Annotated in this window: 179 protein-coding genes and 15 pseudogenes (2 of these 194 only partly in view); 99 read left to right on the top strand and 95 right to left on the bottom strand. The window is 71.2% G+C overall.

What is annotated here, in order from left to right; genetic code table 11:
- Positions 1–1,269, bottom strand: partial view of an asparagine synthase (glutamine-hydrolyzing) gene (gene asnB, locus OG871_RS05995; RefSeq protein ID WP_371494729.1) — the 5' portion only. The gene continues 585 nt to the left of window position 1, outside the view; the window shows 1,269 of its 1,854 coding nt (coding positions 1–1,269); its start codon is at positions 1,267–1,269; its stop codon lies off the left edge, out of view.
- 160 nt (positions 1,270–1,429) lie between these two features.
- On the opposite strand from asnB, the gene OG871_RS05990 reads away from it, so the two are divergent.
- The 4 genes from OG871_RS05990 to OG871_RS05975 all read left to right on the top strand — a co-directional run bounded on the left by OG871_RS05990 (position 1,430) and on the right by OG871_RS05975 (position 5,555).
- A complete protein-coding gene (locus OG871_RS05990; protein WP_371494727.1) occupies positions 1,430–1,705 on the top strand; it encodes a hypothetical protein in 276 nt (91 codons plus the stop codon).
- Positions 1,706–1,787: 82 nt separating this feature from the next.
- On the top strand, positions 1,788–3,614 hold the full coding sequence (glmS, locus tag OG871_RS05985; RefSeq protein WP_371494725.1) for a glutamine--fructose-6-phosphate transaminase (isomerizing): 1,827 nt from the start codon (positions 1,788–1,790) through the stop codon (positions 3,612–3,614).
- Positions 3,615–4,097: 483 nt separating this feature from the next.
- The gene (locus OG871_RS05980) at positions 4,098–4,754 is read left to right on the top strand and encodes an NADPH-dependent F420 reductase (protein WP_371494723.1); all 657 of its coding nucleotides are present in this window, start codon (positions 4,098–4,100) and stop codon (positions 4,752–4,754) included.
- Positions 4,755–4,811: 57 nt separating this feature from the next.
- The gene (locus OG871_RS05975; protein ID WP_371494722.1) at positions 4,812–5,555 is read left to right on the top strand and encodes a PIG-L deacetylase family protein; all 744 of its coding nucleotides are present in this window, start codon (positions 4,812–4,814) and stop codon (positions 5,553–5,555) included.
- Here the strand turns inward: OG871_RS05975 and OG871_RS05970 are convergent.
- Together OG871_RS05970 and OG871_RS05965 are read right to left on the bottom strand one after the other, a co-directional pair.
- A complete protein-coding gene (locus OG871_RS05970; RefSeq protein ID WP_371494720.1) occupies positions 5,516–6,283 on the bottom strand; it encodes a DedA family protein in 768 nt (255 codons plus the stop codon). The two genes, OG871_RS05975 and OG871_RS05970, sit on opposite strands and share 40 nt — an antisense overlap.
- Positions 6,284–6,320: 37 nt before the next feature.
- Complete coding sequence (locus OG871_RS05965; RefSeq protein ID WP_371494718.1) at positions 6,321–6,515, bottom strand: DUF1918 domain-containing protein; 195 nt, start codon at positions 6,513–6,515, stop codon at positions 6,321–6,323.
- A 357-nt stretch (positions 6,516–6,872) separates the two neighbouring features.
- Here OG871_RS05965 and OG871_RS05960 point away from each other — a divergent pair.
- The 3 genes and pseudogenes from OG871_RS05960 to OG871_RS05950 form a co-directional block, all read left to right on the top strand.
- A pseudogene (locus OG871_RS05960) lies at positions 6,873–9,254 on the top strand (discoidin domain-containing protein); the annotation flags it as partial.
- Entirely contained in the window at positions 9,249–9,758 is a 510-nt protein-coding gene (locus OG871_RS05955; protein WP_371503223.1) for a discoidin domain-containing protein, read from the top strand. The pseudogene OG871_RS05960 and the gene OG871_RS05955, both read left to right, overlap by 6 nt.
- A 212-nt stretch (positions 9,759–9,970) precedes the next feature.
- Positions 9,971–10,243, top strand: coding sequence for a hypothetical protein (locus OG871_RS05950; protein WP_371494716.1), 273 nt, complete (start codon positions 9,971–9,973; stop codon positions 10,241–10,243).
- A 33-nt stretch (positions 10,244–10,276) separates the two neighbouring features.
- Here OG871_RS05950 and OG871_RS05945 read toward each other — a convergent pair whose 3' ends face one another.
- The gene (locus OG871_RS05945; protein ID WP_371494714.1) at positions 10,277–10,957 is read right to left on the bottom strand and encodes a TetR/AcrR family transcriptional regulator; all 681 of its coding nucleotides are present in this window, start codon (positions 10,955–10,957) and stop codon (positions 10,277–10,279) included.
- A 344-nt stretch (positions 10,958–11,301) separates the two neighbouring features.
- On the opposite strand from OG871_RS05945, the pseudogene OG871_RS05940 reads away from it, so the two are divergent.
- Positions 11,302–12,005: pseudogene (locus tag OG871_RS05940) on the top strand (type 1 glutamine amidotransferase domain-containing protein).
- Positions 12,006–12,724: 719 nt separating this feature from the next.
- On the opposite strand, the gene OG871_RS05935 reads toward OG871_RS05940, so the two are convergent.
- The 3 genes from OG871_RS05935 to OG871_RS05925 form a co-directional block, all read right to left on the bottom strand.
- On the bottom strand, positions 12,725–13,369 hold the full coding sequence (locus OG871_RS05935; protein ID WP_371494712.1) for a DsbA family oxidoreductase: 645 nt from the start codon (positions 13,367–13,369) through the stop codon (positions 12,725–12,727).
- A 717-nt stretch (positions 13,370–14,086) separates the two neighbouring features.
- A complete protein-coding gene (locus OG871_RS05930; RefSeq protein WP_371494711.1) occupies positions 14,087–15,358 on the bottom strand; it encodes an IS630 family transposase in 1,272 nt (423 codons plus the stop codon).
- A gap of 291 nt (positions 15,359–15,649) precedes the next feature.
- Complete coding sequence (locus tag OG871_RS05925; protein WP_371494709.1) at positions 15,650–16,834, bottom strand: alpha/beta hydrolase; 1,185 nt, start codon at positions 16,832–16,834, stop codon at positions 15,650–15,652.
- Between the two features lie 92 nt (positions 16,835–16,926).
- Here OG871_RS05925 and OG871_RS05920 point away from each other — a divergent pair, with 92 nt between their 5' ends.
- Complete coding sequence (locus OG871_RS05920) at positions 16,927–17,535, top strand: TetR/AcrR family transcriptional regulator (RefSeq protein WP_371494708.1); 609 nt, start codon at positions 16,927–16,929, stop codon at positions 17,533–17,535.
- Between the two features lie 567 nt (positions 17,536–18,102).
- On the opposite strand, the gene OG871_RS05915 is transcribed toward OG871_RS05920, so the two are convergent.
- Entirely contained in the window at positions 18,103–18,981 is an 879-nt protein-coding gene (locus OG871_RS05915; RefSeq protein ID WP_371494706.1) for a universal stress protein, read from the bottom strand.
- A gap of 306 nt (positions 18,982–19,287) precedes the next feature.
- Between OG871_RS05915 and OG871_RS05910 the strand changes: the two genes are divergently transcribed.
- Positions 19,288–19,527 (top strand): hypothetical protein, encoded by a 240-nt coding sequence (locus OG871_RS05910; protein WP_371494704.1) that lies wholly within the window; start codon positions 19,288–19,290, stop codon positions 19,525–19,527.
- Positions 19,528–19,637: 110 nt separating this feature from the next.
- Here the strand turns inward: OG871_RS05910 and OG871_RS05905 are convergent, their stop codons facing one another.
- Both OG871_RS05905 and OG871_RS05900 read right to left on the bottom strand, forming a co-directional pair.
- Positions 19,638–22,052 carry a glycoside hydrolase family 65 protein gene (locus OG871_RS05905; RefSeq protein ID WP_371494702.1) on the bottom strand — a complete coding sequence of 805 codons (2,415 nt, stop codon included), beginning with the start codon at positions 22,050–22,052 and terminating at the stop codon, positions 19,638–19,640.
- Complete coding sequence (locus tag OG871_RS05900) at positions 22,049–22,753, bottom strand: helix-turn-helix domain-containing protein (RefSeq protein WP_371494699.1); 705 nt, start codon at positions 22,751–22,753, stop codon at positions 22,049–22,051. The genes OG871_RS05905 and OG871_RS05900 overlap by 4 nt, the downstream gene beginning before the upstream one ends.
- A gap of 276 nt (positions 22,754–23,029) precedes the next feature.
- Between OG871_RS05900 and OG871_RS05895 the strand changes: the two genes are divergently transcribed.
- Positions 23,030–25,774 (top strand): GNAT family N-acetyltransferase, encoded by a 2,745-nt coding sequence (locus tag OG871_RS05895; protein ID WP_371494697.1) that lies wholly within the window; start codon positions 23,030–23,032, stop codon positions 25,772–25,774.
- A gap of 102 nt (positions 25,775–25,876) precedes the next feature.
- Here OG871_RS05895 and OG871_RS05890 read toward each other — a convergent pair whose 3' ends face one another.
- A complete protein-coding gene (locus OG871_RS05890) occupies positions 25,877–26,428 on the bottom strand; it encodes a hypothetical protein (RefSeq protein ID WP_371494695.1) in 552 nt (183 codons plus the stop codon).
- A gap of 205 nt (positions 26,429–26,633) precedes the next feature.
- Here OG871_RS05890 and OG871_RS05885 point away from each other — a divergent pair, with 205 nt between their 5' ends.
- From OG871_RS05885 to OG871_RS05850, 8 genes are all read left to right on the top strand, one after another.
- Positions 26,634–26,993 carry a CBS domain-containing protein gene (locus OG871_RS05885; RefSeq protein WP_371494693.1) on the top strand — a complete coding sequence of 120 codons (360 nt, stop codon included), beginning with the start codon at positions 26,634–26,636 and terminating at the stop codon, positions 26,991–26,993.
- A gap of 325 nt (positions 26,994–27,318) precedes the next feature.
- Positions 27,319–28,011, top strand: a complete 693-nt coding sequence (locus tag OG871_RS05880) for a response regulator (RefSeq protein WP_371494691.1) — start codon at positions 27,319–27,321, stop codon at positions 28,009–28,011.
- Positions 28,012–28,120: 109 nt separating this feature from the next.
- Positions 28,121–28,396 (top strand): SHOCT domain-containing protein, encoded by a 276-nt coding sequence (locus tag OG871_RS05875; RefSeq protein ID WP_371494690.1) that lies wholly within the window; start codon positions 28,121–28,123, stop codon positions 28,394–28,396.
- A gap of 23 nt (positions 28,397–28,419) precedes the next feature.
- Positions 28,420–29,421 (top strand): hypothetical protein, encoded by a 1,002-nt coding sequence (locus OG871_RS05870; RefSeq protein WP_371494688.1) that lies wholly within the window; start codon positions 28,420–28,422, stop codon positions 29,419–29,421.
- Positions 29,422–29,604: 183 nt separating this feature from the next.
- A complete protein-coding gene (locus OG871_RS05865) occupies positions 29,605–31,344 on the top strand; it encodes a GAF domain-containing protein (protein ID WP_371494686.1) in 1,740 nt (579 codons plus the stop codon).
- A gap of 236 nt (positions 31,345–31,580) precedes the next feature.
- Positions 31,581–32,435, top strand: a complete 855-nt coding sequence (locus OG871_RS05860; RefSeq protein WP_371494684.1) for a universal stress protein — start codon at positions 31,581–31,583, stop codon at positions 32,433–32,435.
- A gap of 170 nt (positions 32,436–32,605) precedes the next feature.
- Positions 32,606–33,649: a zinc-dependent alcohol dehydrogenase family protein gene (locus OG871_RS05855; RefSeq protein WP_371494682.1), complete on the top strand. Its 1,044-nt coding sequence runs from the start codon at positions 32,606–32,608 to the stop codon at positions 33,647–33,649.
- Between the two features lie 389 nt (positions 33,650–34,038).
- Entirely contained in the window at positions 34,039–34,485 is a 447-nt protein-coding gene (locus OG871_RS05850; RefSeq protein WP_371494680.1) for a pyridoxamine 5'-phosphate oxidase family protein, read from the top strand.
- Between the two features lie 120 nt (positions 34,486–34,605).
- On the opposite strand, the gene OG871_RS05845 is transcribed toward OG871_RS05850, so the two are convergent.
- From OG871_RS05845 to OG871_RS05805, 9 genes are all read right to left on the bottom strand, one after another.
- Positions 34,606–35,889 (bottom strand): cation:proton antiporter, encoded by a 1,284-nt coding sequence (locus OG871_RS05845; RefSeq protein ID WP_371494679.1) that lies wholly within the window; start codon positions 35,887–35,889, stop codon positions 34,606–34,608.
- Between the two features lie 236 nt (positions 35,890–36,125).
- On the bottom strand, positions 36,126–37,430 hold the full coding sequence (locus tag OG871_RS05840) for a PP2C family protein-serine/threonine phosphatase (protein ID WP_371494677.1): 1,305 nt from the start codon (positions 37,428–37,430) through the stop codon (positions 36,126–36,128).
- A gap of 390 nt (positions 37,431–37,820) precedes the next feature.
- Positions 37,821–38,345 (bottom strand): flavodoxin family protein, encoded by a 525-nt coding sequence (locus OG871_RS05835; RefSeq protein ID WP_371494676.1) that lies wholly within the window; start codon positions 38,343–38,345, stop codon positions 37,821–37,823.
- Between the two features lie 163 nt (positions 38,346–38,508).
- Positions 38,509–38,652, bottom strand: coding sequence for a hypothetical protein (locus OG871_RS05830; RefSeq protein ID WP_371494674.1), 144 nt, complete (start codon positions 38,650–38,652; stop codon positions 38,509–38,511).
- Between the two features lie 128 nt (positions 38,653–38,780).
- Positions 38,781–38,936: a hypothetical protein gene (locus OG871_RS05825; RefSeq protein WP_371494672.1), complete on the bottom strand. Its 156-nt coding sequence runs from the start codon at positions 38,934–38,936 to the stop codon at positions 38,781–38,783.
- Between the two features lie 124 nt (positions 38,937–39,060).
- Entirely contained in the window at positions 39,061–39,297 is a 237-nt protein-coding gene (locus OG871_RS05820) for a hypothetical protein (protein ID WP_371494671.1), read from the bottom strand.
- Between the two features lie 37 nt (positions 39,298–39,334).
- Positions 39,335–40,138 (bottom strand): sigma 54 modulation/S30EA ribosomal C-terminal domain-containing protein, encoded by an 804-nt coding sequence (locus tag OG871_RS05815; RefSeq protein ID WP_371494669.1) that lies wholly within the window; start codon positions 40,136–40,138, stop codon positions 39,335–39,337.
- A 41-nt stretch (positions 40,139–40,179) separates the two neighbouring features.
- Entirely contained in the window at positions 40,180–41,295 is a 1,116-nt protein-coding gene (locus OG871_RS05810) for a Vms1/Ankzf1 family peptidyl-tRNA hydrolase (RefSeq protein WP_371494668.1), read from the bottom strand.
- A 392-nt stretch (positions 41,296–41,687) separates the two neighbouring features.
- Positions 41,688–42,104, bottom strand: coding sequence for a CBS domain-containing protein (locus OG871_RS05805; RefSeq protein ID WP_371494666.1), 417 nt, complete (start codon positions 42,102–42,104; stop codon positions 41,688–41,690).
- A gap of 375 nt (positions 42,105–42,479) precedes the next feature.
- On the opposite strand from OG871_RS05805, the gene OG871_RS05800 reads away from it, so the two are divergent.
- From OG871_RS05800 to OG871_RS05775, 6 genes and pseudogenes are all read left to right on the top strand, one after another.
- On the top strand, positions 42,480–42,926 hold the full coding sequence (locus OG871_RS05800; protein WP_371494664.1) for an archease: 447 nt from the start codon (positions 42,480–42,482) through the stop codon (positions 42,924–42,926).
- A gap of 27 nt (positions 42,927–42,953) precedes the next feature.
- Positions 42,954–43,937 carry a CapA family protein gene (locus tag OG871_RS05795; protein WP_371494662.1) on the top strand — a complete coding sequence of 328 codons (984 nt, stop codon included), beginning with the start codon at positions 42,954–42,956 and terminating at the stop codon, positions 43,935–43,937.
- Positions 43,938–43,942: 5 nt separating this feature from the next.
- Positions 43,943–44,566: an RtcB family protein gene (locus OG871_RS05790; protein WP_371494660.1), complete on the top strand. Its 624-nt coding sequence runs from the start codon at positions 43,943–43,945 to the stop codon at positions 44,564–44,566.
- A gap of 52 nt (positions 44,567–44,618) precedes the next feature.
- Positions 44,619–45,371, top strand: coding sequence for an RtcB family protein (locus OG871_RS05785; protein ID WP_371503222.1), 753 nt, complete (start codon positions 44,619–44,621; stop codon positions 45,369–45,371).
- Between the two features lie 155 nt (positions 45,372–45,526).
- On the top strand, positions 45,527–47,614 hold the full coding sequence (locus OG871_RS05780) for a SpoIIE family protein phosphatase (protein ID WP_371494658.1): 2,088 nt from the start codon (positions 45,527–45,529) through the stop codon (positions 47,612–47,614).
- A 276-nt stretch (positions 47,615–47,890) separates the two neighbouring features.
- Positions 47,891–48,160 (top strand): annotated as a pseudogene (locus OG871_RS05775) (hypothetical protein); the annotation flags it as partial.
- Positions 48,161–48,310: 150 nt separating this feature from the next.
- Here the strand turns inward: OG871_RS05775 and OG871_RS05770 are convergent.
- The 3 genes from OG871_RS05770 to sigJ all read right to left on the bottom strand — a co-directional run bounded on the left by OG871_RS05770 (position 48,311) and on the right by sigJ (position 50,626).
- Positions 48,311–48,673 (bottom strand): GNAT family N-acetyltransferase, encoded by a 363-nt coding sequence (locus tag OG871_RS05770; RefSeq protein ID WP_371494656.1) that lies wholly within the window; start codon positions 48,671–48,673, stop codon positions 48,311–48,313.
- A gap of 165 nt (positions 48,674–48,838) precedes the next feature.
- Positions 48,839–49,615: an SDR family oxidoreductase gene (locus tag OG871_RS05765; RefSeq protein WP_371494654.1), complete on the bottom strand. Its 777-nt coding sequence runs from the start codon at positions 49,613–49,615 to the stop codon at positions 48,839–48,841.
- 48 nt (positions 49,616–49,663) lie between these two features.
- Positions 49,664–50,626 (bottom strand): RNA polymerase sigma factor SigJ, encoded by a 963-nt coding sequence (gene sigJ / locus OG871_RS05760; protein ID WP_371494652.1) that lies wholly within the window; start codon positions 50,624–50,626, stop codon positions 49,664–49,666.
- Positions 50,627–50,777: 151 nt separating this feature from the next.
- Between sigJ and OG871_RS05755 the strand changes: the two genes are divergently transcribed.
- The 3 genes from OG871_RS05755 to OG871_RS05745 all read left to right on the top strand — a co-directional run bounded on the left by OG871_RS05755 (position 50,778) and on the right by OG871_RS05745 (position 53,607).
- A complete protein-coding gene (locus OG871_RS05755) occupies positions 50,778–51,263 on the top strand; it encodes a DUF2975 domain-containing protein (RefSeq protein WP_371494650.1) in 486 nt (161 codons plus the stop codon).
- A complete protein-coding gene (locus OG871_RS05750) occupies positions 51,263–51,484 on the top strand; it encodes a helix-turn-helix transcriptional regulator (RefSeq protein ID WP_010981499.1) in 222 nt (73 codons plus the stop codon). Before OG871_RS05755 ends, OG871_RS05750 begins: the two co-directional genes overlap by 1 nt.
- Positions 51,485–51,963: 479 nt before the next feature.
- Positions 51,964–53,607 (top strand): multicopper oxidase family protein, encoded by a 1,644-nt coding sequence (locus OG871_RS05745; RefSeq protein ID WP_371494648.1) that lies wholly within the window; start codon positions 51,964–51,966, stop codon positions 53,605–53,607.
- A gap of 34 nt (positions 53,608–53,641) precedes the next feature.
- On the opposite strand, the gene OG871_RS05740 is transcribed toward OG871_RS05745, so the two are convergent.
- A complete protein-coding gene (locus tag OG871_RS05740; protein ID WP_371494646.1) occupies positions 53,642–53,923 on the bottom strand; it encodes a universal stress protein in 282 nt (93 codons plus the stop codon).
- Positions 53,924–53,952: 29 nt separating this feature from the next.
- On the opposite strand from OG871_RS05740, the pseudogene OG871_RS05735 reads away from it, so the two are divergent.
- The 3 genes and pseudogenes from OG871_RS05735 to OG871_RS05725 form a co-directional block, all read left to right on the top strand.
- Positions 53,953–55,412 (top strand): annotated as a pseudogene (locus OG871_RS05735) (hypothetical protein); the annotation flags it as partial.
- A gap of 167 nt (positions 55,413–55,579) precedes the next feature.
- A complete protein-coding gene (locus OG871_RS05730) occupies positions 55,580–56,206 on the top strand; it encodes a universal stress protein (protein WP_371494644.1) in 627 nt (208 codons plus the stop codon).
- Positions 56,203–56,481, top strand: coding sequence for a BON domain-containing protein (locus OG871_RS05725; protein WP_371494642.1), 279 nt, complete (start codon positions 56,203–56,205; stop codon positions 56,479–56,481). Before OG871_RS05730 ends, OG871_RS05725 begins: the two co-directional genes overlap by 4 nt.
- 153 nt (positions 56,482–56,634) lie before the next feature.
- On the opposite strand, the gene OG871_RS05720 is transcribed toward OG871_RS05725, so the two are convergent.
- Positions 56,635–57,087, bottom strand: coding sequence for a GNAT family N-acetyltransferase (locus OG871_RS05720; protein ID WP_371494640.1), 453 nt, complete (start codon positions 57,085–57,087; stop codon positions 56,635–56,637).
- A gap of 148 nt (positions 57,088–57,235) precedes the next feature.
- On the opposite strand from OG871_RS05720, the gene OG871_RS05715 reads away from it, so the two are divergent.
- Positions 57,236–58,591, top strand: a complete 1,356-nt coding sequence (locus OG871_RS05715; protein ID WP_371494638.1) for a GH1 family beta-glucosidase — start codon at positions 57,236–57,238, stop codon at positions 58,589–58,591.
- A gap of 377 nt (positions 58,592–58,968) precedes the next feature.
- Here OG871_RS05715 and OG871_RS05710 read toward each other — a convergent pair whose 3' ends face one another.
- The 9 genes from OG871_RS05710 to rph form a co-directional block, all read right to left on the bottom strand.
- The gene (locus OG871_RS05710) at positions 58,969–61,245 is read right to left on the bottom strand and encodes a DPP IV N-terminal domain-containing protein (protein WP_371494636.1); all 2,277 of its coding nucleotides are present in this window, start codon (positions 61,243–61,245) and stop codon (positions 58,969–58,971) included.
- Positions 61,242–61,379: a hypothetical protein gene (locus tag OG871_RS05705; RefSeq protein WP_371494635.1), complete on the bottom strand. Its 138-nt coding sequence runs from the start codon at positions 61,377–61,379 to the stop codon at positions 61,242–61,244. The genes OG871_RS05710 and OG871_RS05705 overlap by 4 nt, the downstream gene beginning before the upstream one ends.
- Positions 61,380–61,402: 23 nt before the next feature.
- Positions 61,403–62,284 (bottom strand): GNAT family N-acetyltransferase, encoded by an 882-nt coding sequence (locus tag OG871_RS05700; protein WP_371494633.1) that lies wholly within the window; start codon positions 62,282–62,284, stop codon positions 61,403–61,405.
- A gap of 108 nt (positions 62,285–62,392) precedes the next feature.
- Entirely contained in the window at positions 62,393–63,934 is a 1,542-nt protein-coding gene (locus tag OG871_RS05695) for an FAD-dependent oxidoreductase (RefSeq protein WP_371494631.1), read from the bottom strand.
- 225 nt (positions 63,935–64,159) lie between these two features.
- The gene (locus tag OG871_RS05690) at positions 64,160–64,540 is read right to left on the bottom strand and encodes a VOC family protein (protein WP_371494629.1); all 381 of its coding nucleotides are present in this window, start codon (positions 64,538–64,540) and stop codon (positions 64,160–64,162) included.
- A gap of 250 nt (positions 64,541–64,790) precedes the next feature.
- A complete protein-coding gene (locus OG871_RS05685; protein WP_371494627.1) occupies positions 64,791–65,678 on the bottom strand; it encodes a LysR family transcriptional regulator in 888 nt (295 codons plus the stop codon).
- Positions 65,679–65,787: 109 nt separating this feature from the next.
- Complete coding sequence (locus tag OG871_RS05680) at positions 65,788–66,186, bottom strand: hypothetical protein (RefSeq protein ID WP_371494538.1); 399 nt, start codon at positions 66,184–66,186, stop codon at positions 65,788–65,790.
- On the bottom strand, positions 66,183–67,037 hold the full coding sequence (locus OG871_RS05675; RefSeq protein WP_371493834.1) for an IS5 family transposase: 855 nt from the start codon (positions 67,035–67,037) through the stop codon (positions 66,183–66,185). Before OG871_RS05675 ends, OG871_RS05680 begins: the two co-directional genes overlap by 4 nt.
- Positions 67,038–67,479: 442 nt before the next feature.
- Entirely contained in the window at positions 67,480–70,086 is a 2,607-nt protein-coding gene (gene rph / locus OG871_RS05670) for a rifamycin-inactivating phosphotransferase (protein ID WP_371494625.1), read from the bottom strand.
- Positions 70,087–70,846: 760 nt separating this feature from the next.
- Here rph and OG871_RS05665 point away from each other — a divergent pair.
- Positions 70,847–70,975 (top strand): annotated as a pseudogene (locus OG871_RS05665) (family 1 glycosylhydrolase); the annotation flags it as partial.
- 275 nt (positions 70,976–71,250) lie between these two features.
- On the opposite strand, the gene OG871_RS05660 reads toward OG871_RS05665, so the two are convergent.
- The 5 genes and pseudogenes from OG871_RS05660 to OG871_RS05640 form a co-directional block, all read right to left on the bottom strand.
- Positions 71,251–71,718: a hypothetical protein gene (locus OG871_RS05660; RefSeq protein ID WP_371494623.1), complete on the bottom strand. Its 468-nt coding sequence runs from the start codon at positions 71,716–71,718 to the stop codon at positions 71,251–71,253.
- Positions 71,719–71,802: 84 nt separating this feature from the next.
- Positions 71,803–72,801 (bottom strand): annotated as a pseudogene (locus OG871_RS05655) (IS5 family transposase).
- A 96-nt stretch (positions 72,802–72,897) separates the two neighbouring features.
- Positions 72,898–73,896: pseudogene (locus OG871_RS05650) on the bottom strand (IS5 family transposase).
- Between the two features lie 53 nt (positions 73,897–73,949).
- Complete coding sequence (locus tag OG871_RS05645; protein WP_371494621.1) at positions 73,950–74,402, bottom strand: hypothetical protein; 453 nt, start codon at positions 74,400–74,402, stop codon at positions 73,950–73,952.
- Positions 74,403–74,554: 152 nt separating this feature from the next.
- Positions 74,555–75,454 (bottom strand): helix-turn-helix domain-containing protein, encoded by a 900-nt coding sequence (locus tag OG871_RS05640; RefSeq protein ID WP_371494619.1) that lies wholly within the window; start codon positions 75,452–75,454, stop codon positions 74,555–74,557.
- A gap of 138 nt (positions 75,455–75,592) precedes the next feature.
- Between OG871_RS05640 and OG871_RS05635 the strand changes: the two genes are divergently transcribed.
- The 3 genes and pseudogenes from OG871_RS05635 (at position 75,593) to OG871_RS05625 (ending at position 80,545) form a co-directional block, all read left to right on the top strand.
- Entirely contained in the window at positions 75,593–76,120 is a 528-nt protein-coding gene (locus tag OG871_RS05635; protein WP_371494618.1) for an SRPBCC family protein, read from the top strand.
- A gap of 217 nt (positions 76,121–76,337) precedes the next feature.
- Positions 76,338–76,466: pseudogene (locus tag OG871_RS05630) on the top strand (family 1 glycosylhydrolase); the annotation flags it as partial.
- Between the two features lie 620 nt (positions 76,467–77,086).
- The gene (locus OG871_RS05625; protein ID WP_371494616.1) at positions 77,087–80,545 is read left to right on the top strand and encodes an AAA family ATPase; all 3,459 of its coding nucleotides are present in this window, start codon (positions 77,087–77,089) and stop codon (positions 80,543–80,545) included.
- Between the two features lie 614 nt (positions 80,546–81,159).
- On the opposite strand, the gene OG871_RS05620 is transcribed toward OG871_RS05625, so the two are convergent.
- The 4 genes from OG871_RS05620 to OG871_RS05605 all read right to left on the bottom strand — a co-directional run bounded on the left by OG871_RS05620 (position 81,160) and on the right by OG871_RS05605 (position 88,424).
- Positions 81,160–84,435, bottom strand: a complete 3,276-nt coding sequence (locus OG871_RS05620) for an SAV_2336 N-terminal domain-related protein (protein ID WP_371494614.1) — start codon at positions 84,433–84,435, stop codon at positions 81,160–81,162.
- Complete coding sequence (locus OG871_RS05615; protein ID WP_371494613.1) at positions 84,428–85,372, bottom strand: AAA family ATPase; 945 nt, start codon at positions 85,370–85,372, stop codon at positions 84,428–84,430. The genes OG871_RS05620 and OG871_RS05615 overlap by 8 nt, the downstream gene beginning before the upstream one ends.
- Complete coding sequence (locus tag OG871_RS05610; RefSeq protein ID WP_371494611.1) at positions 85,372–87,297, bottom strand: hypothetical protein; 1,926 nt, start codon at positions 87,295–87,297, stop codon at positions 85,372–85,374. The genes OG871_RS05615 and OG871_RS05610 overlap by 1 nt, the downstream gene beginning before the upstream one ends.
- A gap of 155 nt (positions 87,298–87,452) precedes the next feature.
- A complete protein-coding gene (locus tag OG871_RS05605) occupies positions 87,453–88,424 on the bottom strand; it encodes an alpha/beta fold hydrolase (RefSeq protein WP_371494609.1) in 972 nt (323 codons plus the stop codon).
- 408 nt (positions 88,425–88,832) lie between these two features.
- On the opposite strand from OG871_RS05605, the pseudogene OG871_RS05600 reads away from it, so the two are divergent.
- A pseudogene (locus tag OG871_RS05600) lies at positions 88,833–88,961 on the top strand (family 1 glycosylhydrolase); the annotation flags it as partial.
- A 776-nt stretch (positions 88,962–89,737) separates the two neighbouring features.
- Here the strand turns inward: OG871_RS05600 and OG871_RS05595 are convergent.
- Positions 89,738–90,106, bottom strand: coding sequence for a hypothetical protein (locus OG871_RS05595; RefSeq protein ID WP_371494607.1), 369 nt, complete (start codon positions 90,104–90,106; stop codon positions 89,738–89,740).
- Positions 90,107–90,374: 268 nt separating this feature from the next.
- Positions 90,375–90,815, bottom strand: a complete 441-nt coding sequence (locus tag OG871_RS05590) for a hypothetical protein (protein WP_371494606.1) — start codon at positions 90,813–90,815, stop codon at positions 90,375–90,377.
- Positions 90,816–91,250: 435 nt separating this feature from the next.
- Here OG871_RS05590 and OG871_RS05585 point away from each other — a divergent pair, with 435 nt between their 5' ends.
- Complete coding sequence (locus OG871_RS05585) at positions 91,251–93,410, top strand: NB-ARC domain-containing protein (RefSeq protein WP_371494604.1); 2,160 nt, start codon at positions 91,251–91,253, stop codon at positions 93,408–93,410.
- A gap of 616 nt (positions 93,411–94,026) precedes the next feature.
- Positions 94,027–94,521 carry a universal stress protein gene (locus OG871_RS05580; protein ID WP_371494603.1) on the top strand — a complete coding sequence of 165 codons (495 nt, stop codon included), beginning with the start codon at positions 94,027–94,029 and terminating at the stop codon, positions 94,519–94,521.
- A 362-nt stretch (positions 94,522–94,883) separates the two neighbouring features.
- On the opposite strand, the gene OG871_RS05575 is transcribed toward OG871_RS05580, so the two are convergent.
- From OG871_RS05575 to OG871_RS05555, 5 genes are read right to left on the bottom strand one after another with little or no spacing between them, the layout of a single operon-like run.
- Entirely contained in the window at positions 94,884–95,594 is a 711-nt protein-coding gene (locus tag OG871_RS05575; RefSeq protein WP_371494602.1) for an ABC transporter ATP-binding protein, read from the bottom strand.
- Entirely contained in the window at positions 95,587–96,405 is an 819-nt protein-coding gene (locus OG871_RS05570) for an ABC transporter ATP-binding protein (protein WP_371494601.1), read from the bottom strand. Before OG871_RS05570 ends, OG871_RS05575 begins: the two co-directional genes overlap by 8 nt.
- On the bottom strand, positions 96,402–97,439 hold the full coding sequence (locus tag OG871_RS05565; protein WP_371494598.1) for a branched-chain amino acid ABC transporter permease: 1,038 nt from the start codon (positions 97,437–97,439) through the stop codon (positions 96,402–96,404). The genes OG871_RS05570 and OG871_RS05565 overlap by 4 nt, the downstream gene beginning before the upstream one ends.
- A complete protein-coding gene (locus OG871_RS05560; RefSeq protein ID WP_371494596.1) occupies positions 97,439–98,332 on the bottom strand; it encodes a branched-chain amino acid ABC transporter permease in 894 nt (297 codons plus the stop codon). Before OG871_RS05560 ends, OG871_RS05565 begins: the two co-directional genes overlap by 1 nt.
- 15 nt (positions 98,333–98,347) lie before the next feature.
- A complete protein-coding gene (locus OG871_RS05555) occupies positions 98,348–99,550 on the bottom strand; it encodes a branched-chain amino acid ABC transporter substrate-binding protein (protein ID WP_371494594.1) in 1,203 nt (400 codons plus the stop codon).
- Positions 99,551–100,241: 691 nt separating this feature from the next.
- Between OG871_RS05555 and OG871_RS05550 the strand changes: the two genes are divergently transcribed.
- From OG871_RS05550 to OG871_RS05540, 3 genes and pseudogenes are all read left to right on the top strand, one after another.
- On the top strand, positions 100,242–100,496 hold the full coding sequence (locus OG871_RS05550; RefSeq protein ID WP_371494592.1) for a hypothetical protein: 255 nt from the start codon (positions 100,242–100,244) through the stop codon (positions 100,494–100,496).
- 13 nt (positions 100,497–100,509) lie between these two features.
- Entirely contained in the window at positions 100,510–101,634 is a 1,125-nt protein-coding gene (locus OG871_RS05545; protein ID WP_371494590.1) for an SPFH domain-containing protein, read from the top strand.
- Positions 101,635–101,748: 114 nt separating this feature from the next.
- A pseudogene (locus OG871_RS05540) lies at positions 101,749–101,877 on the top strand (family 1 glycosylhydrolase); the annotation flags it as partial.
- Between the two features lie 223 nt (positions 101,878–102,100).
- Here OG871_RS05540 and OG871_RS05535 read toward each other — a convergent pair.
- Positions 102,101–102,643, bottom strand: coding sequence for a thioredoxin family protein (locus OG871_RS05535; protein WP_371494588.1), 543 nt, complete (start codon positions 102,641–102,643; stop codon positions 102,101–102,103).
- Between the two features lie 533 nt (positions 102,644–103,176).
- Between OG871_RS05535 and OG871_RS05530 the strand changes: the two genes are divergently transcribed.
- The 6 genes from OG871_RS05530 (at position 103,177) to xdhC (ending at position 112,209) form a co-directional block, all read left to right on the top strand.
- A complete protein-coding gene (locus OG871_RS05530) occupies positions 103,177–104,493 on the top strand; it encodes a discoidin domain-containing protein (protein ID WP_371494586.1) in 1,317 nt (438 codons plus the stop codon).
- 2 nt (positions 104,494–104,495) lie between these two features.
- Entirely contained in the window at positions 104,496–105,755 is a 1,260-nt protein-coding gene (locus OG871_RS05525) for an MFS transporter (RefSeq protein WP_371503221.1), read from the top strand.
- Complete coding sequence (locus OG871_RS05520) at positions 105,752–107,056, top strand: hypothetical protein (protein WP_371494585.1); 1,305 nt, start codon at positions 105,752–105,754, stop codon at positions 107,054–107,056. The genes OG871_RS05525 and OG871_RS05520 overlap by 4 nt, the downstream gene beginning before the upstream one ends.
- A 440-nt stretch (positions 107,057–107,496) precedes the next feature.
- The gene (locus OG871_RS05515) at positions 107,497–108,960 is read left to right on the top strand and encodes a xanthine dehydrogenase small subunit (RefSeq protein ID WP_371494583.1); all 1,464 of its coding nucleotides are present in this window, start codon (positions 107,497–107,499) and stop codon (positions 108,958–108,960) included.
- A complete protein-coding gene (gene xdhB / locus OG871_RS05510) occupies positions 108,957–111,398 on the top strand; it encodes a xanthine dehydrogenase molybdopterin binding subunit (RefSeq protein ID WP_371494581.1) in 2,442 nt (813 codons plus the stop codon). The genes OG871_RS05515 and xdhB overlap by 4 nt, the downstream gene beginning before the upstream one ends.
- A gap of 1 nt (position 111,399) precedes the next feature.
- Positions 111,400–112,209, top strand: coding sequence for a xanthine dehydrogenase accessory protein XdhC (gene xdhC, locus OG871_RS05505; RefSeq protein ID WP_371503220.1), 810 nt, complete (start codon positions 111,400–111,402; stop codon positions 112,207–112,209).
- Positions 112,210–112,377: 168 nt separating this feature from the next.
- Here xdhC and OG871_RS05500 read toward each other — a convergent pair whose 3' ends face one another.
- Together OG871_RS05500 and OG871_RS05495 are read right to left on the bottom strand one after the other, a co-directional pair.
- On the bottom strand, positions 112,378–113,445 hold the full coding sequence (locus OG871_RS05500; protein WP_371503219.1) for a polyprenyl synthetase family protein: 1,068 nt from the start codon (positions 113,443–113,445) through the stop codon (positions 112,378–112,380).
- Positions 113,446–113,797: 352 nt separating this feature from the next.
- Positions 113,798–114,475 (bottom strand): cytochrome P450, encoded by a 678-nt coding sequence (locus OG871_RS05495; protein ID WP_371494579.1) that lies wholly within the window; start codon positions 114,473–114,475, stop codon positions 113,798–113,800.
- Positions 114,476–114,589: 114 nt separating this feature from the next.
- Between OG871_RS05495 and OG871_RS05490 the strand changes: the two genes are divergently transcribed.
- The 4 genes from OG871_RS05490 (at position 114,590) to OG871_RS05475 (ending at position 117,161) form a co-directional block, all read left to right on the top strand.
- Entirely contained in the window at positions 114,590–114,823 is a 234-nt protein-coding gene (locus OG871_RS05490; protein ID WP_371494577.1) for a hypothetical protein, read from the top strand.
- 127 nt (positions 114,824–114,950) lie between these two features.
- Positions 114,951–116,108 (top strand): FAD-dependent monooxygenase, encoded by a 1,158-nt coding sequence (locus OG871_RS05485; protein ID WP_371494575.1) that lies wholly within the window; start codon positions 114,951–114,953, stop codon positions 116,106–116,108.
- Positions 116,109–116,439: 331 nt separating this feature from the next.
- The gene (locus OG871_RS05480) at positions 116,440–116,685 is read left to right on the top strand and encodes a hypothetical protein (protein WP_371494574.1); all 246 of its coding nucleotides are present in this window, start codon (positions 116,440–116,442) and stop codon (positions 116,683–116,685) included.
- Positions 116,682–117,161, top strand: a complete 480-nt coding sequence (locus OG871_RS05475) for a hypothetical protein (RefSeq protein WP_371494572.1) — start codon at positions 116,682–116,684, stop codon at positions 117,159–117,161. Before OG871_RS05480 ends, OG871_RS05475 begins: the two co-directional genes overlap by 4 nt.
- Here OG871_RS05475 and OG871_RS05470 read toward each other — a convergent pair.
- From OG871_RS05470 to OG871_RS05455, 4 genes and pseudogenes are all read right to left on the bottom strand, one after another.
- Positions 117,156–118,400 (bottom strand): annotated as a pseudogene (locus OG871_RS05470) (NAD(P)/FAD-dependent oxidoreductase); the annotation flags it as partial. The gene OG871_RS05475 and the pseudogene OG871_RS05470 overlap by 6 nt on opposite strands.
- A gap of 35 nt (positions 118,401–118,435) precedes the next feature.
- Positions 118,436–118,834, bottom strand: coding sequence for a hypothetical protein (locus OG871_RS05465; protein ID WP_371494538.1), 399 nt, complete (start codon positions 118,832–118,834; stop codon positions 118,436–118,438).
- The gene (locus OG871_RS05460; RefSeq protein ID WP_371493834.1) at positions 118,831–119,685 is read right to left on the bottom strand and encodes an IS5 family transposase; all 855 of its coding nucleotides are present in this window, start codon (positions 119,683–119,685) and stop codon (positions 118,831–118,833) included. Before OG871_RS05460 ends, OG871_RS05465 begins: the two co-directional genes overlap by 4 nt.
- A gap of 890 nt (positions 119,686–120,575) precedes the next feature.
- Positions 120,576–121,005: pseudogene (locus OG871_RS05455) on the bottom strand (transposase); the annotation flags it as partial.
- Positions 121,006–122,120: 1,115 nt separating this feature from the next.
- Between OG871_RS05455 and uppS the strand changes: the two are divergent.
- The gene (gene uppS, locus OG871_RS05450; protein ID WP_371494570.1) at positions 122,121–122,966 is read left to right on the top strand and encodes a polyprenyl diphosphate synthase; all 846 of its coding nucleotides are present in this window, start codon (positions 122,121–122,123) and stop codon (positions 122,964–122,966) included.
- 423 nt (positions 122,967–123,389) lie between these two features.
- On the opposite strand, the gene OG871_RS05445 is transcribed toward uppS, so the two are convergent.
- A complete protein-coding gene (locus OG871_RS05445) occupies positions 123,390–123,554 on the bottom strand; it encodes a hypothetical protein (protein ID WP_371494568.1) in 165 nt (54 codons plus the stop codon).
- 714 nt (positions 123,555–124,268) lie between these two features.
- Between OG871_RS05445 and OG871_RS05440 the strand changes: the two genes are divergently transcribed.
- Complete coding sequence (locus tag OG871_RS05440; RefSeq protein WP_371494566.1) at positions 124,269–124,799, top strand: cytochrome P450; 531 nt, start codon at positions 124,269–124,271, stop codon at positions 124,797–124,799.
- Positions 124,796–125,872, top strand: coding sequence for a polyprenyl synthetase family protein (locus OG871_RS05435; RefSeq protein WP_371494564.1), 1,077 nt, complete (start codon positions 124,796–124,798; stop codon positions 125,870–125,872). The genes OG871_RS05440 and OG871_RS05435 overlap by 4 nt, the downstream gene beginning before the upstream one ends.
- A gap of 1,284 nt (positions 125,873–127,156) precedes the next feature.
- On the opposite strand, the pseudogene OG871_RS05430 reads toward OG871_RS05435, so the two are convergent.
- From OG871_RS05430 to OG871_RS05410, 5 genes and pseudogenes are all read right to left on the bottom strand, one after another.
- Positions 127,157–127,399 (bottom strand): annotated as a pseudogene (locus tag OG871_RS05430) (transposase family protein); the annotation flags it as partial.
- 412 nt (positions 127,400–127,811) lie between these two features.
- Complete coding sequence (locus tag OG871_RS05425) at positions 127,812–128,867, bottom strand: DUF3048 domain-containing protein (protein WP_371494562.1); 1,056 nt, start codon at positions 128,865–128,867, stop codon at positions 127,812–127,814.
- Positions 128,868–129,003: 136 nt separating this feature from the next.
- Entirely contained in the window at positions 129,004–129,402 is a 399-nt protein-coding gene (locus tag OG871_RS05420; RefSeq protein ID WP_371494560.1) for a hypothetical protein, read from the bottom strand.
- A gap of 42 nt (positions 129,403–129,444) precedes the next feature.
- Positions 129,445–129,975 carry a nucleoside-triphosphatase gene (locus tag OG871_RS05415; protein ID WP_371503218.1) on the bottom strand — a complete coding sequence of 177 codons (531 nt, stop codon included), beginning with the start codon at positions 129,973–129,975 and terminating at the stop codon, positions 129,445–129,447.
- A gap of 180 nt (positions 129,976–130,155) precedes the next feature.
- Positions 130,156–130,305 (bottom strand): annotated as a pseudogene (locus OG871_RS05410) (PAS domain-containing protein); the annotation flags it as partial.
- A gap of 312 nt (positions 130,306–130,617) precedes the next feature.
- Here OG871_RS05410 and OG871_RS05405 point away from each other — a divergent pair.
- Positions 130,618–130,745: pseudogene (locus OG871_RS05405) on the top strand (WYL domain-containing protein); the annotation flags it as partial.
- Between the two features lie 395 nt (positions 130,746–131,140).
- Here the strand turns inward: OG871_RS05405 and OG871_RS05400 are convergent.
- A complete protein-coding gene (locus OG871_RS05400) occupies positions 131,141–131,875 on the bottom strand; it encodes a DUF899 domain-containing protein (RefSeq protein WP_371494558.1) in 735 nt (244 codons plus the stop codon).
- Between the two features lie 937 nt (positions 131,876–132,812).
- Here OG871_RS05400 and OG871_RS05395 point away from each other — a divergent pair.
- From OG871_RS05395 to OG871_RS05365, 7 genes are all read left to right on the top strand, one after another.
- Positions 132,813–134,015 carry a hypothetical protein gene (locus OG871_RS05395; protein WP_371494557.1) on the top strand — a complete coding sequence of 401 codons (1,203 nt, stop codon included), beginning with the start codon at positions 132,813–132,815 and terminating at the stop codon, positions 134,013–134,015.
- A gap of 152 nt (positions 134,016–134,167) precedes the next feature.
- Positions 134,168–135,304 (top strand): tyrosine-type recombinase/integrase, encoded by a 1,137-nt coding sequence (locus OG871_RS05390; protein WP_371494555.1) that lies wholly within the window; start codon positions 134,168–134,170, stop codon positions 135,302–135,304.
- Positions 135,294–137,453, top strand: a complete 2,160-nt coding sequence (locus OG871_RS05385) for a tyrosine-type recombinase/integrase (RefSeq protein ID WP_371494553.1) — start codon at positions 135,294–135,296, stop codon at positions 137,451–137,453. The genes OG871_RS05390 and OG871_RS05385 overlap by 11 nt, the downstream gene beginning before the upstream one ends.
- A complete protein-coding gene (locus tag OG871_RS05380) occupies positions 137,450–137,896 on the top strand; it encodes a DUF6262 family protein (RefSeq protein WP_371494551.1) in 447 nt (148 codons plus the stop codon). The genes OG871_RS05385 and OG871_RS05380 overlap by 4 nt, the downstream gene beginning before the upstream one ends.
- Positions 137,897–138,006: 110 nt before the next feature.
- Complete coding sequence (locus OG871_RS05375) at positions 138,007–141,411, top strand: AAA domain-containing protein (RefSeq protein WP_371494548.1); 3,405 nt, start codon at positions 138,007–138,009, stop codon at positions 141,409–141,411.
- Positions 141,408–142,253 carry a hypothetical protein gene (locus OG871_RS05370; RefSeq protein WP_371494546.1) on the top strand — a complete coding sequence of 282 codons (846 nt, stop codon included), beginning with the start codon at positions 141,408–141,410 and terminating at the stop codon, positions 142,251–142,253. The genes OG871_RS05375 and OG871_RS05370 overlap by 4 nt, the downstream gene beginning before the upstream one ends.
- A 62-nt stretch (positions 142,254–142,315) precedes the next feature.
- Positions 142,316–143,665: a hypothetical protein gene (locus OG871_RS05365; RefSeq protein WP_371494544.1), complete on the top strand. Its 1,350-nt coding sequence runs from the start codon at positions 142,316–142,318 to the stop codon at positions 143,663–143,665.
- 378 nt (positions 143,666–144,043) lie between these two features.
- On the opposite strand, the gene OG871_RS05360 is transcribed toward OG871_RS05365, so the two are convergent.
- The gene (locus OG871_RS05360) at positions 144,044–144,307 is read right to left on the bottom strand and encodes a hypothetical protein (RefSeq protein WP_371494542.1); all 264 of its coding nucleotides are present in this window, start codon (positions 144,305–144,307) and stop codon (positions 144,044–144,046) included.
- The gene (locus OG871_RS05355; RefSeq protein ID WP_371494540.1) at positions 144,304–144,681 is read right to left on the bottom strand and encodes a hypothetical protein; all 378 of its coding nucleotides are present in this window, start codon (positions 144,679–144,681) and stop codon (positions 144,304–144,306) included. Before OG871_RS05355 ends, OG871_RS05360 begins: the two co-directional genes overlap by 4 nt.
- 130 nt (positions 144,682–144,811) lie before the next feature.
- Here OG871_RS05355 and OG871_RS05350 point away from each other — a divergent pair, with 130 nt between their 5' ends.
- From OG871_RS05350 to OG871_RS05335, 4 genes are all read left to right on the top strand, one after another.
- Positions 144,812–145,666: an IS5 family transposase gene (locus OG871_RS05350; RefSeq protein WP_371493834.1), complete on the top strand. Its 855-nt coding sequence runs from the start codon at positions 144,812–144,814 to the stop codon at positions 145,664–145,666.
- Entirely contained in the window at positions 145,663–146,061 is a 399-nt protein-coding gene (locus tag OG871_RS05345; RefSeq protein ID WP_371494538.1) for a hypothetical protein, read from the top strand. Before OG871_RS05350 ends, OG871_RS05345 begins: the two co-directional genes overlap by 4 nt.
- 1,038 nt (positions 146,062–147,099) lie before the next feature.
- Complete coding sequence (locus OG871_RS05340) at positions 147,100–147,879, top strand: SDR family oxidoreductase (RefSeq protein ID WP_371494536.1); 780 nt, start codon at positions 147,100–147,102, stop codon at positions 147,877–147,879.
- A gap of 25 nt (positions 147,880–147,904) precedes the next feature.
- On the top strand, positions 147,905–150,793 hold the full coding sequence (locus OG871_RS05335; RefSeq protein WP_371494534.1) for a BTAD domain-containing putative transcriptional regulator: 2,889 nt from the start codon (positions 147,905–147,907) through the stop codon (positions 150,791–150,793).
- A 362-nt stretch (positions 150,794–151,155) separates the two neighbouring features.
- Here the strand turns inward: OG871_RS05335 and OG871_RS05330 are convergent, their stop codons facing one another.
- From OG871_RS05330 to OG871_RS05320, 3 genes are read right to left on the bottom strand one after another with little or no spacing between them, the layout of a single operon-like run.
- Positions 151,156–152,124: an antibiotic biosynthesis monooxygenase gene (locus OG871_RS05330; protein WP_371494532.1), complete on the bottom strand. Its 969-nt coding sequence runs from the start codon at positions 152,122–152,124 to the stop codon at positions 151,156–151,158.
- Complete coding sequence (locus tag OG871_RS05325) at positions 152,121–154,847, bottom strand: molybdopterin-dependent oxidoreductase (protein WP_371494530.1); 2,727 nt, start codon at positions 154,845–154,847, stop codon at positions 152,121–152,123. Before OG871_RS05325 ends, OG871_RS05330 begins: the two co-directional genes overlap by 4 nt.
- Positions 154,844–155,671 carry an FAD binding domain-containing protein gene (locus tag OG871_RS05320; RefSeq protein ID WP_371494529.1) on the bottom strand — a complete coding sequence of 276 codons (828 nt, stop codon included), beginning with the start codon at positions 155,669–155,671 and terminating at the stop codon, positions 154,844–154,846. Before OG871_RS05320 ends, OG871_RS05325 begins: the two co-directional genes overlap by 4 nt.
- Positions 155,672–156,399: 728 nt before the next feature.
- Between OG871_RS05320 and OG871_RS05315 the strand changes: the two genes are divergently transcribed.
- Entirely contained in the window at positions 156,400–157,395 is a 996-nt protein-coding gene (locus OG871_RS05315) for a phospholipase (protein WP_371494528.1), read from the top strand.
- Positions 157,396–157,436: 41 nt separating this feature from the next.
- Here OG871_RS05315 and fabG read toward each other — a convergent pair whose 3' ends face one another.
- From fabG to OG871_RS05300, 3 genes are read right to left on the bottom strand one after another with little or no spacing between them, the layout of a single operon-like run.
- Positions 157,437–158,198 carry a 3-oxoacyl-ACP reductase FabG gene (gene fabG, locus OG871_RS05310; protein WP_371494526.1) on the bottom strand — a complete coding sequence of 254 codons (762 nt, stop codon included), beginning with the start codon at positions 158,196–158,198 and terminating at the stop codon, positions 157,437–157,439.
- A gap of 39 nt (positions 158,199–158,237) precedes the next feature.
- On the bottom strand, positions 158,238–158,690 hold the full coding sequence (locus tag OG871_RS05305) for a MaoC family dehydratase (protein WP_371494524.1): 453 nt from the start codon (positions 158,688–158,690) through the stop codon (positions 158,238–158,240).
- Between the two features lie 46 nt (positions 158,691–158,736).
- Complete coding sequence (locus OG871_RS05300) at positions 158,737–159,894, bottom strand: acyl-CoA dehydrogenase family protein (protein ID WP_371494523.1); 1,158 nt, start codon at positions 159,892–159,894, stop codon at positions 158,737–158,739.
- A 229-nt stretch (positions 159,895–160,123) separates the two neighbouring features.
- On the opposite strand from OG871_RS05300, the gene OG871_RS05295 reads away from it, so the two are divergent.
- The 14 genes from OG871_RS05295 (at position 160,124) to OG871_RS05230 (ending at position 175,055) form a co-directional block, all read left to right on the top strand.
- On the top strand, positions 160,124–161,356 hold the full coding sequence (locus tag OG871_RS05295) for a PucR family transcriptional regulator (RefSeq protein ID WP_371494521.1): 1,233 nt from the start codon (positions 160,124–160,126) through the stop codon (positions 161,354–161,356).
- Positions 161,335–161,493: a family 1 glycosylhydrolase gene (locus OG871_RS05290; RefSeq protein WP_371503217.1), complete on the top strand. Its 159-nt coding sequence runs from the start codon at positions 161,335–161,337 to the stop codon at positions 161,491–161,493. The genes OG871_RS05295 and OG871_RS05290 overlap by 22 nt, the downstream gene beginning before the upstream one ends.
- 257 nt (positions 161,494–161,750) lie before the next feature.
- Positions 161,751–162,482 (top strand): hypothetical protein, encoded by a 732-nt coding sequence (locus OG871_RS05285; protein ID WP_371494520.1) that lies wholly within the window; start codon positions 161,751–161,753, stop codon positions 162,480–162,482.
- Positions 162,483–163,476: 994 nt separating this feature from the next.
- The gene (locus tag OG871_RS05280) at positions 163,477–164,382 is read left to right on the top strand and encodes an LLM class flavin-dependent oxidoreductase (protein ID WP_371494518.1); all 906 of its coding nucleotides are present in this window, start codon (positions 163,477–163,479) and stop codon (positions 164,380–164,382) included.
- A complete protein-coding gene (mpaB, locus tag OG871_RS05275; RefSeq protein WP_371494517.1) occupies positions 164,379–165,377 on the top strand; it encodes a daptide biosynthesis RiPP recognition protein in 999 nt (332 codons plus the stop codon). Before OG871_RS05280 ends, mpaB begins: the two co-directional genes overlap by 4 nt.
- Positions 165,374–166,189 (top strand): daptide-type RiPP biosynthesis methyltransferase, encoded by an 816-nt coding sequence (mpaM, locus tag OG871_RS05270; RefSeq protein ID WP_371494515.1) that lies wholly within the window; start codon positions 165,374–165,376, stop codon positions 166,187–166,189. The genes mpaB and mpaM overlap by 4 nt, the downstream gene beginning before the upstream one ends.
- Positions 166,186–167,457: a daptide-type RiPP biosynthesis aminotransferase gene (gene mpaD, locus OG871_RS05265; protein WP_371494513.1), complete on the top strand. Its 1,272-nt coding sequence runs from the start codon at positions 166,186–166,188 to the stop codon at positions 167,455–167,457. Before mpaM ends, mpaD begins: the two co-directional genes overlap by 4 nt.
- Positions 167,454–168,635, top strand: a complete 1,182-nt coding sequence (gene mpaC, locus OG871_RS05260) for a daptide-type RiPP biosynthesis dehydogenase (RefSeq protein WP_371494511.1) — start codon at positions 167,454–167,456, stop codon at positions 168,633–168,635. The genes mpaD and mpaC overlap by 4 nt, the downstream gene beginning before the upstream one ends.
- A 96-nt stretch (positions 168,636–168,731) precedes the next feature.
- Positions 168,732–168,902, top strand: a complete 171-nt coding sequence (locus OG871_RS05255) for a daptide-type RiPP (protein WP_371494509.1) — start codon at positions 168,732–168,734, stop codon at positions 168,900–168,902.
- A gap of 94 nt (positions 168,903–168,996) precedes the next feature.
- On the top strand, positions 168,997–169,167 hold the full coding sequence (locus tag OG871_RS05250; protein ID WP_371494507.1) for a daptide-type RiPP: 171 nt from the start codon (positions 168,997–168,999) through the stop codon (positions 169,165–169,167).
- A gap of 94 nt (positions 169,168–169,261) precedes the next feature.
- Positions 169,262–169,432, top strand: coding sequence for a daptide-type RiPP (locus tag OG871_RS05245; protein WP_371494507.1), 171 nt, complete (start codon positions 169,262–169,264; stop codon positions 169,430–169,432).
- 110 nt (positions 169,433–169,542) lie between these two features.
- Positions 169,543–171,204: a daptide biosynthesis intramembrane metalloprotease gene (mpaP, locus tag OG871_RS05240; protein ID WP_371494505.1), complete on the top strand. Its 1,662-nt coding sequence runs from the start codon at positions 169,543–169,545 to the stop codon at positions 171,202–171,204.
- Positions 171,205–171,244: 40 nt separating this feature from the next.
- Positions 171,245–173,800, top strand: a complete 2,556-nt coding sequence (gene lanKC, locus OG871_RS05235) for a class III lanthionine synthetase LanKC (protein ID WP_371494503.1) — start codon at positions 171,245–171,247, stop codon at positions 173,798–173,800.
- 268 nt (positions 173,801–174,068) lie between these two features.
- A complete protein-coding gene (locus OG871_RS05230) occupies positions 174,069–175,055 on the top strand; it encodes an NAD-dependent epimerase/dehydratase family protein (protein WP_371494501.1) in 987 nt (328 codons plus the stop codon).
- Positions 175,056–175,415: 360 nt separating this feature from the next.
- Here OG871_RS05230 and OG871_RS05225 read toward each other — a convergent pair whose 3' ends face one another.
- From OG871_RS05225 to OG871_RS05215, 3 genes are all read right to left on the bottom strand, one after another.
- Positions 175,416–176,729, bottom strand: a complete 1,314-nt coding sequence (locus OG871_RS05225) for an MFS transporter (protein ID WP_371503216.1) — start codon at positions 176,727–176,729, stop codon at positions 175,416–175,418.
- Positions 176,730–176,803: 74 nt separating this feature from the next.
- Positions 176,804–177,607 (bottom strand): glycerophosphodiester phosphodiesterase, encoded by an 804-nt coding sequence (locus OG871_RS05220; RefSeq protein WP_371494499.1) that lies wholly within the window; start codon positions 177,605–177,607, stop codon positions 176,804–176,806.
- A 255-nt stretch (positions 177,608–177,862) separates the two neighbouring features.
- Positions 177,863–179,137: a PucR family transcriptional regulator gene (locus OG871_RS05215; protein ID WP_371494497.1), complete on the bottom strand. Its 1,275-nt coding sequence runs from the start codon at positions 179,135–179,137 to the stop codon at positions 177,863–177,865.
- A 675-nt stretch (positions 179,138–179,812) separates the two neighbouring features.
- On the opposite strand from OG871_RS05215, the gene OG871_RS05210 reads away from it, so the two are divergent.
- On the top strand, positions 179,813–181,165 hold the full coding sequence (locus tag OG871_RS05210; RefSeq protein ID WP_371494495.1) for a lipase family protein: 1,353 nt from the start codon (positions 179,813–179,815) through the stop codon (positions 181,163–181,165).
- A 230-nt stretch (positions 181,166–181,395) separates the two neighbouring features.
- Here the strand turns inward: OG871_RS05210 and OG871_RS05205 are convergent, their stop codons facing one another.
- Both OG871_RS05205 and OG871_RS05200 read right to left on the bottom strand, forming a co-directional pair.
- Positions 181,396–182,571 carry a cytochrome P450 gene (locus tag OG871_RS05205; protein WP_371494493.1) on the bottom strand — a complete coding sequence of 392 codons (1,176 nt, stop codon included), beginning with the start codon at positions 182,569–182,571 and terminating at the stop codon, positions 181,396–181,398.
- Between the two features lie 239 nt (positions 182,572–182,810).
- Entirely contained in the window at positions 182,811–183,791 is a 981-nt protein-coding gene (locus OG871_RS05200) for a hypothetical protein (protein ID WP_371494491.1), read from the bottom strand.
- 183 nt (positions 183,792–183,974) lie between these two features.
- Here OG871_RS05200 and OG871_RS05195 point away from each other — a divergent pair, with 183 nt between their 5' ends.
- The 6 genes from OG871_RS05195 to OG871_RS05170 all read left to right on the top strand — a co-directional run bounded on the left by OG871_RS05195 (position 183,975) and on the right by OG871_RS05170 (position 189,281).
- Positions 183,975–184,787: an alpha/beta fold hydrolase gene (locus OG871_RS05195; protein ID WP_371494489.1), complete on the top strand. Its 813-nt coding sequence runs from the start codon at positions 183,975–183,977 to the stop codon at positions 184,785–184,787.
- 289 nt (positions 184,788–185,076) lie between these two features.
- Complete coding sequence (locus OG871_RS05190) at positions 185,077–185,637, top strand: RNA polymerase sigma factor (protein WP_371494488.1); 561 nt, start codon at positions 185,077–185,079, stop codon at positions 185,635–185,637.
- On the top strand, positions 185,634–186,473 hold the full coding sequence (locus tag OG871_RS05185; protein WP_371494486.1) for a zf-HC2 domain-containing protein: 840 nt from the start codon (positions 185,634–185,636) through the stop codon (positions 186,471–186,473). Before OG871_RS05190 ends, OG871_RS05185 begins: the two co-directional genes overlap by 4 nt.
- Before the next feature lie 32 nt (positions 186,474–186,505).
- Positions 186,506–187,315, top strand: a complete 810-nt coding sequence (locus OG871_RS05180) for an ABC transporter ATP-binding protein (protein WP_371494484.1) — start codon at positions 186,506–186,508, stop codon at positions 187,313–187,315.
- Positions 187,312–188,712 (top strand): hypothetical protein, encoded by a 1,401-nt coding sequence (locus OG871_RS05175; RefSeq protein WP_371494483.1) that lies wholly within the window; start codon positions 187,312–187,314, stop codon positions 188,710–188,712. The genes OG871_RS05180 and OG871_RS05175 overlap by 4 nt, the downstream gene beginning before the upstream one ends.
- Positions 188,709–189,281, top strand: a complete 573-nt coding sequence (locus OG871_RS05170) for a hypothetical protein (RefSeq protein WP_371494481.1) — start codon at positions 188,709–188,711, stop codon at positions 189,279–189,281. Before OG871_RS05175 ends, OG871_RS05170 begins: the two co-directional genes overlap by 4 nt.
- A gap of 74 nt (positions 189,282–189,355) precedes the next feature.
- Here the strand turns inward: OG871_RS05170 and pntB are convergent, their stop codons facing one another.
- The gene (gene pntB, locus OG871_RS05165; RefSeq protein WP_371494480.1) at positions 189,356–190,819 is read right to left on the bottom strand and encodes a Re/Si-specific NAD(P)(+) transhydrogenase subunit beta; all 1,464 of its coding nucleotides are present in this window, start codon (positions 190,817–190,819) and stop codon (positions 189,356–189,358) included.
- A gap of 6 nt (positions 190,820–190,825) precedes the next feature.
- On the bottom strand, positions 190,826–192,394 hold the full coding sequence (locus tag OG871_RS05160) for a Re/Si-specific NAD(P)(+) transhydrogenase subunit alpha (protein WP_371494478.1): 1,569 nt from the start codon (positions 192,392–192,394) through the stop codon (positions 190,826–190,828).
- Between the two features lie 523 nt (positions 192,395–192,917).
- Here OG871_RS05160 and OG871_RS05155 point away from each other — a divergent pair.
- From OG871_RS05155 to OG871_RS05145, 3 genes are all read left to right on the top strand, one after another.
- The gene (locus OG871_RS05155; protein ID WP_371503215.1) at positions 192,918–193,391 is read left to right on the top strand and encodes a hypothetical protein; all 474 of its coding nucleotides are present in this window, start codon (positions 192,918–192,920) and stop codon (positions 193,389–193,391) included.
- Positions 193,392–193,468: 77 nt separating this feature from the next.
- Positions 193,469–195,529 carry a SpoIIE family protein phosphatase gene (locus OG871_RS05150; protein ID WP_371494476.1) on the top strand — a complete coding sequence of 687 codons (2,061 nt, stop codon included), beginning with the start codon at positions 193,469–193,471 and terminating at the stop codon, positions 195,527–195,529.
- Positions 195,526–197,379, top strand: coding sequence for a SpoIIE family protein phosphatase (locus OG871_RS05145; protein ID WP_371494475.1), 1,854 nt, complete (start codon positions 195,526–195,528; stop codon positions 197,377–197,379). The genes OG871_RS05150 and OG871_RS05145 overlap by 4 nt, the downstream gene beginning before the upstream one ends.
- Before the next feature lie 88 nt (positions 197,380–197,467).
- On the opposite strand, the gene OG871_RS05140 is transcribed toward OG871_RS05145, so the two are convergent.
- On the bottom strand, positions 197,468–200,098 hold the full coding sequence (locus tag OG871_RS05140; RefSeq protein ID WP_371494473.1) for a SpoIIE family protein phosphatase: 2,631 nt from the start codon (positions 200,096–200,098) through the stop codon (positions 197,468–197,470).
- 561 nt (positions 200,099–200,659) lie between these two features.
- Between OG871_RS05140 and OG871_RS05135 the strand changes: the two genes are divergently transcribed.
- Entirely contained in the window at positions 200,660–202,063 is a 1,404-nt protein-coding gene (locus tag OG871_RS05135; RefSeq protein WP_371494471.1) for a nucleobase:cation symporter-2 family protein, read from the top strand.
- 126 nt (positions 202,064–202,189) lie between these two features.
- On the opposite strand, the gene OG871_RS05130 is transcribed toward OG871_RS05135, so the two are convergent.
- From OG871_RS05130 to OG871_RS05115, 4 genes are read right to left on the bottom strand one after another with little or no spacing between them, the layout of a single operon-like run.
- Positions 202,190–202,858 (bottom strand): sarcosine oxidase subunit gamma, encoded by a 669-nt coding sequence (locus tag OG871_RS05130; RefSeq protein ID WP_371494469.1) that lies wholly within the window; start codon positions 202,856–202,858, stop codon positions 202,190–202,192.
- Positions 202,848–205,745: a sarcosine oxidase subunit alpha family protein gene (locus OG871_RS05125; protein WP_371494467.1), complete on the bottom strand. Its 2,898-nt coding sequence runs from the start codon at positions 205,743–205,745 to the stop codon at positions 202,848–202,850. The genes OG871_RS05130 and OG871_RS05125 overlap by 11 nt, the downstream gene beginning before the upstream one ends.
- Positions 205,742–206,035, bottom strand: coding sequence for a sarcosine oxidase subunit delta (locus OG871_RS05120; RefSeq protein WP_371494465.1), 294 nt, complete (start codon positions 206,033–206,035; stop codon positions 205,742–205,744). Before OG871_RS05120 ends, OG871_RS05125 begins: the two co-directional genes overlap by 4 nt.
- A 14-nt stretch (positions 206,036–206,049) precedes the next feature.
- Positions 206,050–207,267 carry a sarcosine oxidase subunit beta family protein gene (locus OG871_RS05115; RefSeq protein ID WP_371494464.1) on the bottom strand — a complete coding sequence of 406 codons (1,218 nt, stop codon included), beginning with the start codon at positions 207,265–207,267 and terminating at the stop codon, positions 206,050–206,052.
- Between the two features lie 461 nt (positions 207,268–207,728).
- Here OG871_RS05115 and betA point away from each other — a divergent pair, with 461 nt between their 5' ends.
- Positions 207,729–209,408: a choline dehydrogenase gene (gene betA, locus OG871_RS05110; RefSeq protein WP_371494463.1), complete on the top strand. Its 1,680-nt coding sequence runs from the start codon at positions 207,729–207,731 to the stop codon at positions 209,406–209,408.
- A gap of 93 nt (positions 209,409–209,501) precedes the next feature.
- Here betA and glyA read toward each other — a convergent pair whose 3' ends face one another.
- From glyA to OG871_RS05095, 3 genes are read right to left on the bottom strand one after another with little or no spacing between them, the layout of a single operon-like run.
- The gene (gene glyA / locus OG871_RS05105; RefSeq protein WP_371494462.1) at positions 209,502–210,767 is read right to left on the bottom strand and encodes a serine hydroxymethyltransferase; all 1,266 of its coding nucleotides are present in this window, start codon (positions 210,765–210,767) and stop codon (positions 209,502–209,504) included.
- Positions 210,764–211,993 (bottom strand): NAD(P)/FAD-dependent oxidoreductase, encoded by a 1,230-nt coding sequence (locus tag OG871_RS05100; protein WP_371494461.1) that lies wholly within the window; start codon positions 211,991–211,993, stop codon positions 210,764–210,766. Before OG871_RS05100 ends, glyA begins: the two co-directional genes overlap by 4 nt.
- On the bottom strand, positions 211,990–212,310 hold the full coding sequence (locus tag OG871_RS05095; protein ID WP_371494460.1) for a bifunctional 3-phenylpropionate/cinnamic acid dioxygenase ferredoxin subunit: 321 nt from the start codon (positions 212,308–212,310) through the stop codon (positions 211,990–211,992). Before OG871_RS05095 ends, OG871_RS05100 begins: the two co-directional genes overlap by 4 nt.
- A gap of 212 nt (positions 212,311–212,522) precedes the next feature.
- Here OG871_RS05095 and OG871_RS05090 point away from each other — a divergent pair, with 212 nt between their 5' ends.
- Positions 212,523–213,272 (top strand): IclR family transcriptional regulator, encoded by a 750-nt coding sequence (locus OG871_RS05090; RefSeq protein WP_371503214.1) that lies wholly within the window; start codon positions 212,523–212,525, stop codon positions 213,270–213,272.
- 82 nt (positions 213,273–213,354) lie between these two features.
- On the opposite strand, the gene OG871_RS05085 is transcribed toward OG871_RS05090, so the two are convergent.
- Positions 213,355–214,929 (bottom strand): APC family permease, encoded by a 1,575-nt coding sequence (locus OG871_RS05085; RefSeq protein WP_371494459.1) that lies wholly within the window; start codon positions 214,927–214,929, stop codon positions 213,355–213,357.
- A gap of 108 nt (positions 214,930–215,037) precedes the next feature.
- A complete protein-coding gene (locus OG871_RS05080; RefSeq protein ID WP_371494458.1) occupies positions 215,038–216,534 on the bottom strand; it encodes an aldehyde dehydrogenase family protein in 1,497 nt (498 codons plus the stop codon).
- A 276-nt stretch (positions 216,535–216,810) separates the two neighbouring features.
- On the opposite strand from OG871_RS05080, the gene OG871_RS05075 reads away from it, so the two are divergent.
- Genes OG871_RS05075 through OG871_RS05065 form a run of 3 tightly spaced genes read left to right on the top strand, consistent with a single transcriptional unit; the run spans position 216,811 to position 221,559 of the window.
- Positions 216,811–219,246 (top strand): FAD-dependent oxidoreductase, encoded by a 2,436-nt coding sequence (locus OG871_RS05075; protein WP_371494457.1) that lies wholly within the window; start codon positions 216,811–216,813, stop codon positions 219,244–219,246.
- 54 nt (positions 219,247–219,300) lie between these two features.
- Positions 219,301–220,419, top strand: coding sequence for an aromatic ring-hydroxylating dioxygenase subunit alpha (locus tag OG871_RS05070; protein WP_371494456.1), 1,119 nt, complete (start codon positions 219,301–219,303; stop codon positions 220,417–220,419).
- Between the two features lie 54 nt (positions 220,420–220,473).
- Entirely contained in the window at positions 220,474–221,559 is a 1,086-nt protein-coding gene (locus OG871_RS05065; protein WP_371494455.1) for an S-(hydroxymethyl)mycothiol dehydrogenase, read from the top strand.
- Between the two features lies 1 nt (position 221,560).
- Here OG871_RS05065 and OG871_RS05060 read toward each other — a convergent pair whose 3' ends face one another.
- Genes OG871_RS05060 through OG871_RS05050 form a run of 3 tightly spaced genes read right to left on the bottom strand, consistent with a single transcriptional unit; the run spans position 221,561 to position 225,773 of the window.
- Positions 221,561–222,553, bottom strand: coding sequence for an ROK family protein (locus OG871_RS05060; protein WP_371494454.1), 993 nt, complete (start codon positions 222,551–222,553; stop codon positions 221,561–221,563).
- Positions 222,550–224,730 (bottom strand): beta-galactosidase, encoded by a 2,181-nt coding sequence (locus tag OG871_RS05055; RefSeq protein ID WP_371494453.1) that lies wholly within the window; start codon positions 224,728–224,730, stop codon positions 222,550–222,552. The genes OG871_RS05060 and OG871_RS05055 overlap by 4 nt, the downstream gene beginning before the upstream one ends.
- On the bottom strand, positions 224,727–225,773 hold the full coding sequence (locus tag OG871_RS05050; protein ID WP_371494452.1) for a zinc-binding dehydrogenase: 1,047 nt from the start codon (positions 225,771–225,773) through the stop codon (positions 224,727–224,729). Before OG871_RS05050 ends, OG871_RS05055 begins: the two co-directional genes overlap by 4 nt.
- Before the next feature lie 47 nt (positions 225,774–225,820).
- On the opposite strand from OG871_RS05050, the gene OG871_RS05045 reads away from it, so the two are divergent.
- Positions 225,821–226,699, top strand: coding sequence for an NAD(P)-dependent oxidoreductase (locus tag OG871_RS05045; protein ID WP_371494451.1), 879 nt, complete (start codon positions 225,821–225,823; stop codon positions 226,697–226,699).
- A 35-nt stretch (positions 226,700–226,734) separates the two neighbouring features.
- Here the strand turns inward: OG871_RS05045 and OG871_RS05040 are convergent, their stop codons facing one another.
- The 3 genes in view from OG871_RS05040 to OG871_RS05030 are tightly spaced (at most 35 nt apart) and all read right to left on the bottom strand, a layout consistent with a single transcriptional unit that may run on beyond the window.
- Entirely contained in the window at positions 226,735–227,985 is a 1,251-nt protein-coding gene (locus OG871_RS05040) for a hypothetical protein (protein ID WP_371494450.1), read from the bottom strand.
- Positions 227,986–228,020: 35 nt separating this feature from the next.
- Positions 228,021–228,929 carry an inositol monophosphatase gene (locus OG871_RS05035; RefSeq protein ID WP_371494449.1) on the bottom strand — a complete coding sequence of 303 codons (909 nt, stop codon included), beginning with the start codon at positions 228,927–228,929 and terminating at the stop codon, positions 228,021–228,023.
- A protein-coding gene (locus OG871_RS05030) for an aminotransferase class III-fold pyridoxal phosphate-dependent enzyme (RefSeq protein WP_371494448.1) crosses the window boundary here: on the bottom strand, positions 228,926–230,686 show its 3' portion. Its footprint extends 201 nt past the window's final position; only the last 1,761 of its 1,962 coding nucleotides appear in the window; the start codon falls outside the window, past its right edge; its stop codon occupies positions 228,926–228,928. Before OG871_RS05030 ends, OG871_RS05035 begins: the two co-directional genes overlap by 4 nt.

Here is a 230,686-nt window from a genome sequence, read left to right as displayed (position 1 = left end):
CGTCGGGCCGAGACTGCCGGGCCCGGCCAGCTGGGTCATCGCGGCCAGCCAGGGAAAGTCGTCCGCGGCCACCACCTCGGGCTGGTGGAACCACCGGTAGCCGCCGAACAGCTCGTCCGCGGACTCGCCCGACAGCGCGACCGTGGACTGCTCCCGGACGGCGCGGAAGAGCAGCAGCATCGAGGTGTCCAGCGCGCCGAAGCCCATCGGGTAGTCCCAGGCGCGCAGCACGCCGGCCCGGGTCGGGCCCGCCGCCAGCGCGGCACTGTCCAGCTCGACCACCCGGTGGTCCGCGCCGACGTGCTCGGCGACCAGCCGGGCGTACGGGCCGTCGGGGGTGTCGCGCAGCGCGTCGGCCCGGAAGTGTTCGCTCTGGCCGGTGTAGTCGACCGCGAAGGAGCGGACGGGACCCTGCCCGGACTCCCGCAGGGCGAGGGCGGCCAGCGCGGTCACGGCACTGGAGTCCAGGCCGCCGGACAGCAGCGAGCACAGCGGGACGTCGGATATCAGCTGGCGTCGGACGGTGTCGGTGAGCAGTTCCCGGACGGTGGCCACGGTCTGCGGCAGGTCGTCGGTGTGCTCCCGGGCCTCCAGCGCCCAGTACCGGCGGGCCGTCAGACCCTCGCGGCGGACGTGCACCACCTGCCCGGGCACCACCTCGTGGATGCCCCGGTAGACCGCGTGCCCGGGGGTCTTGGCGAAGGAGAGCAGCTCGCGCAGCCCGTCCAGGTCGACCTCGGGCCGCACCAGGGGGTGGGCGAAGAGCGCCTTCGGCTCGGAGCCGAACAGCACGCCGTCGGGGGTGCGGTGGTAGAAGAGCGGTTTGACGCCCATCCGGTCCCGGACCAGCAGCAACTCCTCGGCGCGCGGGTCCCACAGGGCGAAGGCGAACATGCCGTTGAGCCGCTCGGCGAGGTGCTCGCCCCACTGCAGGTAGGCCCGCAGCACCACCTCGGTGTCGCTGCGGGTGCGGAAGCGGTGGCCCGCCAGCTCCAGCTCGGCGCGCAGTTCACGGTGGTTGTAGACCTCGCCGCTGTAGCTGAGGACGGCGAGGGTGCGGCCGTCCTGCTCGGCGGCCATCGGCTGCGCCCCGCCCTCGATGTCGATCACTGCCAGCCTGCGGTGGCCGAGCGCGGCGTGCCGCTCCCGGTGGACGCCGCCCGCGTCGGGGCCGCGGCAGGCCATGGTCGCGGTCATCGCGTCGAGCACCGCGTGCCCGGTGGTCGTCAGGTCACGGTCGAAGCTCACCCAGCCGGTGATCCCGCACATCGGCACTTACCCCCACGGTAGTGTGACGAATACGGAAAGTGACGCTACGCCCTGCTGTCGGGGAGATCAATGGGTGCGCGACAGCCGAATGTCTGAAGATCTGCCCGATTTCGGGCAGGATTCTTGGTGAACGGAAGAGTGGCGCCTAGGCTCCTTGCTCGTGCCCGCCTCGCCCCACCCCCACGACGACCTCCTCGCCCACCTGACCCGGATCACCCCGCTGGGGCCCGGCGAGGCGGCGCGCGTGGTCGCCGAGGTGCTGGCGTACTTCTCCGAGTCCACCGAGGAGTACGTCCGCCGCCGCCACGGGGAGCTGCAGGCGCGAGGCCTGACCAACGAGAAGATCTTCACCCGGCTCGGCGCCGAACTCGCCGCCCGCCGGGTCGCGGCGCCCGAGCTGTCCACCCGGCAGCTGCGCCGCATCGTCTACGGCTGATACGGCCGAGCCCGCCGGCCGCCACCACCCGAACCCTCGCCTGAACCTCGCTTGAACCCGAGCCGACCCCTTGGAGTCCCAAATGTGCGGAATTGTGGCCTACATCGGCCCGAAGGACGCCACCGCCTTCCTGCTGGAGGGCCTGCAGCGCCTGGAGTACCGCGGCTACGACTCGGCCGGCGTGGCCGTCGCGGCCAAGGGCGGACTGAAGGTCTGCAAGGTGAAGGGCCGCGTCGCCGACCTCGCCGCCGCCGTGCCCGCCCGCTTCAAGGGCACCACCGGCATCGGCCACACCCGCTGGGCCACCCACGGCGTGCCCAGTGACGCCAACGCCCACCCGCACACCGACGTCAGCGAGCGGATCGCGGTGGTGCACAACGGCATCATCGAGAACGCCGACCAGCTGCGCGCCCTGCTCACCGCCGAGGGCGTCGTCTTCACCTCGGAGACCGACACCGAGGTCCTCGCCCACCTGATCGCCGCACACAGCGGAGAGGGCGTCGAGCTGGAGGACGCCGTACGCACCGCGCTCGGCCAGGTCGTCGGCACCTACGGCATCGCCGTCCTCGACGCCCAGCAGCCCGACCGGATCGTGGTCGCCCGCAACGGCAGCCCGATCGTGCTCGGCCTCGGCGAGAAGGAGATGTTCGTCGCCTCCGACGTCGCCGCCCTGGTCCGCTACACCCGCCAGGTCGTGCACCTCGAGGACGGCGAGCTCGCCACCGTCCGCGCCGACGGCTTCCGCACCTTCACCGAGGAGGACGCCCGCACGGTCACCCGCCAGCCGTCCACCGTCGACTGGGAGGTCGCCTCCTACGACACCGCGGGCTACCAGCACTACCTGCTCAAGGAGATCCACGAGCAGCCCGGAGCCGTCGAGCGCACCCTGAGCGGCCGCCTCGACGAGCGCTTCGCCACCGCCCACCTTGGCGGCCTGAACCTGGACGCCCGGGAACTGCGCGAGATCCGCCGGGTCAAGATCCTCGGCTGCGGCTCCGCCTACTACGCCGGCGAGATGGGCGCCCAGCTGATCGAGGAGCTGGCCCGCATCCCCGCCCACAGCGAGCCCGCCTCCGAGTTCCGCTACCGCAACCCGGTGATCGAGGCCGACACCCTGTACGTCGCGGTCAGCCAGTCCGGCGAGACCTACGACACCCTCGCCGCCGTCCAGGAGATCAAGCGCAAGGGCGGCCGCGTCCTCGGCGTCGTCAACACCGTCGGCAGCGCCATCGCCCGCGAGTGCGACGGCGGCATCTACCTGCACGCCGGCCCCGAGATCTCGGTCGCCTCGACCAAGGCCTTCACCTCCACCGTGATCGCCTTCGCCCTGCTCGCCCTGCACTTCGGCCGCATCCACGACCTCTCCCCGGCCGACGGCCGACGGATCGTCGCCGGCCTCAAGGCCCTGCCGGACCACATCCGCGAGATCCTCAAGCAGGAGGAGCAGATCGCCGAGCTCGCCGCCGCGTACGCCGACAACGCCGGGATGATGTTCATCGGCCGCACCCGCGGCTACCCGGTCGCCCGCGAGGGTGCGCAGAAGCTCAAGGAGATCTCCTACGTCCACGCCGAGGCCTACCCCGCCAGCGAGCTGAAGCACGGCCCGCTCGCGCTGATCAGCCCCGAGCTGCCCACCGTCGCCCTCGTCCCCGACGACGAGCTGCTCGACAAGAACCTCACCACCCTCGGCGAGATCAAGGCCCGCTCGGGCCGGATCCTCGCCATCGCGCACCGCACCCCCGACGCCAAGCTGATCGACCACTGCGTCGTGGTGCCCAAGAGCGAGCCGGAGCTCGACCCGCTGCTCCTCAACATCCCGCTGCAACTGCTCGCCTACTACGCGGCGGTGGCCCTGGGCCGGGACGTCGACAAGCCGCGCAACCTGGCCAAGAGCGTCACCGTCGAGTAGCCGTCAGGCGGCCGGCGTATCGGCCTGTCGCCGTCCCGGCGCCCCGGTGCATGGTTGCGCCGGGGCGCCCGGGCGCTTCACGGGCTGACGGCGAGGACCAGGCAGTGCGGTGACGGGCTCCGGTGGCGCTGGTGCGGGCGTGCTCCTGCGCCCGGCCGACCCGCACGGCAGGTCGGTCGCGACGGCCGCGGTGACGTCGAGCCCGACCCAGTCGGCGGCGGTGGAGATCCGGCCGGTGCCGAGCGCGGCGCCGAGTGCGGGAGCGGTTCCAGGTGGCGGCGGTCTCCGTCCACTCGCCGGTGGCGGCGAAGGAGGTCGGCCTGATGGCAGGCGCTTCCCCTCGCCGGCCGGACAACGCTTTTCGATCGACATCGCGCCCTCGGACACGGATGTGACCACAGCTCAGCACCGGCCGGGGCTATGGTTCGAACAGGGCCCGGCAGGTGCCCACGAGCGTCGGACGATCGCGGTAGGAGAACAGCGATGCGATTCGGAATCATCGGGACCGGCACCGTCGGCCGGACTCTCGCAGGCAAGCTGACCTCGCTCGGCCACGAGGTCACCGTCGGCTCCCGGACGAAGGACAACGCGGCCGCCAACGAGTGGGCCGACCGCTCCGGCCCCTACGGGCACGCCGGCACCTTCGCGGAGGCCGCCGACTTCGGCGAGGTGGTCGTCAACGCGACCGCCGGGACGGTCTCGCTGCAGGCCCTGCGGCTGGCCGGCGCCGAGCACCTGGCGGGGAAGGTGCTGATCGACGTCTCCAACCCGCTGGTCTTCTCACCGACCGGCGAGGTCAGCCTGGATCCGGTCAACACCGACAGCGTCGCCGAGCGGATCCAGCGGGAGTTCCCCGCGGCCCGGGTGGTCAAGGCGCTGAACACCGTCAACGCCAACGTGATGGTGGACCCGGCCCGGCTGCCCGGCACCCACAACCTCTTCCTGGCCGGTGAGGACCCGGAGGCCAAGGCCGTCGTCCGGGGCGTGCTGGTGGAGTTCGGCTGGCCCTCCGCGGCCGTCCTGGACCTCGGCGGGATCTCGGCCGCCCGCGGCCTGGAGATGCTGATGCCGTTCTGGCTCGACCTGATGCGGCACTTCGGGCACGTCGACTTCAACTACACGATCACCACCGCCGACTGACCCGTACGACCGACGACCGACGACCTCCGACCGACTCGCATCAGCACGGGGAGCACTATGAACGACGTCGCGCCACCGCCCTTGGAATCGCTCGACGAGGACTGGCAGACGGCCCTCGCCGTCGTCGCCCACCCCGACGACATGGAGTACGGCGCGGCCGCCGCCGTCGCCCGCTGGACCTCCCAGGGCAAGCGGGTGGTCTACGCGATGGTGACCAGCGGCGAGGCCGGGATCGACGCGATGGACCCGGACGAGTGCCGGACCGTCCGGGAGGCCGAGCAGATCACCTCCGCCGCCCTGGTCGGGGTCGACACCGTCGAGTTCCTCGGCCACCCCGACGGGGTGCTGGAGTACGGGCTGCCGCTGCGCCGGGACATCGCCCGCGCGGTCCGCCGGCACCGGCCGGAGATCGTGATCACCACCAACTTCCGGGACACCTACTTCGGCACCTTCCCCAACCAGGCCGACCACATCGCGACCGGCCGGGCCGCCCTGGACGCCGTCCGGGACGCGGGCAACCGCTGGGTCTTCCGCGAGCTGACGGCCGAGGGCCACCAGCCCTGGGACGGCGTGCGCCAGCTCTGGGCGGCGGGCTCCCCGCTGGCCCGGCACGCCGTGGACACCACCGAGCACTTCGACCTCGGGGTGGCCTCGCTCAAGGCGCACCAGGCCTACCTGGCCGGGCTGGGCGGCGACATGGCCGACGCCCGCGGCTTCCTGGAGCGGATCGGCCGGTCCACCGGCGAGCGCCTCGGGGTGCGCTACGCCTCGTCCTTCGAGGTCGTCCCGCTGCGCGGCTGACCGCCGCAGGGCCGCTCGCCAGCCGACTCCCCGCCCGGTTGCCCGGCGCCCGGCTGCCCGTCGGTCGGTTTCGCGCCGCCCGGTGGCGCGTCGGCCGACGCGCCGTTCTGCGGTCCGCGTCGGCGCCGCAGCAGCCGGCGGACGAGCAGGGCGAGCAGCAGCAGGCCGAGCGCCGCCAGCAGGTAGAGCTGGTAGCGCACGGCCTGCTCGTACAGGGTCCCGATGTTGTTCCCGGCCAGGTAGGCGGCGCTCGCCCAGAAACCGACCCAGAGCAGCGCGCCGGCCACGTTGGCGGCCATGAACCGGGGCAGGGGCATCCGGGTGGCGCCGGCGACGATGCCATTGGTCTGGCGCAGCCCGTCCACGAAGCGCGCGACGGTGACGACCTTGCCGCCGTGGCGCGCGAAGAAGCCCTCGGCGCGGCCCATCCGGGCCGGTGTGAGCCGCAGGTAGCGGCCCCAGCGCTGGACGAACAGCGGACCGCCCCGGTGGCCGATGAGGTAGCCGGCGCTGTCGCCGGCGATGGCGGCCACCACGGCTATCGCCGCCACGCCCGCGATGCTGAGCTGCCCGGTGCCGGCGTAGACGGCGGCCAGCACCAGGATGGTCTGGCCCGGGACGGGCACGCCGCAGTTGTCCAGGAACACCAAGAGGCCCACCGCCGGATAGCCGTAGTCGTCCAGCAGTGGGGCCAGATGGGACAGCGGACCGGGCAGCGATGAGGTCACGGTCGACAGCTCCCGGCCGGTGCCGACCGTGCGGGGGTTACCGGGCTTCCTGGTGCGGCTCGATGCTGGTGTCGGGCCCCGGGTAGATCAGGCCCTCGTGGCCGTCCTCGAACTGGACCAGGTACGGGGGTGCGCCGTCCGCGCCCCGGACTTCGATGATTTCGCCTTGTCGGTCCTCCATGCCCACGGACCTGCTGTGGATGTGGAGCCGGTCGCCAACCATGGCCTGCATGCTCTGCTCCTGCTCTGCTCCTGGGAGACGGAAGGACTGGTGTCTTCCACTGTGCGGCGCGCGGCGGACCGGCGCAATGGCGTGCCCTGCCGGGCGTGTCGGTCGCGGCGCGTGCGGTGCCGGGTCGCGGTGATGACCGTGTGCGGCTTGCCGCTACGGATGTCGGGCCGTGTCGGCCCCGGTGCGGTCGGTCCGCCGATCACTGACGCATCAGATCTTGCATCTAGTCGTCGATAATTTGCGCATGCATATGGACTTCATGCAACCGCGGCTCGTAGTCTCGGCACGCCCGGGACGGCAGGCCCCGCCGGGCACCCCCGAGCTCTCCCCCCGAGCCGCAAGGATGTGCAGCAGCAGATGCAGCCACCACCCCGAACCCGCGGATCCCGTACCGTCGCGGCACTCACCGCGACCGCGCTGGGCGCAGCCGGTCTGCTGACCGCCGTACTGGCCAACGCCGGTGCGGCCCATGCCGCCGGTGTCCCCGCGCTGTCGCCGCTCGCCGTGCCCGGACGCGGCGCCACCGTGCCGTTCCTGGAGCAGGAGGCGGAGTACGCGGCCACCAACGGCACCGTCATCGGCCCCGACCGGCTCTACGGGCACCTGCCCTCGGAGGCCTCCGGCCGGCAGGCCGTCACGCTCAACGCCGTCGGCCAGTACGTGGAGTTCACGCTCTCCGCGCCGGCCAACTCGATCGACTTCCGCTACAGCCTGCCCGACTCGGCGGACGGCAGGGGGCGCGACGCCTCGCTCGACCTGCTGGTCAACGGCAGCAGGCTGAAGAGCGTCGACGTCACCTCGAAGTACAGCTGGTACTACGGCGGTTACCCGTTCAACAACAACCCGGGCGACACCAACCCGCACCACTTCTACGACGAGACGCGCACCCTGCTCGGCTCGACCCTGCCGGCCGGCACGAAGATCCGTCTCCAGGTCAGCTCGACCGCCCAGTCCCCGAGCTTCACCATCGACCTGGCCGACTTCGAGAACGTGGCCGCGCCGATCGCCAGGCCCGCCGGGGCCCTGGACGTGGTGACGGACTTCGGTGCCGACCCGACCGGCGCGACCGACTCCACCGCCAGGTTCCAGGCAGCGGTCAACGCGGGCCAGGCGCAGGGCCGGACGGTCTACATCCCGCAGGGCACCTTCACCCTCCACGACCACGTCGTCGTGGACGGGGTCACCCTGGTCGGCGCCGGGCCCTGGTACAGCGTGCTCGGCGGCCGCGACCCGGGCAACCGCGCCAGGGCGGCCGGCATCTACGGCAAGTGGGTGGCGAACGGCGGGAGCCGGAACGTCACGCTCAAGGACTTCGCGATCATCGGCGACATCCGCGAGCGGGTCGACGAGGACCAGGTCAACGCCGTCGGCGGCGCGCTGTCCGACTCGGTGATCGACAACCTCTGGCTCCAGCACACCAAGGTCGGCGCCTGGATGGACGGCCCGATGGACCGGCTCACGATCAGGAACAGCCGGATCCTGGACCAGACCGCGGACGGCGTGAACTTCCACACCGGGGTGACCAACTCGACCGTCACCAACACCTTCGTCCGCAACACCGGCGACGACGGCCTGGCCTCCTGGCCGCAGGACAAGCCGAACGTCAACGACAGCTTCACGCACAACACCGTCGTCCTGCCGATCCTGGCGAACAACATCGTCACGTACGGCGGCAGGGACTTCACCATCTCCGACAACGTCATGGCGGACACCATCAGCAACGGCGGCGGCCTGCACATCGCCAACCGCTACCCCGGGGTCAACTCCGGCAGCGGGACGGCCGTGGCGGGCACCGTCACGGCCGCCCGCAACACCCTGATCCGGACCGGCAACAGCGACTTCAACTGGAACTTCGGCGTCGGCGCGGTGTGGTTCAGCGGCCTCAACGAGCCGATCTCCGGGGCCACGATCAACATCACCGACACCGACATCCTGGACAGCTCCTACGAGGCGATCCAGACCATCGAGGGCGCCGCCAACGGCATCAACCTCACCGACGTCACCATCGACGGCGCCGGCACCTACGCCATCCAGGCGCAGGCCAACGCCACCATGAAGTTCACCAACGTGACGGCGAAGAACATCGCCCAGGCCGCCACCCCGATCCACAACTGCGTCGGCACCGGCTTCGCCATCGCCGACGGCGGCGGCAACTCCGGCTGGAACACCGGCTCCACCTGCACCGGCACCTGGCCGGCACCGGTCTGGACCTACAACGGGGTGCCGGCCGGCGGCGGCACCTCCTCGCCCAGCCCCTCGCCGTCCTCGTCCCCCTCGCCGAGCCCGTCACCGTCCTCCTCGCCCTCCACCCCGCCGGCCTGCCCGACCAGCGGCAACCTCGCCCAGGGCCGGCCGGCCACCGCGTCCGGCAGCACCCAGACCTACGGCGCGGGCAACGTCGTGGACGGCGACGCCGACTCGTACTGGGAGAGCCCGAACAACGCCTTCCCGCAGTGGGTGCAGGTCGACCTCGGCTGCCGGCAGAACCTCGCGAGGCTGACGCTGAAGCTCCCGCCGCCGACCGCCTGGAACGCCCGCACCCAGACCATCGCCGTCCAGGGTTCGGACGACGGGGCGACCTTCTCGACCGTGGTCGGCGCCACCTCGTACGCCTTCGACCCGGCCGGCGGCAACACGGTGACGGTGAACCTGCCGGCGACCGCCATCCGCCACCTGCGGCTGACCTTCTCGGCCAACTCCGCCTGGCCGGCCGGGCAGCTCTCCGAGCTCCAGGTGTTCGGCGGCACCGGTACCGGGACCGCCTCGCCGAGCCCGTCGCCGTCCTCCTCGCCGCCGACCACCCCGCCCGCCTGCAACCCGGGCAGCGGGAACCTGGCGCAGGGCAAACCCGCCACCGCGTCCGGCGTCAGCCAGGTCTACGGCCCGGCCAACCTGGTGGACGGTGACGCCAACTCGTACTGGGAGAGCGCCAACAACGCCTTCCCGCAGTGGGCGCAGATCGACCTCGGCTGCCCGACCGCGATCAAGCGGCTGGTGCTCAGGCTGCCCCCGTCGAGTGCGTGGGCTGCCCGCAGCGAGACCGTCGCCGTGCAGAGGTCGGACGACGGGGCGACCTTCTCGACCGTGGTCGGCGCCACCTCGTACGCCTTCGACCCGGCGAGCGGCAACACGGTGACGGTGAACCTGCCGGCCACCACCGCCCGCCACCTGCGGCTGACCTTCACGGCCAACAGCGGCTGGCCGGCCGGGCAGCTCTCCGAGCTGCAGGTCTTCGCCTCCTAGCGAGGGTCCGCCGGCCGGGGCAGTGGCCTGTGGCGCACAGGCGGACGGCGCGGGACGGGACGGCTGCGTGCCGTCCCGTCCCCGTTTTCGTCCCCGCTTCCGTCACCGAGAGCGACCCCGTGAGCCGCCCGGGTCGACCGGTGTCCGGCCAGCTGGGCACGGCCCGAGCTGGCCGGGGATGTGGAGGTATCGTGCACCTGGAGGAGGTCGCCATGATTGCTGGCCCGGGCTTCTGGGATCTGGAGATCGCACGAGCGGGCTGGTCGCGCGTCCTGTCGCCGGGACTCGCCGACTTCCCGGAGATCGCCGGGCGCGGCACGGCGTGGGGCCGGAACTGCTACGTGCGTGGCGGTGAACGGCTGGTCATCGAGTGGTCGGACCAGGTGACGATCTCCGCGGCCATGCTCAACGGCAGGTTCTGCCCGCTGACCGCCGACCACCTGTCGGCCGCCATAGGGAGGGACGGCCCCGGTCGGCCGCGCTGACCCGTCCCGACGCCCACGACCGGCCGGCAGGGGTCAGGACGGCGTCGGGGCGGTGGCCGGTGACGGGTCGGAGAGGTAGCAGCGCAGCAGCCGCTTGCACTCGGCGATCAGTGCGGGGTCGCCGTCCGGATCGGTGCGGAACGCCAGCTTGAGGACGGCGTCGGCGCACTCCAGACCCACCCGGACGGCCAGCGGGAAGGCCGTCGGGTCGAGCAGGCCGCCGCCGATCTCCTGGATCCGAAGCGCGACCTCCGCGTTGTTGTCGAGATCGGCGTTGAGCAGGTGTTCGTCGTCGGCGAGGTCGGCGGGGACGCGGTCCACCAGCCCGAAGTCCAGGTGGCCGAAGCCGGGCACGGCCCGCTTCATGACGACGAACTCCTCGACCGCGAGGTCCACGAAGCCCGCCACCCCCGCCGGGGCCTCGGCGTCGATCCGACGGCCGAGGCGCTCCAGGTAGCGGTCGAGGTTCCGCTCGGCGAGCGCGGCCAGCAGGCTCTCCTTGCCGGAGAAGAACTGGTACAGCGTGCCGATCGGCACGTGCGCCCGCTGGGCCACCTCCTTGGTGGTCAGCGCGGTCGCGCCGACCTCGTCCAGGAGCCCGGCGCAGGCGTCCAGCAGCCGCTCGTACCGCTCCAGGCTGCGCTGCTGCACCGGTCGCCGCCGGGGCGCGCCCCCCTGGTCCCGCTGCTCCCGCCCGCCCGTCTGCGCCGTCATGCGGCCACTCTGCCGCATCCGGCGCTTCCGGGGCCAATCATCAACGTGAGGTTTTCCCCAGAGGTTTTCGAGGGATCGTGCGCGCGCTGCCTGCGGAAATCCGCTCGGAGGCGCGCGGGCGGGGTATCGCCGCGCCCGACACCCGGGCGGGCCGCCCGGTCAGCCGACTCGCGCCGCGGCCGGGGCGGCGGTCGGAGCCGGCCTGCCGAACATGGTGCGGAGCACGGCGGTCTGAAGGGCCCGGTCGGCCTCGGCCGGCTCCAGGTCCGCCTCGAATAGTCGACCGGTCGGCTACACTTTTCGAGAGGCCGAGTTGGACTCCAAGCCACTGACAGGAGACAGACATGCCATCGATCTTGATCGTGCTGACCGGTGCCCGGCACTGGACGCTGAAGGACGGCACCGCGCACCCGACGGGGTTCTGGGGGGAGGAGTTCATCGAGTCGCACCGGGCCTTCACCGCGGCCGGCGCCCGGGTCACGCTGGCCACGCCCGGAGGGGTGCGGCCGATCGTGGACGAGCTGAGCCTGGCCCCGGCGATGAACGGCGGCGACGAGGCCAAGGTCGCCGGCTTCCGCGCCTACCTCGCCGAGGTCGACGGGTTCCTCGCCGCGCCCCGGCGGCTGGAAGACATCAATCCCGCGGACTACGACGCCGTGTTCGTGCCCGGCGGCCACGGACCGATGCAGGACCTGGCCGTCAGCGACACGCTCGGCCGACTGCTGGTCTCGCTGCTCGACACTCCCGGCAAGGTGGTGGCCTCGGTCTGCCACGGCCCGGCCGGCTTCCTCCCCGCCCACCGCGCCGACGGCAGCTGGGCCTTCGACGGCCGGCACCTGACCGCGTTCACCAACGACGAGGAAACCCAGGCCGGCTTCGCGGACAAGGCCCCTGGCTGCTGGAGGACCGGCTGCGCGCGGCCGGCGCCAGGTTCGACGCCGGCGCCTCGTGGGGCAGCCACGTCATCGTCGACGGCAACCTGGTGACCGGACAGAACCCCGGCTCCACCGTCGCCGCCGCCCACCGCGTGCTCGACCTGCTCGCCTGACCACACCCATGGTGACGCGATCGCCCGCGGCGCGAGCAACCCCGCTCGCGCCGCGGGCGATCCCTGCCCAGCGCACCGATCGGCACCACCACCGCCACACCAGCCAGAACGCCACACCACACCAGTGGCGAGCACGTGCGCCGCAGCCCGACCAGCCCGACGCCACGACCGGTGCGCTTGCCGCGGCGACCCGCCGGCAGTGCGCGGTCGACCCGTGGGTGCCCACCGTCGGGCATTGCCAAGGCGGCGAGCTCGGCGGGACCCTCATCACCCTGCGGGAACCCATCGACGCACCGTGTGCCGGGGATCAAGGGGCAGCGCGTGATCACCACCCCTGGGCGATGAGGCGTTGCACCGCATCAGCACGCTCGTCGACCCCTTGGGCGTCGATGAAGCCTCAAGGCGTACGAGACCCTGGCCAGGGGTGTATCGGCGGCGTGAAGACCAATCTGTGATGCCGGACCGCTGTCGCTGGCCCTTGTCACCGCTCGGGACTTGACTGCCACGCAAATGCGCTGCCCCTCGTCGTCGTCGACCTCTCGGACGGGTACCGCTCCGCCACTCGGACAGGGTGACGGAGTGCCGCCCGGCACAGCATCCGGACGGCACGTCACATCACAACAGGGCAAACGCTGCCCGATCCGGCATTGTGGACGATACGTCAACTGGGCGACGACCGGCCCGCGGGACGCCCTCGACGCTTACGGCCGCGCAACGGCCTAAGCCGCTGATCGGTCAGCCCAAGCCTGCTCCAGTGCCTGAGTGAACATCTCGACCGATTGGACGCCGCTGACCCCGTAGCGCCGGTTCAGCACGAAGAAGGGCACACCACTCGCACCCAGTTCGGCGGCCAGTCGCTCGTCGGCCCGCACCTCTTCGGCGTACGCATCCGGATTGTCAAGCGCCTCCCGTGCCTCCGCCTCGTTCAGCCCCGCCTCGACGGCCAAGCCCACCAGGGTCTCCCTGTCATAGACCGAGCGCTCGTCCGCGAAGTTCACCCGAAAGGCGAGATCTATCAATTCGACCTGACGACCGCGGGTCTTGGCAAACTGGAGGAGACGGTGAATGTCGAAGGTGTTTCCGAAGACGCGTCCTCCAATGCGGTAACCGAGCCCCACGGATCGCGCCATGGTCGAGGCTTGCTCCTCCCTGGCGATCTGTTGCTCGCGAGTACGGCCGTACTGTGCCGCGACGGCTTCGATGATCGGTACCGTGCCGTTCTCGGCCTGCGGATTGAGCTCGAACGACCGGTGCACCACCTCCACGTGATCGCGGTGCGTGAAGGCGGCAAGCCCTATATCAAAGCGCGCTTTGCCGATATAGCACCAGGGGCAGGCTATATCAGTCCAAATATCGACGCGCATGTGTGGCAACTCCCTGTTTTGCGAGGGGCGCACGGATGCAGAACCCGCAGTACGGAAGCGAGGCCGCGGTGCAATCTGATCCGAATGAGCCCCGCCTAAACCATATCCGGCCCGCTGGACGATCGGTCAGCCAAAGAGTAGACGACCGAACGTCTAGTTGCAATCGCGGGCAGGCGGGGACCACGAAGCAGCGTGCCCGGCCGGCGTTGTCGGTCACTCCACGGCTCGCACGGGAGAATCCGGGGCGGGGACAGATATCGATGGATCCACGGCGAACTGCTCGGCCTGGGAGGCAAGGTCGATGCCTCGACCGTCCGGGAGATCCTGCACAAAGGCGGGATCGACCCCCGCGCCCCAGCACACGGACCATTCCTGGCCCGCCTTCCTCGAAGCCCAGGCCGCCTCCGCAATCGTGGCCACCGACCTCTTCCGCGTCGACGCGGTCTTCAATGGCCCGAACGCGGCGGGCTGGTACGGCGTTGAGAACAGCTTCCGGTGGCCGTTCTCGCGTTACGACGGCGTCCGTTGCCGGCCGTCAGGAGCGCCGCTTGCGGCCAGGCCTGCCGACGGGCGCCACCGCGGCGGTCCCGGCTCCGGCCGTGCCGGAGCCCGTACTGCCCGGCTCGTGCTCACAGTCCGATGCGTGTGCGCAGCCCATGAGCGCGCTTCCCGCTAGTGTCCTGCGCCGCAAGTGCCAAGCCTAAGTTCACTAGGGTTTTATGGTGCTCTGGGGGTGATTTTGGTGAGGTAGTCGGCGAGCGAGTTCAGGATCTCGTCGGCGGTCTTGGTCCAGGTGAAGGGCTTCGGGTCCTCGTTCCAGGTCTGGATCCAGGTGCGGATGTCGTTCTCGAGAGCCTGGATGGAGGTGTGGACGCCGCGGCGGATGAGCTTGTCGGTCAGCAGGCCGAACCAGCGCTCGACCTGGTTGATCCAGGAGGAGCCGGTCGGGGTGAAGTGGACGTGGAACCGGGGATGCCGGGCCAGCCATTTCTGGATCTCGGGGGTCTTGTGGGTGGCGTAGTTGTCGCATACCAGATGCACGTCGAGCTCGGTCGACACGGCCTTGTCTATCGTGATCAGGAACTTTTTGAACTCGATGGCGCGGTGGCGTCGGTGCAGAGCACTGATGACGCTGCCGTCGGCAATGTTGAACGCGGCGAACAGGCTCGTGATGCCATGGCGCAGGTAGTCGTGGGTGCGACGCTCGGGCATGCCGGGCATCATCGGCAGCACCGGCTGGGATCGGTCCAGCGCCTGGATCTGGCTTTTCTCGTCGACACAGAGCACCACCGCCCGCTCCGGCGGGTTGTGGTAGAGCCCGACGACGTCGACGACCTTGTCCACGAACTGCGCGTCGGTGGAGAGCTTGAACGAATCCTGCAGGTGCGGCTTGAGGTCAAACTTCTGCCAGATGCGCCCGATGGTGGACTTCGACAGGCCGGTACGTTCGGCCATCGAGGCGCGTGACCAGTGGGTGGCGTGCTTCGGTGTGGACTCCAAAGTCGCCGCCACGACATCCTCGACCCTGTCGAGCAGGATCGAGGGTGGCCTGCCGGGGCGCGGTTCGTCGACCAGACCGTCCAGGCGGTCCTCGACGAACCGGGCCCGCCAACGGTTCACCGTCGCCTGGGCGGTGCCGAGTTCGACCGCGACCTGCTTGTTCGTGCCGCCCTCCGAGCATCGCAGCACGATCCTGGCCCGCAACGCGAGGGACTGGGCCGTCTTCGCCCGCCTCGCCCATCGGGTCAGTTCCTCCCGCTCCGACTCGGTGAGTACAAGTTCCGCCTTGCGGCGGCCGGGCCGTGGCTCGTCCGCAAGGCCCGCCAGTCGGTCAGCCGCGAAACGGGCCCGCCACTTGCGCACGGTCGCCACATTCACGCCCCTATCGGCCGCCACCCGCGTACTTGACACTCCGTCCGCGCAGGCCAGGACGATCCCGGCCCGCTCGGCGAGCCGGGCCCCCGCCCCGCCGGCCGCCCAGTGCGACAACTCAATGCGCTCCTTCGAGGAGAGCACAATCTCTACAGCCTTCGGACCTCGTTGCGACACGAAAAACAGACTACAGACTTATGACTGATATTTCCGGCGCAGGACACTAGGTCCTGTGGAGCTTTTCCGACGAGCCATCAGGGTTGCGGTCGCGCAGCCCCGGACGGGGACAGCCTTCGGGATTAGATCACGAAGGGCCGGCACGCGTGGGCTCTCTGATCGCCGCGACTGCGCTGGGGCAATGCCGTTACGGCGTGGGGACCCACTCCAGGGTCGCGCGGTGGGAGCGCCTCAACTGATTGTCGGACGCGGGGGTTCGGGCACCCGCCGGGTCGAGAGTACCCAGCCGGCGAAAGCCTCGACACCGTCCACGACCGCTTCGAACCGCAGCGAGTGGAAGAGGTCGAAGGCGTGCTGGGCGCCGGGGAGTTCGGCGTACACCACGGTGGCGACGGAGGCGCCCCGCAGGTCGGCGGCGAAGCGGCGGGCGATGGCGACGGGTACCTCGGTGTCCCGGTCGCCGTGCACCAGGAGGAAGGGCGGCGCGTCCGCGGTGATGTGCGTCGAAGGGGAGGACTCCGGTCCCCGGCCGTAGTAGGGCCCGTAGTAGCCGTTCAGCCCGATCACGGCGGTGACCGAGGTGTCGGCGGCCTCGAAGCCGGGCTGGAGGGCCGGGTCGCCGGGCGTGAGGGCGGCGAGCGCCGCCAGATGCCCGCCGGCCGAGCTGCCCGCCATGAACAGTGTCGCGGGATCGGCTCCGTACGCGTCGCCGTGCTCGTGAACCCAGGCGATCACCCGCTTGGCATCGATCAGGTGCTCGGGATGCTCGACGTCGGGCCGCAGGCGGTAGTTGGCGCTGACGCAGACCCAGCCGAGGCTCGCGAGCCGGTACAGCAACGGCATGGAGTGTTTGCTCTTGCGGCCCCCGTGGTAGCCGCCGCCGTGCAGGTGGATGAGTACGGGGGCGTTCGTGGGCCGCGAGTGGTGGTGGTAGACGTCGATCCGGTGCCGTCGGCCGGCTGTGCCGTACGGCAGGTTCGCCACCCGCACCACGCCGCGCGGGCGGCCGGCGAACGGCCGGAGCAGGATCCGGGCGAGCGGCCGGCGCCGGCGCAGCCCGGCGGCGGTGTCGGGGGTGATCGCCTTCCGCCAGTCGGGGCCCAGGCCCTCGGCCAGGGCGCGCTCGACCGCTGCCCGGCCGCGCCACCCGCGCGTGACGACGACCGCGAGCCCGGCTGCGGTGACCGCCGCCGACGCGACAGTCGCCCAGCTGGCGGGCGCGTGGATGTCTTCCTGGGCGAAGGCGACGGCCGTCCAGAGCAGGATCCAGGCCAGGGCGACGAAGGGCAGCTCGCCGATGACCAGACCGATCCGGAAGCTCACGGCGGCGAGTGGCCGAGGCCGGCGCACCGGCGCGAGGGCGAACAGCGTGCCCGCGGCGATGAAGACCACGGTCCACAGATAACCGACAGGCACGGGATCATCCTCCGAATCACGTCCGGGGCCACGGCTTCACCCCACCCGTGGTACCCCATCTGTGGTACCACGGGTGGGGTAATATCGCCAGCGTGAACAGGAACCGGCGCGACAGTCTGCGGGACGCGGCCATCCAGGTCCTGGCCGAGGCCGGCGGGCGCGGCCTGACCCACCGGGCCGTCGACGCCGCCGCGGAGGTGCCCCCGGGCACCGCCAAGAACTACTTCCCCACCCGGGACGCGCTGCTCGCCGCCGTCGCCGAGCGGTGCGTGGAGCTGTACCACGACGTGCCTCGCCCGGCACCCGCCGACCGTGCGGGTCTGGCGGCCATGCTGCGCGCACTGCTGGAGAACGTCGCCGGCCCCGGCCGCGCCCGCATGCTCGCCTACCTGGAACTGCGCGCGGAGGCCGCGCGCCGTCCCCACCTGTCAGCCCTCCTCGACACCGTGGCCATCGCCGACTTCACCGCCTTCGAGCGCGCCCAGGCCGCCGTCGGCCTGCCGGTGACCCCGCAGCGCGCCGCCGCCGTCACACTCGCCCTGCATGCCGCCATCCCCCACCTGCTGGCCGGCAGCCAGGACATCCTCACCGCCGTAGGCCTGGACGACCTCGACCGCTTCACCCGCGGGCTGCTGGACACCGTCTACGGCCCGGCCCGCGGCGCCCCCGCGCAGAGCGACGCCGCGACGGTCTCCCGGTAGCCGGCCAGCGCAGGCCCCAGCGGGTGTCGGGCCACTCGACGGCCTGGTGCAGGACCGAGGCGCGCAGGCCGTGGATCGTCGCCAGCAGCCAGACGCGTTGTACTGCGACATCCGACGGGCGGGGGTTGCAGCGGTCGTCGTAGGCGGTGATCTCGAAGCGCGACGGCTCTCCCTTTCAGCTCGACGGGCCTACGGGCCGGGCCTCGGGTGCGGGCAGCACCACGCGGATGGTCTTGCCCCGTCCGTCCGGGGCGGGGGTGATGACGAGCCGGCCTCCGAAGTCGCGGACAAGGTCGGCGAGCTGACCACGATGTGCGAACGGGCCATCCGCAACTACGACCCGTGCATCTCCTGCTCCACGCACTTCCTCGACCTCACCGTCGACCGGACCGACGGCGGCGCCTGACCGCACTCGGGCCGGGCCCTGCCGGATCAGAGCGTCCGACGGCCGTGCCCGGTGGCGATCCAGTGGGCATGGTCGACGATCTCCTCGGCGACGAACGGGGGCGACGCCGTCGTCGGGTTGGCGGCCTGTCGCCTGTCGTAGGGTGCCGGGGCCGTCGGGCCTCAGGTGCCCGGTTCGCCGGTCGGCCGGGGCACGGTGACGATCGGGCAGCGGGCGTGGTGCAGGAGGCCGTGCGGCACGGAGCCGAGCCGCATGCCGGTGAATCCGCCGTGCCCGCGACGCCCGACCACGACGGCGAGTGCGTGCTCCGATGCCTTGGCCAGTTCCTCCACGGGGTGGCCGCGGATCACCTCGTGCGTCAGGTCCACGTCGGGGTACCTGTCGGCGTGACCGGCGGTGGTCTCGGTCAGCAGCCGCCGCAGCGTCTGGGTGGCCGTATGTTCGTCGATCCGGGCGATCAGCTGCGACTGCCACACCCAGATGGCACGCAGGGCGGCTCCCCGTCGGGCCGCCAGGTCGAAGGCGACATCGACCGCGGCCGCCGACGACGGGCTGCCGTCGACTCCGACCACGAGGTTGGGCGGGTCCTCGGTGACGTGCTCGGGCTCGCGCACCACGACCACCGGGCAGGCGGCCTGGGCACTGACCGGGAGGGCGACCGAGTACGTGCTGAAGTATTCCTCCGGGCGGGTGAGCCGGCGGGAGCCGAGTACGACGAGTTCGGCGTTCGGCGATTCCCGGCACAGGATCTGGCCCGGGATGCCGTCCACGAGGTTGGTGGTCACCGCCAGCCCGGGGTGGATTTCGCCCGCGAGCGCTGCGGCCTTGTCGAGCATCCGGCGTCCGGTCTCACGGAGATCCTCGTGGTGGCGCTCCTCGAAGCTGCCCCGATCGGAGGCCGGCTTCGGGACGGCATGGACCATCAGCAGGGGCAGCCCGCGGCGATCCGCCTCGTCGGCGGCCCAGGCGGTCGCGAGCCGACCAGGACCCTGTGCGTCCACACCGAGGACGATCGGACGGCGTTTGCTGGCGGATGCCATGGCTCCTCCACCGGTGCTCGTGGGTGGTCCGTCGAAATCCGGGCCCTGTTCGTACCGTAGGCGGCGGACTGCGCCGGTCGGCAGGGCCGAGCGGCCCCAACATGACGGCCGGGGCCCCGGCACCGCCGTCCACGACCGGCCGGCCTCCGCGGGACCTCGTTGGCGGACCGGCGGGAGGGAGTGCGGCGTGGGAGGTGACCGAAGCGAAGTGAGGTGGTTGCGCGTGAGCGGGAACGGTTCGACCGCCCGTGTCGTGGTGGGCATCGACGGCTCACCCTCGTCGTCTGGCTGTTCAGCAGCGGCCCGGTGGACAGCTCCGCCGAGCCGCACGAGATCCCGCCGGTGCCCGGCGCGGCCAAGGTGATGGAACACCTGCACGCCCGCGGGCACGTCACTTTCGGAGGCAGCCTCACCTCCGAAACCCCCGGCTGGATCGCCCGCACCCTGGTCAAGCACGGCAAGGGCGGCGACTTCAGGAACCCGGAGCAGATCCAGACCTGGGCCCATGAGATCGGGAACGAGCTGCGCTCCCAAGGCCCGGCGTGACGCCGAAGGGGAACGAGCGCGTTTCGCGCCTTTCGATGCCGACGATCGAGATCGCCTCGCTGACCAAGTGCTACCCCAGCCCATTTCCTGGGGCGGCCGATCGTCCGGGCTCAGAGCGAGAATCGGTGGCTCTCGCCCGGGCGGACGATGGTGGACGAGCCCCGAAGGCCGATTCGGATGGGCTCCTGGAGGCTCTCCTGAAGGCTGACCGTCACGCTGTGCCGGTCGACGGAGAGGACGATGCCCCAGTGGCCGCGGTAGCGGAGGTCCAGTTCCACCTGGCCGATCGCCGACGGTAGCCGGGGGGCGAGCCAGAGCGTGTCCTGGCGGATCTCCAGGCCGGTGTAGCAGCGTTGCAGCAGGTCAACGGTGCCGGCCATGGCACCGAGGTGGATGCCCTCGGCGGTGGTGCCGCCCTGCACGTCGGCCAGGTCGCCGTCGAGGGCGTCGCGGAAGAACCGCCAGGAGGCGCGGCGGTCGGTGCGGGTCAGGACCCAGGCGTGCACCACCGCGCTGAGCGTCGAGCCGTGGACGGTGCGCCGCAGGTAGTAGTCGGTCGTGCGGCGCAGCAGCTCGTGGCCGGCCGGATACCCGAGTCGGCGCAGCAGGTCGCGGACCTCGCGCGCGGAGAACAGGTAGAAGAGCATCAGGACGTCCGCCTGCTTGGAGGCCTTGTAGCGGTTCACCGTGTCGCCCTCGGCCTCCAGGATCCGGTCGAGCCGGCGCAGGTCCGGGTAGCGGTGCCGGTAGGCCGTCCAGTCGAGTTCGGCCAGGCGCTCGTACCCGTCGAACTGGCTGAGCACGCCGTCGTGGAACGGTACGTGCAGGCGCCGGCTCACCTCCTGCCAGCGCTCGAGCTCGTCCCGGCCGAGGGCCAGCCGTTCCAGCAGTTCCTCACGCCGGTAGCCGGGCAGGACGTTGACGGCGTCGAGGGCGCGGGCGAGCACCCACGAGGCCAGCACGTTGGTGTAGGTGTTGTCGTCCAGTCCGGGCCGTTCGGACCAGGGACAGGCGTCGTGGTACTCGTCCGGCCCGACCACACCGCTGATCGAGTACCGCCGGCGTTGCGGGTCGTACACCGCGGTCGTCGACCAGAAGCGGGCGATCTCCAGCAGCATCTCGGCGCCGGTGGTGGCCAGGAAGTCCATGTCACCCGTGGCCTGGTAGTACTGCCAGACGTTGTACGCGACGGCGGATCCGACGTGACGCTGGAGGTGGCTGTGGTCGGGCAGCCAGCGCCCGGAGAGCGGGTTCAGGTGCAGCTGCTGGGACTCCTCGCTGCCGTCCGATGCGCTCTGCCACGGGTACATCGCGCCGCGCAGGCCGATGGACCGGGCGGCCCGCCGGGCGGCGTCGAGCCGGCGGTGGCGGTAGCGCAGCACGGCGCGGGCCAGCTCGGGAAGGCGCAGGTTGAGCAGTTGGAGGACGAAGAGCTCGTCCCAGAAGACGTGGCCGCGGTAGGCCTCGCCGTGCAGGCCGCGGGCGGGGATGCCGACGTCGAGGTCGACGGAGTGCTCGGAGTAGGTCTGCAGGAGGTGGAACAGGTGCAGGCGCACGGTGGCGATGCCGTCGAAGTCCGCGTCGATCCGGCACCGGCGCCACAGCTCCGTCCACCGCAGGGCGTGGTCACGCACGAGCCGGTCGAAGTCCGGGGCCTGCGTCACCAGCGTCCGGGCGGCGCGCAGGGGAGCGCCGATGGCCGGGTCGCGGGAGGTGTACACCGCCACCGTCTTCTCCACCGTGACCGGTGTCCCCCGCGTCGCGTCCAGCGCGAGGACCTGGGCCGTCCAGCCTTCCTCGATCTCGTCGGTACGGGCTGCCGGAAGGGGTGTGCCTGCCCGGTGCGCGCGCGTACGGGCGGCGAGCGCGATGCGCAGCGGTGATCCGGTCGAGGCCGCCTGGAGCCACAGGGGGCCGTCGGGGTCCGCGCCTTGTCCGTCCGGCGCGAGGTGACGGTCGGTCAGGCCCCGGTAGCGGGCGACGCCCGTGTTGGACACGTCCGCGTCGAGCGCGGAGCGGACCTCCAGCCGGCCGGACCAGTTCTCGGGCACCAGCTCCGTCTCCAGCGCGAGGAGGTGCGGCTGGGCCTGGCTGGCGATCCGGCGCTGCGTCAGCCGGGTCCGGCGGCCGTGCTCGTCCACGACCAGGGCCCGCCTGGTCAGGACGCCGCGGCGCAGGTCGAGCGCCAGGCTCTCCGTCGTGGCGGGCCCGGTGAACCAGTCGCCCTCCTCCGGGCGGAAGGTGAGGGGCAGCCAGTTCGGGCAGTTGATCAGGTCCTCGTTCTCGACGGTGCGGCCGTCGACCAGGGAGATCGCGCGGTCGTAGCAGCCGGCCAGGTACGTGCCGGGGTAGTGGACGCCGTCGGCGCGGCTCTCCGGCGCGGCCGCGCGGCTGACCAGGTAGCCGTTGCCGACCGCGCAGAGCACCTCTCGGATGCCCTCCGCAGCCGGGTCGAAGCCCTCGTAGCCCAGCTGCCATGGGTCGGTGGGTCTGGAGCCCCGGGGGCGTGCGAGTCCGTCGCTCACGGTGAGTCGTCGGTGGGCATCGTCCCGACGGTGCGGATGAGTCGTCCGGTGATCTTGTCAGGGCGGATCCGCACCCACGTGTCCCGCTGACCGCCCACCCAGGGCTGGGGGTTGGCGTGTTTCCCGAACCGTTCCATGGCGTCCGCCTCGGTGACCTGATCTGCCGGACCGGTGACGAGGACGCTCCAGCCGGTGCCGAGTGCCTCGTCGAGCCGGTCGACCTCGAAGGCGACGCGCTCGCCCACGGCGACTGCTGCGGTGCTCTGCGCTGTCGTGCGATAGAGCACGGTGCCGTCCAGAGTGCGGTAGTTGACCGGCAGGACCTGTGGACCTTCGGGCGTGGACCGGGCGACCCGGCCCACGCCACCTGGTTCCATCTTCGCCCAGCACTCCCGGGGCTGCAGCTCCTCCACCACCGGGCGGGGGGACGGTGCGGCCTGTCCGGGCGGAAGGTCGAGGCCGCCGCCGAGCAGGTACCAGACCGAGGTGTCGAGCGTGCCCGCAAGCCTGGTGACCGTCTCCAGGTCGACGGTGGCCGGACGTGACTCCAGGTACTCGAGGTAGTTGACGGCCATGCCGGCCTTGGCCGCCACCTGCTCGCGGCTGAGGCCCAGCTGTTTACGGCGGTGTGCGACGCGGCGGCCGACGTCGCCGGGGTGCGCGGAGTGGCCCTGGGCACGGCCGCGTTCTGTTGCGCTCATGAACATCCTCCCTCTCCTGTCACGGGCACCTTCATCCGTTCGGCAAGCGGCTGCCGTGACCTGCTCACTCTCATCCTTCGCCGAGCCTCGGACCAGGTACCAGGGCCGTTCGGGCACCGCTTGACGACGCACGGGCCGACGGAGGCGGGCCCCCGGCTCGTCGGCGGGCCGTCCGGGCCGACCGGCCCTGGTGTCGCACAGCGCTTCGGCAGACGCTGGAGTCAGACCCGCCACCGAGCGCTCGGCCGTGGTCGGGCCGGACCGAGGGAGTCGCAGATGTCCACCGTCCAGCGCCCGCCGTCCGCCGCAGAGGCCCTGCTGGCCGACGGCACCATCGCGGTCATCCGGCCGCTCGAACCCGAGGACCGGGCTGCCGCACTCGACCTGCACGCCGTCCGGATGTCCGAGGCGAGCCGCCGGATGCGCTTCTTCGGTGCCAGCCGCCGAGCGCCGCAACTCGCCGCCGACCGGCTGTGCGGGCCACCCCGCCCCGGCTTCCTGGCGCTGGGTGCGTGGGTCGCGGATGAGCTGGTCGGAGAGGTCGACTACGAGGCCGAGACCGGTCACGAGGACACCGCGGAGCTCGCCCTCTCCGTCGCGGACGCATGGCAGCACCGTGGCGTGGGGACCCTGCTGATCGAACACCTGGTCCACGCGGCACGCGAGCGAGGCGTTCACGCGATCGAGGCCGACACCCTCGCGGGGAACCTGGCGGTCCACCGGGTCTTCTCCGACCTCGGGCTGCCCGTTCACCGCCGCTTCGATCAGGGCGAGATCCGCGTGCGCGTCGCCCTGGACGAGGGCGACGAGCACTACCGCGAGGCCGTCGACCAACGTGGTCGTGCCGCCGACGTGGCAAGCCTCACCGCGCTGCTGAGGCCCCGCTCGGTCGCGGTGATCGGCGCCTCCAGGAGGCCCGGGTCGGTCGGCCGGACGGTGCTGCTCAAGATCCGCCAGGGAGGGTTCAACGGTCCGGTGTGGGCCGTCAACCCGCATGCCGAGAGTGTCGCCGGCGAGCCTGCCCACCCCTCGGTCGCAGACCTGCCGGGCGTGCCCGACCTCGCCGTGGTCGCCGTTCCGCCCGCCGCGGTGGTGGGCGCGGCACAGGAGTGCGGCCGGGCCGGGGTCCGAGCCCTGGTGGTGCTCACCTCCGGTCTGGACGCGGCCACCGCCCGGCAACTGATCCACGCCTGCCGCCACTTCAGCATGCGTCTGGTCGGCCCGAACAGCCTCGGCATCGCGCAGACCGACCGGCCGGTCCGCCTGGACGCCGAGTTCGGTGGCGCCTTCCCGCTGCCCGGCACCGCAGGGGTGGCCGCGCAGTCGGGCGGAGTCGGCATCGCACTGATGGAGCGGCTCGCCTGGCTCGGCATCGGCGTCTCCAGCTTCGTCTCCCTCGGGGACAAGTACGACGTCAGCGGCAACGACTTGCTGCGGTGGTGGGAGAGCGACGGCCGGACCGACCTGGCCCTGCTCCACCTCGAGTCCTTCGGCAACCCCCGCGCCTTCGCCCGTACCGCCCGCCGGGTCACCCGCAAGCTCCCCGTGCTCACCGTCGACGCCGGACGCTCCGCCGCCGGCCGCCGCGGCGCAGCCTCGCACACGGCCGCCGCCGCGACCCCGACCGTCACCCGGGAAGCCCTGTTCCGGCAGGCCGGTGTCACGGCGGCCCGCAGCATCGCCGAACTGGTCGAGACCGCGGCCCTTCTGCACAGCCAGCCGCTACCCGGTACTCGTGGCACCGTCGCCGTGGTCTCCAACGCCGGTGGCATCGGCATCCTGGCCGCCGACGCCTGCACCGAGGTGGGGCTGTCCGTCCCGACGCTTCCCGCCGGCCTGGCGGCCGAGCTGCTCGCTCTGCTCCCCGTCGGCGCCAGTGCCACCAACCCCGTGGACACCACGGCGGCCGCCGACCCCGTCGAACTACGCAGGTGCGTCGACGCACTGGTGCGCAGCAACGCCGTGGACGCCCTCCTGGTCTGCCTGGTGCCGACCGCCCTCGCCGTGAACGCCGAACAGGATCCGGTCCGCGCGCTGCTGGACGCACCCGCCCGACGGAAGATCCCGGTCGCCGCCGTGATGATCAGCCAGGAGGTACCGGTCCGGTACCTCACCGGTGCCGACGGCGGCCTGCTTCCCGTCTACGCCGACTCCGGTGCCGCCGCCCGGGCCTTCGCGCACGCGCGGGACCGGGCGCGGTGGCTGGCGGAGCCGACCGGCCCCGAGGCCCAGGCCGCAGACACCGACCCGGAGGCGGCCCGGCGGCTCGCCGACGAGTTCCTCGCCGCCCACCCGGCCGGCGGCTGGCTCGACCCGGCCGCAGCAGCCCAGCTCCTGGAACACTACGGACTTCCGCTCACCACCTCCCTCCGGGCCCAGGACGAACACACCGCGGTCGTCTCCGCGCGGTCACTGCGCCGGATAGGCCACGACGGCAAGGTCGCGCTGAAGGCCTACTGGCCGGGGCAGGTCCACAAGAGCGCGGCCGGAGCCGTCCGAACCGGCCTGCAGCGGGACGGCGAAGTCCGGACCGTCTACCGCGAGTTCACCGAACGCTTCGGCGACCGGATGGCCGGCGTCGTGGTGCAGCCGATGGCCGCGCCCGGTCTCGAACTGCTCGCCGGCGTCGTGAAGGACCACGTCTTCGGCCCGCTGGTCGTCCTCGGCCTCGGTGGCACCGCCACCGACGTGCTCGACGACCGCTCCACCCGGCTCGCGCCGCTGACCGAACGCGACCTCACCACGATGGTCACCGATCTGCGCAGCGCCCCGCTGCTCCTGGGCCGTCCGGGTGTGCCTCCCGTCGACCTGCCGGCCGTGCGTCGGGTGCTCGCCGCACTGTCCCACTTGGCCACCGAACTCCCGCAACTCGCCGAGGCCGACCTCAACCCGCTGATCGCCGGGCCCGACGGACTCCTGTGCGTGGACGCCCGGATCCGCCTGGAACCCCTTCCCGTCTTCGACCCGTACCTGCGCCGGCTGCGCCGACCGCCGAACACGGACGCCACGAAGGAACGGTGAACCACGGCATGCTCGACGGTGCGCCGCGCGAGTCCTTCGCCGATTCCGGCATCGCGCGGGCCATCCGCCGGTCCCCGGTCCGTTGGCATCGACTGTGAGGTGTTACGACAGCCCCGACTGCTCGGCCTGCCGTGCCGCCGTCACCACCTCGCTCACCCCGTTCCTGGTCCACAGGCCCTGCGGCCGCGTCAGCCGTTCCACCACGCCGCCCAGCCAGTCGCCGTCGGCGAGCCGGTGCGCCTCGCCCGCTCCGACCGTCTGCGTCAGCAGTTCCTCCAGGAGCACGAGCTCCATCGGCGGGTACCAGCGCGGGTGGCGGTCGAAGAACACCGCGTGGTCGTCGTAGGGGTCCCGTACCATCATGCGCAGGTAGCCGCCGCCACGTCCGCGGAAGGGGCCGGGCAGGCCGCCGAGCATGCCCATCAGGGCGAAGTTCCCGCTCTTGCCGGGGAACTTGCCGCCCAGGACCAGAGCCATCCCCGACATGATCCGGGGCCAGGGGGTCACCTCCTCCCCGGAGTCACGCGCATGCGCGTGCAGACCGTCCGTGCCGAACTCCACCCACGCACCACCGCCCGGCCGGCCGATGTCCCCCAACACCCAGCAGCCGTCGACGCGTTCCAGTGGGCCCAGAGGGGCGCTTGTCTTGTTCACGCTCTCATTTGATCATGCGTTCCCCACATCGCACCGCTGCTTCCTCGCGCAAAGTGGCAGAGTGTCCGTCAGGGCGTCAACAGCCTTTCAAGGCTGGTGAGTTCGGCCAGGCAATATCGCTGACACGGACCCACTGGCTGCAGGATCGTGGAACCAGGTCCGCGCCGAACCGGGTGCCGACCCCGAGGCTCCGGTCTCCGAGTTCATGTCCGCGCCTGCCGTCACGGTGGATGCGACCGACGACCTGGAGACCGCCTACCGGGCCTTCCGCCGGGCCGGGGTGCGTCGACTTCCCGTGGTGGACAGGCACCGCCTGGTCGGGCTGCTCGCCGTCGACGACCTCTTCCTGGATGTCTCGCAGCACCTGTCCGACCTACTGGGGCCGCTCTCCTTCAGCGCTCTCCGAGAGGGCAGTGCCGGCCCCGGCCCGGCAGCACACCCGCCGATCTCCTCAGGAGCACGCCATGACCGCCAGTGGAACACCGTCGGTGAGGTGATGACCCACGCCGTCGTCGCCGTGGGCCGCGATGCGACCTTCCGGGAAGTCCTGGACACGCTCCAGTAGTGGAAGGTCCCTCGGAGTGGTGGACGTCGACGTCAGGGCTGCCGCCCCAGCCTGACACGAGGAGGCCGCCACGCTTCGATGAGGCGGGTGCCGCCGCAGCGGGACGACGCGGTCCGCACCGGGCCGTCCGCCGTTGTCCAGCCGGTCCCAGCTGTACCAGCCCACGCGGTCGCAGCCCGTCTGGGCGAGCCCGCCCACACCTCCCGCCGGTGGCGCGGGAAGGGTTGTGGTCATGTGGCCCCACGCCCCCGGCGTCCTGTGCGGCCGGGCCGGGGCACGGGGACAATCGAGGCAGGTGTACGCCGTCCGCTTCAGGAGACGATCGATGGACGTGACCGAGGCCCGCGATGCCGGGCAGCCGCTGCGCGTGTTCCTGCTGGACGATCACGAGGTGGTGCGGCGCGGGGTGCGGGACCTGCTTGAGGCCGAACCCGACATCGAGGTCGTCGGCGAGGGCGGCACCTGTGCCGAGGCGCTGGCTCGGGTCCCGGCCCTGCGACCCCAGGTCGCGGTGCTGGACGTACGGCTGCCGGACGGCAACGGGGTGACGGTCTGCCGGGAGCTGCGTGACCGGATGCCGGGGCTGGTCTGCCTGATGCTGACCTCCTTCGACGACGACGACGCCCTGCTGGACGCGATCATGGCCGGTGCCGCCGGGTACGTCCTGAAACAGGTCAAGGGCGCCGACCTGGTCAGCGCGGTGCGCACGGTGGCATCGGGGCAGTCGATGCTGGACCCGGCCACCACCCGGAGGCTGATGGAGAACCTGCGGCACCGCGACGAGAGCGACAGCGATGCCGCGCTGGCCGAGCTGACCCCGCGCGAACGGGAGATCCTGGCGCTGGTGGGGGAGGGGAAGACCAACCGGGAAATCGGCCGGGAGCTCTACCTCGCCGAGAAGACCGTGAAGAACCACGTGTCGCGGCTGCTCGCCAAGCTCGGCGTCGAACGCCGGCTCCAGGCAGCCGTGATCGCCGCCCACGCCGACACCGAACAGCACCCGACCCGGTCGCATTGAGCCCGCCCGGCCCACAGGCCAGAGCCGATCGGCCCAAGCCAGGGTCCCGCGCCCGGGCGCACCGTGGGGAGTGAGGCACGAGCCTCGCCGTCACCACCGGGAGCCCGCGATGATGTACTGGAACGACATGGGCGGTTGGGGTCTCGGCCTGATGGCCATAGGGGTGCTGCTGCTCCTCGGAGTACTGGTCGCCCTCGTCCTCGCCCTGACCGGCTACCTCGGCCGCACGCCCCGGCAACGCCCCCCCGACTGGCAGCCCGCCCCGCCGCCGTCGCCGGAGCAGCTGCTCGCGGAGCGCCTCGCCCGGGGCGAGATCGACCCGGACGAGTACCGCCACCGCCTGGACACGCTGCGATCCGGCCCGTCCCGGCCGGCCTCCGGCTGACCCGTCGACACCGGGAGAACGCCATGGACACCTTGGCCCTCGACGCCGCCGCGTTGGAGAAGCTGCTCTCCGCCGCGGTCGCCGCGCCGTCCATCCACAACAGCCAGCCGTGGCACTTCCGGCTGGACCCGGACACCTCGACCCTCCAGGTGCGGGCCCTTCGAGAGCGCTCGTTGCCGGTCACCGACCCGGACGGGCGCGCGCTGCACATCTCGGTGGGAGCCGCGGTTCTCAACCTCCGCGTCGCCGCCCGCCGGCTGGGCTGGGCGCCGCGGGTCCGGCTGCTCCCCGACTCCGCCGAACCCGACCTGCTGGCCGCCGTCGAGCTGGACGAACTGTCGCACGCGCATCTCACCAGCACCGAGGAACTGTACGTGGCGATCTGGCGACGGCACACCATCCGAACGCCGTTCACCGCCGAGCCGATCCCCGCCGTGGTCCTCGACCAACTCGCCGAGACCGCACGGGCGGAGGAGGCACAGCTGTACTTCCCGGCCGGTGAGGAGCGAGCCCGGCTGCTGCAACTGACCGCGGAGGCCGAGCGCCGCAACACCACGGATCCCGCACGCGGCACGGAGAGCCGCAGCTGGATCCAGGGGCCCGACGCCCCCGCGTACGGGATTCCCGTTGCCGCGCTCGGCCCCCAGGACAGCGCCGGGCGGATGCCGATGCGGGACTTCTCCGCCATCCACCCCGTGGAGCCGCTGACGCCGGCCCCGTTCGAGACCGAGCCGTGCATCGCCGTCCTCGCCACCCGGGGCGACGGCCCGGTGGACTGGCTCCGGGCCGGCCTCGCGCTGGAGCACGTGCTGCTGGTCGCGACCGTGCACCGGGTACGGGCATCGCTCCTGCACCAGGCCATGGAGTGGCCCGAGCTGCGCTGGGTCGCCCGGGACCCGCAGCAGGGCCCGGGCCACGCGCAGGTGCTCGTCCGCCTGGGCTACGGGCCGGAAGGCGCGCCGACACCCCGCCTGGCCGTCGCCGACGTCCTGGACCCGGAGGACCGCGGTCCCGGCCGGCCCTGAGAGCCTGCCCCCGGCCGGCTGCGGCCGCCGACGGACGAGGACCGGTGACCCCGCTCGACGAACCGCGCAACCGAGCCGTTGGCCTACCCCATGGGGTCGTCCCGGAAGGACGGCCCCGGTCCGCTGATCTAGCCTGGACCCCAGGGGCGCCGGTAGCCGCGGCTCGCACGGACGGAGTGTGTGGTGGCCTCATCCTCGGAACCGGGCCACACGCCCAGGAATCCGGCGCAGCCGAGCCTCGACGACCTGCTGAGCGGACTCCAGTCACGCCTGGACGCCGCACGCGGCACCACGGACCGCATCAACAGTCTCCTGGAGGCGGTGCTCGCGGTCGGCCGGGACCTCGACCTCGGTCAGGTGCTCCAGCACATCGTGGAGGCCGCGGTCTCGCTCGTGGACGCCGAGTACGGCGCGCTGGGCGTCATCGGTGAGGACCACCGGCTCTCCCAGTTCATCCCCGTCGGCGTCGACCAGGGTCAGATCGAGCGCATCGGGCCGCTCCCACGCGGGCACGGCCTGCTGGGCGAGCTGATCCGCCGTCCCGAGCCGCTGCGCCTGACGGAGATCTCCGAGCACCCGTCCTCGTACGGCGTGCCGGAGCACCATCCGCCGATGCACAGCTTCCTCGGCGTGCCGATCCGGGTCCGCGACAAGATCTTCGGCAACCTCTACCTGACCGAGAAGCACGGTGGCGCGGAGTTCGACGCCGAGGACGAGGCGGTCGTCTCGACCCTGGCGGTGGCCGCGGGCGTGGCCATCGACAACGCCCGGCTCTACACGAGGGCCAGGCTGCGCGAGCGCTGGCTGGCGGCCAGCGCGGAGGTCACCAACCTTCTGCTGTCGGGCAGTTCGCAGCAGGAGGTGCTCGACCTGCTGATCGCCCGGGCCGCCCAGATCGCCGGGGCGGACCTCACCGTGGTGGCCCTGCCCGTCTCGGACGACGCCTCGCTGGAGGTGCGGGTGGCCGTGGGGCTGGACGCGGATGTGCACCGGGGGCTCGTCCTGCCGCGCGTGGGGTCCTTCGTCGGCGCCGCCGTGCAGACCGGCGGACTGGTCAGCACCGTCGACGTGCGCAGGGACCCCAGGATCACGGCCGGGCCGCCGCGGTGGGCCGGCCTCGGGCCGGCCGTGGCCGTGCCCATCGGGACAGTCGAAGGCGGCGTTCGCGGGGTGCTGATGCTGGCCCGGGCCGTGGGCAAGCGGGTCTTCGGGCCGGAGGAGTCCGGCCCGCTGGCGGGTTTCGCGGGGCAGGCCGCCCTGGCGATGGAGCTGGCCGAGCGCCGCCGGGACTCCGAGCAGGTCGCGCTGCTGGAGGAACGCGACCGGATCGCCCGGGACCTCCACGACCTGGCGATCCAGCGGCTGTTCGCGACCGGCATGACCCTGCAGGGCGCCACTCGCTTCATCGACCACCCCGAGGCGTCGGACCGGGTGCTGCGCGCCATCGACGACCTCGACGAGACGGTGCGGACGATCCGTTCGAGCATCTTCGGGCTGCGGGCCAGGGAGCAGGGACCGGCCGCCCACGGGCTGCGGGCCAGGGTGACCGGTGCGGTCGACCGGGCCGCCGCGGGCCTCGGCTTCGCCCCCGCGCTCAGGACGGAAGGGCTGCTGGATCTCCGGGTGCCGCCGCCGGTCGCCGACGAGGTGGTCGCCGTGCTGGAGGAGGCGCTGTCGAACGCCGTCCGCCACGCCCGCGCCGACCGTGTCGACGTGGAGCTGAGCGTCGACGGGGAAGTGAACCTGACGGTCACCGACGACGGCGTCGGCCTCCCGCAGGCCGGGCCGCGCAGCGGGCTCGCGAACCTCGCGGAGCGGGCGAAGCACCTCGGCGGGAGCTTCCGGGCCGGAGCGGGACCCGACGGCGGGACCCGGCTGGTGTGGCGGGTGCCGCTTCCCCCAGCGCAGCGCCGGACAGGATGAGGGTCCAACGGTCCTCGAACAGGCCTGGAAGCCTCAAGGCCCGCAGGGGCGGCGTGCGGAACGGTGAGTGCATCCGGGCCGGGTCCGGCGGACCGGGCGGAGGCATGAAGGGCACCCTCGCGGATCCGGCCCGACCTCACATCCGGGGCCGCCGTCCGGGCAGGTGCTGCCCGGGCGCCCGGGCAGGAAGGAGGCCAGAATGAAAGCGGCAGTCGGGGGGAGCGAAGGAGCACGTCATGACACATCCAGTGATCGTCGGGGTCGACGATCCCGCGAGCGCAGGTGAGGCCGTCGACTGGGCCGCGGACGAGGCCCAGTCCCGGGGGATGCGCCTGCACCTCGTCCACGCCTGGCTGTGGGAGCCGGATCAGGCACCGGAGTCGCTGGACGCACAGGCCGCCAGGCGAGCGGGCGAGGAAGCGCTGCGGGTGCTCGCCGAGCGGGTCGCCGCCCGGCACCCGGATGTGGAGATCAGCAGCGGGGTCGTGGATTCGAGCCCGCGTGAGGCACTGGTCGCACTCAGCGCCGCGGCCGGCCTGCTCGTGGTGGGCTCGCGGGGATCCGGCGGGTTCCACGAACTGCTCGTCGGTTCCACGAGTCTGCACGTCGCCGCGCACGCCGCCTGCCCGGTCGTCGTCGTCCGGGCAACCGGCGCCGGGGCGACGGACGGCGTCGCGGTCGGCGTGGAGGGGCGTGAACCGTCCGAGGGGCTCCTCGAGTTCGCCTTCGACAGCGCCCTCCGACGCGGCCTGCCGCTTCGCGCGGTCCATGCCTGGAGCTACCCGCTCGTCCTCGGGCCGGGCCATGCGCTGCCGCCCGTGTACGAGTCGGGCCACGTGGCCGGGGAGGAGCAGCGGCTCCTCGCCGAGATCATGGCCGGATGGCAGGAGAAGTACCCCGGTGTGCCGGTCGAGGAGGAGGCCGTACGGTCCGGGCCAGCGAAACACCTGGTGGCCCTGTCGAAGTCGCACCAACTCGTCGTGGTGGGCCGCCACGGGAAACCGGAGAGACCCTTCAGCCGACTCGGCTCGGTGAGCCAGGCCGTCGTCCACCACGCCCACTGTCCGGTCGCCGTCGTTCCCCTGGCCTGACCCCGGCCCCGCCGCGGGCCTACTCGCCGCCCGGGAGCGGGCACGACGCCGGGCGTGCTCGGCCCGGGTGTCCCCGTCAGCCGGCCCGACCGGCCCTAGGATCCGCGCCCGGAGCGGCGGACCGTTGGACGGTGGGAGCACACCTTCGGTGACGAGGAGAGTGATCGGGCATGAAGGCGCTGACCTACCACGGCCCCGGCCGCCGCACCTGGGGCGAGGTCCCGGACCCGGCCGTCCTCGATCCGGAGGACGCCGTCGTGCGGGTGGACGCGGTGACCATCTGCGGCACCGACCTGCACATCCTCAAGGGCGACGTCCCCGAGGTCACCGACGGCCGCATCCTCGGCCACGAGGCCGTCGGCACCGTCACCGGGACCGGGGCCGGCGTCAGGACGGTCGCTCCCGGCGACCGCGTCCTGGTCTCCTGCATCTCCGCCTGCGGACGCTGCGCGTACTGCCGCACGGGCACCTACGGCCAGTGCACCGGCGGCGGAGGCTGGATCCTCGGCCACCTCGTCGACGGCACCCAGGCCGAGTACGTCCGCACCCCCTTCGCGGACAACTCGCTGCACCGGCTGCCCGCCGGCGTGACCGACGAGACCGCCCTGCTGCTCGCGGACATCCTGCCCACCTCCTACGAGGTCGGCGTCCGCAACGGCAGGGTCGGCCCCGGCGACACCGTGGTGATCGTCGGCGCCGGGCCGATCGGCCTCGCCGCGATCACGACCGCCCGCCTCTACAGCCCCGCCCGAATCGTCGCCGTCGACCTGGCGGTCGGCCGGCTGGAGGCCGCCGAACGGGCCGGCGCCGACGACACGCTCACCGTCGAGGACGCCACCGACGAAGCCGTCCGGGCCCTCAGCCCCGACGGCCTGGGCGCCGACGTGGCCATCGAGGCCGTCGGCGTCCCCGCGTCCTTCGAGCTGTGCACCCGGGTCGTGCGCCCCGGCGGCCGGGTCGCCAACGTCGGCGTCCACGGCAGGCCCGCCACCCTGCACCTCGAGGACCTGTGGATCAGGAACGTCACCATCACCACCGGCCTCGTCGACACCCACAGCACCCCGATGCTGCTCGACATGCTCGCGGCCGGCCGGCTCGACGTCTCCGGCCTCGTCACCCACCGGTTCGGGCTCGACGAGATGCAGGACGCCTACGACGTCTTCGCCGACGCGGGCCGGCACGACGCCCTCAAGGTCGCCCTGTTCAGGACCTGAGCACTGCGGGGGGAGCGCCGCCCTGCACGGCGCAGGGCAGGTCCGGCAGGATTCCCGATGCGGCTACGGCGGGCGGGCCCGTCGTCCGTGCAGGCGCAACGCGTGGATCCGGCTCGGGCCGGACCGCGAGACCAGGGCCGTTCGGCGTGGTCGGCGGCCCGAGGGGCCCCTGCCGCAGGACGACGGACACGCGGGAGGCTGGCCGGTAGGCGGAGGGCTATCACCGACCGACCAACTGAAGGAGGCCGGCGTCATGTGCGCGAACTCGCTCGGTGGCCGGCCCCTGAAGCCGACAGGATCTGCTGCGGTCGCCCTGGCCCTCGGCGCTGCCGGCGACAGGAACGCGGCCGCCTTCGACCATGCGGCCTCAGTGCTCGGAGGTGGCCCCGATGGTCCGTTCTGACACCCCGCACGACGACGCCGATCAGCCGCTCTCGACGGACGGCGGTGCCGAGGAGTGCACGCGGGAAGAGAGCCTCGAACTGCTCCGGCAGGCGGCGGTCGGGCGCCTGATCCACACCGATGACGCGATGCCGGCCGTGACTCCGGCCTGCTTCACCCTGGACGGCTTCGGCGTGGTCGTCATCCCGCTGCCGGCCGGCTGGCGGGCGGACGTGATGGATGGAGAGGTGGTCGGGTTCCAGGCGGACCGCTTCGACGAGCGGACGCTCCGAGGGTGGACTGTGCTCGTCGTGGGGCGGTCGTACCTGGTGACCGACCCCGCCACGGTCGCGGACCTGCGTCGCCGGGGCCCATGGCAGTGGGGACACCGACCGACCAGGGGCTACCTGAGCATCCACCCGGAACTCGTCGCCGGCACCCGGTTCGGTACGTGACCTCCGCCTCCGAGCCCGCGCAGACGCCGACCCGCCGCCAAGGAGCGGAAGTCAGGCGTCACCGGCTCTCCCGAAGGAGGAGCACGCCCCTGCTTCGCTCCACCCACGCCCTCCGAATCCTCAGCGTGGCGCGTCCTCGCGCGCGAGTGCGTTCTCCCGCAGGTCCGGCTCCGCACGGAGGGTCCGGGCGAACCATGCGCCGTAGCGGCTCCCCAGGAAGGGAGCCGATGCCCCGTGCAGGAGGATGCTCAGGCCCACGGTCACGGCGACGACCTCGCCCAGCAGGGTCTCACCGGGCAGGTGTTCTTCGATGGCGAGCAGGCCGAACACCAGGGAGGCGAGCCCGCGCGGACCGAACCAGCCGATGTAGGCCACGGAGGCGGCCCGAAGACCGGTGCCGACCAGTGAGAGGGCGACCGGCAGCATCCGCACCACGGTCAGGCTGAGCAGCGCGTAGCCGACCGTCCGCCAGGTCAGGTGCTCGAGGGTCGGTCCCAGGATGACCGCGCCGAAGACGAGGAAGCTCAGGGAGGCGAGCAGGAGGCCGAGCCGTTCGGTGAACCTCGTGCTCTGCTCGGGATCCAGGTCCTGGTCGCGGAGGCCTCGGTCGGCGGATGTCCGGCGCAGGTGGACACCGAAGGCCAGGCCGGCGGCCCAGGCGCCGATGAAGCCGCTGCCCTCGGCCGTGACGCACAGCGCGTACGCGATCGCCGGAACGGCGAGTGCCAGGAACTGCCGCCAGTCGGGGCCGCTCCACCCTCGGGCGAGGGACCAGCGCATCAGGCTCGCCCCGGCCCAGCCGGCCGCGAGTCCGATCACGCCGCTCAACAGCAGCGCACGCAGGAACGTCTCGGCAACACCCGGATGGCCGTGCCCCTCACCCGCTGCGGCCAGCGCCAGCACGAAGAACGGCAGCGCCAGACCGTCGTTCAGACCGGATTCGACGGACAGGCCGCCGCGGACCAGCGCGGGCACCCGCTTGTCGGAGACGGCCTGCTGCCCCAGCGCCGCGTCCGTCGGCGCCAGGATGATGCCGGCCAGGGCCAGCTCCCACACCCCCAGACCGGGCAGCAGGGGCCAGGCGGCCAGCCACCCCAGGGCCATCGTGGCAGGCAGGCCCACCGCGAGCAGCCGCAGCGGCAGGAACTCCTCCCGGCGCAGGTCCCGTGCCTTGATCGTCGCCGCGTCCGCGAACAGCAGGAGCACCAGCGCGCTCTCCAGCAACGTCCGCGTCACCTCGGGATCCCGTGCCCGGTCCAACAGGTCCAGGCCCAGTGGGCCGATCGCCAGCCCGCACACCATGAACACCAACGGTCCCGAGAGCACCGTGGTCGACAGGCGCCGCGACAGTACCCCGTAGCCGACGACCACTCCTCCGGCGACCACGATGGCCCATTCGGTCATGCGCACTCCTCACACCAGGTGTCCGTCGTCGCTGGGCGGCTGCACCACGGGCGGCGTGGCAGGTGGCCCGGGCACGCCCTCCCACCTCACGTGGAGACACGGACCATGACCCTACGTCGCGACCGACCGGCACCCCGGGAATCCCGCTCCGAACGCGCCCGGGCCCGGCCCGGTCGGCCCAACGTACGGTGACCGCGCCGAGCCGGACGGGACGACGCCCTCCGGGCGCGCTCCGGTCAGCCGGCCCCGGGAGCGCCTGCGGAGGCTGCCCCGGGTGGGTGCGGATGGGGCGGGGTGCGCAGGGCGAGGACGGCGAGGTCGTCGCGGCCGTCACCGATGTGGGCGTCGGCCAGGATCCGGCACAGGTCGTCCAGGTGCAGGCCGGCGTGGGCGGTGGCGACCCGGGCGAGCTCGGTGAGGCCGGCGTCCAGCGGGCGGCCGGGGTGCTCGACCAGTCCGTCGGTGAACAGCACGAGTGTGGCGTCCCCGGGGATCGGGTGCTTGTGGTCGGGGCGGGGCACGTCCGTGTCCACGCCGAGCGGCAGGCCCGGGTCGGCGTGCAGGTAGCGGGCGGTGCCGTCGGCCGACAGCAGGAGCGGCGGCGGGTGTCCGGCGTTGCTCCAGTGCAGCGTCCAGCCGGTGGTGGCGGGCTCGATGCGGACCAGGCAGGCCGTGGTGATCGGGTTGTCGGTGATCGCGTCCAGGGTGCGGTCGAGCTGGGTGAGGACCGCGCTGGGCGGGGTGCGGCGGTCGTACAGCAGGGCGCGGAGCATGTTGCGGGTCTGGGCCATGGTGGCGGCGGCCTGGAGGTCGTGGCCGCCGACATCGCCGATGACCAGGGCGCAGGCGCCGTCGGGGAGCATCAGGGCGTCGTACCAGTCGCCGCCCACGTGGTCCGGGGTGGCGGCGGGCCGGTAGACGGCGGCGGTCTCGAACGGGTCGAGGTCCGGCAGTTGCGGGAGCAGGAGGCGCTGGAAGTACTCGGCGCTGGCGCGGACCTGCCGGTAGAGGCGGGCGTTCTCGATCGCGAGGCCGGCCGCCCCGGCGAGCGCCACGACGATGTCCTCGTCGTGCACGTCGAACGGCTGTCCGTCGCGACGCTCGGAGAGGTACAGGTTGCCGTAGACCCGGCTGCGGGAGGTGACCGCCACCCCGAGCAGCGTCCGCATCGGCGGATGGCCGGGCGGGAAACCGACCGACCGGGCGTGGGCGCCGATGTCCGCGACACGCAGCGGTTCGGGGTGGTCGATCAGGTGCTTGAGGAGCCCGCGCCCGTGGGGAAGGGCGACCCCCGCCAGGTCCGCCACCTCGCGCTCGCTCAGCCCGACGGGAATGAACTCCTCGAGTTGCTCGCCGTCCTCGCTCAGCACGCCGAGCGCGCCGTAGCGGGCGTCGACCAGGCCCATGGCCGTGGTGATCACGCGCCGGAGCACGACCGGCAGCTCCAGCTCCCGGCCCACCGCCATCACCGCGTCCAGCAGGTCCTGGAATCGGCTCTGGGCGTGCGCGAAGTCCTGCAGACGCCCGACGAGCCGGTCCATGTCGTCGGGGCGATGGCCGGGGTCGGGAACGTCCGGCCGCGCCGATCCATCCTCCGGACCCATCGAGCCTGCTTTCGGTCGTCCGGCTGAACGACCCACCGCCGCGTACGACGGCTCGCCGTGAAACGCGCCGCAACCGGAGGGCCACCGGCGCGTCCTGCTTCCCAGAGTAGGCAGAACACCGACGGATGGCAGGACATGGCCCGCACGGCCTGTGACCGCTCGACGCCGGGAACGGTGAAGGGCATCAAGGCCTCACAGCCGTCCGGGGGCCGCCTTCCCGGCCGATGAGCGTTCCTCCTCGGGGGGTACCGACCCGGTCCCGGACTCCGTGGACCTGTCGGGGACTGGAAACGGGACAGCAGCCATCGCGCCGGTCCCCGCCCCTGCTCAGACCAGGTTCGTACCCCAGGCCTTGGCCCGTTCGATCTCCCCGGCCCGCAGTGGGCCCTCGGCCTCCTCGACGATGAAGCCCTCGGGCTCCACCATCACGTCGTAGTGGTGGTGCGAGAGCCGGTGGGCGATCCCGTTGGCCGCGCCGCCGGCCATTCTGGAGTCGGCGCGGGTGTCGAAGGCCGCCGCGTGGGTGGCGGATTCGGTCTGTGGCAGGTCGTGGAACCAGGAGCGAAGCCCCGGGCTCCCGGCCACGTCCTCCTCCGTCTCGCGCGAGGTCTCGTCCTTCGCCGGGGTGGCGTGCGCCAGCTTGCGGCTGACGCCGGTGGACATCCCGTGCATGTGGGTCGGGCCTCCGACCACCAGGAGGTCGGCCGCACGGGTGACGTCCGGTCCCGCCTCCGAGACCGGGACGCAGGTGACCGACGCGTCCGGTTCCGCCTCGTGGACACCCTCAGCGATCGCCTCGGCGATCTCGCGGGTGTTTCCGTACATGCTCTCGTACACGATCACTGCCTGCACGGTGTCTCACCTCATCTCTCATCATCGCGCCCCGCGATGCCGGGGCGTCAGTCGACCGGTACCGGGACCGGTGGCACTCGGGCTGCGGTGAGGTGGCCGAGCACCTCGGTGACGTCGTCCCGCAGAGGTCGACCACGCCGTTGTGGACCGCCACTTCGACGGCTCACGGAGGCAGGCGGAACTCGTCGTCCCGTACTGGCGCCTGCAGCAGGGCTGTACGGCGCACCACGCCGACCAGCCGTCCCGCATGGTCCGTCACCGGCGTCCGCTTGATCCGGCCTGCGGAGTGGAAGTCCTGCCGGCTCATCGGGCCTCTCAGGTGCGCACGGTGTCTCGTACACGCAGTCTGCTGCGGCCTGTCGGGTTGCCGCTGGTGCCGGACGGCCCAATCACGGTGGCGGACGGCCCCATTCCACGGGAGGACTCCGGCGGCAGTCAGCCCGTGGTCCCGCGGACCACCACGACCGGGCAGGACGCCTGCTCCTTGGCGGCGGCCGGCAGGACCCAGGCCGGGGTGTCCTCACCGACTCTGAGCCGGATGTCCACCGGCGGCTCGGTACCCACCACCTTCTCGACGTTCTCGGCCAGCACCGTCCGTGCGGCCTCCGCCGGGTGCGCTTCCTCGCTCCTTCAACTCACGTCGGGTGTGGCCGAGCTGTTTCGGAGCGACGCCGACCCACGGCTGCCGGTCATGGCCGTCCGCGCTGGTGGGCGGTCAGAGTCCCTGGGCGAGCATGAGCTCGTGGGCCAGGCGGGCGGCTCGGCCGGGGCGTTCAGGGTCGGGCTCCCGGTCGGGAATGTCCTCCAGGCCCTGGACGAGGGCGCGCATGGCCTGGCCGAGGGCCTGGACCTGGGCTTCGAGCAGTTCCAGGCGTTCGACGGTGCTTTCGAGGTCGCGGCCCGGAGGAGGGAAGGCCTCGGCCGGCGTGCCTGCGGCGATGGGGTCGTTCATGATCGGATGCCTCTGTTGAGCGGTTTCCGCCGGTGGGTCACTCGGCGGGTGTGATCAGGCCGTAGTGGCCGTCGTAGCGGTGGTACAGGACGTTGCCGCGCCTGGTGACTTCGTCGGCGAAGAACACGAACGGCTGGCCGAGGGTGTCCATGCGAGTCTTCGCGGTGGCCACGGTCAGCCGCGGCGCGGGGGCCGGACTGACGGTGAGCGGCACGGCGGTCGTGCCGATCTTTTCGGGCTGGGGGTGGACCTGGGCGAGCCGGTAGCCGGTCGGTGCGGCGCGGTAGACGACGCTGTCCTCGCCGGTGGCCAGCTCGGTGAACAGGTGGAAGCCGTAGTCCATGCCGTCCATCTCGAAGACGGCCTCGTCGGGTGTCTCGCGGGCGAGGGAGAAGGACTTGTGGCGGATGACCTCGCGCTCCTCGGCCGGGCGCGGGAAGTGGTCCGGCCGGTGGGTCGGCTCGGCACCGTGCCGCCACCCGTGCTCGCCCGCCGCCGGCATCTCGCCTCGGAGGGTCTCCCAGTGGCGGCGGAGGCGGGCCAGTTGCAGTGAGAGGCGGTCCTGCATCAGGTCGATGGCCTCGGGCATGGTCTCGGAAGCGACGTGGGCACGGGCGGCACGGCCGTTGACGTCGACGTTGGCCTGGGCGAGGTAGGGCCGTTCGGTGGCCGGGTTGTTGCTGCGGGTGAGGCGGATGCGGACGAACAGCACGGGCTCGCGTACCTCGTCGAGGAGGGTGAGCACTTTGCCGCGGGCGAGTTCCGCCGAGCCGGGCGGCAGATCGCTCTGGGCCTCGACCTGGATCCCGGGTGTCTGCGTGGGCATCGGTCGGTGCGCCATCGGGATCGTCCTCCGTTCTCGGTTGGCAGCGGTGAGGGATGTCAGAGGTAGCGGGTCAGCCCGCCGATGCCCTGGGCCGGTACGCCGGGCGTGCCGGGTGCGAGGACCCACACCTCGGCGCCGGTGAGGAGCGCGGCGCGGACGGCGACATCCGCCAGCGGTGCCCGGACGAACCCCTTGGTGTCCTCCGTGAACGCGGTGCTGAGGTCGGAGATGTCGGTGGGCCCGGGGCCGAACCAGGCGGTGCGGCGGGAAGCCGGGTCATCGGTGACCAGGAGGATGCGCAGCTGTCCGTCGGCGAGGGCACGCAGGGTCGCGTAGACGCCCTCGACGGCGTGGCCGAGCGGTGAGCGCTCCTCGGAGAAGTGGCGGACCAGGGCCGCCGTCCGCTCCCGCCCGGCGCGGCAGGTCTCCGCGTCGATCTGGACCATGCGCTGGGACCAGGCACCGTCCGGGCTGCGACCGCCACTGACCGGGCGGATCGACACCTCGTTGCGGACCCGGACCGGAAGGTGCTTGGTGAGGTACTGCCGGGCGCGGACGTCGCCGGCCAGCATGAGCACGTGGGCGTCCACTTCGGCCAGCGCGAGGCCGAGCGCCTCGGCGACCTTGGCGGAGTTGTGCTCCCAGGAGTCCTCGGCGCGGTGCTGGTAGCGCATCTGTGACATGCCGCCGGGCTGGTTGCGTTCGATCTCGTCGTCCGGACCGGTGACGGTGCGGCGGATGCTCTCGGTCGCTCCGGCCGGGTACAGCTGGAGGTCCGCGCCGGTGCGGTCGACGACGGCGACGACATGGGCGGGGTGGTCCTGGCGCCAGGCGAGCAGCGGCAGCAGGTGCGGCAGCGGCCCGGCTGTGGCGAGATCGCTCTGCTCGCAGCCGGGCAGCACGGCGGAGAGTCTCACCTCACCGCTCGCGGCGAACGCGGCAAGCACACCGGAGCCCGGCTGCGAGGACAGGAAGCGCTGTGTCAGCGCGTCCAGGTCACCGGCTCCGGCCCCCTGGTCGGCGAGGCCGCGGCACAGCCCTTGCCAGCGCTCCTCGGCGTCCTGGGCCATCTCCGGGCGCGTGTCGAGATCGAAGTAGACCGACAGGAACCGGCCGGGCGCGGAGAGCAGCTCACGCAGGACCTCGGTGTCGATCTCGGTGCCGGTTGTCATATGAGTCCTCCTCGGGCGGGACGAAGGCTCCCTGGGGATCTCGGGATCCGATGCGACAGCCCAGGGTGAGGTCCGGTCACAGAGCCCGGCGTGTTCGGCCGAACTCACTGCCGTACCGGCCCGGCGCGCTGCCGGACCATTGGCGAACCGCCCTGCAACCGACGCTAGTTCGTTCCGCTCCTGGCCGCGATGGCCCGGCCCGTCCCGGCCGGGCCGTCGGGGGGCCCCGCCCGCATGGGGCCGCCCGTTCCAGCGGTCGGCACCGCGCGGCGATCAGCCGACGGTGCCGCGCACCACGACTGCGGGGCACGTCGTCGTGGTCGGTGACGCGGGCGCCCACGGCTGGCCCTGGCGGATCGCGCACTGCCCGTGGCCGACGGGCGGCTCCGGGCTCAGGCGGCGCAGACGGCCTCGACGAACTCGCCGACCTCGTGCCGGTCCAGGTGCCGTGCGATGTCGGCCTCGCTGATCATGCCGACCAGCCGGTGGGCTTCGATGACCGGCAGGCGCCGGATCCGGTGCTCCTCCATGATCCGCAGGACCTCGTTCTGGTCGGCGTCGACGTCCACGGTGATCGGCTTGCCCCGGGCGAGTTCGCCTGCGGTCGTGGTCCTGGGATCCATGCCCTCGGCGAGGCCCTTCACCACGATGTCGCGGTCGGTGATGATCCCGTGCAGCCGGTCGTCGGCACCGCAGATCGGCAGCGCACCGACGTCCAGTTCGCGCATCCGCCGTGCCGCCGCCTCCAGCGTCTCGCTCTCCTGCACACAGGTCGCTCCGGCGTGCATGATTTCCCGCGCAGTTCTCATGACTGCTGCCTCCTTCGTCGATGCGTCCTGGGCTTGCGAGGCGTGCCGACACCGGATGCTTCGTCATGTGGGGGTGTCGAATGCGTCGGGGCCGCCCGGGCGGCCCGACGAGTGCACCGCCCCCTTCGGCCGGTGCCGCCTCCTTCCAGAGTCGTACTCGTCCGGGCACCTTCGCATCCGGGCCGTCCGCGGCCCTGGCGGCATGGCGCGGGCGGGCCGGCGGCTGCCGAGCCGCGGTCGCCACGGCCGTCGGCGTCGACGGGCTGGTCGGAAGGGGTTGCCCGCCGTGGAGCACGGGTCGAGCCTGGAGGAGTGGGGCGGCCTGCGATCGCAGACGGGCGGGCCGCACCGGAGAAGCGAGGAGAGCCGTTGCCGGTGACCGGGCAGCAGCGCGCAGGCAGCGGCCACCGGGCCGTGCCGCACACGGCGGACATGCGGGTGGAGGCGTGGTCGCCGACCGCCGAGGGCTGCATCGGAGAGGCGGTTCGCGCGGTCGTCGAGGGCTTTGCCGACACCTCGGGCGCCGCGGCGGTCGGGCAGCGCGACTACACGGTCACGGCGGGGAGTGACGAGGACCTGTTGGTGGCCGTCCTGGCGGAGGTCATCTACCGGATGGACGCCGACTGCGAGATACCGATGGAGGCGACGGTGGGCGCGATCCGGGACGCGGGAGACGGCCGGGCGGTGTCGGTTCGCTTCCGTATGACGGAGGCGGACAACGCCGTGCTGGTCGGGGCGGTCCCGAAGGCCGTCTCCCTGCACGGCCTCCACCTGCGGGGCGGCCCCGGCGGCTGGACCTGCCAGGTGACGCTCGACGTCTGAACTCACGACTGGGAACGGAACGCGGATATGGCGGTGACGGTGGCACTGGCCGGCGACACGATGCTCGGGCGCGCCGTCGCCGAGGAGCTGCGGCGCTCGCCGACGCCGCAGACACTGTTCTCCGCCGAGGTGCGGCAGGCGCTGGCGGAGGCCGATCTCGTCGTGCTCAACCTGGAGTGCTGCGTCTCCGACCGAGGGCACCGCTGGCCGGACCCGTCCAAGGTGTTCTTCTTCCGGGCCCCGCCCTCCGCCACGAGAGTGCTCGCCGAGCTGGGGGTGGACTGCGTGACGCTGGCCAACAACCACGCCCTGGACTACGGCTTCGACGCCCTCGCCGACACCAGCGCACTGCTGGAGCGAGCCGGTGTCCGCGCGGTCGGCGCGGGGCCGCACGTGTCGGCGGCCCGCGAGTTCGCCGTGCTGGAGGCCGCCGGGGTACGGCTGGCGGTGGTGGCCGTCACCGACCACCCGGCGGACTACGCCGCCGGCGAACAGCGCCCAGGAGTCGCCTGGGCGGACCTCCGTACGGGCGTGCCGCACTGGCTCACCGCCCTGGTGGCCCGGGCTGCGCAGGAGGCCGACGCCGTGCTGGTCACCCCGCACTGGGGCCCCAACATGACCTCCCGGCCGCCACCGCATGTGCTCACGGCGGCACCGGAGCTCCTGGCCGCAGGGGCGACACTGGTCGCCGGGCACTCCGCCCACGTGTTCCACGGAGTCGCCGACCGGATCATCCACGACATGGGCGACTTCGTCGACGACTACGCCGTCCACCCGGCGCTGCGCAACGACCTCGGGCTGCTCTTCCTGGTGACCCTGGACGGCCCGGACCGCGCGCGTCTCGCGCCGGTGCACCTGGAGGCGGTGCCCCTGTTTCTCGACGACTGCCACACCCGCCTCGCACACGGTGAGGAGTGGGAGTGGATTCGGGCGCGGTTCACCACCGCCTGTGCCGAGTTCGGCACCGATGTGGGAGAGCGGGCCCGACGGCTGACGGTCGAGTGGAGGTGAGGAGCGTGGAGATCACGCTCGTCGAGGAGAGTCCGTACCGTTTCCGCATCGAGCAGCGGGAGGAGATGCGGGTGCCCGGGGTGGTGTTCGCGTCCGAGGAACTGCTGCCGCAGGCGGCGGGGGACAAGGCGCTGGAACAGGTGGCGAACGTGGCGACCCTGCCGGGGATCGTCCGTGCCTCCTTCGCCATGCCCGACGTGCACTGGGGTTACGGCTTCCCGATCGGAGGGGTGGCGGCCACCGATGTCGCCCACGGCGGGGTCGTCTCGCCTGGCGGAGTCGGGTTCGACATCTCCTGCGGCGTGCGGCTGCTGGCCGGCGGCATCGATCGCGAGACGTTGGGCCGAGACCGGCTGGGGCACCTGATGGACATCCTCGACCGCACCGTCCCGCGCGGCATGGGGCGCGGTGGCCTGTGGGAGTTGTCGGGTACCGGGCAGATGGACGACCTGCTGGTCGGCGGCGCACGCTACGCGGTCGAGCACGGCCACGGCGTGCCGCGGGACCTGGACCGCTGCGAGGACGTCGGCGTCCTGGAAGGCGCCGCCCCCGGCCAGGTCAGCAGCCGGGCCGTGGAGCGCGGCCTCCACCAGGTCGGCAGCCTCGGAAGCGGCAACCACTTCCTTTGAGGTCCAAGCCGTCGACCACGTCTACGACGCCGCCACCGCGGCCGCGTTCGGGCTGCACACCGGCCAGGTCTGCATCATGATCCACTGTGGGTCGCGGGGCCTGGGCCACCAGGTCTGCACCGACCACGTCCGCGTGATGGACCAGGCACTTCACCGCTACCGGATCTCCGTCCCCGACCGCCAGCTCGCCTGCACACCCGTCGACTCCCCGCCGGGCCGCGACTACCTCGGTGCGATGGCCGCAGCCGCCAACTACGCCCGCGCCAACCGCCAGTTGCTCTCCGAGGCCGCCCGCCGTGCCTTCGCCGCCGCTGCCGGGGCGGGCCTGGAACTCGTCTACGACATCTCGCACAACACCGCCAAACTCGAGACGCACGAGGTCGACGGCGTGGCACGTCCGCTGTGCGTCCACCGCAAGGGCGCCACCCGGGCGCTGCCGCCCGGCGACCCGAGCCTGCCCGGGGACCTCAGCGACGCGGGCCAGCCGGTGCTGGTCCCCGGCACGATGGGCACCGCCTCGTACGTGATGGTCGGCCGGCCCGGCAACGACGCCTTCCACTCCGCCTGCCACGGCGCCGGCCGGGTCTGGAGCCGCCACCACGCGCTGCGCATGGTGCGCGGCGAACGGCTCCGCGACCAGTTGGAGGCCCGCGGCATCGCCGTGCGTCCGTCGTCCTGGCGGGGGCTCGCCGAGGAGGCGCCCGAGGCGTACAAGGACGTCGACGCGGTCGCCGCCGTCACCGAGGGCGCCGGGCTCGCCCGGCTCGTCGCACGCCTCGTCCCGCTGGGTGTGGTCAAAGGCTGACCGGGTCGCCGTGGCGCTCCGGCGCCGGACCGCCGACTGCCGGCCCGGTGCGGCAGGGGCTCGTCGAAGACCACGGAGCCCCGGGTCGTGCGGTGCCGGGAGGGTTGGGGCGGCTCATAATGGGAGGGGCTTTCGAGGGCATGCGGACGTCGGCGATGAGTGATCACAGGGTGGTCGAGGAGCCGGCCGAAGGCGGCGGTGCGGCGCTGGAGGCCGGCGGCTGGCTGGGCGTGCTGCCGGTGGCGTTCGTGGCCACCGGCGCGGACGGGCGGATCGTCCGGTGGGACCAGGTCGCGCAGGAACTGCTGGGCTACCGGGCGCGGGAGGCCGTGGGGCGCCACATCGTGGAACTGCTGCACCCGGAAGCGGACCGCAGCCTGGGCCGCTCCCTGTGGGAGGCGGCCGCCGCAGGGCGCGGGGTGATGGGTGCGGTGACCGCGTGGCACCGCGACGGGCGCCCGGTGGAGCTGGAGATCTGGGCCCGCCCGGTCGCCGGGGACAGGAGCGGAGCGGGGCTGCTGGTGTTCGCCGCGGACGCTCACGCCGCGGGCCGGGTCCGCGGCTCCTCCGCCGTGTGGGACGGCCTGTTCTCCCGGTCCCCCATCGGGATCGCGGTCCTTGACACGAGGCTGCGCTTCCTGCGGGTCAACCCCGCCCTGCAGGCCATGAACGGACTGCCGGAAACCGCGCACGTGGGACGCACGTTGGCCCAACTGCTGCCGCAGGTGACCGCCGCGCCGATGGAGGAGGTGATGCGCCGGGTGCTGGGCACCGGCGAGCCGGTACTGGATTTCCGCCGCACCGGCCGCACCCCCGCCGACCCCGGCCACGACCGCGTGTGGTCGTGCTCCTACGTGCGCCTGGAGGACGCCGCCGGACGGCCGGTGGGGATCACCGCCTCCATGGTCGACATCACCGAACAGGAGCGGGCCACCGCCGAGCTGGAGGCGAGCCGGCGCCGTCTGGCCCTGCTGAACGAGGCCACGCTGCGGATCGGTACCACCCTGGACCTGGATCGCACCGCGCAGGAACTCGCCGAGGTCGCGGTCCCGGCCTTTGCGGACGCCGTCACCGTCGACGTGGTGGAGAGTCTCGTCGCCGACGGCGATCCCGGGTCCGGACTGGTCGGCGGTGCGGCCCTGCGCCGACTCGGGAAAGCCCCGCTGGGCGGCTCGGCCATCGCCGGAGTCCTCGCCCCGCTGGGCGGGACCCTGACCTTCCCCGCTACCGCCCCCTACACCCAGGTACTCGCAGAGCGCCAGCCGTACCTGCTGGCCCGCCTGGACGCCCGCTCGATCGCCCCGGCCGAGCGGTACTCGGACAAGCCCGCCCGGCTGCTCCGCCTCGGCGTGCACTCCGTCATGATGGTGCCGCTGATCGCCCGGGGCGTGGTGTCGGGCCTGGCGACGTTCTACCGTGCCGCCACCGGCGAACCGTTCGCCGCCGCGGACGTGACCCTCGCCGCCGACCTGGCCGGCCGGGCGGCGGTGTGCGTCGACAACGCCCGCCTGTACGCCCGCGAGCACGACACCGCCGTCGTCCTGCAGCGCAGCATGCTGCCCCAGCACGTCACCCCGCCGCCCGGCGTCGAGATCGCCCACCGCTACCTGGCGGCCAGCGACACCAACGAGGTCGGCGGCGACTGGTACGACGTGGTGCCGCTGCCCGGGGGGAGGGCAGCGCTGATGATCGGCGACGTGATGGGCCACGGCATCCCGGCCGCCGCGGTCATGGGGCGCCTCTCCAGCACCGTGCGGGCCCTGGCCCGCCTGAACCTGGATCCCGGCCACGTCCTGCAGCAGCTGGAGGCCGTGCTGGCCGACCTCGCCGAGCCGATGCTCGCCACGTTCCTGTACGTGGTGGCCGACCCCGCGACCGGCCGCTGCCAGCTCACCAGGGCCGGCCACCCGCCGCCCGCCGTCGTCACCTCCGACGGGCACGCACAGCTTCTGGACCTCCCGTCCGGAGTGCCGCTGGGCATCGGCGGCCACGACTTCACCACGACCGAGATCACCCTCCCGCCGGGCAGCCTCCTGGTGCTCTACACCGACGGGCTCGTCGAGGCCCGCGGCCGCGACATCGACGAGCGCCTGGCCGAACTCACCCGCCTGCTCTCCCACCCCGACCCGTCACTTTCCCACCTGTGCGACACCCTCCTCACGCAGCTGCTGCCCGCCTCCGCCGACGACGACATCGCCCTGCTCGTCGCCCGCATCGGCACCAGGCCCACCGACGGCACCTGAGCGCGCCCCACGCCGGTGCTCTCCACGGCCGGGGGCTGCGGGTGGCCGGTGGCGAGCCGAGCCCCGGCCGCTCTCCGAGCGGTCTGCGAGAATCGGTCCCGCTCCCGGAGCCGTGCGGGTGCCGGAACGCCGTCGCGCCGTACGGGCCGATCGTCCTCGTGGCGTTCGTGGTGGTGACCGTCGGCGCGCTGGCGCTCGCGGTGGTGTTCGGGCGGCGTCGAAGCGCAGCTCGTCGACGTTGCGCGGGGTCAGCCGGGACAGCTCCAGGCCCGGTCGGTGCAGGATCACCTGGCGCAGGCGCCCGGCCTCGGAATCGACACGCAGGGTGGACATCGCGGTGCTCCTCGGGCCAAGCGGGCCCGCGAGGAGTACGCGGCCGGAGGGACCTTCGGCCCTCGGCGCGGCCACCGGGCACGCGGCAGTCTGATCCCGGTCGGGAAGGATGCCGAGGCGGTCGCGCGACTCGACCTGGCCGGGCTGCCGTTCCTCCTCCTCACCGACACCGCCACCGGGCGCGGCAACGTCCTGTACCACCGCTACGACGGCCACTACGGCCTCATCACTCCTGCGACGTGGGGGTCGCAGGTCCGGCCCGGGTGCTGTGGGGGAACGCCGGGCGACAGAGCGCGGAACCCGGGACGGGTGGGGCCGTCCCGGGTTCCGCGCCGTTTCCGGCGGGGACGCGGCGAAGGGGGCTCACATGGGCAGCGAGCGCAGCCGCACCGCTCCCGGCGGCCAGGGCGCGCCGTCGTGCAGCGGCGTCACCATGGTCCGCAGCGGCATGACGACGCGCCGGGATCCGGGCTGCTCGACGACGACGTCGGTGTCGAGCGGGTGCCAGCCCAGGTGCCGGTAGAGCGGTACGAGGGGTGGCCGGCAGAACAGCAGCGCGTGCCGCGGCCCCATCGTGCGGGCGTGCGCGAGGGCGGCCGCCACGACGAGCCGGGCCAGGCCCCGGCCCCGTACGTCGGGGGCGACGGCGACCCCGCCGACACCCACCACCTCGGTCTCGGCCCCGCCCGTCGTCACGGGCAACCGCAGCAGCCCGGTGTGCGCCACGAGCCGGCCGCCCAGCCGGATGCCGAAGTGCTCGTCCTTGGGCAGCCAGGTCAGGCCGGTCGGCCTTGGTGTACTGGGAGAGCCGCACCGCGGCCGGTGCGACGGGGAGTCGGTTCACGGCCGTCCGCACATGATGATCTTCATGGCCGGTGTGGCCGGTCGGCCTCACCGGGCGACCGTCTCGGCCAGGTACTGCTCCCAGGTCCGCCGGCCGACGGCCCGGTCGGGCGCGGTCAGGGCGCCGGAGCGGAAGCCCGCCCCGATCCTCCCGGGCACGAACACCGGCAGGACGAGGCGCCGCCGGCCGGCCGCCCGCAGCCAGTCCCGGGCCAGCCGCTCGCTGCCGTACACGGTCGGGCCGGCGAGGTCCGGGACGCGGCCGGACGGGCCACCCCGGGCCAGCTCGACCAGCCGGTCGGCGACCTCGCCCTGGTCGACCGGCTGGCAGTGGGTCCCGGACGGCACCAGGACCACCGGAAGCCTGGAGAGCACCGAGAACGCGGAGCTCAGCAGGTCGGGGAACTGGGTGGCGCGCAGGGTGGTCCAGCCGAGGCCGGAGTCGGCCAGCATGCGCTCGACCTCCAGCTTGATCCGGTAGTACGGGAACGGGATCCGGTCCACACCGACGATCGAGATGTTGACGACGTGCGCGACGCCGACCCGTCGGGCTGCCTCCAGCAGGTGGCGGGCGGCCGCGATGTCGTTCTTCGGGTGCTTGACGTCGGTGGCGCAGTGGACGACCGTCCGCACCCCCGCGAAGGCCCGGTCGAGCCCGGCGCCCGTCGCCAGATCGCCGGTGCGCCAGGTGTCCCCCGGGTCCTCGGGCAGCTCGGTGCGGCGGGTGAGCGCCCGCACCGGCAGCGCGGCACGGCGCGCCCGCTCCAGGACCTCGCGGCCGAGCACGCCGGTCGCACCGGTCACCAGGATCGTGTCGTTCTTCATCGATGGCAGCCTTTCTCGGGGCACTGTCACCGGTGAAGAACCGGCGAGTCACCCGTTCTGTGACAGCTCCCGCAACTGATGCGCGAGGAAGGCCAGTTTGTCCGGGTTGCGCATGATCTGGATCCCGGTGATCCCGTCCACGCCGAGCTCCACGGCGCCGCACGAGACCAGCTCGGCGCCCTCCCAGCCGAGCACCACCGGCGAGCCGTTCGCCTCGACCACCTCGATCCGCAGGCCGCCCGCCCAGCGGGCGAACAGTCCGGTGAGGAACCGGGCCACCTTCTCCCGGCCGACCACCGGACGCCGCGCCGCGCTCACCCGGCCGCCGCCGTCGCTCCAGGCCACCGCCTGGTCGGCGAGCAGCGACTCCAGCTGGGCCATCGACCCCTGTGCCGCGGCCGTCAGGAACCGCCCCACCAGCTCGTCGACCGTCCCCGGCGGCGAGGTGAACCGTGGCCGGCCGTCGGCGAGGTGCTGCCCGGCCCGCCGGTACAGCTGGCGCGCGTTGGCCTCCGAGCAGCCGAGGACGCCGGCGACCTCCCGGTGGCTGTAGTCGAAGGCGTCCCGCAGCACCACCGCCGCCCGCTCCGGCGGCGTCAACCGCTCCATCATCGCCAGCACCGCCAGCGACACGCTGTCCCGCTGCTCGGCGGTCTCCATCGGCCCGAGCGCCCCGGTGTCGGTCCGCACCGGCTCGGGCAGCCACGGCCCCGGGTACTCCTCGCGGTGCGCCCGGGCGGAGGTCAGCCGGTTCAGGCACAGGTTGGTGAGCACCTTCGCCAGCCACGGGCCCGGAGCGGCGACCTGCCCCGGCAGCGTGCCGTGCCACCGCAGGTACGTGTCCTGTACGGCGTCCTCCGCCTCCGCCGCCGACCCGAGCAGCCGGTAGGCGAGAGAGAACAGCCGCGGACGCTGCGCCTCGAACTCCCGCGCCCGCTCCACGGACCGCGCCTGCTCCACGCTCTGCGGTGGGGCGGGCTGTGACGGGGCGGTGGGCTGTGCCGTGTCCATGCACGACACGGTAGACGAACGGATGCGCCGTACGGCGGCGGGCCCCGGCCCGAGAGGGGACGGCCTGCCGCCGCCCACCCTTCGCACCGGCCCTTGCCTAGTCTATCGAGATTCGATAGATTCCCATCGCAACTCGATGGGAGATTGGGATATGGGAAAGCTGACAGCGGGGGCGCTGCGCGCCGTGCTGGTCATGGTGCTCACCGGCACCGTGTTCGTACAGGCGTCGATGGTGTGGGCGATGGCCACCAAGCCGGAGGACGGGTCGCTCCCGCTGACCCCGCTGCGCGTGATCACGATCCTCGGCATGGCGTCGGTCCAGGTCGCCCTGGTCTGCGTATGGCGGCTGGTGACGATGGTGCGACGCGGAACCGTGTTCTCCCACGCCGCCTTCCGGTACGTGGACGTCGTGATCGGCGCGATCGTGGCGGCCGCTCTCGTGTGGTTCTCGGTCACGGCGATCAACGCGCCGGGCCAGCGGGAGGACCCGGGCGTCACCGTCATCATGGGCGGGGTCGGCGTGGCGATCCTGGGGGTCGCGCTCCTCGTGCTCGTGATGCGGATGCTGCTCGCCCAGGCCGTCGCGCGCGACGCTGAAGCGGCGCAGATGCAGGCCGAGTTGGACGAGGTGATCTGATGCCGATCGCCGTCGACATCGACGTGATGCTGGCCAGGCGGAAGATGTCCGTGGGCGAGCTCGCGGACCGGGTCGGGATCACGCCTGCCAACCTGGCGGTACTCAAGAACGGTCGCGCCAAGGCGGTGCGCTTCGCGACGCTCGCCGCGCTCTGCGAGGTCCTCAAGTGCCAGCCGGGCGACCTGCTGCGCTGGGAGGCCGAGGACGCCGCGGGCGGATGACCTGCCCCTGGGCGGGCGTGAGAACGCCTGGCACCACCGCCCGTTTCGCGGCACGTGGACCCACGGCGAACCCCCGCACGGAAGCGCGGGGGTTCGTCGTCGGTCGGGCTGCCAGGGCTTCGCCGTAGCCGCTGAGATCGGCTCAATGAGTGGCTTCCCCGGACCGGACCGGCGTGCTGCGGCGGTGTCTCGAACCGGCCCTGTATGCGTGGAACGTCCTATGAGCCGACGGAAGGCTGGAGACGATGGTCGGGCGAAGGCAATTCCTCGTGGCCGGTGCCGTGGGGGGTGCGGCCATGCTTCCGCGGGGTGTTCTGGGGGAGCGTGCGTACGCGTCGACGGAACACGGGACAGCGCCTGCGGACACCTCGGTACCGCATACCCCGCCGCTGGAGAAGTTCGTCGACCCGCTGCCCAGGCCGATGACGGCGATCTCGGATCCTTCCGTCTAGCCGGGCGCCGACTACTACGAGGTCACGATGCGGCAGGGCTCGTGGCGCTTCCACCGGGATCTCGGGCCGGCGACCGTGTGGGGGTACTGGGCCAGGAACCCGCACGATCCCCGCAAGGCGATCGGCATGGGCTATCTCGGACCGACCCTCAGCGTGACCAGGGACCACCCGACGGTCGTCAAGTGGCGCAACGAACTGCCCACCACCCATCTGTTCCAGTTCGTGATCGACGGAATTCGCAACGGGGACCCCCAGCTCGCCCCGATGGCTCCCCCTCCGTACGAGAGCATGCCGCCGTTCCCCCCGAACATCAACGTGTGGAACGTCGTGCACCAGCACGGCGGTTTCACCGCACCGCAGTCCGACGGCATGCCGCTGCAGTCGTACAGCCCGGACGGCTTCCATGCCGAGTCCTACACCACCCTGGACCCGAGCCGGGTCAAGCCCAACGAAGCGATCTGCGGCTACACCAACCACGACCGTTCGTGCATGCTCTGGTATCACGATCACGGCATGGGGATGACCAGCGTCAACGTCTATGCGGGCCTTGCCGGTCTCTACCTCGTCCGTGACCCCGCCGACGAGCGGCTCGGGCTGCCGCGCGGCGAATTCGAGGTCCCCCTCATCCTGCAGGACCGGACCTTCCACCGGGACGGCTCACTCGCCTACACCATGACGCAGAGGGAAGGCGAGGACACCCCGGTCGTCAACGGGAAGGCGTACCCCTTCCTGGCCGTCGAGCCGCGACGCTACCGGCTGCGCATCCTCAACGCCTCGAACGAGCGTTTCTGGCGGCTGAAGTTCGACGTTCCCAGGGACGTACTGCCTCAGCCCACACTGCCGTTCTGGCTGATCGGCACCGACGGTGGTTTCCGGGCTCCCCTGCCCATGCTGAACTTCCTGATCTCGCCGGCCGAGCGGTACGACCTGATCGTGGACTTCAGCCAGATGCCCATGGGCACGAAGATCACCTTGACGAACTACAACGCGCCGGTCCACTACCCCGCCGGCGGCGGCCCGGAAATCTCGGAAATCATGCAATTCCGGGTCACCGAACGACTGTCCGGAGGTGTGGACGAGACGACGCCGCCCGAGGAACTCGAACTGCCGGTGGTCGCACCCATCAAGCCGAGACGGCACACCCGTCGCCGGCAGTGGGTGCTGTACCAGCATCAGCTCTTCGGCACCATGACGTTCAACGCGGTGCCGTTCATGGAGCCGTCCGAGGACTTCATCGAGGCGGGCTCGACCGAGATCTGGGAGTACATCAATCCCAACCACGACGCCCACCCGATGCACGTCCACCTCGTCAACTTCCAGGTACTGAACCGGCAGCCGATCGACGCGGCCGGCTACCAGGCGGACTACGAGAAGTGGCTCGACGGTGGCCGCGAACCGGAGGACCGGCCGGTGCTGGCGAACTATCTCACCGGCCCGCCGATCCCGCCGGACCCGGACGAAGCGCGGTCCGACAAGGACACGGTCAAGTCCTATCCGGAGACGGTGACCAGAATCATCATCCGGGAATTCAACCCGCCGACGGATGAGATCGCGTCGATCCCGGGCAGCGGCACCGAGTTCCCGGCGACGTACGTCCACCACTGCCACATTCTCGAACACGAGGACGACGACCTGATGCGCCCCTGGACCATCGTCCAGGCCGACGACTGACGCGGTCGACAGGCAGGACGAAACGCAGAAGGCGTCAGTCGTGCGGGACGACGGCGACCGGTGCCTTCGCGTGGTGGAGGACGGCGTGTGCGACCGGCCCGATCCGCATCCCCGAGCGGTTCGGGCGGCGGCGCCGTCCGACCACCACGAGGGCGGCGTCGGCGGACAGGTCCACCAGGGCCGACGAGCCGGTGCCGACGCGGCAGTCCTCGACCACGACGACGTCCGGGTACTTCTCGCGCCAGCCGGTCAGGGCCTCCGTGAGCAGTTCGGCCTCGATCACGCGGAACTGGTCCGCCTCGGCCTGCGGGGGCACCCAGCCGGCATACCCCCAGACCGGCGGCGGCGCCCAGTTACCTGGCGGTCGGCCAGATCTACCTGCTGGCCAACCCGTTGCTCGGCGAGCCGCTGACACCGGAGCAGATCAAGCCCCGGCTGCTCGGCCACTGGGGCACGTCACCGGGCCTCAACCTGGTGCACACGCACCTCAACCGTGCCGTGAAACAGCGGGATCTGGACGCCGTCTGCGTGTGGGGCCCGGGCCACGGCGGCCCCGCCGTCCTCGCCAACTCCTGGCTGGACGGCAGCTACACCGACACCTACCCGGACGTCACCCGCGACGCCGCCGGTATGGCGGCGCTGTTCCGGCAGTTCTCCCCCCGGCGGTGTACCCAGCCATGTCGCCCCCGAGACGCCTGGCTCGATCCACGAAGGCGGCGAGCTCGGATACGCGCTCTCGCACGCCTACGGCGCGGCGCTGGACAACCCCGGCCTGCTGGTCGCCTGCGTGATCGGTGACGGCGAGGCGGAGACCGGGTTGCTGGCGGCCTCCTGGCACGGCAACAAGTTCCTCGACCCGGTGCACGACGGAGCCGTGCTACCGATCCTGCACCTCAACGGATACAAGATCGCCAACCCGACGGTGCTCGCCCGCCTGCCCGAGCCCGAGCTCGACGCCCTGCTGCGCGGCTACGGCCACGAACCCCTGTACGTGACCGGCGAGGACCCGATGGCGGTCCACCGGGGGACGGCCGCCGCCCTGGACACCGCCCTCGACCGGATCGCCGCCGTCCAGCGCGCCGCCCGCCGGGACGGCCGCGCGGAGCGCCCGAGCTGGCCCGTCATCGTGCTGCGCACCCCCAAGGGCTGGACCGGCCCCGCCGAGGTGGACGGAGGACCCGTCGAGGGCACCTGGCGCGCCCACCAGGTGCCGCTGGACCAGGTCCGGGACAACCCCGCCCACCTCGCCCAACTGGAGTCCTGGCTGCGCTCCTACCGGCCCGAGGAGCTCTTCGACGAACACGGCCGGCCCACCGAGCAGGTCCTGGCCTGCGTCCCCGAAGGCCGCCGCCGGCCTGCTCCGCCGCCATCTGCCCGACCTGGCGGTCCGGGTGGTCAACGTGGTGGACCTGGCGCGGCTGATGCCCACCGAGGAGTACCCGCACGGCATGCCGGAGCACGAGTTCGACGCCCTGTTCACCCGGGACAGGCCGGTGATCTTCGCGTGCCACGGCTACCCGTGGCTGATCCACCGCCTGGCCTACCGCCGCACCGTCCACCCACAGCTGCACGTGCGCGGCTACAAGGAGTCCGGCACCACCACCACGCCCTTCGACATGGTGGTCCGCAACGACCTCGACCGCTACCGCCTGGTGATGGACGTCATCGACCGCACACCCGGCCTCGCCGTCCGCGCCGCAGCCCTCCGCCAGCGGATGGCCGACACCCGTACCCGGCACCACGCCTGGATCCGTGAGCACGGCACCGACCTGCCCGAGGTCACCGACTGGACCTGGGAGGCCTGACACCGGATCAGCCCGCCCGCACTGCACCCGAGTCCCCGGCGCGGGGACCTTCGGGGCCGTGGGGAGGTCGGCAGGCCCCTGGGCCGGGCGCCCTGCCGGGCCGGAGAGTACCGAATGACAGCGGCTGCGCGAATCCGCGGCCGGTCGCAACGATGGAGGTCGGAGCCATGAACCACGCCGTAGTGGTGGGAGTCGACGGATCGGCGCAGAGCGCGGCAGCCGCCGCCTGTGCGGCGGAGGAGGCCCGTCGAAGCGGACGGGTCCTGCGGATGGTCCATGTCGTGGAGGGGGAGGGCGGTGCCCTCGCCCCGGCGGGGCAGCCGGAGGAGCGGCTGCCGGAGGGGGTGACCGGGATCCGCGACCGGACAGCGGCCGTGCTGCCGGAGCTGGAGACCACCTGCCGGCGGATGACCGGCAGGCCGGCGTACGTGCTGGCCGCCGCGGGGGAGCGGGAGGGCCTGCTCGTCCTCGGCTCCTGGGGGCTCGGCGGCGTCGCCGGCCTGCTCGTCGGGTCGGTCGGGCTCCGCACGGCGGCCCACGCCCGGTGCCCCGTCGTCCTGGTCCGTGACGGCGCCGACGACGCTGTCAGCGGCCGAGGCGAGGTCGTGGTGGGTGTGCGGGGCGAGCGGCCCTGCGACGCGGTGCTCGCCTTCGCCTTCGACCAGGCGGCCCGGCGCGGCACCGTCCTGCGGGCGGTGGAGGCCCGGACGTCCGACTCCGGCCCGTACGTGACGCGGGCTCCGCTGGACCAGCAGGCCATCAGGGCGAGGCGGGCCGCCTGGTCGGCATCGTGAGCCGCAGTGATCTGCTGCGCGTCTTCCTGCGCCGCGACCGGGCGATCCGCGAGGAGATCCGGGGCGACCTTCTTGCCGGCACGATGGGCATCTCCCCGGACGCGCTCGACGTCCGGGTGAACGAGGGCCGGGTGACACTCGGCGGCACCGCCGAGTACCGGAACCTGCTGCCGGTCGTGGAGCGCCTGTGCCGTGGTGTGGACGGCGTGGTCGCGGTCACCAGCCGCCTGGACGGCCTGGCCGCCGATATCCGTTCCGCGCACACGGGCAGCTGACCCGCACGGCCTCCTGCCGGACGAGGGCCGCGCCCGGGATCCGGCCGGGCGGAGACGAGTTGGGCTCCGACCGCACCAAGGTCGGTCGTCCGGCATCGGCTCCTCGTGCCTCGCTCGGAAGCCGGCCCGGTAGTCCGCGAACCCGGCGGATGATCACTGCCCGGCCGGGGCCGGCTCGCGCACCATGAACACGTCCACCGGGTCCTCGGTCTCGAGTGTGAATCCGTGCCGCTCGTACAGCCGTCGGGCCGGACTGCCCTGCAGCACGTTCAGCCGGACCGGGGTGCCGGCGCGGTCGCACCGCTCCAGCAGCCCGCGCAGCACGGCCGCGCCGATGCCGCTGCCCTGCAGGTGCGTGGCCAGGTAGAAGTGCTCCAGCCAGTGGGCGTCCTCGGCGGGTCGCAGCGACACGCAGCCGGCGAACGCGCCGCCCACCTCGATCACCCAGGTGTGCGCCGGGTCGAACCCGTCCCGCAGGCGCTGCCGCACCCGCTGTTCGTCATATCGCCCGAGCCGCTCCAGATCTGCCCGCAGCACCGTGGCGCGCAACTCGGCCACCGCCTCGACGTCCGCCACCGAAGCGGGCCGGATCTCCCAGTCCACCATGATCGTCAGGCTACCGCGCCAGGTTTCCATGGCGTTCGACCCGGAGGAAACCGAGGGGGCCGGCGCCCCGTCGTGATCGATCGCCTCTGGCGCTTCGGCGGCACGCCACTAATATGAGTGCTCCTCATGTTCAGTGAAGGAGGCAGTCATGCCGGATCGTCTCGACCTACCAGCAGGGTTCCGCTGGGGAGTGTCCACCGCGGCCTACCAGATCGAGGGGGCAGTGGACGAGGGCGGCCGAGGGCCGTCCGTCTGGGACGTGTTCGCCGCCCGCCCCGGGGCCGTCCGCGACGCCCACACCGGCCGGGTCGCCTGCGACCACTACCACCGCTACACCGAGGACATCGCGCTCATGCGCGGCCTCGGCCTGGACGGCTACCGGTTCTCGATCGCCTGGCCGCGGGTGCAGCCCACCGGCGCCGGCCCGGCCAACCCGGCCGGGCTGGACTTCTACGACCGCCTGGTGGACGCCCAACTCGCCGCCGGGATCACCCCGTTGCCGACACTCTTCCACTGGGACCTGCCACAGGCCCTGGAGGAGGAGGGAGGCTGGCTCGCCCGCGACACCGCGCACCGCTTCGCCGACTACACCGCGCTCGTGGTGGACCGGCTCGGGGACCGAGTACCGGCCTGGATCACGCTCAACGAGCCCTTCGTCCACATGGTCTACGGCTACGCGCTAGGCATCCACGCCCCCGGCCGCGCGCTGATGCTCGACGCCCTCCCCGCCGCCCACCACCAGCTGCTCGGGCACGGCCTCGCGGCCGCGGTCCTGCGCGAGCACGGCCGCGAGGTGATGATCGCCAACAACCTCACCCCCGTGTGGCCCGCGAGCGAGGCGGACGAGGACGTGGCGGCCGCCGCCGCGTACGACGCCCTGCACAACCGGCTGTTCACCGACCCGCTGCTGCTCGGGAGCTACCCGGACCTGTCGGCCTTCGGCGTCGGCGCCGACCTCGGTGGGTGCGTACGTCCCGGAGACCTGGAGCTCGTCGCCGGCCCGGGACTGGACGGGCTCGGCGTCAACTACTACAACCCGACCCGGATCGGCGCCCCTACCGATCCCGGCCTCCCCTTCGCCGAAGCCCCGATCGAGGGCGTACCGCGAACCGCCTTCGGCTGGCCCGTCGTCCCCGACGGCCTGCGCGAACTCCTGGTCGGGCTGCGGAAGTCCTACGGCACCGCCCTGCCTCCCGTGACCATCACCGAGAACGGCTGCTCCGTCGCCGACGAGCTCGGCCCCGACGGCACCGTCCCCGATCGGCCGCGCATCGACTACCTCGCCGGCCACCTCGACGCCCTCGCCGAGGCGGTCGCCGAAGGAGTGGACGTCCGGGGCTACTTCACCTGGTCGCTCCTCGACAACTTCGAGTGGGCCGAAGGGTTCACCCAGCGCTTCGGTCTGGTGCACGTCGACTTCGACACGCAGCGCCGTACCCCGAAGGCCTCCTACACCTGGTACCGCGACCTGATCGTCGCTCACCGCACCTGTCGTACAAGGTAGTCGGCCTCCCGGTCGCTGCGGGCTGTATGGCCTCTTGGCAACGGCCGAGGGGTCGTCCGGATGGCGGGGCTCGCAGTAGCGCGCCCGGGTACTGAGCACAAGACAGGGTGTTCGACGAGTCCGCAGCCCATCGTCAGTGGTTCAGCCGTGGGCCGTCGCGCGGGGTCGGGCCGCCTTGCGACTTCGGGGACGCTCGCCACCGCGCGCCCGTCAGCGGTGATCGTGATCTTCGCGCGTCCGCCGGCACACCGACACTGCTGCTTGCGTGGGCGGCTGCCTGCGACACAGTGCGGTGCATCGCACTGTGAGACGGGGCGCCAGGCACCGGTGGGTCGCAAGGCGGCCTACCGGTGCCTGGAGCGTCGGCGTGGTCGCACTCAGGCGAAGAGTTCGCCGAGCAGCGCGGGATCGATGGTGATGGGGGCCGGGCGGTAGGCGGGTGGCTGCGTGCCCATCAGCTCGCGCACCAGGAAGTCCCAGCCGTGCTTGCGGACGTAGGCCAGGCAGTCGATGAACGTGTGCTCGGCGCCCGGCACGATGAGCAGCTCGAAGTCCTTGTCGGCGGCGATGAGCCGGTCGGCCAGCCGCAGGGTGTGGTCCGGGTGGACCCGGTCGTCCATCTCGCCGTGGACGAGCAGCAGCTTGCCCGCCAGCCGGTCCGCGAGGTCCACGTTGGAGGCCCGGGCCCAGGCCTTCGGGTTGTCCGCGCCGTCGTAGGTCTCCACGAAGTCCAGGCTGAAGGAACGGGCCTCGTGCGAGCCGGAGAGGGCCACGCCGGCCTTGTACACCTCGGGGAAGTCGAGCATCGCCCGCACGGTGGCGAACCCGCCGCCGGAGTGGCCGAACGCGCCCACCCGGTCCAGGTCCATCCACGGCCGGGTCTCGGCCAGCTGGCGCAGCGCGGCGACGTGGTCGGCCAGGCAGCCCGCGTCGGCCAGGTGGCCGTAGGAGGCGTCGTGGAAGGCCTTGCTCCGGCCCGGGGTGCCTCGCCCGTCCAGTGCCACGACCACGAAGCCGAGCGCCGCTATGGGTTCCGCGTCGAGGCCCATGCCGCCGGGGTCGAAGCCCGGGTCGACCCGGTTGGTCTGTGGGCCGGGGTAGATGTTGTCCACCACCGGGTAGCGCCGGACGGGGTCGAACCCGCGCGGGTGGTACAGCACCCCGTAGATGTCCGTCACCCCGTCGGCCGCCTTGACGCGGAAGCGTTCCGGCGGCGTCCAGCCGGTGGCGGTGAGCTTGCTGATGTCGGCGCGCTCCAGCTCGACCAGCACCCGCCCGGCCCAGTCACGGACGCGGGTCACCGGCGGGGTGTCGACGGTGGACGCGGAGTCGATGAAGTACTCCATGGTGTCCGGCAGGGTGACGACGTGGTCCAGATCGTCGTCGGTGACCTTGGCGAAGCCGGAGCCGTCCAGGCCGACCCGGCACACCGTGCGTCGGTACGGGTCCTCTGCGACCAGCCCGGAGGCGGTGAAGTACACCACCCGCTCGGCCTCGTCGACGTGCAGAATCTTCCGTACCGCCCACTGCCCGGAGGTGACCTGCCCGAGCAGTGCGCCGGTGCGCAGGTCGTACCGGTACAGGTGGCCCCAGCCGTCCCGCTGCGAGTACCACAGGACCTCGTCGGCCAGCACCCGCACGATCGGCGGCTCGTAGCTCCACTGGTTGGGCTCGACACGGGTTTCCCCGGTCTCGCTGAGCACGACGGTGACCTCGCCGGTGGCCGGGTCGAGGCGGTGCAGCGAGAGCGTGTGTCGGTCGCGGGGCTGGGCGAGGTAGTACACCGCCGAGCCGTCCGCGGCCCACCACGCCCACTTGCCCATGACCGGCGACAGCATCGGCGTGAGCAGCGGCTCGGCCTGCGAGCGGATCACCGTGCCCTCGGCGACGTCCAGCACGACCAGCTCGGCCGTCGGCAGGTGCTCGTCCCCGGCGTAGGCGTACCGCTGGGTGTGCAGGAGGGGCGCGCCGCCGTCGGCGGGCCTGGCCTCCAGCAGGTGGGTCTGCCGGACACCGCGCTCATTGGTCCGGTGCGTCAGCACCTTCGTCGAGTCGGGGGACCAGGCCACCGCCGGCGGCAGGTACGGCACGCCGAACTTGCGCAGCAGGGTGCCGTTGCCGAGGCACTCCGGGCTGGTGCCGTACGCGTAGGAGGCCTCGCCGTCGGTGGTCAGCGCCCACTCGCGGCCGTCGGACGCCGAGACCGCCCACAGGTCGTGCCCCCGCTGGGACACCGCGACCTTCCTGTCGGGCGACGGTACGTCCAGCGGGTTGCCCGGCGGCGTGAACTCGGCGTGCTCGCAGGTGTAGTCGTCCAGGCGGCAGCGCCAGTACGCGTCGAACGCGACGAACTCCACGGCGTCCCCGACCAGTTCGACGGCCACGAACGGAAGGGCCTCGGGGTCGACCTCCTGCCCGGAGGCGGCGGCCAGCGCGACGGCGAGCAGGGTGTGGTCGAAGACCGGCTCGCGGGTGCCCGCCGCCGGGTCCACCAGCACGAACCGCCTGCCGACGCCATTGCTCACCGCGTACCAGAAGCGGGTGCCTGCGTCGATCCACTGCGGTCTGACCCTGTCGCTGACGACGAGCTCGCCCGGGCGGGCGGGTCGGCGCAGGAGTTGCTCCGCGGCCTGGTAGTTCTGGGTGGTGCTCATTCTCTTCGTCCTTCGTCGGTTTCTGTTTCGGGCATGGTGATGCACGGTGGCGCCATCACGGTGAGGTCGGCGGGCAGCCGCAGCTTGATCCGGACCACGGCGGTGTCGTCGCCCGCGGCGACGGGCAGCCGCACCGATGGCCCGGCCCCCGTCGTTCCTAGAGATCGAGTTGGTACTCGAATGTCATGTGCGTCGGCGCATAGCCGAGCGCGTCGTTGATGTGGCGCATGTACGGATTGCTGTCGGCGGTGTCGGTGAGCAGGCCGCGGAGGTCCGGGTGTCGCAGGTGGGCCTCTCGGATCGACGCGGCCTTCATCCAGCGGCCGAGGCCGTGCCCGCGATGCTCGGGGAGGACGCCGGTGCCGTAGTGCTGGCCGTCACCCTTGCCGTCGCCGGGGACGACCAGTTCGGTGAACCCGGCGATCGAGTCGTCCGACTCGTCGATGGCAACAACGGTGTGCAGCAGGTCGCCACGCTCTTCGACAGCCGCCGCTGCGGCCCGGACCCGGTCCAGGTCCCAGATCACCGTGCCGAAGTCGGTGCCGCCCATCGGCATGTCGTCCATGGCGTGGCGCGACGCGACGAACGTCTCGGCGAGGTCGTCAGGGACCGTGCCCTCCCATGACGCCAGCCGATAGCCGGGATGTGACTGTTCGGTGATCTCGGTGAGAGCGGTGATGTCCGCCTCGGCCAGCGGCAGCCGGGTGAAGGTCAGGGTCAGGACCCTGCGGAAGCCCTGGGCCGGCAGGAACCGGTCGCCGGGAGAGCCGGCCTCGGCCTGGGTGATGACACAGCGCCGGCCGTCCTGGCGTGCGGCGGCGATGGCTGCGTCCAGGAGCCTGGAGCCGGTGCGGTTGCGCCGCTCGGCCGGATGGACATGGAGGTCCAGTTCGGCGAGGTGCTCCTGCCCGGTCCTGGTGAAAAGGCGCAGGAACGCCGACCCGACGGGGATTCCGTCGGTGTCGGATGCCAGCCAAGCCAGGCGGTGGCTGGACGGGCCGCCATCGGGGTCGGTCAGCGCGGTGATGCGAATGGACAAGGTGTCTCCGTCGTAGAGAGGGGGATGAACCGGACTGTGTCTGCGGCTTCCACCTCGGCGATTTGACGCGCTGATCAGTACTCCTCCACGACCTTCCGCAGAGCAGCACTAGGACCGGTCCTGCCGTGGTCCTGTGCCGAACCAGTGGCAGAGCGCTTCTCGCAGCGCGGGCGCGGCGGTGTCGGCGGGTTCGGCACGCTTGGCGGCCCAGGCGACGTGGGCGTCCGGGCGGATCAGCAGGGCGTCGGCAGGCGGGCCATCGGTCTTGGCCATGCGGATGTCGACGAGGTGCTCCCACTCCCGGGCGATCTCGCGGAGTTCCGGACGGTCGGCCAGATCGAGCAGGACGGGCCGTGCGGCGTGCATGAGTTCCGCGATGCTGGTGGTGCCCTGGTCGGTGTGGAGCGTGAGGTCGGGTACGAATGTGCCGGTCAACGCGTCCCGGTCGGAGCCGGGCATCGGGTAGCGGATGTCGGCGCCGGCCACCAGGGCTCCCATCCGGCGCAGCGCCGGCTCGTCGAGGAGAAGTTCCCGGAAGACGTCCCGCAGCGCTTCGGCGGCAGTGTCCTGCCCGCGCCGCAGTGCCGCCTGGGCGCGGGTCTGCAGCAGGGTGCGTGCGCCGGCGAAGTGGCGTTCGTCGTGGTAGGTGTCCAGTAGACCGTCCGGCGCCTGTCCGTGGATGGCGGCGGCCAGCTTCCAGGCGAGATTGACCGTGTCGAGCAGGCCGGCGTTCAGCGCCGCGCCCGTGGCGGGGAAGAGATGAGCGGCGTCCCCGGCCAGCAGGATCCGTCCGGCGCGGTACCGCTCTGCCTGCCGGGCCTGGAAGATGAAGCGTGACAGCCGAAGCGGCTCGCCCAAGGGCACGTGCGCTCCGAGCACGTGGCGGATGCTGTCCTGCAGTTCGGCAAGGGTCATCGGCGTGCCGTCGTCGGATACTTCGGGCTCGTCCTCGACCGTGGAGACGAGCATGACGTCGTCGGTCAGCCATCCGAAGGCGAACACACCGCGGTCCGTTCGCGTGTAACCGGCAGCGATCGCTCCCAGCCCCGGGACCTCCAGGTCGCCGTTGTCGAGCCGGGTCAGCGACTGGTGCATTGTGACCTGTCCCAGCCGGTTCACATCCGGGTGGGTGGTGCCGGGGAATCCGATGCCGGCCAGGTCACGGACCCGGCTGTGCGCGCCGTCGCAGCCCACGACGTAGCGGGCGGTCACCTGGTGCGTCCCGTCGGGGCCGCGGACCTCCGCGGTCACGGTGTCGTCGTCCTGACTGAGGCCCACCACCTCGCAGCCGCGGCGGATGCCGGCGCCGAGCTCGGTGGCCCGCTCGGTCAGCAGACGCTCCAGTCGCGCCTGAGGCAGTTGCAGCGCGTGGAGTGGGGCATCCGTGAGGTGGGTGAAGTTCAGGTGCAAGCCGCCGAACGGGAAGATCGGGGCCGGGTGGGGGTTGGTGCTGGCTGCTTGGAATCGCTCCAGCAGGCCTCGGTAGTGCAGCAGTTGCAGGATCTGCCCGCCTATGCCGTTGGCCTTCGGCGTGTCCCGGGGCTGCGGCTGCCGTTCCAGTACCAGCGGCCGTACTCCGGCCAGGCGCAGCTCGGTGGCCAGCATCAGACCGGTCGGACCGGCGCCCACGATGATCACATCGGCGTCCATCACAAGCCATTCCTTACGTAGTTGTTGGTCGCGTCCCAGCGCCTGGTGGTCCGCGACGACGGCCGACGCATGCTTGGAGGCCCACCGGGCCAACCCGGAGCGCGGGATCGCCCGCACCTGGGCCGTGGGCGAGCCCTCCGACGGCGTCGCCGAGCCGTCCGACGGTCCGGAACTCGGTGCCGGCCGCCTTCGCCTCGACACGGGGGCCGGCGGGCAGCTGGAGAGTCAGCTTCCTGCCGGCGGCACCCATTCGGTGAGCTGGACGACCACTCCGTTGGGGTCGATCAGTCGCACCACCAGCTCGCCCCATGGCTCCTGCTGCAGGGTCACGGCCATGCCGGCCCCTTCGTTCCGCAGCCGCTCGTACTCGGCCGCGATGCCGGTGACCGCGAACGACACGATCACGTCGGTCGGCCCTTGGCCTAACCCGTGCTGTTCGAGGTCGCGCCGCACCAGGACGAGGTCGACGGCCGCGTCGTCACGGCAGAGCTCCACGAAGTCCTCGTCGACCACGACCTCACGGAATCCCAGGTGGGTGGTGAAGAACCGGCTGGAGGCGGCGGGATCGGTGACCGTCAGGAACACCGCGGAGGACACGACGTTCATCGCGCATCCCTCTCTCGTGCTCGATCGTTGGAATGGATCAAGCTTCGGGCGCGGCGGTGCGGGGAACAACAGCGACTACCGCAACGGTCGTTAACCCCAGGGTTGACGATCTCCACTCTCACGCAGCACCGGCGCCTGCAACGCAGACGGTGAGGGACTTGCCTGCACGATGCCCCACGCCGCCGCTTCCTCCGCGCGTCATTCGAAAAGCTGTAGGTCATCGAGCCGCAGGACAGTTCACCAGCACGCCTCAGTCGGGCAGCGGCCCCAGGTCGCGTACGACGCGGGCGAAGGAGCGGATCATCTCGTTCTCCGACTCGGTCCGCCACACCAGCGAGTACGCCAGCAGCTCCAGCCCCTTGACCGGCAGGTAGACGATGTCCGGGCGCGGGTAGTAGCGGGCCACATGCACCGGGAAGAGGGCGACCGCATCCCGCATGCCCACCGTCATGAAGATCTCCTCGATGTTGTTCACGACGGCGCCCCGGTCGATGAACCGGCCTTGGGGCGTGTGCTGCGGAACGTAGTGGTCCATCCAGTAGTCGGGCGACGGGTTGACGCTCACGTGCTGGAAGTCGCTCATCTCCTCCAGGGTCACCGAGGACCACCGCGCGAGCGGATGCTCGTGGTCCACAGCCAGAGCTCTCGGCTCGGAGAAGAGTGTGGGACCCACGGTCAGGTCGGGCTCGTAGACGGCGGGCCAGGTGACCAGGATGTCGGCCTCCCCGTTGCGCAGTTGGGCGAAGGGGTCGGCGTAGGCCGACATTCGCAGCCGCAACTCCCACTGCGGGTGGCGGGCGCGAAAGGTGTCGAAGTACCGGCGCAGCTCCTGGATGTTGGCGGGGAACAGGCTCACCCGGAGCGTGCCCGTCTTGCCCCGGGCGGCCAGCCGAGCCCGCTCCAGACTCTGCGTCAGCCCCTGGTGCACCACCCGCAGATCATCCCGCAGTTGCTCACCGAGCGGCGTCAGCCGGACGTTGCGGCTGTCCCGGGCGAACAGCTCCGCACCGATGGAGCGCTCCTGCTTCTTGATCGCCTGGCTGACCCGTGCCCCGGAGACGTGCAGACGCTCCGCAGTCCGGCCGAAGTGCAGTTCCTCGGCCAGGGTCAAAAAGATCTCGATGTCACGCAGCTCCACGTGCCCCCACCTCCCCCATAACGTCCACACGGCGGACCGCCATGACTTATCATTCCAGGCCCGCACGTGCCAACAGACCCCGAGCCGGGCAGGACACACTCAGTGGACGTTAAGTCCGTTTCTGGTAGCGGCCGCGTCCGGGTTGGGTGAGGAAGCCTTGGCGAGTGAGGCGTCCGAGGCGGCTGCGGGTGATGTTGACGGACGCCTCGTCGGTGGGCATGCCGAGGAGTTCGTGCAGCTCGCGTGCCCGGAATGCGTGGGCGGGGTGCTGGTTGAAGGCGTTCACGATGGCCTGGTAGGTGGTGTTCGTCTCGGGCGGTTCGGATTCGGTTCCTGCCGGCGTGACCTCCATGATGATCTTTCGGGTGGTGGCCAGGTCCGTGAGCCGCGCTTCGGTCTGGGTCAGATCGGCGGCGAGCTCTTCGATCCGGGCGCGTAGTTCTGCGGCCCGGGCGGTGGCCTCGTCCTGCCGGCTCTGGAGGTCTGCCAGGAGTTCGGCGACGTTCACGCCGCCAGTCCGAGGGTGTCGCGCCAGGCCGGGGCCGGTGTGGTGAGGCGGCGGGTCATGTTCGCGGTGGAGGCCCAGTAGACGCGTGAGGCGGAGTTGTCGGGCCGGTGGTCGTACTCGCGGGCGAGGCGCCGATGCAGCATCAAGGTGCCGTTCGTCTGCTCCACCACCCACCGTTTCGGCTGCGGGACGAAACCCTTGCCCTGGTCGGCCGGGTTGCGGCGGACGACCTCGACGTCGATATCCAGCAAAGCGCCGTGGATGACGACCTCGTCCTTGAAGCCCTGGTCCACCAGAGCCTTCTCCAGACGCATCCCGCACCGCTCGGCGACCTGGTCGAGCAGGGCGGTGCCGGCGGCGTTGTCGTGGGCGGAGGCGGCCAGGACGACAACGCCGATGATCAGCCCCAGGACGTCCACGGCCAGTCCCCGCTTGCGCCCCGACACCTTCTTGTTCGCGTCCAGCCCCGTCGTGGTCTTCGGGACGCCGGCGGCCGCCCGGACGGACTGGGTGTCGATGATCACGAGGGACGGGTCCTCTAATCGGCGGGCTCGCTCCCTCACCTGGCAGCGCAGGAGTTCCTGGATCCGCTGGTCGAGCCCGTCCTGGCGCCACAGGCCGAAGTAGTAGAACACCGCCGACCAGGACGGCAGGTCATGGGGCAGGTAGCGCCACTGACAGCCCGTCCGGTTCTGGTAGAAGATCGCGTTCACGATCTCCCGCAGATCGCAGGACCCCGGATCCCCGGTAGCCGACCGCGCCACCCGGTCCTGCTTCCAGGCCGTGATCATCGGCTCGATCAACGCCCACTGCTCGTCCGATAAGTCGCTCGGATACGCCCGTCTGTCCATGCGCCGCAGAACATCACCCGAACCCCGGCTGGCACGCCAGTACGGTCGACGTTCACACGAACGAGCGATCACGAACCGAAAGAAAAGGGACTTAACGTCCACTCAAGACCACACGGCGCCTGGAAGACCACCATCCAAAGCCGATGGGTGGTCGAGCTTGATTCGCCTGCGGCGACCGCGCTGGTCAGTGGCGCTGCCGGTTGACCACTGGACGAGCCCGGCGCCCTTCCAGCAGGTGGCGCTCGGCAGCGACGGTACGCAGAAGGACCTCGCGGTGGCCTGACCCGTCCGGTGCGGCACCGCCGGCCGACCGCTGCCCGCAGATGCGCCGGCCGGACATGTTCGCCCACGCCGTTCCGCCGGATGACGGCGGTGTCACGGGAAGTGCTGGAGAGCGTCGGGTGGCCGGTCGACTCGGTGGGGGCCTTCTCGGTGTGGTCGGTCAATGCAGGATCTCGACATACCCGTCGGTTCCGTGCACGCGGATCCGCTGCCCGTCCCGGATCAGCCGGGTGGCCTGGTCCACGCCCACGACGGTCGGCAAGCCGTACTCCCGTGCGATCACCGCGCCATGGGTCATCAAGCCGCCCACCTCCGTCACCAGGCCCGCGATGGCGACGAACAGCGGTGACCAGCTGGGGTCCGTGTGGGCCGTGACCAGGATGTCGCCCGCTTCGAGATCGGCCTGCGCCATGTCGAGGATGACGCGAGCCCTTCCCTCGATGGTCCCGGCGGAGACCGGTAGGCCGATCAGGGCGCCGGCCGGCACGTCGTCGCGCCGGTACGCGCCGGCGACGGCCTCGCCGTCCGAGGTGAGTACCCGGGGCGGTGTGAGTGCCTCGTACGACCGGAACGCTTCCTTGCGCCCCTGGATGAGCCGGCCGTCCACCTGCTTGGTGCGCACGACGTCGTGGAACTCCTGGAACGTGAGGTAGAAGACGTCCTCCGGCTCATGGAGAACGTCGGCCTGCACGAGGCGCTCGGCCTCCTCCAGCAGGGACTGCTTGTAGACGAAGTAGCGGCTGACGATGTTGTACTTCGGGTACTCCCGGTACCCGATGAAGGTCCGGACCCGGTCGATCATCCGTTTGGTCTCGTCGGCTTTCCGCTCCCCGTCCGGCAGGGCCCGCAAGCGTGACAGCACGTCACGTTCCTTCCTCTGCGCCTCCTGCAGCCCGTGCTCGAAGCGCCGTTCGGCTGCGCCCGGCGCGAAGAGCCTGACGTTGTCGAGGATCACGGGCACGAGCGTGCTGGGGCGCTCGCGCCAACGCGGCCTCGTGATGTCGATCTCGCCGACGCAGCGCATGCCGTACCGGTCGAGGTAGGCCTCGACAGCGTCGCGCGCCTCGGTTCCGCCCGGGAGCTTCGCCAGCTCGTCCAGGAAGCCCTCGTCCTGGACGCCCTGCAGGAACGCCACCACCTCCGGATGCGGGCGGATCACGTCGGCGACGTCGAGTAGCGCCAGTCCCATTTCCGACGTGACGTTGTCGGGGGCGGACAGCGTGAGCGTGTCGGCCGCGCTCTTCTCGCCCAGCCACTCCTGCAGTGTGTCGTTGAGCCACCAGGTGGCCTCCATCCCCGCCATGATCGCCTGCATGTTCAGCGGATCACTGAGGACTCGCTTGTGCTCCTCGAAGGCGCCCAGCAGGAAGTCGAACAGCGCCGGCCCGGTCTTCGTCCGGATATCGCGCCGCAGGGCGGCAAGGGATGCCCGGCTGCGCGCGATCAGCTCGGTGACGATGGCCGGATCGGTCTCGATCGGAGCGGGCGCGCCGCCGGCCGGCGGACCCCCGTGCCCTGCCGGACCCGCGTCCGGGAGCGACGGAACGAAGTCGTCGCGGTCGAGGACGGTCTCCAGCGCGTCCCTGACCAGCGGATCCCCTCTCCCCACGAGGTCCAGCAGGCCGGCGCGGCTCGCGGGCGAGGCCAGGCGCCCGGTGACGTCGACGAACAACCTCCCGCCGGCCTCGTGCATCGGCACCATCGCCGTCAGCTGCCACATGGACAGCCCAAGGGGCTTCATGGGGTCGGTCATCATCTGCTGATGGCCGACGGAGACGTAGACGTGATTCTCCTGGTCCCCGGCCCGGGGGATGGGGAACAGCGTAGTGATCGGCCGGCTCTGGACGATCCGGAAGTCGTCGTCCACCAGGCACCATTCGATGTCCTGCGGGTGGCCGAAGTGCGCCTCGATCCGTCGCCCGAGCTGCACCAGCCGCACCACCTGAGCGTCAGTCAGCGCTGGCTGCTCCTGCCGCTGCAGGTCAATCGCCACCTCCTGCGTACCGCCGGCCGGCAGGGCGTGAACGGCGCGCAGTTTGGTGGCGATCGCCTTGGCGATCACTTCGCTGTTGCGCACCTTGAAGACGTCCGGGTTCACGAGACCGGAGACCAGAGCCTCGCCGAGGCCGAAGCCGGCGTCCACGGCGGCGACCTGCCGGTTGCCCGTGACGGGGTCGGCCGTGAACAGGATGCCCGCCGCATGAGGGAAGACCATCCGCTGCACGACCACGGCCATCTGGACCGTGCGGTGGTCGATGCCGTTACGCTGGCGATAGGTCACGGCTCGCTCGGTGAACAGCGAGGCCCAGCACCGGCTGACGTGCCGGAGGATCGCCGCCGGCCCCACGACGTTCAGGTACGTGTCCTGCTGGCCGGCGAAGGAAGCCATCGGCAGGTCCTCCGCCGTCGCGCTGGACCGGACGGCGCAGGCGGCCTGCTCGCCGAGCCGGGCGAGCGCGTCGGTGACCGCCGCCGCGAGATCGCCCGGGACGGCGATCCCCTCGATGGTCCGGCGGATCTCCGCGCTGAGCGCGCGGATCGCCTGCCGGTCGTCCGGGTTCAGGCGGGACAGCCGATCGAGCTGATCGTCGATCGACGGCGCCTCCACCATGATCCGCCGGAAGGCGTCTGTCGTCACGCAGAAGCCGGCCGGCACGCGGATGCCTTCGATCCGGGACAGCTCGCCCAGGTGCGCGCCCTTGCCGCCGACGATCGCGACCTGCGTCTGGTCGACCTCTTGAAGATCGCGCGTGTACTGCTCGGTCATCGCGATGCCTCCGAGGCCGTCGTGTCCCGGCGCACCGCACTGGCCGATCGCATCGCCGGCGGTTCCAACCCTGTCGAACCGCCTGTCGGGCACGTCCTCATCCCCGGTTGCCTTCCCTCCGACGAATCGGCCGGCCGCCTGGCTCGGTCGCGCGGCGCGTACCCCCGCACGTCTCCCCGGACGCCCGCAACCGCACCGCCGGTCCCACCACTCGTCCGGCGTCACTGCGTCCTCCGTGCGTCGACAACAAGACCCTCACGTCGTGCCCTCATTTCCGCAGGTTGTGGCCTCGGCCAATGATTCTGCGCCGTGACCGGGGTCTTGCCGCAAGCCCCCCGGTGCGCTATACGTTAAGAGTGGCAAGGAGCGACGGATCTCCTTGCCTTTGCCTTTGCCTTTGCTTTTGCCGTCCGCTGGAACTGACAGGCTGCTCGCTGAGCGGCGGCGCGCCGCTTACGGCGACACGCGCCGCTGGCCCGGGCGAATGTCCCATCGGCTTACGGATGCAACCGCGGAACCAAGAGTTCCTTTCCCTGTCGGCAAGGCCCGAACGCCGTCGAACGCGTCGCCATCCCGCGGGAGGTCGTCACCCCACGCGACTGCTGGGCCGAGTTCGCCAGCTCATCACTCTCCGCCTCGATGTCGGGGACTGCTGCGTAGCGACGGAGGCGCGCGTTGCTGGAACGAGCTTGACCATCGTGTCCGTCAGGGCGGCCTCTGCCGGCCACACCGACGGATACGATCACAGTCTGTCCGACGGGCTGAGGGCTACCACCAGCGCTTCGGGCTGGTGCACGTCGACTTCGAGACGCAGCGGCGGACGCCGAAGGCGTCGTACGCCTGGTACCGCGACCTGATCGCCGCCCACCGGGCCTCCTGGCCACAGTAGTTGAGCCTCAGTCGCTGCGGGATGGCTGGCCTCTTGGCAACGGCCGAGCGGCCAGCCGGATGGTGCGGCCCGCCGCAGCTGCGCCCCGGACACTGCGCAAAAGACAGGGTGTTCGACAGGTCCGCAGCCCGTCGCCAGCGGTTCACTGTCGCCTGTTGCGAGGGGGCGGCCCGCCCTGCGACTCGGCCGACGGGTGTCCCGTACGCGATCACGTGGCGTGTGAGTCGTCCGCGCCCGCCTCGATCCTTCAAAGGGGGGCAACGACGGGATAACCCTCAGCGGTGGTGGCCGGGCAGGCGGGCAAGTAGGAGGTTTGGGTCCTTGCCCGTGGTGTAGGCGGCGTTGAGGACGTACACCTCCTTGCCACGCAGTGCGATGGAGGTGGGGTTCTGGAGTCCGTCGTCGGTGTTCAGAACGGTGGTGCTGGTGCCGTCGGGTCGGATGAGCACGACCTTGTTGGGGGCGTTGAGGGTGGCGAGCACCTCGTTGCCCCGGCCGGTGAAGGCGAAGTCGTCGATACCGGCCAGTCCGGTTGCCCTCACCTGCGGCACTCCAGCCCTGTTTCCGTGACGGATCGGGATGCGCACGAGCGTGCCCTTGTCGAGGTTGGTCACCCAGAGCGCGCCGTCGTGGACCTTCGCGCCGTTGGCTCCGAGGAAGCCGGTCGAAGCGAGTTCCGACGCAGTCGACCAGGCGGTGGGCCGGCCCCCGGAGAGGGGGACGGTCCATACGGTGCCGAGCACCGAGTCGGTGATGTAGAGCTGCTCACTGTGCGGGTCCAGCGCCAGGCCGTTGGGCAGACCGTTAGGGCGCGTATCGAGTCTTGATCAAGGGGTGGTCCGTGTGAGGTCCTTGATCCAGATCATCGAGGCGCGCAGTTGGAGGCCGGCGAGGTAGCTGTCCGGGGTCTTGTCGTACCGGGTGGCGATACCTCGCCAGGCCTTGAGCTTGTTGATCAGGCGCTCGACGGTGTTCCGTTCCTTGTAGAGCTCGGCGTCGTGGCTGACGGGTCGGCCGCCCTTGGAGCCCCTGTTCTTCCGGTTGGCGGCCTGGTCCCTCTTCTCCGGGATGACCGCCTTGATGCGGCGTTTGCGCAGGTAGGTGCGGTTGCCGCGGGACGAGTAGGCCTTGTCTCCGGCGACCGCGTCGGGTCCGTGGACGACCGACCGGTCCCCGGACCCGGACCTTCTTCAGCACAGGGATGAACTGCGGGCTGTCGGCGGCCTGTCCGGCGGTCAGAATGAATGCCAGCGGGCGACACTTCCGGTCGCCGGCGACGTGAACCTTGCTGGTCTGCCCGCCCCGCGAGCGTCCGAGCAGGGCGGCCTTCAGTCGCAGCTTTCGTCGACGCCGGATGTGTCGTCGCTCCTCCCGATCGGGGTCCGCTTCGGCTCCCCGCCCGGTTTGTTCTTCGAGGCCGCCCCCTTTGACCTGGCCTTCTCCTCCTCGGCGGCAGCCTCTTCCAAGGCGGTGAGCACGTCCTCGCTCAGGTGCATCCCGGCGGCGTCGTGGTGAGCGCGCGCGGTGGTGGAGTCGATGCTGACCAGGGACAGGTCCACCACGCCCCGTTTCGCGGCTTCCGCGATCAGGCCCTCCAGCAGGGCCTCGAACACGCCGGCGTTCCGCCATTGCCGGAAGCGATTGGAGACGGTCGACCAGGCGCCGAACTCCTGCGGCATCTCCCGCCACTGCCCGCCCGTCTTGAACCGCCAGATCACGCCCTCGAACTGCTCGCGCAGCCGCTCGGGGTACGGGCCGTACTCACCAATCGGCAGGTACGGCCCGATGAACTCCCACTCTTCGTCAGTCAGTTGCACTCGCGTCACGCAAGACGATCTACCGGATCAGGCCTCGGAGCGAGGGCAAATCCCACAGATTGATCAAGACTCGATACGCGCCCTAGGGCCTGTTTGGAGTCGTGATCACGAGGCGGGGCCGAGACTGCGCATCCAGATGATGGATCCGCGCAGTTGGAGCCCCGCCATGTAGCTCTCGGGAGTCTTGTCGTACCGGGTGGCCAGGCCCCGCCAGGCCCGGATCTTGTTGATGCAACGCTCCACCGTGTTCCGCTCCTTGTAGAGCTCGGCGTCGTGGGAGACGGGTCGGCCGCCGGCACTGCCGCGCTTCTTGCGGTTCGCGGCCTGGTCAACCTTCTCCGGTATCACCGCCTTGATCCCGCGTCTGCGCAGGTAGGCGCGGTTGGCCCGCGAGGAGTACGCCTTATCGGCGGCGACCGCGTCGGGCCGGGTACGCGGACGGCCGACCGGCCCTCGCACCTTGACCTTCTCCAGCACCGCGACGAACCGCGGGCTGTCGGCGGCCTGTCCCAGCGTGAGCACGAAGGGCCAGTGGGCGGCAGCGCCGGTCCGCCGCGAGGTGGACCTTGCTGGTGAGACCGCCGCGCGAACGCCCGAGCTCCGCGGCTTTGAGTCGGGCCCGGCGCCGCCGACGCAGCCGTCGGCGCTCGGCGCGATCCGCCTCAAGCGACGCCGACTCGACGGTCACCTGGGCGGTTTGCCCGGTTTCTGCTGCCCCTTTTCCTCCGCTGCTGCCTCCTCCAGGGCCGCCAGCACCTCGAGGTCCACCACCATCCCGGCCGCGTCGTGGTGCGCGCGGGCGACCGTGGAGTCCACGCTGACTAGCGACATGTCCGCCTGTCCGCGGCGGGCGGCCTCGGCGATCATCGCCTCCATCAGCGCGGCGAACACGCCGCCGTCGCGCCACTGGGCGAAGCGGTCGTAGACCGTCTGCCAAGCCCCGAACTCCTCGGGCATCTCCCGCCACTGGCCGCCGCTGCGGAACTTCCAAATGACGCCCTCGAACTGTTCACGCAGATGCTGCGGATACGGGCCATACCGGCCGATGGGCAGGAACGGCTCGACCAACTCCCACTCGCTGTCCCTCAGTTCGCGTCGCGTCACGGAAGCGTTCTATCAGCCCCGCCCGGCCCATGGTGGGCGAACCGGGCAATTGATCACGACTCCAAACAGGCCCTAGGGGGCAGCGCGGCGATGCGCTCCGGTGCCTTGCCGGGGGCCAGCCGCCACAGGCCCGTCAGGTCGGCGGTGCCGGTCGCGTACAGCGCGTACGTGCTTCCGTCCGCGGCCTGGACGATGCCAGTAGTCAGGGGGAATCCGAGGACAGGGGTCCTGGCTCCGCCGTCGGCGGGCGCGGGAAGGGTCGCCAGGATGCGGGTGCTGCCCCCGGGGGTGATCTGGGCGATCTGGCGGCTGCCGGCGAAGGTCACGTTGGCCGTGCCGTCGGGCAGCAGGGCGATGTTCTCCGGCATCTGGCCCGCGGCCAGGTCGAAGTGATTGGCAATCCGAACGTGGCTCAGGGGCTTCGGCGTTACCGGGGTGGCATCGGCCGGGAGGGCCACTGCGGCCATCGTCGCGGCTGTTGCGACAAGGCTGATTCGCTTGAGCATGGGTTCCTTCTCTGTTTTCCGGCATACGGGCATGCCGCAGCCAGGGGGAGTGCCGGGGCGTGCGAAGCCCGACAGGCGGAGGCGGACGCGGCGCCGTTGACGTACGGGCGTCCTCGGCTGCGCAAGGGGCCCCGGAGAGGGGCTTTCTCAGGTCAGGAGGGACGGGATTCGGCGCCCCTGCGGGGCAGGACTGCCTCGCTTGGCCCGCTGGCCTGCGCAAGGAGGCTGAGGGTTGTCGCGGAGGGGGACCCCGGGGCGGCCGTGGCGATCACCATGGCCGCCCCGGTTCCCTGCGGACTCTGGAGCGTCTGCTGGGTCACGGTCAGGGTCCCGACCGTGGGGTGGTGCATCTCGTAATCGGCGACATCGCAGGCCAGGATCCGGTGGTCGGCCCACATGGCTGCGAACTCCGGGCTGCGCATGGTCAGCTCACCGACGAGCCCAGCCAGCAGAGGATCCTCCGGATGCCGGCCGGCGGTGAGGCGCAGGTTGCCGACCACGGCCCGGGCCTTGGCGGGCCAATCGGTATAGAGGTCCCGGGTGTGAGCGTCGAGGAACACCAGCTTCGCCATGTTCGGCCGACGACCCGGTTCAGCGGGGCTGCCCCGGTCGACGGTGCCGGCGAACAACGCATGACCCTGCGTGTTCCAGGCCAGAACGTCACTACGGCGGCCCATGACGATGGCGGGTGTGCCTTCGAGAGCTGCCAGCAACGCGCTGGTGGCCGGGGTGACCCACTCGGGACGGGGACGGAGTGCGGCTCTGCCCCGCTTCGGCGCACGGGCGAGCTCGTGCAGATGTACCCGCTCGGACTCGTCCAGGCGCAGGGCAGTCGCGATGGCATCGAGCACCTCACGCGAGGCGTTGCGCGACTGGCCCTGCTCAAGCCGGGCGTAGTAGGGCGCGCTGATGCCCGCGAGCATCGCCAGCTCCTCCCGCCGCAATCCCGGCACCCGGCGCCGCTCGCCGTAGGTCTGCAACCCGACGTCCTCGGGATGCAGAAGGCTCCGGCGTGCCTGGAGGAAGTCGGCGAGCTGCCCGTGCTTGTTCATGGAACCGAGTATGCGCAGCACCACCGAGCCGCACCTCACCCTGCGGGGGTGCGGATCCGCAGGGTCTGGCTGCGCCCCGCACCGGCCCCGACGATGAGTCGTATCACCCCTGTGTCGTCTTCACCCTCGGGAGAACCCATGAGCACCACAACGTCCCGGAGCACCGCTGCCGGCCCGCGAAATCCGCTGGTCGGCCTGGATCTGACGCCCTTCACCTTCACCAGGCGGTGCTGGGTCGACTTGATGCCGGACTCCGTGTATCCCCTGATCGGCGACGTGTCCCTGATCGAGACGTGGAGCCCGAGCGCCAGCGCCGTGAGCTACGAGCCCGGAGGCGGCCCATGGGTCGGCGCATGGTTCAGCGGCCGCAACCGTCGTGACGGGCGTGAATGGGTCACCCGCTCCGAGGTGGTGCGGGCCGATCCGGGTTCCGCGTTCGCGTTCGTCGTCGGCGGAGCCGAGCAAGGCATCGTTCGCTGGGACTGGCACCTCTACGAGCAGGGCACCGGCAGCATCGTCCAGCAGACCTGGCGACTGCTGCGCGCCGACCCGGTCCTGGGCGACACGCCCGAAGCTCTCCATGCCCTGCGGGACCATATGGCGAACAGCGCGGAGGCCACCCTGCTCTCCCTGGCGGAGTGGATCGCGGGCAGCCGTACTCGGTAACCTTCCACGCCGGAGAAATGCCGCCCGCCGAGTTCGCTACCGGCGTTCGAGCAGATCACCCCCCAGCACCCGGGTTCCGCGCGACCGACACCATCACCCGGGGCACCGTCCTGCCTCCGGCGACGGTGCGTGTCACGCACGCCGCGGTGCTCCTCCCGGAGCGCCAGGAGCCGGTCCAGTCGGCGGGTGTCAGATACGGTGACAGGGTGTTCGACGGGCTGAGGGCTACCACCAGCGGTTCGGCCTCGTCCACGTCGACTTCACCACCCAGCGCCGCACCCCGAAGGCGTCCTACGTCTGGTACCGCGACCTGATTGCCACCCAGCGAGCCCACCGCCCAGGGTAGTTGGCCTCCAGTTGCTGCGGGATGTACGGTCTCTTGGCAAAGACCGAGAGGCCATCTGAATGACGCGGCCGGCAGCAGCTGCGCCTCAGACATTGCGCAAAAGACAGGGTGTTCGACAAGTCGACAGCCCATCGCCAGTGGTTCAACCGTCGGCCTGTTGCGCGGGACGGGCCGCCTTGCGAACCCGAGCCCGCGACGGGGACCTCGGTGAGCGTCATGCTCTCAGTCCTGGGCACCCGTGCCCTCCTGCTGTACCGGGTCGATGAGACCGAGCACCGCAGGAGGCAGGCGGTTGGTACCGAGCGGGAACCAGTCACGCTCGACGCCCGCTGACAGGGCTTCGTGGAGCAGGACGCCGGCAGCTGTGCACTGCAGCCGGGGAGGGCCACCAGCAGGGCTGCGTCGTTCTCGCGATTGAGCCCTATTTGTCAAGTTATGAGAGGATTTGGCCCGCTTCGTGGCTGACCCGGAGTGAGACGGAGGTGGAAACGGCTTCGAGTCGCCGTCGGTGATTAGCGCCGCGCGCGCAGCCGATGTGCCAAACGGTCCGAGATCGGAACGACAGCAGCAACTTGTGGGATCCGACCATCTGAGCCTCTCCGCCGGATAGTTGTTGATCTGTGGAGCGACGACCCATCAAACTCGTGGTCGATGTCCTGCTCATGTTGATCGGGACCCTGCTGGGCATGGCGACGAACTACGCGACCGGCCAAACGGATCATGTGCCGCTGCCGCTGCCGCTGCCGCTGCGGCTGTTGCGGGACTGGTCGGTGCCGTTGATCGGTGTCGCGTTGGTACTTCTCGTCGCGGGCCAGATCACGCTGCACCTCCTCGACCGGCCGGCGCCGGTGCGCCGGATGTGGGACCAGGCCCAGCCTTCGTACCCGGGGCTGGAAGCCTTCACAGAGGACGACGCAGCCGTCTTCTTCGGGCGGGACCGGGAGATCGCCGACCTGGTCGGACGGCTGCACCCGGCGGCGCCGAGGCGGGCGCAGCGGTTCGTGACCGTGGTTGGGCCGTCGGGCAGCGGCAAATCGTCGCTGGTGCGGGCCGGGCTGCTGCCGGCGTTGGCCCGGCGGCGGGGACGCTGGGCGGTCGCAGCACCGTTTTCGCCAGGGGTGGACCCGGTCGGCACCCTGCAACAGCGATTGACCCAACTGCCGGTCGAACGGCCCGCGTTGCTCGTCATCGACCAACTGGAGGAGTTGCTCACCCTGTCCGGGCCCGAGGAGCGCGACACGTTTCTCGCCGCCGTACGGGACGCGCTGCGCCGTGACCCGCGGTTGTGGATGGTGGCTACTTTGCGCTCGGACTTCCTCACCGGGTTCCTGGAGTCCGGCTTCGCCGAGCTGGTGCGCGAGTCGACCATCGTCGGCACGCTCGCTCGGGACGCGCTGTACGAGGTCATCGAAAAGCCCGCCGAGCAGGCCGGGCTGACCTTCGCGCCTGGCGTCGTGGCCCGCATGGTCGACGACTGCGGAGGCGGCGACGCGCTGCCACTGCTCGCCTACACGCTCCAGGAGCTGTACCTGCGCGCCGGAGGGTCCGGCGGGACGGTGACCGAGGAAACCTACCGCGTCCTCGGCGGCGTCGCTGGAGCCCTGTCCGAGAGGGCCGACCAGATCGCCGCCGAGCTGGCGGACGCACCCGTAATCCCCACCCTGCTGCGGTTCGTCACCGTCGACGGCAACGAGGCTACCCGTCGGCGGGTCCGCCGCGGCGACCTCGCCCTTCATGAGCAGGAGGTCACCGACGCCTTTGTCGCCGGACGCCTGCTCACCAGCGACGGGGGCGTACTGGACGTGGCGCACGAGGCGCTGTTCCGCCAGTGGGCGCCGCTGCGCCAGGCGGTCGTCGCGCGTACCGAGGACTTGCGCCGCCGCACCGAGCTGGAACGCTGGGTGCAGGACTGGGACCGTGCGGAGCGCCAGGACGCGTACCTCCTCACAGGGGAGCGGCTGTCTGTCGTCCGGCGGTGGCTGGCGCAGTCAGTGCGGACGGTCGGCGCGACACCACTGGTCGAAGGGTTCGTGGATCGGTCGCTACGAGCGGACCGGGCGACGATGGAACGTGCCGCGGACGCGGTGGCCGTCCGGGTCCTCGAAGGCCTCGACACGGAGCCCGAGACCGCTGTGCTCGCCGCCCTTGCGGCAGTCGAGGAGTGCGCGGCCACACCCGGCGCGGTCCAGGCGCTGCACACGGCCCTGGGCGCCTCACGGTTGCTCGCGGTGCTGCGCGGCTTCGAACGCGGCGCATCCGCGGTGGCCTGGTCGCCGGACGCTCAGCTGCTGGCCGTGTCGAGCGACGACGGCACCGTCCGCGTGTGGCGCCCGGAGGGTGACGACCAACCGGTAGTGCTCGAGGGGGACGGTGCCTGGATGCAAGCGGTGGTCTGGGCCCCCGACGGGCTCAGGCTTGCCGTCGGCTGCAGGGACTCCACGGTCCGCGTCTGGTCCACGGGCAACTGGGCCGAACTGGCCGTCCTCCGCCACACGGCGGCGACCGGCGACCGGGAGCAGGGGGTCGGTGGTGTCGCCTGGTCATCCGACGGCACCCGCCTCGCGTCCGTCGGCAGCGACTGCGCCGTGCGGATCTGGGACACCGACACGTACGCCGAATGCGCGGTGCTGCGCGGGCACGACCGCATGGTCTGGAGCGTGACGTGGTCACCGGACGGAGAACACCTGGCCAGCGGCGGAGAAGACGGCACGGTGCGGGTCTGGGCTTCAGCCACGGCAGCCGTCGTCACGGTGCTCACCGATCACCAGAACAACATCGAGTCGGTCCGATGGTCGCCGGACGGCCGTCGGCTCGCTTCGGCCTCCGGTGACCGGACCGTTCGGATCTGGGACACCGTCGGATGGGAGGCGCAGCGGACGCTGGAGAAACCGGAGGTCATCAACTCCCTGGCTTGGTCTCCGGACGGTACCCGCCTTGCCGGTGGTGATGCGAACCGTACGGCCCACGTATGGAGCCTCGACGGCACCAGTGGGGATGTCCGGCTCACCGACCACGCCGACACCATCTACGGCGTCTCCTGGTCCCCCGACGGGAAGCGGCTGGCGACCGCCTCCCGCGACCGGACCGCGGCCGTGTGGGACGTCACCGAATCGACCGATGTCTTCGGCGGCCAGGCCGACGCGGTCCTCCACGTTGCATGGGCGCCCGATGGGACGTGCATCGCCTCCGCCTGCCAGGACGGCTCCGTGCGTATCCGGGACATCGCCACTGGCCGTACAACCCGCCTCCGGGGCGGCGGTGAGGTGTCCGCGGTGGCATGGGCCCCAGACGGCACTCGTCTGGTCACCGCTCTGCGCGATGGCGCAGCTGTCGTGTGGCGGGCGGACGGCAGCGGCGATGACATCGTCCTGAACGGGCACGCCGACGAACTGTCCTACGTGACTTGGTCCCCCGACGGCAACCGCATAGCCACCGCCTCCCGCGACGGCACAGCTCGCATCTGGGACGCCGCCACCGGTGCGACCGTCCACATCCTGCGCGGCCACGCGGACTGGATCGGCGGTACGGCCTGGTCACCGGAGGGCCGCTACCTCGCCACGTCCAGCACGGACCGCACCGCCATCGTCTGGGACACCACCGTCGGCACCCCCGTCACCACCCTGCACGGCCACCTGGACTACGTCTGGAGGGTCCACTGGTCACCCGACGGCCGCCGCCTCGTCACTGGCTCCCGCGACCACACGATTCGCCTGTGGGACCCGTTCGGCGGCACCGAACTCGCCGTCATGGCCGGCCACGAGGGCCCAGTCCAGGACGTGGCCTGGTCACCCGACGGCACCTGCATCGCGTCCGTGTCCCGTGACCGTACGGTCCGACTCTGGCACCCGGACACCGCCACCCAGGTCGCCGTACTCGGCGTCCACGCCGACTGGAGCAACAGCCTAGCCTGGCACCCTGACAGCACGCGCCTCGCGACCGCCTCCCGCGACCGAACTGTACGCATCTGGACCTTGGCCGGACGCGACGTCGACGGCCTACTGCGGCGCGCCCACAAGAGGGTATTCCGGGAGCTCAGCACCGAGGAGCGCCGCGCATTCCTGCTGCCGGACAAGCGCTGACACCCGCGTTCCGCCTCCGCCCCTTGAAAGAACTGGTCCTGGGTCTCCAGGGTAGGGCCGCGGCGTTCTCGCGGGGCGTCCGGTTGCATTACGTGATGGCCAGGGTCGTGGCGGGCCGGGTGAGAAGGAGCCGGGGCGAGGGTATGCCGGTCGGCATGGCGACCAGCAAGGAGACGGTCTCCACGATCACCGGAGCGCAAGGGGCCGTTCCGTGTCGACAAGTCCCGGGCTGCGGATGGACGAGGGCAACCGGAGGGTCGACGGCGCGGGATCAGCGGTCGCCCGACTCTCTCCGCAGGCGATCCGCGACGTGGAACGTCCCCGGTGTCCCCTCCGCTGCCTCAGGAGAGGGGTACCGGCTTCCTGCAACAGGGGGCTCCTGGGCGGCTTCCCGAATGGAGTGGGTGTCGAAGACGGTCTCGAACCGCGTGGCCGCACCTTCCTCGACGTGCCATATCTGCACGAACCGCGCGGCGCCGGTCTTCCCGGTCGCGCGATGGACTCCCTGTACGTGCCCGCCACGAAGACCAGGTCGCCGGTCGGCTGGAGACCAGAGTCAAGAATCCGGCGGGCAGTGCACCATGGCAGGTGTGGCCGCGCTGCCTGAGGCGTCCTCAGTTTGTCCGGGTGTTGGTGAGATGCAGGCCGATGTAGCCGATGTAGATCCGGCCGCTACCGGAGCAGTCGTCGAGGTAGTGCAGCCGGGGTGCCGTACGCCCAGCGCCGATTCGCAGGTGTGCGCCCATGAACGCGCGCCGGGAGGAGTCCACGGACTCCGGCACCGGGAGCATCCGCTCGCGCTTCCACTTGCTGTGGCTCTCGACCGTACGGGACTCGCCCCGGACCGCCTTGCGCGGCGGGAAGGGCTGGCAACCGGGCGGGGTGTGCTCGCACCACTGCTTGAAGTCGCCGGGTGCCTCGCCGCGCACAGCCGCTTCGGCGTACTCCTGAAGGGACGTCAGCCCATCCCAGGTCAGACGCGCCCATCCGTTGCCGGGGACCTGGCCGTCGAGCGCGAGCGCCTCCTTCTGGTCACCGGTGAACTCCAGTAGCGGGAACTCGCTCAGCCTGCCAAGCAGTTCGGCGAAGCTCGCGGGCTCGGTGTCCGATCCGGCCCGGCTCCCGGCGACCCCGTCAGCCGGGTCGCTCGACTGTAGCCCGGCTGCCAGGTGCAGCCGGCCTGTCAGGACGCGGACCTGAGCACTGACCCGGCGAAGCGCCTCCGACTGCCCGGCCGTCTCGGCAAGCAGGGACTGCTCCCGGCGACGGGATCGGCGAAGGCCGGCGCGGAGCCTGCTCAGTTCGTCGGCCCGGCGCTGCTGTTCATCGTCCGGGGCGCCGTTCGGGCTGTCCGATTCCTGTCTCTCCTCCCCGATGCGTACGCGTAGGACCGGGACTTCGGCAAGGACGTCCGGCAACGGGCGGATCGCTGCCCGGTGACGCGGCTCACGGGCCAGGAGAGCTGCGGCCCTTCGCACGTCTTCCTCGATCCGATGGCGGGGCAGGACCGGGTGCTCGAGGCCGTCCTGCCGGGAGGCCGGGTCGACGGCCCGGAGGTACGTACGCACTGCTCCGCCGTACACCTTGTGGTATTCCAGCGAAGTGTTGAACACGCGCTGGGCGGGTGGATCGAGGACATACAGCACTGCCAGCCCGGCCAGCTGACGCATCAGTGGTCGGACGACGGCGTCGAGCCAGTCCGCGAGAGCCGCACCAGGAGGAACGCTTGCAACGACCACGGGCAGCCGGCGCGCAGGATCGCACAACTCGGCGATGACGCGGTTGACCTCGTCCACGGTGACGACCCGTGGAGTGACGTGCACCTCAGCCGTACCGTCGGTGGCGCCGAGCACCGGGAGCAAGGTACGGACAAGCTCCGGGACCGGAGGCCGCGCGGGACTTCGCCCCCCCTGGACGGTGGCCAGGTGCTCCGATTCGATCCTGACCCAGACCGGTCCGCGGGTGCTGCCGGCGACGACGAGCGTGAGCTGATGGGTGCCGGCCGGGGCGGGTGTACGAAGCCGTCGGCGCATGTACCGTCCGTCGCCGCCGGAGAGCTCTCCGGAGTCCCTGTCGAGGTGGACCCGGTTCGCCAGGCGATAGCGGGCCGGCCCGGCCTCACGGCTGGTGGGGGGCAGGTCGTATCCCTCGAGCTTGAGCCAGGCGTCCAGCTGTTCGTCGACCCGGGCGACCGTCAGCTCGAAGCTGAGTGCACTGGTGACCACCGTGATGTAGGGGGAGTGGGTGGAGCTCTTCGCGTCTCTTGCTGTCGGAGCGGGGACAGGATGCGGCAGTTCGTGTGCGCCACCGCTCAGTGCGGCTCCGGCCCGGCCGGACGCCAGGGATCGGAGAGCACCGGCGGCCGGGATGTCCGCTTCAACCCGGGGCCGCGCAGTGTCGACGCCGAGAAGCCGCAGGGTGTCCATGGATGCCCGAGCAAACGGCTGAAGATCTTCCGGCAGCTCGGGGATGCTGTCGTCGCACAGGGCGGCCTCGAACGTCGACGCTGTGCTGGCGTGGGAGGCCACATAGCGGCTGAGCGCCGCGTTGATCCGCCAGACGTCGTTCCTGATGAGCCTCGACGCGAGTTGCCGGCGGGCCTCGTGGTGGAAGGAGAAGCAGATCTCCCGCTCGTCCTCCTCCGTCACCAGCAGCTTGCTGTTGAGGAACTCGGCGACATCTCCGACGTTTCCCTCCGGGACGAGCGTCTGCCGGATCAGATGGAGCAAGGGGAGGCTCAGGCGCTGGAAGGCAGCGCAGAGGACGGCGAGACGTACGGCGTTGGGGGAGGCGGTGCGCAGAAAGGCGCCGACGGGGTCGACACCCGCGCTGCGGACCGGCCGGGGGGGCACAGGCAGACGGCCCTGCTCCGGGACCAGCACAGCTTCGCAGCCGTCCGGGTCGCCCCTCATCATGGTTCGGGCCCAGCGGTCGAACGAGTACGGGACCAGCGACACCACCGGAACCGGGATCCAGCTCCCGCCGTCGCTTGGGCGCATTCGCAGGAGCAACGGCAGCTCGAAGGCCAACGCGGTGTTGCGCGCCCCCGGTGTGGCTGCCTTGGCCCGCACGGCCGGGAGATCGAGGCCGGTCAGCGGCCAGAGTTTGGTGGGCAACGGGTTGACCAAGGCGGTGGGGGTGGTTTCGGCCCACCGCCTCAGCAGCTGCCAGACGCCGGGGGCCCGCCATCCGGGATCGGTGCAGTCCGACAGGACCAGGATCAGGGTCCGACCATCGACTGCGGAGGGCCGGTCGGCGGGTCGGCCCTGATGATCGCAGAGCTCGGCCGTGGGCCCGTCGAAGGACAGCGTGAGCGAGCGCAGTCGCCGAAAGGCCCCGAGGCCGGAGAGCAGGGCTCTGAGTTCGGCGGCGGTCTCCTGCCACACCGTCATCGACGGTGACCGGTCGACGATCAGGAGTGTTTCGAACCAGCGCTCCGGTTTCGGAGTGAAAACCGGCAGCAGCTCGCCGCTGCGGGCGAATCCGTCCACGGTGGCGTCGATGTCGAGATCCGTCAGGGTGCCGGCCCGCCATCGCCGCTTCAGTGGGCGCAGGGCGCGCGCGACCTCCAGGCTGCGTGGCAAGGCCTGGGCACGCGGCACCGAAACAGGCCGGGTCGGCAGTTGCGCTGGTGGCCGCTCGTACAGATTCGCTGACGCTTCGGCGTGCCGCCCGGCCGACGGCGAGGTGCGCTGTGGCGCGGGACTGTCGGCTGCCTCGTCCTCCTCGAATCGCTCGTTGGAGCTGGTGGTCTCCTTGCCGGGGTCCGGTCCTTCGGAGTGGGCGGCAAGCCACAGAATCTCGGCGATGGTGGTGGCGTCCGTGTCGCCGGGCAGCCTGTCGAGGGCGCGGACGAGCTGCGCCAGTGGGTCGGCCAGTGGGTCAGTCACTGGTGAGCTCACGCGTGAGCAGGTCGACAAGCCTCTCGCGCAGGTCTCCGGACGGGGACTGTGGATCGGTCAGTAGGCGTGCGGCATTGAGAAGTTGATCGACAGCCAGGTTCTCGCCACACTGCACCCGCCTGGCGAACGACTCGATCAGGTCGGCGACCGGACTCCCGTCCAGGACCGCGCAGCCGAGATGGGCGATGACCACCTGCCGCAGCATCGCGTCGGTCGGCCTGGGCATCCGGTACCGGATGCAGCGGCGCAGGAAGGGCGGGGGGAAGTCCCGCTCGCCGTTGCTGGTCATCACGATGAACGGGAACTCGGTGCACTGCACCCGGCCTCGTTCGATCGGCCGGTACCGGTCGCTTCCCCACTCCCTGACCATCACCCGGCTCCGGCTGTACCGAACCAGCTCGGGCACCTCGAACTCGCCGCGTTCGAGCACGTCGAGCAGGTCGCTCGGGAGGTCGAGATCGCTCTTGTCCACCTCGTCGATCAGCAGGGCCCGTGGCCGGTCCGAAGGTACGAGAGCCGTCCCCAGCGGCCCCAACTGCAGGAACGGCGCGATGTCGTCCTCGCCGGCCGGTTCCGACTCGTCCGTGCGGTGGAGTCGTTGGGCGTGGATGCGGCCGAGGGCGTCGTACCGGCACAGCGCATCGGCGAGGGTGCTCCGCGAGGTGAGGTGCCAGCGCAGGACCGGGCCCAGCTTCAGTTCCGCCGCGACCTGTTCGATCACGGTCGACTTGCCCGACCCGGCGGACCCGGTGATCAGCAGCGGGCGCCGAAGATAGAGGGCTGCATTGACCGCCTCGGCCAGGCCCTCAGGGGGGCGGTACTGCTGGTCGAGCGGGCGCCGAGGAAAGGTCCGCCACGGCGGGGGATCCGCCAGCACGACATCACGGGGAATGCCGTCACCGACGTAGTAGGTGTTCCAGGACATCACGTGCTCCAGTGGTCGGTGGTACGGCGTTCCTCGAACAGATCACAGAACTCAAGCCACTCCAGGTCGTGCCAGACCGCTCGGAGGTCGGCCAGCGGTTCCGAGGTGTGCTCGTCGGTCTCGGCACGCCAGCGTCGGCGATAGGCATCCAGGAACCCGGCGGGCAGGACGTCCCAGGAGGAGGTGAGGCAACTGCGGTGCTCCTCGGGAAATCTCTTTCCCGTCGGCCACAACACGATGGGTGTGTAGGTGAGGAGGGCTTCCAGCAGATCTCCGAGGTCGCCCGGACGGTGGTCGATGCCGATTGCGCGTTCGTAACCGCCCACGAGCAGGCGCTGCCGCAGCGCGGGCCCCTGCCTGGTGTCGGCCTCGGTCAGCCAGTCGACGGGAGCTGCCCCCGACTCCGCCGCCATCCTGACGAGCTGCTTGCGGGCGTGCTTGTTGATGACCGATGGGTCCGACAACCCGTTCGACCCGTGGAGGCGACCGGTCCATCGCACCACGACATCGTGGTGCACGCCCAGCAGGTACAGCCCTGTCCGCACCTGCTCGGGCTCCCAGGTCGCAAGCAGGTGGGTCGGGAGTACGACATCCACTCCGCGCAGCTCGGTGCGGCGGTCACGAGCCAGCGGTTCCGACCAGCGGAGCGCCTCGGCCACGGCCTGCTCGACGCCGCTCCGGTGAGGTTCGCACCGGATCTCGCGGTGGGGTGGCTGTTCGCTGCCGTCCCACAGCCACACATCGAGCATGTCGGGCCAGTCGGTGCTGCGCGCTGCATGCAAGCTGATGATGAGCCGAACGGAGTCGGCGGCCTGCGCCGGCAGGTACTGCTGGACGGCGTCGTTCAGTTCGATGGTGCTTCCCACCGTGGTGGCCCACTCCTGGACCGCGGAATCGTTGACGTCGGACTCGGTCTCGCGGCCGATCGCGACCAGCAACCGGCACAGCGGCGCGGTGGCGCTCTCTCCGATGGTCCGCATCCGCAGAGCCGCGAACTCGACCAGGTCGCGGAGCAAATCGGTTCCGGTGCTATCCGGCACGTTCCACGGTGCGCCGGTCGGCGACCGGAGGGCATGCGCCGCGCGCCGGAGCTCCTTCGTCTTGAGCCTTGGGCCCGCCCACCGACCTACGAGTTCGATCGCCTCGAGTCCGGTCAGCAGGCTGTCGGCCACCTCGTGCACATGGGCGGCGGCGGCGGAGGGATCGGCCGCGGCCTTCTCCTTCAGCTCGAGGAGCGCTGTGTGGCTGCCGGGGACCTCCGGACGGGCCTCCTGCCATCCCGCCAACGCCCCCTGGAGTTCCTCCTCGGCGATGGGGCCGAGCGTGCCTCGCCGTGCGTACTGTCTGTTGTGTGCCAGCCACAGCTCCTCCCTGGCGTTGGTGCAGCCGTCGAAGCTCAGCTGGCCGGTGTCCTGGCAGATCACCTTCTTGCGCAGGTGATACTTGGCCGAGGCCAGGTCGACAACGGCCGTACCTCCCGCAACCCCGCTCTGCAGCAGGGCTGTCAACTCCCGACTGAAGGAAAGGCCATGAGCGGGCTGGTGCGTGCCGGCTGCCATCAACAGCCCCAGCCGGGTCTGCCCCTCGCGAATGCCGGCGACCACATCCTTCATGTTCGGCGCCGCCGCCGCTGCGTGGCATGTGTCGACCAGGCCGATCAGGCCGTCCACCCCGTTCTGGGCAAGCGACTGCACGAGAAAGTCACTCACATTGACGGCACTCGATAGTTCGTCCTCCTTGGTGTTCGAGGCCATGTAGTAGAGGCCGGCCGTGCCCGGGGGAACGAAACCGTGCCCCAGAAAGGCGAGAATCAGCGTCGCCCGGTCCCGTCCCGCACGCTGCGCCGCCTTGCGCAGAGCGTCCTCCACCTCCTGCTGGGTCGTCTCCCGCCCGGTCAGGAAGAGTTCGCACTCCCGCTGAGGCATTGGCGTACACCCGCCGATATCAGGGCGGGTGAGCGCGGTGTGCAGAGCACGCGCGGTTCGGTGCAGGCCGTCAAGTTCCCTGGCCGGCCCGAGATTTGTGCACTGGGTCGCGACGACGAGAACATGCCGTCGTGCCGGGATCCGTCTGCCGGCCGTCATACGGGCCCTGCCAAGGCGGCGATCACCTCGGCGATCCGGCCGGCCACGTTGCGTTTCGCGAGGTAGGTAGTGGCACTGTGGACCCACAGGCCGTCCGAACTGACCTGCTCGCTGTGCGGCTTCACCCCGGCCGCGTTGGGCGTTATGCACTTCTCGATCGACCGCTTGGGAACGACGATGTCGTCGTGATCCCAGAAGTCCAGCCAGCGCTGCACCGTGGCCGGCGCACGGATCGGCCGAGGTCGCAGACGGGGCAGCACCACAGCAGGGGTGGCGATGGGCGACCCCAGAGTCACGAAGAGCGCCACCAGCCCTCCGTACTCCTGGAGGGCCTCCAACGCCACCACGGTGCCGAGCGAGTGGGCGACGACGATGGCCGGCCGGCCGGGCTCCAGCTCCGACAGCACCCGCTCGCGCGCCCGCAGGTCGAGGGACCGGTCCGTGCCAGGGACCGTGCGGCGGCTGAGATAGCGTCCCACCTGCGAGATATCCGCCAGAAGCCTGCGGCCGCTCGCCCATTGAGCGGTCTCGCGCAACACCGGCACGTTGAGCAACGACGTACAGATGTAGGAGATGCGCCGGACCTGATCGCCGACGCCCTGTTCCCGCCCGGTGGGATGCAACTGCTGGCGTAGGGACAGCAGCTGATGCTTCTCGAGATCGTTCCCGTCGGCGAGCCGGGCATCGATGATCTCGGTCAGCAGGTCGACCGTGATCGCCGTCTCGGCCTCCGTCATCGCATCGTCCTGGCCGCCCTGGGTCTGCTGTGGCAGGTAGACATCGCTGTAGTTCGCGAAGCGATTCTCCACCGCCCAGCCCTGTGTGAGGCTCGACACCAGATGGGGATAGTCGGCCTCTCGAAGGCCTGCCGCGAGCGCTCTGAGCCAGGCGTTCAGTTCAGCCCTGGTCTCTCGCAGGCCGCCGATCCCGTGCACGAAGACCAGACGCGGCTTGGTTGAGATCCCCACGTTGCCCCCACACGTCCGGCTGTCCTCTTCGACCGCAACTGTGCTTCTCGCATGAGAACTTGCCAGTTGACTGCGCTGGCCGACGACACAACCCAACCCGGCCACGCCTACGCAGGCGATTCGGCTACCGGGGCGGAGCGGGGTGAGTGTGCGCCAGGGTGGAGTGCCGCCCAGGCCATCACGGAGGGACCGAGCACCGTTACGGTATGGGCAGCGTTGTCCCGTGGGAAAGCGCGCGGGCTGTGCGGCGGGGGGCGCCGTACCCAGAGAAGCCCGCCTGGAGCACATCTCGGCGCGCGCTGCTCCTGGTCGTGCCGATCGCCCCGCCCCTCCGGGCCTACGGCTCGCTACGGTCCGCCCGCGGGGCCTGAGTCTGTCAGGCGAATATGATGACAGGGCGTTCGACGGGCCGAGGGGTTCCATCAGCGCTTCGGCCTGGTCCACGTCGACTTCGAGACGCAGCGGCGCACCCCCAAGGCCTCGTATGCTTGGTACCGCGATCTGATCGCCACTCACCGGGTGCGCCATGAAGGGTAGTTAGGTTCCCCGAACCGGTGGCGCACGCGTCAGGCTCGACACTGGTTGGTGGGCTCGGCCAAGGAAGACGTTCGCAGCTGTGCGCCGCTGACAGGGGGCGATGACAGGGTGTTCGACAAGCCCAGGGGGCCATGGCCAGTAGTTCAGTCGACGGCTCGATCAGTGCCGGGTTGGACACCGGCTCGTCGGCTGAGGCTGCTGCCTCGGCGTGGGTGGCGTCCTTCTGCATCGGTCGAGATCGCGACCACTCGGTTTGTGGAGAGACGTGCCTGTCGGGCAGCCCGTTCCAGAGCACATGGCGTTCGCCACTCAGCGTGGAATGTCACACCCAGGTTGTCGCGGTCCTGACCTGCGCTGCGGCACCTCGGAGGTGACGGTGCCGGGCTCGGCCACGACGTGGGAGAGGTCGAGCGGGCGCATGTTGGCAGCGGTCGGAGATCTCAACCGCGCTGTGGCCCCGAACCGGGGGAGGAGCGGCATGGGCCCGGGTGTGTTGTCCGCGGTCAACACTGGCGGACACGCCTGAGCCGACGGAATGTGGGCAGCTTGCACTCGTACGGGTTGAACGCCGGGTGAGGTGTCGAAAGCGCCCTGAGGGGCAGTCGAGCGGAAAGGTCCCGCTCGACTGCCCCTCAGACTGGTCTCCCGCATCGATCGCAGGGTTCGCCTTGGTCGGCACCACCGGCCCCGACGCCTTCGGCCCCGGCGTCGCCGTGCGACTGGCACCTCGGGTTCAGTCGCCGGCCTCCGCTCGCCCTGGGGCGATCACGAAGAGGTCAGCGCCAGACCAGAGGTCCGCAGGTCTCGTAGGAGAAGTTGGTGTCGGAGAAGGGGGTGATGCAGGCGGTCACTCCGTGGACGCCGTCGCCGAAGTAGGCGTCACCGGTGGAGTACCCGTACCAGCCACCGGGCTTCGCCCATCCGCCGGTGTTCTTGTTCGTTTGGTCGATGCTGATGTAGCAGGGGCCCGAGACTGCGGCGTACGCCCAGTTGCCCGAGTCCTTCATGATGTAGCCGTTGCAGCCGTACGCCCACACGGCCCCGCCGTCGTAGGTCGCGGCGGAAGCCTCGGCGGTGGACACGAACAGCGCACCGCCCGCGATGGCTCCTACGACGGCGAGCTTGACCTTCTTGCCGATCCTCACGTTGCCCTCCGTGGGTGTTGGTTGTTCTCGAAGGTTTCCGGTGTGCATCCCCCGGGCTCGACGCCCGTCGAACTCGGATGCTCCGTGGGGCCGGCCAAGGACGGTGGTCGGCTGGCCTCAGGCATGGACAGCCTTCAGGCTGCCGCCTGCAGGGCTGGGAGGTGCCGTGGACCGCTCCCGGCGCCACCCCGCGCTGTCGGAGTCGTAGGCGCCGGTGGCGCTCCCGCGTCGCGTTCGGTGCCGTAGTGGTGCGGCTGAGCCGATCGGCTCAGCCGACGTACTCGGACGGCGAGAAGGCCTTGTAGTAGCCGCCGTTGACCACGAGTTCGATCTGGCCCTGGACGTAGCCGTTGATGCTCGACGTCTGGGGGAGTCCGTAGCAGGTCATGTTGTAGAACGTCGCGTTCGACGGGAAGCTGCAGGCGCCGTAGCCGTAGTAGTGCCCGCCGGAGTTGATGAACACGTTCGAGCCGCCGAAGGTGTTGCCGAAGCCCTGGCTGGTCACGTACGCGTGGGCCTGGTAGACGCCGTTGTTGATCGAGACGCACGCCTTGGCGTACACGCTGCCGCCCGGGACCACCTGGGTGGTGGGCCCGCAGTAGTCGCCGTTCCCGGCGACAGCTGCGCTGGCAGGGGCAGCGAGCGTGACGCCCCCCAGGACGAGGCCGCCGGTGAGAGCGGCGGCTGCGAGTTTGCTCCGGACGTTCAAGATCTCTCCTCTGCGGCTGCGACGTCCCAGCCCATGACGGGCGGGGATCGCCTGTGGTGCCGCGTCGACGGCCGGCACCTTTCCTGTGCCGGCCCTGCGCGAAGCGGCCTGACCAGGCTGCCCAGGGCGGCCGGGTGATGTCCCGTTTCCCGCACGAACCCGTACACCCGCTCCTAGACTCTCCTGTCAGGGGCACGACCTATTCGGGGTGGGGGCGTCGTGAGCGAGCAACGGGACGGAATGCCGGATCCGAGCCGGTCCGAGGACCTCGCCCAGTTCATCGGGCTGCTCGGTGAGCTTCGTGCGTGGGCGGGAATGCCCTCGTACCGGTCGTTGGCCAAACGCGTCGGACCGCTGATGCGACCGGCCCGCACGGTTTCCGCATCCACGGTCGTAGACGCGTTCAGACCCGATCGGCGGCGCCTGGACCTGGACATGGTGGTCGCCATCGTCCGGGCATTGGGGGCGGACGAGGCGGACACGGCCCGCTGGCGCGAGGCATACGCCAACGTCCACAGACTGGCCAAGACCGGCGGACCCGTCGGAGTATTCGGCCAGCTCCCCCCGGATCTGGCCACCTTCACCGGCCGCCGGGAACAACTCGCCCAGCTCATGGAGACGGCCACCCGCCGCCGCACCTCGGACGCGGCGAACACAGTCGTGATCTCCGCGATCGAAGGCATGGCCGGAGTGGGCAAGACTCAGCTTGCCATCCGCGCCGCCCACGAACTGGTACGCGCGGGCCACTACGCGGACCTCCAACTCCACGTGAACCTCCGAGGCTTCGACCCCGAGCTGCCACCCGCAGACCCCTCCACGGTGCTCGAGTCCTTCCTGCGCCACCTGGGCGTGCCCGCCCAGCAGATCCCCGCCGACAGGGACGAGCGGTCGGCGATGTACCGCGACCGGCTACGCACCCGCGCCGCGCTGATCCTGCTGGACAACGCCTCCGAGGAAGAACAGGTCCGCGACCTGATCCCGGCCAACCCCGACTGCCTGGTCCTCATCACCAGCCGACGCAGCCTCGCCGGCCTCGACGGCGCGCATCCGCAGCCCGTCGACACCTTCTCCGAAGCGGAATCGCTGGACCTGCTGAAGCGGATCGCCGGTCTCGACCGCGTCGCCGCGGAACCCGAAGCTGCAACACGCATCGTGGAGTACTGCGACCGCCTCCCGCTGGCCCTCGCCCTGGTTGCGGCCCGACTGCGATCCCGGCCCGCCTGGACCCTCGAGGACCTGGGCAACCGGCTGCAAACCGGCCGCCTGGAAGCGATCCGCGCCGGCGGCCGGGCGCTGCGCCCCGTCTTCGACCTCTCCTACCAAGGCCTCACAGCACCGCTTCAGCGGGTCTTCCGTCTGCTCGGCTGCCATCCGGGCCCCGACGTCACCCCTGTCCTTGTCGCCGCCCTCGCGGGAATCCCCGTCGGCGATGCTGATGACGCCCTCGAATCGCTCCAGGACGAGAACCTCGTCCACCAGAGCACACCCGGCCGCTACGAACTCCACGACCTGCTGCGCCTGTTCGCGGTCGAACTGGCCGGAGCCGAACCGGAGCCGGACCCGGCCGCCCCACTGGCCCGACTGGCGGACTGGGCGGTGGCCACCGGCCATGCCGCGGCCGTGGCGATCAACACGCCGTCCCCGACCCTGGGCCCTCCCGACTGGTCTGTCCAGCCCGAGGCATTCGACAGCTACGAGGCGGGCCTGACCTGGTTCGACCGGGAACGGGAGAACCTCACCGCCATCCAGATGTCCGCCGCGAAAGCCGGACTTCACCGGCGGGTGTGGCAGATCGCCCTGGTGCAGAAGCAGTTCCGCGTCGTACGCCACCACTTCGACGACTACCTGGCCTTGCAACAACTCGCAGTGGAGGCCGCTCAGGCCTGCGGCGATCGAGCCGCTGAGGCGCTGATGCTGTCCGGCGTAGGCCGGATCCACTGGGCCACGGACCGGCTCGACGCAGCCGAGGACAGCTACCTGAGGGCCCGGCAGGTCTACCAGGCCATCGGCGACCGGGCCGGCGAGGGCGGGGCACTGGTCGATCTCGTCGCGGTCCAGGCGAGCCGGGGGGACTACAGCCAAGCGGTCCACCTGTGCACCCAGGCACTCGAACTCCTCGACAGCCCACAGAGCCTTCGCCCTCGCGCGACAGCGCTACTGAACCGAGGCGTACTCCACGAGCGACTGGGACACGTCGCCCAGGCCGTCACCGACACCCACGAAGCCCTCGCGATCTACCGGCGCGTCGACGACCGCCGCAGCGAGGCACTGGCCATCGGAAACCTCGCCTGGTACCACCTGGTGGACGGAGACACCGAATCCTCGATCCATCTCTACCGCCAACAACAGGACCTCGGCCTGCACCTCGCGGACAACTTCCTCCAGGCCGACTCGTGCATGGGCATCGGCGAGGCCCATGCCACCGCCGGCCACATCGGCAAGGCCCGGGACGTCTGGCAGGAAGCACTGCGCCTCTATCGGGAGATCCGCCATCCCCGGGCCGCTGCCGCACAACAGCGACTCGACGCCACCACCGGTGAACCGGCCACCGCCTGGACGCCCACAGACTGGAGCGCCCCCCAGGGCCAGGACTAACCGATCGTCCTGGAGTGATCCGCTGACCTGGCCGCTACGCCGGGGCGAGCAGCGCGCCGTGCCGGGCGGTATCGAGACCCGGCCCACGGCCGCACAGGGCACATCGTCATGCAGCCGCCGTGGAGCGGGCGCGATACGGTGACAGGGTGCGAGGTGCTGGACGCCGGCCGCTCACGGATCTGGTGACGCGGCGGGCGGTCCGGCCGCTCGCCGTTGAGCTCGCGGTTGTGCGGGCCGCCGGTTGGCGGACGGGTCTGGAGCGCGCAGGCCGGTTCGCACCACTGTGCCGCCGGGCTGTCCTACTCGACGAGGTCCCGCACGCAGGGTTGGACGAGATGTTGGCGGAGGCCGCCTTCTACGGCATCGGAGTGCTCGTCAATGAGCCGGACGGGATTCGGATCGCCCTGGAACCCGAGGCACCGGTTCACCACACTGCGGCAGACGAGAGCAACCCGATGTGTCCGAGCGGGTACGGCTCATCCCTGCGCTGGTGCCCATGGACGGGCAGGGGCAGGCTGGGAAGTGCACCCGGCAACAGACGGCAGCGCAGACCCCACCCCCGCACGCGCCGCGACGCCGGACGCCTCCACGCCCGCCGAATCCTTGGAGGTCACCGATGACCGATCCTCCCGTTCCCCACCCGGTCGGCCCGATCGTGGTCGGTACGGACGGTTCGGCCCCAGCCCGGCAGGCTGTGACCTTCGCGCTCCGCGAGGCCCAACTGCGTGGTACCGGCCTGCGGGCCGTCTGCGCGTACGAGTACACCCCCACCCGGCACTCCGGCTTCGAATGGATGGCCGCCTCCGACCCCGGCAGCGGCCCTGTCCCGCAGCAGCGCGATCTCGTTACGCAGGCCTTGGCCGAGTCAGTCGAAGAACTGCAGCAACAACTCGGCGGACCGTCCGTGGAGGTGGAGATCGTCTGCGAACCCGGCCGTCCGGCTCAGGTCCTCCTCGAAGCGAGCAAGGACGCCTGCCTGCTCGTGGTCGGCTCCCGCGGATCGGGTGCCTGGGGACGCCTCGCCCTCGGCTCGACCAGTACCGAGATCGTCCACCACGCCCGCCTCCCGGTCGTTGTCATCCCTGCGGAACACCACACCGCACCCTCCTGAACGCCGACTCCAAGCATGGCGCCGTCCTTGCCGAAAGCCGTGACCGCAGTGGCGGGAGCGAAGCGGTGTGAGGCCGGTATCCGCGGCTGTCGGGAGGACAGTTCCGTCTGACCTCCCGACTGATCGAGCACGGGCATCGACCCGGCTCGGTCGCGATCGTCCGGACGGTGGCCCGCGCCTGGTACCGCGACTTGATGGCCACTCACTGATCGTTGCGGATCGGACAGTTGGGCTGGGTGCCGCTGCGGACGGAGGTGATCGTGACGTAGCCGTAGCCGGGCACCACCCGGAAGGCCATTCGGCCCCCGTCGGGGCAGCACCGTCGACCTCTCCCGAACCGGCCCGGAGGTTGCGCGGTCCGGTCAGGACGCGCCACCCAGATAGGCCTCGGCGACACGGGTGTCGGCGGACAGCTCGGCCGCTGTGCCTTCCAGTACCGTCTCCCCGTTCTCGATCACATATCCCCGATGCGCGATCTTCAGCGCGGCCCTGGCATTCTGTTCGACGAGCAGTACCGCCGTGCCACCGAGGGTGATGTCCCTGATCACCTCCATCACCGCGGTGACCATGATCGGGGCCAGACCCATCGAGGGTTCGTCCAGCATCAGCAGACTGGGGCGGGCGACAAGGGCACGGCCCATCGCCAGCATCTGCTGCTCGCCGCCGGAAAGCGTCCCGCCGTGCTGGGTTCGCCGTTCCGCCAACCGCGGCAGCAGTTCGTAGACCTGGGCGACCCGGCGGGCGAGCTCGGCGCCGTCGCGCACCAGATACCCGCCGATCAGCAGGTTTTCGTGCACGGTCAGCGTGCTGAAGACCCGCCGGCCCTCGGGCACGTGCACCACTCCACGTCCGACGATTCTCGGCGGAGCCATCCTCGTGATGTCCTCACCCGCGTACACGATCCTGCCCGATGACGGTCTCACCAGCCCGGACACGGCCGACAGCGTGGTGGTCTTGCCCGCACCGTTGTTGCCGAGCAGGGCGACGGTCTCTCCCTCGCCCACCGCGAGGTCGAGCCCGCGCAGCGCCCGCACTCCGCCGTAGGCGACGTCGAGGCCACAGATCTCAAGCATGCGGTGCCCCTTCCCCTTCGAGTTCGGCGCGAGCGGCAGGAACCTCTTCGTCCGCGTCGTCCCGGCCGAGATAGGCCTCGACGACTGCGGGGTTCCGCCGTATGTCCTCCGGAGGGCCCTCCGCGATCACCCGGCCGAAGTTCAGCACGACCACCCGCTCGGACACCTCCATGACCAGGCCCATGTCGTGTTCGATGAGCGCGATCGCCACGCCCAGTTCCCGGATCCGGCGGATCAAGGTGAGCAGTTCGGCCTTCTCACCGTGGTTGAGCCCGGCGGCCGGCTCGTCGAGCAGCAGCAGCTTCGGCCGCCGGGCCAGCGCGCGGGCGATCTCCACCCGGCGCTGCTCACCGTACGGCAGGTGACGTACGAGACCGGCCCGGTCGCCACGGAGCTCGACGAAGTCCAGCCACTTGTCGGCCTCATGGGTGCTCTCGCGCTCGCTGCGCCGGTAGCGGGGGGTGTGCAGCATCGCGTCGAGGGGGCTCTGTTTCAGCCACAGGTGGGTGCCGGCGCGCACGTTGTCCAGCACCGACAACTCGCCGAACAGCCGCAGGTTCTGGAAGGTACGGGCGAGGCCGCGGGCGGCGATCGCCGACGGGCGCAGGCCGGTCACCTGCTCACCGGCCAGCCGGACGGTGCCACCGGTCGGCTTGTAGAACCCGCTGACGCAGTTGAACGCCGAGGTCTTCCCCGCGCCGTTGGGGCCGATGACCGAGACGATCTCGCTCTCACCGACGGCGAAGCCGAGGCCGTCGACCGCGCGGACTCCGCCGAAGGCCAGCCGCAGATCACTGACTTCGAGAATCACTTCTCCTCCTTCGCCGGCAGGTCGTCGGCACCGGCTGTGCTCCGCGTCGCCGGGTCGTCGGGTTCGCGCGAGCGGTGTGGCCACAGCCCCTGCGGGCGGAGCAGCATCACGACGATGAGCAACACGCCGAAGACGAAGAACCGGTAGTCGGCCAGGTCCCGCAACAGCTCGGGCAGCAGGCTGATCACCACGGCACCGACCACGACGCCACGGGTGGAGCCCATGCCGCCCAGCACGACTGCCATCAGGACGAGGGCGGACTGCAGGAAGGTGAAGCTGGCCGGGGAGATCGCCGAGAGCTGGGCTGCGAACAGCACGCCCGAGAGCCCACCCCAGACCGCGCCCGCGACATAGGCGGCCAGCTTGACCCGGTACGTGTTGATCCCGCTGGCCTCGGCCGCGTCCTCGTCCTCACGGACGAATCGCCAGGCGCGGCCTATCCGGGAGCGGCCGAGTCGCGCGGCGAACAGCACCGCGACCGAGACGATCACCACGGTGGTGTAGTAGAAGACGACCGGGTCGGAGAGCCGGTCGCCGAGCAGGCCCGGGATGCCGTAGATGCCGGAAGGGCCGCCGGTGACGTCCAGGTTGTTCGCGACGATCCGGATGATCTCGCCGAAGCCGAGGGTGACGATTGCCAGGTAGTCGCTGCGCAGCCGCAGCGTCGGACCTCCGATCACCACTCCGGCCACCACGGTTGCCACGACGACGGCCGGCACGGTGGCCAGGAGCGGGAGCTCCAGCCGCGTGGCGAGTACCCCGCCGGTGTACGCGCCCACGGCAAGGAAGGCGGCGAAGCCGAGGTCGAGCAGTCCGCAGTAGCCGACGACGATGTTCAGACCGACGGTGAGCATCACGAAGACGGCCGCGCTGGTCATCACGTTCAGCGCGTACGGAGTGGCGGTGACGAACGGGGCGAGCAGGCCGAGCGCGAGCCCGCCCCAGCCGAGCCTGCGGCTTTCCAGCAGCCGCGTGACGACGGAGGGGCCGCGGCCCCTGACGGGCTTGACCGGTGGGTTCTGGACGGCTGTCATCACACTCGCTCCGTCACACGCTCGCCGAGCAGGCCCGTCGGCCGCACGGTCAGGAAGAGGATGAGGAAACCGAAGGCGAACACGTCTCGCCACTCGCCCCCGAACCAGTCGGTACTGAAGGACTCCAGCAGGCCCAGGACCAGGCCGCCCAGCATGGTGCCCTTCATGTTGCCGATGCCACCGATGACGGCCGCGGTGAACGCCTTGAGCCCGATGATGAAGCCCATCAGAAAGTCGATCTTTCCGTAGTAGGCGCCGGACATGACTCCGGCGGCGCCCGCCAGGGCCGACCCGATGAAGAAGGTGCGGGAGATGACCGCGTCGACGTCGACGCCCATCATCAGGCAGGCTTTCGGATCGAGCGCGATGGCGCGCATCGCGCGGCCCTGGCGGCTGCGCATGACCAGGGCGTTGAGTGCCACCATCAGCCCGACGGCGACCGCCATGAGCGCGAGCTGCTGAAGGGTGATCCTGGCGCCGAGCACCGACATGCCGGTGCCGTCGAGACGTACCGGATAGACCTGCGGGTTGGGACCCGCGACGAGGCGGACGCCGTATTCCAGCGCGAACGACGCGCCCACCGCGGTGATCAGCAGCGAGAGCCGTGGCGCTCCGCGCAGTGGCCGGTAGGCCACGCGCTCCAGTGCGACGCCGCTCAGGCCGGTCACCAGCATGGTCAGCCCGAGCACGGCGAGCAGGGCGATCAGCGAACCGCCGGGGACGGCGCCGCCCAGTGCGCCGAGCGTCGCGTACCCGGAGAACGCTCCGAGCATGTAGAGGTCGCCGTGGGCGAAGTTGAGCAGCTTGATGATCCCGTAGACCATGCTGTAGCCGAGCGCGACCAGGGCGTAGAAGGAACCGACGAACAGTCCGTTCCAGATGAGCTGTGACATGCGAAACCCCTCGGGCTAGTTGAGGGAGTCCTGCAGGACGAACTCGCCGTTCTTGACGGTGAGGATCGCGAAGCCGCCGTTGCTCAGCGTGTGGTCGGCGGTGAACGTCAGGGGGCCGGAGAAGATCTTGAAGCCCTTCAGGCTCTCGAGCGAGGCGGCGACCTTGTCCCCGTCGGTGCTGCCGGCCGCCTTGACGGCCTCGGCGGCGACCCGCACGGCGTCGTAGGACTGGGTGGCGTACGGGCCGGGCTCCGCGCCGAACTTCTGCTTGTAGGAGGCGATCCAGCTCTCGGCACCCGGCGTGGTCTGCGGCGTCTGCGTCATGGTCGCGTAGACGCCCTCACCGTTGGGGGAACCTGCGATCCGGACGAGCTTGGGGTCGACCGAGCCATCGCCGACGAGGAACTTCCCCTTGTACCCGGCCTGACGGAACTGGCGGATGAGCAGACCGCCCTCCTGGTAGTAGCCGGTCCAGTAGATGTAGTCGGGGTTCGACTTCAGCACGGCGGTGACACTCGGGCCGTAGTCGCTCTCGCCGGGGTTGACCGCCTCCTCGGTGGCCTTGGCCGGAGCCCCCGCCGTACCCAACTGGGCCGAGGTGAGGTCGGCGATGTCCTTGGAGTAGCTGGTGTTGTCGTCCATGACCGCGACGTTCCTGGCCCCGTCCTTCCTCAGCCAGGCGACGGCGGCGGCCGCCTGCTGCTTTCCGGTGCCGTTGATGAGGAAGACGTGCTTGAGGTGCTGGGCCACGAGTTGGTTGGAGTTGGCGGCTGGAATGACCATGGGGATCTTCTGCTTGTCGAAGATCGGGAGCGTGGGCAGGGTTGCGCCCGAACAGTAGCCGCCGACCGAGACGGCCGCGTGCGCCGCGACGAGCTTGTTGGCCGCCGCGACCGCGGTCTTCGGGTCGCAGGCGTCGTCCTCCACCTGGAGCCGCAGCTTCCGGCCGAGGACGCCGCCCTTCGCGTTGATCTCGTCGACCGCGAGTTGCGCTCCGTTCTGCATGTAGGGGCCGACGTCCGCGCTGCTGCCGGACAGCGGGATGTTCATGCCCAGGACGATCGGGCCCTTGTCGCCGTCTTCGCTGCTGCCGCCGCCGAGCAGTCCGTTGCAGCCGGTGGTGGACAGGGCGACCGCGGTGAGGACCGAGGCCAGAGCCACGCGGCGGGACGTCGTACGGGAGGCGGGGAGCAGGGCGGGGACGGTGTGTCTGTTCACGGGAACGCTCCTGGTGCGAGGCATTGCGGGGGTTCGGCTACGAGTCGTGGGGGATCGGCCAAGACGAGGGCATGAGGAGGAGGGCCCGGCCCGGAACGCGGCTCTTCTTGACGCTGGCGTCACAGGGCGTGCGTATGTGATGTGTGATATTGCACAATCGATGGCCAGTCGGTCAAGAGCTGAACCCGAACAATCTCGCCTGCCGCGAAGCCGGAGTTTCATCCCGGCCTCGCGGTGGCGCGGGGGGGGGGTGTTCGAGTGGGGCGGCGGCGGGTGTGCCCGGCGGCCGGTGATACCGACCGTGTCACCGATGGCGACGGGGTTGCCACCCGGTACGGCAGGTGGCGGCCGAGCAGGGTGCGGCGGAGGGCGGTCGGCGCTGATCATCAATGGCTCCCGGGACTTCTGGAACGGCCTCACGTGCACCGTCCCTGGCCGACGCCGCGGGAACAGTACGGAGTCCGAAAACCTCGGGTGCGCGACACACGGAATGTCGCACGCCGTGACCTCGCGTGACCCACCCGAGGCCCGTCCACCGTTCCGTCGACGCACCGGCGCCGACCGCGGGCTGACGCATTCGGAATCAGCGCTGCGCCGGGACGGTGATCCGGTCGCGCGCCTGTCCGCTGTGGACGGCTGCTGCTGCCAGGATGGTCGCGGGACGTTCGACAGGTGAAAGGGACGGCCGCCCATGGTGTCGGACGAGGCCGTGATCGGTTGCCCCGGCGTGTTGGTGATCGGCACCCGGGGAGCCGCCGGGCCCGGTGAGGTCCTGGTGAAGATCAGGGGCGGTTCGGAGAGTTTCCTCGCCTGGTCGGAGGAGCCCCTGCCGGAGGGAACACCCGTGCTGGTGATCGAGTCGCGCGGTACTCGCCAGGTCGATGTCATGGAGTGGACCGATCCCATCGGCAACCCGGGGTCCGATCCTGCCGACGGACCTCGCTGAGGAGGCAACCAGGATGTTCGGTTATCGCGTTCCCGCGCCCGACCAGGCGATGCTGATCTCGGGTGGAAGACGGGGCCTTTCGGGCGCGCCGTTCCGCGTGGTGACCGGGCACGGGACGTTCGTCATGCAGGTGTTCCGCAAGGTCCGCTTCCTGACCCTGGCGATGTGCGAGGCGGAGGTCGCCGAAACCTGCGTGACCAAGCAGGGCATCGCGCTGACGGTGAAGGCGGTGATCGCCTTCAAGGTGGGCAACGACACCGAGAGCATCGTCAACGCCGGCCAGCGCTTCCTCTCCGACCAGGACCAGATGTCCGTGCTGACCGGCCGGATCTTCGCCGGTCACCTGCGCGCCATCATCGGCTCGATGACGGTCGAGGAGATCGTCACCGAGCGGCAGAAGCTCGCCACCGAGGTGCTCGACACCTCGAAGGCCGAGATGGCGAAGATCGGCCTGATCGTCGACTCGCTCCAGATCCAGTCGATCGACGACGGTGACACCGGCTACATCGCCGCCATGTCGGCCCCGCACCGGGCGGCCATCCAGCGCCAGGCCCAGATCGCCCAGGCGCAGGCCACCCAGGCCTCGGCGGAGGCGGAGCAGCAGTCCGCCCGGAAGCAGGCCGAGTACGCCCGGGAGACGGCCGTCGTGAAGGCGCAGTACACCGCCGAGGTGGACCGGGCCCAGGCCCAGGCCGCCCAGGCCGGCCCGCTGGCGCAGGCGCACGCGCAGCAGGAGGTGCTGGCGGCGCAGACCGAGTTGGCCCAGCGCGCGGCCGAGCTGCGCCAGCAGCAGCTGGTCGCCGAGGTCGTGAAGCCGGCCGAGGCGGAGGCCGAGCGGATCAGGGTCCTGGCGGTGGCCGAGGCGGAGCGGATGAAGATCCAGGCCGAGGCGGCGGCCTCGTACGACCGGGTGGCGCTGGACCGGATGCTGATCGACCAGCTGCCGCAGATCGTCAAGGAGGCGGCCGGCGGGCTGGCGGGCGCCAATGTCAACGTTCTCAACGGCGCCGACGGCTTGGGCGAGATCGCCGCCGGCTTGGTCAGCCAGGGCCTGACGATCCTGGACTCGGTCCGCAGGGGCCTGGGCGCACCGCAGGGCCGCGTCGAAGAGGACGGTGAGCCGGCCGGCCTCGAGTGATGGGAACGCCGTACATCGTGAGGGGGGTGAGGGCCAGCCCTTCGGGGCCTTGTGGTCCGGTCGTGCGCTGCCCGAGGCTCATACGGGCCGATAAGGTGACAGGGCGTTCGACGGGCTGAGGGGTTCCATCAAAGGTTCGGCCTGGTCCACGTCGACTTCGCGACGCAGCGGCGCACCCCGAAGGCGTCGTACGCCTGGTACCGCGACCTGATCTCCACTCACCGCATCCATCGCTCCGCGTAGTTGACTTCCGTTCGCTGCGGAATGGGTGGTCTCTTGACAACGCCCGAGGGGTTGTCCGGATGGCGCAAGAACGAGCGCGACAGCGCTCAAGAGGTGCCACCAGCGATTCGAAAGCGCCTGGGACGCCGCGAATCTCCTGTTGGCCGTTGGCCGTTGGCCGTTGGCCGTTGGCCGTTGGCTCGCCCGGTCGGCCGGCACGCCCAGCCCGCCAGGCGGTGGTCCGTCACGCCCACTTGATGGAGCAGCCCATACTCGGTCGGTGCGGTTGCGGGACGGGCCGGCCGGCCAGCACCAGGCCGATGGCGTGCCGCAGCAGGTCGCCGGTGACCGGTTTCCCGTTGCCGGGCGTCGAGTCGTCCATCGCACCCCGGTAGGCGAGTTCGCGGCGGGCGTCGTAGAGGAAGAAGTCCGGTGTGCAGGCGGCGTGGTACGCCCGGCCGACGGACTGGTCGAGGTCGATGAGGTACGGGAAGTCCCACCCCGTGCGCGCCATCTGGGCGCGCAGCCCGTCGGCGTCGTCGGTGGGCGCGACGGCCGGGCTGTTGCTGCAGATCCCGACGACCGCGAGGTCCGGGAACTCGCCGACCAGCTCGCCGAAAGTCTGCTCGACGTGCCGCACGTACGGGCAGTGGTTGCACAGGAAGGCCACCAGGAGGGCCGGTGCGGCGGCGAAGTCGTCCCGTGCCGCTGCCCGGCCGTCGACCGCGGGCAGCGAGAAGTTCGGTGCGGGCGTCCCGAGCGGGACCATGGTGGAGATGGCAGCCATCTGGCTCACTTCCTCCGAGTGACTGCGGTGGGTGTGTGTACCACCATGGTCGTCCCGTGAGGCCAGCGGTTGCCAGTCGCCCCGCTTCCGGTAATTCGACTACGAGTGGTGGGCGAGGAGCCACGGAGCGGTCGTGTCGGCTCGCCGGACATCGGGTCGCGGTCATCCGGTGCCAGCTCCGCCGGACGCTCCCGGTCGGCGTGGGCATGGCACTGATCCAGGGCGATGGCGGCTCTGCGCATGGGGCGACGAAAGCGGGGCGAACACCTCGGCGGAGATGCGGTGTCGCCCAACTATTGATAGGCAACTTTACTTTCTATTACGCTGTCGGCTGGCGGCTTGGCGCGGCGCCCGTGCCGGAGGGGCGTGACGCGCTCAGTGAGAGCTCTGACCCGGCCGCTGCGGTGGTGTGGTCGCCGCTTGTCCGGTGAGTTCGTGTGGTGTGTGGACCGGAGTCCAGCTCTCGCCGTTTCTCAAGGTCATGGAGTCCACGGATGCGTCTGGGTGTCTCGGCAAGGCCTGTTCGTGTCGGAATGTTCGCCGCTGTGCTCGCGTTGCTCGGCGGCCTGTTGCTCGGCTGGTCCGGGCGGGCGGGGGCGGCGGTCGATCCGCTGATCTCGCAGGGGAAGGCCGCGACGGCCTCGTCCACCGAGGGGTCGTCGTACGCGGCGGGGAAGGCGTTCGACGGGAGCGCCTCCACGCGGTGGGCGAGTGCGGAGGGGAAGGACCCGCAGTGGTTGCGGGTGGATCTCGGAGGGAGCGCCAGCATCTCGCGGGTGAAGCTGAGTTGGGAGTCCGCCTATGCGAAGGCGTACCGGGTGGAGGTGTCGGCGGACGGGGTGACCTGGACGACGATGGCGGAGGAGAAGGCCGGGAACGGCGGGACGGACGACTGGGCGGGGCTGGGCGGTAAGGGCCGCTACGTCCGGATGTACGGGACGGTGCGCGGGACGTCGTACGGGTACTCGCTGTTCGAGATGCAGGTGTACGGGGTGCCGGACGGCGGCGCGTCACCGACCGGCCCGTCACCGACCGGACCCACGCCGGGCGGGGCGTTCACCGTGGTGGCGGCGGGCGACATCGCCGCGCAGTGCACCGCTTCGGACAGCGGCTGTGCGCATCCGAAGACGGCCGCGCTGGCCCAGCAGATCAACCCGAAGCTCTACCTGACGATGGGTGACAACCAGTACGACGACGCCCGGCTGGCGGACTTCCGCAACTACTACGACAAGACCTGGGGGGCGTTCAAGGCGAAGACCCGCCCGGTGCCGGGCAATCACGAGACCTACGACCCGGCCGGGCCGCTCGCCGGCTACAAGGCGTACTTCGGCAGCATCGCCTACCCGCAGGGGAAGAGCTGGTACAGCTTCGACGAGGGCAACTGGCACTTCGTCGCACTGGACTCCAACGCCTTCGACCAGAGCGCCCAGATCGACTGGCTGAAGGCCGACCTGGCGGCCAATGCGAAGAAGTGCATCGCCGCCTACTGGCACCACCCGCTGTACTCCTCGGGCGGGCACGGCAACGACCCGGTCTCCCGGCCGGTGTGGAAGATTCTCTACGGCGCCAGGGCAGACCTGGTGCTGAACGGACACGACCACCACTACGAGCGGTTCGCCCCGCAGGACCCGGACGGGAAGGCCACCGCGGACGGGATCGTCGAGATCGTCGGCGGGATGGGCGGCGCCGACCCGTACCCGATCGAGCAGGTCCAGCCGAACAGCCAGAAGCGGATCAGCGGCGACTACGGCGTGCTGAAGCTGGACTTCACCGACTCCGGCTACGGCTGGACCTACGTCGGAACGGACGGCCAGGTCAAGGACACCGGCCCGAAGTACAGCTGCCACTGATGATGTACCTGGCCACCACCGGCCGCCGTTCGGACGCGCCGTCCCGCCCCGCCGGGACGGGACGGCGCGTCCCCGGCACGGTCATCGCCCTCGGCACGGTCAGCCTGGTCACCGACGTCTCCTCGGAGATGGTCACCGCCGTGCTGCCGCTCTACCTGGTGCTGGGGCTCGGCCTCTCGCCACTGCAATTCGGTTTCCTCGACGGGCTGTTCAACGGTGCCACGGCGCTGGTCCGGCTGCTCGGCGGCAGGCTCGCCGACCACGGCGGCGGCCGGCACCGGACGGTCGCCGGGGTCGGCTACCTGCTCTCGGCGCTCTCGCGGCTCGGACTGCTGCTGGCCGACGGAGCGGCCGGCGGGATCGCCGCCGCGCTGGCCGCCGACCGGCTCGGCAAGGGCGTGCGGACCGCGCCGCGGGATGCGCTGATCTCGCTCAGCGCACCGCCGGAGTCGCTCGGCCGGGCGTTCGGAGTGCACCGGGCGATGGACACCACGGGGGCGCTGCTCGGACCCTTGGTCGCGTTCGCGGTGCTGTGGGCGACGGCGGACGCGTACGACGCGGTCTTCGCGGTCAGCTTCGCCACCGGGCTGTTCGGCGTGCTGGTGCTGGTGCTGTTCGTCCCGGCCGGGACGGAGCCGGCGGCCGGGACGGCGGCGGTGGCGGCCGCCGGGTCGAGGCCGACCGGAAGGAGGAGGAACAGGGCACTCGGCGATCCGGTGTTCCGGCGGGTCGTCACGGCCGCCGCGCTACTGGGGGCCGCGACGATCGGCGATTCCTTCCTCTATCTTCTGCTCCAACGCGGCCTGGACCTGCCGCCCCTGATCTTCCCGTTGCTGCCGCTCGGCGCCGCGGCCGGCTACCTGCTGCTGGCCGTACCGGCGGGCCGGATCGCGGACCGGACCGGGAGGCGCATTCCGTTCCTCTGCGGGCACGTTGCGCTGCTGGCGGCCTACCTCACCCTGATGGCTCCGCCGGGATGGCCGGCAGCCGTACTCGTCCTGGTACTCCTGGCCGTCTTCTACGCCGCCACGGACGGCGTGCTGATGGCACTGGCCGGGCCGGTACTGCCGCTCGACGGCCGAGCGAGCGGGCTCGCGCTGCTGCAGACCGGCCAGGCGCTGGCCCGGCTGGTCGGTGCGGCCGGCTTCGGTGCGGCCTGGACATGGTGCGGGCCGCGACCGGCGCTGGCGGTGGCCGCACTCGCGCTGGCCGCCGCACTCGTCGCCGCATGGCGGATCCTGCCGGAGAGGGAGGTCTCGTGAAGGCGCGCTCAGTGGTGCTGATCGCCGCTGCCCTGGTGCTGCTGGGCGGTTCGCTGGGGTACGTGCTGCACGCCCGGCAGCGCGGCGGCGGGCAGCGGCTCGTCGCCGCGGAGAGCTCGTTCACCCTGGACGAGCCCGGGCTGTACTACCGGGACACCGCCACCGGGCGGGTCGCCCGCAGCCCGGGGGTGCCGGACGGGCCGTCCTGCGTCCGCTTCCACGCCGGGGGAGACCGGGCCCTGTGCCTGCGGGCGCTGCCCGGCACCCCGGCTCGTACCCAGGCGGTGGTGTACGACCGGCGGTTCACCGAGCTCCAGACGGTGACGGTGCCCGGCATCCCGAACCGGGCCCGGGTGTCGGCCTCCGGGCAACTGCTCTCCTGGACCACCTTCGCCGTGGGGGACTCCTACGCGGCGGGTACCTTCTCCACCCGGACGTCGATCCTGGACCTGCGCACCGGCTACCTGGTCAAGTCGGTCGAGTCCATCCCGCTGACCGTCGACGGTGCCCGCTACCACGCCGCCGACGTCAACTACTGGGGCGTCAACTTCGCCGCCGACGACAACCGTTTCTACGCCACCGTCTCGACCGGCGGCCGGACCCACTTGGTCGAGGGCGACCTTCGGGCGTGGTCGGCCCGCACACTGCGGGACAACGTGGAGTGCCCCTCGCTCTCGCCGGACGGTACCCGGATCGCCTTCAAGAAGAAGGTCTCGGCCGACCCGGCGGCGCCCTGGCGGCTCCACGTCCTGGAACTGGCGGGGATGCGCGAGCACCCGCTGGCCGAGTCGCGCAGCGTGGACGACCAGGCGGCCTGGCTCGACGGGGAGACGCTCGGGTACGCGCTGCCGGCCCAGGAGGGGAAGGGCACCGACGTCTGGAGCGTGCCGGCGGACGGCAGCGGGACGCCGCACCTGCTGGTGCCCGGTGGTTCATCGCCGGTGACCGTGCCGGCGGCGTCGATTTCGCCGACCACTATGCGCCCGAGGGCAGAAGTTGACCGCGCACGGCCTGACGCTGATGTTCAGCCGAGGGGTGCTGAGCAGGCCCGGCAGTTGGAGGTCGTGGACGGTCGCGGTGACCTGGTCGAACGTGGCGTAGCCCGTCTGGACGCCGAAGAGGGCGATGAGCAGGGTGTAGGTCGCACTGAGGATCTGCTGCTGGGCGAGGTGTCCTTGGCCGCGGAGGACTGCGCCGGCAGCCGCAGCCAGCCGACCAAGAGGCAGCCGAATCGGTGGACCAGACGGAACGTCACGACCCCAAGCGTGGGCCGATGCGGGGCACGAGCACTCTCGATGTGATCACACCATGGCCCCGTACGCCCCAGGATGATCGACCGAGGTCAACCTCTTGACCTCTGTGGCTCCAGCCACTAATTTGCGGTGGAAGCCGATCCATAACTGCCGAAAGGAGGCGACCAGCGGATGTACACCAGCTCTGATCTCGGTCGCCTCGCCCGCCGCACGGTCTGGGTTCCGGGTCGGATCGCGCACGGCTGCTGAGCAGGCCGTTGCCGATGTGCCCGTGCGTGGCACATTCCGGGCTTCCCGTCGCAACCTCCCGGAACGTCGCTGTGGCGTGCCGTCTTGCGCCTGTTCCTCTCACGTGACCTCCCGCCACGTCGCTGTGGCGTGCCATTCTGCGCCCGCGCCTCTCACGTGGCGAGTCTGAATACAGAAAGCTGCCTGAAATTGGCGAAGATGATGAATCGACCGATCGTGCACCGAAACGAAGGCCTGTCATGGTAGCGGCGCGGATCACGGTCAACGGGAAGGAAGCACCGATTTCACCGGTTGCGCCCCACACCACAGTGCTGGATTTTCTGCGCGAGCGTGGCCTCACCGGCGCCAAGGAGGGCTGCGCCGAGGGTGAATGCGGCGCCTGTTCGGTCCTGGTGGCCCGTCCCGGGGTAAACAAGCCCACCGACTGGGTGGCGGTCAACGCCTGCCTGGTCCCGGTCGCGGCGCTCGACGGTCAGGAGATCATCACCTCCGAAGGTCTAGCCACCGCCGGTGAACCAGGAATGCCGCCCACCCTGCACCCGGTGCAGGAGGAGATGGCGGTCCGCGGCGGCTCCCAATGTGGTTACTGCACACCGGGATTCGTCTGCAGCATGGCTGCCGAGTACTACCGACCCGACCGCTGTGCGTACGCGGACTCGGCCGACAGCACCGACCGCGAGCAGGGCCCGAACGGTTTCGATCTGCACGCGCTGAGCGGGAACCTGTGCCGCTGCACCGGCTATCGCCCGATTCGCGATGCCGCGTTCGCTGTCGGTATGCCCACCGACAGCGACCCGCTGGCACGGCGTCGCGAGCAGTCCCCGCCGACACCGGTTGCCACCGAATACGTCCAGGACGACAGCGTGTTCCTGCGGAAGAGCACGCTGGCCGAAACGCTGCAGTTGCTGCGCGAGCGGCCCGACGCGGTGGTCGTCGCCGGCTCCACCGACTGGGGCGTGGAGGTGAATATCCGTTCCCTCCGGGCGGATTGCGTGGTCGCCGTCGACTGGCTGTCCGAACTGCGGGAGCTGCGAGTCGAATCCGACTACATCGAGATCGGGGCGGCACTGACGCTCACCGAGATCGAACGCCGCCTCGACGGCAGCGTCCCGCTGCTGGCAGAGCTGTTCCCGCAGTTCGCATCCCGGCTCATCCGCAACGGTGCGACCCTCGGCGGCAACCTGGGTACCGGCTCCCCCATCAGTGACAGCCCGCCGGCGTTGCTCGCACTGGAGGCATCGGTGGTGCTCGCCGACGCCGACGGTGAGCGCGAGGTCCCGCTGGCGGAGTACTTCACCGGCTACCGGCAGAGCGTGCGCCGTCCCGGCGAGCTGATCCGCGCGGTGCGCATCCCGCTGCCGCTGTTGCCGATCACGGCCTTCCACAAGATCGCCAAGCGGCGCTTCGACGACATCTCCAGCGTGGCGGTCGCGTTCGCGCTCGACATCAAGGACGGGATCGTCCGCAAGGCGCGCATCGGCCTGGGCGGCGTGGCCGCCACCCCGATCCGCGCCCTCACCACCGAGGCGGCCCTGGAGGGCAGGCCGTGGACGGCGGAGATCGCCGAGGCCGCGGCCCGGGTGCTGCAGGCCGAGGGCACGCCGATGAACGATCACCGCGCCAGCGCCGAGTACCGTTCTGCGATGCTCGGCCAGAGCCTGCTGAAGCTGCACGCACAGACCACCGAGGCGGTGTCGTCATGAGCCATCTGTCCGAACGCCCCGAAAAGCCTGTCGTCGGCGTCTCGATGCCGCACGAGAGTGCCGTCCTGCATGTCACCGGCACCGCGCTCTACACCGACGACCTGATCCATCGCACCAAGGACGTGCTGCACGCCTACCCGGTCCAGGCCATGAAGGCCCACGGCCGGATCACCGCGCTGCGCACCGAACCCGCGCTCGCCGTGCCCGGTGTGGTCCGCGTACTGACCGGTGCCGACGTGCCAGGCGTGAACGATGCCGGCATGAAGCACGACGAACCGCTGTTCCCCGACGCGGTCATGTTCTACGGCCACGCGGTCGCCTGGGTGCTCGGCGAGACCCTGGAAGCGGCCCGGCTCGGTGCGGCGGCCGTCGAGGTGGAACTCGACGAACAGCCCTCCCTCATCACGCTTCAGGAAGCGATCGCGGCCGACAGTTTTCACGGCGCTCGGCCCGTGATGCTGACCGGCGACGTCGACGCGGGCTTCGCCGACTCCGCGCACGTGTTCACCGGCGAGTTCCAGTTCTCCGATCAGGAACACTTCTACCTCGAGACGCACACGGCGCTGGCCTACATCGACGAGGCCGAGCAGGTGTTCGTCCAGAGCAGCACCCAGCATCCTTCGGAGACCCAGGAGATCGTCGCGCACGTGCTCGGCCTGCACAGTCACGAGGTGACCGTGCAGTGCCTGCGGATGGGCGGTGGCTTCGGCGGCAAGGAGATGCAGCCGCACGGGTTCGCGGCCGTCGCCGCGCTCGGCGCCAGGCTGACCGGTCGGCCGGTTCGGGTGCGGCTCAACCGTACTCAGGATCTGACCATGTCCGGCAAGCGGCACGGGTTCAACGCCACGTGGAAGATCGGCTTCGACGCCGACGGCCGCATCCAGGCCCTGGACGCCACGTTGACCGCAGACGGCGGCTGGAGCCTGGACCTCTCCGAGCCGGTGGTGGCCCGTGCGCTGTGTCATATCGACAACACCTACTGGATTCCCAACGCGCGCATCGCCGGTCGCATCGCCAGGACCAACAAGGTCTCCAACACCGCCTTCCGCGGCTTCGGCGGACCGCAGGGCATGCTGGTGATCGAGGACATCATGGGCCGGTGCGCGCCGCTGCTCGGCCTCGATCCCATGGAGTTGCGGGAGCGCAACTTCTACCGGCAGGGCCAGTCGACGCCGTACGGGCAGCTGGTCGTTCAGCCCGAACGGATCTCCACCGTCTGGCAGCAGGTTCAGGACAACGCCGGCATCGCCGATCGCAAGCGCGAAATCGCCGCCTTCAACGCCGCGCACCCGAACACCAAGCGGGCACTTGCGATCACCGGCCTCAAGTTCGGGATCTCGTTCAACCTCACCGCCTTCAACCAGGGCGGCGCGCTGGTGCTGATCTACAAGGACGGCTCGGTCCTGATCAACCACGGCGGCACCGAGATGGGCCAGGGCCTGCACACCAAGATGCTGCAGGTGGCCGCGACCGCGCTGGGTATCCCGCTGCCCAAGGTGCGGCTGGCCCCGACGCGAACCGACAAGGTGCCCAACACCTCTGCCACCGCTGCCAGCGCAGGGGCGGACCTCAACGGTGCGGCGGTGAAGAACGCCTGCGAGCAGCTGCGCGAGCGGCTGCTGCAGGTGGCCGCCACCCAGCTGGGTTCGAATGCCTCGGACGTGCGCATCGTCGAGGGCGTCGCGCGTGCCCTCGGCAGCGACAAGGAGCTGGCCTGGGACGATCTGGTGCGCACCGCGTACTTCCAGCGAGTTCAGCTGTCGGCGGCCGGTTTCTACCGCACCGAGGGTCTGCACTGGGACGCGAAGACGTTCAGGGGCTCGCCGTTCAAGTACTTCGCCCACGGTGCCGCCGCAGCCGAGGTGGAGGTGGACGGTTTCACCGGTGCGTACCGCATCCGGCGGGTGGACATCGTGCACGACGTCGGCGACAGCCTGTCCCCGGTGATCGACATCGGTCAGGTCGAGGGTGGTTTCGTGCAGGGCGCGGGCTGGCTGACAGTCGAGGACCTGCGTTGGGATGCCGGTGACGGGCCGCACCGCGGTCGGCTGCTGACCCAGGCGGCGAGCACCTACAAGCTGCCGAGCTTCTCGGAGATGCCCGAGGAGTTCAACGTCACGCTTCTGGAGCACGCCACCGAAGAGGGCGCGGTATACGGGTCCAAGGCGGTGGGTGAGCCTCCGCTGATGCTGGCGTTCTCGGTGCGAGAAGCGTTGCGGCAGGCCGCCGCCGCGTTCGGGCCGAGCGGGGTCAGCGTCGAGTTGGCCTCGCCCGCAACGCCGGAGGCGGTGTACTGGGCGATCCAGGCGGCTCGCCGGGGCGATGTCTCCCGGAACGGTCACGCCCGGAACGGGTCTGCCGCCAACGGCCACGCCGCGAACGGGCAGGTCGCCAACGGCAGGAACCAGACCGACGCAAAAGCGTTGAGCGGTGCCTGACATGACGTGGGTCGCCGCGGTGGCACGGTTGCGAGCACGCCGGGAGTCCGGCGTGCTGGTGACCGTCGCGACCGTGCGCGGCCATGCGCCGCGCGACGCCGGTGCGAAACTCGTTGTGGGGCAGACCGGGACGTGGGGCTCGATCGGTGGCGGCAATGTCGAGGCCGTCGCGATCGACCGGGCGCGGGAGATGATCGCCGCGTCCAAGCCTGAGCCGGAGATGATTGATTTCGCCCTGAACGACAAGGTGGTCAACCAGCATGGCGTGCAGTGCTGCGGAGGCATGGTCTCCGTGCTGCTCGAACCGCTGCCGACGGCTCGAGCGGTGGCGATCTTCGGCGTCGGGCACGTCGGGCTGGAACTGGCGCGCATCCTGGCACGTCAGGACCTCGACCTCCATCTGATCGACACCCGCTCCGACATGCTCACCGAGGAGCGGCTCGACGTGCTGGCAGACGCGGTGGCGCAGGTGACCGTGCATCACACGCCGCTGCTGCCCGAGGAGGTGCTGGCGGAGTTGCCGCGCGGCACCCACATCCTGATCATGACCCATGATCACGCCGAGGACGCCGCTCTGTGCGACGCCGCCTTGCGCACAACCCATCTCGGCTCCATCGGGCTGATCGGGTCGGCGGCCAAGTGGGTGCGGTTCCGCAAACGCCTCGCCACCGAGGGCGGTCACGACGAGGCCACCATCGATCGGATCAAGACCCCGATCGGGCTGGCCGACATCACCGGCAAGGATCCCGCGACAATTGCCGTGAGCGTCGCCGCCGATTTGCTGCGCGCCTTCGAAACCGATGGGAACTGACTCTCCAGCCGGATCGACAGGGGTGCCCCGCGCTCGTATGGGGGGCCATCCGATCCCTGGCACCCCGTCGGCGTCGCCTGGTGCACAGGCAGCCATCACAACGCGGGATCTGCCCAGGAAGGACGGGCTCCCGGTGACCGGGTGCCCACCGGAGCCCGGGCCATCCGTTCACTCGCCGGGTATCACGTTCGACAGCGGCAGGCCTTCGAAGAAGGTCACCGCCTCCTCGCGCCAGTGCGGGCGCCAGCCCTGGGCCACGGTGCGGGCCGCATCGGCGCAGCGCCGCATGTCGGAGCGGAGCTTCCCGTCCACGCCCAGCAGCCGGGCCAGCTCGCGGATGTGCTCGACTGTGTCGGCGGGGCAGTGCGGGTCACCGAGCGCGGACTCCACCACGGCCCGCTGCGTCTCGTCCGCGGCGGCGAGCAGGGCGCTCACGGCGTAGCTGCGGCGGCCCGCGCGGAGGTCGGTGCCGGTGGACTTGCCGATGGTGTCGTCGTCGCCGAACAGGTCGAGGTAGTCGTCGCGGAGCTGGCCGCCGATGCCGACCAGGGTCGCGTACCGGCGCAGCCGTGCGTCGTGGCGGGCCACGTCCTCACCTGCGGCCAGCAGCCCCAGTCGCAGCGGGGCGAGCACGGAGTACCGGGTGGACTTGTACTCGCAGACGGTGTGCAGGAATTCCTCGTCCGGGAGCGGTCGGAAGTCGCGTTCGAGGTCGATGATCTGGCCGGTGACCGTCTCGGCGCCGGCGTTGAGCTGTACCTCCAGCATCGCCTGGCGCAGCTCGGCGGGGACGTCCGCGTCCAGCAGGACCCGCATTGAGAGGAAGGCGGCGAGGTCCCCGGCCAGGACGGCCAGGCCGAGGGCGGTGCGGTCCGACTCCGGGAACTCCTGGCGGTAGGCGTAGTAGGTGGAGGGGCCGCCGCGGCGCAGGGGCGTGTCGTCGATGATGTCGTCGTGGACGAGCCCGTGAGTCTGGAGCAGTTCGATGCTCAGCGCGGCCTCAGCCAGGCCGGGTACCGGGTCGGTGGTCACCAGTCGGGCGGCCTCGTACAGGAGGGCGACCCGCAGCCGCTTGCCGCCGCGCAGTGAGAGGTCGCGCAGCAGTTCCAGGCAGTGTGGGGTGAAGCGGCTGAGCGGCGGGGTGTCGAGGCGTTCCGGCAGGGCGGCGAAGTAGGCCTCGAAGCGGAGGTCGAACCGGTGCCGGTGTTCGGCGGCTCGTTCGCGGGCGGCTGCCATGATCGTCTCGTCCACGGGGCCCACCCTCTCATCCGCACGGGCACGCCCGCGCCGCCGGGTCGTGGCGGGGTCCGTCGGCGGATGGCCGTCGCCGACCCGCCTCCGGAACGCCCCCGGCCTCCGCCGACGACGGACTGGCGCGGCGCGGCACCGGTACTCCAGCAGGCAGAATGTCGACGTCCGGCTGGAGTACCGGGGCCGGGGACCGGTGCTGTGCACGAGAGTTGGGGCTTGCGGTGCGGGCGGGGAGGATCCCGACCCCCCTCCGCAAGCGCCTAATGGCTCACCGGCAGGGCGACGACGCCGCGGACCAGCCGGGACTGCCGCCGGACGAGCCGGTCGGCAAGGGCCGTCAGGTGCATACGGGGGAAGCGCTCGAGGAGGACGCCGAGCACGATCTCGACCTCCGCGTGAGCCAGCGGTGGATCCCGTGGCCAAAGGCCAGATGGCTGGCGGCGTTCGCGCGGCCGAGGTCGAGCCGGTCGGGGTCGGGGAACCTCCCGGGGTCGCGGTTGGCTGCGCCCGGGCACACGAAGACCGGGCTGCCGGCGGGCACCGGGGTACCGCTGAGATCCACCTCGTCGGGTGCCCACCGCCACGTGGCAATGCTGACCGGGGAGTCGTACCGGAGGAGCTCGTCGACGGCGGTCCGGATGCCGTGTGGGCTTGTGCGCAGGTGCTCCAGCTCGGCGGGGTGCCGGAGCAGCGCCAGCACGGCGTTGCCGATCGCCGCGGTGGTGGTCTCGTGGCCGGCGACCAGCAGCAACACGGCCAGGGAGAGCAGCTCGTCCTCGCTGAGCCGGTCGGCGTCCTCGTCGTGGACTGCGATCAGGTCGGAGAGCAGCGAGCGGTCCGGGCGCGTGCGCTTGCTGCTGATCAGCTCCGACATGTAGCCGGCCACGGCGTGGGACGCGGCGTCGATCCGCCGGTGGTCGCCGGTGGCGAACAGGTCGGTCGCCGCGCGCAGGGCGGCGTAGGTGGGGTAGCGGTCGGCGTAGAACGCCGGGTCGGCGAAAGGGGAGGAAGTCATGGTCGATCCCTGTGCCGCTTCACATGCCGTCTGCCGCCGGGCAGCGACGGCGGTGCGGACGATGTCATTGGTCGGGTACTGCTGGGAGACCGAGCGTAGCCACAGCCCGAACGGGTGGTGGCGCTCACCCGGCATCCCTGCGGTGCGGCAGGAGGTACACGTCGGTGTCGACCGCCCCCGCTGCGGGACGTGTGCGACGGATCGAAGCGGCCCCGCCACCCGCAGATCGGCGACCTCGATCTGCGCTATGAGACGTTCACCGTCAACACCCCGGATCAGCAACCGGTGGTGTACCAGGCCTCCCCGAGCAGCAGCGCCGACGATGCATTCAATCGGGCGGCCTCGTAGGAGGAGTGCGTCCGAGATGCCTTCCTCGCCCAGTGGCTGATGCCGGCTCTGGGCAACCCCACCGAGCCGTTGTTACTGTCGAGTAACAACGGCTTCGGGTAAGCCGGGATCCGGAAGGGGGCAGAACATGTCGCGTTCCATGTCGCAAGTTCGCAGTGCCGGGATCGTGGGCGGCGGGATCGGCGGCCTCGCTTCCGCGATCGCGCTGCGCAAGGCCGGATGGCAGGTGACCGTCTACGAGCGGGCACCGGAGTTCACCGAAGTGGGCGCGGGAATCTCCCTGTTCCCCAACGCGATCACTGCGTTGGACGCGCTCGGCGTGGGTGCCGCTGTTCGAGCCGCAGGGGTTGGCGAGGGTCCCGGTGAGGTCCGGAACGCCGCCGGGCAGGTCCTGTTCACGCGCTGGGCGAAACCGCTCGCGGGTGGATTCGTGGTGCTGCACCGCGCGGACCTCATCTCCCTTCTCGCGCAAGCACTTCCGGGCGACTGCCTGCGGCCGGGCAGCTCGGTCGACGAGGTCGCCCCTGACGGTACCCTGCGCGTCGGCGGCGAGACGGTGCGCCACGATCTGATCGTGGGTGCCGACGGAGTGCACAGCGCGATCCGGCAGCGTCTGTGGCCGGGCGACACCGCCGTACGTCGCACCGGGATCACCGCCTGGCGTGGCGTGCTCGACACCCCTGTGCCCGAGTTCGCCGGTGGCATCGTCGGAGTGCACGCGGAATTCGGCGTGCTGCCGATGCCGGGTGGGCGCACCTACTTCTTCGCGGCCGCCCACCCCGGCTTCGACGGTCTCGACCATTTCGCCGAATGGGTGTCGCCGGTGCCCGAGGTCCTCGCCGCGGCCGATCCGGCACGGATTCTGCGCGACGAGTTCCTCGAAGTGCCGGTGCCGAGAACGCTTGCTGTCGGGAAGGTCGCATTGGTGGGCGACTCGGCGCACGCGATGCGCCCGGAACTCGGACAGGGTGCCGCCATGGCCCTCGAGGACGCGGTGACACTCGCGGCCCACGCGCCCGATCTGCGAGCCTATTCGAAGGCGCGGCGGCGACGGGTGCGGGCGGTGTCGTGGATGTCGCGCCAGATGACCCACAACAACATGCCCAACTCCCGGTGGCGCGCGACCCTGCGCGACGTCGGTACCCGCGCGGTGCCGGAGGGTGTGGCTCTCGCCCCCATGTCCTGGCTGTTCCGCTGGCACGCACCCGTCTCCGTCGATGTCGCCGCTTCGACGCAGGCCACGGCCTCGACCACGGAGCCGCCGGACACACCGCGTCGGCCGTAGCCCGACGACCGCGCGCCCACCGGATCGACCGGATTCCCGGCGGCCACCCCGACCCACCTCATCGACACCCTCGGCGAACTGCACTGGTTCAACCGGGCGACGACGGGGATACCTTGATGCGGCCGCCGACCGGGGACGTCCGCCCGGCGGACCAGATCGATCCCGGCCGGCAGCGGCCGACCCCTGCTCCGGGACGTGCGGCGCGCAGTGGTCCGCCCGCCCTGAGGCCTGCGGGTCAGTGGGGTGACAGAGTGTTCGACGGGCTGAGGGGTTCCACCAGCGATTCGGCTGTCTTGTTCGGCTTTCTCGGCGGTGTGATCGTCTTGCCGGGATGGTCCCTTCGGAGGCCCAAGCAGCCGTCGTCGAGAAGGACTTTGACCTTGGGGAATTGCTGGAAGAGATCGTCGGCCACCACGTGGGTACGCCATTGGGCGGTCAAGGAAGAGCGTCGACTGCACAGTCGCAAGCTCGCATGCATCAACAGAGAGCCGGCGCATGGGAAGATCGCTTCCCCGACACCATCCGCACCGAAGCAGTCGGCGAAGCCATCAGAATCGTGATCGAGGAGCAGCTGTGACCGAGCAGCCCGGCCCGCAGCAGCGCATCGCCGACGCCATCCGCCCAGCCATGCTCAACGGCCTGCAGGATGCCGAACTGATCGGCAACCCGGGCACCGAGCGCATCAACGAATGGGTCGACTGGATTGCGGCGGTCATCGCCGGCCAGGTCGTGCAGTCGATCGCCGCCGAACGCGACGTCTTCGCGGACCGGGTGGACACCCTCACACACGTCGCCAGGCGCAACAAGGAGGGATACAAGGACGCAGCGCGAGACGTGCAGCGACTCGAGGCCCGTGTCGCCGAGCTGGAAGCGGAGGTGACGCAGCTGCGTACACCCGGTGTCGTGGTCGCCGGCCCAGTGGCGGCACTCGACACGGCATTGGCGGCCGGCAAGTCGGCTCCGTCTCTCCTCCAGAGGTCCCCAGAGGGGTCCAGTGCTCCATTCTGCGGAAGCTGCCAGGACCGTGTGAAGTGGGAGGCGAGCCTGTCATGACCGCGTGCGTGACACGTGCGCGGGTGGCCCAGCCGCCCCGCGGTGTTTGATGTTGACGGCTGAAGCCCTGGCCAGCGCCACGGGGTTCAGGAAGCGCAGCGGACCGATCAGGCGGGATGCAAAGAGATGCATGTGCCGCGCCACCGCTTGATCGCGTGCTGCCGCCGAGTACATCAGCCGCTCCAAGGGGTTGAACGGACGGGCCTTGGCGAAGTCGGCGGCCAGGTACTGGTGACCGCGCAGCCGGCGTCGGTGCCTGCGTGCGTACACCGCGAGTGACCTGTTGAGGTCGCCCCGACCCGTTGCGGCCGTGGCGACCGCCTCTGTCAGCCATTGTGCGGACTGCAGGGCCCACCCGCATCCCACTCCCCACAGGGGGTCGCCGGTCAGGGCGGCGTCGCCGATCAACGCGACGCCTGGCGCGGTCGGTTTGCGGCTGTGAAACGGGTAGTTGACAGTGCCGATGATCTTCGTGATGCGCTCCGCGGAGTCGATGGGCGGCGCCTCGGGCAGGGAACGGACGAACTCGAGGAAGCTGCCCTCCAGGTCTTCCCGGAAGGCCGGCAGCCGTTCCTTGTCCGGGAGCACCGCGATGACCGTCACCCCGTCGTCGTTGGGAAACGCGTACGCCATGTCGGGCTCGAGGAACCAGGTGTGACCGATCCCGCCGTGCAACGGAAGGTTGCGGAAGTGCGCGAGATAGGCGAACCGCGCGTTCTCGTACAGCCGAGCCGGCACCCCGGCGAACTTCGCCACGGCCGAGTCCTTGCCATCGGCGCCGACCACCAGACGGGCCCGGATCTCGCGCTCGCCCTGGGGTGTCGACGCGCGTACCCCCACGGTTCGCCCGGCTTCCCCGACCAGCCCGGTCACCTGGTGACCGAGGAGCAGATCGACGCCGGGCGTCTGCGCCGCGCGGGACCTGATCAACGGGTCGAGGATGCTGCGCCGAATGTTGTACGCGTAGGGCAGCTCGGGGCCCGCCGGTGCTGCCTTCGGCTCGATCCATCCCCACCGGGTGTACCAGCGGGCTTCGTTGCGGACGGCTCCCGCCTCCTCGAGAGCGGGGACGAGACCGAGTTCGTCCAGCACCGGGTAGGCGTTGGCCGTGAGGGAGTGGGTGCAGAGCACCTTGTAGGTTTCGGGGTCCGAGCGGCGTTCCAGCAGTGCGACGCGGACGCCGCGTCGAGCGAGCAAGATCGCCGCGGCGCTGCCGGCGAGGCTGGCTCCGCTGATGGCGACGTCGTAGTCGTATCCCGCGCCCTCAGTGGACGTTAAGTCCGTTTCTGGTAGCGGCCGCGTCCGGGTTGGGTGAGGAAGCCTTGGCGAGTGAGGCGTCCGAGGCGGCTGCGGGTGATGTTGACGGACGCCTCGTCGGTGGGCATGCCGAGGAGTTCGTGCAGCTCGCGTGCCCGGAATGCGTGGGCGGGGTGCTGGTTGAAGGCGTTCACGATGGCCTGGTAGGTGGTGTTCGTCTCGGGCGGTTCGGATTCGGTTCCTGCCGGCGTGACCTCCATGATGATCTTTCGGGTGGTGGCCAGGTCCGTGAGCCGCGCTTCGGTCTGGGTCAGATCGGCGGCGAGCTCTTCGATCCGGGCGCGTAGTTCTGCGGCCCGGGCGGTGGCCTCGTCCTGCCGGCTCTGGAGGTCTGCCAGGAGTTCGGCGACGTTCACGCCGCCAGTCCGAGGGTGTCGCGCCAGGCCGGGGCCGGTGTGGTGAGGCGGCGGGTCATGTTCGCGGTGGAGGCCCAGTAGACGCGTGAGGCGGAGTTGTCGGGCCGGTGGTCGTACTCGCGGGCGAGGCGCCGATGCAGCATCAAGGTGCCGTTCGTCTGCTCCACCACCCACCGTTTCGGCTGCGGGACGAAACCCTTGCCCTGGTCGGCCGGGTTGCGGCGGACGACCTCGACGTCGATATCCAGCAAAGCGCCGTGGATGACGACCTCGTCCTTGAAGCCCTGGTCCACCAGAGCCTTCTCCAGACGCATCCCGCACCGCTCGGCGACCTGGTCGAGCAGGGCGGTGCCGGCGGCGTTGTCGTGGGCGGAGGCGGCCAGGACGACAACGCCGATGATCAGCCCCAGGACGTCCACGGCCAGTCCCCGCTTGCGCCCCGACACCTTCTTGTTCGCGTCCAGCCCCGTCGTGGTCTTCGGGACGCCGGCGGCCGCCCGGACGGACTGGGTGTCGATGATCACGAGGGACGGGTCCTCTAATCGGCGGGCTCGCTCCCTCACCTGGCAGCGCAGGAGTTCCTGGATCCGCTGGTCGAGCCCGTCCTGGCGCCACAGGCCGAAGTAGTAGAACACCGCCGACCAGGACGGCAGGTCATGGGGCAGGTAGCGCCACTGACAGCCCGTCCGGTTCTGGTAGAAGATCGCGTTCACGATCTCCCGCAGATCGCAGGACCCCGGATCCCCGGTAGCCGACCGCGCCACCCGGTCCTGCTTCCAGGCCGTGATCATCGGCTCGATCAACGCCCACTGCTCGTCCGATAAGTCGCTCGGATACGCCCGTCTGTCCATGCGCCGCAGAACATCACCCGAACCCCGGCTGGCACGCCAGTACGGTCGACGTTCACACGAACGAGCGATCACGAACCGAAAGAAAAGGGACTTAACGTCCACTCAGGCTTGGTCATGTGCTGATCCCTCCCTTCGGGAGTGCGGTGCCGTTCGTGGGAGTGGTGCAGTGCCAGTGCTGTCAGGAACATGAGCAGTTGTCAAGTGCTGTGGATCGATGATGTGTGATCAGACTGCGGTGGCGTCCCCCCGGTGGGTTCGATCACGGCGCCGTTTGAACATCGCGCCGGAGCGGACCGGCGCGGCCAGACGGGCCCCGCCGATGCCCGCCAGCGGTTCCGGGTGGACTCGACCGGCTTGAACACCGATCGTCAGCTCGACCACGTCGACTCCGCTACGCAGAGGCGGACGCCGAAGGCGTCGTACGGGTGGTACCGCGACCTGGTCGCCGCCCACCGGGCTTCCCGTCCGCGGTAGTCGGCCTCCAGCCGCTGCGGGACGTACGGCCTCTTGGCAACGACCCAGAGGCCAGCCGGACGGCGCGGCCCGCCGCAGCTGCGCCGCTGTGACCGCGTCCGCCCTGAACTCAGGCGGGTAGTGCTTCATCACCATCGGCGCAGGACTCCCGTCCACCCGGCCCCATCAAGGCCCAAGTGTCTCCGGTGTCCAACATCCCGGGTAGGACCCGTGAGGATTCGCCGGTTCTTCAGGTCTCCGCTCTGTCAGCGTCGGACCTCGGTGTTCGTCAGTACGAGGAGCGCCTGCAGCAGCATGGTCGCGCGCTTGCGGCTGACCAGCCGGTCTGCCTCCTCTGCCTCAGGGGCCTCGGCGGCCTCCCGGGACTATCAGGATTCCGGCCCTGGCTCGTAATCGGTGGTAGCGCTGTGTTGTGATCACTGGAGGAGAATGCGGTGGCGGAGCAGGGGGAACCCGGCTCGGCCGTGCATCTGCCTCATGATCCGCTTGGTTCGCGTGTTGACGCCCTCGGTGCGGCCGATGTGGTACGGGAGGGTGAGGCCGGCGTCGACGGCGGCGCGGTCGAGTTCGAGGCCGTTCGCGAAGGAGTGCAGGTGGGGCAGGTCGGCGGCGCGAACCGTGGTGATCCAGTCGGTAAGCTTGGCGTCGTTGCCTTCGGCTGGGGTCAGTAGCTGAGCGAACTCGCCGGTGAGACGGGAGAGTTCGGTCATCTCCGGGGGTGAGTTCCCGCAGTAGTGCGATGTCCTTGTCGCGCAGGTTCTCGGGGCGGGTGAGCAGGGGGCGGGCGAAGCGCTGCGGGTTGGTGACCGGCTTGTCGCCATCGGCACGACCCTGGGTGATGTAGCGGTCGGGAAAAACGCATGTCCGACCCAAATTGCCCTGGTCCGCCGAGGCTGGATCGGCCCGATGACGTTCTCGCCGCGTGGCGTCAGCCGGACCGGCTGTGGTGGGCAATCGTTGTCCTGACCTCCGTGATCCCAGACCGCGCCACTGCTTGAGTCGGTTGATGCGTCGCTCGACATGCCGTCATCGCCGCCGCCTCGGGTTGCACGGGTGGGGTCAGCACGTGGGGACGGAGCCCTCGGAGAACCCGGCGTTGCAGGTCTGGACGGTCTTGTTCCGGTCGTCGGCCGGCAGGTTGTCGTGCACGATCACCCGGTCGGTGGTGTCGTCGGTGGCGAGATCGGCAGGAAGCCGCCGTTGACCCGGATGCCCGCTCCCTTGCCTCGGTGTGCGTCGCGAAAGACTTCGGGCCGAAAATATCGCGCGCGGGCGAAATGCTTCGGTTGCTTCGTCGATCGCCGTTCTGCTGAGGTTGAGAGGTCCGAATATCCCGTGCGGGAACCGTGTTCGAGGGAACCCGCGCAACCTGATGAAAGGACACCAGAGTGACTTCTGCCGACGAGCGGCTCCCGGTACGCGTCCCGAGCAGGGGCGCCAGTACGGACGTTCCGTGCGTCTGCGGTCGGTACCGGCCGGTGTTGCCCTCGGCGACCAGTCGAACTGACGCTGGATTCGCGGGGGAGAAGCGCGGCGGCTGAGGGCAACGTAAACACCGGCAAGCCCGGTGGGGCCGGGCGCGAGGACTCCGGGCGGACTGCTCGAAGACGGTGCAGCCTGGTGGGAGGGTCAAGTCCCCCAACGTTCCTTCGGGAGGGTCCGGGCTGCCGGCTGTGCTCCGGCGGCGAGGTCGCGGTGCCCGGCTGGGACCGGGTGGCGCCGACCTCGCGTGAAGCCGCCGCCGCCAGGCTCAGGACAGAGTGACGACAAGCAGGTGGGACGGTCTGTCGCCACGGCATCACGGGTTCGAGGACCACACAGGAGAGAGCAGCTGTGCGAGTCCTGGACGCCGGCGATCCGTCAGGCAGCACCGGCGGTCCACCTGCCAGAACAAGGATGGGATCGCGGTCTGCATGAAATCCGAAGGCTCCCGGGGGACACACGGCGCGGAGGGGACCTCCATGGAGGTCAGCCGCTTCCTACGCAACCCGATCACCGTCGGCCGGAGGGGACAGGAGGCGGACGGAACGCCCGTGCCGCCCAGCCTTCCTCCCATCACCACGCCCGAGGAGTCGCGGCGGCGTCGCGAGCCGGAGGCACCCGCTCAGGTGCCCGAGCTGCGGCACCTGGCCCTCATCGTGGACGGCAATCGGACCTGGGCGAAGGCGCGCGGCCTGAGCACCATGGAAGGCCACCGGGCCGGCGGCAACAAGATCCTTGAGGTTCTCGACTGGTGTGAGGACTACGGCATCCGGACCGTGACATTCTGGGCGCTGTCGGTGGCGAACCTGGACCGGCCGGCCGCGCAGCTGGACCCGCTGCTGGCGGTCATCGAGGACGGGATGAACCATCTCGCGGACGCCGACCGCTGGTCCGTCAATCCGATCGGCGCGTTCGACCTGCTTCCCCCACGTACCGCGCGGGCCATGCGAGCGGTGAAGGAACGGTCGGCGCAGTCCGCGGGGATGCGCGTCAACGTGGCCGTGGGGTACGGCGGGCGGCAGGAACTCCTGGACGCTGTCCGCCGATCCGTGGCCGAGCTGGCGGCACGAGGTCTCGGGGCCGAGGAGATCGCCGGGGCGCTGGACGAGCAGGCCATAGCGCGGCACCTGTACACGAGCGGGCAGCCCGATCCGGATCTGGTGATCCGGACCTCGGGTGCGCAACGCCTGTCCGGTTTCATGCCCTGGCAGGGCTTCCAGAGCGAGCTGTACTTCTGCTCCGCTCTGTGGCCGGATCTGACGCGCGATGACTTCGATGCCGCGCTCGAGTCCTACCGGCTGCGTTCACGTACCCGCGGAGTCTGAACGGTCCGCGCCCGGCGTCCTGCCGACTCGCCGGACCTGTTCGGCCCGCAGGGTGAGGAGTGCGGGTCGGCCTGTCACCGGCGCATCGAGGCTCCGCCGGTACGGGATGGCCTTCTCGGGTCGTCCTGTACTGGCGGGGCCTTGCTGCGTTGTCGGTCTGCTGCCGGACGCCGAGGGGGAGTTGGTGTCCGGTGCTGCCCGGCGTCGACGTCGGACGGGGAGCCGGGTGTCCCTGCGTCCGGTCCACCTGGTGCGGGGGTGGGGGCTGCTGGTCGGGGGGGGGGGGGGGGGGGGGGCGTTGCGGCGTGGTGCAGGCCGTGCTGGTGGAGGCACCGCGGTCGCCGCCGGTGCTGCTCCGGCTGAGGGCGGGTCGGCCCGCGACACCCGGGCTTCGCCTCCGCCGCGGCCTTCGCGGCCCCCAGCTCAATCCGACTCGATGCGGATCGCCGTGAGCAGATCCTGCTGGTCGGCTTCCAGGCCAGGGCAGCCGGCCCGCTGCGCCACGACCCGGCGGCCGAGCTGCCCGCCCTCGAACACCGTCTCCTCGGGCAGCTGCGCCCAGTCGACGCGGCCGCCGGGGCCAGCCACCACTGCCTGGTGTCAGGGATCCTCCGGACTGGGTGGTGAGTCTAGGTCCGGCTCTGCGGTGTCGACCGGCTACAGGGGTGGCTACCGACAGATTTGGTCCAGGTTCGGAGTTTCGGTTGTCATGATGATCTTCCACTGTTTGCCTTGAAACGGCTTCGTCGGAGAACCCGGCGGAGCGTCAACAGACGGGAAGAAAGCATGAGTTCTCGTAGCGAGCAGCCCATCACCGAGCCCGCCCCGCCGGCCCGCTGCGCCCCGCGCTCGTAGCACGGGGCTCATGGCCGCGAGCGGCGCTCACGCCCTTCTCGGCAGCATGGCCGCCGCCACCGCGCAGAAAGCCGGAGAGGGTGCGGACGATCGGAACACCGGCGGAGTCTCGACCCTCGGCCAGGCTGGAAGGCACGTCACTGATCTTGGGCGCTCCACCCGATGGGGACTGTCGGGGCCGCGGCAAACCGGCCCCGCCGCTTCCGGACCGGAGCCCGCAGCGGCGACCCACCGTGCGGCGGTCGCCGGGTCGGCTGTGGGCGAACTGCTTGAACTGCAGGCGGCCGTCAACGTCGAGACGGTCGCACGCACGCTTGGATCGGCCGTAGCGACATCACGTGAAGGTGCCGCCACCGGCGGCCTCAGGACGTATCGACAACAGGAAGGTGGGACGGTATGCCGCCAGGACACTACGGATTCGAGGACCACACAGGAGAGCAACTGCGTGTGTCGGAAGTACCGGCGATCCGCCAGGCCGCCACTCGAAGACTTGCCGGCCGGAACAACATCGAGACCGCGGTCTGGGTGAACTCCGAGGGCTACCGGGGAACGCGCGGCGCACAGTGGAACTCCGTGACGGTCGGCCGTCTCCTCCGCAACCCGATCACCGCGGGCTTGAAGGCGCAGGAGGACGGCACGCTCGTGCCGACCGGTCACCCCTCCGTCATCGACCCGGACCGCTGGCTGCCCGAGCGGGCCAAGGACGTCCCGCGCGGAGCGATGGTCCCGTTCAGCGCGGGCAGCCGCACGTGCATCGGCGACGTCTTCGGCCGGGCCGAGACCACCCTCACGCTGGCCACGATCGCCGCCCATTGGAAGCTGCGGCCTGTGCCCGGCGCCGCGCCGCACACCGCCGTTTTGAAGGCCTCCCACGGCACAGGCCCGTATCCGATGGTGCCGACACCCCGACCGATACCCCGACCGGCACCGCAGCACCCGGCGGAGCCCGGCCGGCGGCGGGCGGGAAACGCGGCATGACCGAGCACCTGCACCGGACGGCCCTGACCCGGCCCACCGCACTCGAGTCCATGGAACGCTGCCGGGAACTGGTCGACCCGGCCCTGCGCAGGACCGTCTACGGGCTCCACCGCGACGTTCGCGACGTGGCCGCGTACGCGTTCGGCTGGTGCGACCTCGACGGGACACCGCGCGCGGCCGGCGGCGGGAAAGGCCTGCGACCCGCCCTCGCCCTGCTGACGGCCGAGGCCGTGGGAGGTCGGCCCGAGGCGGCCGTGGCCGGTGCCGTGGCCGTCGAACTCGTGCACGTGTTCTCTCTGTTGCACGACGACATCATGGACGGCGACGAGCAGCGAAGACACCGGGAAACCGCGTGGAAGGCGTTCGGGGTGGGGCGAGCGCTGCTGGCCGGAGACGCCCTGTTGGCCCTCGCGCTGGCGGCCCTGACCGAGAACGTCGGCCACCTGCCCCCGAACGCCGTCACCGCCGCGACCGCGCTGCTGGCGGACACCCTTGTCGAGCTGGTCAACGGACAGGCGGCCGACGCCGCCTTCGAACTGCGGCCGTGGACCGGACCCCGAGCAGTCACGGTCCACGAGTACACCAGCATGGCGGCGGGCAAGACCGGGGCCCTGCTGGGCTGCGCGGCGGGGCTCGGCGCCCTGCTGGCCGGCGCTACCGCGCCGACGGTGGCCGCCATGACCCGGATGGGCCGCGACCTCGGCACCGCCTTCCAGGCCGTGGACGACCTGCTGGGGATCTGGGGTGACCCCGGCGTGACGGGCAAGCCCGTCTTCAATGACCTGCGGCGGCGCAAGAAGACCCTCCCGCTGATCCACGCACTGTCCGCTGGCGCGCTCGGACAGGAGATCGCCGAGCTGTTGGACCGCCCCCTGGAGACCGCGGATGCCGAGTGGACCCTGCACCAGACCGCCGCCCTGATCCGGAAGGCCGACGGTGACACCCAGACCGCCGCTCAGGCCCGGCGCGACCTCGACCGCGCCGTGGCGGCGCTCGGCACCGTGACCACGCACCCCGGTGCCACCGCGGACCTCGTCGCGCTCGCCGAGTTCGTCGCCGACCGCCGCCACTGAGTTCCCCGCCCTCGGACGCCGGCGGGTACCCCGGCCGCCGAGGTGACCGAGGTGCCGCGCGAGGCCCGGGACCTGGCCGCCGTCGTCGAGCAGCCCACAGCGCCCGTTGCGGCTCCGGTCGCTCCGGTCGCTCCGGTCGCTCCGGTCGCTCCGGTCGCTCCGTTGCTGTGCTGCAGCGTCCGGCGGTCGAGGCCGGGCCGCGTGAGCTGCCCACCGTCCCCGAGGGTCCGGCGGGTGCGCGGTTCGAGGCCGTGACGACCGGCCTGGTCTCCACCCGGCCGCGGTTCGTCCAGCAGGCCCGCTCGACGGTGTTCCTGGACGCCGCGAGCGGCGATCTCGCGGTGCGCGACCAGGTCGTGCGGCTCACCTCGGGGCTCGCACGCCGGGGAGATCCTGGACGCGGTCCTCACCGCCGCCCCGGGCACGGAGCGGGTCTACATCACGGCCGGCGCCCCGTGGCACGACGGCGCCGAGCGCTACTCCACGCTCAAGGACGCCGTCGCGGCCTGGCTGAACACCCCGGCGACCCGGTGGACGACCGCCGTCGGTTCCGGCCGGGACAAGCTGGCAGGGCACTTCGTGCATCAGCGCCAGCCGGTCGGCCGCTACGCTCCGGCCGCCGCGCCGGACAGCGGCACCACGGAGATCCGGTGCGAAGGCCGGCCTGCTGCGGATCGCCGACCGGTACGCCGACGCCGGCGACGAGGGTGCCGTCGTCCGGGCCGGGGTCGTTCTCCAGGAGTGGCAGCGCATTCGCGGCCAGGCCGCCACCACCGGGCACGAGACCTACGATCAGGACCGGGACCTCGGTCTCCAGCGCGGGTGGTGCGCCCAGCGCCACCGCCAGGACGTCGCCGACCGCGCTGCCGAGGCCGCTCACCAGGCCCGGCAGACCACTGACATCGCGCACCGCCGCCTCGCCGGCCCCGCCGCTGACCCCCTCTACACCGCCCTGGCCCGCGCCGGGCTCCACACTCTCACCGACGACGACCACCAGGCCGTCCGCGACCTCACCCGTTACCTCGACCGGGCCGCGCTGCGGCAGGTGTCCGACTGGCTGGAGCGCACCCGCACTGCGGCCCTCGCGCTGCGTGGCGAGCAGGCTCCGCCCGCCCGGCCGACGGTGCGCCGCAGCTGGCTGTGACCGGCCCCTGCTACCGGCCGGGCGGCGGAGCCGACTCCCGCCCGCCGGTCCGGGGCGGGACCGGCAGGCTGCCGGGCAATGCTCAGGGTTGCTGCGGGGGGAGGCGCAGTTCGAATGCGGCGTACCGGTTGTGCGGGGGACGTCTGCCGTGGGCAGCCCAGGACCGAGCAGGCCAGCCGTCTCACTCTCACCCGGACCACCACACGACGGCCGTCCACCGGCACATCCGCCACCGTCCGCCAGTGATATCCGTGCACCTTCGCGGTCGGCACCCCGCACACCGGGCACAACACTGCGGCGTCCCGTGTCCGGGCCGTCACCCGGACCACCTCACCGCCATCCGCCACATCCTCGACGACCAGCGCCGACAACCCGGAAAACACCACATTCGCAAGAGAGTTGCCCCCATCCACGTGATCGCAGCCGAGGACGCAGCGTCACCACCGACTACGGAACAGAGCCCAGCGACTGGTGTATCTCGTGTTGTGTGAGTTACCGGCGGCCGACGGAGTGCCGGCCGCCGAAGGCGATGCCGAAGGCCTGGAGTGCGGGCTTCCATCGCATGGTCAAGCGTTTGCGCCTCTGATCAGTCGGGTCCAGGCTCATCACGGCTATGTAGAGGAACTTCAGCAGGTGGGCCCCGTGGACGCCGAGGGCGTCGGCCGCTTCGCCGTCCACGTCGACCCGAACGGCGCGGACTTGGTCCTGCTCACCCCGGTCGAGACCCCGCCCGCGGCCTGACCCTGGGCGCCGGCTGTCGCCGGGGCCGCCCGCGACCTGGCCCGACGGCCGGCGTCACGCGGGTTCGAGGACGACCCAGACCTGCCCGGGGTGGAACGCCATCCGCTGCCCCGCGTAGCTGAACTCCGTGCCGCCGGCGGCGCCGGGCCGCGACCAGCTGCCCCGGTACGCCATGCCGTCCCGCAGGAACACCGCCTCGCCGCTGCCGACCGTCGGCGCGAAGGGCAGGAGCTCACCGGAGGAGTCGACGAGCCTGCGGGGCGAGGTGGTCTCGGCGACCTTCTGCACCACGATCGTCGGCGCACCCATCTGCCCGGCGTCCGTCGTCATGGCCGGCCTGCCGTCCAGCGCCACCAGGTACCTCCCCTCCGCGGCGGACCAGGTGAAGGTGAACGAGGCCGCGGGCATCCGCGCGGTGAACGAGGCGGTCGGCACACCCCCGGTCGGCGCGTCGCCGAAGCGGAAGCCGACGTCGCGGGCCGGCGCCGCGTCCGGGAAGTGGCGCAGAATCCCGGACGGCACCACGTACTGGTTGAACGGCGGCACATTCCACTGCCCGCGGAAGAACGAATTGTCCTGCTGCGGCGAGCAGTTGAACACATCGGCCTGGGCGAGCACCGACAGGAACCGGGTCTGCGCCCCGGAGTAGGCGAAGTCCACGCGCCCGTACTGCTGCAGGATCGGCAGATCGCTCTCCCGGGCGCTGCGCACCGGGCCGATCCGGTCGCCGGCGGGAAGGTGGTTCGAGTCGTAGATCGCCAGGAACCGCGAGATGCCGCCCTCGACCTCGATCGCGTAGACCACGTCGGCCGCGTTCACGCCCGTCTGCGGCCGGGCAGCGGCCGCGTTGTCGACCTTGACGGCGATGATCCTGCCCGCCTCCCCCGGGAGCCCGGTGAGCGGCGACACGGCGCCCGTGCTGCCGGGACTGGCCGGGGTGGGCGGCGGGCCCGCGCCCGTACGAGCCGGCGAGCCCCCGTCGCCGATGGTGAGCACGACCGCCAACAGCGCCGCGAGCAGCACGGCGCCGCCGCCGACCGCGAGGGCGGCGATCCGCCGGGCGAGAGGCAGGGACCTCCACCAGCCCGGCTCACGCTCGAAGGTCTTCATCCGAGTTCACCTCCGCGCACCCGGCCATCAGAGACTCCGGCACTTACGAAGACGAGTCGGCCGGCCCGCACAGTTCCGCCCCCCCGCTGAAAACCCGGGCCTTCCCCCACGGCCGGCACAGGCCCAGGGGACGCGCTCAGGGCTGCCCGCCCGGTCCGCCGTCCCGCCGCCCGGTCGGTGGCAGCAGCCAGGACAGGACGAAGGCCGGCGCGGTGAGCACCCAGTGGACGGTCCAGGCGAGGATCCGGCACGACCCGTGGGCCAGTCGGCACCAGGCCCGCGCGGCACCGCCGGTGACCCGGTACCAGGCGATTCCGAACGGCAGGGCGATGAAGAACCACGACGGTGGCGCCAGCTCGCCGGGCCGCCGGGAGCCCTCTCGCGCCCACCGGCGGCACCGTTCGACGCCCCGGCGCGTCCACTCGGCGCACCGGCCGCAGCTCTCCGCCCAACGGGCGGAGGCGGCCAGGAGCCGGGCGCGCCAGTCGTCACGTCGTCGGACGACCGCGGCCCCGGCCCGGCTGCGGCGGGGCATCGCATCCACCTCCCGTGCTCGGCCGACCCGTGCGGCGGCTTCTCACCGCCTCTCCAACCGCGCCGTGAGGCGCTCCGGGAGGTCGTCCCGGTTCGCCCGGGTCAACCGGACGAGCTCGACGTCGGCGCGGCGCTTGAGGGCGTCGGTGAACGGGCCGTGCTGCGCGTGCACGGTGGCGACCACGTCGACGTCGGCCGCGAACAGGTCCCGGACCGCGTCCTGGAACGGGAGGTAGGCCAGTTCCATCCGCCCGAGCTCGTCGATGAGCACGAGCCGCCTCGTCGCCGGAGCGGACTGGCTCCACACCAGAGACGGTAGCGCCAGGCGTTCCATCACCCCAAGGTCCACGCCGTACCGCCCGACCTGCGGCGGCCCCGGGAGGTCGATATGGGCGAGCACGGCCCGCCGGCCCGCCAGCGTCTCGAGCGCGAAACCGACCCGGGTGCCGCCCTCACGGATCTCCTGCGTGGTGAAGCCGACCGCCTCCCGGGTGCGCAGCAGCGCCGCCAGCCTGCGGATCGCGGTCGTCTTCCCGGCGCCGGGGCGTGCCTCCAGCAGAATCCTCGTCGGCATCGCGTGCTCCCCAGCAAGGACGGGGGTGCGGGCCGCCGAGTGCGGGCGGTCCTGGAACCAGGCTCCCACCGCCGAGCGTGGCCGAGCCACCGGACCGGCTGAGCGACCGGACCGGCCGTGCCACCCGGTCGTCCCGGCGGAACCGGGACCGGTGGCCCGTGGGGCGACCGCGTTCAGCACCGCATCCCGATCGGCGGAGTGGACCAGGAACTCGGCGGCCGCGCGACCGAGCGCCTCGCGCGGCCGGTAGCCGAGCAGGGCCTCGGCTCGCTCGCTCCAGTCGACGACCCTGCCACGGTCGTCCAGGACCGCCCATGCCGAACGGCCCACTGCGAAGGGATCTTCAGGGGCCTCGCCGAACGCGGGCACCGGTGCGTCCGTACTGCCAGTATCACCGAGGGCGGATCACCCCACTTGCCGAGGTCGGCAGCGGCGACCGGACCTGCTGCTCTGGGTGAGCGTGTCACGACGTGAAGCGCTGCCTGAGGATGCGCGCCGGGGCCGCTGCAGGGCGACGTGTGGGGCTTCCAGTGCTGGGAGTGGGAGGCCGATAGGTCTGACGATGACGCGACGGACGGTAGCCAGGCACGGACCTGAGCACCGCGGTTCACAGCCATGCGGAACTCCGCTTCGACTACGCCGCTGCTGGCCTGGGACCTCGGCCGCGAGAACTGGCGGACCTTCCGCGTCGACCGTATACGGCCGTGCACACCCACCGGCCCCGCTTCGCCCCGCGCGAACTCCCCGGAGCCGACGGGTCCGCCTTCATCCTGAGTCCTACGGCTCGCTGCGGGCCCACCAGCGTGGCCTGGAAAGGGTAGTTGGCCATCGGAGTAGGAACTGATCCGTGTCAGGTGCGATGCCGATCGGCTGCCTTGTGATGGAGCATGTTCGAAGGGGGCGGGCCGTCGCGAGGGGCGAAGGCAGAGTGTTCGAGGGGTGCAGAGGTCATCGCCAGCGGTTGGTCCGCCCCGACCGGGCGTGCATGTGGTCCTGACACGGTGCAACATTTCCGCTCGAACGAGCGGGGTGAGGTGGTGTCACACGGGCGTGGTGGAGCGGGCGGCTGGGAGGTCGACAGCGGCGTCGGTGAGCATCGTCCTGGCGGTCGGTCAGCCCGTGGCGGCCGCCATGACGACCTACGTCGCCCAGGTCGGTCGAATCCTCAGGTTTTCCCGTACTCGTCGTGGCGGCGCAGCCAGTGGGTCTCCTCGCCCTCCTCGTGCCGGCCCATCGGCGTCCGGTCGAGGAGGCCGTAGTAGGCCATGGCAGGCTCAAGGCCGCGCGCGGTGGTGACGTACGTCCGGTAGACGGTCCCGTTCGAGAGCGCGTAGGCGCTCAGCCCGGGCCCCTCGGTGACGTACCCGGGCACGTCCGTGCCGCAGGCCTCCGCCATCTGACGCACCGTCGGCGGGATGTCACTCTCGAGGAACGGCCGTAGCTCCTCCTCGGTGTACTGGAAGCCGAGGTCGCGGTGGAAGTCGCTGCCGGCGGTGGAGACCCAGTCGAAGCTCCAGCCCATCCGCTCCCGGTAGGCGAGGAGCTTGTCGATCGGTGCCCGCGAGGAGCAGATCAGCGTCACGTCGCGGGCTTTCAGGTGGACCGCGTTGGGGTTGAGGGTGTCCGCGATCGAGGAGCAGACCGGGCATCCGGCCTCGTACGGCGGGCCGAACATGAAGTGGTAGACAAGCAGCTGCGAGCGCCCGCCGAAGAGGTCCGCGAGCGACTTGGTGCCGCCCTCGGTCTCGAAACCGTAGTCCTTCGCGACCGGCACCCAGGGAAGCTCCCGCCGCTTCCGCGCGAGCTCGTCGCTTCGTCGGGTGAGTTTCTTCTCCTCCGCGAGCAGTTCCTCTCGGGCCGTCTCGAACTCCTCCTGCGTGCCGATCCTGTGCTCGGGCATGGCCTTTCCCTCCTGTATGGGAGCAGAACACCGCATCGCGGCGTGCGGTCACCCGCAGTGGCAGTCGGAAGTGCCTGCCACCGGCTGCCCGTCCGGCCATACATCCACCGTACGCGCGCGGCGGCGGGCCCTCGAGGCCAAGCCAAATCGCCTGTTCGGCGCCGTGATCACACGGCGGGATGGAGGCTGCGCAGCCAGGTGATCGATCCGCGTAGGTGAAGCCCCGCCATGTGCTGTCGGGTCTCTTGTCTAGGCGCGTGGCCGGGCCCTGCCAGTGCCCGGGTTCTGCTGATGCAGCGCTCCACCGTCTCGCCCCCCAGGTACCGCTCGGCGTCGTAGCACACCGACCGCCCGCCGGCGCTGCCGCGCTTCGTGCGGTTCGCGGTCGGGTCGGCCTCTTGCACGGCTGCGGACGCCGCCGCCCCCGGGCCGGTATGCGGCCGGCAGCGCCTCGGCGCCGCGCTTCCGCCCCAGGGGTGAGTCGTAGATCTCGGCTGCGGAGCCGGTCCCACCCTTGCGGCTTTCGCTCGCCGCCACCCCGGACGGCCGGCTGCCCGGGGTGGACCGGCCCGTCGGAGTGGTGGCAGCTGCCCGGGTAGCCCCGGCCTCGCATCCCGGATCTGTCCGGCGTCCTGTGCGCTGACGTCCCTGATCCTCCTCGGCTTCGACGGCGCTACGGGCCTCGTGACCCACAGGGGCGCAGGGGACGGAGTAGTTGGGCGGCCCGGGTGTCCTGACGGTCGCCAGAAAGCACCCGCCTGCCTCGTCAGATCGGATATTTGTTCGTGGCGGTGGGGCTCTGGGATCAGGCTGACCACGCGACTCGGTGTGTATTGGTCATCGCACGGTGTGTAATCAGCCACATTGCCGTTCTCCCCCTCCGACTCTGGCTGGTGCCCCCATCCTGGAACGTTCGTCACCAACCGAGGGGAGAACGGTGAGCGTTCCACGGCGACATGCGGGAGATCCCGATGTCATCGGCCAGACTGCTGCGCTGGTCGGGTTCCTGCGCGAGGTCGTACAGAGCAGTCATCAGCGGCTTCGGGATACCCGCTCCTGGAGCCCGTTCTGGCTGGCCGACCTGCCGGCGAGGGTGCCCCGGCCGTCCGACGAGGACGACCGGCCGCTGCTGATCCTGGACCATGTTCCGCAAGCGGCAGCGCCGGAAGTTCCGCCGGTACTCGAAGGATGGATCGACGAACGGCTCTGCCAGGACGCGGATGCCGCGGATCCACCTCTGGCGGAGGAGGGCCCGTACCGGACCTGGGTGCCGGGAGCTGACGACGGCGATCGCTGGCAGGACGGTGAAGCGACTGTTACACGGGAGGATGCCGAGGAGGTCCTGCGAGCCTACGGGCCGTGGCTCGCGCGCTGGCGCCTCTGGGCCGAACGCGAGCGGGCGGAGCGGTCGCAGCGGGAGCTCTACGAGAAGGTCTACCACTGGCATCAGCAGTTGGCGCAGCAGGACGACCAGTACGAACTCGTCCTCGGGGTGGGCCTCCTGACCTGGAGCGAACCGAACGGCGGAGTGATTCACCGGCACGTGCTCTCGCGGCGGGTGGAGACCCAGGTGGATCGGCGGACCGCGCGGATCACCGTACGCCTTACGGGCAACGGTGCGGCCCGCCTGGAGGATCGGGACTTTCTCGACACGGACGACGGATGGGTGCCGGAGCGCTCCGCGGCGTTTGATGAGGAGCTCTCCGCGAGGCCCCTCCACCTGTTGAGCGAGGAGGCGCTGGAGTGTCTTACGCAGTGGCAGGACCTGGTGCTGCCCCGGCCGGTGGCGTTCAGTACCAACTGGAGGCCTCCGGCGGGGCCGGAGGTGGGCGCCAGGCTGACGTTCGCGCCGGCTCTCCTGATGCGGCCCAGGGACCGCAACGCGGTGCTGGGCTTCTACGACCGCATCGCCGAGAGCGTGGTGTCGGAGCGCCAGGCGCCGCTCGGACTGGCACAGTTGGTGATGTCACTGGATTCCGAGGACAGGGCGAGCTGGGGCGGGAGGCAGGCCCCCGCCCTCTTCGGTGAGGAACCGCTCTTCCCCGGCAAGACCAACGCCCAGCAGCGCTCCGTCCTTCAGCGGCTGCAGCGCGATACCGGCGTGGTGGTGCAGGGCCCGCCGGTTATCAACGGGGCTTGAGCCCCTCTCTTCTATGTCTGCGACGAGCGTCACCGTGAGCGTTCTGCGTCGTTGAAGCATCGCTATCAATGGGAGTTCTTCAACGAGACGGAACGGCATCAGTGGCGCATTGCTTGGCGGTCCAGCCCTCGGGCGGGCAGCGGACGTGGACCGTGATCGACGAGAAGTACCGGACGGTCGCTCCGGTCGAGGAGTGGCTGGAGGCCCACCGGCTGTTGTGGTCGCCGAACACGGTCCGGGGCTATGCGACCTCGCTGGCCCAGTGGTGGACGTTCCTCGAACAGCGCGGCGAGACCGTGAAGTGGCGTGATCTCGGGGTCCCGGCGGTTGCCGGGTTCCTGTCCTGGCTGCGCAACGGCCGCACCGTCGAGCACGCCCTGGTCGAGCTGGAGGAAGCGCCCTCGCCGGAGACGTTGGAAGCCCGGCTGGCCGCACTGATCTCCTTCTACCGCTGGCAGGAGGCGCTCTTCGCAGTGCCGGTCGCGGGCCGGCTGATGCGCGGGACCCCACGCCGGGCCCCGGCCCGCGGCCTGCTCGCGCACCTGGACGCCCGCAGCACGCCGGGCCCGTCCTCGCTGGTCCGCGTCCGCCGCCACCGGCACCGCGGACGGCCGCCCCTGCTCCTGCCCACTGAGATCCAGGCGATCCTCGACGGCTGCGCGAGGCCGGACATGTCCAGCGGCGAGTGGGCCGGGAACCTGCGCGACCGGCTGCTGTTCGCGCTGCTGGCGGAGACCGGGATGCGGCTGGGCGAGGCCCTGGGCCTGCGGATCAGTGACTTCGTCATGGGCCGCGGCGGCACTCCTTATGTCGAGATCGTCCCGCGCGAGGGCAATCCGAACGGGGCGAGGGTGAAGATGATGCGCCCCCGCCGGGTCTATGTGGGCGCCGACCTGGAGCGGCTCTTCGCCGACTACCTGACCCATCTCGCCTGCCGAGCTGCCGAGTTGGGCCTGCCGATCGGCACCGACTCGCCGCTGCTGGTCAACCTGACCCGACCGCCTCTGCTGGCCGCGATGCGGGAAGGAACGGTGCGGGACAAGACCGCCGCCCTGCGCAAGAAGGGCATCGGCCCATCCGCCTGGACGCCGCACTGGTTTCGGCACAGCCACGCGACCGCACTGCTGCTGGCCGGGACACCGGAGTGGGTGGTCTCCCGCCGCCTCGGACACGCACACGTGCAGACCACGCTCGACCTCTACGGCTGGGTCCGAGAGGACGAGGCCCTGCGAGCCGCGGCGAACTGGAAGTCGTACATCTCCGCCTGGCAGGTGACCGATGGCCGGTGACCAGCGCCGCCTGCACGCCATCGGCGGCGAGGACCCGATCTGGCGACTGTGGTCGCAGCTGCCAGAGCCCTGGAAGGGACCGGTCATCGGGGACGGCATCGAGGACTGGGACAGGATCACCGAGAACGGCGACCGCAGGATCGACCTGAGGGGCCTGCCCGACCCGATCCCCGCCGAACTGGCATGGATGTCCCACTGGCAAGCCCTCGACGGCACCCGGTCCTCGGTGCTGGGCACCAACCAGCTCGCGAACATCCTGCGGCGGGCGATCCGGCAGGGCCACCCCTTCCCACCCTCGATCCGCGCGATGGACGGGGAGACGGCCGTCGCCCTGCAGCGGTGGTTCTATGCCACCCGCTGGGGCCGACTGCCTCCGCACGGCAGCGTCGCCCGGCTGCGGGTGATCTTCCGTTTCTCCCGCCTGGCCCTGCTCGCCCGCTGCTCTGACGGTCCCTGGTGGGCTCTGGACGAGTGGCACCCCAGATGCGATCCGCGGATCCCGCTGTCAGAACACGAACCGCAGGCCCACTACGGCTGTTCACCATCCAAGATCGGCCTCCCCTGGCTGCGGGAGGCCGCGAAGTGGTCGCTCGGCACCCAGCTGGAGGCCGGCGTCCTGCGCTGGTCGACGGTGAGCCAGGAACGCATGCGCTGCCTGGTCCGCCTCGACCGATGGCTGACCGAGACCTCCGCCGATCCACTGGATGTCCTGGCCGATCCCGCACTCGCCGTCCAGCAGGCCGCCGCCTTCCGGCGCTGGGACGCCGAACCGGCCAACCGGCTGACCCGCCGGTCCGAACAGCGGTTCGCCACGCGCCCGGTCTCCGTCCGCCAGGTCAACGACGATCTGCGGGCCGTCGCCGAACTGTTCGCGTTCGTGGCCGCCAACCCCGTCGAGGCCCACCAGATCCTCGGGCCGCACCCCTGGTCCAAGGTCACCGACGCGCACGCGGCCGGCTGGTTCCGTCAGGTCGCCCGCGTCCCGGGCCGACGAGAACTCAACGACGAGCACTACGTCGACGACCACGCGCTCGCGCAGATCCCCGCCGCGCTGCCCCTGCTCGGTCTTGGCCGCGACGAGCAGATGACCATCACCCGCGGTGACGGACAACAGGTCAGTGCTCGGGGCTTCGACGACCCGCAGGCCATGCGCATGATCCTGCTGCAGATCCTCACCGGCCGACGGGCCAGCGAGATCCGCACCTGCCTGTTCGACTGCCTCTCCGCCGTCCCCGACAAGACCATCGACGCGACCGAGGGCGAGGCGATCGCCCGTTTCCACTACGCCCAGAGCAAGATCGATATCGCGCCGGACAACATCCTCGTCGACCGCGAGGTCGTCGCGGTCATCGAGGAACAGCAACAGTGGATCCGCGAGCGGTTCCCCGGCATCACTCCGCGCCACCTGTTCATGCAGCGGACCGGGAACCGGCAGGGCGACAAGCCCTATCCGTCGGGCACCTACGCCTGGATGCTCCGCGAGTTCAGCAGCATCGTGAAGATCACCGACAGCAAGGGCAAGCCCGTCGGCCTGAGCCACACCCACCGCTTCCGCCACACCAAGCTGACCCGGCTCGCCGAACTCGGCCTGCCCGTCCACGTGTTGATGCGCTATGCCGGGCACGCCACTCCGTCAATGTCGATGCACTACATCGCCGCCCGCCAGGAGCACGCCGAACAGGCGTTCCTGGCCACAGCCAAGCTGCGGGCCGACGGCACGCGCGTGCTCTTCTCCCGCGAGGACCACGACAGCCTGCACCTGTTCGAACGCGCCGACCGCTTCCTGCCCCACGGCTGGTGCCTGCTGCCGCCCCTGCAGACCTGCGACAAGGGAAACGCCTGCCTGACCTGCTCTGTCTTCGTGACCGACGCCTCCCACCAGCCAGCCCTGGAACGACAGCTGACCGAGACCGAGTCGCTGATCGACCGCGCCACCACCGCCTTCCAGGAACGTCACGGCCGTTCGATGCCCGAGGAGAACGTCTGGCTCCTCCAGCGCCGGGCCGAGCACGCCGCCCTGGCCCGGCTTCTGGAGACCATCCGCGACAAGCCCGGCCGCGCGGTCCAGGGCGCTGGCTGCGGCACCGCCCCCACCGGCCCGGTTTCCCTCACGCTCGACCTCGACCGCCACCAAAGGACCCGGCCATGACCGACGCCCGCACCAAGCGCACCCAGACACTGGCCGCCGCCGCGAAAGCGAAGTCGCAGGCCAAGACGAAGGCCGCCGAGCAGGCCATTCGCACCCTGATCAAGCGCCAAGAGCCGATCACCTTCCAGGCCGTCCAGCGCGAGGCCGGTGTCTCCCACGCGTTCCTCTACAGCCACCCCGACCTGCGCGGACGCATCGAACGCCTGCGAGCCCAGGCCCGTCCGATCCCGACACCAGCCACCCCGGAAGCCGCGGAGAGCACCCTCGTCCTCGCGCTGACCAGCCAGATCACACACCTGAAGAAGCAGCACCGCCAGGAAGTCCAAGCCCTACGAGACGCGCTGCAACAGGCCCACGGCGAGAACCTCGACCTCCGACGCGAACTCGCCCGCCGCGGCGGATCCATCGCCTCTCCGCAGTCGAGTGTTATCGGTCCCTGCTGACCACGTCACAGCAATCGAAGGAACATGCTGAACAGCGGCAATGCACTCAGCTCAAGATCAAACCGACGATAACCGACGGCACCGGGAAGACGCACACCATCGCGAACCTGGTGTCCGCACTGCTGGCCCAGGGGCAACGGGTCCTGGTCACCAGCGCACGGGACCAAGCGCTGACGGTGCTCCGGGACAAGCTGCCCCCGGCCGTCCGGGACCTCTGCGTGCTCCTGCTCAGCAGTACCAGTCAGGACGGTGCGAACGAACTCGAACGCACCATCAACGCGTTGAGCGACCAGGTGGCGGCGGACGACACGGACCAGTTGCGTGACGATATCCGCCGGCTGACCCAGCGCCGGCACGAGGTGCGCAGCAGGATCAAGCTGCTGACCGAGCAGGTGATCTCGTTGCGCGAGGCTGAGGTCTACCAGCACCCGGAGGTCGCGCCGGGCTACGCGGGGACGCTGGCCGCGATCGTGCAGAAGGTGCAGGACGAGGCGGTACGGCTGAACTGGATCGGGAGGCTGCCCGACCGGGCGCCGTCGAGGCCTCCGCTGTCGCCCATCGAGGCGGAGGAGCTGCTTGCACTCCTGAGGGAGGGCGCCGGGCAGTGGGCGGAGTGCACGGTGTTCCGGTCGGCCGAGACACTGCCGACGCCCGGCCAGGTTGTGGCGGCCTTCGCGGCGAGCCAGTTGAGCGTCAACGGGCTCTCTCCGGCCGCCGTCGAGGTGCGAAACGTGCTGGCCTCGCTGGAGACCTCCACCACCGACCGGCTCACGGAACTGCTCGGGTTCGGTCGAAGCCGGCTGCACCGCCTGGGGGTTCCATGGGAAGCCACACGTTGGGGAAGCGAGAGCTGGGTGGCGCGCGCCCTGACGGATCGGCTCACCCGCCGCTACCCCGATCTCTGGCAACGCGTCACCGATGTGGCGGGTGTTCTCTCCGACGTGACCGATGACCTCGACCGGATCGGTCTGCGCACGGTCGTCGTTCCGGACTCACTGACGCCGGAGCGTGCCAACCGCATGGCGGCCACGATCCCCGCCCTGACGAAGTACCTCGCCGCGGGCCGTCAGTTGCGTACGCGATTCGTGTCGAGGGCACAGCGGGAGGCCGATGAACTCCTGAGCACCTGCAGGGTGGATGGGAAGGCGCCGGCCTCCGAGGACGATCTGAGCGCCGTCCTGGCGTACCTGCAGGCCTACGCAGCACTCGTGGCAGTCGCCAACCGCTGGGAGCAGGTGGATGCGGCCCTCGAGGAAGCGCCGTTGGAGGTACGGCTTGCCGCGATGCGTGAGCGGTACCGGCACCTTGCCGAGGTCGACGAGTTCGGCCGGATTCGTGAGCAGATCGACGAACTCCTCGTGCGCCACGGCGTTTACCTCGACCTGACCCGCCCGCAGGAATGGCAGCACTTTGCCGAGGCCGTGTCGGCCCTGGCTGGTCGGCAGCGTGCTGAAGAGGCGTCGGCGAGGTTGGAGCGGTGGGACCGGCTCCTGCGCGGCGTGGACGACGGTGCGGCTCCGCCAGTCGAAGCACTCGGCATGGCACAGGCCCTGGCTGACCGCGACGTGGACCGGTACGCGAAGGAGCTTGAGGCGCTTGCTGCGGCCCAGCGGCGGGACCAGCGGCGGCGGCGTTGCGCGGGGCTGCTGGAAGGCCTCCGGGCTGCGTCGCCCGCACTCGCGGGCCGAGTCGAGGCCGAGGCGGAGGACCTGGCCTGGGACGAGCGGCTCGGCCGATTCGGGGAGGCCTGGGCGTGGGCGAAGGCGTGTCAGTTCATCGACGACGAACGCGCGCCCGGCCGGGAGCAGCGTCTCGACGGTGAGTTGAGCGAGCACGAGGCCAAGCTGGAGGAACTGACCGGGGACCTCGCCGCTGCTCACGGCAGGCTGCATTGCCTCGTTCGGATGACTTCGGAACAGCGCTCGGCGCTGCAGGCCTACCGCACTCACATGGCCTCGTACGGCAAGGGCAAGGGCAAGAACGCGTCCCACTTCAAGGCGGCCGCCCGCAGCGCGATGGACATCGCCCAGGGCGCCGTGCCGGCCTGGGTGATGCCCATCGGACGGGTCGCCGAGATGATCCAGCCGAGGCAGGACGCCTTCGACGTGGTGATCGTCGACGAGGCCAGCCAGGCTGGTATGGACGCACTCTTCCTGCTCTGGCTCGCGCCGCGCATCATCGTGGTCGGCGACGACAAGCAGTGCACGCCTCCAGTCACCGGATTCGGCCGCACCCAGCAGATCCAGGACCGGCTGACTGCGCACCTTCCGGAAGTTCCCGCCCACCTGCGCCAGCTGTACATGCCGCACTCCAACCTGTACCAGCTGCTGTCGGCGCTCTTCCCGTCGACGATCCGCCTGCAGGAGCACTTCCGCTGTATGCCCGAGATCATCGGCTGGTCCTCGGAGACCTTCTACACCCCGCCGGGTCTTATCCCGCTTCGGCAGTACGGTGGCGAGCGGCTCGACCCGCTGCTGACCCACTACGTCGAGGACGGCGTCGCGGAAGGGCGCGACAGCCGGATCCGAAACCCTAAGGAGGCCGAGGCGATCGTCGACTGCCTTGCCGAGCTGACCGCTGATCCGGCGTACGAGAACAAGACCATGGGCGTCATCGTGCTTCAGGGGACGTTCGGGCAGGTCAAGCTGCTGGAACAGCTGATCGAGCAACGCCTGCCCGCTCCGGTGCGGGAACGCCACCGCATCCGGGTGGGAACCCCGGCGCAGTTCCAGGGGGACGAGCGGCACGTCGTCCTGCTGTCGATGGTCGTGAACCGGGTGCGGCGCATCGCCGGCGGGATGCGGAGCGAGCAGCAGGCGTACAACGTGGCTGCCAGTCGTGCGCAGGACCAGATGCGGCTCTTCTACTCCGTGCCGCCCGACCAGCTCAAGTCCGGTGATCTGCGGCTCAACCTGCTTGGATACATGCAGAATCCGCCCGCGGCTCTGGCGGAGGCATCCGACATCGGCGTCGTGCTGCCCGATGTCCGGCGTGCGCCCTTCGACTCTCTTTTCGAGCAGCAGGTCTACCTGCGGTTGAAGGACCGCGGGTACCACGTGGTGCCGCAGTATCCGGCCGGTAGCAAGCGCATCGACCTCGTGGTAGTCGGCGCACGCGGCCGACTCGGCGTGGAGTGCGACGGCGACTACTACCACTCGACCCTCGACCAGATCCGGCACGACCACCAGCGCGACCGCGAACTCCAGCGCGTCGGATGGCGGTTCTGGCGCATCCGCGAGAGCGAGTTCAGGTTCGACCCGGACGAGGCCCTGGCCGGTCTGTGGCAGGAACTCGACCGCCAGGGGATCCGTCCGGCGAACTACTCCCTGCCGTCCGCGCCCCCGGGAGACGCGCAGCAGTGGACGCCGCTCGAACTGCCGGCCGGAGACGAGCTCCCCGACGAGGGGGCGGAAGACCACGAGCCCGAGGGGCCGCAGAGCCCCGACGACGGGGACGGAATCCGCACCGGATCCGACCCCAGCCCGGAATCCGATTCGACCGAAGGAACGGCATGACCCAGTCCCGGCAGCACGACCTCACGCTGGACGAGAACACCCTGGAGGAGCTTGCCCGCGTCGTCGCGGGCGACGACGACCTCTACTACCGCCGCGGGTTCGAGATCGCGGGCTTCCTCAAGCGGGCAGGCTGGCAGGGGCTCCCCGAGTACGACGGCCAGTACCGCAGGGACTGGGCGACCGAGCTGCTGATGGAGCGACGGGACCAGCCGGGGGAGATCGAGAAGGTACTGCTCAGGCTGGCCGACCCCCGCGAGTACCTCGACGAGCCCGGCCTGCTCGCCGACGTGGTGGCGGCCGTCAACTCCTTCCTCATCCACGAGGGGTACCGGCTGGAGAACCCCGGCGGCAGTGCCCGGCTGGTTCGGTGCGACCCGGCGCTGGCGCATCCGACACACTATGGAGCCGCGGAGCTCAAGGTCGTGATGGCGGACGTCATCGCCGACGAAGCCATGGCCGAGCTCCTCCAGTGGCGTCTGGACGAGGCCCGGACGTGCTACGCCAACGGCGCCCACGTTGCGGCGATCATCATGCTCGGCTCCCTGCTGGAGGGCGTGCTGCTCCGGACCGTAGTGGAACGGGATCCGTCCCTCCTGGGCCGGGACTCCGAGGACAGCGTCAACCTGGACAAGTTGATCAAAGCGTGCCACCGGGTGGGGTGGATCGGCGCGGACGCCGAGAAGTTCAGCCACGAGCTGCGCAGGTACCGGAACTTCGTCCACCCCAGGGCCGAGGCCCGCGAGAGCCACCGGCCGGACCGCGACACCTTGAGCATCTGCTGGCAGGTGGTCAACGCCGCCCTGAACGACCTCGCCGGGACGCACCCCGGCCGTGCCCGGTAGCCGTGCCCGGAGACCGATCGACACCGAGCAGCGCGAACCGCAACCTACTCAGGGGAGAGATCATGGTGAAGAAGGCAGCTGCCGTACTGAAGGACCTCGCCCAGCCGTGGAACGTGGCGATCCACTCGACCTCCGGTCTGGCCGGGAGTGTCGCGGAGGTGTCCGAGGCGGACGACAAGGAACGGCGCGAGAGGAACCAGGAACTGCTGCGGCGGAAGCCGGGGTTGGGGGCCGTGCCCGTCGGCGACCGCGGGCAGTCGATCGAGCTCACTCCGTGGAAGCTGCTGCACACGCTCGGCAGGGCCAACGTCCTGGCACGGCAAGGAGCCGGCCGAGGGCTGGCCGAGCACTGGGCGAGCCTCAAGTACTGCCAGGCGCTGGCCGGCAACCACGGGAGCTTCATGGCGCTGTCTGACGAGGGCCGCAACCCGATGCGCCACTACAAGGCGGTCCAGTCGGGGGAGCTGGGGATCGGTTTCGCCTTGGCCGTCGCACAGAAGGTCCTCAGGCGCCGGTACCCCGACCACTCGGTCTCAGTCATCGACGCGGAGATCGCCCTTCGCGCGGGGTGGACGCTGACCGGCAAGGAGGACTCGTCGCATCGGGCAGCCAAACGGCCGCACTTCTTCCTGGAGGTATGGAAGCCTGGCGAGCCCTCGAAGGTCGTGCTCGTCGCCTGCAAGGGAAGGCACGGCAAGGCGGCGCAGGTGCACGCCCAGCTGTCCACCGCGGCAGCGCACGTCGAGGCGGTCCACATCGGCAGGCCGGACGGGACGCCGACCATGGTGCTCGGCACGGAGATCCCGGGCAAGGACCCGATTACCCTCCATCTGCTGGAGGCCCCGGGGGACGGTACGCTGCACCTCCCTCCCGGAGCCTGTGAGGTCGACCTGGACGGCCCTCCGGAGGACCACGCCGTCGTACCGGGAATCGACCTCGCGTGGGGGACCGCTGAGAAGCCCCGAGTGGTGTCCGGCTATCACGTGCGGCCAGAGGACTACGGGTGGTTCCGCCGCGTCCTTGCGCACGCGGACGCGGCGGGTCTGATGGCTTTCACGGGAGGGGGCGAGCCCACCGCGCGCTACCTGTCGAAGCGCCAGGGGAAGCGCCACTACGAGCAGTACACGCATGCTGGCACGGGCATCGTCCAGGACATCGCGTACTCCGTGCACGGCGTCGACTTCGTGGGCACCGATCACGTCTTCCGGCTGAACGGCACGCGGGTGGAGGCCTTCTCCGGGATCGCGAGGGACCTCTTCGAGGACCTCGCGGTCGGCCGGGTCGAGCAGTACCGGCACAAGGCCCACGCGCTGCGCTCGGAGTGGTCCGAGGAGCCGTGGGACGCCAAGTGGGGCGGCCCGGTCTCGCTGAACCAGGACGGCTCGGTCATGGCCATCAGGGTCCTGCGCTGACCGTCGGCTGGTAGGGCGCGGCGTCGGCGGCTGTGGTGGAGGGGTTTCGTCTTCATCGCAGCCGCCGGGCGGCTGTGGACGCAGTCGTGGAAGTAGGTCGTCGCGTCCACAACCTGCCGCACGTTGGATTGTTGGCGCCGCTGTGTTGCAGCCGGCGCGGGCATTGCAGCCTCTCGCCGGTCGATCGGCCGTGGACCTCAGCCTTGACGGAGATGGCATCGGAGGGGCCGCCGACGGCCACGCAGCTGCGGTGGTGCTGCCCAGATCGGCCGGCACCACCGCGTAGCCGCCGGGTGCGAAGCAGTCGTCGTAATACGGCTCGGACACGCAGTCGACTTGCGTCTACGAAACCATTTCACAGCGGCACCGCTGACCGGATCAGCTCTCGTCTCGCGCGGCTTCGGGCTCTCCAGGTGCGCGGCCCGTGCCATTGCGGTCGACCGGCAGCGAGCCTGGGTTGACTACTCCTGCCGAGTGGCCTCGTGAAGCGGGATGAGTGCCACCGCCTAGTTCGTCCCGCACCTGCCTCCAGGCACGGATGATCTGTGGCACCTTCGACAGCACCTCGCTGATCTGGGTCAGCAGTAGCGTGACGCAGCCGAATGAGGCGACGATGACCAGGGTTACTTCGTCCCAGTTCACAGCGCGCCCTCCCCGGTCTGTCGGAACGGAGCGCGCAGGCCGGACAAGCGAAGGACCGCGCGACCGAGCCTGACGTCGATATGGCCATCGACAACATGCGCGACGGCCTCGGGGATACAGACCGGGGCACTGGTCAGTGAGGCGGCCACGTCGTCGCTGTAAGGGAAGCCGTTCCACCGGAGCGTCCACCGGTCGCCAGATCCGCTGAGTTGCTTCTCGTACCGGTCCACGTCCCCGTTGTTGGCCCAACCTGGGCGTTCCAGAGGGTCGGAGAACCAGTTGCCGATCGCCCATCTGCCGTGTGGGTCCCTGGCCGCGAGGCGGCAGACGAGGCCGGCCAGCAGCTGTTCTGCCTCTTCACTGATCTCAGGCACCTGCTCCAATTGTGAGTGCTCGGTCTCAGTGGACGTTAAGTCCCTTTTCTTTCGGTTCGTGATCGCTCGTTCGTGTGAACGTCGACCGTACTGGCGTGCCAGCCGGGGTTCGGGTGATGTTCTGCGGCGCATGGACAGACGGGCGTATCCGAGCGACTTATCGGACGAGCAGTGGGCGTTGATCGAGCCGATGATCACGGCCTGGAAGCAGGACCGGGTGGCGCGGTCGGCTACCGGGGATCCGGGGTCCTGCGATCTGCGGGAGATCGTGAACGCGATCTTCTACCAGAACCGGACGGGCTGTCAGTGGCGCTACCTGCCCCATGACCTGCCGTCCTGGTCGGCGGTGTTCTACTACTTCGGCCTGTGGCGCCAGGACGGGCTCGACCAGCGGATCCAGGAACTCCTGCGCTGCCAGGTGAGGGAGCGAGCCCGCCGATTAGAGGACCCGTCCCTCGTGATCATCGACACCCAGTCCGTCCGGGCGGCCGCCGGCGTCCCGAAGACCACGACGGGGCTGGACGCGAACAAGAAGGTGTCGGGGCGCAAGCGGGGACTGGCCGTGGACGTCCTGGGGCTGATCATCGGCGTTGTCGTCCTGGCCGCCTCCGCCCACGACAACGCCGCCGGCACCGCCCTGCTCGACCAGGTCGCCGAGCGGTGCGGGATGCGTCTGGAGAAGGCTCTGGTGGACCAGGGCTTCAAGGACGAGGTCGTCATCCACGGCGCTTTGCTGGATATCGACGTCGAGGTCGTCCGCCGCAACCCGGCCGACCAGGGCAAGGGTTTCGTCCCGCAGCCGAAACGGTGGGTGGTGGAGCAGACGAACGGCACCTTGATGCTGCATCGGCGCCTCGCCCGCGAGTACGACCACCGGCCCGACAACTCCGCCTCACGCGTCTACTGGGCCTCCACCGCGAACATGACCCGCCGCCTCACCACACCGGCCCCGGCCTGGCGCGACACCCTCGGACTGGCGGCGTGAACGTCGCCGAACTCCTGGCAGACCTCCAGAGCCGGCAGGACGAGGCCACCGCCCGGGCCGCAGAACTACGCGCCCGGATCGAAGAGCTCGCCGCCGATCTGACCCAGACCGAAGCGCGGCTCACGGACCTGGCCACCACCCGAAAGATCATCATGGAGGTCACGCCGGCAGGAACCGAATCCGAACCGCCCGAGACGAACACCACCTACCAGGCCATCGTGAACGCCTTCAACCAGCACCCCGCCCACGCATTCCGGGCACGCGAGCTGCACGAACTCCTCGGCATGCCCACCGACGAGGCGTCCGTCAACATCACCCGCAGCCGCCTCGGACGCCTCACTCGCCAAGGCTTCCTCACCCAACCCGGACGCGGCCGCTACCAGAAACGGACTTAACGTCCACTCAGACAGAGGCCTGTCGATGGTATGGAAATCCCATCGAGGTGAGGGGCGCGGCGATCCGTTCCAGGTTCCCGAACGGTTTCCAGTGATGACGAGCTTGGCGCCGGTGGGCTGATGACGTGCCAGATATGTGTGCGGTCCGCGGAACTCCTCGAGCCGGAGTCCCGGCAGACCTGTGACACCGTCGGGCCTCGGCAGGAGGTACGGGGCCACATTGTGGGGTACGTCCGTGATGAGCACGAGCTGGTCGAACTGTGCGGAGACGATGATGTCGTAGGCGACAAGGGTGTGCAGTCCCCAAGCAGCACTCCCGCGATAGGGCTGCCAGCTCCCCGCGCGGTTGAAAAGCCCGAGCGCCAGCAGGGATCGGAGGCTGCGCTGCTCCTGCGAGCAGGTCTCGATTCCGAGGGTGCCGTCACGCGGCACGGCAGCGAGAGCAGCTTGCTTGGGCTCGCCCAAGAACTGCATACGGGTGTGGGCGAGCGCCTTGTCAGTGCTTCGGGGCATGCCAGTACCTCGTGCCTCCCGGCTGGCACTTCAGGTCACATACCTCGTGAACCACTGTTGCGGGCACGCGGAGTTGGGCGAACCACGCCCATGTACAGCGTCCTCGGGTGCCGGGCCCGTGGGAATATGCCGTCCACCGACTCTCCGCGAGCCGGATGCACCGATGCTATACCCCCGCGGAGGAGGAAGACACGGCACGCGGCCTGATGGATCCAGTGCTCACTCGCTGTTCGGCCGGCACGCCACCCCAACAGCGGTCATGGCCTCCCGGCCGACCAGCAGGGGCACGGTCCGACCCCAGGGCTCGCAGCGGTTCCGGCGGCGGGAGTACTCGTCTGCCGGTCGCTCTGGCACCGAGTCTCGACGACCCGGCAGGTCCCAACAGGCGGCGGTTCGCTCGTGCGACGGAAGGTCCGTCCCTCGGTGGGCGGTGAGCCGGCGGTGAGGGGGCGGTGAGCGGTCGTCGGCAGTCTTGGGTCATCGCCGGATCCGCCAAGGGCCGGCCACGACGGGGGGAGCATGACCATGGGCGAGCTGACCGGCAGGACGGCGCTGGTGACGGGCGGGTCGCGAGGGATCGGGCGGGCGGTCGCACTGCGGCTGGCCGCGGACGGCGCCCTGGTGGCCGTGCACTACGGCGGCAACGAGGATGCCGCCAAGGAGACCGTGGCACGGATCGAGGCCGCAGGTGGCCGGGCGTTCGCCGTCCAGGCCCGCTTCGGCGAGGACGGCGCGGTGGACCGGCTGTTCGAGGGGCTGACCGCGGGGCTGGCGGCACGCGGTGTGGACGGCCTGGACATCCTGGTCAACAACGCGGGGGTCCTCTCGGGCAACCCGATCGCCCGGGTCACCCCGGAGGAGTTCGGCCGGTTGTGGGCGGTCAACGTCAGCACGCCGTTCTTCGTCATCCAGCGGGTGCTGCCGCTGCTCAACGACGGTGGCCGGGTCGTCAACATGGGTTCGATGGCCAGCCGGCTCGCGGTCTCCACGCAGATCGCGTACACGGTCAGCAAGGCGGCACTGGAGTCGATGGCCCCGTCGCTGGCCAATGAACTCGGCCGGCGGGGGATCACGGTGAACACGGTGGCACCCGGCGCCGTGCGGACCGACATGACCGCGGGCCACACGGCGATTCCCGAGGTGGTCGCGGGCCTGGAGGCGATCACTGCGCTCGGGCGGCTCGGTGAGCCGGAGGACGTCGCCGACGTCGTCGGGTTCCTGGCGGGCCCGCAGGGGCGCTGGGTGACCGGCCAGACGATCGACGTGTCGGGCGGGACGTACCTCGGCCCCATCGTTCCGGCGTGATCGTATCTGATGGATAATCAGCCGTATGCGGTTCGGAATCCTCGGCGAGACCAAGGCGTGGCGCGACGACGGATCCGAGGTTCCGCTCGGCGGGCCGGCCCGCCGAGCGCTGCTGGCACTGCTGCTGGTCCGCCCCGGTGAGGTGGTCTCCGCCGACCGGCTGGCCGAGGAGGTCGACCCGGCCGGGGCGCTGTCGGCGCACGCGGTGCAGTCCCAGGTGTCCAGGCTGCGGACGGCGCTGGGACCGGCGGCGATCGAGCGCTCAGCGGCCGGCTACCGGATCGTGGTCGAGCTGGACGCCGTGGACGCCTGCCGGTTCGAGCGGCTGGCCGGCCGGGGCCGAGCCGCGCTGCGGGACGGCGAGGCGGAACAGGCGGTCGCGCTGCTGCGCGAGGCGCTCGGGTTGTGGCGGGGCCCCGCGCTGGCCGAGGTCGCCGAACGCGAGACGGCCCGGGCGGCAGCGGTACGGCTGGAGGAACTCCGGCTCGCGGCGCTGGAGGACCGGTTCGAGGGGGCGCTGCGCCTCGGCGACCACCGCGCGGCCGTACCGGAACTGCGCGCACTCGTCGGCCGCCACCCGCTCCGCGAACAGCTGGCGGCGCTGCTGATGCGCGCGCTGTTCGCCGAGGGCGGCCAGGCCGAGGCACTGGTGGTGTTCGAGGAGACCAGGCGGCACCTGGCCGAGCAGCTCGGTGCCGACCCGTCGGCCGAACTGGCCGCGATTCACCGGGAGTTGCTGAGCGCCGATCCGACCCCGTCGCCGACCGCGCCGCCGGCGCAACTGACCTCCTTCGTGGGCCGCGCCGGCGAGGTGAACGAGACCGCGGAGCTGCTGCGGGTGGCCCGCCTGGTCACCCTGGTCGGCCCCGGCGGTGTCGGGAAGACCCGGCTGGCCGTCGAGCTCGCCGGCAGCCCGGCCGACGAGGTGTGCTTCGCCGAGCTGGCCCCGCTGCGCGACGGCGCCGCGCTGCCGCAGGCGCTGCTGGGCGCGCTCGGCCTGCGCGGGAACGGGCTCCACCTGGACGGTGTGCGGGCACCGCTCGACCGCCTGATCACGGCGCTGTCGGACCGGATGCTCCTGCTCGTCCTGGACAACTGTGAGCACCTCGTCGAGGAGAGTGCCGCGCTGGTGGCGCGGCTGCTGGCGACCTGCCCACGGCTGCGGATCCTGGCCACCAGCCGCGAGCCGCTCGGCATCATCGGCGAGAGCCTGCAGTACGTGGGGCCGCTCGACGAGGACGCGGCCATGCGGCTGTTCACCGACCGGGCCGCCGCCGTCCGGCGCGGCTTCGCGCCGGATCCCGCTCTCGTGCGGAGGATCTGCACGGCGTTGGACGGCCTGCCGCTGGCCATCGAACTGGCTGCGGCCCGGCTGCGCACGATGGAGATCGCCGACCTCGCGGGACGGCTGGACGACCTGCTCGGGATCGCCGGGCGCGGCACCCGGACGGCCGACCAGCGCCACCGGACCCTGCGCTCGGTGGTCGCCTGGGGTTGGGACCTGCTCTCCGAATCCGAGCGGCGGGCCGCCCGACGGTTCGCGGTGTTCGCCGGCGGCGCGTCGGCCGAGGCCGCGGCGGGGGTGTGCGACGCCGACGGCGAGACGCTGGAGTCGCTGGCGGACAAGTCCTTCCTGCAGGCCGGCCGCGGCCGGTACCGGATGCTGGAGACGATCCGCACCTTTGCCGCCGAACAGCTGGCGGCGGCGGGCGAACAGGACGTGGCAGAGCGCGCCCATGGCCGGTACGTCCGGCAGCTGGTTCGGACCGCCGACCCGTACCTGAGGACGGCCGAACAGCTGGAGTGGCTGCCGGTCGTCACCGCCGTGCACGACGACCTCCTGACGGCGGTACGTCGGGCTGTCCGGGCGCAGGAAGTGGCGGCGGCCCTGGACCTGCTGGCCTCGGCCTCGGCCTACCTGTGGATCCGTGGTGCGTCCACGTCGGTGGCGCCCCACGCCGCCGCGCTGTTGGAGACGATCGGTGACCGGCCCCCGGCCGGGCGCGGCGAGGAGTACGCGGTGTGCGTGCTGCTCGCCGCGTCAGGCAGCGCCGGGCAGCCGGTCTGGCAACGGCACCGTGCTGCGGCCGAACAGGCGCTGGCCGCGGCATGGCCGGGCGAGCGGGCGGGCCGGTACCCGGTCGCGCTGCTGGTGTGGATGATGCGCAGCGCCGGCCAGGCTCAAGCCGATGACCGGCAGAGCGCGTTCGAACTGGTCTCGGCGCAACACGACTGCCCCGAGCCGTGGGCACGGGCGGTGGCCCGGTACGTGTCGGGATTCGGATTCCTCGGCACGGGCGACACCCCGGGAGCCGAGCGCGCCTTCGGGCTGGCCGGTGACGCGTTCGGTGCGCTCGGCGACCGCTGGGGAAGCGCGTTGGCCCTGGACATGCTCGCCGGACTGGCGGCCGGGCGCGGCGACCGAGCGGAGGCGGTCGCGCTGACCGATCGGGCCCTCGCCCTGACCGAACAGCTCGGCGCCCTGGAGGACGCCGCCGACCTCCTGGTCAGCCGGGGTGACCAGCTCGCCGCCGACGACCCCGCGGCGGCCGGTGCCGACTACGTGCGAGCCGCGGAGCTGGCCGTCGGCGCCGGCAGCGCCGACGGCCTCGCCGCCGCCCTGCGGGGGCAGGCCGACCTCGCCCTGTCGGAAGGCGACCTGACCGCGGCGGAACGGCTGTACTCCGAGGCGCTGGAACGGATCGACCCGCACTGGATCAAAGCCCTCTGCAACCGGGTGCGCACGCTCACCGGACTCGCCCGCGTCGCCGAACTGCGCGGTGACCACGTCACGGCCCGCACGCACTACCGCACGGCTGCCGAGGCCGCGGCCGAGGCGGGCCCCTCCGCCCCCGCCGTGCTGGGCCTGTTCGGGCTTCCCGCGCCCGTCGTCGAGGCGGTGAGCCGACGGTGAGCCCCCAGTGACCACTTCCGGGCAGGTTCACCACCGTGAAGAACCGCAACGTGCTGATCTCCGGCGCCTCCGTCGCCGGCCCCGCCCTCACCTACCGGCTCCACCGCCACGGCTTCAAAACGCCGTTGACCTCCGCAGAGAGGCGCACCTGTCGATCCCCCGCCGGATTGGCGTCCTGGCCGAGCTCGAATGTCCAGCGCGCGCCACAACACCGAGGCCACGGCCGTCTTCCGCTTCGGCTGACCACACCTGGGCCCGGTCCGCCGGGACGTGGTGCGCCAGCGGGACGTCCTCGCCGGAGAACTGGCCGCCGGGGGCTGCCAGAAGATGGGCGACGGCGTCGCCAGACTCATGGTCCCGGGTCAGGGCAGGGTCCAGATTCGGGTCGTAACGGCGTAGAAGACGACGGCCCAGAACACGGTCACGCCGACGACGATGCCGAGGCCGATCCGGTTGGTCTTCGCCGGCGGTTCGTCCGGCGGGGGCCGCAACCACCGCCTGAGCAGCCGGTTCACGTAGTACGGCATCGTGAAGAAGCTCATGATGAAGCTCGACAGCAGGTTGCCCACGAGCAGCCCGAACCAGAGCGGCCACTTCAGCGGCGAGAGCGCGAGCGTCAGCAGCACAACCGTCGGGTACAGGCCGACCCAGACCGCGATGGCGGTCTTGGTGCCCGAGGGCGGCGGTGCTTCCTTGCCGTTCTCCTCGAAGGCGAACCAGTTGCCGAACGAGTTGTCGATCGTTTGCAGTTTGAAGTCGAACCGCTTGCCTTCGGCGAGAACCTCCTGCCGCGTCGCAGACGTCAGCCAGGCGTCGAGGTGTTCGGCGTTGTCGTAGCGGTACAGGGTGGTCCATTCGTCCTGGAGGCCCTCGATCGGGCGGAAGATCTCGGTGCCGCGGAAGCCTTCGAATTTGCTCTCCTCGTGGCTCATGCGGCGCTGCCAGTCGAGGAAGTCATCGGTCTGGTCCGGGTGGACGTGATGGGTCACCACAACGGTGACGAGCGGGTCCGTCGGCTGCGTGCCGCCCCTGATCACCTGCTGGGTCGCGGGACCGTCGAAGTACTTCTCGCCGATGTCGAGGAGTCGCTGCCTGGTCTCGCCGTTGATCCACGCCTGCAGATGGGCGATCGAGTCGAACCGGTAGACGATGACCCAGTCGGGTTGCAGGGCCGTCGGCGGGGAGATCTCGGAGCCGAGGTGTCCGGCATATTCGGCGGCGGCGGCGTTGACGCCCTCCTGCCATTTCTCGTACTCCCGTTCCATTTCGGGTCGGACCTTCCGGCCGAGGATGACCGTCGCCGCGGCGTCCGCGTGCTTCTCGGCGGTCATCGTCTCGGGCCCGTCCGCGCCGACTGGCTCTCATCGAGCCGGCTGTAGATCCGTTCCGGGGTGAGGGGCAGCTCGCGGCAGCGGATGCCCGTGGCGTCGCGAAGCGCGTTCGCCAAGGCGGGCGCCACCGGGTTGACACAGCATTCCGCCATCCCCTTCGACCGCATGGGCCCGACGGAGTCCGACGAGCCCACCAGCAGCAGGTCGGTGCGGGGGACATCGGCGTAGGTGGGGATTCGGTAGTTGCGGAGGTTCGGGTTGACCACGGCTCCGTCCGCGTCGACCTGGTAGTTCTCGGTCAGTGCGAATCCGATGCCCTGGGCGACACCGCCGTCCACCTGTCCCCGGACCTGCTCCGGGTTGATGAGCACACCGGCGTCGGCGGCCTGGACGCTGTACAGGATGCGGATCTCGCCTGTCACCCGGTGGACGGCGACGCGGAACCCCTGGGTGTTGGACGTGACGCTCCGGGGCGAGCCGTAGGCCTTGCGGGCGGCGGTGAAGCGAATGCCGCGCGCCCGGGCCAGGGCGACGAGCTCGGCCAGCGAGACGCGCTCGTCTCCGCAGACGACGTCCTCGTCGTCCATCGAGCACATCACGACGTGGACACCCGTGTGCGCGGCGGCGAACCCCAGGATGCGGTCGCGCACCGCGTTGGCGGCTCGGAGAACCGCGTTGCCCGCCACGAAGAGTCCGGCGCTCGCGAATGCGCCGGTGTCGAATCCCGTCCGGTCGGTGTCGGACTGCACCAGGCGGATCCGCGAGGGCGTCGTACCCAGCTGGTTGGCCGCGATCTGGACGTGCGCGGTGGAGGTGCCCTCGCCGAATTCGACGGTGCCGACGGCCAGTTCGTACACGAGGTCGTCGCCGAGCGTGACCCAGGCCTCGGAGATGTGCTCGGTCGGGGGCGCGGTCTCGTGCAGTGAGCTCGCGACGCCGACCCCCACGCGCCACCCGGGGCCGGGCGACGGCTGATCGGCCGTACGGGCCAGGGCGCCGGCCACGAGGTCGATGCACTTGGCCAGCCCGTCCTCGGTGAACGTCACGTCGTCGGGGCCGTCGTGCATCGCGACGAGCGGATCGCCGGGGCACACTATGTTGCGGCGTCGCAGTTCGAGCGGATCCATGTGCAGGGCGAGGGCCAGTTCGTCCATCGCCGATTCCACGGCGAAGGCCGGCTGGGTCATCCCGTAACCGCGCAGTGCGCCGCTCGGAACGGTGTTCGTGTAGACGGAGTAGGCGTCGTACCTCTTGTTGGGGCAGCGGTAGATCATGACGGCGGCGCCCCCCGCGTACAGCGTCTCGCCGCCGTGGTTGCCGTAGGCGCCCGTGTTGGACACGTTGCGCACCTGGAACGCCGTGAGCGTGCCGTCCGCCTTCGCGCCGAGCCTGACCGTCAGCTTCATCGGATGCCGGGGCGAAGCCGTGGTGAACTCCTCCTCGCGCGTGTACTCGAGACAGGCGGGCCGCCCGGTGTCCAGGGTGGCGAGCGCGACGAGGTCCTCGGAGATGACTTCCTGCTTGCCACCGAAACCGCCGCCGACGCGCTTGCAGAACACGCGGAGCTGGTCCGGGCGGAGTGCGAACAGATAGGCCAGTTTGACCTTCGCGATCGACGGCGACTGCGAACTGGTGCGGACGTTCAGCCGGCCGTCCTCCATCCAGGCGATCGAGCCGTGAGTCTCAAGGTGTGCGTGCTGGACGCGCGGTGAGGAGTAGGTACCCTCGTGGATCACGTCGGCCGCGGCGAACCCCGCGTCGACGTCGCCGATGTGCGAGTGGATCTCGAGCAGGAGGTTGTGGACGGAATCCCGGACGAACGGATCCGCGGAGCCGTGCAGTTGTGGCGCCCCTTCGGCCATGGCCTCCTCGGGGTCGAGGACCGCCGGCAGCACCTCGTACTCCACGGCCACCCTCCGGCAGCCCTCCTCCGCCGCCCCGACCGTGTCGGCGAGGACGGCGACGACGCGCTGGCCGACGAAGCGGACCGTGTTGTCGAGGATGTAGGTGTCGTCAGGATCGACGAGGTGGTCGGTGTGGATCGCTGTGGTGAAGCGCCTGCGCGGCACATCCTCCCAGGTGTAGACGCGATGCACGCCGGGGACCGCGAGCGCGGCGGTCTTGTCGATCGAGACGATCCGGGCGTGTGCGTGGGGCGAGTGCAGCACCTTGAGGTGCAGCATGCCCGCCATCCGGGTGTCCATCGTGAACTCGGCTCGACCGGTCACCACATCGTCGGCCGCCGGCGCGCCGACGCTCGTTCCGACGGCCTTTCCCGGTGCGGCGGTCTGCACGCCGACGACGCCCTTCACCGCGTCCTCGATGGCCCGATAGCCGGTGCAGCGGCAGAGATTGCCCTTCAACGCCGTCGGCAGGTCCTCCTTCTGGTCCTCGGTGAACGTCGCCGACGTCATGATCATCCCGGCGGTGCAGAAACCGCATTGGAACCCCGGGGCGTCCCGGAACCGGCGCTGCACCGGATGCAGGTCGCCGGGCGATCCGAGACCCTCGATCGTGGTCACCTCACGGTCTTCCGCGCGGAAGGCCGGGGTGATGCAGCTGTGGACCGGACTGCCGTCCAGCCACACCGTGCACGCACCGCAGTCGCCCGCGTCGCAGCCCTTCTTGACCCCGAAGTGGCCGAGTGCGCGCAGGAAGGTGCGCAGGCACTGGCCCGGCTCCGGCTCTTCGTCGAAGCTCCTGCCGTTCACCAGGTAGGTCATGCCGGGCCCCCGGCCAGGAGTTCGCTGCGAATCTCTTCGGCGAAGTGCTGTGTCAGGTGGCGACGGTGGTCGGGGGTCCCGTTGGGGTCGGCGAACCAGACGTCGGCCGGGATGGCGTCGATGCTCCGCCGTAGGGCCTGGCCGTCGGGAATGGTGTCGAAAGCGAGGCGGACGGGCCGTGTGGTGCCGGCGGTGACGGTGAGCAGCAGATCGCTCGTTCCGGGCGTGTGCGTGCCGATGAGGAACACCGTCGAACGGCCGAGACGGGTGAGCGTGAAGCGGCGGTGCGCGGGGCGTTTTCTCAGGGCGCGCGCCGGAATCTCGATACGGCGCAGTATTTCGCCGGGAGCGAGGATGTTCCTGTTGTTCCCGGTCACGAAGTCGAGGGCGTCGACGGTGCGCACGGACCCGTCGGGAGCCCACAGCTCGTACCGTGCCTCGAGCGCGACCGTCAGCGTGACCATCGGGCCTGCTGGCAGGGACATGCAGATGTTTCCGCCGACGGTGGCCGAGTTCCAGACCTTGAACGAGGACAGGAACGCCTCGCAGGCTGTTACGAGGAGGCTGCCCGCGACCCAGTCCGGCGGCGGCGCGAACGCGTACAGGTCGTGGATGGTGCACGTCGCGCCGATCTCGAGACCCGCGTCGCCCGGGACGAGCGGTTTCCAGCCCAAGGCCGTCAGGTCGATCAGGCGGCGTAGGCCCGGCTGTTCCACGGAGAACAGCCATGTTCCGCCCGCGAGCCAAGCGTCGCCGTTCTGCCAGTCCTCGCCTGGCCGGTCGGACGGTCGCCGGATGACTTCCGTGATGGTACTGAGGTCCATGGGAACTGGTCTCCTCCCTCACGGCGAAGGTCATGCGGCGGACCGTGTGCCAGACGCGGGGAACCAGCGCATGACGCCGCTCGGCCGAGTGGAAATCCGCGATGTTCTCGCACGCTCGTCGAAGGCGACGGGTTGTGATGCGCCCCGGAGGTGGCGCAACCTTGAGTGACAGAACCGACTTTCGGTGACTGTCGAACTGTTCGATATGGGGCCGGCGGGCGCGGAAACGCCTGTCAAGCGTATCCCCGAACGGGCCGGCCCTGCCATGTCAGGACCTGGGCGTGAAGCCGTGGTGGCTGCTTCGTGTTCCGGTGCTCGCGACGCCGAGTAGGGCCGTGAGCCCGACTCCTGCGTCGCGCTGCTCGGAGGGGTGCCTGCTCGGCCTTCCCGTCTGCCTTTGGACCGACACTCGACGGAGGCGTCAACCGCGCCTGGACATCACAGAGTTGGCGTGGCCGGACGACGGCTTCGGCCAGGATGGCATCCTGTTCGACGGGCCGGGGGCCGCAGTGCGGGATTCGGCCTGGTCCACATCGACGTTGCCTCGTGGACGTCCGCGCGGGCCTCGGTGGCCGGCCCGACGATCACAGGGGTCGAGGCACCTCGTGCAGCTCGTGGAATCGGAACCCGTCCGCACCCGGATTTCGGGTCCATTTATCGTATGTCAACGCACAGTTGGTGAAATCCACTGTCCGCCTCAGGGCAACCGACAAGAAGGAGTGCCTTCCTTGATCAATCGTCTCAGGCATGGTCCCGCCCGGCGGATGTTACCGGCGCTGATGGCGGCACTGTGCGCGATCATCGGTGCCACCGCGCTCGGGACGACCCCGGCGGCAGCAGCCGATCAGCGTCACCCGATCTACGCCATCGCGCACCGGGTCGACACTCTGGACGGCGTGGACGCCGCGCTCGACCACGGCGCCAACGGCATCGAGATCGACGTCTGCGCCTGGTGGAATCCGAACGAATGGCGCGCCTATCACGACTGTTCCTCGGCCGGCGACGCCCGGCTGGGGCCCAGCTTCGACAGCATGATCGACCGCATTGTCTCCAACGCCAACGCCAACGCAGGGCGCCGGCTCGCGCTGGTGTGGCTGGACATCAAGGACCCGAACTACTGCGGAGAACAGCAGAACCGCGGGTGCAGCGTCGCAGGGCTGCGTGACAAGGCGCAGAGGCTGACGGCTGCCGGGATCCAGGTGCTCTACGGCTTCTACGAGTACCACGGCGGCAGCACTCCGGACGTCGGCGGCAGGGGCTGGAAGAGCCTGGAAGGAAGGCTCGGCAGCCTGGAGGGGATCACGACGACCGGGACCCGTGATCAGGTCCGAAGCGCCTTCGACCGGTCCGGTTCCGCATTCCCGGCCGGTCACCGGGCGATGGACTACGGGGACAGCAATATCGCCAGCGGGTTCGGCAACTGCACGGAAGCCACCTACAACACGTGCGCGGAACTGAAGAAGGGCGCCGGGGACCGTGCCGCTGGACAGCTCGCGGCCACGCTGTCCTGGACGACCACCTACAACGATCCGTGGTACGTCGACAGACTGCTGGGCGATGCGCGTGTGGACGGCATCATCGCCGGCTACGGCAGCTTCACCGGAGTGCGCGAGTACGACAACAGCTGGCAGTGCGCCAACGCCATCAACCTCGTCCGTGACTGGGTGAACCGCCACGGCGCCACCCACCGCATGGCCACCAGCGGTGACCGCCTGTTCAGGTAGTGGACAGCCTCGGGCCGGATCCGTGCCGCTCTGCGGCGGGTTCAGCCCTGGGGGCCACCGGCGACGTAGATGACCTGACCGGAGACGAAACCGGCGTCGTCGCCGGCCAGGAAGGACACGGTGCCGGCGATGTCCTCGGGGCGGCCGACCCGGCGTACCGGGATCTGCTCGGCGGCGAAGGTCTGGAAGTCCTCGAAGGACATGCCGATCCGCGCGGCGGTGGCGGCGGTCATGTCGGTGGCGATGAAGCCCGGGGCGACGGCGTTGACGGTGATGCCGAACTTGCCCAGTTCGATGGCCAGGGTCTTGGTGAAGCCCTGGATGCCGGCCTTGGCGGCCGAGTAGTTCGCCTGGCCGCGGTTGCCCAGCGCGGAGGTGGACGACAGGTTGACGATCCGGCCCCAGCCCGCGGCGGTCATGTGCTGCTGGACCTCGCGGCTCATCAGGAAGGCGCCGCGCAGGTGGACCCCGATGACCGCGTCCCAGTCGGCCTCGGTCAGCTTGAGCAGCAGGTTGTCGCGGGTGATCCCGGCGTTGTTGACGAGGGCGACCGGCGGGCCCAGCTCCTCGGCGATCCGGGCGACGGCGGATCCGACCTGCTCGGCGTCGGCGACGTCGACGCCGACGGCCAGGGCCCGGCCGCCGTCCTTCTCAACGGCGGCGACGGTGTCGGCGCAGGCGGCCTCGTCCAGGTCGCAGACGGCGACGGCGAAGCCGTCGCGGGCCAGGCGAAGGGCGGTGGCGGCACCGATGCCGCGGGCAGCGCCGGTGACGACGGCGACGCGCCGAGAGTTCTCGCTCACAGTGATTCCTCGGGGGGGGGGGGGTGGGGTGGTGGAGGATCAGACGTAGAGGCGCGCGACGGCCTCGGCGACGCAGGCGGGCTTGTCCACGCCGTCGAGCTCGATGGTGACCTCGGAGGTGATCTGCCAGCCGCCGGCCGTCTCCTCGGCCGCCGTGAGGGCGACGCGAGCGCGTACCCTGGAGCCGACGCGCACCGGGCTGATGAAGCGGACCTTGTTCAGGCCGTAGTTGACGGCCATCCGGATGTTGTCGACGCGGTAGACCTGCCCGCTGAGGACCGGCAGCAGAGACAGGGTCAGGAAGCCGTGGGCGACGGTGGCCCCGAAAGGGCCGGCGGCCGCGCGCTCGGCGTCGGTGTGGATCCACTGGTGGTCGCCGGTGGCCTCGGCGAACAGGTCGATGCGATGCTGATCGACGGTGAGCCAGTCGCTGTGGCCGATCTCGGTGCCGACGGCCGCGACCAGGTCGGCAGGGGTGTCAAAGGCCTTCACGGGGTGATCGATTCCTCGCTCGATGTGGGGAAGGAGCCCGGTACGGTCACAGGCCCATGGACTTGGCGATGACGGTCTTCATGACCTCGCTGGTACCGCCGTAGATGCGGAAGACGCGGTTGTCCGTGTAGAGGCGGGCGATGGGGTACTCGAGCATGTAGCCGTAGCCGCCGTGCAGTTGCAGGCACTTGTCGATCACCCGCGACGCCGTCTCGGTGCAGACGAGCTTGGTGGCAGCGGCGTCGGCGGAGGTGAGCTCGTCCTGCTCGATGAGCTCCAGGGCCCGGTCGGACAGAGCCTGTGCGGCGGCGACCTCGGCGGCGCACTCGGCGAGGACGAACTTGGTGTTCTGGAACCCGGAGACCGGCTGGCCGAAGACCTTGCGGTCGCGGGTGTAGGCGAGCGCGAAGTCGATGGCGGCCGTGGCGGCGGCGACGGCGGCGACGGCGATGCCCAGTCGCTCGGGGATCAGGTTGTGGGTGAGGTAGGCGAACGCGTTGCCCTCCTCGCCGAGCAGGTTCTCCACCGGCACCTTGACGTCGGTGAAGGAGAGCTCGGCGGTGTCGGAGCTGCGCAGGCCGATCTTCTCCAGCTTGCGGCCGACCGCGTAGCCCTCGCTCATGGTGTCCACGCAGAGGATGGACAGGCCGCCGCGACGGTTGTCCGCCGAGGCCGGGGAGGTGCGGCAGACCACCAGCATCAGGTCGGCGAGGACACCGCCGGTGATGAAGGTCTTCGCGCCGTTGAGGAGATAGTGGGTGCCGTCGTCGGAAAGGGTCGCGGTGGTCCGGATGCCGGCCAGGTCGGAGCCGGTGCCGGGCTCGGTCATGGCGATGGCGGTCATCATCCGCCCGGAGACGAAGCCGGGCAGCCAGCGATTCTTCTGCTCATCGCTGGCGAAGTTGAGCAGATAGGGCAGGACCAGACCGGTGTGCACGCTGGAGCCGCCGAAGGACACGCCGGCGCGCATCAGCTCTTCGACGGTCACGGCCTGGTACTTGAAGCCGCCGACACCCGAGCCGCCGTACTCCTCCGGGACCTCGATACCGAAGATCCCCAGTTCGCCGAGCTTGAGGTAGAACTCGCGCGGCGCGTGCCCGGCGGCCTCCCAGGCGTCGTAGTGGGGCACGACCTCGTGGGAGATGAAGTCCCGGATCATCTCCCGGAAGTTCTCGTGGTCCTCGGTGTAGACGGAGCGCTGCACTGCCTGTCTCTCCCTTGTGTCTGGGGCTGGGGCCGCGGACCACCGGTGGTCGTCGCCGCTGGGCCCACGGGCCGCGGTCCCTAGCGGTTTCCGGGGCGGTGAGCAGCGATTCGCTTCGCAGCGTGCCCCAATCTAGAGCGCCGTCCCGGGCCTGACCATGGGCATCTGCCCATGCTTGCGGCTACTGTCTGTGCATTGTGCCCAGCACGGTTCGGGCTAGCCTGGGACCATGAAGCACGGTTGGGTGGTGCCCGCGCCCGAGGTGGCGGCGCATATCCGGGCGACTGCGGAGCGCATGCAGGACACCTTGGACGAGCTGCTTGCCGAGATCGGTCAGCAGTTGGCCCCGGACACGCCGGACGCGCCGATCGACCCGGTCATGGCCGAGGAGATCGCCGCGAGCAACCGGGACACCGTCGGGCGCTGGGTACGCGCCAACCGGCTCCGTCCTGGCCGCCCGGTTCCTGCGGACCTGACGGCGCAGATCCTGGACGTGGCGCGCGACATGGTCCGACGCGGCGTCGACGAGCGCTATCTCGTCCAGGGCTATTGGCGCGGGCACAATCTGCTGTGGCGGTACTGGATGCGCGCGGCGCTCGCCGAGCCGGGCTCCCCGGAGGTGCTGGCCGCATCGCTCGACCTGGCGGCCCGCTCCATGTCCCGGTTCGTGGACCGCACCCTGGCCGGCGTTCAGAAGCATGTGGAGCACGAACGCGACCAGCTCGTCGGTGGCGTGCCCGCCCGGCGGCTGGAGACCGTCAATCTGCTGCTCCAGGGCGCGCCGATCGCCGAAGAACGGGCAAGTGCACGCCTCGGCTACGACCTGAGGGGGCGCCACCTGGCCCTGGTGCTGTGGCACGCGCCCGGAATGATGGAACAGGGTGAGCTGGAGTCCGCAGCCGACGTGATCGCCGAGGCGGCGGGAGCCCGGCGGCCCCTCACCGTCGCCGCGGGAATCTCGGTGTTGTGGGCCTGGATCGCGGTTCCCGGGAATGTGGACACCGAGGTCCTGAACGAGGCCCTCGCCGCCACGGGCACCAACGCGCATGCGGCCGCCGGGATACCAGGTGACGGTCCCACCGGCTTCCGGCTCAGCCACCAGCAGGCACTGACCGCCCAACGGCTGATGTTCCGGATGCACCAGCCGCCCCGGCTCACCGCCTACGAGGACGTACAGGTCGTCGCCATGGCCGCACACGACGAGGACCAGGCACGCGAGTTCGTCGCCTCCACGCTCGGGGAGCTGGCCGACGCGCCCCCCGAACTCGCCCGGACCCTGCGCGTCTACCTGCAGGAGGACTGCAACGCCAGCCGCGCCGCGCGCCGGCTGTACACCCACCGCAACACGGTCCTCAACCGCATCGCCCGCGCCGACGCGCTGCTGCCCCGACCGCGACCCGGACGCGGGCTGCAGGTGGGCCTCGCACTGGAGCTGCAGCACTGGCTCGGACCACGGCGATAGCCGCAACGGCAGCGGCGCCGTGCCGGGCCGGCGCCCTGACCGCCGAGGGATTCCATCAGCGCTTCGGCGCGGTGCACGTCGACTTCGAGACGCAGCACCGCACCGGCAGGGACTCCTCTGCCTGGTACGCGAGTTGACTGTCCGTCACCGAAGCCGAAGGTCAGCGTGGTCGAGCTCGGCGGTCTGGTGGTCTTCGCCGAGCAAGGCCGGCCAGGCCCGGCGGAAGGGCTGGCCCCGCCCCGCTGCCCGTCCGACCGGTGGATTGCCCGAAAGTGCCTCTGCAGGTCGACCCACTTGGCCAGACGGGCCGTCAGGTGGTCGAATCGCTCCGTGCATCCGGGCCGACCGGCCCGGACGAAGTCCGTTCCGGCCACTCATCCACCTTGGGAGAGGCATGTCCTTTCTGTCCGACCACCGCAAGACCGTTGTCGGCGTCGTGGCCCTCACCACGCTCGCGATCTCCTGCGGCTCGGCCACCGCCAGCAGCTCCGCCGCCGTGACGGGCAAGGTTCTGTGGACCCCGAGCACCAGCAAGGGCCCGTCCTCCTTCGCCGACGTCCAGTGCGCGGTGGGCGACTTCGGCGTCGTCAAGGACTCCGCCAAGGGCCGTGTGTGGCGGGCGTTCCAGGCCGCGGGCGAGGAGCGCTGCGAGACGCTCGGCCCCGACCTGAAGGAGGGCGACACGTTCTACCTCGGCTGGTCGTCCAAGGTGGACATCAAGGACTCGGACAGCCGCTACGTCTTCCAGCTCAAGTGCTCGCCGAGCACCGACACGGCGAACCACCCGATCGAGATCGACGCGACGACCGGGCGCATCCGCCTCCAGGAGTGGGACACCGACCACGTCGCGCACCCGCTGTGGACCGCGCCGACCGCCAACAACCGGTGGCACTCCTACGCGTTGAAGATCCGTCTGGGCCGCACGAACGGCACCATCGACTTCTGGTTCGACGGTGTGAAGCAGACCTTCACCACCGGCTCGGGCACCTTCAAGGGCACCACCTGGGACGGCGACCGCAACTACCTCAAGTGGGGCTCCTACCACCCCTCCCCGGGCGACGCGACGAACACCTTCACCAGCCCGATCATGGCGACCACCCTGGAGGCGGCCACCGCCGGCTCGTAAAGGCGAAGACTCCGTCGGCCAGGCCTCCTGGCGTCGTCGGCGCCTTGGCCACTCGATACATCGTGCCGCCGCCCGGCCCTCTCAAGGGATCGCCGAGGACGCCGGCCCGGAGCCAGTCGTCGCCGAAGGTGTCACGATCATCGCGAGCGTCGGCAACAACTGGACCGATCTGGGCGGCGGCCACGCCGGGCGGACCTTCAAGCTGCCGGACTACAGCGGCCTGCTCTCCTGACCGTGCCACCCGTGCCACCCGTGCCACCCACACCGCCTGGGGCCTCAGGCGGTGTGGGTGGCACGGTGCGTGCTGCGGGGCTCCGACCCTCGGCATCATGTGGTCGCACCGGCCATTCCGCGAGAACGGCGAAGCCCTGGCGAACCGATGGTTCGTGGGCGGGATCCCGTCCGCTGTCGCCGCCCCGGGCTGCCGGTGCCAGGGCGGCGCGGGCCTTGATGTGGCGGAGTCGGGGAGAAAGTTCAGAGATGAAGCCAAGGCTGGATGGCGCCGTTTCAGCATGATCGCGGGCCTGTGCTAACGTCTGGATCATTGTTCTGCATGCATCTGTTCACGGGGGTTATCCGATGCAGCTCGTACCAGAAGTCGGCTCTGCCGCATCCTTCGGGCCGGTAGTCGTCCGCCGAGGCGGATGACAAGCCCGCACCGTTCATTCAACAGGGCAGTGGGCCATCTTTCCCGCCCTTCGCAACTGTTTCTTTCGTCGACTCCTGGCGCTGACGCCGGCTGAAATAGCCCGCCGGGGGAGAACGGCTGCCGACTGCCGTGCGCTGTGAGCGCCCGGTTCGGTCGGTGCCGGATCGATTCGTACGTTGCCGCCCTGTGGTCCGCCATTTCCGGTTTATTGACCCGAACCGGCAGGCTGTCCATTCGTGCCCGGAGTAATTCAGTCATGCCCGGAGTGATTCAGTGCCATCCTTCTCGATTCTAGTTCCATTTGTGCCGCGACGGCCTGAACAGTTGGCCCCGTACGCGGCGCTGGTGCACTGGACCCGGGCCGCGCGTCTGTGGCAGGGGCAGTCGCTGGCGGTCGAGGCACACCAGGGTTTCGCACATGCGGCGGGTACGGGCTTCGGCGTGCCGACGGGGCTGGGCGTCAGCCTCATGCCGTTGCGTCACCCCTATGAAGCCGCCCTGCAGGCCCGCTCGCTGGCGCTCTCCACCGGGCACTCGGTGCTCGCGGGATTCGGTCCCGGCAGCGGCCCCCTGCAGCGCGCCATGCGCGGCGAGCCCTACGCCAGCCCGCTGACCGCGGCCGAGGAGTACCTCACCATCGTCCGCGGACTGCTGCAGGGCGAGTTGCTCGATTTCAGCGGCGAGTACTACCACTGCGAAGGCGCTCTGCCGCCCTCTCCCGCGCCGGAGGTGCAGGTCGGGCTCGGGGTGCTGCGGCCGGGCATGGCGCGTCTCGCCGGTCGCGTGGCGGATGCCGCCATCACCTGGCTGACGCCCGCGTCCTATCTGCGGGAGACGGTGCTTCCCGCGCTGCGTGAAGGGGCCGAGGCGGCGGGCCGTCCCGTTCCCCGGGTGGTCGCGATGGTGCCGATGGCGCTGCCGCTGCCCGATCTGGACATCGAGGCCGTCGCGGTGGCGAGTAACGGTACGCACATGCAGGCGCCGCACTATGCCGACATGCTCGGGCGCGCCGGAATCGACGTCAGCAGCGGCGACCCCCTGGTGAACGCGCGATCCCTGATCGAGGGCGGTTCCTTCCTGGCGGGTGAGGTCGATGAGCTCGTGGAGCAGATCAGGATTTTCTGGAATTCCGGCGTGGATGAAGTGGTCATCAATCTGACCGGTGTGGCGAGTGTCCGCGGGCCGCAGGCGGCCATGCGTCAGATCAAGACGATCGTCACTGCGCTGAGTGGCATGGAGGAAACGCGATGAGCGGCGAGATGCGCGATCTGATGGCTTGGGCCACCGGCCGCCGGGGCCCGGGCCGGGTCATTGTCCTGGAGGATTCCCGGCATGTCGGGGACGTGCGGGAAATGGTCGGCGCGGAGTCCGAGGACGGCCATCACCGGATCTTCGCCCCGGGCGACCGGATGGACCTCGGCGAGAATCTGGTCGGCTACGGCGGATCGTTCCGCGAGTGCGACGCCGAGGCGTCCCTGGGGGACGACTTCTATCTCCAGGTGCAGAATTACAGCATTACCCAGTACGTTTCGGTGATCGGGCCGACGCTGGTCCGCATTGCGGACGAAGCGGATTTCGAGGTGTGGCTGGGGGACGCCGACACCGCTCGCGAGAAGGGTGAATTCGCCGATTTCCTGGCGAATCCGGCGCTGCTGCTCGCGGATCTGCCGGGGCTGGGCGCGCCGCTGGACGGAGCCGGCCCACGGCACCGGCTCTACGTCCGGGCCGACGGCGAGCTGACGGTCTCACCGTACGGTTCGGCGCTGGGGAGGTTGGGCGACGGCCTGGCGGACCTGGAGACCGTCTGGCAGCAGGTGAACGCCGCCAGCGTGCACCCCTGTGCCGTCACCCTCGCCACCGCGCTCCCCGAACCACGGCGAGGTGCGGAGCTGGAGAGCCGGCCGTGGCTCAGCGAGTACCTCCTGGCTGTTGACGCGCTGAGGGAGCTGCGATCCCGCGGTGTCCCGCGGGTACGCGTCTCCGGCTTCGGTGGACGCCTGCGGCCGGAGAACCACATCGCCGAACCGGTTCGGACGCCGGCCCGGCACCTGGTGCTGTGGACCGACGAATCCGCCTACCTCTACACCTCCGAGGGATCCCGGCTGTTCGAACTCAACCGTGCCGCAGGGGAACTCGCCGAGCTGCTCCTGTGTCAGGGATCTCTCGAGGCAGCCGCCGAGTACGGCCGACGGGCCGCGCTCCTGAAGGTGCAGCAGTTCTTCGCGCGGGCGGGGGTCGTCCTGTGAGCGCGGACCTGAGGGCCGCCGTTCCCGGCCAGGCCGGTGCGCTGCTGGCCGAACTCGGCGACAAGGCCGAGCTCCACGACCTGTACGACGAGGCGGGCGCGTCGGTCTACCACGCGATCGCGGGCAGCTCGCCCCTCGAAGTGCGCGAGCTGGTCGGTGCGGTGCGCTCGACCGTCGGCCCCATCCTCGAACTGGCCGCAGGTTCGGGTCGGCTGACGATGCCACTGCTCACCCTGGGGCGCGAGCTGGCCGCCCTCGAACTGGCGCCGGGCATGATCCGGATCCTTCAGGAGCGCCTGCGGACCGTACCCGTCGCGCGACGCAGCCGCTGCACCGTCGTCCCCGGCGACATGAGCGCCTTCGACCTGGGCCGGGAGTTCGGAGCGATCGTGCTCGGTGCGACCTCCGTCTCGCTGTTGGACGCGACCGGCCGGGCCGGCCTCTACCGGTGCGTGCGCCGGCACCTCGCTCCCGGGGGGAAGTTCCTGCTCACCGCGGTGGACGTGCAGGACTTCGGCAGCTCCACCACCGAGCAGGTGATGGACGTCGACGGTGCCGACGGCACCCGGTTCCGCATGTACGAGCACTGGACGGAAGACGCCGAGGTGCGCACGGTCACGGTCTTCCCGCATCCCCTCGAAACGGCGGAGCCTCCGATCACGGTGTGCACCACCCGGATCGGAGTCTTCCCGGTGGCACAGCTGGAGGCCGAGTTGGCCCACGCCGGCCTGAAGCTGACGGACTGTCAGCCGCTGCCGCCGACCGGCAGCGACCACCACGACGTGCTGCTCGTCGCGGAGGTCGCCGCATGAGCGCCGTGTGGCCCTCTCTGCTCGCCCCGAGCCGGCACGGCCGTGACGAGCTGTGCGCGGTCTCGGCCCAGGGGGTGCGGGTGACCTTCGCGGACGGCCGCGAACTGCTCTGCGGATCCAGCGGCCTGTGGAACACCGCTCTCGGGTACGGCAACGGGGTCATCGCCGACGCCATCGCCCAGGCGGTCCGCGACGCGTCGTACCTGAGCGTGTTCCGCTACGAGAACACCTACGCCCGCCGGGCCGCCGAGGCACTGGTCGACCTGTGCGGCAGCGACCACTTCGGCCGGGTGCTGTTCTCCACCTCCGGCGGTGCGGCCAACGACCTGGCGATGAAGCTCGCCCGCCAGCTGCACGCCCTGCGCGGCGAGGCGCAGCGAACCCTGGTCGTCGGTCTCCGTACGAGCTACCACGGCCTCACCTTCGGCGGCTTCGCGCTCTCCGGTGGTGACATGGGGCAGCGGATGTACGGGGTGGACCAGCGGCTGATCCGCCACGTCAGTCCCAACGCGGTCGACGAGCTGGACGCGCTGTTCGCCCGTCAGGGCGGGCAGATCGCCGCCGTGGTCGTCGAACCGGTGCTGGGCAACGGAGCGGTGCCTCTCGACGAGGAGTTCCTCGCGGAGCTGCTGCGCCTGCGCGAGCAGCACGGCTTCCTGCTCGTCGCCGACGAGGTCGCCACCGGCTTCGCCCGTACCGGCCCGTACTTCGCCTCCAGCCGGTGGCCCCGGCAGCCGGATCTCCTGATCCTCTCCAAGGCGCTGACCAACGGCACCTGCGCCGCTGCCGCGGTCCTGGTCGCCCGCGGAGTCGACGAGGCCTTCACCGACGCCGACGCGGTGTTCGTCCACGCCGAGACCCAGGCCGGAACTCCGATGACCTGCGCGGCGATTCTGGCCACGCTGGAGGAGATGCGGCGGCTGGACGCGGAGGCGCTCAGCCACCGCCTGTCCTCCCGTCTGGACACGGAGCTGAAGTCCCTCGGTGACCGACTGCCCCAGCTGACCGTGACCGAGGGCGTCGGCTGCTTCCGCTACCTCGGCTTCGGTGCTCCCGACGGCGGGCCCCTGACGGCGGAGAACGTCGCCGACCTGGTCGCGGCCGTCCGGGAGGCCGGCGCGATCGTCCACCCCGGCCCGCAGGGCGTTCAGCTCATCCCCGCGCTCACCTACACCGACGAGGACCTGGACGAACTGCTGGACTGCGTCGCCCGCGGCGCCGAGACGTTCTTCGCGGCCCTCGGCACCTCGGCGGGAGGCAGCCGGTGACCGGCGGATGGCAGCAGCCCACCCGAGTGCTGTACAGCGCGGGGGAGTTCACCGAATGGGCGGCCCAGCGGACATCCGGGACCTCCACGGTCCTGCTCGTGGACGCCAGGCTCACCGGGAGCGCGATCGCCTCGCTGGTCTCCCGGGCCCTGCCGGTCCACGAGGTGATCCCGCTGGACGGGCCGGGCACGCTGGAGTCCGTCGTCGAACTCGCCGACCGCCTGCGACACGGTCCCGGCCGGCTGGTCGCCGCCGTCGGCGGGGGGAGCCTGCTGGACCAGGCGAAGCTGGCGACCGCACTGGCAGGTGACCCCGGTGTGGCTCCCCGGCTGACCGCTCCGCAGCGCAGCGGGCTGCTCCTGCTGCCCGGGGAGAGCACCCGGACCCTGCCGCTGCTCGCCGTTCCCACCACGCTCGGCACCGGCGCGGAGGTGAGTCGCGTCGCCTGTCTGCAAACCGCGCAGGGCAAGCGGCTGGTGGCGGGCCGATCGCTGGCGCCGGAGCTCGCCGTGCTCGATCCCCTGGCCACGGCCGGGCTGCCCGCCGAACTCGTCGTCGAGGGCGTACTGGAGGCGCTGTTCCGGGTGGCCGGAGTCTACGCGGGCGACCTGCGGGACCGTCCGGTCGAGGACGCCCTCGCCCTGACGGTCGCCGCCCAGCTCCTCGTCCTGGGCTACCGGGCCGTCGGCGACGGCCCGGGGGACCAGGTCCGCGGGGCGGCGGCCAGGCTCAGTGCCCTCACCCACAGCGACTGGCTGCAGCTGGACCGCGACCCCTTCGCCCTGCGGGGCTGGTACATCGCCAACGAGTTGTCCACCGCCCTCGGCGTCCGCAAGATGACGGCCGTCGCGGCCCTGCTCCCGACGCTGTTCCGGCGAACTGCCGCCGGTGATCGACGGCTTGGCTCGGCCGAACGACTCGGACGTCTGTGGCAGGGGCTGCGTTCCGCCGCCCCGCGGCCGCTGCCCGCCGAGCCGTCGGCCGGCATCGCCGCCCTGCTGGAGCACTGGGGCGTCGAGCACCGTCCGACGGCGCACCCCGCCGACCTGGACGCGATCGCGCAGCGCACGGTCCGCGCCTGGGGAGCAGGACTGCCTGCCCTGGGCGGCCTGACGCTCGGCGACGTCCGGGCGGTGCTCGGTGACGCCGTGCGCACACCTGAGCCCGGGGCGCACTGAGCAGCCCGAGCGGCGCACCACGAAAGCTTCCGGTCCACCACCCGCGTGCGGACGTGGCCCGGACGACCCTGACCGTCCCCGACCGTCGGAGAGGAGGTGAACACAGTGCAGGAGAACATCAACAGCTCGCTGGAGCTGGAGCTGGGCATGCAGGACCTGGAGCTTGACATGCAGGAGCTCGAGGGCATGGACGCCCCGTTCAACTGGAGCAACGCCGCCTGGAGCGTGGCGACCGTCAGCATCGGCAGCATCATCGTCGCGACCTGACGGCACGGCACCGGGCTCGCCGCGGGACGCCCGACGTCCTGTGGCGGGCCGCGGGTCCGACCGTTCCTGACCGTCCCCGACCGTCGGAGAGGAGGTGAACACAGTGCAGGAGAACATCAACAGCTCGCTGGAGCTGGAGCTGGGCATGCAGGACCTGGAGCTTGACATGCAGGAGCTCGAGGGCATGGACGCCCCGTTCAACTGGAGCGCCGCCGCCTGGAGCGTGGCGACCGTCAGCATCGGCAGCATCATCGTCGCGACCTGACGGCACGGCACCGGGCTCGCCGCGGGACGCCCGACGTCCTGTGGCGGGCCGCGGGTCCGACCGTTCCTGACCGTCCCCGACCGTCGGAGAGGAGGTGAACACAGTGCAGGAGAACATCAACAGCTCGCTGGAGCTGGAGCTGGGCATGCAGGACCTGGAGCTTGACATGCAGGAGCTCGAGGGCATGGACGCCCCGTTCAACTGGAGCGCCGCCGCCTGGAGCGTGGCGACCGTCAGCATCGGCAGCATCATCGTCGCGACCTGACGGCATGACACCCGGTGGTGCCGGGGCGCGGCGGAGCCTTCCCCGCGTCCCGGCACCCGCTCCCGACCTCGGCTGCGGCCAGGGCCCCGGAGCGACGTGAGGGAGAGACCTTGACCAGCGATACGGCCGTCGCCCCGCAGGAGGGGAACGGAGCGGACAGCGAGCACATCAGCCGCCCCCGGCTCGCCGACAACGTGACCGTCCACCCGCCGACCGGCGCGGACGCACCGTGGACCATCCAACGCGGCGAGCAGTACCTGCGGGTTGGTGCCGACCTGGCGCGGCTGGCCCGGGCCGCCGACGGCACCAGGGGACACGAGGAACTGGCCGCCGTCCTCGGCCCCCGCTGGACCACCGCCGTGGTGGACACGGCCGTGCGCAGACTGGTCGCGGCCAAGGTGTTCCACGGCGGCGACACGGATCGCAGCGCGCCCCGCCGGGCGCCCCGCCTGAAGGTCGTACCGCCACTGACCGTGCAGCTGACCGTCGTCCACCCGCGGCGGCTGCTGTCCGGAGTCCTTCCCGCCATGGCCCTGCTGGGGCTGAAGCGGTGGAGCGTCATCGGCGCCCTCCTCGCCGCCGGCGGCCTGGCCGCGCTGGCGACGCTCGGCCACGAACTGTCCGACGTCCTCGGACGGCCACTGCCGCTGAGCGTGTACGCCGGTGTCATCGTCGCCATGCTCGTCGCCAGCGCACTGCACGAGCTCTCCCACGCGGCGGTCCTCGCCTACTACGGCGGACGGCCGAGCCGGATGGGCGTGATGCTGTTCTACCTCTCGCCGGCCTTCTTCTGCGACGTCTCGGACGGCTGGCGGCTGCCGCGCAACGAACAGCGCGTCCGGGTCGCCCTGGCCGGCAGCGCCACCCAGTGGGTCATCGCCGGCTCCGCGGCGCTGGCCGCGCTCGTCCCGGCGCCGGGCCGCTGGCAGGACGGGACGCTGCTGTTCGCCGCCGCAGGCTACCTCGCCGGAACGTTCAACCTCCTGCCGGTGGTCCGGCTGGACGGCTACCTGGCCCTGATGAGCCACCTGGACATCCCGCACCTGCGCGACCTGGCGATGACCGACGCCCGCCACCGGATCGCACGGCTGCTCTACGGCGGCCGCTACCGACCGGAGCTGCCTCAGCTGCGGTGGGCCGTCCCGTTCGGCCTCGCCTGCATGGCCGCCCCCCTGTTCATCGTGATCCCGGCGCTGGGCAACTTCGCCTCGCTGCTCCAACGGATGGGTACCGCCGGAGCGATCCTGATGGTGTGCGCAGCGGGCTACCTGCTGTGGCTCCTGGTACGCGGCGCGGTGCGCACGGCCGCCGATGCCCGTACGGCCGGCGCCACCCGGTGGCGGATCGCGCTGTCGGCCACCGCGTTCACGGCCGCCGTGGTCTGCGCCCTGCTGTTCGTCCGCCTCCCCTACACCGTGGCCGGCGGCTACGCCGTACGCGACGGCGGGCAGGTGGAGCTGCTCCTCCCGTCCTCGGCCGACCGTTCCGCCATCCACGCGGGAGGGGCCGTCCGCCTCTACCGTGCCGGGTTGACGGGACACACCCCGATGGGCGAGGCCGTGATCGGGTCCGAGCGGAGTACTGCCACCACCGCGCCGTTCTCGGCCTTCGCGCCCGTGGCCAGCACCAGCCTGTCGATGCCCGCCGCCGCGTACCCGCTCATCACCACCCGGCCCCCGTCGGACCGGACCGGCAACGCCGAACTCACGCTGGGGAAACGCACGCTGGCCCACTGGCTGTACGACACCTATCTGGCTCCCTGCTGGCGCTGAGCCACCGCCCCGCCACCCGACCCGACCCTGGAAGCACACGGTGTTCCTCCACTACATCCAGCACTGCCAGCCGGACAGCCCGTACTTCGACCTTCCGTCCGAGGATCACGCGGCGGCCGACTACCCCGCTGCCCGCGAGCCGCTTCCCGACGGCTGGACCCGTGAACTCAACCCCCACTGGTCCTTCCACGCCCCCCACGACTGCCGGCTTCCGGCGCAGGGGTGGAAGATCCACGTCTCGACCGTCCCGGACCGGGCCGAGCCGGTCCTGGCCGTCGTCCGCGCCTACTGCGAGGCCCGGCGGATTCCCTACAAGTACATCCGCAACCCCCACATCCTCACCAACCGCAACAGCAAGTACGGCGACCGCAGCAGCAGCGGCAAGTTCATCACCGTCTACCCGCTCGACGAGCAGCAGTTCACGACCACTCTCACCGAACTCGGCGACCTGCTCGACGGCGAGCCGGGGCCCTACATCCTCAGCGACCTGCGCTGGCGCGACGGCCCCCTGTACGTACGCTACGGCGGCTTCGTCCTACGGACCGTCACCGACGCCCGCGGCCGGCAGATCCCCTGCATCGAGGACCCGGACGGTCGCCTGGTACCCGACCGGCGCGGCCCCGGCTTCCACCCACCCGCCTGGGTGACCCTGCCGGAGTGCCTCGACGAGGCCGTGGCCGCCCGCAGTGCCGGCACCACCCGCGCTCTTCCCTTCGTGGTCCGCAAGGCCCTGCACTTCTCCAACGGCGGCGGAGTCTACGAGGCGACGGAACTGGCGACCGGCCGCACCGTCCTCGTCAAGGAAGCCCGCCCGCTGGCCGGCCTGGACGCCCAGGGAACGGACGCGGTCACCCGCCTGGAACAGGAACGCTGGGCACTGCGGACGCTGGCCGGGATCCCCGCCGTCCCGGAGCTCATCGACTACCGCAAGGGCCACGAGCACTACTACCTCACGCGTGAACTCGTCGACGGCACCGCGCTGAGCCACGGCGGCGGCACGGCCAATCCATGGGTGGACGGCACGCTCGACGACCGAAGCGCCCGCCGGTACACCGCCTGGGCGCTCGACATCCTCGAACAGACCGAGCGGACGATCGACGCCATGCACGACCGCGGCGTCGTCTTCGGCGACCTGCACCCCGGAAACATCCTCGTCCGGCCCGACGGCACCGTCGCGTTCATCGACCTGGAGACCGCCACCCCGATCGCGGCCGCGGCACCCCAGGTCATCGGTGTCCCCGGGTTCCGCGCCCCGAGCCACTACCGCGGCGCGGCGCTGGACCGCTACGCCCTGGGCTGCCTGCGGATGGCCCTCTTCGCACCGATGACCGCCCTGCTCGACCACTCACCGCAGAAGCCGGACCAGCTCCTCTCCCTCATCGCAGCCCGCTTCCCGGTCCCCGACGACTTCGAGCAGCAGGTACGTCGTGACCTCGGCACCGGGCAGGAAGCCCGACCGACGGCGACCGCCCGGACCCGGCAGGCACTCGCGGAGCCGTCGCCACCCTCGGCAACGACCTGGCCCACGCTGCGGGAGGCCATCGCCGGCGGCATCCTGGGCAGCGCGACCCCCGACCGCACCGACCGCCTCTTCCCCGGGGACATCGAGCAGTTCACCGTCCCGGGCGGTGGAGCGGCCTTCGCCCACGGTGCGGCCGGGGTGCTGTGGGCCCTGGCCGAAACCGGAGTCGACATCCCCGACGCCCACATCCGCTGGCTGGACGACGCCGCGCACGCGATGACCACGGCCACGGCCGGACCACGCCTCGGCTTCTACGACGGACTCACGGGCATCGCCTTCGCCCTGCACCGGCTCGGCCGCACCGACCGGGCCCGCGAAATCCTCGAACGAGTGGTCACCTCCGGGCTGGACCACCTCGACCACAGCCTGTTCGCCGGACGCGCCGGCATCGGACTCGCCCTGCTGCACTTCGCCCGGTGCACCGGCGAGCAGGAACTGCTCGTCCGCGCCCGGGCACTCGGTGACCAGCTGGCCGGCGGCACCACCGGAGCAACACGGCCGGGACTGCTGCACGGCCGCTCGGGTGCGGCGCTCCTCCTGCTGCGCCTCGCCGAGGACACCGGTGACCGCTCCCTGCTGCCGGCCGCCGCCGAGGCCCTCCTCCACGACTTCGCCGACCTCGGCCTCACCGAACCCGGCGATCCGTCCCAGGTACGACGGCGTGCGCCGTACCTGGGCGTCGGCAGCGCCGGCCCGGCCCTGGTCGCCGACCGGCTGCTGCCGCACCTGCCCGGCCCCGACCCCCGCCTCACCGGCGCACTGGAACGCAGCCGCTCCGCCCTGCGCACGGAGTTCCATCCCCGGGCAGGCCTGTTCACCGGTCGTGCCGGCATCGTGCTGGCGCTACGTCAGCTGCACCGCGGTACGGCGGACGACACCGAGGCCCTGCGCCGCCACCTCGCGGCTTTCGACTGGCACGCCGTCCATTCCGGGCAGCACACGGAGTTCCTCGGCGAGCACTCCCTGCGCCGCTCCAACGACCTCGGCACCGGCTCCGCCGGGGTGCTCCTCGCCCTCGACGCCGCGCTGGGCACCGGTAACACCACCCTGCCGTTCCTGGAGAGCCGCCGCTGAACCGCGCCCACGGGACGCCCACCGGGCGCGGCACGGACGACCGCCGGCCGCGGTTCGAGGCCCGCGACGGCGCAGATGACGTACGGCTGTCGGGACCGGATCCGTTGGTCGACGGCGCGATCCGGGATCTCCCGCCGCGGGGCGACCTGAAACTCGGGGTGGGCGAACGCCAGGCGGGGCACTGCCGGTTCGGGTTCAGCTGACGGCGATTCCGCTGATGGCGGATGGGGGTGGACCAACCGGCACATCGGTGAGGACAGTGGTTGGCATGCGACTTCTCATGCTCGGTGGATCCGGCTTCGTCGGACGCGCCATTGTCAACGAGGCCCTGTCCCGCGACTGGGACGTGACCCTCCTCCATCGTGGCAACCGCCACCCGCCGTCCGGAGCCACCGTCCTCCAGGGCGACCGGACCGCCCCCGACGGACTGGCCGCGCTCGGCGACGGCGAGTGGGACCTGGTCGTGGACACCTGGTCCGCGCGGCCCTCGGCGGTGCGCGACGCGGCGGACGCGCTCGCCAAGCGCGCCGGTCGGTACGCGTACATCTCCAGTGGCTCCGTGTACGCCGACCCGGTCGACCACAGTGCCGCCGAGAACGGCGTCCTGCTGGACGGCTCGCCCGACGACGGCGATGTCCCCTATCCGCAGGCCAAGCGCGGCGGGGAGCTCGCCGTCACCGGCGCGTTCGGCGCGGACAGTTCGCTGCTGCTGCGCGCCGGTCTGATCCTCGGTCCGGGCGAGGACGTCGGCCGGCTGACCTGGTGGCTGGACCGGATCGCCCGTGGCGGCCCCGTGCTCGCCCCCGGCCCGCGCGACCTGCCACTCCAGTACGTCGACACGCGGGACCTTGCGATCTGGGCCCTGGACGCCGCCGTGCGCGGGCTGTCCGGCCCGTACAACCTGGTGAGCCGGCCCGGTCACGCCACCATGGGTGAGCTTCTGGAGGCGTGCGTGGCCGCGACCGGATCCGATGCGGAGCTGCGCTGGACCGACCCCGAGCGGATCGCCGCCGCCGGAATCGCACCGTGGACGGAGCTGCCGATCTGGGCACCGCCGGGCGAGCTGCACGAGTTCCTGTTCGGCGCCGAGACATCGAAGGCGTTCGCGGCCGGGCTGCGCTGCCGGCCGGTCGCCGAGACCGTCGCCGACACCTGGGAGTGGCTGAAGGCGCTGGGCGGAGTCTCGCCGCAGCGCCCCGACCGCCCGGTCCTGGGGCTGACCCCCGAAGCCGAGGCCGCCGCACTGCGCGGTTGACGGACTGCCACCTACTGCGGCTCCCGGGCGCAGGCCGACCCCGTCTCGGCGACGTCGCGCGCGGCGGCCCACGGGCCCGACCGTCGGCCGTTTCACCGATGGCCGAGGACACGGGTCCGGCTCGCTGTCGCAGCGGCCCGGCCACAGTGACCGGGCGGGGCCGGCCGGATCCGCAGGCGTCGCCGTCTCATCGGCGAAGGCTTGCCTCCGGGCGGCCTCCCCGGCGCTCCGCACCGCTGACTCCACGATGACACCGCACACCTGCCGGGCGGACCGATGCGGGATGTCGGAGGGTGTGAACCGGTCGTCAGCGCGGCGGCGGGTACGAGCCGACGCGGGACGTCCGTGGGCTCCGGGCCGTCAGAGCCGTTCGGGGACGGGGTTGCCGACGGCTTCGATGGCGCGGCGCACGGGGACCTTGGCCAGCACGGCGAAGCCGATCACGAAGAACACCAGCAGGGAGATGATCGCCGAGCGGTAGCTGCCGGTGATCTGGTAGGCGAGGCCGAAAACCAGTGGGCCCATCCAACTGGTGCCGCGGTCGCTGACCTTGTACACGCTGAAGTACTCGGCCTCCCGGCCGGCCGGGATGAGGTGGGAGAACAGCGAACGGGACAGCGCCTGGCTGCCGCCGAGCACCAGGCCGATCATGCAGGCCAGCGCGAAGAACCAGACGGGCTGGTGGGCGGGCATGAAGTAGCCGAGCGCGACGGTGATCACCCAGCCGACCAGGGAGCCCAGGACGGTCCGCTTGGCGCCGTACCGGCGGGCGATCCGGCCGAGCAGCAGCGCGCCGCCTATCGCGACGATCTGGACCAGGAGCACGGCCGCGACCAGCGAGGTCTGGCCCATACCGAGTTCCTCGCTGCCGTAGAGCGAGGCCTGGGAGACGACGGTCTGGATGCCGTCGTTGTAGCAGAGGAAGGCGCCCAGGTAGAGGAGCGTCAGCGGGTACTCGCGCATGCCGCGCAGGGTGCGGGCGAGTTCGCGCAGGCTGCCGGCGGCGGGCCGGTCCGGCACCGCCGCCGCCCGCTCGGGGGCCACACCGGCCCGGGAGGGCAGCCGCAGCAACGGGACGATGGTGAACAGCGCCCACCACAGGCCGGCCGAGGCCAGGCAGATGCGTACGGCGGTGCCGGTGGACAGGCCGAGTGCGTCGTGGCCCTCGAACAGCGCCAGGTTGGCGACCAGCAGCAGGCCGCCGCCCGCGTACCCGTACGCCCAGCCCTTGGACGAGACGGCGTCGCGTTCGTCGGGGGAGGCCAGGCCCGGGAGGTAGGCGTAGGAGAGGGCGACCGACACCGCGTACGCGATGTTGGCGACCACCAGCAGCGCGCCGCCGAGGAGGTAGTGGTCGCCGCCGAGGAAGAACATGCCCATGGTGGCGACCGCGCCGATGTAGGCGAAGCCGCACATGAGCTCCTTGTGCCGTCCGGTGCGGTCCGCGACCGTGCCGGTCAGCAGCATCACCGCGACCGACACCAGGACGGAGAAGGAGACCGCGTACGGGAAGAACGATCCGGCGCGGATCGAGAGACCGAGCGGGTGCACGTTGCCGGCCGGGTCGGCGGCGTTCTTGGCCACCGAGGTCAGGTACGGGCCGAGGAACACCGTCAGGACGGTGGCCGAGAAGGCGGCGTTGGCCCAGTCGTTGATGTACCAGCCGAACTGCATCCGCTGCAGGGCACGGCCGTCGGTGGTGGCTGCCGGGTGGTCCGGCAGCCGGTCCGACAGGTGGTCCGTGGTGTTCATGGGGCTCCTGTCTCCGTGCTGGAGCCGGCGCTGCCGTCGGTCCAGCAGCCGCGCTCGTCGAGGACGTCCCGGAGGACGCCGATGTGATCGGCCATGATGCCATCCACGCCGAGGTCGAGGAGAGCCCTGATCCGGGTGGGATCGTCCACGGTCCAGACATGGACCTGGAGGCCGAGTCGGTGGGCGGCCCGGACGAAGGCCCGGTCGACGACCCGCATGCCGCGGTGCCGCTCAGGCACCTGCGCGCACAACCCGGCGAACGGCGCCCCGCGTCCCCGCAGCAGCGGACCGGCCAGCGAGCGCAGCCGCAGCCGGGCGACCTCGCGCGGGCCGAGTGAGGTGGCCAGCCGGGGGCCGGCGGCGGCGCGGACGGCGGCGAGGCGGCTGTCGGAGAAGCCGCCGACGCAGACCCGGTCCCAGGCGTTCGTCCGGCGGACCGTCTCGACCAGCGGCGCGACGGCCGGGGCCGCCTTGACGTCGATGTTGAAGCGGGCCGCGGGGAACGCGTCGAGCAGGTCCTCCAGCAGCGGCACCGGCTCGGTTCCGCCGATCCGGGCCTGCCTGACGATGTCCCAGGGCAGTTCGGCCACCGCCCCGGTGCGGTCGGTGACCCGGTCGAGGCGGGAGTCGTGGAAGGCCACCAGCACGCCGTCGCGGGTGGCGTGCACATCCGTCTCCAGGTAGCGGTACCCGAGGGCCACGGCGGCCTCGAACGCGGCGAGCGAGTTCTCGGGGTGCCCGAGGTCGCCGCCCCGGTGTGCGAAGGCGAGCGGCCCCGGCTGGTCGAGGAAGGGGTGCATGTCGTGCTCCGGAGCTGCTGGGAGGGGACCCGTCGGGCCCGCGAGGCCCAGGTTGTGCTGCCCGCTCGGACGACGCCCGGGCCGTGCGCGTTACAGTATTGCGCAGGCTGTCAAGCAGTAACGTTCGGTGGGGCGGGACCGGGAGTGGAGTCGAGCCCGGCCGTCGGCAACGGCCCGAGGCGGCAGCCGTGTTGTGGCCGAGGCGTTGTGCACCCGCAGGCTGATCGACCGGCCGCTCGGCCCGCGCGGGCGGCGTCAGCCGCCGTCCTGTCCGCCGTGCCGGGCGGTGTCATGGGCGGCCAGCGCGGCGCGCAGGGTCAGCTGGTCGGCGCCCCGGGCGGCGTCCAGTCCGGTGAGTTCCGTGGCTCTGCGCAGCCGGTAGTCGACGGTGTTGGGGTGGACCTGGAGCCGGGCGGCCGCCTGGCGCCGGTCGAGGCCGCAGGCGAGGAACGTGCGCAGCGTGTCGAGCAGTTCGGGGCGCCGGGCCAGCGGGGCGAGCAGCGCGCCGAGCCGGTCCCTGGCCGGGCTCGGGCGGCTCAGCTGGTACTCCAGCAGGACGTCGTCGAGGAGGTACAGCCCGGGTCCGCGGCCGGAGGCCTGCGCCACCTCCCGTAGCTCGCCCACCAGTCGGGAGGCGTCCGCGACGCCGTCCGGTGCGGCGGCGGCCGCTGTCACCAGCAGCTCGGCGCCGCACATCCGGCCGAGGTGTTCGACCAGCCGGGAGAGCCGGTCCCGGTCGGTGCCGCCGAAGTCGGCGGGCGGTGTGTCGGAGGGGAACAGCACCAGGCCGCCGTTCCCGGACAGCACGGACAGCGGGACGCCCGCGGTCTGGCGCTGCAGTTCGTTGCGCAGCCGCCGGAGTTTGCGGCGGGCGGCGACGGCGTGGTTCACACCGGGCAGCAGCTCGTCGGGGTGCGGTCCCATGGCGATGCCCAGGACCAGGTAGCAGGCCGGCAGCGGGAGGCCGGCGCGGTCGGCCGCGGTCTGCGGGTCGCCGCCCTCCAGCAGCGTGGACAGCAGCGACTGCCGGGCGACCTGTTCGTCGCCGAGCGCCGCCTGCCGCTCCTGGACGTACCCGGCCGCGACCGCGCAGCTCACCAGCCGGAGGTAGTCGAGCAGCCTCTGCTGCACCAGCAGTACGTCCGGCAGGTCGCCCGGTCCGGCGGCCGACAGGACCTGGGCCGCGCACTCCTGCGCCCCGAAGTGGTAGGCCCCGACGACGGCGTCCAGCGGTACGCCCTCGTCCGCGCGCCGGGCCGACGACTCGCTGATCCTCGCCAGTTCGGTCTCGCCGGGCAGCTCACCGGTGCGCAGCACCTCGGTGAAGGCCCGGATGCCGCGGTCCACCTCCCGGGTGATCTCGCCGCGGAGCTGCTCGGAGGGGAGCGCCCCGTAGGCGGGAACCCGGTCGACGAGCTGGGCCATCACCGCGGGAGCCAGGGCCGCCGCGGCGGTCCTGAGCCGCTCGTGGACGGGTATGCCGCCGAGCCGCGGCGCCGAGTCGCGCTCCGCCGTGTTGGACGCGGTCACAATCCACCTCGCGAATCTCTGTTGTCCGGCCCGGGGACACGGCGCCGTACCCCGGTCATTATGTTTTCCGGGACGTTACTTACCCGTTGGTAACACGTTCGCCGGTTGGACCACCAGAGGTGCGCACACCCCGACCGCACCGTCCACCGGACCCCCACAGAGCCGCGCACGCCCACCCCCCCACCCACCACCTCCCACCCCCACCCGCCGGAGGACCGCTTTGCCCGCGCGAAAGGCCGCCGCGCCCCCACCTGCCGCCGCCGTTGCCGTCCCGGTGCCGGTCTCTGCTCCCGGAACGGAACCGCAGGCCGCCGCCAGGCCCGCGGCCGCCACTGCGCTCCGGAGCACACCTTCGTCGCACGACCGTTGCCCGCACGCCGTCGGTGGCCCCGTGCGGTGACCGGCGTCGTCCCGCCGGACCGGTGCGGCTCGCGCCGCTGTACGGGCACTCCGCCGTCGCCCGTCACCCGGACGGACGCGCTCGGCTGCGCCTGACCACCTTCCGATCCGGCCGACGCCATGGGGCGCGACCACCCGTCAGGCCCCGGCAAGGTGCCGACCGGACGGCCACCACAGCCGCGCCGCTCCTCGCGTCTCCGCGCGTGGCGGCGCCGCCCGCGGAGACCTGCACTTCCACCAGATCCCGTTGATCCCATCCCACGAACCGGGGGAGTCATGCCCAAGAACACGTCTCGGCTACTCGCCGTCGCCGTCACCGCCGTCATGGCGGCATCGGCCATGGCCGCCACCGCAGGACCGGCCGCCGCAGCCACACCGCAGGCGGCTGCAGGGGCCTCGGCGAGCGACCCGTTCTACACCTACGACGGCAGTGTGCCCCTGGCCTCCCTCGCGCCGGGCACCGTGCTGAAGACCCGGACCCTGCAGTACCACCTCCTGGGGCTGCCCACCCCGGTGAAGGCGATCCAGCTGCTCTACCGCACCACCGACGCGCAGGGCCGCCCGGCCGCCAACGTCACCACGGTGGTGAGAAGCCTGACGGGGGACGGCAGCAAGGCGGTCTCGTACCAGTCGTTCTACGACTCCCTGAACCCGCAGGACGGTCCGTCCCGGGCCATCGCCGGAGACGTCACCCTCGGCGGGGTGATCCCGAACGCCGAGGCCCTCTTCCTGGTGCCGCTGCTGGCGCAGGGCTACAACCTCGTCATCCCGGACACCGAGGGGCAGAGCGCCGACTTCGCGGCCGGCCCGGAGTACGCGACCAACACCCTGGACTCGATCCGCGCCGCGACCAGGTCCGCGGCCACCGGCATGAACTCCGACACCGCCTTCGGGCTCATGGGCTACTCCGGCGGTGCCATCGCGACCAACTGGGCGGCCGCACTCGCGCCGAGCTACGCACCCGAGGTCAACAGCAGGCTGGTCGGCTTCACCGAGGGCGGCCTGCTCGTGGACCCGGCACACAACCTGAAGTACGTCGACGGCTCCCTGGTGTGGAGCGGTGTCATCCCGATGGCGGTCATCGGGGTCTCCCGCTCCTTCGGCACCGACCTCAAGCCCTACCTGAGCGACTACGGCCTGACCGTGTACCAGCAGCTGGAGCAGGGGTCGATCGTCGACGCTCTGGGCCACTACCCGGGGCTGACCTGGAAGAAGATGGCGAAGCCGCAGTACGCCGACCCGAACTCGGTGCCGGCCTTCCTGGCGGCGGTGAACCGGATCAACCTCGGCTCGGCCCCGACCCCGACCATCCCGGGCCACATCGCCCAGGGCAACGGCGGCGTCCTGGAGGGAACCTTCGGCAGCCCCTCCGGCATCGGGACCGGCGACGGGGTGATGGTCGCCGGAGACGTCCGGGCCCTCGCCCGGAAGTACTGCGCCACCGGGAACGGGCAGATCAAGTTCCAGCAGTTCGACCTGCTCAGCCACGTCGGCGTCCCCGTCGTCTGGGCACCCATCGCCCTGGGCTGGCTCAACGACCGGTTCGCGGGCCGGACCGCGCCCTCCGACTGCGGCCACATCCCCGCCGGGAACTCCCTGGAGCCGGAGCAGCCGGCGCCGACCTCCTGACCGCGCCGGCCCCTGACACCCCGCACTCCCGAGGCCCCGCCGTACCCAGACCCACGCGGCGGGGCCGCCCGCGCCCGGCAGTGCCGTCCGCACCGAACCACGGCACCACAGCCCTCCGGCGGGCCCACGAGCGGGACGGATCTCGGAGAGAGTTCACCGCGGCCCTCCACCATGTGAGTCACCTTCAGCCAGGCGCGGCAAGGGCGGTGGAGCCGGTGCGGCAGGCCTGGTCAGAGCAGAATCGGTAGGGCAACCAGGCCCCGCATCAGCCTTGTGTGCCGCCACTCCAACTCCTCGGCGGGCACAGCGAGGCGGAGCTGGGGAAAACGTGTGACGAGGGCACGGAGCGCAATTCCGCCTTCGGCCCGGGCCAGTGGAGCCCCGAGGCATCGGTGGATGCCGTGTCCGAAGGCGAGGTGCCCTCCGGTATCGCGGTCAAGGGCGAGTCGGTCCGGCTCGGGGAATCGGGCAGGGTCGCGGTTCGCGGCGCCCGGCGCGATGAGCACGGGTGACCCTGCGGGAATCTCCGTGTCACCCAGCCTGGTGGTCTCGGTCGTGAACCGGAACGTGGCCGTGCTGACAGGGGAGTCGAGCCGCAGCAGCTCGTCGATGGCTGTCTCGACCAGGCCGGGCTCCTCGCGCAGGCGGTGAAGCGAATCCGGTGCCTTGAGCAGCGCCAGCAGGCCGTTGCCGATCAGGTTGGTGGTGGTCTCGTGCCCGGCCACGAGGATGAGCACCGCGAGGGAGACGAGTTCGTCCTCGCTGAGCCTGTCCTCGCCGTCCCGGGCGCGGATCAAGCCGGTGAGCAAGCTGTCGTCGGGCGTGCGCCGCTTGGCAGCGATGAGGTCGGCCATGTAGTCGGCGACGGCGTGTGACGCGGAGTCGATCCGCTCGGGTCGGCCGGCTGCGAACAGTTCGTTCGACCAGATGTGCATCGAAGTCCGGTCCGCCACGGGCACCCCCAGCATGTGGCAGATCACGGTGACCGGGAGCGGGACAGCAAGCTTCTGGATGGCGTCGGTCTGCTCGCCGGGAGCCCACTCGTCGAGCAGCTCGCCGACCACGCTCTCGATGTAGGGGCGCATACGCGCCACGGCTCCCGGAGTGAACGCCTTCGTGACCAGACTCCGCAGCCGAGTGTGCCGAGGCGGATCGGTGGCGAGCATGCTCTGGGACACCGCGGGGTGCAGGTTGCGCCCGGTCTCCTTACCGGCGAAGAAGCGCGCCGTGTCCTTCGACAGCCGCGGGTCGGTGAACGCCTCCTTGGCTTCCGCGTAGCCGGTCACGAGGTAGCTGGACCGGCCTCCTCCACCGGGCAGCTTCTGCACTGGCGAGGCGCTTCGGAGCGCCGCGAAGGTGGGGTACGGGTTCCTGAAGAAGCCTGGGTCCTGAAGCGGGTTGCTCATGGGTACTCCTGCGCCGTCTCGACCATCGGTGCCTCGCGCGAGGCCGTCCGGACGATGTCGCTTGCGGCACACGCCCGTGCCACCGAGCGTAGCCAGACGGTCTCGGCCGCCGGCGGGACAGGCAGAGTGACGGCGCGTCCGAGCGCGTCCGAGCGCGTCGACGGTCGACGCCGCGACCTGCCGGTCGCCGTAGCGGTCGGGCAGTTGGGCGCAGGGCTCAGGACAGCGGGGAGTTGCGGTCACGGGCGTGCCTCCTGGGGGTTTTCCGGCCGAGGTGTCCGGGTGGTGCGCAGGTGGTCGGCGGCCTCCCGGGTGAGGGTGTCGACGGGCCATCCGGTGAGGGTGGTCAACGCGGTGCGGCGCACTTCGGGCGTGCTGCTGGTGAGTGCGGACCGCAGCAGGGGCCATCCGTGTTCGGGATGGCGTCGCAGGAGATGCGCGAACAGGAGTAGGGCGTGGTCGCGTTCGGGTCGGGGGGTGGTGGCGAGGCGTCGTTCGGCCAGGTCGAGGATGTGTGCGGCGTGCCGGCGGTCGCTGGTGCGCAGTGCATGGAACCAGGTCGGGTCGAGCACCGGGTCGGTGGTGTCGCGCAGCGTCCGCACCGCCTGGATGCGTCCCCAGCCCGCGACCCGTTGGGCGAGGGTGTGGACGGCCAGGTCTGCGTCGGGCTGGGAGCGGTGGAGTGCGACCGCTGCGTAGAGGGTGAGCTCGTCCAGGCTGCCGAGCAGGAGCAGCAGTTCGCGGTCGCGGATGTCCCCGCCCAGGCCCAGGAGCACCAGGCCGATCTTGACCGGGGCGCGGTGGGTACCGTGTTCCGCCAACTGACGGCCCAGTCGGCGCAGCCCGTCGGACGGCAGACCGCGGCGGCGGACCTCGGCGCTGAGCTGGTCGGCGACCTCGATCGGCTCGCAGGTGGCGAGCAGGTCGTGGAGGCTTCTGAGCCTGTCGCCGCTGATGCTTGGCGCCGGTGCCAGCAGCAGGTGTTCGAGGTGGTCGGCGAGTTCGACGCCGGTGGGAGGAACAACGCCGTCGCTGTCCGGGGTATGTCGTACCAGAGCGTCCTCGCCGCCGCCGACGAGGACGACGCGGGCGCTGTCCGGGCGTGCGTCGGGAAGAGGGTCGCCGAACCCGGGCCACGGACCGGGGCCGTGGCGACCACGGAGGGTCCGCGCATGGTCGAACAGAGTGGGACTCTCGCCGGCGGCACCGCCATTGCGCACCCGCCACGAGCCGGTCAACAACCTGAGGGCCGGCTGCCCTTTCGCGTAGTCATGACGTGGATAGTGCCCAATACGGCTCGTCTTGGCAACCTCGATTTTCGACGTTCTGGCAGGGTTGTCAGGTTCTCTGCGTCGGGTGGGCTCTGCGCCCGGTGGATGCGGCGGTGTGATCGAATCGGGGGTATGACGACCGAGTTGATCCCCGTCGCCGGCGGAGGCCACATCTGGGCCGAGAAGGCCGGGAACGGCCCCCCGCTCGTCCTGCTCCACGGATCGGTCCACGACAGCCGCCTGTGGAGCCGTGTCTTCTCCGCGCTGGCACGCCACCACACCGTGGTTCGTTACGACGCCAGGGGCCATGGATGCTCGACGTCTCCGACCGCGCCGTTCCGCTATGAAGACGACCTGCTGGCGGTCCTGGACCGATTCGGCTTCCAGACCGCGGGTCTCGTTGGCTTGAGCATGGGAGGCGAGGTCGCGCTCGACTTCACCCTGGAACACCCCGAGCGGGTCCGGTCGCTGACGCTGATCGCGGCGTCCGCCAGCGGGCACGAGTGGCCCCAGAGCCCCGAGATGGATGCGTACGTCGCGGCACATCGTGGATCGGTCGGCCGCCGCATCGCCGAGCTGGAGCTCACGCTCTGGGCGAGCCTGGGCGACCGGGCCCCAGGTTTCGAGGTCATCGAGCCCATGGTGCGGGAGAACGCCGAAGCCGGAGCCGCCGCCGAGCAGGGACACGCGCTCGACCCGGCCGAGGGCGCTGTCGACCGACTGGACCGGATCGAGGTTCCGACGATGGTCGTCGTCGGCGATCACGACCACCCGGAGATCGGCGTCATCGCCGGGCGTCTCGCCGACGGCATCCCCGGCGCGCGGCTGGAGGTGGTCGCCGATGCCGATCACTACCTGCCACTGCGGGCTCCCGGGCGACTTCTCGAACTCCTCCTCGGTTCCGACGGTTTCGTTGATCGTCGTGGGGGTCGTTCGGACAGGTGATGGGGGGACTGATCCGGCGGCACGGGGCCGGGCAGCGGGGAAGCTGACCGGCGCGGGGTTGACGCGCGTCCGCCGCAGGCCGAAGCTTCGGCACCGGAGGCCGTACTGACAGGGTGTTCGAGCGGCCGGAAGGACTTCATCAGCGGTCCCGGTGGTGGGCTCGCCGCGACGGCGGCCGCCCTGCGGACAGGTGGCCCGGCGAGCCCGGCCGGCCGCGCCGGTGCGTGGAGGTGTGACACAGGTCACGGCGGATGCAGAACCTGTGCCCCCAACCCGGCGTCTGGCTGGTGTGAGATCACGTAGGAGAGCACTGGACGAGCTGGACGAGGAACGCCTCGTCCGGCTGGTGGCCAGAGGTGACCGCCGGGCGTTCGACGAGCTGTACCGGCGCACGTCGCCGTGGCTGGCGGTGCGGTTGCGCCGCCGCTGCGCGGACGAGCAGATCGTCGCCGAGGTCATGCAGGAGACCTATCTGGCGGTGTGGCGCGCGGCCGGCGCGTTCGCCGGGAGCGCGGTCGGCGGGACGGCCGTCGGGTGGCTGTGGACGATCGCGGCGCGCCGCCTCGTCGACGCGTTCCGCCGCCGAGCCCACCACGCCGAACCGCCGGTCGCCGCCGCCGAGCGGGCGGTGGTGCCCGCGGCGGAGGACGAGGCGCTCGCCGGGACGGTCGGCGGCGACGTCGGCGACGCCCTGCGGCGACTGGCGCCGGAACTCCGACAGGTACTGCAGGCCACGGTGCTCGACGGGCTCTCCGTCCGGGAGACCGCCGTCCTGCTCAGACTGCCCGAAGGCACGGTCAAGACCCGCGCCCGCCGGGCCCGGATCGCGATGCGGGAGGCGCTGGCATGAGTGCTGGCACGAGTGCGGAACACGCGTCGATGCGGTTGATCGACGACTATGCGCGCGGTGACGCGGCGCTGGCCGCGGACACCGTCTGGGCGCTGGAAGCCCACCTGGAGACCTGCGCGCTGTGCCGCAGCCGCCTGGCGGCCTCCGTGGCCACCGAGGCGCCCGGCGTCGCCGCGCTGATCGACACCGTCCGGGCCGGGCTGGAACCCCAGCTGGACGCGGCCGGCAGCGGCCCCCGGCGGCGACTGCGTCCGAGGTGGGTGTCGGCCTGGCTCACGCCGGCGATGACCCCGTGGCTGGCCATGACCGTCCTCGTCACCCTGCTGGCGCTGCTGCTGGACGCGGTCGCGTCACCGACGCTCCTCGGCGACGCCTCACCGGCCCTGCTGGTCGCGCCCGTGCTGCCGATGTGCGCTGTCGCCGCGGCGTGGTCGCGCGCCCTGGACCCGGCGCACGAACTGACGGCCTCGACCGCCCGGGCCGGCCTGCCCCTGCTGCTCAGGCGCACCACCGCGGTCCTCGGGGTGGTCCTGCCGGGGCTCCTGGTGGGGGGATGGCTGACCGGGACCATGACGGCCGCGCAGTGGTTGCTGCCCTCCCTGGCCTTCACCTCCACCGCCCTGGCGCTGGGCAGCGTGGTCGGCGTGACCCGCGCCGCCGCCGGGCTGGCGATCGCGTGGGGCGTCGCCGTCGTGGCGCCCACCTGGGCCACCGGCCACGTCCCCGCTCTCCTGCAACTCGCCCTGCAGCCGGACCGGTTGCCCGGCTGGGGACTACTCCTCGCGCTCGGCGCCGGCGCCGTGATCGCCCGCCGGAACGCCTACTCGACGCTGTGAAACCATCCTCGACCCTTGAAAGGGACCACCGCATGACACCTCTGACGAGCGCGGCCGACACCGCGCCGAAGACCTACGCCTGGGAGATCCGGGCCAGCGGCCTGAGAGTACGCGTCGGACGCAAGAAGATGGCCGTCGACGGGCTCGACCTCTCCCTGGGCACCGGCGCCCACGGCCTCCTGGGGCCCAACGGAGCGGGGAAGACCACCCTGATCCGGGCGCTGGCCACCGTGCTGCGCCCCGCCGAGGGCGAACTGGAGCTGCTCGGCACCGCCGTCGGCAAGCTGGGCGACCACCGGGCCCTGCGCCGGCGGATCGGCTACCTGCCGCAGGAGTTCGGTTACTACAAGCGCTTCACGGTCCGTGAGTTCGTCGAGTACATGGCCTGGTTGAAGGAGGTCCCGAAGTCGGACATCCCCGCGGCCGTCCAGCGGGCCGTGGAACGGGTGGGCCTGGCGGACCGCGCCGACCACCGGATGAAGACCCTCTCCGGCGGCATGGTGCGGCGGGCCGGCATCGCCCAGGCCATCGTCAACGACCCCGCGGTGCTGCTGCTGGACGAGCCCACGGCCGGCCTCGACCCGGCGCAGCGGCTGCGCTTCCGCGAGCTGCTGCAGGAACTGGGCCGTGACACCTGCGTGGTCGTCTCCACCCACCTGGTCGAGGACGTCGCGGCGGCCTGCTCCGACGTGGTGCTCTTCGCCGACGGGCGCCTCGTCTTCCAGGGCACCCCGGACGACCTGGCGGCGGCGGGCGGCCCCGACCACCCGGGCGACAGCCCGCTGGAGCGCGGCTACTCGGCGCTGCTGCGCAACTCGGGACAGCAGGGAGGCACCTGGTGAACGGACGTGTCCTGCGCACCGAGTTGAAGCGCTCCGTCGCGCTGTGGGCCGGCGTCGTCGTCCTGGGAGGCAGCCTGGCGGTCTTCTGTCTGATCGACGGGATCTGGTGGAAGGGCACCGCGGGGTGGACGGCCCAGTGGACCTCCATGGCCATGTGGACCAGGTACCTGCTGGGCTTCTGGTGGCCGCTCGTGGTGGGCATGGGGGCGGTGTACGGGCTGCGCGAATCCCGCTCGCGGATGACCGAACTGCTGACCACCACGCCACTGCCCGCCTGGCGCCGTGCGGCGCTGCCGGCCGGTGCGATGGCGCTGGCGCTGGTGTCGGGCTTCGGCCTGCTGGTCCTCGTGGGCGCAGTCCAGGTGGCCCTGGGCGCCACCACCTACACGCCCGTCGGCTGGCTGCCGATCTCGCTCGTGGGGGCGCTGGCCCTGGTCGCGGGGGCCTTGTTCGGCATGGGCGTCGCGCGGGCCCTGCCCTCCGTGCTCACCCCGCCGGCCCTGGTGGTGCTCGTCCTCATGCTGACGGGCCTGCTCCTGCGACAGGGCAACGAAGGGGCACGGCCGTCGGGCGTCGCGCCGAACCGGCTCGCCCAGCTGTCCCCGGTGACCGCGGAGCCGCGGGAGATGCTGCTGACCCTGTCCGGCTCGGTGCATTTCGGCCAGACGCTCTGGCTGCTCGGCCTGCTCGCCACCGGCTTCGCACTGCTGTCGGCCGTGACCCGCCGGGCCCGGCTGCTCGCGGTGACCCCCGTCCTGGCCGGCGCGGCCCTGGCCCTGCTGATCCTCCCGGCCGCCGCGCGCGACACCTACGTCGTCGACAAGGCCGCCGCCGCCCCGGTCTGTGACGGACCGGTGTGCGTGACGCAGGCGAACCGCTCACGCCTGCCCGAGCTCGCGCCGCGCAGCAAGGAGGCGCTGCGCGTACTGCACGAGATCCTGGGCGACAAGGCGCCGAACTCGGTGCGGGAGGACACCGCGCTGCGCGCACTCGGCGAGGAACGCGGACTCTCCGGCGACGTGGTGCTGGTCGACTTCGACGAACGGCTGTTCGCCGACGCGACCGGAGCCGAGCTGACCCGCGCGCTGATCGCCCAGGGCCTGGCACCGAACTGCCACGGGCACAGCGACCGCGAGGGCGGGGGCAGCGACGACGTCGCCGTCCAGAGCATCGCCGTGAGCTGGGCCCTGCGTGACCCCCAGCTCCGGCCGCTGGAGAAGAAGGGCAGCGACGCGTACTCGCTCAAGACCTGGGCGGACGCCGACGCCGCCTGGCAGCGGCTGACGGCGCTGTCACCGGCCGAGCAGCGTTCGCGGATCGCCGAGGTGCGCGCCGCCGAACTCTCCTGCACGGGCTACGTCCAGCTGTCGGTCCTCGCGGGGGAGGCGTCGCGATGAGGTGGCTGATCCTGTACGCGCGTTCACGGCAGGTGCCCACCTCCGTCGCCGCGGTCACGCTCGTCGCGCTGGTGCTGTGGGCGCTCAACCTGGGCCGCCCGGGCCCGGTGGACCTGGGGTTGGTGGTCGTGGTCCTCACCGCGAACGTGGCGGCCGCCTCCGTCGGGCTCGGCGGGCGGGATCCCGCCCTGGAGCGGACGGCCGCGATCCGCTGGGTGCCCCGCCGGGCGGCGCACGTGCTGCTGATCGGCGCGTTCGCCAGTGCGGCGCTGCTGGCGGTCCGGGCGGCGGGAGTGGAGCTCGCCCCCACCGAGGTCGTCGTCCGGGACGGCGCGGGCCTGGTCGGCCTGGCCGCGCTCGGGGCGGCGCTGTGCGGGGCACAGTTCGCCTGGACCCTGCCGACCGGCTGGCTCGCGTTCACCCTCCTCGTCCCGACGCCGCGCGGCACCGTGGGAGAGGTGCTCCATTGGATGAGCTTTCCCCCCGGCACGGCGGCGTCCGCCGCGACCGCGTGGGCCCTGCTGGCGACCGGCACCGTGGCGTACGCCCTGGCAGGACCGCGACGGTAACCGGCCGGGGCCGGTGCGAGCGGACCGCCCGGCACGTCGTGCCCGGGCGGTCCGTTCGGGCCGGGGTGCCCGCCCTAGCCGGCCGTCGTCGGCTGGCGGACGGGCCGGACGGGGGCGGCCTCGGTCTGGCCGGTGAGGGCCTGCAGGATCGCTTCCACGCTCTGCTTGGCGTCCCCGAAGAGCATGCTGCTGTTCTCGCGGAAGAACAGCGGGTTCTGCACGCCCGCGTAGCCGGACGCCATCGAGCGCTTGAAGACGATCACCTGCTCCGCCTCCCACACCCGCAGGACCGGCATCCCGGCGATCGGGCTGGACGGGTCGTCGGTGGCGGCCGGGTTGACGGTGTCGTTGGCACCGATGACGAGGACGACGGAGGTCGCGGCGAAGTCGTCGTTGATCTCGTCCATCTCCAGGACGACGTCGTACGGCACCTTCGCCTCGGCCAGCAGCACGTTCATGTGCCCCGGCAGGCGCCCGGCCACCGGGTGCACGCCGAAGCGGACCTCGACGCCGCGCTCGCGGAGGCGGCGCGTCAGCTCCGCCACCGGGTGCTGGGCCTGGGCCACCGCCATCCCGTAGCCGGGGGTGATGACCACGGACCGGGCCTGCGCGAGCAGCCCCGCGGTCTCCTCGGCGCGGATCTCGCGGTGCTCCCCCTGCTCCTCATCCCCGCCCGACGGGGCCTCGATGCCGAAGCCGCCGGCGATGACCGAGATGAAGGAGCGGTTCATCGCCCGGCACATGATGTACGACAGGTAGGCGCCGGAGGAGCCGACCAGCGCCCCGGTGACGATGAGCAGGTTGTTGTCGAGGAGGAACCCGGCGGCGGCCGCGGCCCAGCCCGAGTAGCTGTTCAGCATGGAGACGACGACGGGCATGTCGCCGCCGCCGATCGAGGCGACCAGGTGCCAGCCGAGAGCCAGTGCCAGGACGGTCACCGCGACCATCAGCCCCAGGCTCGGGCGTGTGGTGAACCAGGCGGTGAGTCCCGCGAACGCGGCCAGCGCCCCCAGGTTGAGGACGTTCTTGCCGGGCAGTGTGAGCGGGCGCGAGGCGATCCGGGCGGACAGCTTGAGGAAGGCCACGATGGAGCCGGTGAAGGTGACCCCGCCGATGAAGATGCCGATGAAGACCTCGGCGTGGTGGATGCCCAGCAGGTCGCCGGCGACCAGCGTCTGGGCCGAGCCGTGGGCCTCGACCTCCAGGTAGCCGTTCCAGCCGACCAGGACGGCGGCGAGACCGACGAAACTGTGTAGGACGGCGATGAGTTCGGGCATCTGCGTCATGCCGACCCGCCGCGCCTGCCACAGGCCCGCCGCACCGCCGAGCACCATCGCGAGGACGATCAGGGCGACCGCGCCGGCGGTGATGCTCTGCGCCGCCAGCACGACGGTGGCGGCCAGGGCGAGGGCCATGCCGGCGATGCCGTAGACGACGCCGGCGCGCGAGGTCCGGTGCTGGGACAGCCCGGCCAGACTGAGAATGAACAGCAGGGCGGCGACCAGGTCCGCGGCGTGGGACGCTGTGGTGGAAGTCATCGGGGTTCAGCGCCTTTCGGGGGCAGTCGAGAACATGCTCAGCATGCGGCGGGTGACGGCGAAGCCTCCGAAGATGTTCACGCTCGTCAGCAGCACGGCCACGGACGACAGCGCGGTCACGACCCAGCTCTCGTGCCCGATCTGCACCAGGGCGCCGATCACCACGATCCCGGAGATCGCGTTGGTCACCGACATCAGCGGGGTGTGCAACGCGTGGTGGACCTTGCCGATGACGTAGTAGCCGATGACCACCGCGAGCGCGAAGACCGTGAAGTTCTCGGCGAGTTGGGTCGGCGCGAACGCGATCAGCAGGAAGACCGCCAGCATCCCCAGGCCGATCAGGCCGAACCGCACCGCAGGGGTGAGCCGGGACTCCTTCGTTCCCACCGGCGCGGCCGGGGCCGCGGGCGTCGTGGTGGGGGCCGCCGACACGGCCACGGGCGGCGGCGGCCAGGTGACCTCGCCGGCCCGGACCACCGTCACCGCCCGCTGGACCACGTCGTCGAAGTCGATGACCAGCCGGCCGTCCCTGCCGGGAGTCAGCAGCTTCAGCAGGTTCACCAGGTTGGTGCCGAACAGCTGCGACGCCTGGGTGGCCAGCCGGCCGGCCAGGTCGGTGTAGCCGACGATGGTGACACCGTTGTCGGTCACCACCGCCCGGCCGGGCACGGTGCCCTCGACGTTGCCGCCCTGGGCGGCGGCCATGTCGACGATGACGCTGCCCGGCTTCATCGCCGCCACGTCCTCGGCCGTGACCAGCCGTGGGGCGGGACGGCCGGGGATCAGCGCGGTCGTGATGATGATGTCCACGTCCTTGGCCTGCTCGTGGTAGAGCGCGGCGGCGGCGCGGTCGTATTCGGCGGAGGTCGCCTTGGCGTAGCCGTCGGTGCTCGCCTCCTGCACGACGTCCACGGCCAGGTACTCGCCGCCCAGCGAGCGGACCTGGTCCGCGACCTCGGGCCGTGGATCGGTGGCGCGGACGATCGCGCCCAGGGTGGACGCCGCGCCGATGGCCGCGAGCCCGGCCACGCCGGCACCCGCCACGAGGACCTTCGCCGGCGGTACCTTGCCCGCGGCGGTGACCTGGCCGGTGAAGAAGCGCCCGAACACGTGGGCCGCCTCGATCACCGCCCGGTACCCCGCGATGTTCGCCATCGAACTGAGTACGTCCATCGACTGCGCCCGCGAGATCCGCGGGACGCCGTCCAGCGCGAGCGCCGTGACGCCGCGTGAGGACAGCTCCTGCACCAGCTCGGGGCGCTGGGCCGGCGCGAGCAGGCCGACGACCGTGGCGTCCGCGCGCAGCCGGGCGATCTCGTCGCCCGACGGTGCGTTGACCTTGAGGACCACCTCGGCCGCCCAGGCGTCGCCGATGCTGGCGCCGGCCTCGGTGTAGGCCCCGTCGGTGAATCCGGAGGCCGCGCCGGCCTCCGACTCGACGACGACCTCGTAGCCGAGGCCGAGCAACTGCCGCACCGTGGCGGGCGTCGCGGCGACACGGGTCTCCCCGGAGGTCGACTCGGCGACCACGCCGATGCGCTGGGGTGGGTGATGGGTCGGGACCTGTGCAGACATGTCTGGTGTCTCTCTCGTCGGAGGCGCTGCTGACCGGGCATCTGCGGCAGAGGGGAGTGCTCCACCCACTGGTCGCAGGAACGTACACCTCCACGACGTCCCGGGCCGAGACCGCGAGGCAGTGATTAGCCTCACTGAGTGAGCGGGCGCGGCTGAAAGACGATGGTGTCGCCGGGCCGGGACGAGGTGACGACCGCGGTGGAAGGACCGGGCGCCGATCGGAAGTCGATCACGAGGAGGGCCCGTCGGATGACCGTCGGTCAGGGGTCTTCACCGGAACCGGCGGATGGCCCGGTGAGGTCCTGGCCTTCGCGCGAGGCGGCTATCTGCCGTGGCCGGAAGTCTGCTCAACCCGCGTACACATCCGTGAGAACCGGCAGGTGGTGCGGGCCGCAGCCGATGCGGCCCGCACGGCACCGCCGGTCCGCACCTCCGGGAGCGTGGCCACCGGTCGTGCTCGAACTCATCGACGCGCTCGCGCGGTTGTGGGCCCGCCTGCCACGGTGACTTCGACCGGCCGGGCATCGCTCTCGCCACCCGCCTGGCTCGGCGCTACCGGGCCAGGCCGTGGCGGATGACCGCCGCCGCCGACGAGCACCTTCCGCCACCCCCGCTCCCGGGCGGCGCAGCCCTCCCGGGCGACCTGGGGCCCCGGTCCGGCCCCCGGGACGACCGGCTTCGGCGCCGGGGCAGGGGTGGATGCCGTCCGTCCGGGTGGGACCTGCCGCCAAGTGGGTGGCGTTGTGGCCCGAGATTCTCCCGGAGCCTTCGCGGCGGGCTGTTGCGCAGGTGGCGGGCGGCTCGTCGTCCGCGCGCAGGGCGTAAGGCCTGTGATCCCGACACGGAGGTCACCGGGGGAGCGGGTCGTGCCGGGCCCGGTGTCGGCGGGCTTTCGCCGCGGTCCGCGCGGCGGGCGACGGGGCGCATGGTGCCCGGCCGGGTCAGTATGGGAGGGAGGCTGCTCGTTCACTCGTCGGCTCGAATGAGGTTCTTGTGATGGGCATGTCATGGCATGCGTCGTCGCGGCCCGGGCGCGAGGCCGCCGAGGCGAGAGCGGGGCGCGGCCTTGAGGTCGTGGCGCAGATCCTGCGGTCGGCGCCGGACCTGCTCGACGCGCACATCGGCGGCCTCTACCTGCTGTCGGAGGACCGGCACCAGCTCGAACTGGTCATGACACTAGGAGCGGCTCGGCAGTTCACCAGACCGTGGCAGCACATCGGTATGGCCTCGCCGATCCCGGTGGCCGAAGCGGTGCGCGGCGGCCAGGTCGTCTGGGTGGGCGGGGCGGAGGAGATGGCGCGCCGGTTCCCGAGCGTCGCGGTCGCCATGCCGTACACGTTCTGCCTCGCGGCCGTTCCGCTCGTCGCGCGGCGGACCTCGTACGGGGCGCTGTTCGTGATCTGGCCCGCCGCACATCCCCCGGAATTGTCGCCCCGCGAACGCGACGGGCTCGACGCGCTCGCACTGCGCCTGGCCGAGGTTCTGGCGGAGGCGGCCCGGGGGGAGCGTCCGATCCGCCCCGGCCCACGCCCCGCGGTGGCGGAGGACCGTCCCGTCGGCTCCTTCACCGCGATGGCACGACTGCCCGAGGGTATCTGCGACATCGACCTGGACGGTCGGCTGGCCGCGGTCACACCGGCCGCCGCGGAGCTGCTGGGCGAGCCGGCCGAGCGACTGCTGGGCGCGCGGCCGTGGGCGGCGCTGCGGTGGCTGCGCGATCCGGTCTACGAGTACCACTACCGGGCGGCGGTGATCGGCGGGCAGCCCACCTCGTTCGTCGCACTGCGGCCGCCGGACCGGTGGCTGTCGTTCCAGCTCTTCCCGGACGGCTCCGGACTCACCGTGCGGATCGCCGCCGCCGACGACGACGCCGACCGCCGCGACCGGCCCACCGAAGGACCCGCCGCGCGGGCGGTGCACACACGGCCCGGAGCGCTGTACCACCTCCTCCACCTCGCCGGCGCGCTGACCGAGGCCATCAGCGTCCAGGACGTGGTGAGCATGATCTCCGAGCAGATCGTGCCGGCCTTCGGCGGCCAGGCCGTCGCGGTCCTGATGGCCGAAGGCCGCCGACTGCGCATCGTGGGCCACCGCGGCTATCCACCCGGCCTGGTCGACCAGTTCGACAGCACCCCGCTGACGGAGACCACGCCCGGTGTCCAGGCGTCGACCAACCCCGTGCCGGCGTTCTTCGAGACCCGCGCGGAGCTGGAGCGGCTCTACCCCGACCGGCACGAGACGCAGGACGGGATGGCCGCCTGGGCCTACCTGCCGCTGGTGACCTCGCGCAGGCTGATCGGCACCTGCGTGCTGGCGTTCGCCGAGCCGCACACCTTCGACGTGGAGGAGCGCGCCGTCCTCACGTCACTCGGCGGTCTGATCGCCCAGGCCCTGGACCGCGCCCGGCTGTACGACACCAAGTCCGTCCTGGCCCACGGCCTCCAGGAGAGCCTTCTGCCCCGTGCGCTGCCCGTCGTCCCGAGCCTGGAGGTCAGCGCCCGCTACCTGCCGGGCACCGCGGGCATGGAGGTCGGAGGTGACTTCTACGACCTCATCCGCGTCGGGGCCGACTCCGTCGCCGTGGTCATCGGCGACGTCCAGGGCCACAACGTCAACGCCGCCGCCCTGATGGGCCAGATCCGCACCGCCGTCCGCGCCTTCGCCGCGGCCGACGCCGATCCGAGCGCCGTGCTCGCCCGCACCAACCGCCTGCTCGCCGACCTGGACACGGCGCTGCTGGCCAGCTGTGCCTACCTGCTCGTCGATCTCGCCCGCCGGGAGGCCTGGCTGGCCAACGCGGGCCACCCGGTGCCCCTGCGGTACGGCCCGGACGGCCGGGCGGAAGCGCTGGAGCCGCTGACCGGCATGGTGCTGAACGTCGACCCCGCCGCCGAGTACCCGCGAATCCGCATCGACCTACCGATCGGCACCACTCTGGTCCTGTACACCGACGGCCTCATCGAGGTGCCCGGCGCCGACCTCGACCAGGCGCTGGCCGACCTCACCGCCACGCTCGCCCGCCACGGCGGTGAACCACTCGACCGACTGGCCGACGCGCTCATCGGCCAGGCCGGACAGGCTGAGCACCGCACCGACGACATCGCGCTGCTCCTGGTCCGGTCCGTCCCCCGGTGAACCGCGACGGGAAGGAGACCGATTCCGTGGCACGCACGCCCCTGCTGGCCGTACGCGGCGTCTCCAAGCGGTACGGCGCCGTACAGGCGCTGAGCGACGTCGACCTCGACATCGGCGAGGGGGAGGTGGTCGCGCTGGTCGGGGACAACGGTGCCGGCAAGTCGACCCTGGTCAAGGTCGTCTCCGGGGTGTCCCCGCCGGACAGCGGAGTGATCGAGTGGGAGGGCCGACGGGTCGACCTCCGCAGGCCGGTCGACGCCCAGCACCTCGGCGTCGCCACCGTCCACCAGGACCTGTCGCTGTGCGACAACCTCGACACGGTCGGCAACGTCTTCCTCGGCCGGGAAGTGCGCAGATTCGGCATCCTCAACGAGGTCGAGATGGAGAAGCGGTGCCGCAGGCTGCTGAACGACCTGTCCATCCGGATCCCCAGCCTGCGCGTGCCGGTCGGCACCCTCTCCGGCGGCCAGCGTCAGACCGTCGCCATCGCGCGCGCGATGATCGGAAAACCCCGGATCGTGATCCTGGACGAGCCCACCGCCGCCCTCGGGGTCGGACCGACCGCCCTGGTCCTGGAACTGGTCGAGCGGCTGCGGGCCCAGCAGCTCGGCGTACTGATGATCAGCCACGACCTGGACAACGTGCGGGCGGTCGCCGACCGGGTGGTGGTGCTGCGCCTCGGCCGTAACAGCGGCTCCTTCGACACGAAGTACGCCACCCAGGAGCAGATCGTCTCGGCCGTCACGGGTGATCACAGCACGGCCGTGAGCCTGCAGCAGAGCCTGCTGCCCCGCGGGCTGCCCGAGCAGGACGCCCTCGACGTCGCCTACCGCTACCTGCCCGCGCAGTCGGGTGTCGGCGGAGACTGGTTCGACGTCATCCCCCTGTCGGGTGCCCGCGTCGCGCTGGTCGTGGGAGACATCGTCGGGCACGGTGTGCAGGCGGCCGCCACCATGGGTCGCCTCAGGACGGCCGTGCACAACTTCTCCATGCTGGACCTGCCCCCCGACGACCTCCTCGCGCACCTCGACGAACTGGTCAACCGGATCGACAAGGACGAGGCCGCCATGAGTGGCGAACCCGGGATCACCGGAGCCACCTGCCTGTACGCGATCTACGACCCGGTGTCGCGCTCCTGCGAGCTGGCCCGAGCCGGCCACCTGCCGCCCGCGCTCATCGCGCCCGACGGCACGGTGGAGTACCTCGACCTGCCGGCCGGACCTCCGCTCGGCGTGGGCGGCCTGCCCTTCGAGACCGTCCGGGTGCGGGTACCCGAGGGCGGCCGGCTGGTCCTGTACACCAACGGCCTCGTCGAGGACCGCCGCCGGGACATCGACTTCGGACTCGAACTCCTGCGCGGTACCCTCGCCGGCGCCGACCGGACGCCGGAGGAGACCTGCGACGCGGTGCTCGACACGCTGCTGCCCGCGAGCTCGACGGACGACGTCGCACTTCTCGTGGCCCGCACCCGGGCGTTGCCGCCCGACCGGATCGCCCGGTGGGACGTCCCGCTGGATCCGGCCGCCGTGGCGGGCGTCCGGGCCGAGGCCGTCCGGCAGCTGGCCGAATGGGGGCTGGCGGAGCTGGAGTTCGCCACCGAGCTGATCCTCAGCGAGCTGATCACCAACGCGATCCGCTACGGCAGCGGACCGATCGACGTCCGCCTCCTTCGGGACCGCACGCTGATCTGCGAGGTTTCGGACACCAGCAGCAGCTCCCCGCATCTGCGCTACGCCGCGGCCACCGACGAAGGCGGACGTGGACTGTTCCTCGTCGCCCAGCTCGCCGAGCGCTGGGGGACCCGCTACACCCCCGACTGCAAGATCATCTGGGCGGAGCAGCCGATCTGAGGAGAGGCTTCCGGGCGACCTCCTCGGGTGACCTCCTCGGGCGGGCTCGTCGGGCGGGCTCGTCACCCGGGCCGGTCTCCCGGGCCCGTCACCCGGGTCGGTACTCGGTGAGCAGCAGGGCGATGTCGTCGGAACGGTGCGGGGAGCGCAGGGCCTTGCGCAGGAGCTGATCGGCGAGTTCCTCGAGGTTTCCGGCGGCGGCGTGGGCCAGCGAGGCCCGCAGGTCGTCGATGCCCAGGTCGATGTCCCTGTCGCGTTCCTCGACGAGGCCGTCGGTGTAGAGGGCGAGGATCGAACCGCGGGGGAGGTCCAGCCGGGTCTCCGGGTAGGTGCTGCTGTCGTCGATGCCCAGGAGCGGGCCGCCCGCCAGTTCCAGTACCTCGGTTCCGCCGTCGGGACGGCGCAGCAGCGGCGGGCAGTGCCCGGCGCGGACGGCGTGGGCACGGTCGGCGTCCGGCTCGATGCGGATGTAGCAGCAGCTGGCGAGCAGCCCGGGGTCGAGGTCGACCAGAAGCCGGTTGGTTCCGGCCAGGACGGCGCTGGGGGAGTGGTCGGCCGTGACGAAGGCCCTTACGGCGCTGCGCAGTTGGCCCATGATTCCGGCCGCCGCGACGCTGTGGCCCTCGACGTCTCCGACGACGAGGGCCACGCCGCCTCCGGTGGGGATCACGTCGTACCAGTCCCCCCCGATGTTCATCCCGCTGGTGCCGGGCAGGTACCGGCCGGTGGTGCGGATGCCGGGCAGGACGGGCAGCCGGTGCGGCAGGAGTGCGTTCTGCAGGCCGTGGGCCAGGGCGGACTTCTCGTCGTAGAGGCGGGCGCGTTCGAGTGCCTGGGCGATCAGACCGCTGAGCGAGGTCAGGACGTCCCGGTCCTTGGGGGTGAAGTGGTGGATCTCGTCGAAGCCGAGGATGCAGGTGCCGACGGGACGGCTGGAGGCGACCAGCGGCAGGTAGGCCCAGGCCCCGATGCCCTCCACCGAGTAGGCCGGACGGCCGTCGGTGAGGTCCTGCCGGGACTCGATGAACAGGGGGACGCCGGAGGTCAGCGTCTCCGTTCCGGGCAGCGGGGTGTCAAGCGGTTTGCCTTCCAGCCAGTGCAGGAAACGGTCGTGGTAGCCGCTGTGGAAGAGCAGGTGCAGGCGGCCTCCGTCGATCACGTAGATGGCCAGATGCTGTCCGCCGAAGGCCGGCAGGAGCTGGTCGGAGACGACGTCGCACACCTCGTCCGTGGTGACCGCCTCGGTCAGCGCGCTGCTGAGCTGCAGCACGCGGTAGATCGCGCCCAGGCGCGCGGGCGCGGCCTGGGCCGGCGGTGGGCCCGGCGCCGGATGGCCGGACCCGGAGACGGCCGGAGCGGTCGCCTCCCCGGGTGCCTCCCGTGCCCCGGACGCTCCAGGCGGCGAGTGCGGCGAGTGCGGCGAGTGCGGCGGTGCGGAAGGCACCACCCGGCCGGTCACGCCGTTCGCGTCCGGGTGAAGGGAGAAGGCGAGCCACCGGTCCGGCGGGCGGTGGGCCAGAAAGGTGGTGGGCTGCTGCGAGACCATCGCGGCCCGGTGCCGGTCCTCGTAGGTCGGGTCGGACAGCCAGGGCAGGACATCCCACAGGCGGCGGCCGAGCAGCTCCGGCACGGGCACGCCGAGCAGCTGCTCCAGGCTGCGGTTGGCGTAGGCGACCCGCCCGTCCGGGGCGAGGGAGAAGAGTCCGTCCCGCAGCCGCTCCACGGCGGTGACGGCTGCGGCGCCGGCTGCGGCGTCGAGCACGCAACCGACCAGGTGGGTCCGCACCCCCTCCCCGGGCGCCTCCGGTACCCGGCCCCACAGCTCGACGGTGCGGTACCCGTCGGCGACCCGGATGCGCAGACGCCGCGCGAGCACCCTGCCGTCCGCGGTGGCCTCGCGGGCCGCGGCCCGGAGCGAGACCCGGTCGCCGGGGTGGAGCCGGGAAGCGAGCGTGTCGGCCCGGCCGTCGAATGCGCCGGGCGTCAGCCCGAAGATCGCGCACAGCTCGTCGTCGGCGACCACGGCCCCGGTGTCGAGCCGCCAGTCGAACAGGCCGACCCGCACGGCCGGCGCGGTGGGAGCCGGGACCTCGATGGGCACCGTGGTGGCGTCGTACGCGAAGGCGCCTCCGCGGGCCCGGAGGTCGGCGAGGGTCGCGCCGAGCCGGTTGGCGATGGCCCGAAGGCGGCGGAGCTGGGCTCTGGACAGCCCCGCGCCCCCGGGGGGCGCCGCCCACACCACCGCCAGCGCCCCCAGACTCTCCTGCCCGGCCCTGACCGGCACCGACGCCGAGCCGAACGCGTACGGCAGGGCCACCGCGAGCTGGGGATAGCGTCGCATCGTCTCGCCGGCGTCGGCCAGATGGATCGTCCGGCCCGACCGGTAGGCCGCTGCCACCGGAATGGGGCTGTTGACCGGGATGAGCCGCCAGCCGCCGAGCAGGGACGGCGACGCACCGCAGCTGGCGGTCAGCACGATGGAACGGCCGTCCCGGGAGCGGAGGAAGACGCTCCCGGCATGGGCGCCGGTCTCCCCGAGGGCCTTGACGACGGCCGCCACCAGGGCGTCCTCGCGCTCCGCTGCCACACTGGCCGGCTCCCCGGCCTCGGCCGCCCGTCCGGGAAGGTCAGCACCTGCCGCGGCGCCCGCGTCCGGGTAGGTCGCCGTGTCGTTGCTGACCTGCGGTGTCGCCCGTGCCACCGGCTCGCGCCGACTCATGCTCCCGATGTACGTCCGGCTGACGACGCTGTCAAGGCGGACCGGGTGGAGACCAGGGGCGGCCACCCGTTCCGGAGCGCCCTCGGCCCCGGTGCGCCGTCCACCGGCCGGCTGCCGCACGCCCGGGCGTGGCGAGGCGCGCGCCGGGAGCAGGCGGCCCGCCGCCCGCCCCGTACGGCTCGCCGTGCTGGTTGTGGGCGAGGCCCGGCCGCCCGTCCTCGACGCAGGCGGACCTGACGGTGTGGCGGTGGGGCGCCGGTGAGGGGTGGTTCGAGCCGCGCTTGGAGGAAGCCACAGATTCCGCGGCGTCGTGCGGCGGTCGAACGAGAGCTCTTGACGGTTCGGGCGGCGCTTTCTACATTCTAGGCAACGCCGAATCTCGGAATTCAGATTCCGTCTCGCGGAAGTCATCTCATGGGTTGGAGCCTGTTCGCCGCAGGTTCCGGCAGGTGGGCGACGGTACCGTCGTCCGCCGGGGTCGTCCCAGCGTCACCGTGTCCGTCCCGCACCTCGGTAGTCGTTCCCGGGCCCGAAGCCACTTCGGATGTGGAGGGACGACCCATGGGACGTCGGACAGTGCTCACGAGGCCCGAGACGCCGCAGCACCCGGTCGACGAGCTGCTGCCGCCGGGCCGGATGGCGACCGTCGCGCTTCAGCACGTCGCCAGCATGTACGCCGGGGTGGCCGCGCCGCCGCTCATCATCGGCGCCGCAGCCGGCCTGGCCCCGGCCCAGCTCACCACCCTGCTGGCCGCCAGCCTGTTCATCGCCGGCATCGCCACTCTGCTGCAGACGCTGGGGATCTGGGGGGTCGGCTCGCGACTGCCGTTCGTCAACGGCGTCTCCTTCGCCACGGTCTCGCCGATCCTCGCCGTGATCGAGGCGAAGAAGGGAGCGGCGCTGCCGCTGATCTTCGGCTCCACCCTGGTGGCCGGCCTCTTCTGCTTCCTGCTGGCACCCCTCTTCTGTCGGCTCGTCAGATTCTTTCCGCCGGTGGTCAGTGGCACGGTGATCACGCTGATCGGGGTCTCGCTGCTCCCGGTCGCCGGGAACTGGGCACAGGGCGGCAACTCGCAGGCGCCCGACTACGGTTCGCTCGCCAATCTGGGCCTCGCCGGGCTCACCCTGCTCGCCGTGGTGCTCTTCAACCGCTTCCTGCGCGGCTTCCTGCAGCGGATCTCGATCCTGCTCGGCCTGCTGGTGGGCACCCTGACCGCGATCCCGCTCGGCAAGGTGAACGCGCACGCGCTCGGCAGCCTGCCGGTCTTCGAGCTGCCGCACCCGTTCGCCTTCGGCGCGCCGCAGTTCAAGGCCGCCTCGATCATCTCGATGCTGGTGGTGATGGTGGTGTCGATGACCGAGTCGACCGCCGACATGATCGCGCTCGGTGAAGTCGTGGAGCGGCCCGCCGACAACCGCACGATCGCGGGCGGCCTGCGGGCGGACGGGCTCGCGACGGCCTTCGGCGGGGTGTTCAACGGCTTCATCTGCTCGGCCTTCGCCCAGAACATCGGGCTGGTGGCGCTGACCAGGATCCGCAGCCGCTTCGTGGTGGCGCTGGCGGGGGCCTTCCTCGTGGTGATGGGCCTGGTGCCGGTGGTCGGCGGGCTGGTCTCGCTGGTGCCGCAGCCGGTACTCGGCGGCGCGGGTGTGGTGCTCTTCGGCTCGGTGGCGGTGGCGGGCATCCGCACGCTGGGCAAGGCGGACCTGAGCGCCGGGTCGAACGCGATCATCGTGGCCGTCAGCCTCGCCTTCGGCATCTTCCCGATCGCCTACCCGGCCTTCTACCAGGCCTTTCCGGATCAGATCGCGACCGTGCTGCACTCGGGCATCTCGGCGGGCTGCCTGCTGGCGGTCACGCTGAACCTGCTCTTCAACCACCTGGGCCGGGGGCGCGAGGTACCACCCGCACATGTGCCGCAGGCACAGATCGCGGCCCTGGGACGGGTGGGGGACCCGGTCTGACCTGGCACGCGGGCCGGGGCCGGGGCGCACCCGGTGTCCCGGCCCGCCCCGATCGCCGCGCGGTCGACCGCGATTCCGGTACGCACCCGGTTCGGAAAGAGCACGAGCTCACGGCGGCAGGCCGGCTCAGGCCGTGAGCGGGGGATGGCGGTACTCCTCCATCGCGTCCAGGAGCCAGTCCGTCAGGTACTGCGCGAAGGACCCCCGCACGAGCAGCCGGTAGGTCGGCTCCGCGTCGACCTGGTGGAGGATCACATTGACCTTGCCGAGCAGCGTCTGTGCGCAGCGGCCCGGCCCGAAGACGCGGGGGTGCAGGTCGAGCGCGCAGCCCTTCTCCAGGACCAGGCGGGCGGCGGGGCCGGCCAGTTCGAGCGTGGTGCGGTTGGCGGAGACGTCCACGACCGATCCGGGCTCGTCCGCCAGCGCAGTCCGCAGCAGCTCGGCGGTGGCGGGTGCGGAGCCGTCCGGGCCCACCACGAGCCACTCCTGCGGGCCCAGCCAGAGGACCTGAGGACTCCCCGGCCCGGTGTCGGTGACGGTGTTCGGGTCGGTCGGCAGCGGCGAGCCGAGCGTCGCGGCGATCCTCCCCCTGCCTCCGCCTGGGGGCACCCCCGGCCGAAGGCTGGGGGAGGGTTCCCCCATGGTGGCCGGCCCGTGCGGGTGGAGCTGGAGATCGAGCTGCGCGAGGAAGGGCACCTCGCGCAGCCGAACGCCCCGCTCTCCGTCGGTCGAGTGCGCTGCGAGGACGTCGGCGAGGTGGCCGAGCGGGCTGCGCCGCAGGGTGTCAGCCGTCACGGCGGGTTCCCTTCGGGTCGTAGAGGACGGTGTCGGTGATGGTCGCGGCGATCACGCCGTCGGGCAGCGGTGCGTAGACCGTCTCGCCCAGCCGCTCCCGCCCGCCCGCGACGAGCGCCAGGGCGAAGGTGCGGCCGAGTGCCGCGCTGCGGTAGCTGGAGGTGACGTGCCCCAGCGCCTTCGTGGGCGGCGACACCTCGGCGTCCGCCACCAACTGCGAGCCCTCCGGCAGCAGCACGGCGGGATCCACGGGCAGCAGGCCGACCAGCTGCCTGCGGTCGCCGCGCTCGGTGTCGGCGCGGCGGAAGGAACGCTTGCCGATGAAGTGCTTCTGCCGGGAGACGATCCACTCCATGCCGAGGTCCTGCGGGGTGACCGTGCCGTCGGTGTCCTGGCCGACGATGGGGTAGCCCTTCTCGGCGCGCAGCACGTGCATGGTCTCGGTGCCGTACGGGGTGATGCCCAGCGGTTCGCCGGCCCGGATGACGGACTCCCAGACGGCGAGGCCGTACCAGCTCGCGACGTTGATCTCGAAGGCCAGCTCGCCGGAGAAGGAGATCCGGCAGATCCGGGCCTCCACGCCGCTCGCGAGGCGGGTCCGACGGGCCGTCATGAAGGGGAAGGCGTCGTTCGACACGTCCAGGTCCGGGGCCAGGGCTGCGACGACCTCGCGGGACCGTGGGCCGACGACCGCGACCGTGGCCCACTGCTCGGTCACCGAGGTGAGCCGCACGCGCAGCTCGGGCCATTCGGTCTGCAGCCACTCCTCCAGCCAGTCCAGGACGCCCGCGGCGTTCCCGGTCGTGGTCGTCATGAAGTAGTGGTCGTCCGCCAGGCGCAGGGTCACGCCGTCGTCGAAGACCATGCCGTCCGCTCGGCACATCACGCCGTACCGCGCGGAGTTGACGGCCAGCTTGGCGAAGCCGTTGGTGTAGACGCGGTTCAGGAACTCGCCCGCGTCGGGGCCGACGACGTCGATCTTGCCGAGCGTGCCGGCGTCCATGACGGCGACGCCTTCGCGGGCCGCGCGGCACTCGCGCTCCACGGCCGCCTCCATGGACTCCCCGGGCCGGGGGTAGTACCAGGGGCGCTTCCACTGGCCGACGTTCTCGAAGACCGCGCCGTGCTCGACGTGCCAGGGATGGACCGAGGTGGTGCGCACCGGGTCGAAGAGGGCGCCGCGCTCACGCCCGGCGAGCAGCGCGAAGGAGGCGGGCACGTACGGGCCGCGGTAGGTGGTCGTGCCGACCTCGCCCGGCGAGCGGGCGCCGAGCAGCCGGGCGATGACGCCGGTGGCGCTCACCCCGGAGGCCTTGCCCTGATCGTGTGCGGTGCCGATGGTGGTGTAGCGCTTGATGTGCTCGACGGAGCGCATTCCGGCCCGGATGGCGCGCTGCACGTCCGCGACCGTCGCGTCGCGCTGGAGGTCGACGTAGTGGTCGTTCCAGTCGGCGGGGCCGCCCGTCTCGCCGGGCACGATCCACACCGGCCGCGGCCGGGCCGGCGGGCGGTCGCCGGAGCAGGGCGGCGGCGAGGCCACGGCGGTGGGGAAGCCTGCCAGGCCGGCCGCCTCGGCTCCGGCGGCGAACCCGTCGCCGAGGCACCCGGCGAGGTCGAGGACGCCCCGGGCGGATCCGACGCTGACGACGTCCTGCGCGGCCTGCGCGGGGACGAACGCGGCCGACTCGTCGTCGTAGCGGGTCGTGCCCTGGGACTGGCTCCACAGGTGGACGGCCGGGCTCCAGCCGCCCGAGACGGCGAGCAGGTCGCAGGCCACCTCGCGGACGGGGCCGCTGATCGAGTCGTCGGCATCGAGCCCGGCGATGCGGACCGCCGTGATCCTCCCCCAGCCCCTGGCCGGGGGGACCCGCATCTCACCCCGGGTGCCGACCACGGCCGATCCGGTGAGGACGTCGATCCCGGCGCCGCGCGCGGAGTCGACGAGCTCGGCGGGCGGCTGCGGCCGGGTGTCGACCAGCGCCGCCACCTGCGCACCGGCCGCGACCAGGTCGAGCGCGGTGGCGTAGGCGTGGTCGTTGGTGGTGAGGACCACGGCCCGGCGGCCGGGGAGTACGGCATACCGGTTCACGTACGCGCGCACGGCGGCGGCGGACATGACGCCCGGCAGGTCGTTGCCGGCGAAGACCATCGGCCGCTCGTGGGCTCCGGTGGCCAGGACCACCCGGCGGGCCCGGATGTGCCACAGGCGCTGGCGGGAGATGCCGGGGACGGGGTGCGGGCCGAGGTGGTCGGTGCGGTGCTCGGCGACGAGCAGGTAGTTGTGGTCGTAGTAGCCGATCGCCGTGGACCGGTCGAGGATCCGCGTGTCGGCCTGCGCGGCGAGCTCCGTACGGGTGTCCGCCGCCCAGTCGAGCGCCGGGCGGCCGTCGATCGACTCCCGCCCCGCGAGCAGGGATCCACCGGCTTCCGGCTGGTCGTCGACCAGGACGACGCGGGCGCCGCAGCGCCCGGCGGCGAGGGCCGCGGCGAGTCCGGCCGGGCCGCCGCCGACGACCAGGACGTCGGTGTGGACGTGCATCTTGTCGTAGACGGCCTCGTCGGGGGTCGGGTCGAGGCGGCCGAGGCCGGAGAGGCTGGTCGCCGAGAGGCCCTCGTACAGCTCGATCGTGGTCGCGAGCCGCATCGGCTCCGAGCAGGGCCCGTCGATCTGGACCAGCGCGTTGGGCTCCTCCGCGCCTGCTGTGGCGATGCCGCGCGGCCGCCTGCCGTAGAGGCTGGGGGCGACGTGCAGCACGCCGTTGGCGAGCAGGGCGGAGGCGAGCGTGTCGCCGCGCAGGCCGGTGTACTCCATGCCGTCGAAGGTGAAGCGCAGGGGGGCGGAGCGGTCGACCCGTCCGCCGTGGGGGAGACGGTGGGACTGCGTCATGCGATCACCGGCTTCGGCTGGCCGGCCGCCACCGGGCGATTGCTCTGCACGGCCAGGATCTCGTGGGTGACGGTGTGGCGGACGACGTTGAACCAGCGCCGGCAGCCGGCGGCGTGAGACCAGCGCTCCGCGAAGGGGCCCTTGGTGTTGTCGCGGACGAAGAGGTACTCGCCCCACTCGCCGTCGGACAGGCCCTCCGGGTCCGCCGGGTAGGCGACGTGGGCCTGGCCGCCGTAGTGGAACTCGAGCTCGTCCCGTTCGCCGCACCAGGGACAGGCGATCAGCAGCATGTGTGGTCCTCCGGTCAGTGCGCCACGGCGGCGGCGCCGTGCTCGTCGATGAGCGCGCCGGTGGTGAACCGCTCCAGCGCGAAGGGTGCGTTCAGCGGGTGCGGCTCGCCGGTGGCGATGGTGTGCGCGTACACCCAGCCGGAGGAGGGCGTCGCCTTGAAACCGCCGGTGCCCCAGCCGCAGTTGAGGTAGAGGTTCTCGATCGGCGTCGGGCCGATGATCGGCGAGGCGTCGGGGGTGACGTCGACGATGCCGCCCCAGGTGCGCAGCACATGGGCCCGGGCGAAGATCGGGAACAGTTCCAGCGCCGCGGCCATCTGATGCTCGATCTGGTGGAAGGAGCCGCGCTGGCCGTAGCCGTTGTAGGAGTCCACGCCCGCGCCCATGACCAGCTCGCCCTTGTGGGCCTGGCTCACGTAGACGTGCACGTGGTTGGACATCACCACGGTGGGGTGCACGGGCTCCAGCAGCTCGGAGACGAGCGCCTGCAGGGGGTGGCTCTGCACGGGGAGCCGCAGTCCGGCCAGGTCGGCGAGGACGCTGCTGTGCCCGGCGGCGGCCAGCGCGACCCTTCCCGCGCTGATCGGTCCCCGGCTGGTCCGCACGCCGACGACGCGGTCGCCGTCGCGCAGGAATCCGGTGACCTCGCAGCCCTGGATCAGGTCGACGCCGTACTCGTCGGCCTTGCGTGCCAGCGCCCAGGCGACGTGGTCGTGCTTGGCGATGCCGGCCCGGGGCTGCAGCGTCGCGCCGAGCACCGGGTAGCGCACGTCGGGGGAGGTGTTGACGATCGGGCAGAACTCGCGCACCTGGTCGGTGTCCAGCCACTCGGCGTCGACCCCGCCGAGCCGGTTGGCGTTGACCCGGCGGGTGCCCTCGCGGACGTCCTGCAGGGTGTGGGCGAGGTTGAGCACGCCGCGCTGGCTGAACAGGAAGTCGTACTCCAGCTCCTGCGGCAACACCTCCCAGAGCTTCAGCGCGTGCTCGTACAGCGCCGCGCTCTCCTCGCAGAGGTAGTTGGACCGGATGATGGTGGTGTTCCGGGCCATGTTGCCGCCGGCGAGCCAACCGCGTTCCAGCACGGCGACGTTGGTGATCCCGTGGTTGCGGGCGAGGTAGTAGGCGGTGGCCAGCCCGTGGCCGCCCGCCCCGACGATGACCACGTCGTAGGAGCGCTTGGGGTCGGGGGTGCGCCACAGCCAGTCGGGGTGCTCGGGCAGCTGGTGGGACATCGCGGGACTCCTGGGGAGAGACGGCGTCGGTGTCGGTGGAGGACGACGGTGCGGGCGCCGTTGAGCGGGGCCCGGCGCTCCACGTGCCACTGCACGGCGTGGGCGAGCGCGAGGGGTTCCGGGTAGGTCGGCGTCAGGGGCAGACCCTCGCTGTTCGCCGTGGTGATGACTTACCTCCTTGGCGCTGTTTCAGACTACGCACACTGTTGCGCCTAACACAACAGATTGACAAGAGGGCCGTGGGGGGCCTTGACGATCCTCGGGTAGGTCCCGAAACTGTTGCGCACTATGAACGCAGTTTCACGTAGCGAAACTCGCCGCTGAGGGACCGCGACGGGCGCCTCGCGTCACCGTGCCCGCGCAGACCCGCAGACCCGCAGACCCGCAACCCCAAAACCCGCAGCAACCTCGCCAGACTTGCGCAGACGGCGTCACCGCCCCGAGAGCAATGGCAGGACACCATGACCTTGCAGCAGTACGACTTCATCATCGTCGGCGGAGGTTCGGCCGGCTGCGCGCTCGCGGCCCGGCTCAGCGCCGACCCGTCCAACCGGGTGCTGGTACTGGAGGCGGGCCGGCCGGACTACCCCTGGGACGTCTTCATCCACATGCCGGCCGCCCTGACCTTCCCGATCGGCAGCCGGTTCTACGACTGGAAGTACGAGTCCGAGCCGGAACCCTTCATGAACGGGCGGAGGATCTACCACGCCCGGGGCAAGGTCCTCGGCGGCTCCAGCAGCATCAACGGCATGATCTTCCAGCGCGGCAACCCGCTCGACTACGAGCGTTGGGGCGCCGACCCCGGCATGAAGGACTGGGACTACGCCCACTGCCTCCCGTACTTCAAACGCATGGAGAACTGCCTCGCCGACCGGGACGCCTCCGGCCCGGCCGCCGGCGGCCGGGGTTTCCGCGGCCACGACGGCCCCCTCGTCCTGGAGCGCGGGCCGGTCGCCAACCCCCTGTTCGCCGCGTTCTTCGAGGCCGTCCAGCAGGCCGGCTACCCGCTCACCGACGACGTCAACGGCTACCGCCAGGAGGGCTTCGCCCCCTTCGACCGCAACCTGCGCCGCGGGCGCCGGCTCAGCGCCGCCCGCGCCTACCTGCACCCGGTGCTGAACCGCCCCAACCTCCGCCTGCAGACCCGGGCCCACGTCGGCCGTGTCCTGTTCGAGGGCAAGCGCGCGGTCGGCGTGGAGTACAGCCGGGGAGGCACCCTGCACCGGGTGAGCGGCGGCAAGGTGATCCTCTCCGGCGGCGCCATCAACTCCCCGCAGTTGCTGCAGCTCTCCGGCGTCGGCAACGCGGCGGAGCTGGGCGCGCTCGGTATCGAGGCCGTCCAGCACCTGCCGGGCGTCGGCGAGAACCTGCAGGACCACCTCGAGGTGTACGTCCAGCACGCGTGCAGGCAGCCGGTGTCCATGCAGCCGGCCATGAAGATGTGGCGGCGGCCCTTCATCGGCGCGGAGTGGCTCTTCCTGCGCAAGGGCCCGGGCGCGACCAACCACTTCGAGGGCGGTGGCTTCGTCCGCAGCAACGAGGACGTCGACTACCCCAACCTGATGTTCCACTTCCTGCCGATCGCGGTGCGCTACGACGGCTCCGCGCCGGCCGGCGGGCACGGGTACCAGGTGCACATCGGCCCGATGTACTCCGATGCCCGCGGCTCGGTGAAGATCAAGTCGAGGGACCCGCGCGAGCACCCGGCTCTCAGGTTCAACTACCTCTCCACCGCGCAGGACCGCCGGGAGTGGGTCGAGGCGATCCGGGTCACCCGCAGGATCCTCGGGCAGCCCGCCTTCGCCGAGTTCAGCGACGGGGAGATCTCGCCCGGACCGGCGGTCGAGACCGACGAACAGATCCTGCAGTGGGTGGCCAAGGACGGGGAGACCGCCCTGCACCCGTCGTGCACCGCCCGGATGGGCACGGACGAGATGTCGGTACTCGACCCGGCCACCCTGGGGGTCCACGGCCTGGAAGGGCTGCACGTGGTCGACGCGTCCGCGATGCCGTACGTGACCAACGGCAATATCTACGCCCCGGTCATGATGCTCGCCGAGAAGGCCGCCGACCTCATCCTCGGCAACACCCCGCTCGAACCGGACCGCACCGAGTTCTACCGCCACCGCAGGACCACCTGATCCGCACGGGTTCCCGCGCCACGGCCGGCCTCCGGATCCGCCGAGCCCACCGCCGTACCGGCGGTGGGCTCGGGGCTGCGCGCGCTCTCGCGTCTACCGCTCGGGGTAGAGCGGGTACTTGGCGGCCAGCGCGGTGACGCGGGCTTTGAGGGCGGTGGCCTTGGCCTCGTCGAAGGCGGGCAGCAGCGCCTCGGCGATGATGTCGGCGACCTCGGTGAAGTCCTCGGCCTGGAAGCCGCGGGTGGCGAGGGCGGGGGTGCCGATCCGCAGGCCGGAGGTGACCATCGGGGGGCGGGGGTCGTTCGGGACGGCGTTGCGGTTGACCGTGATGCCGACCTCGTGGAGGCGGTCCTCGGCCTGCTGGCCGTCGAGCTCGCTGTGGCGCAGGTCGACGAGGACCAGGTGGACGTCGGTGCCGCCGGAGAGGACGGAGACGCCGGCCTCGGTCGCGTCGGCCTGCAGCAGGCGCTCGGCGAGGATCTTGGCGCCGTCCAGGGTGCGCTGCTGGCGCTCCTTGAACTCCTCGGAGGCGGCGATCTTGAAGGCGACGGCCTTGCCGGCGATCACGTGCTCGAGCGGGCCGCCCTGCTGGCCGGGGAAGACCGCGGAGTTGATCTTCTTGGCGTACTCGGCCTTGGAGAGGATCACGCCGCCGCGCGGGCCGCCGAGGGTCTTGTGGGTGGTGGTGGTGACCACGTCGGCGTACGGCACCGGGGACGGGTGCAGGCCGGCGGCGACCAGGCCGGCGAAGTGTGCCATGTCGACCATGAGCAGGGCGCCGACCTCGTCCGCGATGCGGCGGAACTCGGCGAAGTCCAGCTGGCGGGGGTAGGCGGACCAGCCGGCGATGATCAGCTTCGGCTGGTGCTCCTTGGCGAGGCGCTCGACCTCGGCCATGTCGACGACGCCGGTCTCGTCGACGTGGTAGGCGGCCACGTTGTAGAGCTTGCCGGAGAAGTTGATCTTCATGCCGTGGGTCAGGTGGCCGCCGTGGGCCAGGCTGAGGCCCAGGATGGTGTCGCCCGGCTGGATCAGCGCGAACATGGCGGCCGCGTTGGCCTGCGCGCCGGAGTGCGGCTGGACGTTGGCGTGCTCGGCGCCGAACAGCTCCTTGATCCGGTCGATCGCGATCTGCTCGACCACGTCGACGTGCTCGCAGCCGCCGTAGTAGCGCTTGCCGGGGTAGCCCTCGGCGTACTTGTTGGTCAGGACCGAACCCTGGGCCTCCATGACCGCCACGGGGGCGAAGTTCTCGGAGGCGATCATTTCGAGGGTGGTCTGCTGGCGGTGCAGCTCGGCGTCGACCGCGGCGGCGATCTCCGGGTCGAGCGCGTGCAGGGACTGGTGGAGAAGGTTCATCGGGGACCTCCCTGGGTCCGGGACACGGAGCGTGGCTGGGAAACGGCCTGCGCGACGGCGGCGGGGACCGGCGTGAGCGTGCGGCGGAGCCGGCTGAAGAGCTTGGGCTGGTTGACGGCGAGCACCGCGACGTCGTGCCCGTGCCGCCGGTAGACGGCGACGAAGGAGCGGCTCTCCACGTCGCCCTCGACGAGCCGGGGTCGATCACCCGGGCCGACATGGCCGGCCAGCTGGATCCGGGCCCGGTACTGGTCCGACCAGAAGTACGGCGGTTGCACCGGCGCGGCCGCCGACGTGCCCGACAGCAGCGTGCGAGCGGCCGTCCTCGGCTGCTCCGTCGCGTTGGTCCAGTGCTCGATGCGGACGGAGCGCCCGGTGAACGGATTGGGGCAGCGGGCGACATCGCCCACGGCGACGACACCGGGGATGTTCGTCGCGCAGCCGGCGTCGCACACGACCCCGTCGTCCACAGTGATCCCCGACCCGGCGAGCCAGTCGGTCGCCGGCCGCACCCCGACGCCGACCACGACCACGTCGGCCGGCAGCAGCCGCCCGTCCGTCAGCCGCACGCCCGTGACCCGGCCTTCGCCGGTGAGGCCCGCGACGCCGGTGCCGCACAGCAGGCGCACCCCGTGGTCCGCGTGGAGCGAGGAGCAGACCAGGCCCATGTCGCGTCCGAGGGCCCGCTCCAGCGGCACCTCGGCGGCCTCGACGACGGTGACGTCCAGGCCGAGCGCATGGGCCGTGGAGGCGACCTCGGCGCCGATGAAGCCCGCGCCGACGACCACGACGCGGGGCAGGCCCGCCCGCAGGTCCGCGCGCAGCGCCACCGCGTCGTCCAGGGTGCGCAGCGTGTGGACGCCCGCCAGCCCCTCGGCGCCCGCGATCGTGCGGGGGCCGGCGCCGGTGGCGATCACGACGGCGTCGGCGCGCACTTCCCGGCCGCCGGCCAGGGTGACGGCCCGGGTTGCGGGCTCCAGCCGGACCGCCCGCTCGCCGAGCAGCCACCGCACGGACAGGTCCGCGTACTCGTCCGGGCTGCCGAGCGCGAGCGCGTCGGCGTCCAGGTCGCCCCTGAGGAAGCTCTTGGACAGCGGCGGCCGGTCGTACGGGAGGTGGCGTTCGTCGCCGATGACGGTGATCGAGCCGTCGTAGCCCTCGGCGCGCAGCGCGCGGACCGTGCTCAGACCCGCCAGTGAGGCGCCGACCACGGCGACGGACTTCACGCCGGCTCGCCGACCGTGACGTGCAGGACGACGCATCCGTCCTCCACGGTGACCCGGTGGGTCCGCAGTGGCAGCTTGGCCGGCAGGCACGTCGGCCGGCCGGTGCGGAGGTCGAAGGAGGCCGCGTGCAGGGGGCATTCGACGAAGCAGCCCTCCAGCCAGCCGTCGGCGAGCGAGGCGTCCTGGTGGGTGCAGGTGTCGTCGACGGCGTACAAGGTCCCGTCGGCGTTGAACACGGCGACCGGCGCCGGTACGCCCTCGGTCACTCGGAGCGCTTCGCCGGGCGGCAGGTCGTCGATCCGGCACACCGTGATCATGGGAACCTCCAGCTTCGGATCCTCGAACCCGCTCGGTGTATCGTATTGCACAACACGATGCGGATTACGCAACATGCTTTCGAGCTGCCGAGGGCTTGTCAAGAGGGCGAATGCCATCGGCCGGATGATGTGCATAATGTTGCGTTATGAGCAACAGTCTGAACGGCGGACCCCCCGAGGGGCCGGGCTCCTCGCGACAGACGGAGTCCCCTGTGCAGTCCGTCGACCGGGCGGTGACCATCCTGGAGATCCTCGCCCGCCGTGGCGAGACGGGTGTCACCGAACTCGCGGTGGAGCTCGGTGTGCACAAGTCGACGGCGTTTCGCCTCGCCGCCGCGCTGGAGATGCGTGGTCTCGTCGAGCAGCCGGGGGAGCGCGGCAAGTACCGCCTGGGCCTGGGCCTGGTCCGGCTCGCCGGTGCCGCCACGGTCCGGATGGACCTGTCCCAGCAGAGTCGACCGGTCTGCGAGCGGCTGGCCGTCCAGGTCGCGGAGACGATCAATGTGGCGATCCTCGACGGCAACGAGGCCGTCAACATCGACCAGGTGTTCGGCCCGTCGGCCCTGACCACGCACAACTGGGTCGGTCAGCGCACGCCACTGCACGCGACCTCCAGCGGGAAGGTGCTCATGGCGTACCTGTCCGAGGAGGCGCTGAAGGCAAGGCTCGCCGCCCCCCTGGAGCGCTACACCCCGCGGACCGTCACCGATCCCGGCACCCTGCTCGCGCAGCTGAAGCAGGCCGTCACGGACGGCTTCTCCTGCTGCGTCGAGGAGTTGGAGCCGGGACTCAACGCCGTCGCGGCGCCGGTGTTCGCGCACAACGGGCAGGTGGTGGCGGCGATCAGCGCCTCCGGGCCGTCCTTCCGGCTGACCGAGCGCCGCATCCCGGAGGTGGCTGCCGCGGTCCGGTCCGCGGCGGAGGAGGTCTCGGCCCGGCTGGGCTACCTCCGACTGGAGTGACGGTTCGCGGTGTGGCCGGCGGAACGGGGCGCGGGGTGATCCCGGCGCCCCGTTCCGCTGCCCGGGAAGGCCTGACGAAGGGTCAGGCCTCGGCCGCGAGGCCGTCCTCGGCCACCGGCTCGGTGGCGGCGGGGCGCTGCGGCGTGCCGCCGTGGTTGCGGTAGCGCAGGTACAGCAGACCGCCGACGGCCGAGATCACCGTGGTGAAGACGATGGCGCCCCACGTGAAGTACCACTGGTCGTCGCCGTAGATGGCGGTTCGCGGCCACGCCAGGTTGACGGTCATGGCCACGCCGTAGACGACGGCCACGATGTTCACGACCAGACCCCAGCGGCCCATGGTGAAGTAGGGGCCCTGCTCCTCCCGCGGCCAGTGGCCCCGCAGGCGGCGCAGCAGCATCGGGGCGGTCACCAGCAGATAGGGGATGTAGAAGAGGATGATCGCGACCGAGGTGAGGATGAAGAAGACCCGCTGGTTGCCGATGTTGACGAGCAGCAGGGCGATGGTCAGCACGCCGGTGATGACGGCCGGCGCGACCGGGGTGCTGGACTTGGGGGAGACCTTGGCCATGGCGGCGCCGAACGGGAGGCGTCCGTCGCGGGCCATGGAGAAGAGCAGCCGGATGGCGGCGGTCTGCACGGCGAGGCAGCAGACCGTGATGGCGATCGCCGAGCAGACCAGGAAGGCGTCGCCCAGGCCGGTGCCGAGGGTGGACTTGATCAGGTAGGGCATGCCGAGCGTGCCGAGCTCCTCGGCGTCGATGTTGCCGACCGCCATCATGCCGACGAGCATGAGCACCCCGCCCGCCAGGAAGGCGGCGGTGAGGGCGCGGAGGATGGCGCGGGGAGCGTGGCGACGCGGCTCCTTGGTCTCCTCGGCGAGCGAGCCGGCGGTGTCGAAGCCGTAGAAGACGTACGCGCTCATGATCGAGGCCACCAGGAAGGCGCCGAGGTAGCCCCAGGAGTGCCCGGCCCCGGTGCCGGCGGTGTGCAGGATGACCTGCGGTCCGCGCTTGATGTGCACGGCCAGCATGATGATGAGCAGGATGACGCCGATCAGCTCGACGGCGACGCCGAGGTTGTTGATCTTCGCCATCAGGCGGACGCCGACGATGTTGACGATCGTGGTGAACACGACCAGACCCAGGGCGAGCAGGATCGCGTTCTTCGCGCCGTTCGGAGTGGTGGTCACGCCGGCGTCGTCGGCGCCGCCGACGATCTGGAAGGCCAGCGAGACCTGCGGCAGGATGATCTGGTACGCGACGGCGACCGCGGCCGCGGTGACGATCGCACCGATGGTCATGATCCAGCCGGCCATCCACGCGGTGACCGGTCGCGCGATCTGCTTGGACCACTGGTAGACGCCGCCGGCCAGCGGGAACTGGCCCGCCATCTCGGCGAAGCACAGGGCGACGGCGCCCTGGCCGATGAAGACCAGCGGCCAGCTCCAGACGAAGGCCGGGCCGCCGGAGGCGAAGCCGAAGCCGAAGAGCTGGAACACGCCGGTCATGATCGAGATGTAGCTGAAGCCCGCGGCGAAGCTGGAGAAGGAACCGAGCGAGCGTTCGAGTTCCTGCTTGTAGCCGAAGCGGGCGAGGTCGGTGGTGTCGTCGGCGGGTGGCGGCGCGGTGGTTCTGGTGGTTCCCGGGTTGCTCATGGTCGCTCCAGTGGCAGGCAAGGGGGACTGGGGGACGTGCTTGCTGTGCGGACCGGGTGGAGTCGGGAGGTGCGGACGTAGGGACCGGGGGAGTGGAGTGACGCCGCGTCAGCCGGCGAACCAGTGCTGGGCGGCCGGGGTGACGGTGCGCCAGATGTGCTTGGACTCCTGGTACTCGCGCAGGCCGGACGGGCCGAGTTCGCGTCCGGTACCGGACTGCTTGAACCCGCCCCATTCGGCCTGCGGCACGTACGGGTGGTAGTCGTTGATCCAGACGGTGCCGAGGCGGAGCCGGGACGCGACGCGCTCGCCGCGCCCGGCGTCCTGCGTCCACACCGCGCCCGCCAGGCCGTACGGGGTGTCGTTGGCCAGCGCCACCACCTCGTCCTCGTCGTCGAAGAGCTCGACGGTCAGGACGGGGCCGAAGACCTCCTCGCGGACCACCGTCATGCCCGCGTGGCAGCCGTCGAGGACGGTGGGCCGCAGGAAGAAGCCCGCCTGGAGCTCGGGCTCGGTGGGCCGGCCGCCGCCGGCGCGGAGCACCGCGCCCTCGGCGAGGGCGCCGGCGATGAGGCGTTCGACCTTCAGGCGGTGCTCGGCGGAGACCAGCGGGCCGGTCTCGGTGCCCTTGTCGAGTCCGTCGCCGAGCCGGATGAGGTCGGCGCGACGGGCGAGCTCCGCGGTGAAGTCGGCGTGCAGGCTGCGGTGCAGCAGCAGCCGCGAGCCGGCCGAGCAGACCTGGCCGGAGTGCAGGAAGGCGGCGGTGAGGGCGAAGTCGACCGCCGCGTCGAGGTCGGCGTCGGCGAAGACGATGTTGGGGTTCTTGCCCCCGAGTTCCAGGGCGACCCTCTTGACCGTGTCGGCCGCCGCCCGCATCACCGAGCGGCCGGTGGCCAGGCCACCGGTGAAGGAGACCAGGTCGACCTCGGGATGCCGGGCGAGCGCGGCACCGACGGCGCCGCCGCCCAGGACCAGGTTCGCCGTTCCGCTCGGCGCGCCGGCCCGTTCCAACTGCTCCTGGAGCAGCCGGAAGAGACCGATGGTGGTCATCGGTGTGACCTCGCTGGGCTTGGCCACCACGGTGTTGCCGGCCGCCAGGGCGGGGGCGAGCTTCCAGGAGATCTGCAGCAGCGGGTAGTTCCACGGTGTGATCAGTCCGCAGACGCCCACGGGCTCGTGGACCACCCGGCTGATCGCGTCGGGTCGCCCGGTGTCGATCGTGCGGCCCGCGTCCGAGGTCACCAGCGCCGCGTAGTAGCGCAGGACGGCGGTGGCGTCGTCGACGTCCATGCGGCTCTCGGCCAGGGTCTTGCCCGTGTCGAGCGTCTCCAGCCGGGCCAGCTGTTCCCGCTGCGCCTGGAGCGCGTCGGCGGTGGCGGTGAGCACGCCCGCGCGATGGACGGCCGGGGCGCGGGCCCAGGAGCCCTCGTCGAAGGCGGACCGGGCGGCGCGTACCGCGCTGTCGGCATCGGCTTCGGAGGCTTCGGGGACCGTTGCCAGCGTCGAGGCGTCGAAGGGATTGACGACCGCTCGCTGTCGGCCGTCCTCGGCCGGCGTCCAGGCGCCGTCGATCAGCAGACAGGCCGGGTCGAGGGATGGGGGCACAGGCGCCGCCTTTCTCGTGAGTTGCGCGATACGAGACGTTTGTCTCCATGCGCAACTTGTCGGCGAGTATGGAAGGGCCTCATATTCCTGTCAAGGGAGAGCGCTCGGACGGTCTGCGGTTCGTGCCGGCGGCGGGTCTTGACAGCTCGTGATGTGGGCCCGAGTCTGTTTCTCATCGCGCAAGCAGATGCGTAATGTGCAACTCGTACTGTCTGGCTCAGCCCGCCGCAGCTACCTCCCGAGGGGACGGACGCTTTGACAGTTCAACCCAGAGTCGTGATCGTCGGTGCCGGCATCGTCGGCTGCGCGCTGAGTGACGAGCTCACCGCGCGCGGCTGGACCGACGTCACCGTGCTGGAGCAGGGCCCCCTGTTCGCCACCGGAGGGTCGAGCTCGCACGCGCCGGGACTGGTCTTCCAGACCAACTCCTCCAAGACCATGACCGAGTTCGCCTCCTACACCGTCCGCAAGTACTCCTCCCTGACCCTCGACGGCCAGTGGTGCTTCCAGCAGCTGGGCGGCCTCGAGGTGGCCACCACCTCCGAGCGGCTCGCCGAGCTGAGCCGCAAACACGGGCTGGCCACCTCCTGGGGGGTGTCGGGCGCCCTGCTCGACCCCGAGCAGTGCGTCGCCCTGCACCCGCTGCTCGACCGCGACCAGATCCTGGGCGGCTTCCATGTGCCCACCGACGGCCTGGCCAAGGCGGTGCGCGCCGGCGAGGCGCAGGCCCGGCGTGCGATCGAGCGAGGTGCGCGGTTCCTGTCGCACCACACCGTCACCGGGATCGAGTCCGCGAACGGCAGGGTCACGGCCGTCGTCACCGACCGGGGCGGCTTCCCCGCCGACGTGGTCGTCTCCTGCGCGGGGTTCTGGGGGCCGAAGATCGGCCGGATGGCCGGGCTCGCCGTCCCGCTCGTCCCGCTGGCCCACCAGTACGCCAGGACCACCCCGGTACCGGCGCTGGCCGGCCACCACACCGAGGAACTGGAAGCCTCCAAGCCGATCCTGCGCCACCAGGACCGCGACCTCTACTACCGCGAGCACGGCGACCGCATCGGCATCGGCTCCTACGCCCACCGCCCGATGCCCGTCGACCTCGGCGAGGTGTCCGCCCCCGGCGGGCCCGTGATGCCCTCGATGCTGCCGTTCACCGAGAAGGACTTCGAGCAGCCCTGGGCCGACTCGCAGGCGCTGCTGCCCGCGCTCGCCCGGACGAAGGTGGAAGAGGGCTTCAACGGCATCTTCTCGTTCACCACCGACGGCTTCCCCCTCATGGGGGAGTCGCCTGAGCTGCGCGGCTTCTGGGTGGCCGAGGCGGTGTGGGTGACCCACTCCGCGGGCGTGGCCAAGGCGATGGCCCAGTGGCTGATCGAAGGCACCCCGCGCACCGACCTGCACGAGTGCGATCTCAACCGCTTCGAGCCGGGGCAGCTCGCCCCCGCCTACGTGCAACGGCGCAGCTGCCAGAACTTCGTCGAGGTGTACGACATCATCCACCCGCTGCAGCCGATGGAGGAGCCGCGCCCGCTGCGGGTCAGCCCCTTCCACGCTCGCCAGCGGGAGCTGGGCGCCTTCTTCCTGGAGGCCTCCGGCTGGGAGCGGCCGCACTGGTACGAGGCCAACCGGGATCTGCCCGAGGTCGCCGGCATCCCCGGGCGCGGAGCCTGGGCCTCCCGCTACTGGTCCCCGATCGCGGGCGCCGAGGCCCTGGCCACCCGCGAGCGCGTCGCGATGTACGACATGACGGCGCTCAAGCGCCTCGAGGTCACCGGCCCCGGCGCGTCGGCGTTCCTGCAGTACCTGACGACGAATCAGCTCGACAAGCCGGTCGGCTCCGTCACCTACACCCTGCTGCTGGACGAGACCGGCGGGGTGCGCAGCGACCTCACGGTGGCCCGGCTCGGCCAGGAGCGATGGCAGCTCGGTGCCAACGGCAACCTCGACCTCGACTGGCTCACCCGCCACCTCCCGACGGTGGCTGGGGGAGATTCGGTCCAGGTCCGCGACATCACCGCCGGCACCTGCTGCATCGGCCTGTGGGGCCCGCTCGCCCGCGACCTGGTCCAGCCGCTCACCGACGCGGACTTCTCGCACCAGGCCTTCGGCTACTTCAGGGCGAAGCAGGCGTACCTGGGCAACGTCCCGGTCACCGCGATGCGGCTGTCCTACGTCGGCGAGCTCGGCTGGGAGCTGTACACCACGGCCGACCACGGGCAGAAGCTCTGGGACACCCTGTGGGAGGCCGGGCGACCGCTCGGCATCGTCGCCGCCGGACGCAGCGCCTTCAACAGCCTGCGCCTGGAGAAGGGCTACCGCTCCTGGGGCACCGACCTGACTGCCGAACACAACCCCTACGAGGCCGGGCTCGGCTTCGCCGTACGCATGGACAAGGGGGACTTCCTCGGGCGCGACGCGCTGCTCGGCGTGACCGAGGAGACGGTGCCGCGCAGGCTCGTGTGTCTCCTGCTGGACGACCCACAGGCCGTCGTCATGGGCAAGGAGCCGGTGTACCTGGACGGCGCTCCCGCGGGGTATGTCACCAGCGCCGCCTACGGGTACAGCGTCGGCGCCTCCATCGCCTACGCCTGGCTGCCGCGTGCCGCCGCCGACCCCGGCCGGAGGGTGGAGGTGGAGTACTTCGGCGAGCGGCTGCCCGCCACCGTCGCGCAGGAGCCGCTGTTCGACCCGAAGATGACCCGCATCCGCCGCTGAACCGGCGCTGAGCCTTCTCCAGTCGTGCGTTCCCCTGACGAAAGGCCTACCGCCGTGACCACCGAGCTCCCGTCGAGCCTGATCCGCACCCTCCCGGGCTCCTTCTACACCGACCCGCAGATCTTCGCGCTGGAACAGGAGAAGATCTTCGAGCAGATGTGGTTCTGTGCCGTGCGCGCGAGTGACCTGGACAAGCCGGGCAGCTTCCGGACCGTGCAGGTCGGCCGGGAGAGCGTGCTGATCACCCGGTCCCGGGACGGCAGCGTCAGGGCGTTCCTCAACATCTGCCGCCACCGCGGCGCGCGGCTGTGCACCGAGGAGCAGGGCGAGGTCAAGCGGAACTTCCAATGCCCGTACCACGCCTGGACCTACGGCCTGGACGGCAGGCTCGTCGCCGCGCCCAACCTCACCAGCATGCCGGATGTCGACCGCACCACCTACGGCCTGGTCCCGGTGCACCTGCGCGAGTGGCTCGGCTACGTGTGGGTGTGCCTGGCCGAGGAGCCGCCGTCCTTCGAGGCCGACGTGATCGGCGCAGCGACGGAGCGCCTGGGCAGCCCCGAGGCGATCGAGCGCTACCAGACCGAGGGGCTCGCGGTCGGCCGCCGGATCCGCTACGAGGTGAAGGCCAACTGGAAGCTGATCATCGAGAACTTCATGGAGTGCTACCACTGCGCCACCATCCACCCCGAACTGACCGAGGTGCTCCCCGAGTTCGCCGGCGGCTACGCGGCGCAGTACTACGTGGGCCACGGTGCCGAGTTCGCCGACGAGGCCGAGGGTTTCACCGTCGACGGCAGCGCGGGCGTGGACCGGATCCCGACCGTCTCCGAGGACCAGGACCGCAGGTACTACGCGATCACGGTCAAGCCGCAGGTGTTCATCAACCTGGTGCCCGACCATGTCATCGTGCACCGGATGTTCCCGCTCGCCGCCGACCACACGGTCGTGGAGTGCGACTGGCTCTTCCTCAAGGACGTCGTCGAGGCGGGCCGCGACGTCTCCCGCTCGGTGGAGCTGTTCCACCGGGTCAACGTCCAGGACTTCGACGCCTGTGAGCGCTGCCAGCCCGCCATGGACTCGCGCGCCTACCGGACCGGCGGTGTGCTGGTGCCGAGCGAGCACCACATCGGCGCGTTCCACGAATGGGTCACCGACCGGCTCCGCGGCTGACGCACTGGCTCGTACCGACACCGTTTCCCTCCACCCGGCGGAAGGTTGTGCTTCATGGTCCAGCAGGTCAAAGGTGTCGTCGCCGGAGGCAGGGGCGAGGCGGTCAGGATCGAGACGGTCATCGTGCCGGATCCGGGCCCGGGTGAGGCGGTGGTCGAGATCGCGGCCTGCGGTGTCTGCCACACCGACCTGCACTACCGGGAGGGCGGGATCAACGACGAGTTCCCGTTCCTGCTCGGGCACGAGGCCGCCGGGACCGTGGAGTCGGTGGGCGAGGGAGTGACCGAGGTCGCGCCCGGCGACTTCGTCGTTCTGAACTGGCGTGCGGTGTGCGGACAGTGCCGCTCCTGCAGGCGAGGGCGCCCCTGGTACTGCTTCAACACCCACAACGCCAAGCAGAGGATGACCCTTGCGGACGGCACCGAACTCTCCCCGGCGCTCGGCATTGGCGCCTTCGCGGAGAAGACCCTGGTCGCGGCGGGCCAGTGCACCAAGGTCGACCCCGCCGCCTCGCCCCTCGCCGCCGGACTGCTCGGCTGCGGCGTCATGGCAGGCCTCGGCGCCGCCGTCAACACCGGCGGGGTCTCCCGGGGCGACAGCGTCGCGGTCATCGGCTGCGGTGGAGTCGGCAACGCCGCCATCATGGGCTCCCGACTGGCCGGGGCCGCCCGGATCATCGCCGTCGACATCGACGACACCAAGCTCGCCACCGCGCAGAAGCTCGGCGCCACCCACACCGTCAACTCCCGTGGGCGCGACGCCGTGGAAGCGATCCGCGAGCTCACCGGCGGCCGCGGTGCGGACGTCGTCATCGAGGCCGTCGGCCGCCCGGAGACCTACCGGCAGGCCTTCTACGCCCGCGACCTCGCCGGCACCGTCGTCCTGGTCGGCGTGCCGACCCCCGAGATGACCCTCGAGTTGCCGCTGCTGGACGTCTTCGGCCGGGGCGGCGCGCTCAGGTCCTCCTGGTACGGCGACTGCCTGCCCTCGCGGGACTTCCCCATGCTGATCGACCTCTACCTGCAGGGGCGGCTGGACCTGGACGCCTTCGTCACCGAGACCATCCCGTTGACCGACGTCGAGGCCGCCTTCGCCCGCATGCACAACGGTGATGTGCTGCGCTCGGTGGTGGTCTTCTGACTCAAGGCCTTCCGTCGTCCGCGAGCCGGTCGATCGCCAGCATCGCGGCGCCGATCGCGCCGGCGTCATTGGCGAAGCGGGCCGTCAGCACGGGCACGGGCGGGCGATCTCCGGGTGAGTAGAGCCGACGGGCGAACGAGGCACGCGCGGGTGCGAGCAGCAGTTCTCCGGCGGAGATCGGACCGCCTCCGACGACCACCACGGAGGGGTCGAACAGGTTGGCCAGGGCGGCCAGCCCGGTGCCGGTGAGCGTTCCCACCCGGTCCAGGATCGCCAGGGCCCGCTCGTCGCCGCTGCGGGCGGCCGCGGTGACCGCCTCTCCCGCGCCCGGGGTGCCCCGGCCGATCAGGCGGGCCAGCAGTGACGTCGGGTGGGCCGCCGCGGCCTGTCGCCCGAGTCTCGCGATGGCGGCGCCGGACGCCGACACTCCCCAGCACCCGCGGTAGCCGCACTCGCACAGCGGGCCGTGCGGATCGACCGTCAGGTGGCTGGCCTCGGCCGCGAAGCCGTGCGAGCCGCGAAGCAGGCGCCCGGCGACGACCACGCCGCACCCCAGACCCGTGCCCAGCGTCACCAGCACCAGGTGGTCGTGTCCGCGCCCCGCGCCAAGGCGGTACTCCGCCCACGCGGCCGCGTTCGCGTCGTTGTCGGTCACCACCGGAAGTCCCACCGCGTCCGCGATCAGCGCCCGGAGCGGAGCCCGCGCGAAGTCCAGACCGGGTGCGAAGGCCAGCGCCCCGGTACGGGTGTCGACCATCCCCGGCAGCCCGACGCCGACCGCGGTGACCCGCTTGCCGCGCACCTGCGCCACCAGGTCGCCGACGGCACCGACCAGCGCGTCCGCCGTGCGGCGCGGAGTGGTACAGCGGGCCCGCGCCGACACTGCGCCGTCGGCCGTCACCCGCACCGCCGCGATCTTCGTGGCGCCGACATCGACGCCGACAGCCTCTGCCGGGGCGGCGGCCCGGAGCGGCGACGGGGACGACGACGTCATGGCCCCTCCGGCAGGAGCACGCGGGCCGCGCCGTGCGATGCGGCGGTGCGCAGCTCGAAGCCGCCCGGCCCGCGCACGGCGGACAGGTCGCACGGCCGGTCGGCGTGCAGCAGCTCGCGTCCGACCCGTACCCGGACGGGTACCCCCGCGCCGGTCTGCTCGTTCAGCCCCTTCACGTAGCACGCCGCCAGCCGTCCGTGCGACACCCGCACGGCGGCGCATCCGTCCCCGACGAGGTCGACGGCGATGCCGTGCTCCCCGCACGTGGTGCGTGCCCGCAAGGGTCCGCCTGAGCGGTTGAGGAGGAAGACGAGCACGTCCTCGGGATCCGCGGTGGTCCTGCGCAGTTCCAGCCACGCCCCCGCCCCGGCACGTGGCGGTACGCCGCGGCTCTCGCCGAGCCACTCCTCGACGGCCGTCCCGACGGGCCTCCCGCCGAGGGCCACCGTACGCACCCTGGCCGGCCCGCCCGGTGGCGCGGCACACCGTCGCACCGCATCGGCCAGATCGGTACAGGAGCGCAGGTTCTCGTCCAGGTGGGGGAGTTCCCCCAGCACGAGAAGCGACCCGCCCTGCTCGGTGAACCGGGCGAGCCGCTGCTGCAGGGCCTGCTCCATGAAGCGGCCCGACACCGTGACCAGTGGCCCCGCATCGGCGTCGAGTGCGGTCCGGCCGGTCAGTTCCTCCAGCTGGAAGGGCAGGTTGCGCCGCAGGCAGTGGGCGACGAACGGCAGCAGGGTCCGACCGGCCGAGGGCACGGGCCGATCCGCGTCCCCGCCGCTGCGCCGGCTCGTCGCCCAGGACCACGCACCGATCGCGGCGTACGGCGGATGGACACCCCACCGCACTCCGGGCTCCGGGCGGGAGACGGCCAGCGCGTCCTGCTGGCCGGCCAGGAAGTGGGTCAGCACCCGTACGGCGGCGAAGGCCGGGCCGGGGCCGGCGTCGACCAGGATCGGAGCGGCGTCCCCGTACGGCGGATCGAACTGGGCGGGATCACCGGCCGTCTCCGCCAGCCAGGAGCGGTCCACCGCGAGGTGGTCGCCCCAGCCCGCGGTGGCGCAGGCCGGGTAGACGCTGATGCCGGTCGCCCCGCACGCCACGCCGAGCAGGGTGTGGTGGATCGGCACCACCGGGAAGGCGCAACTCGCGTCCGCCCAGCGCAGCCCCCAGTTCTCCTCGATGTTGGGGCCTCGTCCCCCCTTGGCCGCCAGCACGTAGTTGACCAGCGCCTCTTCGTCCGCCAGCACGTTGCCCGCCCAGCTCGTGTAGGCGCGGGGCAGTGCGGTGGGCGCGCCGACCCTGTTCCTGGCCAGCCAGGCGTCGTACCGTCCGGCCGCCCGGCCGGGGACGCGGTCGGCCCTGGCCGGCGGTGAGTACGTGGTGAAGACGGGGATGTCCGGCCCGAGCGCCTCGGCCAGTTTCGCCGTCCCGGCGGCGAGCACCTCGGCCGACCACTGTCCCCAACTGACGAGGGAGAGAAGCCCGTTCGGGGAGGGCGGATCCGCCGCTCGGGTGGGCGCGTGCACGCCGGGCGCGAAGCGGGCGAAGGCGTCGGCACCCGGCTGCGAGTAGTCGAGCGCGTCGATCGGAAGGGCGGTCTCCCCGTAGTGCCCCTCGTTGCCGATCTGGACGGCGACGACCGGCCCCTGCGGATGCACGAACGGCTGGAGGAACCGGCCGACCGCGCGGAGCCAGCCCGTCGCGTCCTCCAGGAACCTCGGGTCCAGAGCCGACGGGAGCGCGAACTGCTGGCAGGGCAGCGGTCGGCCGTCGGCCGACCGTGCGGCGTGCCGATCCGGATCGAAGGTGGGGCTGATCCGGTCGGGCAGCCCGCCGAAGGGAAGTTCGGCATGGACGAAGGGGCCCGGTTTCAGCAGCGCGAGCAGACCCGTCGCCCTGATCAGCTCCAGGAAGGCGGCCAGATCGCGGTTGCCGTCCCGGTCGAAGCAGAACCGCCGGCCGCCGCCCTGGGTGATCTCGTGGTGCCGCCAGGGGACGTAGCAGGTCACCACTTCGATGCCGGCGGCGCGGATGGCGCCCAGCTTGGCCGCCCACCGCCCGCGGTGATCCCGGTAGTAGGGGTACTCACCGGTGATGAGGAACCGGGGGTGCTCGTCCAGCCAGAGCGTTCCGTCCACGAAGGACGGACGCGCACCGTCCTGTCCGGCGCTCATGAGGTCAGGCTTTCGTCCGAGGCGAGCAGGACCTTCATCGCGCCGTACCCGTGGCCGGGCGAGGACCGGCCCGGCCCGTCCGGTGCGACCGCCAGCAGCGCCAGGGCCTCGGTGTACCGTTCGAGCGGCAGCACGTGGGTGACCAGTTCCTCGAGTGGCAGATCCCGTGCGAGGTCCACCGCCAGCTCGAAGTCCGTCGGCCGGTACGGTCCCGCCCCCACCAGGCGGATCCCTCTGGTCACCAGGGCCCTCAGCGGGACGGTGGCGACGCCGGCCTCCCGCTCGCCCATCACCACGACCGTGCCCCCGGCCGCCACGGCGCTCAGGACGTCGACCGGTACCGACCCCGTGGTGTCGATGACCACGTCGGACGCCTGCCGTCCTGGCCCGGCCGCCTCCTCCGGGGCAAGCACCCGCACCGTTCGCGGCAGCAGCCGGCGGGCGATCTCCACCCTCCCCGGATCACGCTCGGCCAGTGTCACCCTGGCGCCGCGCCGCGCCAGGACCATCGCGCACAGTGCGCCGATGGGACCGCCGCCGAGCACGAGCACCTGGTCGTCCCACCGCGGCTGAGCCGCCCTCAGGTTGTTCAGCACGCAGGCGAGCGGTTCCACCAGGGCCCCTCGCCGGTAGGACACCGAGGCGGGCAGCTGATGGACGAAGCGCTCGGGCACGACGGCGAAGTCGGCCATCGTCCCGTCCCGGTCGACGCCGACCTCCCGGCCTGCCTTGGCCGGGCAGTGGGCCGGCATTCCCCGGCGGCAGGGACGGCACCGGCCGCAGTAGTACGTCGGGTTGATCACCACACGGTCGCCCGGTGCCACCGAGCCGACGCCGGACCCGACCACGGCCACCGCGCCGACCGCCTCGTGCCCCAGCACCACACCGCGTCGCGCCGGGAACTCACCCAGCAGGATCGCCCGGTCCGTGCCGCAGATGCCGGTGGCAGCCACCTTGACCAGGACCTCGCCGACGTCGAGGGAAGGGACCTCACGCTCGTGGATGCCCGCCAGGCCCACCTCTTCGAACACGACGGCCTTCATCGCAGCCTCCCACCGGGTCTCGCCAACAGTGTCATAAAATGCCCGATATGAGCCTGTTCTGGCAGTCGGGCGGGAGCGAACTCCCTTCGAGCCCGCGCCTGAGGATCCTGCTGCTCGGCGCGTCGGGGTTCGTCGGGGGCGGCCTGTGGACCTCCCTGAGACCCCGTCACGAGGTCGTCGGCACCTTCGCCACCCGGCCGATCGCGGGGCTGGTCCACGTGGACCTGCGCGACGAGCGGCGGCTGGCGGCGCTGGTGGCCGACGGCTTCGACCTGGTCGTCCACGCGGCCGGCCTGGTCCCGCTGGAGGCGGCCGAAGCCGACCCGGAGCTGGCCCACCGCCTCAACGTCCGTCCCGTCGAGGTGCTGCTGGATGCCGTGCGCGGCTCGGCGGCGAAGCTGGTCCTCCTGTCCAGCGACAACGTCTTCGACGGCACCCGTCACCAGTACACCGAGGAGGACCCCCGATCCCCCGTCAACGTCTACGGGCGGACCAAGGCGGCGGCCGAGGACCTGCTGCTCGCCGACGGCGGACACCTGATCCTCCGGATCCCCCTCGTCTTCGGACGCGGGCCCTGGTCGAACACCTTCCTGGCTCGGCTGGCCGGGCCGACGACCACCGCCCGCACGGACCTGGTCTGCGCCCCCGTCTACCTTCCCAGCCTCGGCCCGGCCCTGGCCCGACTGTGGGATCGCAAGGGTGTCGTGCACTACGGCGGCAGCGACGTGGTGACCCGATTCGAGCTGATGTCCGGAGTCCGGCAGGCACTGGACCTGCCGACCCGGGTGGTGGCCGCCCATGGGCCGGAGGCCCACTCCGCTTGCCGCCGCCCGCCGCGGCTGGTGCTGCGCAGCACCCGGCACCGCCTGCTGGGCCCGGGACTGGACTCCGCGCTCGCCCATCTGGCGGGGCTGCCGCCGGCTTGACGGCCTGCCACCTGCGGTGCGGGCCGATCGCCAGGTCACCCGCCGGGGAGGTGGTCGGTCACCAGGGCCAGGTGGCTCCCGGCGTCCACGTGCCCGGCACGGCCGAGCTGCGCGGCGAGATCGTTGATCAGCAGGGTGCCGAGCAGATAGTGGCCGAGTGCGAGCTCCTCGGGTGCGGAGTCCCCTCCCCGCAGGTCGGGCTTGGGCTTGCGGTCCGAGAGCCGGCACGGTGCCTCCGCCAGGACATGCAGGTCGTGGGTGAGCAGCAGCCGCTGCAGCCAGCCCGGATCGTCGCGGAACAGGCCCGACAGGCTCTCGCACGACTCCAGGTGGGGCAGGAACCGGTGAATCGCCGCGCGGTAGCCCGGGAAGGCCGGCTGCCGGAACCCCACCCGGTAGCCGTACCGCCGCGACCTGCGCACCGAGAAGCCCAGCCGGAGCGCTGGATCCCACACGCTGAGGCTGAACAGGGTCTTCGCCAGGTCGTAGACCGGATCCCACGGCTCGGTGGAGCCGCGCGGATCGATGAGCCGGAAGTCCGCCGCCGCCGCACCGGGGCGGGCGGACAGCAGCACGTTGCGGGTGTTGGCGTCCCCGTGGGCGGGGGCCATCAACCTGGCCGGCGCCATCCGGGCCAGCCGGCCCGCCAGGCGTTCCAGCACGAGGTGCGGGGCCTCGCACGGCACGCCGTTGACCGTGAGGCGCTCGGCCGTCATCAGGTCGGCGGGCAGTGCCGCTCGCAGCACGGGCAGCCGTCGGAGGAACCGGCCCACGACGGTCTCCGCCACGTACCCGGCCGGGGTGGGGTGGGACCGCACGGCGTACCCGTCCAGGACAAGGGTCCTGACGAGTGCCGTGTACCGGTCGAAGAACTCCCGCGTGCCCTGCGGCGACTCCCGCAGAGGCGCCGCCAGGTCCGCCGAGTCGTAGAACGGCGTCGTACAGGCCGACCACCCGTCACCGTCGACGACGTGCACGATCGGCAGGTAGTGCGCCGCCAGCCGCGGTGCCAGGGTGCGCAGTAGCTCGATCTGGCCGAGCTTGCGGCGAAAGGACACCAGGTCGTGGCCGTCCACGGCGCCCGGCGCGGGAACCAGGACCTTGACCGCCAGGTCCTCCCCGGCCGAGGTGGTGGCCCGGTACACCCGGGCCGGGGAGCCGCCGTCCAGGATCTCGTACGCCACCCCGAGGCCGAGGGTGTCGGTGACGGCCGCCAGGGCCGCCTCGTCGGTCCACCCGCCGGCCGGGCGGGAGGCCGTGGCCGTGACGTGCCGGCGATCGGTCACCACAGGCGTCTCCTCGCTGAGCTTCGCCGCCCCGCCTACCAGCGGATCGAGTCGATGAGCGCGGCGTGCAGCTGCGGTGTGCAGGCGGCGATGCACGACCGCTGGTTGAGCGGGCCGATGTCCAGCAGCAGGGTGTCGTGCAGCGGCTTGCCGTAGGCGTCGGTGATGGTGACACCGGCCCGTTCCGCCAGGAACACCGAGGCCGCGATGTCGTACGGGAACAGGTGCAGGATGCTGCCGTGGCCGACCCGCCGGAAGTCCGCCTCGGTGGCAGGGCGGTCGCGGAGCAGCCGGTTGCCGATGTCGACGTAGGCGTCCATCTGTCCGGTGATGATCCGTGAGATGGAGAAGGACGCGCTGTTGAACACGTACACGCCACCGGTGTTGGCCGAGGCGTCGATCAGATGGCCGTAGGCACCGGTCATCAGCTCCGCCGGGTGGCCGTTGAACTCCAGTGACCAGAACATGCGGTCGAGATCGACGCTGGACGACAGCCGGGGCACCGGGGCGGGAAAGCCGCCGGACTCGATCCCGGCCCCGTGGGTGTCGGCGTAGAGCCAGTTGCCGGACTTGATCTCCTGGAGCATCGCGTACCGGATGTCCCCGATGACGGGCGCCTCGCTGAAGGGGGCCGCGGCGATGGATACGCAGGCCATCTCCAGATCGGCGGCGGCACCGCGGGTGCCGTCGATCGGATCGATGATCAGAACGTACGCGGGGTTCCGGCCGAGCGTGCGCAGACCCTCGCTCTCGGTGTACACGGCGACGGGCTCGCTCTGCTCCCTCAGGAAGTCCCAGGCTGCGCGTTCGGCGAGCACGTCGACGGGGAACTCGGCGTCTCCCCCCTTCGCCGTGCCCTTCACGTAGCGGCTGCTGACGTCGTGCAGGCCGGTGCGGACGGCCGCCCGGATCCGCCGGGACAGCTCCTGGACCAGGCCCCTCATGAGACCGAGAGGAAGAGTCGTTCCAGCAGATCGCACATCTCGTCCGCCTCCTGACGGGTCATGATCAGCGCAGGCCGGACCTTCAGCACGTTGCCGTGCCCGTACAGCGAGGTCCGCAGCAGCAGCCCGTGGTCCATGCCGAGTTCGGCCAGGTGGTTGGTGAGCCGGGCGTCGGGCCGGCCCTCGGGGTCCACGATGTCGATGCCGATCATCAGCCCCACGCCGCGGACCTCCCGAACGAACGGCACCTTCGTGGCCAGGTCGCGCAGCCGGTCGAGCACGTACGCGCCGACGGCTCGCACGTTCTCCAGGAACCCGGGGCGGCCGATGATCTCAAGCGTCTTCAGGGCGGCCGCGGCGGCCAGCACGTTGCCGCCGAAGGTCGAGTTGATGTGGTGCCCCTCCACACCGGCCAACCGGTCCTCGGTCAGGATGCCGGCGATGGGCATCCCGGAGCCGCCGAGCCCCTTGCCGAAGGTCATCATGTGCGGGGTGACACCGAAGTGGTCGGCGGCGAACATACGGCCGGTGCGCCCGAAACCGGTCTGGATCTCGTCGAAGACCAGCACGATGCCGCGCTCCTCGCACAGCTTCTTGAGTGCCTGCAGGTAGCCGTCGGGCGGGACCACGTTGCCGCCGTTGCCGCTGATCGGTTCCAGCACCACACAGGCCACTCGGCCGGTGCTCGCGTAGTCGATGAAGTCGTTGATCCGGTCGACGCACATCAGGCCGCAGGTGGCCCGTTCCTGCCCGTAGAAGCAGCGCAGGCAGTGCGGATCGGGGACGTGCACGACACCGGGGAGGTGCGAGGGGAAGGGGGTGCGCCGGAACGCGGCGCCGGAGGCGCCGATCATGCCGAGGGTCTGGCCCAGGTGCCCGCGGAAGAGCGTGATCACGTCGGAGTTCCCGGTGTGGACCTGGGCGATCTTCACCGCGCTCTCGTTGGCGTCGGAGCCGCTCGCCGACTTCAGGTGTACCCGGGTGAGGTTCGGCGGTGAGACCTCGGCCAGCTTCGACACCAGCGCGTTCAGCGGTTCGGTCTGGAACTTGGAGGTGACGTGGATGAGCTGGCCGGCGTGCTCGCGGACGGTCGCCACGATCTCGGGGTGGGCGTAGCCCAGGCTCAGGTTGAACGTCCCCGAGGAGCAGTCGAGATAGCGCCGACCGTCGTCGGAGTAGAGGTGGACACCCTCGCCCCTGACCACCCGGAGCTTGTCCGGCAGGTAGTAGTAGTGCTGAAGGACGTCCGCGACGTCCGTCGCGGCCGGCCTTTTCGATGCCGTCGTGCTGACCTGTTCCATCGACTCCCCTTTGAGAATTCCTGGCAGATCGATCTGATCGAACGATTCGAAACGCAGATCCGCCTCGCCGAGGTCGAGCGAGGCGGTTATCGAGTTCGGTACGGCGACGCACCGGATACCGGCCCGTTTTGCTGCGAGTACGCCGCTCGGTGAATCCTCGAATGCCACCGCCCGCCCGGCGGAAATTCCGAGGGAGGTGAGCGCCGCGACGTACAGGTTCGGCTCGGGTTTCGCGCTGGTGCGGTCTCCGTCGGCGCACTGCACCGTGCTCCACCCCTCGGCGATACCGCACTGCCGGGTGTATCGGGTGATCCATTCCCGGGTCGAGTTGCTGACGATCCCGCGGGCGATTCCCAGCGCGTCGACCGCCCGCAGGGTTCGGTGCACCCCGGGTCGGCTGGACAGTCCGCCGAGCAGTTCCCGCTGTCGGCAGCGGACCCGCTCCTGTATCTCCCG

Origin of the sequence: Kitasatospora sp. NBC_00374, assembly GCF_041434935.1 — a bacterium.
Taxonomy (GTDB): Bacteria; Actinomycetota; Actinomycetes; order Streptomycetales; family Streptomycetaceae; genus Kitasatospora.
Note: the sequence above shows the minus strand (reverse complement) of the source record. Positions and strands in the feature narration are given on the sequence as shown.

Excerpts from the sequence above, each read along its gene's own strand:
- glmS (WP_371494725.1), top strand. The coding sequence starts at position 1,788 with ATGTGCGGAATTGTGGCCTACATCGGCCCGAAGGACGCCACCGCCTTC.
- OG871_RS05980 (WP_371494723.1), top strand. The coding sequence starts at position 4,098 with ATGCGATTCGGAATCATCGGGACCGGCACCGTCGGCCGGACTCTCGCA.
- OG871_RS05975 (WP_371494722.1), top strand. The coding sequence starts at position 4,812 with ATGAACGACGTCGCGCCACCGCCCTTGGAATCGCTCGACGAGGACTGG.
- OG871_RS05965 (WP_371494718.1), bottom strand. The coding sequence starts at position 6,515 with ATGCAGGCCATGGTTGGCGACCGGCTCCACATCCACAGCAGGTCCGTG.
- OG871_RS05950 (WP_371494716.1), top strand. The coding sequence starts at position 9,971 with ATGATTGCTGGCCCGGGCTTCTGGGATCTGGAGATCGCACGAGCGGGC.
- OG871_RS05945 (WP_371494714.1), bottom strand. The coding sequence starts at position 10,957 with ATGACGGCGCAGACGGGCGGGCGGGAGCAGCGGGACCAGGGGGGCGCG.
- OG871_RS05935 (WP_371494712.1), bottom strand. The coding sequence starts at position 13,369 with ATGCGCGTCGATATTTGGACTGATATAGCCTGCCCCTGGTGCTATATC.
- OG871_RS05915 (WP_371494706.1), bottom strand. The coding sequence starts at position 18,981 with ATGGCATCCGCCAGCAAACGCCGTCCGATCGTCCTCGGTGTGGACGCA.
- OG871_RS05900 (WP_371494699.1), bottom strand. The coding sequence starts at position 22,753 with ATGAGCGCAACAGAACGCGGCCGTGCCCAGGGCCACTCCGCGCACCCC.
- OG871_RS05895 (WP_371494697.1), top strand. The coding sequence starts at position 23,030 with ATGTCCACCGTCCAGCGCCCGCCGTCCGCCGCAGAGGCCCTGCTGGCC.
- OG871_RS05885 (WP_371494693.1), top strand. The coding sequence starts at position 26,634 with ATGTCCGCGCCTGCCGTCACGGTGGATGCGACCGACGACCTGGAGACC.
- OG871_RS05880 (WP_371494691.1), top strand. The coding sequence starts at position 27,319 with ATGGACGTGACCGAGGCCCGCGATGCCGGGCAGCCGCTGCGCGTGTTC.
- OG871_RS05875 (WP_371494690.1), top strand. The coding sequence starts at position 28,121 with ATGATGTACTGGAACGACATGGGCGGTTGGGGTCTCGGCCTGATGGCC.
- OG871_RS05870 (WP_371494688.1), top strand. The coding sequence starts at position 28,420 with ATGGACACCTTGGCCCTCGACGCCGCCGCGTTGGAGAAGCTGCTCTCC.
- OG871_RS05860 (WP_371494684.1), top strand. The coding sequence starts at position 31,581 with ATGACACATCCAGTGATCGTCGGGGTCGACGATCCCGCGAGCGCAGGT.
- OG871_RS05855 (WP_371494682.1), top strand. The coding sequence starts at position 32,606 with ATGAAGGCGCTGACCTACCACGGCCCCGGCCGCCGCACCTGGGGCGAG.
- OG871_RS05850 (WP_371494680.1), top strand. The coding sequence starts at position 34,039 with ATGGTCCGTTCTGACACCCCGCACGACGACGCCGATCAGCCGCTCTCG.
- OG871_RS05845 (WP_371494679.1), bottom strand. The coding sequence starts at position 35,889 with ATGACCGAATGGGCCATCGTGGTCGCCGGAGGAGTGGTCGTCGGCTAC.
- OG871_RS05840 (WP_371494677.1), bottom strand. The coding sequence starts at position 37,430 with ATGGACCGGCTCGTCGGGCGTCTGCAGGACTTCGCGCACGCCCAGAGC.
- OG871_RS05830 (WP_371494674.1), bottom strand. The coding sequence starts at position 38,652 with ATGAGCCGGCAGGACTTCCACTCCGCAGGCCGGATCAAGCGGACGCCG.
- OG871_RS05820 (WP_371494671.1), bottom strand. The coding sequence starts at position 39,297 with ATGAACGACCCCATCGCCGCAGGCACGCCGGCCGAGGCCTTCCCTCCT.
- OG871_RS05815 (WP_371494669.1), bottom strand. The coding sequence starts at position 40,138 with ATGGCGCACCGACCGATGCCCACGCAGACACCCGGGATCCAGGTCGAG.
- OG871_RS05810 (WP_371494668.1), bottom strand. The coding sequence starts at position 41,295 with ATGACAACCGGCACCGAGATCGACACCGAGGTCCTGCGTGAGCTGCTC.
- OG871_RS05805 (WP_371494666.1), bottom strand. The coding sequence starts at position 42,104 with ATGAGAACTGCGCGGGAAATCATGCACGCCGGAGCGACCTGTGTGCAG.
- OG871_RS05795 (WP_371494662.1), top strand. The coding sequence starts at position 42,954 with ATGGCGGTGACGGTGGCACTGGCCGGCGACACGATGCTCGGGCGCGCC.
- OG871_RS05780 (WP_371494658.1), top strand. The coding sequence starts at position 45,527 with ATGAGTGATCACAGGGTGGTCGAGGAGCCGGCCGAAGGCGGCGGTGCG.
- OG871_RS05765 (WP_371494654.1), bottom strand. The coding sequence starts at position 49,615 with ATGAAGAACGACACGATCCTGGTGACCGGTGCGACCGGCGTGCTCGGC.
- sigJ (WP_371494652.1), bottom strand. The coding sequence starts at position 50,626 with ATGGACACGGCACAGCCCACCGCCCCGTCACAGCCCGCCCCACCGCAG.
- OG871_RS05755 (WP_371494650.1), top strand. The coding sequence starts at position 50,778 with ATGGGAAAGCTGACAGCGGGGGCGCTGCGCGCCGTGCTGGTCATGGTG.
- OG871_RS05750 (WP_010981499.1), top strand. The coding sequence starts at position 51,263 with ATGCCGATCGCCGTCGACATCGACGTGATGCTGGCCAGGCGGAAGATG.
- OG871_RS05745 (WP_371494648.1), top strand. The coding sequence starts at position 51,964 with ATGCGGCAGGGCTCGTGGCGCTTCCACCGGGATCTCGGGCCGGCGACC.
- OG871_RS05730 (WP_371494644.1), top strand. The coding sequence starts at position 55,580 with ATGAACCACGCCGTAGTGGTGGGAGTCGACGGATCGGCGCAGAGCGCG.
- OG871_RS05720 (WP_371494640.1), bottom strand. The coding sequence starts at position 57,087 with ATGGTGGACTGGGAGATCCGGCCCGCTTCGGTGGCGGACGTCGAGGCG.
- OG871_RS05715 (WP_371494638.1), top strand. The coding sequence starts at position 57,236 with ATGCCGGATCGTCTCGACCTACCAGCAGGGTTCCGCTGGGGAGTGTCC.
- OG871_RS05710 (WP_371494636.1), bottom strand. The coding sequence starts at position 61,245 with ATGAGCACCACCCAGAACTACCAGGCCGCGGAGCAACTCCTGCGCCGA.
- OG871_RS05695 (WP_371494631.1), bottom strand. The coding sequence starts at position 63,934 with ATGGACGCCGATGTGATCATCGTGGGCGCCGGTCCGACCGGTCTGATG.
- OG871_RS05690 (WP_371494629.1), bottom strand. The coding sequence starts at position 64,540 with ATGAACGTCGTGTCCTCCGCGGTGTTCCTGACGGTCACCGATCCCGCC.
- OG871_RS05675 (WP_371493834.1), bottom strand. The coding sequence starts at position 67,037 with ATGGACAGACGGGCGTATCCGAGCGACTTATCGGACGAGCAGTGGGCG.
- rph (WP_371494625.1), bottom strand. The coding sequence starts at position 70,086 with ATGACCGAGCAGTACACGCGCGATCTTCAAGAGGTCGACCAGACGCAG.
- OG871_RS05645 (WP_371494621.1), bottom strand. The coding sequence starts at position 74,402 with ATGCTCAAGCGAATCAGCCTTGTCGCAACAGCCGCGACGATGGCCGCA.
- OG871_RS05640 (WP_371494619.1), bottom strand. The coding sequence starts at position 75,454 with ATGAACAAGCACGGGCAGCTCGCCGACTTCCTCCAGGCACGCCGGAGC.
- OG871_RS05635 (WP_371494618.1), top strand. The coding sequence starts at position 75,593 with ATGAGCACCACAACGTCCCGGAGCACCGCTGCCGGCCCGCGAAATCCG.
- OG871_RS05615 (WP_371494613.1), bottom strand. The coding sequence starts at position 85,372 with ATGTCCTGGAACACCTACTACGTCGGTGACGGCATTCCCCGTGATGTC.
- OG871_RS05610 (WP_371494611.1), bottom strand. The coding sequence starts at position 87,297 with ATGCCTCAGCGGGAGTGCGAACTCTTCCTGACCGGGCGGGAGACGACC.
- OG871_RS05585 (WP_371494604.1), top strand. The coding sequence starts at position 91,251 with ATGGTGGTCGCCATCGTCCGGGCATTGGGGGCGGACGAGGCGGACACG.
- OG871_RS05580 (WP_371494603.1), top strand. The coding sequence starts at position 94,027 with ATGACCGATCCTCCCGTTCCCCACCCGGTCGGCCCGATCGTGGTCGGT.
- OG871_RS05575 (WP_371494602.1), bottom strand. The coding sequence starts at position 95,594 with ATGCTTGAGATCTGTGGCCTCGACGTCGCCTACGGCGGAGTGCGGGCG.
- OG871_RS05565 (WP_371494598.1), bottom strand. The coding sequence starts at position 97,439 with ATGACAGCCGTCCAGAACCCACCGGTCAAGCCCGTCAGGGGCCGCGGC.
- OG871_RS05560 (WP_371494596.1), bottom strand. The coding sequence starts at position 98,332 with ATGTCACAGCTCATCTGGAACGGACTGTTCGTCGGTTCCTTCTACGCC.
- OG871_RS05550 (WP_371494592.1), top strand. The coding sequence starts at position 100,242 with ATGGTGTCGGACGAGGCCGTGATCGGTTGCCCCGGCGTGTTGGTGATC.
- OG871_RS05545 (WP_371494590.1), top strand. The coding sequence starts at position 100,510 with ATGTTCGGTTATCGCGTTCCCGCGCCCGACCAGGCGATGCTGATCTCG.
- OG871_RS05535 (WP_371494588.1), bottom strand. The coding sequence starts at position 102,643 with ATGGCTGCCATCTCCACCATGGTCCCGCTCGGGACGCCCGCACCGAAC.
- OG871_RS05530 (WP_371494586.1), top strand. The coding sequence starts at position 103,177 with ATGTTCGCCGCTGTGCTCGCGTTGCTCGGCGGCCTGTTGCTCGGCTGG.
- OG871_RS05525 (WP_371503221.1), top strand. The coding sequence starts at position 104,496 with ATGTACCTGGCCACCACCGGCCGCCGTTCGGACGCGCCGTCCCGCCCC.
- OG871_RS05515 (WP_371494583.1), top strand. The coding sequence starts at position 107,497 with ATGGTAGCGGCGCGGATCACGGTCAACGGGAAGGAAGCACCGATTTCA.
- xdhB (WP_371494581.1), top strand. The coding sequence starts at position 108,957 with ATGAGCCATCTGTCCGAACGCCCCGAAAAGCCTGTCGTCGGCGTCTCG.
- xdhC (WP_371503220.1), top strand. The coding sequence starts at position 111,400 with ATGACGTGGGTCGCCGCGGTGGCACGGTTGCGAGCACGCCGGGAGTCC.
- OG871_RS05500 (WP_371503219.1), bottom strand. The coding sequence starts at position 113,445 with ATGGCAGCCGCCCGCGAACGAGCCGCCGAACACCGGCACCGGTTCGAC.
- OG871_RS05495 (WP_371494579.1), bottom strand. The coding sequence starts at position 114,475 with ATGACTTCCTCCCCTTTCGCCGACCCGGCGTTCTACGCCGACCGCTAC.
- OG871_RS05485 (WP_371494575.1), top strand. The coding sequence starts at position 114,951 with ATGTCGCGTTCCATGTCGCAAGTTCGCAGTGCCGGGATCGTGGGCGGC.
- OG871_RS05480 (WP_371494574.1), top strand. The coding sequence starts at position 116,440 with ATGGTCCCTTCGGAGGCCCAAGCAGCCGTCGTCGAGAAGGACTTTGAC.
- OG871_RS05460 (WP_371493834.1), bottom strand. The coding sequence starts at position 119,685 with ATGGACAGACGGGCGTATCCGAGCGACTTATCGGACGAGCAGTGGGCG.
- uppS (WP_371494570.1), top strand. The coding sequence starts at position 122,121 with ATGGAGGTCAGCCGCTTCCTACGCAACCCGATCACCGTCGGCCGGAGG.
- OG871_RS05435 (WP_371494564.1), top strand. The coding sequence starts at position 124,796 with ATGACCGAGCACCTGCACCGGACGGCCCTGACCCGGCCCACCGCACTC.
- OG871_RS05425 (WP_371494562.1), bottom strand. The coding sequence starts at position 128,867 with ATGAAGACCTTCGAGCGTGAGCCGGGCTGGTGGAGGTCCCTGCCTCTC.
- OG871_RS05420 (WP_371494560.1), bottom strand. The coding sequence starts at position 129,402 with ATGCCCCGCCGCAGCCGGGCCGGGGCCGCGGTCGTCCGACGACGTGAC.
- OG871_RS05415 (WP_371503218.1), bottom strand. The coding sequence starts at position 129,975 with ATGCCGACGAGGATTCTGCTGGAGGCACGCCCCGGCGCCGGGAAGACG.
- OG871_RS05400 (WP_371494558.1), bottom strand. The coding sequence starts at position 131,875 with ATGCCCGAGCACAGGATCGGCACGCAGGAGGAGTTCGAGACGGCCCGA.
- OG871_RS05385 (WP_371494553.1), top strand. The coding sequence starts at position 135,294 with ATGGCCGGTGACCAGCGCCGCCTGCACGCCATCGGCGGCGAGGACCCG.
- OG871_RS05380 (WP_371494551.1), top strand. The coding sequence starts at position 137,450 with ATGACCGACGCCCGCACCAAGCGCACCCAGACACTGGCCGCCGCCGCG.
- OG871_RS05370 (WP_371494546.1), top strand. The coding sequence starts at position 141,408 with ATGACCCAGTCCCGGCAGCACGACCTCACGCTGGACGAGAACACCCTG.
- OG871_RS05365 (WP_371494544.1), top strand. The coding sequence starts at position 142,316 with ATGGTGAAGAAGGCAGCTGCCGTACTGAAGGACCTCGCCCAGCCGTGG.
- OG871_RS05350 (WP_371493834.1), top strand. The coding sequence starts at position 144,812 with ATGGACAGACGGGCGTATCCGAGCGACTTATCGGACGAGCAGTGGGCG.
- OG871_RS05340 (WP_371494536.1), top strand. The coding sequence starts at position 147,100 with ATGGGCGAGCTGACCGGCAGGACGGCGCTGGTGACGGGCGGGTCGCGA.
- OG871_RS05335 (WP_371494534.1), top strand. The coding sequence starts at position 147,905 with ATGCGGTTCGGAATCCTCGGCGAGACCAAGGCGTGGCGCGACGACGGA.
- OG871_RS05330 (WP_371494532.1), bottom strand. The coding sequence starts at position 152,124 with ATGACCGCCGAGAAGCACGCGGACGCCGCGGCGACGGTCATCCTCGGC.
- OG871_RS05325 (WP_371494530.1), bottom strand. The coding sequence starts at position 154,847 with ATGACCTACCTGGTGAACGGCAGGAGCTTCGACGAAGAGCCGGAGCCG.
- OG871_RS05320 (WP_371494529.1), bottom strand. The coding sequence starts at position 155,671 with ATGGACCTCAGTACCATCACGGAAGTCATCCGGCGACCGTCCGACCGG.
- OG871_RS05295 (WP_371494521.1), top strand. The coding sequence starts at position 160,124 with ATGAAGCACGGTTGGGTGGTGCCCGCGCCCGAGGTGGCGGCGCATATC.
- OG871_RS05285 (WP_371494520.1), top strand. The coding sequence starts at position 161,751 with ATGTCCTTTCTGTCCGACCACCGCAAGACCGTTGTCGGCGTCGTGGCC.
- mpaB (WP_371494517.1), top strand. The coding sequence starts at position 164,379 with ATGAGCGGCGAGATGCGCGATCTGATGGCTTGGGCCACCGGCCGCCGG.
- mpaD (WP_371494513.1), top strand. The coding sequence starts at position 166,186 with ATGAGCGCCGTGTGGCCCTCTCTGCTCGCCCCGAGCCGGCACGGCCGT.
- OG871_RS05230 (WP_371494501.1), top strand. The coding sequence starts at position 174,069 with ATGCGACTTCTCATGCTCGGTGGATCCGGCTTCGTCGGACGCGCCATT.
- OG871_RS05225 (WP_371503216.1), bottom strand. The coding sequence starts at position 176,729 with ATGCAGTTCGGCTGGTACATCAACGACTGGGCCAACGCCGCCTTCTCG.
- OG871_RS05220 (WP_371494499.1), bottom strand. The coding sequence starts at position 177,607 with ATGCACCCCTTCCTCGACCAGCCGGGGCCGCTCGCCTTCGCACACCGG.
- OG871_RS05210 (WP_371494495.1), top strand. The coding sequence starts at position 179,813 with ATGCCCAAGAACACGTCTCGGCTACTCGCCGTCGCCGTCACCGCCGTC.
- OG871_RS05205 (WP_371494493.1), bottom strand. The coding sequence starts at position 182,571 with ATGAGCAACCCGCTTCAGGACCCAGGCTTCTTCAGGAACCCGTACCCC.
- OG871_RS05195 (WP_371494489.1), top strand. The coding sequence starts at position 183,975 with ATGACGACCGAGTTGATCCCCGTCGCCGGCGGAGGCCACATCTGGGCC.
- OG871_RS05185 (WP_371494486.1), top strand. The coding sequence starts at position 185,634 with ATGAGTGCTGGCACGAGTGCGGAACACGCGTCGATGCGGTTGATCGAC.
- OG871_RS05180 (WP_371494484.1), top strand. The coding sequence starts at position 186,506 with ATGACACCTCTGACGAGCGCGGCCGACACCGCGCCGAAGACCTACGCC.
- OG871_RS05170 (WP_371494481.1), top strand. The coding sequence starts at position 188,709 with ATGAGGTGGCTGATCCTGTACGCGCGTTCACGGCAGGTGCCCACCTCC.
- pntB (WP_371494480.1), bottom strand. The coding sequence starts at position 190,819 with ATGACTTCCACCACAGCGTCCCACGCCGCGGACCTGGTCGCCGCCCTG.
- OG871_RS05160 (WP_371494478.1), bottom strand. The coding sequence starts at position 192,394 with ATGTCTGCACAGGTCCCGACCCATCACCCACCCCAGCGCATCGGCGTG.
- OG871_RS05140 (WP_371494473.1), bottom strand. The coding sequence starts at position 200,098 with ATGAGTCGGCGCGAGCCGGTGGCACGGGCGACACCGCAGGTCAGCAAC.
- OG871_RS05135 (WP_371494471.1), top strand. The coding sequence starts at position 200,660 with ATGGGACGTCGGACAGTGCTCACGAGGCCCGAGACGCCGCAGCACCCG.
- OG871_RS05125 (WP_371494467.1), bottom strand. The coding sequence starts at position 205,745 with ATGACGCAGTCCCACCGTCTCCCCCACGGCGGACGGGTCGACCGCTCC.
- OG871_RS05120 (WP_371494465.1), bottom strand. The coding sequence starts at position 206,035 with ATGCTGCTGATCGCCTGTCCCTGGTGCGGCGAACGGGACGAGCTCGAG.
- OG871_RS05115 (WP_371494464.1), bottom strand. The coding sequence starts at position 207,267 with ATGTCCCACCAGCTGCCCGAGCACCCCGACTGGCTGTGGCGCACCCCC.
- betA (WP_371494463.1), top strand. The coding sequence starts at position 207,729 with ATGACCTTGCAGCAGTACGACTTCATCATCGTCGGCGGAGGTTCGGCC.
- glyA (WP_371494462.1), bottom strand. The coding sequence starts at position 210,767 with ATGAACCTTCTCCACCAGTCCCTGCACGCGCTCGACCCGGAGATCGCC.
- OG871_RS05095 (WP_371494460.1), bottom strand. The coding sequence starts at position 212,310 with ATGATCACGGTGTGCCGGATCGACGACCTGCCGCCCGGCGAAGCGCTC.
- OG871_RS05085 (WP_371494459.1), bottom strand. The coding sequence starts at position 214,929 with ATGAGCAACCCGGGAACCACCAGAACCACCGCGCCGCCACCCGCCGAC.
- OG871_RS05065 (WP_371494455.1), top strand. The coding sequence starts at position 220,474 with ATGGTCCAGCAGGTCAAAGGTGTCGTCGCCGGAGGCAGGGGCGAGGCG.
- OG871_RS05060 (WP_371494454.1), bottom strand. The coding sequence starts at position 222,553 with ATGACGTCGTCGTCCCCGTCGCCGCTCCGGGCCGCCGCCCCGGCAGAG.
- OG871_RS05055 (WP_371494453.1), bottom strand. The coding sequence starts at position 224,730 with ATGAGCGCCGGACAGGACGGTGCGCGTCCGTCCTTCGTGGACGGAACG.
- OG871_RS05050 (WP_371494452.1), bottom strand. The coding sequence starts at position 225,773 with ATGAAGGCCGTCGTGTTCGAAGAGGTGGGCCTGGCGGGCATCCACGAG.
- OG871_RS05045 (WP_371494451.1), top strand. The coding sequence starts at position 225,821 with ATGAGCCTGTTCTGGCAGTCGGGCGGGAGCGAACTCCCTTCGAGCCCG.
- OG871_RS05035 (WP_371494449.1), bottom strand. The coding sequence starts at position 228,929 with ATGAGGGGCCTGGTCCAGGAGCTGTCCCGGCGGATCCGGGCGGCCGTC.